Genomic DNA, 230,686 nt, shown 5'->3' with positions numbered 1-230,686 from the left:
ATTTTCTTCTATTAAGAGGTGAGAGCTGGATCTTCAGTAGCGGTATTTTTGTTTGGGCGAGCGACCACAATGCCAACAATTCCACCTAATACCAGAGCAATTGCCACAATTAATAAACCATAATGGTAGCTATCTGTAAGGTCTTTTATCTTGCCCAATAATGGTGGTAAACCTAACCCCACAAAATTCGCAATTGTGTTAATAAAAGCAATGGAAGCTGCCGCGGCGACACCTGCCAGTTTTTCTGTTGTAACAGCCCAGAAAATAGGTGTTAATGCAAAGTTGAATCCAACAGTCAGGACTAGCAAAATATATGAGAGTAATAAGTTATTACTGTAAATCGCAATTGCTAATGATATGCCTGCTAGAATCAAGGGTAATCCCATGTGTAGCGAACGTTCTTTAGTCATATCAGAATGACGACCATTGAGATACATAAATAAACAAGCAAAAACAAATGGGACAGCCGATAAGAGACTTATGACAAAATTACTTTGTTCACTGACAATGCTCTTCAGAATTAATGGTAAGAATAGTGTAATACCAATAGAACCAAATGCTTGCAAGAACCAAACTAAACTCAGCAATAGCACCACTCTATTTTTTAGTGAACTCAGCCATGAATGGTTTTTATTTACCACAACATCTTTATTATCTTCTTCTAGCTGAGTAATAAGCCATTTCTTTTCTGGTTCAGATAACCACGTTGCTTTTTCTGGGCTAGATGGTAAACGCCATAAAATAATAATCCCTAGAATAACGGCAGGTAGTCCCTCAATAGCAAACATCCAACGCCAGCCAGCAATATCAGCAATACCATGCATATTTAGAATTGATCCTGACATTGGTAAGCCAATAATCGATGCTAAGACAGATCCCATATAGAAAAATGACATTGCGCGTGCACGGTTACTTCTTGGGAACCAACATGAGATGTAATAAATAATCCCTGGGGTGAACCCTGCTTCAGCCATACCTAACAGGAACCTCATAACATAAAGCTGTGTGGGTGTTTGAACTAATGACATTCCCGCACTGACTAATCCCCATGTGATCATTATCCTAGCAATCCAGACTCGTGCGCCAACACGGGTCATAATAATATTGCTCGGAATTTCAAAAATAATATAGGAGATATAAAACATTCCTACACCAAGGCCATGCATACTTGCAGTTAACCCTAGGTCGGCATTCATCTGTAATGCTGCGATAGAAATATTGGTCTTATCAAGATTCGCAATAAAATAGCCAATAATGGCAAAAGGAATAATCTTACTATTTAATTTTTTTAGTGTAGAAGTATAGAGGGCGATGCTCATAAATTAGTACCTCATGAGTCTACCTTCGAAAGGAGAAAAACACCTGACGAAGACAAGATTAATATTGATAACTCAATGAATTAATTCAATTGTTACCACTCGGCAATAACACCATCTTCGAGGCGCCAGACAGGATTACGCCAGTCAGGGGCTTGTTTACTGAGTTCAATCACTTTTTCTTCATCAATCTCCACGCCAAGGCCTGGTTTCATTAATGGCATAAAGAAACCACCTTGCATGTTGAAATCGTCTTTATTTTTAACAAAATCAAGTAACTCTGCACCTTGGTTATAATGGATTCCCATACTTTGCTCTTGAAATATCGCATTGCGCGATATAAAATCAATGTGCAAACAAGCCGCTAAAGCGATTGGGCCTAAAGGGCAATGTGGCGCTAATGCGACATCATAAGCTTCTGCCATACCTGCAATTTTATAGCATTCAGTTATGCCGCCAGCATGTGATAAATCTGGTTGCAAAATCGCTAAGCCACCTGCATCTAGCACGCGTTTAAAATCAAAGCGTGAGTACATGCGTTCGCCTGCTGCCAATGGAATCGAAGTTTGTGCGGCTAATCGTGGGTAATATTCCGCTTGCTCGGCTAATACGGGCTCTTCAATAAATAAAGGACGGTATTGTTCTAACTCACTAATTAAGACTTTTGCCATTGGCGCACTGACTCGCCCATGGAAATCAAGCCCAAATTCAATATCATGACCAAATGCTTCACGTATTTGTGCCACAGTGGCGACAGCCGCATCGATTTTATGGTGACTATCAATTAATCCCATTTCTTCGCAGCCATTGAGTTTGAAAGTATCAAAACCAATGTTTCGTAATTTTTTTATTCCATCAATGACTTCCGCGGGTCTATCTCCACCCACCCAGCTGTAAGCTTTGATTTTATCGCGTACTAAGCCCCCCATAAGCTGCCAAACAGGTGCATTCAATACTTTGCCTTTAATATCCCACAGAGCTTGGTCAATACCTGCAATGGCACTCATCATAATAGGGCCTCCGCGATAGAAGCCTGCGCGGTACATGACTTGCCATAAATCATTAATACGAGCAGGATCTTGACCAATTAAGTAGTCACTTAGCTCATGGACTGCGGCTTCGACTGTACGTGCTCGGCCTTCAATAATAGGTTCTCCCCAACCAACAATACCTTCATCAGTTTCAATTTTTAGAAACATCCAACGCGGGGGCAAACGATATGTAGTAAGTTTTGTGATCTTCATTCCACTGCCTCTCGATACGCCTTAACAAATGCTGCTGCCTGTGTTCCCGTGCGCTCAATGGATTGATTAGCACGATAAAGATCACTACCTAATCCAGCACCCGTACAGCCTGCCTCTATCCATTGCTTTAAGTTTTCAGGTGTGACACCGCCAACAGCAAAAATAGGAATATCTGGTGGAAGTACTGCTTTTAGTGCTTTGATGTATGTTGGCCCGAAGGTTGAAGATGGAAATATTTTTAAAGACTGGGCACCTGCATCAAGTGCAGTGAAAGCCTCCGTTGCTGTAGCGCATCCAGGACACACTGTCATACCGAAACTGACAGCCCTACGGATCACCTCTGGCTGTATATTTGGCGTAACGATTAGCTTACAACCCATATCAGCAAGCTGATTGACTTGCTCAGGTTTAAGTACTGTTCCTGCCCCAATAAGAGCCTTATCACCATAAGCGTCTAAAATGGCAGGAATACTTTTTTCCCATTCGGGGGAATTCAGCGGAATTTCAATTGCATCAAAATCTGCCTCAATAATGGCACCGACATGTGCTATAGCATCTTTTGGGGGAATACCTCGCAAGATGGCTATAAGGGGAAGATTAGTTTGCCACTGCATGAGCAATGCTCCTTATACCTGTTAAAAATGCCGTCTCTCCAGAAACGACTGAAGATTTGCGTCCTATTGCACCGAATGCCTGTTGGTAGCGGTTTGATAGCGCATCTCCAGCCACGATAGTGATCTGCTTATCATCAAAGTGTTGGCTCATTGACATCACTTCAGCACCAATTAGCAGACCAGATAAAAATTCGCTCACGTGCTCTCGCGGTAAAGTTCCTAATAGATGAGAAGCACGTACTTCAAAGAGCTGCGGCAAAATTAAAGGCGTAGAAAGACCTTGCTCCAATCCCGTAGTAAAAGCATCAGCACAGCGTTGTTGCTCTGGCAGACCAGCCCCTACTAACGAATGGTGCAGTAGCAAATAATGTAATTCACCCGTTATGACGGTTCGAAAATCAAGGATTTGCTCACGGTCAGCCTGAACCCATTTACAGTGAGTACCAGGCATCACATAGACAGAAGATGGAGAGAGTGCATGCGCGCCAAGTAATTGAGTTTCTTCTCCTCGCATTACGTTGTGATTATCTTCACGAGAAACACATAAGCCAGGAATGATCCAAATATTGTCGCTAACAGAGGTTAATTGCTCTCCAATTGCAGTGAAATGAGTGGGAACAGATAAATAAGGAGCAACTTTCCAACCTACATTACTCCCAACCATTCCCGCCATAATTACAGGGGTGGCACTATTTCGCCAACTTCCTATCATTTCTGCTAACACCGTTTGAGGAGATTTCCCATTCAGACGCGTAATACCTGCTTCTGATTGTTTACTTGCTAGACATTTGTCATCTTGATAAAGCCAAGCACGTAGATTAGTCGATCCCCAGTCAATTACGATGTAGCGAGCTGTCATGTGATTTCCTTTAGCCTTTGTGTTGAGCTTGCGATCATCGTCAATGCCGCTTGCTCTGCCGCATCACTGTCTTGATGCCGAATTGCATCAAACAGCGCTTTATGTTCTTGGAGAGTTTTTGGCATGTTGCCTTCATCACCTCGCCAAGTCCGTTCAAATACCGCTCGTTGAAGTGAACTGATCGCAACATTGAGCTGTTGTAAAACTGGGTTATCGACCGACTTCAAAACCGCTTCGTGATAGCGAATATCCGCTTCGTTAAAAGCTTCTCTGTTTTGATTGTTGGCAATCATGTCATTGAGCGCTGATTCAATTTCAGCTAAATCGCTTGAGGTTGCCCTTTGAGCGGCCCAACGCGCTATGGCTGGCTCAACTAAATTCCTCACTTCACTCATGGCAGTAATAAGCCGTGGGTCATAGTCGTGTTCGAGTACCCATTGCAAAACATCTGTATCTAAGTAATTCCATTGGTTTCTTAAGGCAACGTATGCCCCAGAGTACCGTTTGATGGTGATTAGTCGCTTCGCAAGCAGCGAGCGAAATACTTCGCGAATAATGTTGCGTGAGGTTTCAAATTCCTCACATAAATCAGCTTCTGCGGGTAATGCTGAACCTGGCACGTACTTACCGCTGATAATTTGTTTCCCTAGCGTAATCACGATGCGATCAGTTTTGTTGAGAGTCATATGTCGTCCTTATGCGTTATATGTACTGCTCTACTTTACCATTTACGCTGAATTCTTCTTCAATTTTGTAGTACCAATATACTTATTATTCTTCATCATTTTTCATGATTGTAGTACAATTTGTAATTATTGCACTACGATAATGATCACAAAAGAAACAAAACTCGCGCAAAAATACTAAAAATGCTTTATTAGCTAAAAATTAGCGTGTGTATTTTCTACGGCTTTGTAGTACAGCTGATGAATGGAATTGGCTGATGGCGAAGGGATAAATAAGCTAAAAACGCCCTAGATAACGGTAGTGCTTCCGAGGAGTTTTGATCATCACGATCCCAAATAGCGCCATTAACTGAAGAAAATAGGTGATCGTGAAAACAAGAATTACCTAAGAGTGTTGATGGTAATCACATGCAGTGATGGAAGGATTTGCTTGTGATCGTCATTTTTAAATTGTGATTATATTTTGCTATAAAAAGACCCCCAGTATTGGTTATCCAACCACTGAGGGCCATTTCAAACATAACAGTTTTTTGTACTTAAATTGGTATTAACTCAGCAGCACTTAAAACCACCTTTGCCGCCATAACGAGCATCTTGGCGATCTTTAAAGAACTCTTCATAGGTCATCGGTGTCTGATCTGGATGATTAAGCTGCATATGTGCAACATAATTATCATAGTCAGGCACACCAATCATCATTTTTGCAGCTTGCCCTAAGTAGCGAGCTGCATTACCAAGTGAACCAAACATATTTACCTCCTAACTAGTCAAATCAACTAGTGGTGTCGTGTATTTGCTACAATTTCTTTATAGTTAGCAGGCATAGGCTCATAGGGGACTTCATTGGCGCTAGGCTCAGAGGTGTTTAATGCCTTCAAAGCCGTACGGATTGAGAATAGTGCGAGTAGCACTACAACAATCATAAAGAAAATAGTTAGCCCAGCATCTAAACGGTTATTAAAAATCAATTGTACTAGCTGTGACTCGGTATATTGAGATGGAATATTACCACTATCAATCATTGCTTGGAATTTATTGGCAACAGCTAAGAAACCAACACGAGCATCTTCACTGAAGGTTTTCTCCCATCCAGCAGTCATAGTACATATCAGTAGCCATGCGGTGGGGACTAAAGCAACCCAAGCGTATCTCTGACGCTTCATCTTGAACAGAACCACTGCGCAAAGCATCAGAGCCATACCCGCAAGCATTTGGTTGGCAATACCGAACAGAGGCCATAGCGTGTTGATACCACCGAGTGGATCGACAACCCCTTGATGCAAGAAGTAGCCCCAAGCTAGGACGCACAATGCCGTTGCGATAAGGTTTGCAGGTAATGAATCTGTACGTTTCAAGGAAGGAGAGATTACGCCTAATAAATCTTGTAACATAAAGCGTGCGGCTCGTGTTCCTGCATCTACCGCAGTCAAAATAAATAATGCCTCGAACAAGATAGCAAAGTGGTACCAGAAAGAAACATTCATTAACCCACCAAGGGCACCATGAAGAATATAGGCCATACCTACAGCGAGTGTTGGCGCACCCCCTGCACGAGAGATGATACTTTTCTCTCCGACTTCGTTGGCAATATTAGTGAGCTGATCAGGTGTGATGTGGAAGCCCCAGCTACTGACAACTTGCGCAGCTGACGAGACTACGTCTTCTGTTCCGGCTGGCGCTAGCATGGCTAATGGGCTGTTCATGGCAAAATAAACACCTGGGTCAATCACACAAGCTGCAACCAGCGCCATGATAGCAACAAAAGACTCCATTAACATTCCACCATAGCCGATAAAACATGCTTGGTTTTCGTTAGCCAACATTTTAGGGGTGGTGCCCGATGCAATCAGTGCGTGGAAACCGGATACTGCGCCACAAGCAATAGTAATAAATAAGAATGGGAACAAATCACCAGCCCAAACAGGACCAGTACCATCAATAAACTTAGTTAGTGATGGCATTTGCAGATTTGGATTTAAAATGAGAATACCGATTGCGAGACCGATAATGGTACCAATTTTTAAGAATGTTGAGAGGTAGTCACGCGGTGCCAATAACAACCAAACTGGCAAGACCGCTGCGATAAAACCATAGCCAACCAACATCCACGTTAATTGTACGCCTGTATAATCAAAATAAGGTGCCCACGTTTCACTTTCAGCGACCCAGCCTCCAGAGATGATCGCAAAAACCAGAAATATTAGGCCAATAATTGAAACTTCACCAATTCGGCCTGGGCGGATATAGCGGGTGTAAATTCCCATAAAAATGGCGAGAGGGATGGTGAAGGCAACGGTATAAGTACCCCAAGGGCTATGAGTTAAGGCTTTTACTACGATCATCGCAAGTACCGCAAGGATGATCACCATAATCATAAAACAGGCGATAAGTGCTAAAATTCCCGCCGTATTTCCCATCTCTTCTTTAACGAGTTCGCCAAGAGAGCGACCATCGCGCCGAGTTGAGACAAAAAGCACCATAAAATCTTGAACAGCACCGGCTAGTACGACTCCAGCCAGTAACCATAGCATACCGGGTAAGTAGCCCATTTGTGCTGCCAAGACTGGCCCTACAAGTGGCCCAGCTCCAGCGATCGCGGCAAAATGGTGGCCAAATAAGACTTTTTTATCGGTAGGTACATAGTCTAAGCCATCATTGTGGCGAATTGATGGAGTCATACGTGTTTCATCGACTTGCAGCACTTTTTTGGCAATAAACAACCCATAGTAGCGATAAGCGATTAAATAGACACAGACAGCAGCAACCACTATCCATAACGCATTTATTTGCTCGCCTCGATTTAATGCGATGTAACCGAGCGCAAAAGCGCCAAGTACCGCGAGCACAATCCAAATTAATTGTTTACCCATAGCCACCCCATCCGTTTCATAATCAAACCGTTATCAATTATTGTGATGCTAATGACACATATAGCTTGAGTTAGCAGAAAGGCAAAATAGCTAAAACGTGAAACCATCCCGTAAAAGTAAATAAATTTAATAACTGCAATTAATATCACTAATTTATAGAAATTTTCTGGATTTTATTTTGTTTTAAGCTAAAGAGGTAGGTGATGCTTATTGATAATGCTGAATGAATAAGTAAAGTTAGAGTAATAAACTAATTTGGTTTTCTAATAGTGAAATCAAGGCTAGAGTATTTAACGTGCTAAATAGGGGGAGGAATTTCCCCTATTTTTATATATGAATTAGGCTTTTCTTAAGTATTGAATTAACTTTTTCCCAAATAAGGTAATAATTAGTCCCATCATAATTAATGTTAGCCCAGCAATTTGTATGCTATTAATATGCTCATCAAGGAATAATGCACTACTGCTTAACCCAAATAATGGAACGAGCAATGAAAATGGTGCTACTTTCCAAGCTTCATAACGGCCCAATAAAACCCCCCATAACCCATATCCTACAAAAGTAGACAGGTATGCAAGGTAAATGATGGTACCAAAAACAGGCCAATTAAAACCCGCTAGCCCTTGGCTAATGGCTTGCTCACCTTCGAAAATCCATGAACTGACAAAAAAAGGAATGATTGGGATCAATGCGCTCCAGCTAACTAATGAAAGGGCACTGCATTTCTCTTTACCTTGATTTTGCATGATCATTCTATTGGTAATATTTCCACAAGCCCATGAAAATCCAGCAATTAATGTAAATATCAAGCCTAATAGTGGAATATCATCTAAACTACCCGTTGTTGCACCTTTGGCTAAAATCGTGAGTCCAGCAACAGCAATTAGCATCCCAATAAAATGGGTAATTTGCAGGGACTCTTTTAAGAGTATGGCACCTAACAGCAAAGTAAAAAAAGCTTGCGACTGGAGAATAACAGATGTGATCCCAGCTGGCATACCAACGCGTATCGCACAGAATAAGAAAGCAAATTGGCCAAAGCTAATCGTTAGCCCATAGATTAGTAGTAGCTTTAGTGGAACCTTGGGGCGCTTAAAGAAAAAAATAGCGGGGAACGCAACAAACAAAAAGCGTAACGCGCCAAGTAATAGAGGAGGGAGTGCTGTTACACCGAGTTTAATGATAACAAAGTTAACGCCCCATATAATAACCACACAAAGTGCCAGTAATATATCTTTGAAACTCATGCCATTTCTCAATAGTTGCCATCTATAAGTTTTCTACTCTACTCTTGGACGAGGCAATCGGCGATAGAAAAGGTGCTTTCAAGTTAAAATAAAGTAAAAATAAGTTAATTGTTATGGTAAATAGTGGTTAATTTGTTATTTTTTTATCTCTTGAGCTAGCAAATTCGAATATTTATAATATTGTTTCACATGCGTTTTCAGGACGACCTGAATATTGACGCTTTTAATTAATGGGGACGACCCCGGCTATTATGGAAGAAAAGAGTGGCTTGGATCATCCTTTTGTGTGCAGGTTTATTAGAAATTGTTTGGGCAGTAGGTTTAAAGTACTCTCATGGTTTTACTCGTTTGACACCAAGTGTTATTACTGCGATCGCGATTATTGCGAGTATGGGGTTACTTGCCACAGCCATGCGTGATTTACCCGCGGGTACTGCATACGCAATTTGGACTGGTATTGGTGCTGTGGGCACGGCGATTGTAGGGATTATATTCCTTGGTGAATCGGCGAATATATTCCGTTTGTTAAGCCTCGGCTGCATTGTGATTGGCTTAATTGGTTTGAAACTCTCTAGTTAGCAACCTCTAATAATAAGTGAAATACAAACCTTGTATTTTACTTATTATAGTACTTTTCTTGCATGTTATTTTTAATCTGATTGCATTTATACTCGTCATACTTCAAGTTGTAGGGCTTTTGTTAAGGTATAAGTGACTACGCTACGCTCCCCGTCTATCTTCACTTGTCGCCTACCTGCAACTCGAATTATATGGCTGTTCTGCGAGTGGTGATCCTTTTTCTCATTAATCCATGTTGGTATATAAATAATCTCTATTTTCATATTGCTGTGATAGAAAACGATCGTTAGCGGCTACGGATGATTTAGCTAGCGATAAGAGCAAATGTTAAGAACTGTATCAGCTGCTCCTAGCTGGTAAGCTTTGGCCAATGTTTATCAAGCATATTGGGAGGAGAACGGTGAGGGCAGTATTGTATATTGCTTTAAAGAATAGTGATAAGAGAATCAAACGTATGATCAGCTTCTTTTAACCTAATGCTAATAATTAAATATAATTAGACGCTTGCTGTAAATAAAACACCCAAATCAACGATTTATTATTGATTGATTTGGGTATGATTTTATATTGTGTTTTCAGCATATCGCAATATTCAATTTTTACCTTGTGATGTTTTTCAATATAACGAGAAGGCCATATATCTGCGGGTTGTAAATCTAAGAAGTCAGCAATAATTTTTTCGCCTTTAGGCCAACGGCGAGCAAGAGCATTACTCAATGTGGATGAATTTAATCCAGCAAGGCGTGATACTGCGGAGAGTGATGAACCTTTTTTCTTTATTGCCGCAATGATATCTGCAGGATGCCAATCTTCTTTCATGATACCTCCATTTGTTATTGAATAATTAAATGTCAAATATAATTATTCTTTGTTTAATTAAATGTACTAGTGCTTTTTTGTTAATAATAAAAATAAACAAAGATTAATTATTTTTAAATATTTATAAATAAGGACTGTGAATCTGATTTTTGATGTGCTAAAGATATATCTCCTTTAATGTGAATAATTAATTCTAATTGATGGGGGGTAAAATGAATATAGAAAACAAATCATTGGAAGAAATATGTACTAATTTCACTCGATATTTTTCTTATTATTTCGATTGGAATGATGTAGATGTTACTTTTTTCCATGTTAATTTGGCTAATAAAGAAATTCATCATATATCTAACAATTACGAATGGTTATTAACTTGCTGGGAGGACGATCTCGATCTGCATTTAAGTGAAAGGCTCTCTCCAGGTTTTCAGTATTGGAGTAATTATTCGGAAATTTATGAAAAAACGTTAGCTAAAACAGAAAAAAGGAATGTAAAACTGGATATTTGCAACAAGTATGGCAATATTTTTGAGATAATTTCAATTAATTCTAAGAAACTGCTTTCATTAGAAAATACCTTGGAAATTTATCAAACACGTCCGATTATAGCCGACTATGCACGTAATATATGGTTTAAAAGAGAAAATATCATTTTACCGGTTAGAGCAGGGATCCCATCATCTTATAAAGCAATAAAAGAGATTAAAAATAACCCTAAAGATTTATTGGATACATATCATCATATGAGATTTGGCAAGATTCGTTTTACACGTAAAGAGATGGTTACTATTGGATTATTTCTATCTCATTGCAAAATAAAAGAAATCAGTACAATTCAAGGTTGTTCAGACGCATCAGAAGTTAAGCGAATTCAAAACATTAAGGACAAATTAGGCTGTTCTAATGCTTCTTCAAGTGGTTTATTTAAGGCTCTTAAAAATCATGGTATCACGCAAGCATGTTTAGGTATTTTAGTTAATTGTCCATAATGAAATTATTTCAATTTCCAATGAAACGCTTATATTAAAAATATAAATTTAGGATAATATATGAAATGGAAAATTCGATTCGGTGCTGCGTTAGGAAATATGTTAGAACATTACGATATTGCTGTTTTTGCAGCAGTTTCAGTGTATCTTAGCGCTGAACTGAAACGTTTGGGTTATCACCAAGCGACAGAAATAGTCTGGGGTATTTTTGCACTACGTTATATGATTAGGCCTCTTGGTGGCTATATTATTGGGTGTTATGCGGATAGGGTAGGTAAAAAGCCAGCACTCATTCTGACCACAGTCATTACGGGGGTGGCCACATTCTGTATGGCTTTAATTCCTATTGAAACTCTTGGTGTTTATACACCAATTGTAATATTTATTCTTCAGGTAGCCCTTTCTTTTAGTTTTGCGGGTGAATATCCATCATTAATTACCTATTTATTTAGTGGAGCAAACAGTAATGAAAGTTCAAAAGTGTCTACACTTTCTGCTGGGAGCTCATTATTGGGTTTTTTTATTGCTTTTGGATTAGTTTTTGTATTAGAAAAAATCATAGAGCCTGAGTTAATGCAATCTATAGGTTGGCGGATTCCTTTATTATTGGGGATTGTAAATGTTCTTGTGAGCTTTTGGTTTAGAGCAAAACTACCAGACCAACCTATAATAAAAACTGATCATACTGTAGTAAAATGGCGCAATTGCTTTTATGTTTTTCTAATTGCAATCCCATCAAGTGCCACTTTTTATACACAGAGCATATCTCCATCTTTAGTCTCTCAGTATTTTAAAAATCCTGAACTTAAACGTATTTATGGAATGCTATCAACTGGCTTACTATTAGTCGCAATGATTATTTGTTCATGGCTTACTGACAAATATAGTAAACCTGAAAGAGTTTTTAATATGGGGGTTATGGGATTAGTTATTTTTTCTATACCCATTTATTATGCTATGAATAATGGAAGCTTTGAAACTATTTTGGTATCACAGTTTTTTATTACCATATATATTTCAATGATTTGGTGTAATGTCGCCGATCAATTAGTTAGAGCCTCTGGTGGGGAAGTCACAATACTTGGCGTTGGATTTAATTTGACAGCGACTCTTGTCGGTGGAATGACACCATTAATTATAAGTTATTTAGTTGATATTAATCTGATTTATGTAGGTATGTTTTTATCGTTATGTGGATTATTCCCATTAACATTGAAAATGCTAAAACTAAATTAGTTTCAATGTGTAAGGATGAAATTATGGATATAAAAAATAGTTCAATAGAAAAATCATGCTCGAATTTATCTAAAGAGTTTTATAACTGTTTTGATTGGAATGAAATAGATATCACGGTTAATCATTTAAATATAAAAAAGAAAGAAGTTTATATTATATCTAATAATTATGAATGGCAATTAATGTGTTGGGATGATGATCTTGATTTATTAGTTAATGAGAGATTAAATGCAAGAATACAATATTGGAGAGATTATTCTGAAGCTTTTAAAAGAACATTAGAAAGAGCGAGTAAGAGAAAGTTGAAAATTGATTTCTGTGACATACATGGCGATGTAATTGAAATTATGACAATAAATTCGAAAAGTGAAATTCCCCCTTTAGATATAATGAAGATTTACCAATATAAACCAGTAATTGTTGATTACGCATATAAAATATGGAGGAATAATCCAAATGTCACTTTACCATTAAGAGCTAAAATAGAGGAAGTTCCTATTGAATTATCAAAAGGTATAAAACAAAAAAGTAAGCTAATTGATATACATGGATACATGCGATTTGGTAACATTCGATTTACGCGAAAGGAATTAATTACAATACGTCTATTTTTATCCCATTATCAGATAAAAGAAATTAGTGCTATTCAGGGATGCTCTGATGCATCAGAAATTAAACGGATTAAAAATATTAAAGAAAAATTAGGGTGTCCATATGTCTCTTCAAGTGGCTTATTTAAAGCATTAAAAGAGTACGGCATAACACTAGCTTGTCTAGATACGTTTATTATTTAGATTTAATCAATGCATGCGGAGTCATAGATTGAGCATGAAACATTATATTATTCAAAGTGATGAAAAGGGAAAAAGGTATGAAATGGAAATTTCGATGCGGCGCTGCCTTGGGCAATGCACTTGAATATTATGATATTGCTGTGTTTGCAGCAATATCAATGTATTTGAGTGCAGAGTTAGAGCGTTTAGGATATTCACAAGCAACAGAAATGGTATGGGGAATTTTTGCTTTACGTTTTTTAATTCGTCCTATAGGTGGCTATATAATAGGGCGCTATGCAGATAGGGTTGGAAAAAAACCAGCGTTGATCCTAACTAGCTTGATTACCGGTATAGCAACACTTTGTATGGCATTTTTACCAATCCAATGGCTTGGTCATTATACACCTATAGCTATTTTAATTATTCAAATGGCTCTTTCGTTTAGTTTCGCGGGCGAATACCCTTCTTTGGTGACTTATTTGCTCAATGATGTATCTTCAACGGAGCGATCACGAGTCTCTTCTCTAGCCTCAGGTAGCTCATTATTAGGCGTTATTATTTCATTAGGGTTAGTATTTATATTAGAAAAATTATTAAGTTACGAAATGATGCAAGCCGTGGGGTGGCGTATTCCTTTACTGGTTGGGGCTGTTAATATTGCGGTTAGTTTTTGGTTTCGAGCTAAATTACCTAATCAACCTGTCTCTTCAGAAGGTTATCAGTCAATAGATTGGTCACGTTCACTATATGTTTTTTTATTAGGCGTGCCGGCAGCAGCAACTTTTTATGTGCAAAATATTTCCTCGTCATTAATTATCGAACACTTGCAATTAGATGTATATAAAAATACTTATGCAATAATTTCATCTAGTTCCTTATTGTTGATGATGATTACATGTGCGTGTCTAACTGATAAATATAGCTCATCAATTAAAACATTCAACATTGGGGTTTGGGGAATCGTTATTCTCTCTATACCTATGTATTACATTATGCAAAGTGACATTATTGAGCTTATTATTATAGCTCAATTAGTGATAACGGCATGTTGTGCAATGATTTTATGTAATGCTGCCGATCAAATGGCTAGTGCTTCTGCTGGGAAAGCAACAACTCTTGGAATTGGCTTCAATTTTACAGGAGTGATAATTGGCGGAACAACACCATTAATCATTAACTATCTAGTGGAGCTACATTTGGCGTATGTAGGGGCATTTATTGCACTTTGCAGTTCAACTGCTTTATTAGCTAACTTTATAAAAAAGAAAACGGCCATGATAAAAAAATTAAGCTTAAATACATAAAATATAATTTAAATATTAAAGTCTGATATATTATTAAATAATACAAATTTCAGATAGGCAACAAGCGAGGACAGTCGGGAGAATATAGATAAACTCTGTGAGTATAGCCTAGTACCTTATATTTTAACGAAAATTCCTGAAACTTGAAGAATGATGCGTATAGAATAATAGATTTTATAATATACGATATTTAATAAATAAAGATATTAACTACAAATTGTAATAGTATTTTTTAATCAATATTTATCTATGGATATAGGATATTAAAAATGAAATGGAAATTTCGATTTGGTGTGGCTTTAGGCAATGCGCTTGAATATTATGATATTGCCGTATTTGCGGCGATATCCGTGTATTTAACGGCAGAGTTAGAGCGTTTAGGGTATTCACAAGCCACAGAAATGGTATAGGGAATTTTTGCTTTACGTTTTTTAATTCGTCCTATAGGTGGATATTTGATAGGGCGCTATGCGGATAAAGTAGGAAAAAAACCAGCATTGATCCTGACAAGCCTAATAACAGGAACAGCAACACTTTGCATGGCATTATTACCTATTCAATGGCTTGGTTCTTATACTCCAATAACTATCTTGTTCATCCAAATGGCACTTTCATTTAGCTATGCAGGCGAATATCCATCATTAATTACCTATTTAATCAATGATACCCCAGATAATGAGCGTTCTCGGTTATCTTCTCTATCGGGTGGAAGCTCATTATTAGGGGTCGTTGTTTCATTAGGTCTAGTATTCACATTAGAAAATATTTTAACCCATGAAATGATGCAAACTATAGGTTGGCGGATCCCTTTGTTTTTAGGAACTATCAATATAGCGATTAGTTTTTGGTTCCGAGCCAAATTACCCAACCAGCCTGTAGTCCCAATGCATGAACGATCTATAGATTGGTCTCGGGCATTGCATGTATTTTTAGTGAGCACACCAGCAATGGTCACTTTTTATGTACAAAATGTTTCATCATCATTAATTGTTGAACACTTACAATTGGGTGATTATAAAAATATTTATGGCATGATTTCGGCTAGTTTATTATTAGTCACTATGATTGTCTGCTCATATCTAACAGATAAATACAGTTATTCAGTAAGAGTATTTAATGTTGGTATTTTTAGTGTGATTATTTTTTCTATACCTTTGTATTTTATTATGCAGAGTGGCGTTATTGAACTAATTATTATTTCTCAATTAATAATAACAGTTTTATTTTCTATGGTTTGGTGCAATGTCGCTGATCAAATGGTTAGAGCTTCTGGTGGGCAGGCGACAACGTTAGGTATTGGTTTAAATTTAAATGGCGTGTTAGTTGGAGGGATAACGCCATTAATTATCAGTTACTTAGTTGAATTTAATTTAACCTATGTCGGTGTATTTATTGCATTATGTTGCTTGACGGCAATGCTATCAAATGTTTTGCAAAATAAAGTGATGATACTGAAAAATCAAAGCTAACTATATGAGGTATAGAAAAAAGATAAAAAATTAGGTTGCCCTCATGTCTTGCCAAGTCGTTTATTTAAAGCATTTAAAGAGCATGCATGACGTTGGAATACCTCGACATTAGTGAGTCTAACTTAGTAACACATATCAATTGAATACTAGGGAAATAGAAAATGAAATGGAGATTTAGGTTTGGGGCTGCACTAGGCAATACATTGGAGTATTACGATGTTGCCGTATTTGCCGCGATATCTATGTATTTAAGTGCTGAGTTAGAACGTTTAGGATATGCTCAAGCAACCGAGATGGTATGGGGAATATTTGCATTACGCTTTATTGTCCGTCCTGTCGGTGGTTACGTGATAGGACGTTACGCAGATAGAGTCGGCAAGAAGCCTGCTTTGATATTAACGAGTTTAATTACAGGCACTGCAACGCTGTGTATGGCTTTATTACCGATTGAGTTATTGGGGGCTTATACGCCAATGGCGATTTTGGTTTTACAAATGGCTTTATCCTTGAGCTTTGCAGGTGAATACCCCTCTTTAATCACATACTTATTTGCAAGCACAACTCATCATGAGCAAGCTAAAGTATCATCAATTATTAGTGGTAGCTCAGTTCTAGGCGTTATTCTTTCGCTGAGTTTGGTTTTTATTTTAGAACGAGTTTTAACACCTGAAACAATGCAGTCTATAGGGTGGCGGATCCCTTTGCTACTTGGCGTTGTCAACATAGTGATAAGTTTTTGGTTTAGAGCTAAATTACCTCATCAGCCTCTGGTAGCAAAAGAGGAACAGGCAATTAATTGGTTACAAGCTAGTCATATTTTTCTGCTGACAATACCGGGTACGGTTATTTTCTTCGCTCAAAATATCTCCGCTTCTATTATTATTGAAAAAATACAGATTACAGATCTAAAAAATATTTATGGCATAACACTATCGTGTTCATTATTAATATGTATGTTGCTATGTGGTTGGTTGACAGATAAATATAGTTCACCAGAAAAGGTATTTAATTTGGGTGTATCGGGAATGATAATTTTATCAGTTCCTCTCTATATTGCGATTAGTCATCACTCTGTCATCTTCCTCATACTTTCTCAGACTATTATGACTATTTATGCAGCGATGATCCTCTGTAATTTTTCTTACATGCTATCACAAGTAGCGCAAGGAAAGGTTGCGACATTAGCATTTGGTTTTAATATTGCAGCGACAGTATTGGGAGGGATTACACCTTTAGTTATTAATTATTTAGTTGAAATTAATTTACTTTTTGTTGGTGTTTTTTTAGCTTTTTGCGGTGTAAGTCGATTTGTGGTTTATCGATTACCTAAATCAACATTAAATTAAAATTATATAAGAGGTTGTCATGGATATAAAAAGTCATTTATTAGAGAAAACATGTTTGAATTTAAAAAAAGAGTTTATTAATCATTTTGATTGGAATGATATTGATGTAACTTTCTTTCGTGTGGATGTTAAAAATAGAAAGATTTATATTATATCTAATAATTATGAATGGCAATTGATTTGCTGGGATGATAATTTAGATTTACTCCTTAAAGAAAGACTGAAACCAGGAATTCAGTATTGGAATAATTATTCTGAATCGTTTAAAAGAACCTTAGCGAAGGCGGATAAAAGAAATCTAAAAGTTGATTTTTGTCAGAGTAAAAATGACACTTTTGAGATGATAACAGTTAATACTAATAGGCAATTTTCGTTATCGGATATGGCTAGTATTTATAAGTATCGGCCAATAATCTCCGATTATGCATATCAAGTATGGAAGAAAAACCCAGATATTGCTTTACCGATGAGAGCGGATATCCCACTTCCTACCAATAATTTTGATAGTAAACGAGACGAGCAACTAATTAATCATCAATATATGCGTTTTGGTGATATTCGTTTTACGGCTAAAGAAATGTTAACGATCAAAATGTTATTATCTCATTGCCGAGTGAAAGAGATCAGTTATATCCAGGGTTGCTCTGAAATGTCAGAACATAAACGTATTCAAAATATTAAAGATAAGTTAGGTTGCCCTCATGCATCACCGAGTGGTTTATTTAAAGCTTTAAGAGATCACGGTGTGACATTGGCATGCCTTGATACGCTGATTGATTTTCCATGATATAGAAATTCAAGGGGAATTTTTATTGCATATTTTAAAAATAAATAGAGTGATAAAGTTATCAAGAAGTACATGTATGAAAATTTTTTAGTTAATTATTATTAGTTATGGTTTTTATGCTAATTATTACTCACAATTTATTTAAATTTTAATTAATAAAGTGATAGAAAAGGATTTTTATGAATATCAGATATCATGCATTAGAAACGGCTTGTTCAAATTTTAAAAAACATTTTGAAGATTATTTTGATTGGAATGATATTGATTTGAATTTTACGAGTATTGATATTGAATATAAGGAAGTTAAAATTATTTCAAATAATTATGAATGGTTATTAACCTATTGGGAGGATGACTTAGATCTACTGATAAGTGAAAGGCTAGAAGTTGGTTTCCAATATTGGGATGGTTATACCGAGAGTTATAGAAATACATTTGCAAAAACAGAAAAAAATGGTTTTAAAATTGATTACTGCAACAACTATGGAAATGTTTATAAGATCTTATCTATTAGTTCAAAAAGAGTTCTTTCGGTTGATGAACTTATGGATATCTACTTTCATCGCGCAGATATCTCAGATTATGCACACCAAACATGGCAGAAAAATCAAAGTCTGGCTTTACCATTAAGAGCCAATATAGAAGCGAGACAGTTTTCGTTATTAGATGACGACCAACAGCGAGCTGGGTTAATCGATACTCAGAAATTTATTCGTTTTGGCAATATATCCTTTAACTACAGAGAGGCAGTAACACTGAGATTACTGTTATCAAACTGCCGGATTAGTGAAATTAGTGTGATGCAAGGGTGTACAGATGCTATCGAGCTAAAACGAATTCAACGTATTAAAGAAAAACTAGGTTGTTCTGATGCGTCACTTGAAGAACTGCGCAAGACAATGACCGAACATGGAATAATATTAGTTGGGTTAGAACGGCTGGCCAGTTTTTATAAATATTATTAATTAAAAATAATATCTAGACTGTGTTGATATTTGTTTTATTCGCTTAACATTTTCAGTACGGTCTATATTTTATGATTTCCACTAGGTTTAACTTAAATATTAAGGTTATTGCCATGGATATAAAGAATGAAATCTTAGAAGGTTCTTATGATAATTCTTTAATTGGCATGTATTTAACGTATGTTGGTGGTTTTGTTGCTTTATGTTATTTGACATTATTAGTATCAAATCGGCTACCGAAACCGCAGACTGCCTAGATAATAAAAAAGCAGCAGTTAGATATGTATCTAGCCGCTGCTTTTATCAATAGGTACTTATGTGTTACTTACAGTGTAAATACACCAATCACTGCAATTACAGAAATGATCGCTGAAGCACCATAGAAAACCCATTTTGACGCAGGGACATGCACTTTAAAGTCATGCAGTGTGTGGTGAATACGGTGCATACCACACCATACCGGCAAAATGATCATCAGTAATAAGAACACTCGTCCAATAAAGCTGGAGCAGAATGCCATAATGCGTTCATAGCTGAGCATTTCTGGTGCGACACCTAGTGGAATTAAAATCCCAAGTAAGATAATAATTGCAGGGCCAATCACCGCGCTCCACATACCACCGGCACCAAATAATCCCCAGAAAATCGGTTCATCGGAACGTTTAGGCGTTAGATTCATCTGATCCTCCTTGGATTAAAATAGTAGCGCGATGGCTAAAATCGCAGCGGTAACAATAATGGTTAATGCCCAAAAGCCTTTTACAATTGGCTCATCTGGCATTTTTTTATCTTTAACAATAATCGCGACAGCTTTCGGGGCTAACTTAAACCATGTCGTGGTATGTAGTAGTGTTGCTGCTAACGTAATAATGTTAATGATCAAAACGATTGGGTTATGCAAGAAACCCACAAAGCCAGCCCATGATTCAGGGCCACCTTTCAATGCAAATACACCGTATAGCACCAGTAGACTGAACCAAACTTGCAGTACGGAAGTACTTTCACGCATGATATAAAAGCGATAAAAACCCAGCTTTTGCCACCAGTCGCCTTTCATTTCCCTGACGTAGGGTTTACGTTTTGTTGTCATGACTTCAATTCTCCTTATCGTGGCTTCAGCATGGCGATAACAAGGTCTTGTGCACTAGCTACTTTACCTTGTTGAATTGCCGCAGCAGGGTCGACATGCTTAGGACAGACTTCAGAGCAGTAGCCTACAAACGTACAGCTCCAGACACCGTTATCACCATTTAACAATGGCATACGTTCTTTCGCACCATGGTCACGGTTATCAAGATTGTAGCGCTCTGCTAATGTGATCGCAGCTGGCCCAATAAATTCAGGGTTTAGTCCGAATTGTGGGCAAGCTGCGTAGCATAGGCCGCAGTTAATACAGCCAGAGAACTGATGGTATTTTGCCATCTGTGCTGGGGTTTGCTTATTTGGCCCTTCTGACGGCTTTCTATCGTTACCAATAATATAAGGTTTGATCGCCTCTAAGCGTTCGATAAAGTGAGTCATATCAACAACCAAATCGCGCTCGATTGGGAAGTTACCTAATGGCTCGACTTTTAACCCTTCTGGATAATCACGTAAGAATGTTTTACAGGCCAGTTTTGGTACGCTGTCAACCATCATGCCGCAAGAACCGCAAATCGCCATACGGCACGACCAGCGGTAAGACAGATCAGGCGCAAGGTTATCTTTAATGTAACCTAAAGCATCCAGCAACGAGGTTTGCTCATCATAAGGGACATCATATGCCACTAAATGGGGCTCATTATCCGTTTCTGGATTGTAGCGCATGATCTCCATTTTTAAGTGTTTCATATCATCCATTAGCTTGCTCCTTCTTTGCCTTGTCTTGAGCTTCAGCTTCTGCACCATATACACGTTTTGCTGGCTGAGATTTAGTAATCTTCACATCACTGTATTCAAGGCGAGGTGCGCCTTCGGGATTATAGAATGCCAATGTGTGTTTTAAGAAGTTCACATCATCACGCTCTGTGCAGCCTTCGTCGAGACGTTGGTGTGCACCACGTGACTCTTTACGGTTAATCGCAGAATGAGCCATACACTCGGCAACATCCAAACCAAATCCGAGTTCGATGGTGTAAAGAAGATCAGTATTGAAGACGCTACTATGGTCACTAATCTCAACGTGTTTAAAGCGCTCTTTCAATTCAGCGATCTTATCAACAGTTTTTTGCATTAGCTCAGGTGTACGGTAGATACCGCAGCCTTCTTCCATTGATATTCCCATTTCATCACGAATTTTCGACCAACTTTCTTTACCTTTTTGGTTGAGAAGTTGATTGAGATTTTCTTCGATATCGCGAGTACGTGCTTCGATAGCGCTTGCATTCGCAGGTGTGGCTTCCGCTGCATGTTTTGCAGCTTGCTCACCGGCTAAGCGACCAAATACCACCAGCTCAGCTAATGAGTTGGAGCCTAAGCGGTTTGCACCGTGCAGACCGACTGATGAACATTCACCAACAGCGAATAGGCCTTTGATGCGAGTCTCACAGTTTTGATCTGTTTCGATACCACCCATTGTATAGTGAGCTGTTGGACGCACAGGAATTGGGTCGGTGACAGGGTCAACACCAACGTAAGCTTTTGCCAGCTCGCAAATAAATGGTAGACGTTCATGGAGTTTTTCTGCACCTAGGTGGCGGAGATCCAGATAGACGACGTCACCACGGTGAGTGCTGATAGTGCGTCCAGCACGCCATTCGTGCCAGAAAGCTTGTGAAACTTTGTCTCGTGGACCTAGTTCCATATATTTATTTTCAGGTTTACCGAGAGGGGTTTCTGGTCCCATTCCGTAATCTTGAAGATAACGATAACCATCTTTGTTAACGAGGATCCCACCTTCACCACGACAACCTTCAGTCATCAAAATCCCTGAGCCAGGAAGACCTGTTGGGTGATATTGAACAAATTCCATGTCACGCAGTGGCACACCATGGCGGAAAGCCATCCCCATACCATCACCCGTCACAATACCGCCATTGGTATTGTAGCGATAAACACGGCCAGCACCACCCGTAGCCATAACGATAGAATTTGCGCGGATCTGAACTTTGGTGCCTTCCATCATATTGAGGGCAACCAGACCGCGTACTTGGCCTTCATCCACAATGATGTCCAGAACGAAATGTTCATCAAAGCGCTGAATTTGTGGGTATTTTAATGATGTTTGAAAAAGAGTATGAAGCATATGGAAGCCGGTTTTGTCAGCAGCAAACCAAGTACGTTCAATTTTCATTCCACCAAAGCGGCGAACGTTAACTGAACCATCTGGTTTACGGCTCCAAGGGCAGCCCCATAGTTCCAGTTGGGTCATTTCTGTTGGGCAGTGTTCGACGAAATATTCGACGACATCTTGCTCACACAGCCAGTCACCACCTGCAACAGTATCATTAAAATGATAGTCATAGGAGTCATGAGCCTGAGTCACTGCGGCTGATCCCCCCTCTGCGGCCACGGTATGGCTACGCATAGGGTAAACTTTTGAGATCAGAGCAATCTTGATGTTGGGATTTGCTTCTGCGGCAGCAATCGCTGCACGTAAGCCTGCGCCCCCGGCCCCGATAATCGCTAGATCGGCATTGAAGGTTTGCACTGCGCTTCTCCATTGTTCAAGTGTAAATTGATAAATTCTTTTAAATACTTTTGATACTTAGCTATTTATTTGTCAGCACCAGTGAATACCGGTCTGCAAAACTCTCTTTTTTAATTAGTAAATAATATAATAGCTAATAATGACTTATCATGCTGGGAATTATAGCGAATAGTACCGGAGATAAATTTGATATAGAGGGGGGTTTTAGGTGATTTACTCCATAAAGTGTGATCTGAACCAAGTTTTTGCTAATTGTTTTTTCATGATTAGCATTTTAAGTTTAATAAAGAGTAAAAAAATGGAAATTCAAATGATTACCATTATTTTTCGGTGAGTTGGCAGCGTTAAAATCTAATCGAAATCGTTCTCATCGCGAGAGAGAGCATAAATTATTATAAAAATTTACCCAAATTGTTTTGTTTATTCTAAATGTGTAATTATGAGATGAAAAGCCAATATTAAAATATCTAATTTTGATATTTGTGTTCTTTCTGTGATGACTTTTTAGAATATTTTTTAAGATCTCTTATTTATAACATCACATTAACATTATATAAGAAATAATCATGTTTTTACCTTGAAGGCATCTATGACTTACGATTATGCGAAAAGGTTTTTTGCTTAATCGGTTGAAGCAGAGGATAATCGCGCATCAATTCGCTTGCCTTGTTACATTTTTGTGTGCCTACAGCGTTTATTACAGCATCATTGCATTTGGTTGAAGTGAATGCATTGTTTGTAAGGCAAGAGGTGAGTAAACTGCTCGACTATGTTTATTTTGGAGTTATGTTAATGAGTGAAGTAGCAGACTGGCAGCCCAGTGCCCCCATCGCTAACCTGTTACAGCGAGCAAAAATCGTCGCTGAAATAAGACGTTTTTTTACTGAGCGCTGTGTGCTAGAGGTGGAAACTCCTGCAATGAGTCAGGCCACCATCACAGATATTCATCTTGTTCCTTTTAAGACCCGTTTTGTCGGACCGGGAGCGGCACAAGGGATTGATCTCTATCTGATGACCAGCCCTGAATACCATATGAAGCGTTTGCTTGCTGCTGGCAGTGGGCCAATCTACCAACTCTGTCGTAGTTTCCGTAATGAGGAAGCTGGAAGGCATCACAATCCTGAATTTACCATGCTTGAATGGTATCGGCCTCATTACGATATGTATCGTTTAATCAATGAAGTCGATGATCTACTTCAGCAAGTCTTGGATTGCGAAAGTGCGGAACTTCTCTCTTATCAGCAAGCATTTTTACGTCATTTAGATATTGATCCGCTTTCCGCAGAAAAAAGTGAGCTAAGGGAGGTTGCTGCACGCCTCGATCTAAGTAATGTCGCAGACCAAGAAGAAGATAAAGATACCTTGTTGCAATTGTTGTTTACGATGGGGGTAGAACCTCATATCGGTAAAGAAAAACCGGCTGTGGTTTATCATTTCCCAGCAACGCAAGCCTCTTTGGCTGAAATTAGTACTGAAGATCATCGTGTTGCTGAGCGTTTTGAGGTTTATTTTAAAGGCATGGAACTAGCAAATGGTTTCCGTGAATTAACCGACGCTAGTGAGCAACGTCAGCGTTTTGAACAAGATAATCGTCGTCGTGCTGCGATGGGGCTACCTATTCATCCGATTGATGAACATTTATTATCCGCATTAACTCATGGTTTACCTGAATGCTCAGGTGTCGCATTAGGCGTCGACCGCCTGATCATGTTGGCGCTGAATGCAGAAAAAATCAGTGATGTGATTGCATTTCCTGTGACGATTGCATAACTCACTACTTGATTGCAGCCTATTGGCTGCAATCAATCGAGTGATTATGGATGTTGTTGCTGTTTTTGCAGAAATTGTACCCCTAAATCAGGGAAATCAGTAAAGACACCATCAACATCGGCTTGGTTGTAGATAATATCAAAGAGCTGCTGACCATCTTTCGCGTATTTCGGCAATTTATCAACACGAATGGTATAAGGATGCACCGCCATATTGTTGGCATGGGCGTCTTTAACCATGCCTGTTAGCTTAATATTATCAGGTGTTGACTCTTCGCTGACTAACATATGGTAATCAGGACCAATACCATCGGCATATTTAGCCACTTCTTTCATCGAGCCTGGCTTGAACATCCAGTCATAACTGTAGTTTACCCACGTTCCATCAGGTTTTTGTTCCTGAGTTTCATTCCAATCTGTGTAGGCTATCAATTGAACCAATTTTAAATTCATGCCCATTTCTGGCATCAATGTATTTTTAATGCGTTTAAGTTCATTAGCATCAAAACATTGTAGGTAAACATTTGAATCTTTATTGGTATAACCATATTGCTTAAGGACTTCGAGGGTTTTTTTAGTGATGTCTTTGCCTTCTTGTTGGTGGAACCAAGGCGCTTTGATTTCAGGGTAAATACCGATGTTTTTCCCCGTCGATTTATTCAAGCCTTGAATAAATTCGATCTCTTCTTGGAAAGTATGTACTCGGAAATCAGATTTCCCCATAGGGAAACGATTTGGGTAGCTTTGTATTTTTTTACCATCGACAAGGTCAAATCCTTCCGTGAATTTTAGTGATTTGATTTCATCAAGGGTGAAGTCAATCGCGTAATAACGTCCATCTTTGCGGGCTCGATCTGGAAAGCGTTCGGCGACATCAGTGACGCGATCAAGGAAATGATCATGAAGAACAACCAGTTCATTGTCTTTCGTCATCACTAAATCTTGTTCAAGAAAATCTGCACCTTGTGCGTAAGCCATCGCTTTCGCTGGCAGTGTATGCTCTGGTAAGTAGCCACTAGCGCCGCGGTGAGCGATAACAACTTTTTCTGCCGCTTGCGCAACAGCGGTCGCTGACACCACTAAAACCATACTGGCAACCAATGTTTTGAATCGGAAGTGCATGATGATATCTCCTTGTCACTTTTTATACTCGTCATACTTCAAGTTGCAGGGGTGTTGACTACGTTCAGCTAGCCGAGTCATATAGTTTATCTATGCTCCCCGTCTATCTTCGCTTGTCGCCTACCTGCATCTTGAATTATTTAGAGTATAGGTAAAAAAATAGGTCATACTTCTTAGTAAGAATATGACCTATTCAGGTTAAAGCATTAATGTGAACCTTTTAGTTCATTTTCGCTAATTCACGTTTATGTTTGGTTTCGCTAATCATAACGATGAATAAGAGAACAACGGCTAATGCAGAGCCACCGATCATGACGGCAAAACCACCGTCCCAACCGAAGTAGTCAACGGTATAACCCACGATTGCACTCGCTGCCACAGAACCACCTAGGTAACCAAATAGACCGGTGAAACCTGCCGCAGTACCCGCTGCTTTCTTCGGTGCTAGCTCCAGTGCGTGCAAACCGATCAGCATGACTGGACCATAGATCAAGAAACCAATGATTAGCATACAAGCCATATCGATATTCGGGTTACCTGCTGGGTTCATCCAGAAGACGATGGTGGCAATAGTCACCAAAATCATAAAGAACACACCCGTTGCACCACGGTTACCACGGAAGACTTTATCTGACATCCAACCACACAGTAATGTTCCCGGGATACCTGCATACTCATACAGGAAATAAGCCCAAGAGGATTTATCCATCGCAAAGTGTTTTACTTCACGTAGATAAGTTGGTGACCAGTCAAGAACACCATAACGGAGTAAATAAACGAAGACGTTTGCAATTGCGATCATCCATAGAAGTTTGTTAGGGAAAACATACTTCATAAAGATTTCTTTTGCTGTTAGCTCTTGCTCATCGGATTCTTTGTAGTCTGGTGGATAATCATTTTTATATTCTTCAATTGGAGGTAGACCACAAGACTGTGGTGTATCACGCATTAAAGCAAAGGCGATCATCGCAACAAGGATGGCAGCAAATGCAGGCATATATAGCGCAGCTTTCCAATCGTTAAACCACGCCATACCTAGCATGAATAGTAGAGGAGGAATACCACCACCAACGTTGTGAGCACAGTTCCAAATAGAAACAATTCCCCCACGTTCTTTTTGCGACCACCAGTGAACCATAGTACGGCCACAAGGAGGCCAGCCCATGCCTTGGAACCAACCACATAGAAATAGCAGTACAAACATCACCATGATGCTTGAAGTTGCCCATGGCACGAAGCCCATAATGAGCATCACTGCTGCGGCGAGGATCAGACCGGCGGGTAAGAAGACACGTGGGTTAGATCGGTCTGATACTGACCCCATAATGAATTTAGAGAAACCATATGCGATAGAGATCCCTGACAATGCAAAACCCAGATCCCCTTTGGAGAAGCCTTGTTCAACAAGATATGGCATCGCTAAAGCGAAGTTTTTTCTTACTAAATAATAGGCTGCGTAACCAAAGAAAATACCCATAAAGATCTGCCAACGCAGTCGACGATAGACGGGATCTATCTTCTCAGCGGGCAGCCTCTGGGCATGAGGTGCTGGTTTAAAAATACTTAACATATAGCCTCCGATGGCATGCTAATAGTTATTTCACTCTTTTCTTTTATCTATTGAAATAGAAAATGATGAGTGTTTTTATGGGTAAAACAACTAAAACGAAAGTGTTTGAGTGTTATATCGAGCAATATCTTTCATAAGTGCATTTATGATAGTCATAAAAAAACATTTTATCTGTAATCTACTGCACAAATATTTGTTTTATTTATTGGTCGCATAGTTAATGTTATTTATGAATGAAAAGAAACCATTTGAAGTGAATTTTTTGTGATGTTTATCACGATTTTTGTCTTTTTATTACTTATTTAGACGTAATTGCTTTCGTTTTTGTTCCTTATCAAACACTGAGCACGTTTCTTGTCTATATTTAGTTATAGATTATAAAAATAGACCATACTAAAAGTAGTGTTGATGAATGTGAGGAAGACGACATGAATGGTTCATCTGTAGCTGAAACGGATGTCATCATTATCGGTGGTGGCGCAACAGGTGCAGGTGTTGCTCGTGACTGCGCCCGCCGAGGTTTAAAAACAGTTTTGCTTGAACGCCATGATATTGCTACTGGTGCAACAGGGCGTAACCATGGCTTGTTACATAGTGGTGCGCGCTATGCTGTCACTGACGGCGAGTCAGCAAGAGAGTGTATTGAAGAAAATAAAATACTAAAACGTATTGCACATCATTGTATTGAGCGGACAGATGGTTTGTTTATTACACTTCCAGAAGACTCGCTTGAATATCAACAACAATTTATTCGTGCCTGCCAAGCGGCGGGTATTGATGCGAATGCCATCGATCCCGCAGAAGCTATTCGCCTTGAACCGTCAGTCAATCCACAACTGATAGGTGCGGTTAGAGTGCCTGATGGTACGGTAGATCCTTTCCGTTTAACCGCAGCCAATATGTTGGATGCTCGTGAGCATGGTGCCAAAGTACTGACTTATCATGAAGTAATAGGCTTAATTCGTGATGGCGACAAAGTCCGTGGTGTGACTGTTTATGATCACCAAGCTAAACAACAGTATGATATTTACGCGGAAATCGTGGTTAACGCAGGGGGGATTTGGGGTCAGAAAATCGCCGAATATGCAGATTTAAAAATCAAAATGTTCCCAGCCAAAGGGGCTTTATTGATTTTGGGCCATCGTCTAAACAATATGGTCATTAACCGTTGTCGTAAACCTGCGGACGCCGATATTTTAGTTCCGGGTGACACTATTTCATTGATTGGAACTACATCAACGCATATCGAATATGACCAAATCGATAATATGTATGTGACACCTGAAGAAGTCGATATTTTGATTCGTGAAGGTTCGATGTTGTCACCTGCATTAGCGAAAACGCGTATTTTGCGTGCTTACGCCGGCGTTCGTCCTTTAGTGGCGAGTGACGATGATCCATCAGGTCGTAATGTCAGCCGTGGTATTGTGTTACTCGACCATGCGAAACGCGATGGCTTGGAAAACTTTATTACTATCACTGGTGGTAAGTTGATGACCTATCGCCTCATGGCTGAGTGGGCAACTGATAAAGTGTGTGAAAAACTAGGTCATTCAGCGAAATGTACCACCGCGGAAGCCGCGTTGCCGGGCTCGCAGCATAGCGCTGAAGAAGCATTACGTAATGTCGTGGCCATTCCTGCGCCAATTCGCGGCTCAGCAGTTTATCGTCATGGTGATCGTGCTTCGGCGATACTGAGCACTGACCGATTAGATAAAAGCTTGGTGTGTGAATGTGAAGCGGTCACCGCAGGGGAAGTCCGCTATGCGGTTAACTCTTTGACAGTGAATAACTTACTAGATTTACGTCGTCGTACTCGAGTCGGAATGGGAACTTGTCAGGGAGAGCTATGTGCATGTCGCGCAGCAGGGCTATTAAATCGTTTTAATGTTACAACACCTCATGAAACTGAACAGCAATTAAGTCATTTTCTCAATGAGCGTTGGAAAGGTGTGCGCCCAATTGCATGGGGAGATGCGTTACGTGAAAGCGAATTTACCAGCTGGGTTTATCATGGGCTATGTGGCATGAATGAAACCACATTAAGTAAAGGATCTGACAAGGAGGCTGGCAATGAAATATGATGCAGTCGTCATGGGAGGAGGGCTAGCTGGCCTTATCTGTGGTATTCGTTTAACACAGTCAGGTTTATCTTGTGCCATTGTGAGTGCGGGACAAAATGCGTTGCATTTTTCTTCAGGCTCCTTGGATTTATTAACCCATTTGCCTAATGGTCAATTAGTTGAAAGACCTCTTGAAGCTTTAGAAGCGCTGAGTGAACAGTCACCACATCATCCTTATAGTCGTCTTGGGAAGTTAGCCGTAATTAAGCTAACTCACCAAGCCGAAGCTTTATTGCAACAAAGTGGTATAAAGCTCAAAGGCTCTAGTGATGAGAACCATTACCGTATCACGCCTTTAGGCCATAAACGACTAACATGGCTAAGCCCTAAATCAGTGCCAACAGTTGATCTGCATAAAAAAATGAAGATGGGGAAAATTGCTGTTGTAGGTATCGAGGGTTTTTTAGACTTCCAACCACAAATGGTATCGGATGAGTTACAACGCGAAGGCCTTGCCGCGAGTGCCTATTATGTTCACTTACCGCTGTTGGACAGATTAAGAGAAAATGCCAGCGAATTTAGGGCAATCAATGTCGCTCGTTGGCTAGATCGCCCTGAAAATATGGCGCAAATTGTCGCTGAAATGGCCCCATTAGTTGCTGAATCAGAGTCTATTTTCATGCCAGCTTGTATTGGCCTAGATAGTGAAGAACCGTTGCTTGAGCTACAAAAGCAACTCGGTAAGCCTATTTATTTATTGCCAACACTCCCCCCATCATTATTAGGAATTCGATTACACGAAGCATTATTACGTCAATTTCGCCGTCAAGGTGGCATTATCATGCCAGGCGATAAAGTAACTTCCGTGAATTGTGTGGGATCACGCATTGAGTCTGTGATGACACGCAATCACGGTGATATCTCATTGAAAGCCTCTCAATTTGTATTGGCGACTGGGAGTTTTTTCAATAATGGATTAGTTGCTGAATTTGATCGCGTATATGAACCGTTAATGCACCTTGATTTGTGTGATATTCCTCAGCGTGGTCAATGGACTAACAAAGAGTTTTTTGCTTCACAGCCTTATATGGCGTTCGGAGTACAAACTGATGACCAGCTACGTGCGCAAAAAGAGGGTCAGACATTTGAAAATTTATATGTTGCTGGCGCTATTTTAGGGGGCTTTGATCCTTTAACCGAGGGCTGTGGTGCAGGGGTTTCATTGATCAGTGGTTTGCACGCCGCTGAAGAAATTATTGGTTACTTTGCAAGACAAAAAGCCATGCAGGCGGAGGTGGCACAATGAGTATTCAGGATGCAAGCTTTGAAAGCTGTATTAAATGTACAGTGTGTACGACCTATTGCCCTGTTGCTAAGGTGAATCCTCTGTATCCGGGGCCAAAACAAGCGGGGCCTGATGGGGAGCGTTTACGCTTAAAAGACCCGATGATGTATGACGAAGCGCTAAAATATTGTACTAACTGTAAACGGTGCGAGGTTGCTTGCCCGTCAGACGTAAAAATTGGCGATATTATCGCGCGGGCTCGTAATACCTATAGCCAGCAGAAACCGAAATTACGAGATGCTATCTTAAGTCATACCGATCTGATGGGATCATTATCAACGCCTTTTGCTCCCGTGGTTAATACGATCACAAGTTTGAAACCGGTTCGTCAGATCCTTGATAAGGCATTGAAAATAGATCATCGCCGTGAGTTGCCTAAGTACTCATTTGGGACTTTCCGCCGTTGGTATGCAAAACAAGCTGCGGAGCAGCAAAGGTTTGCAGAGCAAGTGGCTTTTTTCCATGGCTGTTATGTGAATTACAATCACCCACAGCTTGGTAAAGATCTTATTAAAGTCTTCAATGGCATGGGGATCGGTGTTCAATTACTGAAACGTGAAAAATGTTGCGGTGTGGCATTGATCGCGAATGGTTTTATGAAACAGGCGAAACGGCAAGCGAATGTAAACCTAGAGTCGCTACAGGAAACGATCCTTGAAAATCATGTACCTGTTGTTGCGACCTCATCAACCTGTACTTTCACTATCCGTGATGAATACCCTCATGTGCTTGATGTGGATACATCGCAAATGCGTGAAAATATTGAGCTAGCAACGCGTTACATTTATCGTTTATTAGAGCAAGGCCGTGAGTTAAAACTTAAACATACACCATTAAAAGTCGCCTACCATACACCATGCCATATGGAAAAAATGGGTTGGACATCTTATACATTAGAGCTGATCAAACGCGTACCGGGGGTGGAGCTAATTGTGCTTGATTCTCAGTGTTGTGGTATCGCGGGGACTTACGGGTTTAAAAAAGAGAACTATGAAGTATCTCAAGGGATTGGCGCAGGATTGTTCCGGCAAATTGAAGAAAGCGGCGTTGATATGGTGATCACTGACTGTGAAACCTGTAAATGGCAAATTGAGATGTCGACCAGTAAAAAATGTGAGCATCCGATTAGCTTATTAGCCAAAGCATTATAATCGTTGTTTGGTTAACCCATTAGAGAAAGGCATAACAACCTTTCTCTTTTTTTATGTTATGAGTCGGGATGGCACTGGCGATAGATATCGCCAGCAGAATGGAAAACTACAGTGACTGTTGAAGCGTTTTCATCAGGAGCAATACTGAGGTACCACCCGGATCAGCATGGCCAATACTACGTTCCCCGAGGTAACTGGCTCTTCCTTTGCGTGCTTGCATTGGAATGGTCGATTCAACACCTTGCTTTGCGGCTTCTACTGCTGCTGAAATGGCTTCATTTAAAGGTTGGGAGGCGGCATTTTCGAGAGCAGTACTCACTGGCCACCACACATCACACATGGTTTTATCATTTGGTTCTGCTTTGCCTCGAGAAACCACGCCTTCAGTACCTGCTTTAATAAGCTCTGCCAAATCTGCGACGCTCAGCGCTTCTTTACCAGCCGCACTTTGAGCTGCCTTAATAAAAAAAGTCCCAAATAATGGGCCGCTCGCTCCGCCAACACTCGAAAGTAATGTCATACCTGTTGTTTTGAGTAGAGTGGCAATGTCTTTATCTTCAACTGAAGGCAGTTTTTCGGCGACTTTTTGAAAGCCTCGGTTCATATTAAGGCCATGGTCACCATCGCCAATTGCTGTATCTAGCTCGGTTAGATTGTTTTGTTCTTGAGCAAAGGTCTGCGAACATTGGATTAACCAATGATAGATCTGTTGTTGTGTTAAATTCATTTGTATTACTCCTTTTGGCCTAGCATTTCCAACGTAAAGCAGGGGTGTTAACGGGTTCATCCCAGAGCATCAATGCTTCGTCATCAACTTTTAGTAACTATTCACCCGCGAGCTATTGACGGTGGTTTACACTAGGAATGCTGGCACCTGATAATTCACTTTGAGCATATGGTGTTCGACGATTTCACGTAACCATTTATAGGCTGAGATCTGCTGAAGCTTGGCAGTCTCTATAAGTGAGAACATACGTTCACGGAACAGATCGCCTCTATATGAGCGAGTCACGTAGCAGCACTTTCTCATCAATATATAATTACGCAGGACACGCTCTGCGGCATTGTTCGTTAACGGGCAGTCTGGATCATCCATAAAGCGCCACACCATTGCATCATCAGACATGAGATTTCGGCACCGACCTCGATAACGTTTCGAACATTGATAACTGCCCAGTTTGAGCCAATGAAGCCAGCTTTTTCTTAACCGCCTGAGCCGGCGATAGTATTGGGTTTTGGTGAGCTTCTCTTCGATATATCGGTGATGGCACCTGAACACACTGTGGGCGATCAACGCGAGTTTTTCCCCGATTTTTTGATTTTCAGGACAAACACTCTCCTCGATAGCGATGACGTTTCGTAAGATGTGCGCCCAACATAGTTGCCGTTTTGATTCATCAATGTATTTGTAGGCTGAGTATTGGTCGGTCACTAAAAGGTGTGAAACAGCTTCTCCAAGCAATCGCTTAGCCGCATGTTGGTTTCGACCGCTGTTGATTTGGAAAAAGGCAACGTCATTACTCAGGGCTGCCCACATCCAGCGTTTCTCATTATTACGTTGATGCGAGGTTTCATCGGCCATAATCAGTTGAGAGGCTTTGACTGTTTCATGGATTTGCGTATGAGTATCTGCTAAGTACTCCGTTACTCGTCCTTGTGCGGCTGATATCGCACCTGTAGAGAAGTTAAGCTGAAACACATCTTTCAGCATAGATTGTATTTTGCCGATGCTTTGATGGTGCTGCGTCGCTTGGATTGCGATAAAACTATGTAGATTTGGGCCCATCTGAACATCAGAGACATGCTCCGGAAGCTCTGCTTGATGCTTATCACCACACCATGAGCACTCACCTTTGAAGACCTGATGCTCAACAAGTGTGTAAGAGATATCTGGCAAATCAAAAATTTGGTGTCGTTTATAAGGTTTTCTATTTGGAATAACACAACCACCGCAATGGCATGTTTTCTTTGGTAAGTATTGCTCAACCGAGGTACTGTCTTCAATAGGGTGAAGCAGTCGGCGGTGGCCTTTATGACCTGGCTGAGCTCCTGGCTTTTTTCCAGATTTTTTCCGATTCGGCGAAGTATTCTTAGCTTTATTATGCAAAGACTGTTGGGATGACGGCACAGAAGAGTTACGGCTATTTTGGTTTAGTCGGTCTTCAAGTTCGGCCAGCTTATTCCATAGAAAATGGATGATATCTTTCGCCTCTTCAGGAGAATCGAAATCTGGTGGTGGAGGTAGTGTTTTCTTATTCATACCTTCAGATTGCCAGCTCAGAAAGATCACTCAAGTCGAATATGGGATCAAGTTAACCTCGTCACATAACTTTGCTGTCAAGGCATCGCGGGTGAAGAGTTACAACTTTTAATAAGGTGATTGAAACGCCTTGCATATCAAGCGCAGTGCAGTATGAACCGACTAGGTTACGCTCAATCGTGAGGCCAAATTGATGACAACAAGTTTGTAAACGATGGTATACCGCATAGAGCTCAGATAGCGGAGTTGCGCCTAGGTTATTGACGAGGGCAATGACACGATCGCCTTTTTTTAATGGCTGTTTGATCTGTTTGTGTTCTTGCCAGCAGCTATTTTGACGATCCCATTGGCGGATCACGCGTTCATAATGGCCATTGTCGATCAAAGTTTGGAACATCTGATCAACCGTATTATTTAAATTGCTAAAACTGCGCCGTTCAATACCCGGTTCTCCGTGAATGCCAACACCAAATTCCATTTCATTATCAGGTAGCTCAAATGAAGGTTTTCCTGCCGCTGGCACAGTACAAGCGTGTAACGCCACTCCTAAACTGTAGCCATTATTATTGGTTTTGTGGCCCAGTTCGACGAGCTGGTCAAGTGTGTATCCTTTAACCGCAGCCGCACCAAGTATTTTTTCCATTAATACGGTGTTGGCAACACCACGACGCCCTGCGGTATATAGACTGTCTTTTACTGCCACGTCATCATCGACTAAAACTGTTGCGACTTGAGTACCTGCATCATGCAGTAGCTCGGCGGCAGTTTCGAAATTGAGAACATCCCCTGTATAGTTTTTGATGATCATCAAGACACCTTCGCCACTGTCAATGGCCATCGCACATTCCATCATTTGGTCAGGTGTCGGCGAGGTAAACATTTCTCCGGGACATGCTCCATCCAGCATGCCAAGTCCGATGTATCCGCTGTGCATGGGTTCATGACCGCTGCCACCTCCAGACAATAACCCCACTTTATTCTTTATTGGAGCATCCTTATGAACTAGGTAGGTAGGATCGATATTTAAACGCAGTTCGGGGTGAGCCGCTACTAGCCCTTGATTGACTTCACTGATGATATCTTCAACACGGTTAATCAGTTTTTTCATCTTACAAACTCCAGAAAATAGAGGTCGATGGTTATACTCGTCATACTTCAAGTTGCAGCGCCTTTCGTTAAGGTATAAGTGACTACGCTCACTCGCGCCAGTCACATAGTTTTCTATGCTCCTAGCGACTCATTCACTTGTCGCCTAGCTGCAACTCGAATTATTTAGAGTATATATCTGTTCGTTTGTGTTCTTTTTTGAGTGAATTGAAACGTAAACAGCGCGGTTCGTTTCGATTGTGCAATCAGACTATCACGGCTGTGGAATTATTGATGGGGCAAACCTATAAAATGAGAGTTGGATCGGTAATTTTTATTCGTCGATGAGAGGGAACATTTTCCCTCTCAAACTCAGCAAATTAATGTTGATCAGCCAGTTTTTGCTCCGAGGTGTGAGCAAAGAAGGTTTTTAGGATAAAGTTGAGTAGTACACCATAGGCTGGTAAGAAAAATAACATACAGATTAACAGCTTAAAAGTGTAATCCACTAAAGCAATCTCCACCCAATTAGCGGCCATAAAAGGATCACTACTGCGGTAAAATGCAATGAAGAAGAAGGCAATCGTGTCAATCAAGTTACCAAAAAACATGGCGCACGCAGGGGCGACATACCAACGTTTGTTCTGGCGTAATTTATTAAATACGCTGACATCCAGTATTTGTCCTAATACATAAGCCATAAAACTGGCGGCTGCGATACGTGCAACAAAGAGATTAAATTCATTGAGAGCACTAAAACCTTGCCATGCACCTTGGAAAAACAGTGCGGATATGACGTAAGAGATCAGCAGCGCAGGTAGCATGACCGCGGTAATGATACGGCGAGCTAGTGGCGCGCCATAAATACGCACTGTCAAATCGGTGGCTAAGAAAATAAAGGGAAAGGTAAATGCACCCCATGTGGTGTGGAAACCGAAAATATTAATCGGTAGCTGCACTAAATAGTTACTAGAGGTAATAATTAGGACGTGGAATAACGAGAGCCAAATTAACGCAGTGGCTCGTTGCTGCGCAGTGAACGTAAACATATTGTACCTTTTTAAGTAGCCATGGGGTGAGGGAACCCATAAAACATAGCCTCGACATCGAGGGAGCGCGTATATACTCGTATACTTCAAGTTGCAGCGCCTTTCGTTAAGGTATAAGTGACTATACTCACTCGCGCCAGTCACATAGTTATCTATGCTCCTAGCGACTCGCTCACTTGTCGCCTAGCTGCACCTTGAATTATTTGGAGTATAATACGTTTGTTGCGCAACAAAAGCAAAACTGTTAAACCTGAGATAGGCTTTTTATTATATAATCAAAACATCATTTATTTTTTTATAAGTATGGTTATGTCTGATTCATTTGCAAATGCCACAAAAACCCTTGATACACTTGGCTTACGTTGTCCTGAACCTGTGATGTTAGTTCGTAAAACTGTTCGTGGAATGGCAGCGGGAGACACATTACTGATTATTGCCGATGACCCAGCAACAACGCGCGATATACCCGGATTTTGCCGTTTTATGGAACATGAATTGCTGGCGGTTGAAGCGGAACAAGCACCTTATCGCTATTTGTTACGCAAAAAAGCAGAAGGGCTGTAACTGTGATTTGAAACCGTATGACTGGCTGGGAATATGTTATCTATTTAAAATAGATCAAGGTACAACGCAAGTTCTATATCGGAACTAGCACCTTGATTTAACTATTGGTTATTGCGTTTGCTCTTCAATCAGTGACAAAATCTCTTCACGGCTCAATTTTGTGCCTGCCATAATTAATTCAATATTAGCGCCAGCAGTGAAGAGCGATTTTACCATTTGACGTTGGGTTATTTTGACACCTTCTTCAACGCCTATTTTACGGCCTTTTTCAATACCTTCTTCAATACCTATTTTATGACCTTTTTCCTGACCTTCTTGTCGTAGCCGCTCTGCTAAATTCATAACCACCTCTTTATGTTGTGGAATTTGCTGACTAAAGCAATGAATTATTTGTTCAAAGTGCTCTGGAGACTCCAAAACCACCAGTAAGTACTGCAAAATAATCGTAATGTCATCTTGACTATTACTATTATTATTGAGCGTTTGAGCAAAGAGTTCAACCATTCGTTGGTATTCATCACGCAGGTTTTTATGCTTCATTGCCAGTTCCATTACTGCAATTTTTCGATGATTAGCTAGCTCATTATCATCTATGACAGTGATATCAACTAAAGGAAACGGTTTAAAATACAGCTCTTCGGCAAGCTCTTTCCAATCAAAGCAGCGAGTCCATAAATTCTGATAAGGGTAGGGGGACATTTTTCCATGATAAAACAGTATGGGTACAACCAATGGTAGTACCTTGTGTCCTTGCTGTAAGTGTTGGTTCATTGCGGAAAAAGCATAGTACATCAATCGCCAACTCATTAATTTATCTGGCGTTGATTGATGTTCGACTAATAAATAAAAATAACCATCGCCCATATCTGTTTTTACAGAGTAGAGAACATCTGACAATCGTGAACGCAATTTATTATCGATAAAAGACGAGTTAGTGAGTGCTAGCGTCTTAAAATCACATAATGATTTGATATTTTCTGGAAGGTAAATATCAAAAAAGTCTCGTGCATTATCGACTTGGTTCAGAAAACCCTTAAAAGTCGCATCATGCGGTGTTTTAGGTGGCTGTAGTGACATAGCGTATATATCAAAGTTATTTTGGAGCATTGATAGTAACCAATATGACGGTGAGAGAGGAGCAAGTTACTCCTAATTTTAGCAAAAATTAATCAATTAAAACAAAGTATTAGTCTTATCATTTAAACGAAAACTACATTTGATTAGTAGTAAAAAACAATAGTTGCTTAGTTGACTAGTAATGAGTTTGCTATGTGTATTAAAAAAGCGCCACAAGGGCGCTTTTAACTAGATGCGATCAATAATGATGGCTATTTTTTCACTTGCGGCAATTTCACTTTCAATAACCGTACGGCATTCGCCGTTACTAGAGCCGTAGCCCCTGAATCGGCGAGTACTGCTACCCATAACCCTGTGATCCCCAGCAAGCTGGTCACTAAGAACACCGCTTTTAAACCAAGTGCAATAGTAATGTTTTCACGAATGATCTTACGAGTTGCTTGGGACAGCGCAATGATTTCTGGCAAACCGGTTAAACGGTTATGTGTCAGCGCAGCGTCTGCCGTTTCCAGTGCTACATCAGTTCCACTACCCATTGCAACGCCAATACTGGATGCTTTCATTGCTGGCGCATCATTGATGCCATCACCAACCATCATGGTGCTGTGATTACGGTTTAATTCCATTACCGCGGTGACTTTGTCTTCAGGGAGCAAACCTGCACGGTATTCCATACCGAGTTGTCCTGCGATAGCACTTGCCGCTCGTGGGTTATCTCCCGTTAACATAACGGCATTAACATTGAGCGCTTTAAGCATAGTCATTGCATCAGTAGCATCACTACGTAAGGTATCTTGTAGTGCAGTTAAACCAATAACTTGGTTGTTTTCTAACGTCACAACAACCGTTTTACCTTGCGCTTCAAGTGCTTCAACTTGATTCTGCCAAGTTGGCTCAAGCGGTGTATCTAAGCGGCTTGGTGCACTCACTAAGATATGTTTATCACCAAGGTAGCCTTCAACACCTTTACCTGCCAAGGCTTTGCGATTTTCAGCTTCGACAACCGTGATAGACAGTGCTTCTGCTTTATTAATGACTGCTTTAGCTAATGGGTGATGTGAACCTGCCTCAACGGATGCAGTGATCCTCACTAACTCATTTTCAGATAAACCATCAACGGGCACTAAATCGGTAACATGAGGTTTACCTTCAGTTAAGGTGCCTGTTTTATCCAGTGCAATTGTCGTAACAGAACCGAGTTGTTCTAATGCGGCACCACCTTTAATTAATGCACCTCGGCGTGTTGCCGTTGCTAGGGCTGAAGTGATTGCTGCTGGTGTTGAAATAACTAATGCACAAGGACAACCTATTAGTAACAGCGTTAAACCGCGATAAATCCATGTTTCCCATGGCGCACTAAAGAAAATAGGTGGAATAACAACAACGAGTGCCGAAAACAGCATGATTAATGGAGTATAAATACGGCTAAAGCGATCAATAAAGCGCTCAATAGGCGCACGGCGCTCTTCCGCTTCTTCAATCAGCTGTAGAATGCGGTCGATAGCATTTTGACCTTGCTCAGAAACCACTTTCATCTGTACAGCGCGATCAACAGATAAACAACCCGCCGCGACTTTTTCACCTACATTACGTTCAACAGGGACAGATTCCCCCGTTAGTGAGCTTTCATCAAAACTAGCAAAACCAGAAACCAATTCAGCGTCTGTTGGTAAACGCCCGCCCGGTGCAATTTCAATAATATCGCCTGGACGTAATTGTGAAACCGGAACCGTCATTTTTTGCCCATCTTTCACTAAGATGGCTTCTTCAGGAACAAGAGCCATTAGTGCACTGACTCCGCGCCTTGCTCGGCCTGCGGAGTAGGATTCCAACATTTCGCCTAACATAAATAGCAAGATAACCATTGCCGCTTCTTCGGTAGCTTGGATAAAAATGGCACCGATAGCTGCTACTGTCATCAATGTTTCGATGGCAAAAGGTGTACCTGTTCGAATCAAACGTAATGATTTACGTGCAATAGGGTAAAGCCCAAACAACGTCGTTAATGTAAAAGCAATCAGACCAACTTTCGGGTTGATCAGCTCAATACCCCAGCTAATGGCCATTAGAATAGCTAAAATGATAACGGGTTTGGATTCGCTTAACAGGCTCTGCGGTGGCGCGATTGTTGCAGCGCTATTATTACCAACATCATGTAATTCATAACCCGCGGCTTCAACGGTTGAGCGGACGGTTGCACTGATATCACTATCGGCATCAACCACCAACTTTTCAGTTGCAAACAAAACCTTAGCTTGAGTCACTTGTGGTATTTGTTTAACGGCATTTTCGATTTTTTGCGCACAACTCGGGCAATCCATCCCACGGATTATCCAGTTGAAACGTTGTCCCGCTGTTTGTACGGGCTCAATTTCGTCTGCCACATTATGAGATACGCTACAGGCAGAGCCATGTTGATGTTCTGTATGATCATGAGTTTGATGAGAGGAACTACTACAGCCTGTGTGCTGATGAGTCTCCTCATCATCGTCAGGGTGTTTCTCAACAGTACTATGAGCATGGGTATGTGAGTCATCACTTACTTTTTGACTATTTTGTACAGCGGTAGACGAACAGCTGTTACTTGAGCAGCAAGAACTGGTGTGCTGATGTGCTTCTTTATGGTTGTGTGAGTGCATATAAGCCCCCTTATCAAACAATAAACGTATACTCGTCATACTTCAATTTGCAGGGCTTTTCGCTAAGGTATAAGTGACTGCGTTACGCCTAGGTCACATAGTTTATCTATGCTCCCCGTCTATCTTCGCTTGTCGCCTATCTGCAACTAGAATTATTTGGAGTATGATCAATATTGATAAGTCTACACTTTGGAGTCTACTCCAGAGTCAAATAAATAAAGGGGCGCCAATTGACAATAAATGCTATTTGAGAATTTTATCAATTGGCGAAGTGTATTTTATAGATAAATCGCTCGGATAATAAAGAATTGCCCAAGGAAATAGAGTGCGGCAACAATCGCTTTAGATGCTTTAAACGAGAAGCGGAAGCGTGCAATCAGCCAAATACAGTTGGAAATAAATAGCAAGAAAGCGCCAACCATAATGGAAAAGTTGTAATCACGACCTAAACCAAAGAACTGGTCACCAGCGACCCATGCCATGATCATGCTCATGATTAACAAAGCAAACACCATCGCTTGCATATCTTCTAATTTGGTCCAAATTAAAACTAGGGTGATAGCTGCAATGACTAGAGGGATAGGAAGCCAAGGTAGGTATAAGCTGAAATCAAGTTGCATACCAAAACTGATGGTATAGAGCAGGTAGCTAGTGAACATCAAAGCTACAGATGCAAGTAAGCGCTCACTTGATAGCATGCGCATCATATCAGCCAGTAGTGAAACTGCTAAACCGGCCAAGATCAGATAACCTTGAGAGGTTAAAAAATCAGCGTTCCACCCCCAAAGTAGTAGTAATATCAGTGTGATAGGACGAAATAGCCAGCGTTGCCACTCAGGGCCACGATAAGCGGCATCAACATACAGCCAACCAGAAAAAAGTACGGCAAGGAATGGCCAACTAATCATAAACACATCCTTATAGATTCGAATAAATGAAGCAACTGTGGTGGTATTAGTTCTTTGACATTAAGATAAACTATATTGTTGAACAGATTAAGTGCAATGTTAAATTTATGAATAAACCAATTTTATTAATTATTGTGTTTGCGATTATTGCAGTATTAGCGACTAAACGTTTTTTTGACCAACGCAAGCAAAATGAAATTAATGATAGTTCTTTACCCGTTAGCTACTCCGTCGTGGTAGAAAGTAAAAAAGACTATCCTTATCCAAATATGCGCTCTCGTGAACGTGATGTCGTGTCACCGGAAACTTTCCGCTACGAAGTTTATTTCAAGCCATTGAATAACATGAAGGTGATGAAAGTGATCGTAACCGAAAAACAGTATCAAGAGATTGAACAAGGCAGCCAAGGAACTTTGCGCATGCAAGGGACAAGGTTTCTTGGCTTCATACCTGATTAACGGTTTTATTGTTTTTTCTTAGCGTCTTCAATGGCTTGTTTTTGTTTCTTTTGCATGGCTAACATCTCAAATACGCCAAAAAAGAAAATACGTGTTTGCAGCCAACCTGATAATTTTTCGTCTTTGGCTAAGGTAGCTTTTAAAAAGATAGTCTGCAATGCATGCATGAAAATCATAAAGATCATCGCAATATCCATAAAATACTTCAGAGGCTTAGGAAATGGATGGATTAAATTGAATACCATAAATGCCCAAACACAAATCATTAGCACACGGCCTGCATTAATTAGCATGGCTTGTTTCCTCAATTGAATGACGAATAAATAAACGATAGGCGACTTGGCCTGCAATTTTCTCACGATGCAGCTGCCAATTTGTTGGAATGTTAGTAAGTGGTGACTCCGCTTCTGATTCTACATATATCCAGCTTTCATCGGCTAACCATTGGTTTTTTTCTAATAGTTGAATGGTTTCGAGTAGTAAGCCCTTGCGAAAAGGGGGATCAATAAACACCACATCAAAAGGGGTGCCTGTTTGTGCAAGCACTGCAAGGCTATTTCCTTGTACAATTGTGGCGTTATCTGCTTGCAAACGTGCTTTATTTTCAGTGAGTAACTGGCTGTTTTGTTTCTCTAATTCAATAAAAGTCACATGATCAGCAAATCGAGAGAGGGCTTCAAACCCCAGTGAGCCACTACCCGCAAAGCAATCAAGGCAACGCGCATCTCGTACAATAGGCATTAGCCAGTTAAATAAGGTTTCTTTAATTCTATCGGTGGTGGGACGTAAGCCCTCACTATCGCGGACAGGGAGTTTTCTTCCGCGCCATTTTCCACCGATGATACGTATTTGACCGATTGATGCACTTTGTGGTTTTTTTGCCATAATATCCATTGCTGCTCAATGTAACTGAGCGTCGAAAAATTGATGTTATACTCGCCATACCTCAAGTTGTAGCACTTTTCGTTAAGGTAGAGTGACTACGTTCATGCGCACTAGTGACATAGTGTTCTATGCGTCTAGTGATTGGTTCATCAGTTGCCTAGCCGCACCCTGAATTATTGAGAGTATATCTATTGTAGCGCGTCATTTTCACAGTTTTTACTTAAAAAATCAGATTAAATTGTCATGATTTTTCTTTCAGATATGTGTTGCAGCGCGATGAAATGATAGACTGCATGTAATTTTATTGCGATTTAATTATTAAGCGCCATGTTTTTACCGCGAGGAGTGTAGTGGCTGATGGCTAAAGACAAGAAAAAAGGCTTTTTCTCATGGTTGGGTTTTGGTCGTAAAGACGAAAAAGAGACCCAACAGCAAGAAGCAGAACAACAAAAAATAGATGCTGCTAAAGCGAATGAGCTGCAACAACAAGATAATGAAGCTGCCATCAAAGCAGCTGAAGATGAAGCCGAGCGCCAGTATCAAGAGAAGCAAGCGCAAGAGCAAGCGGCAATTAAGGCAGCTGAAGAAGAGGCGGAGCGCTTACATCAAGCACAGCAAGCTGAGTTAAAAGCAGCTCAAGAAGAAGCTGAACGCCAACGTCAAGCAGAGCTGGCGGCTGAGAAAGCCGCGCAAGAACAAGCGGAACGTGATCGCCAAGCCGCGGAAGCGGCGCGTTTAGCGGAAGAAGAAGCTGAACGCCAACGTCAAGCAGAGCTGGCAGCAGCGAAAGCCGCAGCAGAGCAAGCCGAACGTGATCGCCAAGCCGCAGAAGCGGCGCGTGTAGCGGAAGAAGAAGCTGAACGCCAACGTCAAGCAGAGCTGGCGGCAGCGAAAGCCGCAGCAGAGCAAGCCGAACGTGATCGCCAAGCCGCAGAAGCGGCGCGTGTAGCGGAAGAAGAAGCTGAACGCCAACGTCAAGCAGAGCAGGCAGCAGCGAAAGCCGCAGCAGAGCAAGCCGAACGTGATCGCCAAGCCGCAGAAGCGGCGCGTGTAGCGGAAGAAGAAGTCGAGCGTCAACGTCAAGCAGAGCTGGCGGCAGCGAAAGCCGCGCAAGAGCAAGCCGAACGTGATCGCCAAGCCGCGGAAGCGGCGCGTGTAGCGGAAGAAGAAGCCGAGCGCCAACGTCAAGCAGAGCTGTCGGCAGCGAAAGCCGCAGCAGAGCAAGCGGAACGTGATCGCCAAGCCGCGGAAGCGGCGCGTGTAGCGGAAGAAGAAGCTGAACGCCAACGTCAAGCAGAGCAGGCAGCAGCGAAAGCCGCAGCAGAGCAAGCCGAACGTGATCGCCAAGCCGCAGAAGCGGCGCGTGTAGCGGAAGAGGAAGCCGAGCGTCAACGCCAAGCAGAGCAGGAAGCAGCGAAAGCCGCAGCAGAGCAAGCCGAACGTGATCGCCAAGCCGCGGAAGCGGCGCGTATAGCGGAAGAAGAAGCTGAGCGTCAACGTCAAGCAGAGCTGGCAGCAGCAGAAGAACAAGCAGAACGTGATCGCCAAACCGCGGAACAAGCTGAACTTGAAGCGCAAGAAATTGTCGCATTACGCGATGAAGTTCTCAGTGAACAAGCCGAAGAGGAAGCGCCTAAGCAAGTTGAACAAGAGAAACCGAAAAAAGAAGGTTTCTTTAGTCGCTTGAAAAAAGGTTTATTAAAAACGCGTCAAAATTTAGGTTCAGGTTTCCTTGGTTTATTCACGGGGAAAAAAATTGATGATGATCTGTTTGATGAATTAGAAGAACAGCTGTTGATCGCCGATGTTGGCGTTGAAACTACGCGCAAGATCATTGATAACCTAACTGCACATGCAAGTCGTAAAGATTTAAAAAATGCAGAAGCGTTATATGGTCGCCTGCGTGAAGAAATGTCTGATATTTTAGCGGGTGCGGACAAACCGCTGGTTATTGAAGACAAGAAACCCTATGTTATTCTTATGGTTGGGGTTAATGGTGTGGGTAAAACAACCACCATTGGTAAATTAGCTCGCCAGTATCAGTCAGAAGGGAAAAGCGTCATGTTAGCGGCTGGAGACACTTTCCGTGCTGCGGCGGTTGAGCAATTACAAGTATGGGGTGAGCGTAATCAGATCCCTGTTGTCGCTCAACATACGGGTGCCGATCCTGCATCTGTGATTTTTGATGCCATTCAATCTGCACAAGCAAAAGGTGTGGATGTTCTTATCGCTGATACCGCAGGTCGCTTGCAAAACAAAGCACACTTGATGGAAGAATTGAAAAAAATCGTCCGAGTCATGAAGAAACTGGACGAAGAAGCGCCGCATGAAATCATGCTAACCTTAGATGCAAGTACTGGACAAAATGCTGTCAGTCAGGCGAAACTTTTTAATGATGCTGTAGGTCTGACAGGTATTACATTGACTAAGCTCGATGGTACAGCAAAAGGTGGGGTTATCTTCTCTATTGCTGATCAATTCGGTATTCCTATTCGTTATATCGGTATTGGTGAGGGAATTGAAGATTTGCGCCCATTTAAAGCAGACGACTTTATCGAGGCTCTATTTGCCCGAGAGGAATAATTTTCGATGATCCGCTTTGAACATGTCAGTAAAGCTTATCGTGGTGGCCGGCAGGCTCTTCAGGGGGTAGATTTTCATCTGCAACCGGGAGAGATGGCTTTTTTAACTGGGCACTCAGGTGCCGGTAAAAGTACGCTACTCAAACTCATTTGTGGTATTGAGCGCCCAAGTGCAGGGCATATACTGTTTAATGGTCATGATATCAGTCGATTGAAAAATCGGGAGATCCCTTTCTTGCGCAGGCAAATTGGGATGATTTTTCAAGATCATCACCTGTTATTTGATAGAACAGTCTATGACAACGTCGCGATGCCATTGATTATTTCAGGGGCGAGTTCAGAAGATATTCGTCGTCGAGTTTCGGCGGCATTGGACAAAGTTGGTTTGCTTGATAAAGCAAAAAACCTGCCAATACAATTATCTGGCGGTGAGCAGCAACGTGTTGGTATTGCCCGTGCGGTAGTCAATAAACCAACTATGTTATTAGCGGATGAACCAACGGGTAACCTTGATGGCGAATTGTCTGAGGGGATCATGCGCTTGTTTGAAGAGTTCAATCGTGTTGGTGTAACGGTGCTCATGGCGACTCATGATATTGCATTGATTGAGCGACGTAACTGCCGTGTACTGACCCTGAGTGAAGGAAGAATGGTCGGAGGTCAACATGGCTAAAAATGTACGCAAAGGTAGACCAGAAAGGCCAATGCAGTCAAAAACCAAAGCGTTGAAAGGTGGCTGGCGTGAGCAATGGCGTTATGCATGGTTAAATACGATTGCGGATATGCTAAGACAGCCTCTAGCGACCTTTTTGACGGTTATGGTAATTGCAATTTCTTTAGCTTTACCAAGTCTTTGTTACATTGTTTGGAAAAACGTTGCTCAAGCAGCAAACCAATGGTACCCGACGCCTCAGCTTACTGTTTATTTAGATAAATCCCTTGATGAGCAAGGTGGACAAAATGTGGTTAATCAACTGCAAGCCCTTGATGGGGTTGAAAGTGTAAACTACTTGTCACGTGATCAAGCGATGAGCGAGTTCCGTAGTTGGTCGGGTTTTAGTACCGCACTTGATATGTTAGAAGAAAACCCATTACCTGCTGTGGCAATCATTACACCAAAAATTGATTTTCAAAGCTCAGAGGTGTTAACCACCTTACGTGACCGAGTCGGTCAGGTTAGTGGTATTGAAGAAGTACGCATGGATGACAGCTGGTTCTCTCGACTTGCGGCGTTGACTCAGTTGGTTGGGCAAATTGCGACGGTGATTGGTGTTTTAATGATTGTGTCGCTATTCCTTGTTATTGGTAATAGTGTACGTTTAAATATTTTTGCCCGTCGAGATACCATTAATGTTATGAAACTCATCGGTGCGACAGATGGATTTATTATGCGGCCATTCCTACATGGCGGCTTGCTAATGGGGGCACTTGGTGCAGTGATCTCCCTGATTATGTCTGCACTATTGGTTTGGAAGTTATCCGATGTTGTGACCCAAGTTGCGAGTGTCTTTGGCACACAATTCCATATCGAAGGACTGCTATGGGAAGAATCATTATTGGTTATTCTTATGTCAGCAATGATTGGTTGGGTGGCCGCGTGGCTAGCAACAGTTCAGCATCTACGCCATTTTACACCTGAGTAATCATAGTATTATCGGCACAGCGGTCAACTTTGCCGACTGTGCCGATAAAAAAAACGATATAAGTAGGAACTTTTGAGTTTTACAAATGTCTGACTTTGACTTGCTGCGATAATAGTAAGTGTCATTTATTTGACTCACTAAAACTGCTAAACTACGTTTCACTAATCTCGTATATCACATCGAATTAATCTCTTTTATATTATTTTCAATGAGGATCTGAATGACCAAAGACATGCAATCATTAGCACTTGTTCCGCAAGGAAGTATTGAAGCCTATATGCGGGCGGCTAATGCTTATCCTATGCTCACCGCTGAGGAAGAAAAGGAACTTGCTGAACGGCTGCATTACCATGGTGATCTGGATGCGGCAAAACAATTGATCCTATCGCACCTGCGTTTTGTGATCCATGTGGCTCGTAGCTACGCAGGCTATGGTTTACCGCAGGCAGATCTCATTCAAGAAGGAAATATTGGCCTGATGAAGGCCGTTCGTCGCTTTAATCCAGAAGTTGGCGTTCGCTTAGTTTCTTTCGCTGTTCATTGGATCAAAGCTGAAATTCATGAATACGTCTTACGTAATTGGCGTATTGTTAAAGTTGCAACCACTAAATCACAACGTAAGCTGTTTTTTAACTTAAGAAAAAACAAAAAACGTCTTGGTTGGTTTAATCAAGATGAAGTTGATATGGTGGCAAAAGAGCTGGGTGTTAGCACAAAAGATGTCCGTGAAATGGAATCCCGTATGTCTGCGCAAGACATGGCATTTGATATGTCAGACGATGATGACAGCGGTGATTTTGGTCAGCCTGTTGCGCCTGTGCTGTACTTGCAAGATAAGTCGTCGGATTTTGCAGGTTCTATCGAAGAAGATAACTGGGAAAGCCATGCGACAGATCGCCTTGCAGATGCTTTAGATTCATTAGACGAACGTAGCCAAGACATCATTCGCGCGCGTTGGTTGGATGATGATAATAAAACGACGTTACAAGAACTGGCTGACAAATATGGTGTTTCTGCTGAACGTGTCCGCCAGCTGGAAAAAAACGCAATGAAAAAATTGCGTGCTGCTATGGAAGATGACGAAGAAGACGAATACTAATCTTCTTTTAATCTATCTACTCCTGCATTTATTGTTACCAATCACTATGGTGCAATAAATGCAGAAATTATTTATGACTCACTATATAGCTCTAGGGGTAATCCATCAGGATCAGCAAAAAAGGTAAATCTTTTTTGTGTATAGGGATCCACTCGTGGTGCTTCACAAGCCACATCATGTTGGCGCAAATAATCAATCCACTTATCAAGATCATCAACGCTAAACGCCAAATGACGTAAACCACAAGCTTCAGGATAACTTGGACGTGGTGGTGGCGTTGGAAAACTAAACAATTCAATTTGATACTGATTATCTAGTGCTAAATCGGCCTTCCACGAATCAGACTCTGCTCGATAATGTTCTTCCAATAAATGCATACCTAAGATCTGGCAATAAAAATGTTTACTCAATGCGTAATCAGAAGCAATGATGGCAACATGATGGATCCGTTTTAGTTTCATCTAATTAAACTCGCTTTTCCCATTGATTTTCATTTGCTGTTTCCGTAAAGCCGCAGGCTAATAAAAACGGTATGAGTATATTTTTATTTGTATCGGTAACGTCTTCTAAGCTAAACAGCCAATGCGTGACTTGGGGCTGTTGTCGACAAATTTCATCCAGCAAATAAAGCCCTACACCACGACGGCGGGTGATCTCACGTATTAAAAAGTGGCTAATAATCCCTTGTTGGTGGTTAATTTGCACTTTTGCAGCACCAAGTAGGCGATCATTAAAACGCGCCGCATAGATTTTTTGTTCTGATTTAATCAGATCATCGACGTGATTTCGGGTCTGGTCTGTCCAGATTTTGTACAGGTCAAGATATTGTTGTTCAGTAGGATCCACCAAAGGAATTATTGTCAGTTTCATGATATTTGTAGCTGTTTCCCCGTTCATTTTTCAGTCACACCTGCCGACAGAGTGATCTGTAACCGATTTTTAGATTTTAGAGTTAAAAATTTGGCTTGAAGAGATCTTCCGAGTTTAGCTCGGATTTATTTAAATTTAACTAGAATATAACACTAGCATTTAGCCAAAAACTACCGATTAACATTAGATTTTTATTCTGCTTATAACGTAATTATCTATCATATCCATTTGCTATTTAGCATATTTATCTTGTTTAATGTTATGAAATATATGGTCTTATTGGCTATGCATTGAAATATAAAGTATAGATTAATACCAATTATAATAATCTACAACAAATCAAACACAAACACGCAGAATCATGCGGAACCATAAAGATGGGGACGGACGAATGAAACAAATGAATAAAGCATTATTAGCGGGATGTATTGCGATGGCATTTAGCCAAGCGGTATGGGCTAAAGAAATTAAAATCGCGGTTGTTGGTGCTATGTCAGGTCCTGTTGCTCAATATGGCGATATGGAATTTACAGGGGCGCGCCAAGCGGTTGCTGATATCAATGCAAAAGGCGGTATTAATGGCGATACCTTAGTTGCGGTGGAATATGATGACGCATGTGACCCAAAACAAGCGGTCGCCGTGGCAAACAAAGTTATCAACGATGGTATCCGCTATGTTATCGGTCACCTGTGCTCTTCTTCAACACAGCCAGCATCTGATATCTATGAAGATGAAGGCGTTATCATGATCACCCCTGCCGCGACTAATGCTGATTTAACCACGCGTGGTTATCAAATGATCATGCGTACTACGGGGTTGGATTCAGACCAAGGGCCAACAGCGGCGAAATATATAATGGATCAAGTCAAACCTAAACGTATTGCGGTCGTTCATGATAAACAACAGTACGGTGAAGGCTTAGCGCGCTCTGTGCGCGAAAACTTGAACAAAGCAGGTGTCAAAGAAGTCATGTTTGAAGGTGTGACCGCAGGTGATAAAGACTTCTCTGCGTTAGTTGCGAAATTGAAAAAAGAGAACGTCGATTTCGTCTACTTTGGTGGTTACTACCCAGAAATGGGGCAAATTTTACGCCAAGCAAAACAGTCAGGTTTGAATATTCGTTTTATGGGGCCTGAAGGTGTTGGTAACTCATCACTGTCGAATATTGCCGGCGAAGCCTCTGAAGGCATGTTAGTGACGTTGCCTAAACGCTACGATCAAGTACCAACAAACCAACCGATTGTTGATGCGATCAAAGCTAAAAAAGAAGATCCAACCGGTCCATTCGTTTGGACAACGTATGCAGCAATCCAAGGTCTGACAACGGCAATGGAGCGTACGGGGAGCCGTGAACCAGAAGATTTGGCTAAAGATCTAAAAGCCAATCCTGTTGATACTGTAATGGGAACATTGACTTGGCAGCCTAATGGGGACTTGAAAGGTTTTGAGTTTGGTGTATTCGAATGGCATGCAGATGGCACATCCACTGCGGTGAAGTAATCTTACTATTCAGGCGCTAACCGGAAGTGAGCTATGCTGCTTCCGGTTTCTGCACTCTGTTTAGGGATAGTAGTATGAAAGGATAGCCTTATGTCAGATCAAATTCTTTATTTTATCCAACAGTTCCTTAATGGCTTAACACTAGGCAGTACCTATGCGCTGATTGCCATCGGCTATACTATGGTTTATGGCATTATAGGTATGATTAACTTTGCGCATGGCGAAGTGTACATGATAGGTAGCTATGTTTCGTTTATTGTGATCGCCGGCCTGATGATGTTAGGGATTGATGTTGGATGGATCCTTATCGCTGCGGCATTTGTGGCAGCAATTGTTGTTTCAAGTTCTTATGGCTGGAGTATTGAGCGTGTCGCTTATCGGCCAGTTCGCCATTCAAAAAGACTAATAGCGCTGATCTCCGCGATCGGGATGTCAATTTTCCTACAAAACTACGTTAGCCTATCTCAAGGCTCCCGTGATCTCGCACTACCGAGTCTGATCACAGGGCAGTGGGTATTAGGTGAAAGTGATGGTTTCGAAGCGACCATTAGCAAAATGCAGCTGACTATTTGGGTTGTGACTTTGCTAGCCATGTTAGCGCTAACGGTATTTATTCGTTATTCACGGATGGGTAGGGCATGCCGCGCATGTGCTGAAGATTTAAAAATGGCGAGTTTGCTAGGAATTAACACCGATCGCGTCATTTCTTTAACCTTTGTCATCGGTGCAGCAATGGCTGCTGTTGCGGGTGTATTATTGGGGCAATTTTATGGTGTTATCAACCCATACATTGGGTTTATGGCTGGAATGAAAGCCTTTACCGCTGCGGTACTGGGGGGAATTGGGAGTATCCCTGGCGCCATGTTAGGTGGCCTGATCCTCGGTGTTGCTGAGGCGATGACATCGGCTTATTTAAGCACTGAATATAAAGACGTTGTGTCATTTGGATTATTAATTGGTGTGTTGTTGATCATGCCAACCGGCATTCTGGGTCGTCCGGAGGTCGAAAAAGTATGAGAAAAGAAAATTGGATTAATGCCATTGTTGCCTCAGTGATGTTCTTCATCTTAGCGGTTTTTATGATGGGGTTACAGCTTACCCTTGATGGTACTAAGCTCGTGGTGTCTAGCGCTGATTCGGTTCGTTGGAATTGGATATTTGCGGGTATTGCGGTGATTTTTATTTTCCAGCTAGTCCGACCCTCATTAACCAAAGTATGGCAAGGTGTCCCTAAAAAATCATGGGCAATACCGGATTTTGATGGCTCTACGGCAAGGCAAAAGATTCTGGCTGTTTTTATTATTATTGCAGCAATTATTTGGCCATTCATTGTTTCTCGTGGCAGTGTGGATATAGCCACCTTAACATTAATTTATGTAATGTTAGGTTTGGGGCTAAACGTGGTGGTGGGTCTTTCGGGTCTGTTGGTTTTAGGTTATGCAGGTTTCTATGCCATCGGCGCCTATACATTTGCGTTATTAAATCATTATTACGGTTTTGGCTTCTGGGAAAGTTTACCTATTGCAGGGTTAACCGCAGCATTAGCGGGTTTTTTGCTAGGATTCCCAGTGCTGCGATTACGGGGAGATTATTTGGCGATTGTAACCCTAGGTTTTGGTGAGATTGTGCGTATTTTATTGCTCAATAATACTGAAATTACTGGGGGACCGAATGGGATCAGCCAACTGCCTAAACCCACCTTTTTCGGTTTAGAATTTAGTCGTAACGCAAAAGACGGTTGGGACACTTTCCACAATTTCTTTGGTCTTGATTACAATGCGGGCGATCGCATTATTTTCTTATATTTCGTTGCGCTATTATTGGTAGTGTTAACGTTATTTGTGATTAACCGTTTACTGCGTATGCCATTAGGGCGTGCTTGGGAAGCTCTGCGAGAAGATGAGATAGCTTGCCGTTCTTTAGGTTTATCACCCACAAAAATTAAACTGACCGCATTCACTATCAGTGCTGCCTTTGCTGGTTTTGCAGGCACGCTATTTGCCGCTCGCCAAGGGTTTATCAGCCCTGAGTCATTCACTTTTGTTGAATCTGCATTTGTATTAGCGATCGTTGTTCTTGGCGGTATGGGATCGCAAACTTCAGTAATATTAGCTGCGATCATATTAGTCGTCTCAAGAGAGATGATGCGTGATCTGAATGCCTACAGCATGTTGTTGTTGGGGGCTTTAATGGTCTTAATGATGATTTGGCGCCCTCAAGGGCTATTGCCAATGAAACGTCGTCAAATGAAATTGAAGAATACAGAACAATTAGTGGATCAGGGGGAAAAAGTATGACCCCTCTATTACAAGTTAATGGTTTGTCGATGCGCTTTGGCGGCTTATTGGCAGTGAATAACGTGGAATTGACGTTAAATCAAGGCGAAATCGTCTCTTTGATTGGCCCGAACGGTGCTGGTAAAACCACTATTTTCAACTGCTTAACAGGTTTTTATAAACCGACAAGCGGCTCAATTATTTATCGTGAAAAACATTTGGAAGGCTTATCGGGGCAGGCAATTGCTCGTCTGGGGGTGATCAGAACCTTTCAACATGTCCGCTTATTTAAAGAAATGACGGTGATTGAAAATCTATTAGTCGCGCAGCATCAACATTTGAAAAGTGGTATTTTTTCTGGCTTATTAAAGACACCTGCATTTCGTCGAGCAGAATCAGAAGCGATTGATAATGCAGTTAAATGGCTTGAACGCGTTAATCTATTACAGTTTGCTAACCGTCAAGCTGGTAACTTAGCATATGGTCAGCAACGTCGCTTAGAGATCGCTCGTTGCATGGTGACTCGCCCTGAAATTTTGATGTTAGATGAGCCTGCGGCAGGTTTGAATCCAAAAGAAACCAACGATCTGGATGAATTAATTGCTGAATTACGTTCACATCATCAAGTTTCTATTTTATTGATTGAGCATGATATGAAGTTGGTGATGGGGATTTCAGATCGTATTTATGTGGTTAATCAGGGAACACCACTGGCGAATGGAACGCCTGAGCAAATCCGTCAGCACCCTGATGTTATCAAAGCTTATTTGGGGGAGGCTTACTAATGTTAGAGTTTAAACAAGTTTCTGCCCATTATGGAAAAATCCAAGCCTTACATCAGGTCAGTTTGAATATTCAAAAAGGCGAAATTGTCACCCTGATCGGTGCTAATGGCGCAGGGAAAACCACTCTGCTAAGTACATTATGTGGTGATCCACGCGCCTCTGAAGGGCAGATCCTTTATCGAGATGTGGATATTACTCAGTTGCCTACAGCAAAAATTATGCGTGAAGATATTGCGATTGTGCCTGAAGGGCGACGTGTTTTTTCACGAATGACGGTTGAAGAGAATTTGGCGATGGGCGGTTTTTTTGCTAATCGTCAGCAATATCAGCAACGTATTGAACGTGTGTATACGTTGTTCCCTCGTTTATACGAACGTCGTAGTCAGCGTTCAGGAACTATGTCAGGGGGCGAACAACAGATGTTGGCGATTGGTCGTGCACTGATGAGCCAACCTGAATTGCTGTTGCTTGATGAGCCATCATTGGGGCTAGCCCCGATCATTATCATGCAAATCTTCGATACTATTTTGCAACTACGTGAGGAAGGCATGACGATCTTTCTTGTTGAACAAAATGCAAATCAGGCATTGAAATTGGCGGATAGGGGCTATGTACTTGAAAATGGCCATATTGTACTGGAAGATAGTGGTAAAGCATTACTGGCGAATGAAGCGGTAAGAAGTGCTTATTTAGGTGGTTAATCATTAAGAGAAGGGCATTAATATAAAAATATGTATCGATTATTAATGCCCTTTTGAAAAGTATCATGATGGGTTAGTTGTAGTTGGTTTTTTTGTTATTACGAATAGGAGTTGATCTTTTTTATCATGATTTTCTAAAAACAGTCCATCTTTACCTTTAATGAAAAATGTTTTTCTTATTATTGAAACCGTCATCCCTTTTAATATTTCGCCATCCTCCTTTTTTATTAGCCTGATTGTTTTTTTGGCAGTGACAATGCAATGCCCTTGCATGGTTTTTTCTATAAAAATTAAAGGTCGTTTAATACTTTGTTCATTATCCATCATGCTATTACTAATAACATAATTATCATCTTTGATGAGTGGTTGTAATGCAATCAATGGATCTGCTGTAAAACCTTGGTGAGAAAACTGAGATATAAATTGTGCATTTCTACGTCCAAACTCTGCGGTAAGAAGCTTTGCATCTACAAGTTTATAGGGTTCTGGTTGTCGATATGGTGTATATAGAAAATAATCCATTCGATGAAGATCAAGGTTGAATTGTTTAGATAATTTAGAGTCATAAATGAATCCATTTTTTTGGTTTTTAAGATCTAAATCTTCACCAGTTTTTATCTCATTTTCTGAAGGTATAAATTTCTCATATTCTTTTTTTATCATTATTGACGTTGTATTTTTATCATGAAATATCTCTTTTTTATATAAGTCTGGTAATTTGAAATGCCTTTCAATAAACTTAATATTCGCTTTTCTGTCAGATGTGAATCTAATTCTATTTATAAATGATACTAGTTTTTTCCATATGGAATTATTATTATTTTGAATGCTATTAATAGAGTTAATGAATGAGGTTGATCCACAAACCGGTTTTTTTAATCTATTAGGATTAATGGCCGGATTGGAACATGTTGCTTGAATGGTTATTGTCATAGAAAACTCACTTATTTAATTCTTTTAGATGCATATATACCTTAAATACCACCACTAAAATTGTATAAATAGATACTCTTACCGCCATTCAAATCATAAAAAGACAACTGGCTACACTCACCCACGATAATATTTGGTCACTTTTAATTGTGAAGCAGTTCTCATTTCAGCTATTTGCTTGTTTCTACAGATTAAATCAATTGTATATACATCTTCTTTTGAATAAATAGCAAGTTACCCATTGTTGTATAGGTACACTCCCTCCTTTCTATCTAATTTTTGTACAAAAATTAAAATTTAAATGTATATACTTTGTGAATTAAATGTATATATATTTAGGGTCAGATGAGTAACAACACAGATTATGATGATAATAAAATTAGGCGCTAAAAAGTTTAACTGATTGAATTTTAATTAATTAACTAAAGATAGCTACTCGGTTATCAGTCAGTGAAAAAATAATGACTAATCACAAATATCATTGATTGTTGTAAAAAAGTTAAATTGAATGAAAGGGGATAGCAGATGTTAAACCGTACAGACTCTACACGTATTATTCGTGCTCCGCATGGTAGCGAGAAGACCTGCAAAAGCTGGCTGACAGAAGCAGTTTACCGCATGATCCAAAACAACTTAGCCCCCGACGTGGCTGAGCATCCACAAAGTTTAGTGGTGTACGGTGGTATTGGTCGTGCAGCGCGTGATTGGCAATGTTATGACAAAATCCTAGAGGTTCTGAAAACTCTCGAAGACGATCAGACCTTATTGGTGCAATCAGGTAAGCCTGTCGGTGTCTTTCCCTCTCATCCAGATGCACCCCGTGTATTAATCGCTAACTCAAACATTGTTCCACATTGGGCAAATTGGGATCATTTTAATGAGTTAGATAAAAAAGGCTTGATGATGTATGGCCAAATGACAGCGGGATCGTGGATCTATATTGGCTCACAGGGCATCGTTCAAGGCACCTATGAAACTTTCGTTTCTTTAGCAAAACAACATTTTAATGGCAACCCAGCAGGCCGTTGGATCTTAACCGGTGGATTAGGAGGCATGGGCGGTGCACAGCCTTTAGCCGCAACTATGGCCGGTTTTAGCATGATCGCGGTTGAATGCGATGAAAGCCGCATCGATTTCCGTTTAAGAACTCGTTATGTCGACAAAAAAGCCACTTCATTAGATGAAGCGTTGCAATATATCGAGGAAGCAAAGCGTGATGGTAAGCCTGTATCCGTTGGTTTATTAGGCAATGCTGCTGATGTATACAGCGAATTGGTGAAACGCAATATCACCCCTGATTCGGTGACAGATCAGACAAGTGCGCATGATCCTGTTCATGGCTACCTACCACAAGGTTGGACACTGCAACAATGGCGTGAAAAGCAGCAAACAGCACCAAATGAAGTGACAAAAGCAGCGAAAAAAAGTATGGCAGTGCAGGTTGATGCCATGTTGACCATGCAACAACGTGGTTCAGCGGCTTTCGATTATGGCAACAATATTCGTCAAATGGCAAAAGATGAAGGTATCTCCAATGCCTTTGATTTCCCAGGTTTTGTTCCTGCTTATATTCGCCCTCTATTTTGTGAAGGTATCGGACCGTTCCGATGGGTCGCACTTTCAGGGGATCCAGAAGATATCTATAAAACAGATCAAAAAGTTAAAGAACTGATCCCCGATGATAAGCATCTACATAACTGGCTGGATATGGCACGTGAGCGGATCGCATTCCAAGGCTTACCAGCCCGTATTTGTTGGGTAGGGCTCAAAGATCGCGAAAGGTTAGGTCGTGCATTTAACCAAATGGTGAAAAATGGCGAACTAAAAGGCCCGATTGTCATTGGTCGAGATCACCTAGATTCAGGCTCTGTAGCGAGTCCACATCGGGAAACGGAAGCCATGAAAGATGGCTCTGATGCCGTGTCTGACTGGCCACTGCTGAACGCGCTACTGAATACCGCGGGTGGTGCGACATGGGTGAGTTTGCATCATGGTGGTGGTGTCGGTATGGGCTTTTCACAGCATGCCGGTGTCGTCATTGTTTGTGATGGTACCGATGCGGCAGATAAACGCTTAGCCCGCGTTTTACATAATGACCCAGCGACAGGGGTTATGCGTCATGCTGATGCAGGCTATGACATCGCAATCAACTGTGCAAAACAGCAGGGTTTAAATCTACCTATGGTCAAGTAATGTCTTTTGCCGACCAAGTAATTGGTCGGCCTTATTTATAAGGATTTCTGTATGAATATGCAGCTACAGCAAAAAAGGCAAGGGCCACTGTCAGGGATCAAAGTGATTGATTTAAGTCGTGTACTAGCTGGACCCTATTGCACAGGTATGATGGCCGATCTCGGTGCCGAAGTGATAAAGATCGAGGTTCCTGACCACGGTGATGATAGCCGTCATCTAGGTCCTTTTATTGATGGAGAAAGCGTTTATTACGGTTTGATCAACCGAGGTAAGCGTAGCATTGAGCTCGATCTGAAGTCTGATGCTGATCGTGAGATCCTTTACCAACTGGTCAAAGAAAGCGATGTGGTGGTTGAAAATTTTCGACCGGGGGTGACGGCGAGACTCGGGATCGATTTTGAGAGCTTAAAACAACATAATCCCACGTTAATTTACGCCAGTATTTCTGGTTTTGGCCAAGATAGCCCATTAGCCAATTATCCCGCTTATGACATCGTAGCACAGGCCATGTCAGGGCTGATGAGTGTGACAGGTTTCCCACAAACAGGTCCTACACGCAGCGGTGAATCAATAGGAGATGTTTGTGCAGGCATGTTCGCGTCTTGGGCGATCAGCAGTGCTTTGTTCGCTCGGGAAGTCCACCAAGAAAGTGCGCAATATATTGATGTAGCAATGGTTGATGTATTGCTAAGTATGCAGCTAACAGGCTTATCTAACTTATTTGCCAATGGTGAGGCACCTAGCTTAGTCGGTAATCGTCATCCAGTTTCAACGCCTTTTGATACCTATCAGGCGCAAGATGGCTTAGTCGTCATAGCCATTGCCAGTGAAAAATTATTTCAGCGTTTCTGTGAATGTATGGGACAGCCAACATTACGTGATGATCCTCGTTATAAAGACGACCCAACCAGAACGATTTATCACGCTGATTTACGTAAAGAAATAGAACAATGGACAGCGCAAAAAACAGTAGAGCAAGTTTGTGATTTATTGTTAAACGCAGGCGTACCTGCATCGCCGATCCATAACTTACAGCAGGCGACACAAAGTGAGCATGCAAAAGTTCGCCAAATTCTTATCGATCTCAATGATGGCGGTACCCCGTTAATTTCTCAGCCTGTTTTCTTTAATGGATGTAAACCTCATGTGACGCAAAGAGCACCACATTTAGGAGAAGCTAATCAGGTTTATAAGCCGTCAACAATAACAACGAAAAATGCGGAGACAATACAATGAGCTTTCAAATTGATGAAACAGAACAAGCCATTGTCGATGCTGTGGAAAAAGTTTGCCGAGATGTTTTGCAAGCGAACGCACAGCGTTATGACGAAACAGAAACTTTTTGTGCAGAAAGCTTATCTGCTTTAGGTGAAATGGGATGCTGGGGAATTAACTTACCGGAGCAATACGGTGGTTTTGGTATTGGTAGCATTGCGATGAGTATGATTGTTGAAGCCGTTGCTGCTGCATGTGCATCAACATCATCAGCACTGACTGCGCATTTTCTTGCAACGGACTCTATCTTAATCGGTGGGACTGAAGAGCAAAAACAATATTGGTTACCCAAAGCAGCCAGTGGTGAGCTATTAGGTGCATTTGGCTTAACTGAACCCGCAGCAGGTTCAAACCCAGCAGATATGCGTACTATTGCAACACGTGAAAATGGCGGCTGGCGAATTCGTGGTAATAAACACTATATTACCAATGCCAAAGAAGCTGATTTTATTGTGTTATATGCCAAAACAGACCCTGAAGCAGGAGCTCGTGGTATCAGTGCATTTATGATCCCAAAAGGCACTGAAGGTGTTGAGTTTTCTTCCCCTGAAAAAACCATGGGACTACGTGGTAGCACAATCTATGAATTAGCCCTGAATTGTTGGTTACCTGAATCTGCATTATTAGGTGAAGAAAATAAAGGTTTCCATACTGCAATGGAAGTATTGGATAAAGGGCGTGTGGAGGTTGCTGCAACGTCATTAGGTATTGCCCGAGCAGCGATGGAATGTGCTCTGGGGTGGGTCAAAGAACGCCAAATTGGCAAAAAACCATTGGCAGCCTATCAAGGAACACAATGGCGCCTCGCAGATATGCATACCCAGCTGGAGGCAGCAAGAATGTTGACTTGGAATGCCGCTGAACGCCGTGATACAGGCGAGCGTTTTAGTTTGCAATCGGCGACAGCAAAATTATTTGCCGCAGAATGTGCCGGTTTTGTCACTGATGCTGCATTACAACTGCATGGCGGTTATGGCTATATTCGCGATCTGCCTCTAGAACGCTATGTTCGTGATGCAAGAATTTTACGAATTTTTGAAGGTACCTCGGAAATTCAAAAAATTATTATCTCACGTGCGGTTTTAGATGCCGTTTAATAATTAAATATCACGCTTTGATGGGTGGACAGGCATCCATCAATGAGAAGTTGAGCTGCAATCACGATCATGGAATTAAAAACACAACAACAATCAGGTTTAAGAATGTATTTCAATTTTTAATGGCGGGTGATCTCTATCAATAACAATACCCGACTTAATGTCTAACGGCTGCACCCTACAGCATCCATGATGACAAATTGGTTCATTCTTTAAGCCAGCCTTGCTTAAAGAGGAGTTACCATGACAGTTTCAAACAATATAATCGCAGATAAAAAAAGCCGGCAGGACAACGTTCCCCTAATAGAAGCTCGTTCGATTGATTACATTCCTGAATCTGAGCGCCATGGCACGTTATCAAGTCAATTTACCCTTTGGTTTGGGGCAAACCTACAGATCACCGCCATTGTCACAGGGGCACTTGCTGTGGTTTTAGGTGGAGACGTGTTTTGGTCTTTGATTGGTTTATTTATTGGCCAGTTACTTGGTGGGGCAGTTATGGCTTTGCATGCGGTGCAAGGGCCTAAGCTGGGCTTGCCACAAATGATTTCCAGTCGTGTGCAGTTTGGTGTGTATGGTGCGGTGATCCCTATCTTACTGGTTTGCATGATGTACGTAGGTTTCTCTGCGAGTGGGACTGTATTAGCAGGGCAAGCCGTTGGACAGTTACTTCATGTTAGTGACTGGATTGGTATTTTGATTTTTGGCGCAGTGATCATAGCCATTACTATCTGTGGTTATCGTATCATTCACATATTGGGCAAAGTGGCGAGTGTAGTTGGGGTGATCGCATTCTTTTATTTGTTCTTCCGCCTTTTCTACATGAATGATGTTTCCGTGTTACTTGAAAATCGTCATTTTAGTTGGACCAATTTCTTATTGGCGATGTCATTGTCTGCATCATGGCAAATTGCATTTGGCCCTTATGTGGCTGACTATTCACGCTATTTACCTACAAAAACTCCCACTATTAAAGCTTTCCTTGCGGTAGGTTCAGGAACGGTGATCGGGACTCAAGCTTCGATGATCCTTGGTGTATTTGCAGCAGCGCTAGCAGGAAGCCAATTTGCAGGCCATGAAGTGGCTTATATTGTTGGATTAGGTAGTACAGGTTTGATTGCAGCACTACTCTATATCAGTATCTTTTTCGGTAAAGTGACTATTACAGCGTTAAATGCCTATGGCAGCTTTATGTCGATGGCCGCTATATTTTGTGGTTTCCGAGGTAAACAGCAAATTTCACGTGGGCAAAGGCTATTTTTCATCATACTGATGGTGAGTTTCTCAACTCTCTTAGGTCTTGCTGGCCAGCACTCCTTCTTAAAATTATTTTCTGCTTTCTTATTATTCTTACTGGCATTTTTTACACCTTGGAGTGCTATCAACCTTGTTGATTACTATTGGGTAACCAAAGGTCGCTATGATGTACCTCAATTATCAAACCCAAATGGCCGTTATGGACGTTGGAACAAAGTGGGCATTATCACCTATGTGGTTGGGGTCTTGATCCAATTACCTTTTATCGCAACAGGTTTCTATACAGGGCCATTAGTTGAAACGTTAGGAGGCGTTGATATTTCATGGATTGTTGGCTTAGTGGCAACCAGTATTATCTATTATGTGGCGATTAAAATATGGCCAATGTCAGTCGCGGATCGCTTGATATTGCCATCTACTCATTAATTAACAAAATAATATAAGTATTTCATAAAGTTAAAAAAATCGGCGAGTGGATTAGCAGTGATTTATTCACTGCTAAGGCTCCCCTTAGCCTAAAAAACCTCTTCTGGCAGAGAGCATTAGGAGTAATTATGAAAATTTTAGTGGCTGTTAAAAGAGTTATTGATCACAACGTTAAAGTGCGTGTGAAAGCAGATGGTTCGGGTATTGAATTAGCGAATGTCAAAATGGCGATCAATCCTTTTGATGAAATTGCGGTGGAAGAAGCGGTTCGCCTTAAAGAAGCTGGAAAAGCGAGTGAAGTCGTTGTGGTCTCCATTGGTGATATTAGTTCACAGGATACATTACGTAGTGCAATGGCGATTGGTGCTGATCGTGCAATCTTAATTCAGAGACCCAATGATTTGGTATTAGATCCGTTGGATATCGCTCGATTATTGCAACAAGTCGTCATAACAGAGCAACCTGATTTAATTCTCCTTGGTAAACAAGCTATTGATAACGATTGTAACCAAACAGGGCAAATGCTATCGGCATTGTTGAAATGTGGTCAGGCAACCTTTGCCTCTTCAATTGAAATCGAAGGAGCGCTATTGCAGGTAACGCGCGAAATAGATGGTGGCCTAGAAACATTGTCTTTATCACTACCTGCGGTAGTAACAACCGATTTACGTTTAAACGAGCCGCGCTATGCAACGTTACCAAACATTATGAAGGCAAAGAAGAAACCATTAGAGATACAAACGATTTCAGAGATGGATTTTACCCCCTTAAATCAAGTGAAAACATTAACCGTGACTGAGCCGAAAAAGCGCGTAGGCCAATGCACATTATTTAATGACATCAATGCATTAGTGAATGAATTACAAGCAAAAAACGTTTTCTAGTAAGGGGAATACTATGAGTCAATTATCTGTACTTGTTGTGGTCGAACATGACAACCAAACAATTAAATCATCAACCTACCATAGCGTGAATGCGGCAACGCAAATTCTATCGGGTCAGGGCCAGCTGCATCTGTTAGTTGCAGGTAGCGAATGTGCGAAAGTGGCTGAACAGGCTGCAACCATTGATGGTGTGGGAAAAGTAATTGTGATTGATAGTCATGAATTACAGCACCAGTTAGCGGAAACCATTACAGAGGCAGTGATAGCGGTTGCGAAAGATTATAGTCATATACTATTTCCTGCGACGACATACGGTAAAAATATCGCGCCACGTGTTGCTGCGACACTCGGTATTGCACAAATTTCTGATATTACAGAAGTGATTGATACACAAACGTATGTGCGCCCAATCTATGCAGGTAATGCATTAGCTACAGTACAAAATAATGGACAACAAGTGGTACTCACGATCCGTAGTTCTGCTTTTCCAGCAACAAGTCACTCACAAAATAAAGCTGTTATTGAAAATTATACCGTTGGTCAATTTAACCCACTATCACAATTAAAAAGTCAGTCATTAACACAAGTTAGCCGAGCAGAACTCAGCTCCGCCAAAATTGTGATATCAGGGGGGAGGGGATTAAGCTCAGGCGAAAACTTTGCCTTGATTGAAACCATTGCCGATAAACTGGGTGCCGCGGTGGGGGCATCAAGAGCGGCAGTTGACGCGGGTTATGTGCCAAATGACTATCAAGTTGGGCAAACAGGCAAAATTGTTGCCCCTGATCTGTATATCGCGGTCGGTATTTCAGGCGCGATTCAACATATAGCAGGAATGAAAGAGAGCAAAGTGATCGTGGCAATTAACAGCGATCCTGAAGCGCCTATTTTCCAAGTTGCTGATTATGGCATTGTTGGTGATCTGTTTGAGATCTTGCCTGAATTTGATAAAGCATTGGCCTAAGAGGAATTGATTATGGCTATCGACAATAGTGTCAATGTTAACGAGGCTCCCGAGCGGGAATCGATGGAATTTGATGTCCTGATTGTCGGTGGTGGGCCTGCGGGATTATCGGCGGCGATCCGACTAAAGCAGCTCGCTGTAGAAAATAACCAAGAGATATCAGTTTGCTTAATTGATAAGGGTGCTGAAGTTGGTGCACACATTTTATCAGGGGCGGTTATTGATCCTCGTGCATTAGATGAATTGCTACCAAACTGGCAACAGCTTGTTGCCAGTGAATTAACTGAGGTCACTCAGGATAGTTTTCTACTATTAAAAGAACATAAAGCGAGTCGCTTACCTTTGGCTTTACTGCCAGCGAGTTTAAAAAATAGCGGCAATTTAATTGGTAGCCTTGGACAGGTTTGTGCTGCGTTGGCGGCACACGCTGAACAATTGGGTGTTGATGTTTTTGCCGGTTTTGCTGCGACAGACATTTTATACGATGAATCGGGTGCCGTTGTTGGTGTCACTACTGGCGATATGGGGTTGGATAAATCGGGAAATCCAACGCCTATGTATCAACCAGGGATGAATTTACGGGCAAAAATGACCTTATTTGCTGAAGGCTGTCGTGGGCAGTTAGGGAAACAACTCATTGAACGTTTCGATTTAGCAGCAGGTCGTGGGAAGCAAACTTATGGGCTTGGTATAAAAGAAATCTGGCAAATACCCAAAGAACAACATCAGGCAGGGTTGGTGGTTCACTCTATTGGCTGGCCCCTAGATAACCATACTTATGGTGGCGGCTTTGCATATCATTACGGTGACAACCTTGTCGCGGTTGGTTTGGTGGTTGGACTCAATTATGAAAACCCTTATTTGTCACCTTTTGATGAATTTCAGCGTCTAAAAACGCATCCATCATTTAGTGCTTTTTTACGTGGTGGCGAGCGGGTGAGCTATGGTGCGCGAACCCTTGTTGCTGGTGGCTTAACGGCACTACCTGAATTAAGTTTCCCTGGTGGTGCGTTGATTGGTGATGATGCTGGGTTTCTGAATGCCGCACGTATCAAGGGGAGTCATTGTGCTGTGAAAAGTGGTTCATTAGCTGCTGAAGCATTGTTGGCATCGATTGACCATGAATCGATAGATTATGACAAATTTAATCTGCAATACCGGCAAAAATTTGAGCAGAGTTGGTTATATCGTGAATTATATCAAACCCGTAATTTTAAGCCTTACATGAAAAAAGGGTTATATATAGGTTCTTTATTATTCGGTGCTGAACAATTGCTATTAAAAGGGCGCACACCATGGACGCTGAAACTAAAACAGGCAGACCATCAATGCTTGAAAGAGGCTAAATATTTCCAGCCGATCGTGTATCCAAAACCAGATGGCATTTTAACGTTTGATAAACCCTCTTCGGTTTTTTTATCTAATACTAACCATGAAGAGCAGCAACCTTGTCACTTGAAATTACAAGATGATGATGTACCAATAACTGTCAATTTATCGATGTATTCAGCACCTGAAACGCGTTATTGCCCCGCGGGGGTATATGAAATTATTCAGGAACAAGAACAACCCAAATTGCAAATTAATGCGCAAAACTGCCTGCACTGTAAGGCGTGTGATATTAAAGACCCAACACAAAATATCTGTTGGACGGCGCCTCAAGGGGGAGAAGGCCCTATTTATCAAGGGATGTAACGACTTTGTTGTGATGTGTAGTTGTGCTTGATTTTATCAGTCGCTTTGGGGCATTTAATTATTTGCCCCATTTTTTTACTCGAAATTAAGGGGTTTCAATACGTGAATGGAGTTTTAATTTGTAACGTGAGCCTGCGGTTATCATATTGACATAACTAATTAGCGCAGTCCCTGTCCATGTGCGGCGGCTGAGTTGTAAGCAAGGAGAACCTTCTTTAATTGATAGCGAATGCGCGATAGTTTTGGTTGCTAATGCGGCTTCAATAGTATGCTCCATCTCACTGACAGGGAAATGTCGTTGTAAATAGCCACTAGGGGTTTCTGTATCCCCAAAATGTTGTTTAACGAAATCAGGTGCGATGGCGTGATTGACGTAACGCTCTTCCAGCATTAATGGGATGTCATTTTCAAAATGCAGTACTTTACAATAACCGACATCACTCCCTTCTCTTACACCAAGCTGTAAAGCGATCTCGGCTGAAGCAGTAATGACTTTTAATTGTAATTGATGACCACTGTATTTATTACCACTTAATGATATTTCATCAAATATATCAAATGCTTTAGTTACCGGTAGCTCATGCTTTTGCGTAGCAACAAACGTCCCTTTACCAGCGATACGGCTGAGGATACCTTTTTGGCTCAATTCAGAGATAGCTTTATTCACCGTCATGCGGCTTACATTAAACTGTGCGCAGAGTTCGAGTTCTGTAGGTATCTGCGTTTCAGGTTTAAAAATACCTAAATCAATACTTCGCAGAATGTACGATTGAATTTGCTTGTAAGCTGGTTGTGAATTCATTGTTATTATTTAATTAGTAATAGTATTAGGGAGAACCTATTTATGGCATTCATCGCCGTTGCTCAAGTTTAACAGTAAATACGTTCTTTTCTAGTCACCTCGTATAGATTCGTCATACTTCAAGTTGCAGCGTTGTTGACGATACTGACTCGCGCCAGTCACATACTAGTGTATGCTCCTAGCGACTCACCCACTTGTCGCCTAGCTGTACCTCGAATTATTTAGAGTATAGTTAGCAGCACAAATTTTGATAAAACACAGATAGAGAATAATCTGTAATTATCTGAATCATATTCAATTCCTATTGGGAGGCGAGTATGTTTTGACTATGATGGTGGTGGATCCATCATGCTTCAAGCGGTAGGGGGTTGACTACGCTCAGTTGACTGTTATTTATGCTCCCCACTTATCTTTGCTTGTCGCCCACCTGCAACTCAAATTATTTAGCGCAATAAATTGATAATTAGGATAAGAAAAAATGCGTGCTCAATATTTTAATGTCACGTTAACCCAATGTGACTACAAAAATGTTATCCCAACAGGAATGGTAAGGCTAATTGCATCTGACCTAGTTTTCTTTTTTAATCTTGAAGATTTTAAAAATAGCGATGCTTTTTTAGAGAGCCTAAGCAGCGGCGATGAATTAGTGATCTGCGCTGAAATATTTAATGATGGTAGTTATTGGCTCAAATGGGCATATCATAAAACTAAAGGTTGGATTGAACCTGATAGAAATGTGTCATTCCATAAAGGACTTATCAAAGAATTTCTTTGGGCTTTTGGTCTCAGTGCTTTTGCTGTACTTGCCTATTTCTGCTTTATTTATTCAGATGATAATATGTTGCTGATTGTACTCGGAGCATTTGCTAGCTGTGCCGCTTTCGTTGGTTTTAGTATGGTAACCCTTTTCCTCAAAACCATTTGGAATATCGTTAGCCCGCGTCGAAAATCAATACTAAAAGCACTTGATCAAGTCATTGCAGGGCAATATCAAATCAGTCATGAAAATCCCAAGTTAATTAGCCTATCAGGGATCAAAAACCCTAAGATGAAGCTAATAAAGCCTCAGTTTGCTAATCAACTAAAAATAGCAGAGGGGGAGTTTCAATCTACACAAGGGAAAGTCAATTTATTTGGTATCCAGCAATATACAGTGATTGGTTATAAAGGCGCCAAAACAGTTTTTAATGCAAATTTATTGCAAATAGATGGTGAACCTTTCAGTATTGTGACTCCCGAAAATGAACCTTTGTTTAATAATCACAGTTTATTTATTGCTCAAGGCGATCAAATTGAAATTATTTATAAGAAACTGAATGAAACTGATACAGTGGAGATGGTATTTGGTGTTTTTAATCAACAAGATCATCTAGCATATACCTTAAGTAATGGTGGTAGCCCACAAGAGCGTAGTTTTTATAAAGGATTATGGATATTTACAGCTGCACTGATAGCGCTTTTTGCTATCGCCCTATTAGTAATGAATATAACTGAAGTTATTGAACGAGGTAATCATTGGGATTATTGGGATTGGCTTTATATTTTGGATAATGGTGTTGGATTTATTAGTTTTGCATCTTCAATCACGTTAGGCATTAGTTTTTTAACCGGTTTATGTGTAGCAATCTATTTTTACGTTTCTAAGCGAGGGCGTATGAATTTTATTGCGCAACGTTATTTAAGCTACTTACGCCAAAAAAATGGCCAATCAGATTATGTCACTGAGGTGCGTACATGAATCCATTCCTCAGTAAACGTTTTATTATTTTGACGATCGCATTTATCACTTGTTTAGTTGCAACCATTGCATTTCACTTTCGCGGTAATGCGGCCAGTTGGACATGGGAAAATCAAAAAATTGGCTCGGAAATCGCTAATTTTGATTGGGTTAAAACTTTCCCAACAGATCAGGGAATGTTGATCGTTGTTCAAAGAAGCCAACGTTCAGGTTATTACTCTTATTCACGTTATAATATTCCTTCTCACGATTACAGTTATCAGGTGCTTCTAGCAAATAAAACGGGTATCCACTATATCGGTAAAGGAAATCATAGCTTTTACAATGCAGCATGTAATAAAGCTGAATGCACACTGATCTTTAATGATGGTAGTCGGGTGCTAAACTTAGCTGATTATTCAATAACAGACATGGAACCTTGGCAAGAGCCGTATGGTGAACAATATTCAACTTTAATTATAGGGAAGATACTGAATACACCCAATGACCAAACTTATCTAGTGGTGAGTAATAGCGATTTATTTAAAACAACAGATAAAGGCCGTACATGGCAACTTTTTGGTAATGTACGTGACTTAGTTAAATTATATTACCCAGAAGAACTTGTTGATAATTCTCACTTCTTATTTGCTACTCAAAAAAACAAGCTCATCGTTTGGTTTAGTTATGGTAATAATATGGGCTCACTTGAGATCACTATTAATAGCGAAACAGGCAAAATTTTAGGTAATAAATGGCTACCATTGCGGATCAATGAAGTTGAGCAATCACCTAATGGTGATATTTATGCTATTGCCCAAGAACCGTCACGTAAGCTGTTTTCATTATTACAGTTTCAGGATAATGGGGAGTTTTCTGTGGTGACGGAAAATGGCTATAGCCAACTATATGGTTTACAGGTCAGCAACCAAACTGCATTGCTAAATGAGACGTGGCGAGGAGAGCAAGGTTATTTGCTGGTCGATGTGAAAGATAATCAGCTAACACATCGCGCTGAGCTAAATGAGTACGATAAAACCTTTAATAGTGTTGATAATACCTTTATTAAACTAGGTAACAGTTATTTAGATGATGTTGAAATAGCAAATGGTGACTTGGTGAGTCATCAAATAGCTAAATAGTTATTTAACTAAAAATGGGCGTAAGCGCTCGTTTCAGACTGCGGACAAACGTACTGTGTTTGGCAGCAGTGACTAAGGTTATTGGCAATAAATTGATTGATTTTCGGCTGACAACACGAAGCGGGAAAAATGCCTTTATCCCGCTTCGTTAACAATTTCAAACGAGTGTAATAACCCGTTGTGACTTACTGAACGCGTTTAGGTAGCAGCATGACCGCTAATGAGGCAACCACAGCCACAATGGCAAAAGCAATAAAATTCCAACTACTAGCGATACCTAGGCTGGCAATATAGGCTCCGAACATAGGGCCTGACATGGCACCTATTCGTGAAAAACTTAATGCCCAACCTGTTGCTGAAGCACGTACATTTGCCGGATAGTAGTTAGCAATATAACCAGTCAGTATTAAGGCGGCAGAAATACTGCCAACTCCTGCAAAAGCCACCAATAGGTAATTCACATAGATATTTTGTTTAAATATAAGAGCTCCTACACCAATTGCACCTAATAAAAAGAAGAATGAAACAGAACCTCTGACACCGTATCTATCTGCTATTTTTCCTAAAAATAACCCACCAAGTGCTGATGCTAAGCTAAATACAATTAAGAAAGTGAGACTAGAGCCTAAGTTATACCCTTCTTTGCGCATGATAGAAGGTAGCCAAGTATTTAATCCATAAACTAATAACATTCCACAAAATAAAGCCACCCAAAAACAGGTTGTCGCTCGTAAATAACGCCATGCAAAAACCACAGCGACAATATCTTTAATACTTTGCTTTTGCGGATGTTGCTGCACTGGAGCTTGATATTGGATATCTAATTTGTCAGCAAGGGCTTGAGCTTGTGTATGCATTCCTTTATGCGAAAGGTATTCAAGTGACTCAGGTAAGATGCGCGCCATTGGCCAAATCAATAATAAAGGTAAGGCCCCAAATGCAATGACGCTACGCCAGCCAAAATGCTCTAATAACCAAATAGCGACTAATGCAGCGCTTAAAATACCCAGTGGGTAACCTGAATACATAATCCCATAATTAAAAGAACGTTTCTCTGCGGGAGAATATTCGATAGTGAGTGCCGCAGCAACAGGGATCACTCCTCCTAATCCGATACCGCCAATAAAGCGCATTATACCGAAAAACCATGGTGTTGGTGCAAGAGCAGCCCCCAACATAGTGAGTGAAAATAGACAGACACAAATGAGTAGCATACGGCGGCGACCATAAAGCTCACTTAATGTCCCGATGATAAAGGCACCAAAAAACATGCCCACAAGTGCGTAACTGCTTAATGCTCCTAGTTCTAAGGGGGTAAGTGACCATTGTTTATATTCAGCGAGTGTGGGTAATACCGCGCCCATAACGCCAACATCGTACCCCTCAAATAAAATACTCATCCAGCAAACCAATAAAACCTTCATCGTAGTTTTTGGGGTACCGAATGTTGTGACCGCTGGTGATTGTATTGTCATAGTTAGTTATCTCATCGTAAGCGATTAATACCGTTTCAAATGTTTGGATATATCTGTGTTATTAGATTGGAAATGGCACTCTCTACTCTTAACTTTTATATAACAAACTCACAATAAGTGATGTTAAGTTATTGTTGAATTCATGCAGTGAATGGATAAATTATGCATTATTAGGTTTAATAGCCTTACTTTTAGTAAGTGAATAACAAAAGGAAAACTATTTCTCTTTAAGTTAAATTAAAAACAAGGGGTATTTTTATTGATAAATAAATGAATTTTAAATTAATGTATTTTCTGGGTGAATATTAAATTTAATTTTATAAGGTTTAATGAATTATATTAAATATATTTAACTTTAAATAAATAAAACTATATTGATAATAAAATTAATTTTTGCGATTTTGATAATAATTAAATTTTGGTGGTGCATAAAGAGAATTTGATGCAAAATATAAATGTAACAAATTAATTCCAAGAAAATTCAAATTGAGAATATTATAAATGAATACATCAAGAATGTTAATTCCTTCCGTTTTTATTGCTACAGCATTATTAACCGGATGTGCTAAAGAATCATCACGTTCATTACAAATCGAAAAAGTTACAACATATAATACTCATTATTCAGGCTCTAAAAATTCAATATCAATAGGCAAATTTGACAACCGTTCTAGCTATATGAATGGTATTTTTTCTGATGGGGTTGATCGTTTAGGTAATCAGTCAAAAACGATTTTGATGACTCATCTTCAGCAAACTGGGCGATTCAATGTACTTGACCGCGCTAATATGCAGGAGCTAAAAGAAGAAGCGGGGATTAAAGGCCAAGCACAGCAGCTTAAAGGGGCAACTTATGTCATTACTGGTGATGTCACTGAATTCGGTCGTAAAGAGGTCGGTGATCGCCAATTATTTGGAATTTTAGGCCGTGGAAAATCACAAGTTGCTTATGCAAAAGTTAATTTAAATGTCATCAATGTTCAGACTTCTGAAGTGGTATTTTCTTCACAAGGAGCTGGTGAGTATGAATTATCTAATCGTGAAATTATTGGTTTTGGTAGTACCGCTAGCTATGACTCAACGTTAAATGGCAAGGTTCTCGATTTAGCCATTAGAGAAGCGGTGAATAATCTTGTTACTGGGATTGAAAATGGCGCTTGGCAGCCAGCCAAATAAAATAAAAGGGAATATGATGAAAGCTAAATTATTAGGGATATTTGCCATTATTGCATTAAGTGGTTGCTCAACAGCACCAAAACCGCTTTATAACTGGGATGGTTATCAAAAAACGGTTTATCAATATTATCAACAGACTGAAACAAGTCCACAGCAACAAATCGAAGTATTAAAGAAAAATATTGAGCTCAATAAAACACAGGGTACAGCAGTACCCCCAGGGCTACATGCTCATTTAGGGTTATTGTACAGCTCAACAGGTGCGATTGATCTTGCAATGGCAGAGTTTAATACTGAGAAAGCTTTATTTCCTGAATCAGCTAATTACATGGATTTCTTGATGAAAAATAAAGGGATTAAAAAATGAAACGGATTTTGATCATCAGTAGCTTAGTTATAACATGGTTACTTACGGGTTGTGCTCAGCCAACGAAAATGGATTATACTGCGTTTAATCAAAGCAAGCCCAAAAGCATTTTAGTGTTATTGCCACAAAATAATACCCCTGAAGTACAAGCAAGCCATGGCCTGTTATCACAAACTACATTACCATTAGCAGAGGCCGGTTATTATGTTTTCCCAGTTGCTGTGGTTGAAGAAACTTTTAAACAGAATGGCATGACCAATGCTGGGGATATTCAAGCAGTTCCTGTCGCCAAGTTACATGAAATTTTTGGAAATGATGCAGTGCTATATTTATCTATTACAGAATATGGGACGAGCTATCAGGTTATTGCGAGTGATACTCGTGTGAGTGCCAGTGCTAAATTGGTTGATGCTCGTACTGGAAAATTGTTATGGAGTGGTTCAGCGACCGCATCAAGCACAGAAAATAACTCATCATCCGGTGGCATCATTGGTGTATTGGTTTCTGCTGTTGTTGAACAAATTGCTAATACCTTGACGGATAAAAGCTATCAAATCGCAGGCATGACAAGCGCTAGATTGCTATCAGCAGGTAAAGTTAATGGTATTTTGTACGGCCCTCGATCGCCAAAATACGGTAAAGACACAGAATAACATTCTTGCAAACGATTAATTAAAAGGAGCTGTACTGGCTCTTTTTAATTTAAATTACCCATTTAATTTTATTTAAGTTTATTTAAACATAAGTGATATTTTATTTTTGTTAATCGATAATGTAGTGGTTCTAATAACAATGTTAAATATAAATTTATTATTGTGATATATATCATACTGTAGTTTGGAAATTAAGTAATAGTGTGATGAATGTACAATATCATGACAATCATGATTAAAGTTTAGACTGGATTGTTATATATATAATAGTAACAGTTGTACTAAATCCTTAATTAAAGGAGTTATAGTATGTTTTTACTAAATTATCTGTTGATATCAAGGGGTTTCTTCTACATGAAGAAATGGTTCAATATCGATATTGCTCTTGCCTTCTTTTTCCCTCAAAAGTAATCCTTTATTTTTCATCGTTAAGATATCGTTAGCTTATTAATTATAAGCCCTAATTTCTATTTTATTATTTAATGAAAAATTAAAGGTATTATCATGGCCAAAAGAATCGTAGAACCGTTCCGTATTAAAATGGTTGAAAACATCCGTATCCCATCCAGAGAAGAGCGTGAAGTTGCATTAAAAGAAGCTGGTTATAACCCATTCCTATTACCAAGTAGTGCAGTCTATATTGATTTACTCACTGACTCAGGGACTAATGCCATGAGTGACCATCAGTGGGCAGCGATGATCACAGGTGATGAGGCATATGCAGGCTCTCGTAATTATTATGACTTAAAAAATAAAGTCAAAGAGATGTTTGATTACGATTATACCATCCCTGCTCACCAAGGGCGTGGTGCTGAAAATATGCTATTCCCTGTATTATTAAAAGTAAAACAGCAGCAAGGCGGCGCACAAAAACCTGTATTTATTTCCAACTTTCACTTTGATACTACAGCAGCGCATGTTGAATTAAATGGTTGTAAAGCAATTAATATTGTTACTGAAAAAGCATATGATTCAGAAACGTATGATGACTGGAAAGGCAATTTTGATATTCAAAAATTGAAAGAAAATATTGCTAAATATGGGGCTGAGAACGTTGTTGCTATTGTTTCGACAGTCACCTGTAATAGTGCTGGTGGGCAACCAGTATCAATGTCTAACCTAAAAGAAGTTTATGAAATTGCTAAACAACATAATATTTTTGTGGTGATGGATTCTGCGCGTTTTTGTGAGAACGCTTATTTTATTAAAGAGCGTGATCCTAAATACAAAAATGCCACAATTAAAGAAATTATATTTGATATGTACAAATATGCTGATGCATTAACGATGTCAGCGAAGAAAGACCCGCTGTTGAATATTGGTGGTTTAGTTGCAATTAAGAACGATGAAAATATTTTTACATTAGCGAGACAGCGCTGTGTACCTATGGAAGGTTTTGTCACTTATGGTGGTTTAGCTGGACGTGATATGGCAGCAATGGTGCAAGGCCTTGAGGAAGGTGCTGGTGAAGAGTATCTCCATTATCGCATAGGGCAGGTTAAATACTTAGGTGACCGTCTACGTGAAGGTGGAATTCCAATTCAATATCCTACAGGTGGTCACGCAGTGTTTGTTGACTGTAAAAAATTAGTCCCGCAAATTCCTGGCGATCAATTTCCTGCTCAAGCAGTGATTAATGCCCTATATCTGGAATCAGGTGTTCGTGCTGTTGAAATTGGCTCATTCTTATTAGGTCGTGATCCAGAAACAGGCAAACAAAAACATGCAGATATGGAATTTATGCGTTTAACTATAGCGAGACGTGTCTATACCAATGATCATATGGATTATATTGCAGATGCATTAATTGGTCTTAAAGATAAATTTGCAACACTGAAAGGACTTGATTTTGAGTATGAGCCACCAGTGTTAAGGCACTTTACTGCTAGATTAAAGCCAATCAAATAATAGGTAATAATTAAAAGGTTCCCGTGCAATGCGGGAGCCTCACCCTTATTTCTAAGGTAAATACCATGAATAATTCGGCAGCGAAGAAAGAACCCTCCATAATGGTAGGGGGCTTTGTGCTCGGTGGCGCTATGATAGGGGCAGGCATGTTTAGTTTGCCAACTATTATGGCAGGAGCATGGTTTATTAATTCAGTTGTTATTCTATTGATTGTTTGTTTTTTTATGTTTCACTCGGGAATATATATTCTTGAATGTATATCAAAATATGGCTCAGGTACTAACTATTTTTTTATATCTAAAGAATTGTTACCTAAATGGGCCTGTTATATCGCGAATGCAGCATTAATATTTGTATTGTATATTTTAATTTATGCTTACATATCAGCAGCAGGTTCTGTAATTAAAGAAGCAGCCTTCATATACGGATTTGATATTAACTTAAGACTAATATTTTTTATCTTCACTTTAATACTGGGTGCGAGTATTTGGTGGAGTGGTATTGGGGCGAGCCGTTTAACATCAATATTTTTATTAATCAAAATAGTATTATTTGTCTTAGCATTCTCAGGACTTTTTTTAATTGTCAAAACGGACTTATTACTGAAATCCCCTGTTGAAGGAGGGCAAACATCATTACTTCCCTTTATTTTCATTATTATTCCTTATGCTATCACTTCGTTTGGATATCATGGGAATGTATGCAGTCTTTATAAACTGTATCATGAGAACGAACGGAAAGTAGTAAAAAGCTGTGTTATCGGATGTTTGCTAGCGTTAGTTCTATACTTTTTATGGATATTGGGTACGATGGGCAATCTACCTAGAACGGAGTTTTTAACCATTATCAATAAAGGTGGTAATCTGGATGCTTTTATTGAATCGCTATATTCTGTGTTGAGTAGCCCACATATTGCCAGCTTCTTACTATGGTTCTCGATTAGTGCCGTATTTTGTTCATTCTTAGGTGTAGCTATTGGCTTATTTGATTATATATTGGCATCTTTGAATTTTCAGGATAACCCATCTGGACGTATGAAATCGGCACTATTATGTTTCTTACCACCATTGATACTTTGTATGTTGTTTCCGAATGGTTTTTTAATTGCGATTGCATATGCAGGAATGGCGGCTTGCATTTGGGCAATTATTTGCCCAGCCATTATGGCACTTAAAGTGAGAGAGCGTTTTCCTGAATCCAAATTTAAAGTTTGGGGAGGAAAAGGCTTAATATATGCAGTGATTGCTTTTGGTGTTGTGGGTATTATTTGCCAATTACTCGCTCAATTTAATTTACTACCGATATACCGTTAACTTTTCAATGTTATTATAGCTAACTGGTAAAGGCACAGCGCTGTTTACTGTGCCTTTTTTCTAGAATATAAGATTGATAAAAAATAAATCGCGTATGTGGAATTAGATTTTTATTATAAGCTGTAAAGTTTTTATCTGAAAATTTCCCACAACAGTAAAAGCTATCATAGCTTCTGAATATTTATTGATATGTTATGTCTACCTGCTTAATAAAGTTTTCTGCGTCATTCATTGCTTGTTCTTGAGTGGCAGACTGTGTAATGACGTACCCTAAGCGGCCGTAACTATCTTTTAGTGGCCCAACTTCTATTGGTGTAGGAACAAAATTAAACAGTAAAGGCTGATTGAATAAGAAATTAGGTTTAATACGATTAATCACACCCGATTTACCCGAGGTTAAAAAGCGAATCGATGCATAATGTTTTTCTTTTTTTAGTTGAGGAACATACTCCATGTCTTTTACACACTGAGATAAATAGCAGTGTACTAGGTCGAATCCTGTTGCGATTTCACATAACTTATCAATCATACCTCCAGCGACCCGTGGATTAATTTCAATTAGCTTAACAACATCATTTTGTAATTTAAACTCAACGTGTGCCACGGTATGAGATAGCCCAATATGGTTGAGCCAACTGATTAGTGTTGTTTTAATTTTAGCGAATAGGGGGAATTCACAAGGGAAATCATGACCTATTTCGACGGAGTATTGGCCTGTTGTTGTATGTTTTTTAGTAATGCCAAGTATTTCCCATCGATTTTTCTTAGTATCCCAATAGGCTTCAGCGCTATATTCATCACCTTGAATAAACTCTTCTATAAGATAATCTGAAGATAATTCATAGCCACGCTGATTAATCCGACATGCCGTTATCGCTTGGATAGCACTGGATAGCTCTATTGGTGTGTGGCAAATAGCCACTTTATTACTTCCACTATCGTCACAAGGTTTTACCACTAATGGAAATGAGAGGTTTGAAATATTTATCTTATCCTTAATACTAACAACACTATAATTAAAACCTTGATGATATTGGCTTAGGATCCTACGAGTTTTTTGCTTGTATCGACATGCAATTAAAGATTTGATGGTGGGAGAAGGTAGATCTAATGCATGAGAAGCTGCCGCCGCAGTGATTAATCGGTAGTCATCAAATGCTACAATACCGTGAGTTTTATACTTCATCGCATGATAAATAACTGAAGCAAGGTTATCGGTATTCAGCTCAACAACATGATCAACAAATTGTAATGGATTGTCCGCAATCTGTTCATAAAAGGTTTTCTCTTTAGTAAATAATATTGTTTGATAGCCAATTTCTTTGGCTATCTTAATTGCTTTCACACCAGTTCCTGATAGATTACACTCCAGAAATATAATCGTTTTCATTACGTTTCCTTTTAGTTAGCAAGCCTTCAATACAAAATAAAAAAATAAGGATTAAAAATGAGCAAAATGGAATGAGAAAGTGTAGTTGGTAGGTGTTTGCAATAATTCCCATATAAGCCCCAAGCGATTCTGCTAATCCCCAAAAAAATATGCAGATAGATAGTGATAATTTTTTGTTTTTAAAAGGGCATTTATCTATCGATAAGCTATTGTTATATGGACTCCAAATCAGTTCACTCAGTGTAAATAACACGATCAATAAATACATACTTAATGCTGATTGAAAGTTAAATATTAATAGCAAAACAGAGACTACTATTAAGCTCAATTTATAGATGAAAATTTGAAGCTCAGTACGTTGAGCTGATAGTAAAGAGGTCGATTTTATCTGTAAAAATATAATGATAGCGGCATTTAAGGCAAATAGAGATGAAACGGAGATATAGCGAATAGTCTCGTTATTATTGACTTCAAAATGGAAGGCGAGATTTCTTAATATCAAGCCGATCATGAAGAAAGACATTGAACTATAGCAAACAAAAACTATCCATTCCGCAAAAGTAGAAAGCGCTTTTTCTTCATTTTTGGAGTTTACTTTACTCTGTTTTATATTCTGTAAGGTGCATGAATAAAGCGATGAAGCTAACATGACAGCAGCAGGAAGCATGATAATTCCTGAGTAGAAGCCATGATAAAACCACTCACCTATTACACCACCAATGGCAGATGAAATATTGACAGCAACATTAAGTAAAGAAAAGTTTTTGACGCGTTCTGAATGGTTATTATTTTCTGCGATAAAAAGGCTAGTGCATACATTGGCGATAGAAAAACCGGCACCAATGATAGCAGAAGCTAGGAGTAGAAATGAAAAGCTATTAATGACATAAATAGATAATATAGCAACTGAAGCCATAAGATAGCTAAGTATTAAAGTCAGTTTATAACCTATATAGTCAATAATATAATGTGTGAATAATGAACATGCACGACTAATGAATAAGAATATAAATAAAATAATAGCAACATTACTTTCTATCATATTTTTATAGTTAATCAAGTAAATAGAATAAAATGGCAAGAAACTATAAAATGATATTCCAGAAAAAAAACGTGACGTGATTATTTTATTTATCATATAAACTCTTTATATTTATGTATCTTTTCAAAGATCGACTTTAAGCGCGTGAGCATCTCTTTATTAATATTAGAGCTCGTGACGAAACGGACAGTATTCGATGTCCATGCTGTAGCTAATACTCCATATGTTTTAAGTTTTTTAACCAGATTATCTGCATTGCGGCTTTTTATCATCACAATATTCGTTTCAACTGGATGAGTAAGTTGGCAGTATTGGGAACAAATTGCGCCTAAATATTGAGCATTCATATTGTTATTTTCGAGCCTAGCAGAATAGTCTTTTAATTTATTTAATGCAATGGCAGCCATCAGCCCTGATTGATGGAGTGCTCCGCCATACCATTTCCTTACTTTTTTGGCTTTATCAATATCGGTTTTTCTTCCTACAAGAAGCGAGCCAAAAGGAGCACCGATCCCTTTAGAGAGACAAATATTCAATATATCAACATGTTCAGTATATTTATCAGGTGAAATACCAATAGCGATACACGCATTCAAAACCCGAGCACCATCTAAAAATAAGTGCATATTTTTTTTATTACATAACATTTTTAAATGGCATATTTCATCCAATGGAAACACTAACCCACCATAGGTATTAATACTGCTTTCGATTGAAATAATTTTAGGTGTGGCATATAAATCTGACCAGCGAGCTTTATTATTAATCGCATTTAATACATCTTCGGTCGTTAATATTCCATGTTTAGAACGTACGTTATTGATAACTAAACCACTCAATGCAGAGGTTTGTGATGACTCAAAAAAACACACATGATAGCCGGCCTCAGTAATGAGTTCATCACCTGGATTTGATAAAACGTTCAAACCAATTTGGTTACTCATTGTTCCAGAAGGCATAAACAACGCGCTTTCTTTACCGAAAAGGTCAGCAATTTTAAATTCAAGCATCTTAACGTAACGATCTTCATCGTAGCAGTCATCACTAATGTAATCATAGTTAATGTTGAGTAGATCTTTGGGTTGTAATCTTGTCAATGTATCACTTCTGAGGTCTATTAAATCCATAGATAATTGCATCCCTAATTGTTTTATATTTAATTGTTTCGTGTGTACACTCTCACTTATAATAGGGATAGATTATTTTTATAAATTTATAAATAATATTTTTACAAAACAAGTTTTTATTTTTTATAACAATCGTAATTGTGAGCGGTATCATAATTTATGATTATTAAAGATAATGCTAAATAAAATATTTTAATTACTTGAATGTACTAATGAAATGACAATTAAATTTTTTAGTTTAATTGTTATTTCATATAACTAAAAACTATCTAGATAATTTGATAAAAGGCTAATGTAGTAAAGCTTATCGAATAAAAGTATCATGTATTTTTATTTGTGTTTGTGTTTCTTATCATCAAATTAGACTGTAGGTATGATATATCTTATTGAAGTAGGGGAAAGAACAGTTTAAATGTCATTAGTCAATTTTTTGTTTATTTTTGGCTTAGAGCATCATAAACTGAGTCACCAACTCAAGCTATACCTTAGGTTGGTTTAACTAAGTACTAGAGCTAGTAAATATATTACCATTGGTATGAGTAGTGTCGTTCTTCAAAGTAATTTTATGGCTATACACTATGCAGCACATATCAGTCCCTTTCTATAAATATATTAAATTAATTGATGTGTTTTTTTGTCGTAATAGCCAAAACATTATTGATTAAGATAGTAATATGTAAAACTAGCAGAGCTGATTTGTTATATTTAGTTGAATGGCTAGGCACCTATCATAAATTAATCATGGCTATATTGGTCAACAGTAATTAACACTTCAGTTTCTGAATCATCACGAAGAATTCGAGCTTGGCCAAATGCCTGTAAATTTTCTCCCTTAATTTTTAAATTCCAGCAATGAACTAGTTTCTCCGCTACTATAATAGTCTCTTCATATTCTAATATATCAAAAACGCTACTAATATCGACTAAATTAAGCCAAAATTGAGTTTTTTCTTTACTTATTCCAGAAGATAGGTGTTCATCATATTTTCTCTGTGAAAAGAGATTATCAATAAATAGCATGTTATCAACAACCTTAAATGTTGGTGAAATAATTTCTATCATCGAAAATATTAGGTCTTCAGGTATGTTAGTATGATTGTAAATTATATGTACATAACCAAAGTGGTCTAATTTTTCACCAGTTTCTTTGTTTTTAAAATTACTAATTGAAAATTTCACTATTATCTCAACTTAAACATTAATGGAATTTATTGTAAAAAACAAACATATATACTGATTGTTTTACTTTCAAGAAAAGTGACCTTTATAAATTTTATATTTTTAAAATATTCCGTTGAAAAACAGTTAATATATTTAGAGTCTAATAAATATGCCATTTTGTTTCTGTATAAAAATCATTTAATATAATCACTTCACCTAGTTGGTAATGTTTTAGATTGATTTCCTTTAATATATAATGTCATCTTTTTCTTCCCAATCATTTAGTCTCTTAACCAATAAAAAATTATCATCTTCGGCGTAATCGATGAGATTAATTATTCCAATATAATCACCTGAAATTAGTAATAATATTTTATTTGCCTCTGTTAGATTGATACAGTTATAGTTTTTTATCATGTTTTTATTTATGATAATCTATTGGTCACATTATACCGTTTATCATCAAAATGCCAATCATTATATATAGAATGTTATTAATTTTTTATCTTTATCTGGGGTTATTTTTATCATAGATTATGAGTGTTATTTCAATACTCATGGAGTATTTGAAATTTAAATGGATTAAAAAAAGAAAAATATTCCTGTTTTTTTATCTAATGCTGTTTCGACAATTCTAAAATTGATTTAATTATATCTTTATTCTCTTTATTTATCATGCTTTTGAGAATTTCATTTAAAATTTCTATTTTATTCATATCATACAGGCTTTCATCTTCATAATCATCTATATTTAACCCTAAATTATAATTGATTACTTCAAATAATTTTATTTTACTTAGGGTATTTAGTTGGCTATCACTCAACTCTAGTTCTAGTAGATCACCATCAATAGATTCATTATAATCCAATCTATGCATTGCTTCTTTAGAAAGAGGAACTGTTATAGTTTTCATTATGTTGATTCTTATCATTATATTTTATATTTAATTAAATTACACTTAGATAATAAATCATTATTAACCCCTTCACTTATAAACAGGTTATCACCATCTTCAATAATGCTTATTCCTCCCATATTAGTTTCAAAAAAAATTCCCAGACTGTAATCTAAATTGTTAATCAATCTGTATTGATGAATACTTATTAACTTGCATTCTTTATATTTTTCCAGTTGACTATTCTCAGTAATTGGATATGAGAATGAATCCTGTAATTTCACGGTTGAGCTACATTTAGGTTCTGTTTCTTTTTTAATGAATTCAAGCATCCCTTCGCCTATAGTAAGTGAAAACCAGTTGACATTATCAAATTCTATAAAAAGAACGAGGTTTGATGCTGCTAACTCACCGTTCATATAAAAAGACATGCTTCTGAAGTTAGTCATCCTATTATTTATCATAAGTTAATCCTTATTAAAACCTTGATAATTTTATTGTAGTTAGCGTATTTGTAGTGATATTTTACTTCGTGAAAATATAAATTTATAAAGTTATCATCTAGTTAAAGATAGGGTAAAATTACATTCCCTTGCTACCTGCTCTACTTTAATAATATTATTCAACTCTGTAAAGTTTATTAACGTATCTTTTATTGTCTGTGTAGTTTTTCTTAGATACATTAATGTACTTATTTTTTATAGATTTCGTTAAGTGATAGCTCTGTATAATCATCATTTTCAGATGCTAAATAATTTTCACCTTTATATATAAAATTCCATACATAAATATAAAAATTACGAGCTGTTATACCGTCAGGTAACTCTAATTGAGGCGTACCTGTATAGTAACAATCCTTTAATTCTTTTTCTGAGTAGTATGTTATTGCATACTTAAAACTATTCTTAAAACGGATTTGATACTTTAATGGTAAAATATCTATATATGGTTTCAGTATTTTACCAACAATTAAATCAATGCTCGAAGGATTGTTCAAATTCAGTTTCAATAATAATTCATCTTCATTCGGTCCACCATCAAGGGGAGCCCAAAACCCAGATATATACCATCTACTAATCTTTATTTTTTTCATGTGATTTTATTCCAAAAATGCCATGTGTTTTTACTGTTTTTATAAAAACTGTCTATTGATTTTTGCGAAACTTCTTTAATAAATTTAGATAAACAGTATTTGAAGCTATCATCTTTAGCTATAGTCTTTTTTTAATGATTTCTAATAGACGGAACTATTTACCTAAGTTCTCTCTATGTTTATTTCGCAAGTGACTATTGTAATAGTAATATCAGTTATAGAATGTTTTTCAAGGAATTAGTTCCATAGCAATATTTATCTCCTCAACTAACTCGTAGTAATTATAGGCATTACCTAAATAAACAGGATTTTCCCAATCAAAATGTTTTATTAAATATATAATGAAATAGCCATCTATTTCAAAATCATTACTCCAGCCTATATCTAAAATATAGTTATTAGGAAACTCCACTTGCAGCATGTCTTCTCTTAATTTTATCAGATGTTCTGCAAAATCTGTTTTTTCATCAAAAAATAAATCACCAAATGTTTTTTTTCCATTTTTTGACTTGAAATCAATAAGTTTCACTTTATTTTCCTATATTTATAATCATTAATACTCTTTGGATGAGATTAAACAGTTACGCTGTAAGTGTTCATCAGTGAGCACTATATTACTTCGTTTGGGTTGTATCAAACAAAGCATTCGCTGGTGTTGTGCAGAACATATTGCCAATTGAATCACGCGTTGAACAACCCGCAGATATCAACCCTTGGTTTTTTCCTGTAAGTTTCAAATAAATTAAATTAGCCATTCAGTATTACCTTTTTTCATATTTAACATGGGGTTTAAAATATTCTATTTCATTTAAATATGAAATGGAGATAGTCTCAATTTACTTCGATTACATACCAATCTGTAACCCATGAGGACTATTCACCATAACTGACAGAACTGAACATCACAGATTTTGAGTATTTTTGTCCCCCCTGTAATACCTAATGCAGAATGAAAATACTTTTTTCATTAACGGGGTAGATTAATGGCTACCTTCATTTGGAACATCTGATATGGCCGCGGGCAAAGATGTCGTTGAGAAGGTCAGAGCTGCAATTTACCTAAGTAGCCAAGGCAAAGGCTAAAGTCGTAAACTAAAAATTAAGTATTAAAAAAGCACTTCTTGAAAAACAAGAAGTGCCTTTAAAAACACTGCATTAACCGACTAGGATTAGTTCATGCCGTATTTTTTCAGTTTCTTACGCAGAGTACCGCGGTTGATACCCATCATCAGGGCTGCACGGGTCTGGTTTCCACGGGTATATTGCATAACCATGTCCAACAAAGGCTGCTCTACCTCAGCCAATACCAGCTCATATAAATCATTAACATCTTGATTGTTTAATTGAGCAAAATAGTTCTTCAGTGCTTGCTTAACTGAATCACGCAATGGTTTTTGAGTTACTTGATCTTGTGAATTTACAGTAGCAACGGTTAGTACGTCAGAATTTACGCGTTGTTCGAACATAGTTCTGTCAGCTCTTATCTTTATTTACGCAAAATATTCAAAAAATGCTTCCAACACCTCCAGCTGTTCGCTGGCGTCCTCAATGGCGTTGAATGAGCGCCGGAACTGGTCATCAGGTGCATGTTCTTGCAAATACCAAGAAACATGTTTACGCGCTATACGGGCTCCTTTGCCTTGACCGTAAAAGTCGTGCAACTCCTGTACATGCGCTATCATAATGTGTTTCACTTCTGCCATTGGCATCGGTGGTAACATTTCACCTGTGTCCAGATAATGCTGGATTTCCCGAAAGATCCAGGGTCTTCCCTGAGCTGCTCGTCCTACCATCAGGGCATCCGCCCCTGTGTAATCCAATACAGCTCTGGCTTTTAGCGGGTCAGTAATGTCGCCATTGGCAATAACCGGTATGGCAACAGTCTGCTTAACTGCCCGTATATTGTCGTACTCAGCTTCGCCATTAAACAAACAGGCTCGAGTCCTACCGTGAATGGTCAGTGCTTGAATACCACAATCTTCGGCCAATTTGGCAATATCTATACAGTTACGTTCTTCAGGTGACCAGCCTGTGCGGATCTTCAACGTGACAGGGACATCGACTGCTTTGACTACCGTAGACAAGATGGATTGCACCAAGTCGGGGTAACGTAGCAGCGCTGAGCCTGCAAGCTTACGATTCACTTTTTTAGCTGGACAGCCCATGTTGATATCGATAATTTGTGCGCCACTCTCAACATTAATCTGAGCTGCGGCTGCCATTTCATCGGGATCATTGCCAGCTATTTGAACGGAACGCACCCCCGGTTCATCGCGATGGATCATTCTCAGTCTTGATTTGTCGGTCTTCCAAACCTGTGGGTTGGATGAGAGCATTTCTGAGACCGTCATACCCGCACCCATGTCATAACAAAGCGACCTAAATGGTCGATCTGTAATGCCTGCCATGGGGGCAGCAATAAGACAGTTTCGCAACTGATATTGTCCGATTCGCATAACTAAAGGGGGCCATACTGTGACTGCAAGGGCGCGTATATTACGCATTTTTTTCGAGATATGAAAGGACAAACTTTGAGCAAACCGTTATTTATCACTAACTTTTTTATCTTGATTTTTTCAAAATACAATTATTAGTGTTTAATAACAATTAGTTAGATGATTTTGTAAAAAAATCACTAAATTCGCCGTTAGCCTGTTCAAATCCCAAACAGGATAGAATATCACCTGCAGTTGAACAATATTTGAGCTATACGATAATCTATTCCTGCTTCAATTTCAAAGAAATTATTCACTGATTTTTATTATAAATTTGCTAAAAATGCTTGACACCAGTGATGCGACACCATTCATCTTTCTCTGCGATTGGGTCGATTGCAAACTGTTCACGGTAAGCATCTGCAACGCCTTCTGCTTGGGTTGCTAATACACCTGAAAGCCCCAGTAAGCCACCTGAATGAGGCAGTACGCTGATCATTGGGGCTAGTTCACGTAATGGGCCTGCTAAGATATTAGCGACCACCACATCCGCTTGTAGCTCTTTTGGTTGGTCTTTAGGTAAATAGAGTGATAAACGATCAGAAACCCCATTACGTTCAGCATTATCGCGGCTAGCAAGTATTGCTTGTGGATCAATGTCGATCCCAATTGCTTGTGCGGCGCCTAATTTCAGCGCAGCAATGGCTAGAATACCGGAACCACAGCCAAAATCGATCACTGTTTTGCCTTCGAGATCTAATCCATCTAACCATTCTAAGCATAAGGAGGTGGTCGGGTGAGTACCTGTACCAAATGCTAGGCCAGGATCTAACATTACATTGACCGCGTTAGGATCTGGCACATCACGCCAGCTTGGGCAGATCCATAAACGTTGTCCAAAGCGCATTGGGTGGAAATTATCCATCCACTCTCTTTCCCAATCTTTATCTTCAAGTTGTTCGATCTTGTGGATAAAGCCTGTTTCAAGCAGTGGGCTATTCTCTAATTGCGCTACGACTATTGCCATATCTGTTTCGGCATCATAGAGACCAATCACATCGGTATCACCCCATAAACGTGTCTCGCCCGGTAAAGGTTCGAATACTGGGGTATCATGGCTGTCTTGAAAAGTGACTGAAACCGCGCCACTTTCAATCAATTCATCACCAAGTGCTTCAGCCTGCTGGCCAGTAGAGTTAAGTCGTAGTTGTATCCAAGGCATAGTTAATCTCTTTTACTTAATTGCTTGCGGGCGTAGCCTGCTCATTGGCTGCCGATTGTACTGGATTTTTACCGAAAAGATTACCAATTATAAAGGCAATCAGGCTAAATAGCAGTGAAGGAACAATTGCATGGAAGCCCATTAATTCAATTTTGAATGAGGCTAATAATGCATAGCTCACACCACCGATGACCATACCACTGATGGCGCCTTTACTATTCGCTTTTTCCCAATAAAGACCTAAAACTAATGGCCATAAGAAGACGGCTTCGAGGCCACCAAATGCTAATAGATTTAGCCAAATAATCATTTGCGGTGGATCCCATGCGGCAATTAGCAATAGTGCGCCCAGTATTAATGTTGAAAAACTGGAAATACGTGACAATCTTTTTTCATTGTGAATTTGCTTTGGTGCACTGCTGAGATAAATATCTTTGACGATAGTCGCTGATGATTGGAGTAACTGTGCGTTAATCGTCGACATAATTGCCGCCATGGGGGCGGCTAAGAAAATACCAGCAGCAAATGGGGGTAATACTTGCACCATTAAGGTTGGGATCACTTGGTCAGGGATCGTAAGGTCAGGTAGGATGGCACGGCCTAGCGCTCCCGCAAAGTGCATACCAAACATGAGCACAGCCATCACGATGGTGCCAAGAATAATTCCACGATGAACGGCTTTGCTGTCTTTATAGGAAATACAACGCACTGCGGTATGCGGTAAGCCAATTACCCCAAAGCAGACTAAAATCCAAAAAGAGGCAAGGAATGGGCCACTTAAAATATCATCAGCACCTTCAACAGAAACTAATTTAGGGTCGATAGTGTGAATTTTTTCCACGGCAGCGCCCAGTCCTCCTGCATGATAGATAATAGCTACCAGTAAAATGACAGTGCCTAGTAGCATCACTAACCCTTGCAGTGCATCATTAAGCACACTAGCTCGGAAACCCCCTATCGCGGTATATAACGCAATTGAGACACCAAAAATCAGCAGACCATAGGTATACGGAATACCCGCGGCGGTTTCCAGTAATCTCGCTCCACCAATAAATTGTACTGTCATTGCGCCAAAGAAAGCGATTAGTAAGCTAATACTGGCAAACCAAACGAGAAAGCGGCTTTGATAACGTGCATACAGCATGTCATTCAAGGTCACGGCATTATAACGTCTAGCTAGAATCGCAAATTTTTTGCCGAGTACGCCAAGGGATAACCAAATTGCAGGTAGCTGGATCATCGCCAGTAGTACCCAACCTAAGCCATATTTGTAGGCAGCGCCAGGACCACCAATAAACGAGCTGGCGCTAACATAGGTTGCGGTAATGGTCATGGCGAGCACAAACCCACCCATGGAGCGATTTCCTAAGAAATATTCATTAAGAAACTCACCTTTGGTTCGTTTACGGTATGCGTATACAGATAGCAAAAAAACCAGTACTAAGTAACCAATTAGAGGTAGCAAAACTTCAGTTTGCATCTTTATCCTCCAAAGGAATCTCTTTGAAAATGATTTTGACCATCATGATACATAACAAAATAAAGATGATAGGTAAGATCAGGCACGACCATTCAAACCACAATGGTAGGCCCGTCACACCAATAGTATTACTTGGAAGATAGGCACAGATCACCCAACCAATAAGATAGGCAAGAGTAAGATAGAGTGACCAGCGAGCTTCCTTATTTGATTGAAGAAAACGCTTATCCATACGTATTTCCCCCTCATAAAATAAAAATAATCAGGGATTGTACGATAAACCTAGGGGGGAGTGTAAAAAAAAACGGTCGATACTCGTGATACTTCAAGATGTAGTGCATTGGGGGTAGGTAGATTAACGACGTTTATCTCTGCACTTATCGACCTGTTTTTTGAGTGGGTTAGAGGATAAGTTAGGCTAAAGTGGTGGGTTTTCATACCCATCAATAGTGAGTCATAGGGGTTATGTCATGATAAGGATATGAATGATTAGCAGGATCGACATCGCTAAAATGGCCAAAGCGGTGATATAAAGGAAAATTGCATTATCAATTTTTAAGCCACTATTTTGATAAGCCGATGAAATGTGTCTTTTAAAGCCAATCATACATAGCAGCGATGTGGCGATCACGGCTCCTACAAATGGTAACCATGACGAATCTAATAAACCAAGTCGCAGAAACAATAATGTGTTCACGAACAAAAGCAGCAAAGTACGGCTCCATGCCTGCTGAGTTCTTTCGGGTTGTAAACCTGGATCACGTATCATATGGCATTAAATGAGTATATAGAGGAGAGAAATGATGGCGATGGTGGTAATAAACAATGTCATCATGGTGAGGAAAGAGGTATATCTCAATGGTTCATCGGTGCGCATGGCAATTTCATTTTGTCGCCAACGGTAGAGGGCCATAATCGCCGTAATACCACCAGCACAAGCCAGAAATAGTGATAATAATATCCTTATCCATGGTGTTGCGGTTTCATGCAGGAGCTGTTCAACTGCAATAGAGCCTGCTAACAGCGCTAAAGCTGTTCTGATCCACGCTAAAAAGGTTCTTTCATTGGCTAATGAAAATCGGTAATCAGGCGTTTTTCCAATATTTTTCCAGTTGTTGTGTTTAAGAGACATAGGGGTTCCTGATTTATCCACGCCATATTTCAAGTCGCAAGGGTAGTGACTGTGCTTAGCGGCATTTTGAATTATCTAGAGTGTACATGTTAATTGAAAAGATAAAAAAATACCGAGAAGTATGCGTTCTCGGTATGTTTATTTTACGTCAGTAATACGATCAATTAATCCTGAATACCGAGTTTTTTCTCCAAATAGTGGATATTAGTACCACCTTTTTGGAAGTTTTCATCATTCATGATCATTTGATGCAATTCAATATTGGTTTTAATGCCATCGATAATCAGTTCGTTGAGTGCATTTTTCATACGAACAATGGCGATTTCACGTGTTTCACCATAGGTGATCAGCTTACCAATCATTGAGTCATAATACGGAGGTACGGTGTAGCCTGCGTAAATATGAGATTCCCAACGGACACCAAAACCACCCGGAGAATGGAAACGCGTGATTTTACCTGGGCTAGGCATAAAGGTGTTTGGATCTTCAGCATTGATACGACATTCAATAGCATGACCGTGAACAACGATATCTTCTTGCTTAACAGACAATGGCATGCCTGAAGCGATACGCAGTTGTTCTTTAATCAGGTCAACACCAGTGATCATTTCAGTGACTGGGTGCTCAACTTGAATACGGGTGTTCATTTCAATGAAATAGAACTCACCATTTTCATATAGGAACTCGAAAGTCCCTGCACCACGATAGCCAATTTCAATGCAAGCATTGGCACAGCGTTCGCCAATACCACGGCGAACTTCATCAGTGATCCCCGGAGCTGGCGCTTCTTCAACCACTTTTTGGTGACGGCGTTGCATTGAGCAATCACGCTCAGCTAAATAAATCGCATTGCCTTGGCCGTCAGCCATTACTTGAATTTCAACGTGACGAGGGTTTTCAAGGTATTTCTCCATGTAAACCATATCATTGTTGAACGCCGCTTTTGCTTCAGCACGCGTGAGACTGATTGAAGATTCTAAATCTTTTTCGTGACGAACCACACGCATACCACGACCGCCGCCGCCGCCAGAGGCTTTGATGATCACAGGGTAACCAATACGTTTCGCGATAGCTTTGTTTTTATCAGTATCGCTGCCCAATGGGCCATCGGAACCCGGTACACAAGGTACACCAGCTATTTTCATCGCTTCAATCGCTGAAACTTTGTCACCCATTAGGCGGATGGTTTCAGCTTTTGGCCCGATAAATATAAAGCCAGAACGTTCGACTTGTTCTGCAAAATCCGCATTTTCAGACAGGAAACCATATCCTGGGTGAATTGCTTGAGCCCCTGAAATTTCCGCCGCTGAAATGATGGCAGGAATATTCAAGTAGCTTTTTGCGGATGCTGCTGGCCCGATACAAATTGTCTCGTCAGCCAACAGGACATGTTTTAGATCACTATCTGCCGCGGAGTGCACAGCTACAGTCTTGATGCCTAATTCTTTACAGGCACGAAGAATACGTAGTGCGATTTCTCCACGGTTAGCAATGACAATTTTTTCCAGCATGGAAACGCCTCGTTATTCGATAACCACTAACGGCTGGTCATATTCAATCGGCTCACCGTTCTGCGCTAGGATTGCTTTCACAACACCTGCTTTTTCTGCTTCGATTTGGTTCATCATTTTCATCGCTTCGATGATGAAAAGAGGATCGCCAATATTGACTGTTTGACCAACTTCAATAAATGGTTTGGCTTCAGGGCTTGGTGAACGGTAGAAAGTGCCGACCATTGGAGAGCGCACTTGATGGCCTGAAACTGCTGGCGCCGTTGCCGCCGCTGGTGCCGCAGCTTCTTGTGCTGGAGCTACCGCAGCTGCTAATGCAGGTTGTGGTGCCGCAGGTGCAGAGTAAAACTGTTGAGGTGCCGCCATGACCTGAGAAGCAGCTGAAACTCGACTGATACGTACTGACTCTTCACCTTCAGAAATTTCCAGTTCAGAAATGCCAGACTCTTCGACCAGCTCGATCAGCTTTTTAATTTTACGAATATCCATGGATATGATTCCGTACTCTTATATTTGAATTTAAGTGATTTATGCTCGCTATATTTCAAGTTGTAGTGTTGTTGGCTTTGCTCAATCACACTAGCGATATACTGGCGTATATTCCTAGCGACTTACTCAGCAGCCGCCTAACTACGTCCTGAATTATTTAGAGCACATACTCGTTATAGCTTAAGTTGTAGCGCCTTAAGTTAAGGTTATGGTGACTTCATTCATTCATACTAGTGACACAGTTACCTATGTTTCTAGAGACTCATTCATTTGTCGCCTAACTACAGCTCAAATTACTCGGAGTAAGATGACAGACGGTTAACCGCTGCCTGTAACGCGAAACTGTAACCATCGGCACCAAGACCACAAATCACTCCGACCGCCTTATCTGAGAGGTAAGAATGATGACGAAATGGTTCTCTGGCATGCACATTAGACAGATGGATCTCGATAAACGGGAGCGCAACCGCTAATAATGCATCACGCAAAGCAACACTAGTATGCGTGAATGCAGCCGGATTAATTAGAATAAAATCTACGTTATCCTTTGCCGCATGAATTTTATTGATCAGTTCATGCTCTGCATTGGACTGAAAATGACTCAATTTTACGCCTAGTTGTTCCGCTTCCTTTGTGAGTTTAGACACAATATCTCCAAGGGTGAGGTTACCGTACTTATCAGGTTCCCTTGTGCCAAGTAGATTTAGGTTCGGCCCATTGAGAAGTAAAATGTGAATATCTTCTGCCATTGTGTTGCTAACTCCGACGATATGTCAATAACCCGACAACATAACCTGATGTGGATGGTTTGTCATCTTTTATCATAAAAATATATCAGATCTTTCGTGATAAGGAGGGCTATTATAATTATTTCACAGCATATGACAGCAAAATACTGGTCTTATCAGAGAAATTAACTACATTTATTTTTTTAAATTGTGCGGTAATCCAAACTTTTGGGTTGGCCCGCACAAAACGCAATTATGGTGTTAAAATCTTAACAAGTGTACGCCCTGTAATCTGATTTTTGAGAAATTTCTGCGCGTACTCAACGGACTGTTCTAATGTAATCTCTGAGGTAATTTGCGAATAAAATGATTCAGGTAACAGCTGCGAAAGGCGTTGCCAAACAGCGGGGCGTTTGCTCGCTGGGTAATAAACCGAATCGACACCTTGCAGGCGGATATTACGTAAAATAAATGGCATCACCGTGGTTGGCAATGAAAAACCGCCCGCAAGACCACAAGCTGCGACTGCACCGTTGTATTGTGTTTGCGCTAATATATTGGCAAGCACTTCTCCTCCGACAGTATCAATCGCCCCTGCCCAATGTTGCTTATCAAGTGGTTTAGCTGTTCCAGTAAAATCACTGCGCGCAAGTACTCTCTTGGCACCTATTTTCAGCAAATAATCACTATTTTCTGCTCTACCAGAGATGGCCACCACATCATAACCCAGTTGTGATAACAGCTGGATAGCCGTTGAACCAACGCCACCACTGGCTCCACTCACAATAATTTCGCCTTTATCTGGGGTGATACCTGCATCTTGCAAGGCGTTAACACAGAGCATGGCTGTAAAGCCTGCTGTGCCAATAATCATGGCTTGTCTCAGTGAGAGGTTTTCAGGGAGTGGGGTGAGATAATCTGCGGGAACTCGAGCTTGAGTTGCGAGCCCACCCCAATGTGTTTCTCCAACTCCCCAACCTGTGAGTAGAACGTGTTGGCCTACGCTAAAACGAGGATCTTCGCTGTGATGCACCACACCTGAAAAATCAATCCCCGGAACCATTGGGTATTGGCGCACAACCCCCGCTTTTCCATTAATTGCTAAGGCGTCTTTGTAATTTAGTGTTGACCAATAAATATCAATAATCACATCGCCTGGAGGAAGTTGTTCTGTCGGAATGGACTGGATATTGGCTGTCAGTTGATCATGGTCTTTTTGTAGAATGAGAGCTTGCATACTTCGCTCCTATAATTAGTGAGGAATGGTTTAAGATTAATAAACTCTGTTTATACTTCAGGTATGGTAACTATACTTATTCATACTTCATACCAATGACGGTATTGTCTATGCTTCTAGTGATCTGTTTATTTGTCATCCCGTTACCCTTGAATTATTTGGAGTATATAGCCGCAATGCTTAATATAATTAGTGAGTTGTGACTTGCGCACCTGCTACTATTGTAATTAATTTGTAAAAATGTAATTTTTTCTGGTATAAAACCTATTTTATCGTGCAAAATATCATGTTGCGAAGCGTTATGTTTATGTGTCAGTGGTATTACCTAGGTTCTAGAGTAGATTATTGGACTAACATACAGAAAATGAACATATTTAGCTGTGAAGTCAGTCGATGTGCAGCGATAAAAAAAATAACAAAAGATTATTTGAACTTGTAGTCATAAAAACTTGTCAACACAGGGTGAAATAAAAGACGGCGTATATAACAACCAATACGCTATTATTTATTGATGCGCTTTAAAATTTACGTATCAATAGGCTTAAAATATATTGAGGAACGGCGGGTTAACAACGCTGCAACTTGACGTAAGATAAGTACCAATAGCTATCTTAAAGGTTGTTATCTGCTTCGTTTCAAAAAGAGGCATGTGCAGTATTTGTGCTGTTACAACAGATGGATTAACCATATTTTTAGAAGCTGCTCATTAACGCCTTGAGACAGCTTCAAGTGGTTGGTAGAGTAGACGGGTTTTTATTCGTCCCCAGCTTGCAGGATAACCCTTTCGTTATGTTTAAAAAATTTCGTGGCATGTTTTCTAATGACCTGTCAATTGACTTGGGTACGGCCAATACCCTCATTTATGTCAAAGGACAAGGCGTAAAATTAAATGAACCTTCTGTTGTCGCTATTCGCCAAGATCGTTCTGGTACACCAAAAAGCGTTGCTGCGGTGGGTGGTGAAGCTAAGCAAATGCTGGGGCGTACACCGGGTAATATTTCAGCAATAAGACCAATGAAAGATGGGGTTATTGCAGATTTTTTCCTCACGGAAAAAATGCTACAGCATTTTATCAAACAGGTGCATAGCAACAGCTTTCTTCGTCCAAGCCCTCGTGTGCTAGTTTGTGTGCCAGTTGGTGCAACACAAGTTGAACGTAAAGCAATCCGTGAATCTGCACTGAGTGCAGGTGCACGCGAAGTCTTTTTAATTGAAGAACCAATGGCCGCAGCGATTGGCGCTGGTTTACCTGTTTCTGAAGCGACGGGTTCAATGGTGGTTGATATCGGTGGCGGTACGACTGAAGTCGCTGTCATTTCTTTAAACGGTGTCGTGTATTCTTCTTCAGTACGCATCGGTGGTGACCGTTTTGATGAAGCCATCATTAACTATGTGCGTCGCAATTACGGTTCTTTGATCGGTGAAGCAACCGCTGAGCGTATTAAGCATGGTATAGGTTCTGCTTATCCAACTGATGAAGTGTATGAAATTGAAGTTCGCGGTCGTAACCTTGCTGAAGGTGTTCCTCGTGGCTTTAAAATGAATTCAAATGAAATTTTAGAAGCATTGCAAGAGCCATTAACCGGTATCGTCAGTGCGGTAATGTTGGCATTAGAGCAATGTCCTCCTGAATTGGCATCTGATATTTCAGAACGAGGTATGGTACTTACTGGCGGTGGTGCATTGCTGCGTAACCTCGACCGTTTACTGATGGAAGAGACAGGTATACCTGTAATTGTTGCAGAAGATCCTTTGACCTGTGTTGCCCGTGGTGGTGGCAAGGCATTAGAAATGATCGACATGCATGGCGGCGATCTATTTAGTGATGACTAAATAATGTCGTAAGCGGGCTGAGGTTATTGCCTCAGCCGCTGCTTTTGCCTATTTTTGATCCTCTGAACTTAGTGAAACTCAGCCATACATGAAGCCGATTTTTAGGCGAGGCCCATCTCTCCAGCTGCGAATTTTTATTGCTGTTATTGTTGCAATAGCGCTGGTGGTGATTGACCATCGCTTTGAGCCTTTCAACAAAATCCGTAACTATTTAGATACGGCGGTTAGCCCATTTTACTTTTTGGCTAATGGCCCACGTCAATTTCTTGATAACATCTCTGAAAGCTTTTCCTCACGTGGACAACTTCAGTTTGAAAATAAAGCGCTGCGTCAGGAACTGCTATTAAAAAAGGCGGATAGCCTTTTATTGGAGCAATTAAAACAAGAAAATGCCCGTTTGCGTGAGCTACTTGGTTCTCCACTACGTCAAGACGAACATATGATGGTCACACAAGTGATCTCTGGTGCGAATACACCTTATCGCGACCAAGTGGTTATTGATAAAGGTGAAAATGCCAATGTTTATGAAGGGCAGCCTGTTATCAGTGATAAGGGGGTCGTAGGGCAAGTTGTTGGGGTGAGTCAATTCAATAGTCGTGTTCTACTGATTTGTGATACCACTCATGCACTACCAGTCCAAGTATTACGGAACGATATCCGAGTCATTGCTGCGGGTTCAGGATGTGCAGATGATCTACAACTTGAGCCCTTACCTGAAAATACCGATATCCGTGTCGGTGACGTTCTCGTGACTTCTGGCCTTGGTGGTCGTTTCCCTGAAGGTTATCCTGTGGCTGTGGTTTCAAGTGTTAAACATGATACACAGCGAGCTTATACCATAATCAGCGCAAGGCCGAGTGCAGAGCTACAGCGCTTACGCTATTTATTGCTGTTATGGGGAAATGAAAATGAAGCCATGACGCCGTTACAGCCTTCAGAGGTTTACCGTGCAGCAAACGAGCGCTTAATGAAAGTGCTCCCTCAAGTTTTACCAAATCCAAGTGAAATTCAGGGGCCGCCGCTACCACCATCAATGTCTCCAGCAGTGCAACCATAGGGAAGGTATAGTGGCTATGGTTAAGAGAGGACGCTAAATGGATGAGTATCGTGGCAATGGCCGCAGTATTATCTGGATTTCTTTTTTCATCGCATTGGTTTTACAGCTTATCCCGTGGCCGGAACAATTTGCTTTTTACCGGCCTTCTTGGTTACTGCTGATTTTGATTTACTGGGTGATGGCGCTGCCGCATCGAGTCAGTGTTGGTACCAGTTTTATCCTTGGCATTATTGTTGACTCTATTCAAGGCTCTGCTTTAGGTGTACACGCACTTTCATACAGTATCATTTGCTACCTAGTCTCTTATAAACACCAGTTATTGCGCAATATGGCACTTTGGCAGCAAGCTTTAATGATTGTTTTGCTGACTGTCATTCTTGATATGACCGTGTTTTGGGCCGAATTTGTATCATCTCAGGTATTATTTCATCCTCAAGTATTCTGGAATAGCCTCGTGAATGGTATTCTGTGGCCATGGCTATTTTTACTGTTACGGAAAATTCGCCGTAAGTTTTCAGTATGTTAAGTTTTTAGCAGCAATTCAATTACCTCTGGAACATCGTTTATGAGTTATATCTATTTGGCTTCAGGCTCTCCGAGAAGAAGAGAGCTTGTACAACTATTAGGACATGAATTTGCAATTTTACGTCCTGAAGTTGAGGAGCAATGGCAAGCAGGTGAAACACCCGAAGCTTATGTACAGCGTTTAGCGCGCGACAAATCGCAAGCGGGTGTTCAAATTGCACCAGAAGATCATCCCGTGGTTGGTGCCGACACTATCGTTGTTCTAAATAACCAAATCTTAGAAAAACCACGCAATGAGCAACATGCACAAGAAATGCTGTTAGCATTATCAGGTAAGACTCATCAAGTTATGACTTCTGTAGCAATCTCTGATCAAAAGCGAACATTAAACACCTTGATTGTGACAGATGTGACATTCCGCGAGTTATCATTAGACGAAATACATGATTATATAAAATCAGGTGAGCCTATGGATAAGGCAGGGGCATACGGTATTCAAGGAAAAGGCGGTTGTTACGTGAGGCGCATTAATGGCAGTTATCACGCTGTTGTTGGTCTACCGTTAGTCGAAACAGATGAATTAATACAAAGATTTTTAGCGTTAGGTGATGGTAAGGAGATGTCATGACCGCGGAGTTATTAGTAAATATTACACCATCGGAAACGCGCGTTGCTTATATTGATGGTGGGATCTTACAAGAGATCCATGTAGAGCGTGAAGCCAAAAGGGGAATTGTAGGGAATATCTACAAAGGTCGTGTGAGCCGCGTATTACCCGGTATGCAAGCGGCCTTTGTTGATATTGGCCTCGATAAAGCCGCCTTTTTGCATGCATCTGATATCATGCCGCATACTGAATGTATTGCGGGTGATGAGCAGAAAAACTTCCATGTGAGGGATATTGCTGAGCTGGTTAAACAAGGGCAAGACTTAATCGTCCAAGTGGTAAAAGACCCGCTAGGGACCAAAGGTGCGCGTTTAACCACAGATATTACATTACCTTCGCGTTATCTCGTATTTATGCCAGGCGCTTCTCATGTCGGGGTTTCTCAGCGTATTGAAAGTGAAACTGAACGTGAGCGCTTAAAAGAGTGTGTTGCCCAATATTGTGATGAAAATGGTGGCTTTATTATTCGCACTGCCGCAGAAGGGGTAGGAGATGATGAAGTTAGGCAAGACGCGGCTTTTTTAAAACGTTTATGGGCTAAAGTGATTGAGCGGAAAAAGCGCAATGTCACGCGAACTAAGATTTATGGCGAGTTAGCATTAGCTTATCGGATCATTCGTGATTTTGCAGGGGCGTCATTAGATAGAATTCGTGTGGATTCTCGACTAACCTATAAACAGTTACAAGAATTTATCGAAGAATATGTGCCAGAAATGACGGCTAAGCTTGAATTGTATCAAGGTAATCAGCCGATCTTCGATCTATTCGATGTTGAAAACGAAATTCAGCGAGCAATGGATCGAAAAGTTGAATTGAAATCAGGTGGTTATTTAATTATTGACCAAACTGAGGCCATGACAACCATTGATATTAATACAGGGGCCTTTGTTGGTCATCGTAATCTTGAAGAAACGATATTCAATACCAATATCGAAGCGACTCAAGCGATAGCCCGTCAGTTACGGTTAAGAAATTTAGGCGGGATCATTATTATTGATTTTATCGATATGAGTGATATTGAACATCGCCGCCGTGTTTTAGCCTCTTTAGAGCAAGCACTCAGTAAAGATAAAGTGAAAACGACCATTAATGGCTTTTCACAATTAGGTTTGGTTGAAATGACGCGCAAACGCACGCGTGAAAGCCTTGAACACGTACTTTGCGATGTGTGTCCGACCTGCCAAGGGCGCGGTACAGTGAAATCTGTTGAAACCGTGTGCTATGAGATTTTACGTGAAATTGTGCGAGTTCATCGCAGTATTGATGCCGATCGTTTCTTGGTGTATGCATCACAATCGGTGGTCGATATTCTCACTGGTGATGAATCTCATGCCCTAGCAGAAGTGGAAATTTTTGTTGGAAAACAAGTTAAAGTTCAGACTGAACCGCTATACAGTCAGGAACAATTTGATGTCGTCATGATGTAGTTTTTAGGTGAAGGAGAAACGGGTGAAGCGACTGCCACGAGTAGTATGGATGACGACGGCTATCGTGCTGCTGCTTTGTGCATTGCTGCTAACAGGGTTACGTTTTTTCTTACCGAACATTAATCATTATAGGCCAGACATCATTGCTTATATTGAAGAAAACAGTGATATCTCCTTACAAATTGGCGAAATTACAGGGGCTTGGCAGTCATTTGGGCCTGTATTGACCCTCAACAATGTCGTGGTTAACTACGCTGATGCAGATGCCAAAGCGAGCCAAATTGCGATTGAGCTGGACATATGGCGCTCGTTACTTTCACTAAAGTGGCGTTTTCGCGATATTACATTCTATCAGCTGGATGTTGATTATAAGATCCCGCTCAGCTTTGAAGGCAACGATCAACCTATCGATAGCGATAGTATAGAAGGTCTGTTTTTAAAGCAATTTAATCACTTCACCTTAAAAAATAGCCGCTTTACTTTTCTGACTCCATCAGAGCAAAAAACGACTCTACTCTTGCCTGAACTCACATGGTTGAATGAGCAAGAGCGTCATCGTGCCCAAGGTTTTGTTAGCTTAGAAACGATTAACAAACAGCACGGTTATTTACAGGTTAAAATCGATGTTCAAGACAAAAATGGAATTTTGAGTGATGGTACGGTTTATTTACAAGCCGATAATATTGATATGCAGCCATGGCTAAGTCGTTGGTTGCGTGAGAATACTGGGCTGCGCGACGCTAACTTTAGTTTGTCATCATGGGTTACGATTAAAAATAATCGTATCGATAGTGGATTGCTGCAATTGCGCCAAGGTGAAGCCAATTGGGGGCAAGCACCATTAGCGCAAAACCTACAAGTCAACGATTTGTTGATCCGCATGAGACGGCAAGGAGAAGGTTGGCTATTTAACATTCCTGAGTTGAACACCCTTAAGACCAATGAGTATATTTGGCCAAATGGCAGTGTTTCAGTGCTGTATCTCCCCTCATCGGCTAAGTATCACCAAAAAGATCATTGGCGGATACGTGCTCAGGATATTGAATTAGAACGATTAAGCGAGGTCTTACCGACATTTTCATTTGTGACCCCTGAAACGGTGCAAGACTGGCAACATCGCCAACCAAAAGGATTGCTGTCCGCTTTTTCGTTAGATATTACCCCTGATCAGCTCGACCATACCCAAATAGATATGGATTGGGAGGATGTCAGTTGGAAAAAATGGAAACAACTGCCTTCGGTCGATCATTTTACAGGAGTATTGGTTGGAAACATGCAGCGTGGGGTACTTGAGGCAAGTTTAGAAAATAGCGAAGTCGATTATCAACCTGAATTTAAAGCGCCTTTTCAGATTAGCCAAGCCGCAGGGCAAATACATTGGCTCAATGATGACAAACAATTCAAGTTGTGGAGTGATGGGCTGGATGTCCAAGCAACTTCATTATGGGCAAATGGTCAATTTAGTTTTTTAAAGTCGAAGCAAACTGATGAAGACGATCTGAGTATTTTAGCCGGGATCCGTGTCAGTGATGCAGGTGATGCATGGCGCTATTTTCCACAGCAATTGATGGGACAAGATCTGGCTGATTATTTGTCGAAAGCGGTTATCGCAGGGCAGGTAAATGATGCGACCTTAACCTTCAAAGGCAATCCTCAAAATTTTCCGTTTTATCGAAATGATGGACAATTCCAAGTCTTTGTTCCTCTTAGAAAAGCCACGTTTGAGTATGATGAAGGCTGGCCTGCGTTGCTTAACTTAGACATCGATTTAGATTTTCAACGTAATGGTTTAGCCATGCGCGCAGACAGCGTTAAGTTAGGTGATGCTACCGCGACAAACTTAACGGCAGACATTCCTAATTATCTGCATGAAATGTTATTTATTAACGCCGATATTGCAGGCACAGGGGCTCAAATTCAGCATTATTTCACCTCGACACCCATGAAGCATTCTATTGGCGACACGCTAGATGAACTGCAAATAGGCGGTGGAATAACAGGTGATCTGTCATTGGCCATTCCGTTGTCTCAAGGTCAAGATGTTGTGGCAAAAGGCCATGTTCACTTGAATAAAAATGATTTATTTATTAAATCAATTGATAGCAAATTAACTGCGCTTAGTGGTAGTTTTCAGTTTAATAACGGTGATTTGAGCAGCGATAAATTGCAAGGTCATTGGTTTGGTCAGCCTGTTGATATCAATTTTTCAACGGCGGACACTCCGAAAAACTACCAAGTGAATGTCGATTTAGCTGGCAATTGGGATGTGGCAAAAATCGCTCAATTACCTAATTCAATCAAGCAAAAACTTTCCGGAACCAGTGACTGGAAAAGTCATGTTGAAATCAAACTTCCTAATTCAGCCGCTGAGCCAATGGCTCTGACAGTCGAATTTACCGCAGGTTTAGACAAACTGAATAGTTTGTTGCCAGCTTTGGATGGTCATTTGCTGAAAGAATTAGCAACAATCACTGCGACGGCTCAAGGCTCAACAACCCACTTAACCATTGGTGGCGATATCGGGCAGCGTATTGGTTTCAATACTGAGTGGGATCTCAGTTCACCCAAACTACACTTAAATAAAGGTACTTTGGCTCAATGGAAAGGGAATGTACCAAAGCTTCCGAACTCATCAACGTTATTAGCTGATTTACCTGCTGTCACGAATAGTGGTTGGCTGCGATTTATCGATACTGTGTTTTCATCGGATCAGACTACTCAGCCAATCAATATTGGTTTACCTGAAACCGTAACGGTGAAGACACCATCCCTGTCTTTAGGTGGGCAAGCTTGGAAAGATGTTGATCTGTCCTTTAGTTTGTCAGCGGTAGATCAGTTAATAAAAGTGTCCAGCGAGAATTTAAAGGCGGAGTTACAAATTTACTCTCAGCAGCCTTGGGTGCTGAATATCGATTATCTGTATTACAACCCAAGCGCATTCCCAGGGCAAGAAACTAACAGTGATAATGATGGTGGTGCATTTAATTTTAGTCACTGGCCTGAAATGGAAATACGTTGCCGAGATTGTTGGGCCGCAGGGCAAAAATTAGGTGAAGTCAAAGCGCATTTGAAACCACAGGGAAATATTTTACAACTGACTGATGGAACGTTAATTAACAGCGCAACGCAGTTAAAATTGGCTGCGGTTTGGCAAAGTGGCTCGCAGAACCGTACGCAGGTAGCAGGTTCCTTGAGTGGTGAGCAATTCGATGAAACAGCCGCCTATTACGGTGTGTTAGTCCCTATTATCGATTCACCTTATACCCTCGATTTTGAGCTAAATTGGCAAGATGTGCCATGGTCGTTAGATATGGCCACATTGGATGGTAAATTGTCGGCTAAACTTGGCAAAGGGGCTATCGCTAAAATGGGCGGTGGGCGAGCAGGGCAGTTATTGCGCTTAGTCAGTTTTGACGCGTTGTTACGTAAGCTACAATTTGATTTTCGTGATACCTTTAGTAATGACTTTGACTTTGATTCAATTAAAGGTAATGCGGTGATCCAAAATGGTATCCTATCAACTAAAGATCTCTATATTGATGGCTTAGTTGCAGATATTGCATTAAATGGGCAAATTGACTTAGTGAAACGTCAAATCAATGGTGAAGCCATCGTTACCCCAGAAATATCTGCTACAGTTGGTGTGGCAACCGCGTTTGCGGTCAATCCAATTGCAGGTGCGGCAGTATTTGCTGCATCAAAAGTATTAGGTCCATTATGGAGTAAAATTTCTGTCATACGCTATCGTGTGTCAGGAAGTTTGGATGAACCAAAAATTGATGAAGTATTGCGTCAGCTAAAGGAGACTCAAGAGTAATGAAAAATGGCAATGTTGCACTTTTGCAGTTATGCAGTGGTAAAAATACTAAACATAATTTGGCACAGATTGAGCAGCAGATTAAACAGTTGCCAGATACTGTTGAGCTAGTATTAACACCAGAAAATGCATTGTTGTTTGCCGATGCAGCAACTTACCGTAAACAAGCCGAACAGGAAGGGCAGGGGCCGCTCCAAGAAGCGATTGCCAATATGGCAAAACGCTACAATGTTTGGATTTTAATTGGTTCTATGCCACTCATTAGCCGTGAAGATCCAGAGCGGATCACAAGTAGCAGTATTTTAATTGATTCCAAAGGAAATATTCAGGCGCGTTATGACAAAATTCATATGTTTGATGTGAATATTGAAGATGAGCAAGGCACATACAATGAATCCGTTATTTATCAGCGCGGCGAACATATTACTGTCGTGGATACGCCTGTAGGTCGCTTAGGCATGACCATTTGCTACGATTTACGCTTCCCAGGCCTATTCCAAGCATTGCGTGAGCAAGGCGCAGAAATTATCTCTGTACCGGCCGCATTTACCCGCTACACAGGACAGGCTCACTGGGAACCATTATTACGTGCCAGAGCGATTGAAAACCAATGCTTTGTATTAGCACCTGCTCAGGTCGGTGTCCATGGGACGCGTCGTACATGGGGGCACAGCCTCGCGGTGGATGGCTGGGGTAAAGTAATGAAAAAGAACGTTGATGCTGTTGCAGCAACGGTTTTAAATATTCAAACAGAAAGTCTGAATGGAATGCGTGAGCAGATCCGTGTGGTGAAACATAACCGCTTTAGACCACAACTGACTTCACTGATTAAAAAATAAACGACAACAAAGAGTAACCAATATGAGTTTAGCTTCTGTCAGCGACCATTTGCTGGCTGCCAATGGTCTTGACCATCAAAAACTGTACGATACACTCGGCCTGTTATCTGAGCGCAAGCTGGATTATGCCGATCTTTATTTCCAATCTAGCTACCATGAAGCATGGGTGTTGGAAGATCGCATCATCAAAGATGGCTCTTATAATATCGACCAAGGTGTTGGGGTCAGAGCCGTACACGGTGAAAAAACCGGTTTTGCCTATGCCGATCAGATTTCATTGATTGCATTACAGCAAAGTGCGACTGCGGCACGTAGTATTGTTGGTGAGCAAGGTAATGGTCAGTCACAAATTTTGACTGAAGTTGGCTATAAGAAGCTCTATTCAGAAGCGGATCCACTGCATAGTCTATCGCGAGAAGACAAAATTGCATTACTGCATCGTGTTGATCAAATTGCCAGAGCTGAAGATCCTCGTGTCATTGAAGTCAATGCCAGTTTAACTGGGGTATATGAGCAAGTGCTAGTAGCTGCGACGGATGGAACATTAGCTGCGGATATTCGCCCATTAGTTCGTATGTCAGTCAGTGTATTGGTTGAACATGATGGTAAACGTGAACGCGGTGCAAGTGGCGGCGGCGGTCGTTATGGCTATGAATATTTCCTTGAAGTTCATCAAGGTCAAGTGCTCGCGGAGCAGTATGCTAAAGAAGCTGTTCGTATGGCATTGGTTAATTTGTCTGCGATTGCCGCACCAGCAGGAATGATGCCTGTTGTATTGGGTGCTGGCTGGCCGGGTGTATTGCTGCATGAAGCAGTGGGTCATGGTTTAGAAGGTGATTTCAATCGTCGTGGCACCTCTGTTTTTTCCGGACAAATGGGTGAGCTGGTGGCTTCACCACTGTGTACTGTTGTGGATGATGGCACTATTGCTGGCCGTCGTGGCTCTTTAGCTATCGACGATGAAGGGGTACCGGGTCAATACAATGTATTGATTGAAAATGGGATCTTGAAAAATTATATACAGGATAAGCTAAATGCTCGTTTGATGGGACGGGCTCCAACAGGTAATGCACGTCGTGAATCTTATGCACACCTGCCTATGCCACGCATGACTAATACTTATATGTTAGCGGGGGATTCTACACCGGAAGATATTATTGCGAGTGTCGATAAAGGTATCTATGCGCCAAACTTTGGTGGCGGGCAAGTCGATATTACTTCTGGCAAGTTTGTTTTCTCAACCTCTGAAGCTTATCTGATTGAAAACGGTAAAATCACTTCACCAGTAAAAGGCGCTACCTTGATTGGTTCAGGTGTTGAAGCTATGCAGCAGATCTCAATGGTAGGTAATGATCTGACCCTCGATAAAGGGGTTGGTGTGTGTGGAAAAGAAGGACAAAGTGTACCCGTTGGTGTTGGACAGCCTACACTAAAACTGGATAAGATGACGGTTGGCGGCACGGCATAACCTATCCTCTAAATAATTTGAGATGCAGGTAGACACTGCATCTCGAAGTATGATGAATATTCGGATATAAACCAAAACCAAGGAAGGAGCTCGATGATGAATAAACGTGTGATTTCTCTGGTGTTGATGGCCATTTTGATTGTTCTGAGCCTGTATTTTAATACTGGAGAGCAGCAAGGGGCAAAGCAGGCAGACAAGCCTGTTACAACAACAGAGCAAACAATAGCAGTTCAAAATGCTCAAAAGATTGACGAGTTAACTAAACAAGCCAATGTAGTGAGTTATCTCCAAAAGCACCAACAGTTACCGAGTTTTTATATCACCAAAAAAGCGGCTCGTGATGCAGGCTGGAATCCTAAGCAGGGCAATCTCTGCGAAGCACTCCCCGGTAAAGCGATTGGTGGTGACCGATTCTCTAACCGTGAAAAACAATTACCTACAGCACCTAATCGTCAGTGGTATGAAGCTGATCTGAACTACAATTGCGGTCACCGAGGAGCCGATCGTTTGCTATACTCTTCAGATGGCATGATTTATGTCACCGCAGATCACTATAAAAGCTTCGAAAAGATCAATTAAGGTACTTGAATGAGTAGTCGTGTCGCCATCTTTAATTTTCAGCAAATAGACAGTATTGATGATTTTTATCGCCAATTTGAGCTGCAATTTTCATTGCCAGTTTGGTTTGGTAAAAATCTTGATGCGTTATGGGATATGGTGTCGGCAGGTATTGAATTACCTGTCGCCATTGTATTTACCCATATTACCGATGAACAAAAAGTCCAATTTGAAGATATTATTGCGATTATGCATGATGGCCATGATTTATGGGGCGATGATCTGCTGTTTGTCTGTGAAAACGCAGATGACAGCCCAAGCTGAGTGCTCAGCTTTTAGGTGAGCACGCGGCATTGATATTTTCAGGTCATGAACGCAGGGATCGCTGCCTTAAAAATATCAATCAGTTCAGGATCCATATAGCGATATTCATCTGGAATATCCAGTACATGTACTGGTTTGTGTTCTAATAATCGAAAAAAGTCGGCCGAGAGCCGGCTTTTATGTTTATGCTCCATAACGAAAATCACATCAGCCCAACGAATAAGATCTGCGGTTACTCTACGTTTTGCATTGCGGCTGGTGCCAGCAGAACGGACTGACCAATCAGCATGGTTGCGCCAGACTTGCTCAGCGGTTGGGCTACGCCACTGATTACGACTACATATAAAAAGAATATTCATTCAATATTTAGTATTTTATCCAAACTTTAGTAAACATTCGACGGGATATTGGAAAAGTAGAGGCGGAAAAGATAGCCATCGAAAGCCCCCTAAACCGCGATGGCATAGGGGAGTGTTAATTAAGCTGATTCAGATAACTCTTTCAGATATTGGAAGATCTGACGGAAGGCTTTTGGTGGTTTATTGGCTTCTCGCTCTTTTTTAGCGTTACGCACTAATACTCGCAATTGTTGCCTATCAGTATGTGGGAACAGAGCGACGACTTCTTCAATCACATCGTCACCATTTTCGACCAATCTAATACGTAGATCTTCTAGCTTATGTAAAATAACCACTTGTTGGTTATGGCGATTTTTTAGCTTATCTAATGCTTCAGTAATGGGTTCTACATCGCGGGCACGTAATAACTTACCAATATACTGTAACTGGCGACGGCGACCTTCACGTTTAATTTTTTGTGCCAGTTCAATTGATTCAAGTAGCTGACTATCAAGAGGAATACGTTCCAGCTCACTTTTACTCAATTCAACGAGCTCAGCGCCCAGTTTTTTAAGCACTTCTGCGTCGCGTTTAATTTCACTTTTACTGACCCAAATGATCTCATCATCGTCTTCTTCTTGCGGCGCTGGGACATCATCCAGCCAGTCTTCAGGCTGTTTGGCCATATCGATTTCCTTTTTACAGTACGTAGCACAGTAATTTACATGACCTGCTACGTTGTGGGTGTTAACATTGAATATATACTATTGTAACTGGGAAAAAGCCCTAATGACTACCCGACATTGTGTGTTGGTGTGAAAAAAGCCGCTTTTACCTTATTTAATTTGGATTGAGTACATGAATTTAACCGAACAAGTCAACGAACAACGCAAAAATTTGGAAGAGGCTGTTGCACAAGCGCTCTCATTTGCCAAAAATCGTTGTGATGCCGCTGAAGTTGCCGTGAATAAAAGCACTGGGATCAGTGTAAGCACCCGCCAAGGTGAGGTTGAAAATGTTGAATTTAACAGTGATGGCGCTCTCGGGATCACTGTCTACCATAATCAACGTAAAGGTAGTGCATCATCCACTGATTTAAGTCCAGAAGCAATTGAACGTACTGTACAGGCTGCGGTAGATATTGCTCGCTATACATCAGAAGATCCTTGCGCGGGCCCAGCAGAAAAATCTCTTCTCGCTTTTGAAGCACCTGATCTACAACTTTTTCAAGCCAGCAGTCTGACACCTGAACAAGCGATTAAATATGCCTCACAAGCTGAAATGGCAGCGCTTAACGTGGATCCACGGATTGTGAATACCGAAGGTGGAAGCTTTAACGGCCACTATGGCGTGCGCGTGTTCGGTAACTCACATGGCATGTTACAGAGCTATTGTTCAAGCCGTTACTCGATGTCAAGCTGCGTGATTGCTGAAGAAAACGGCGAGATGGAGCGTGATTATGCATATACCATCGGCCGTAGCCTCGATGCGTTGAAATCCCCTGAGTGGGTCGGCCAAGAATGCGCTCGTCGCACCTTATCGCGTTTATCGCCGAGAAAACTGCCTACCATGAAAGCACCTGTCATTTTTGCCGCAGAAGTAGCGACAGGGCTTTTTGGACACTTAGTGGGGGCAATTAGCGGTAGCAGTATCTATCGTAAATCGTCTTTCTTATTAGATAGCTTAGGTAAACAAATTTTACCTGATTGGCTAACGATTAATGAGCAGCCTCACTTAATTGGTGGATTAGCCTCTTCTCCATTTGATAGTGAAGGTGTGCGTACCACAGAACGTAATATTATCGAAAATGGGGTATTACAAACGTGGCTGATGACCTCTTATTCAGCGAGAAAGCTCGGGCTACAAAGTACGGGTCACGCAGGTGGTATCCATAATTGGCGCATTGAAGGCCAAGGTTTATCATTTGATGCATTGCTAAAACAAATGGGAACAGGTCTCATAGTGACTGAGCTAATGGGGCAAGGAGTGAGTGGTATTACCGGTGATTATTCACGCGGAGCTTCAGGTTTTTGGGTAGAGAATGGCGTGATCCAATACCCTGTGAGTGAAATTACCATTGCGGGTAACCTGAAGGATATGTGGGCAAACATTGTGACAATTGCCGATGATATCGAAACTCGTAGCAATATTCAGTGTGGTTCGGTGCTATTGCCTGAAATGAGTATTGCAGGCGAGTAAGCGACTGAGCACTAAAAATACAAAAGGCACTCAACTGAGTGCCTTTTGTTGCTGACGAAGTGGGATAAAGTGTGTTTTTTCCCACTTTGCGTTGAAAACCAATGAGTTGATTTTCCTTGTTTATTTAAAATCAGCTATTTCAAATCAGCTTATTCACAACCGATGTTTACCGATATTAACGGTGAAACTCGCCTGCTGCCTCTGGTTGGTAAATAATCTCCAACACTCTTACACGCGTTTCAACACCGTTAGGCAATGCCCAGCTGATCTCATCATTCACATGTAGACCCAGTAACGCGGCACCGATTGGCGCCATGACTGAAAGCTGTTCAGCACTGTCTTTCAATGATGCTGGATAAACTAGCGTACGCGTGTGCTCTTCATTGCTGATCAGATCAAGGAAGCGAACAGTACTGTTCATTGTCACTACATCAGCAGGAATTTCTTGAGGGGACACAATGTCCGCACGATCAAGTTCATCATTCAGCGCTTCTGCAACAGGGGTATCTGCATAAGCAGGTTGTTCTAACAGAGCATCTAGGCGCTCTGCATCTAAATCATTAATGATAATTGTTGGCTTTGTCATACCACACTCCAATAGAAACGTACAAAGCAAACACCCCCCACCCATGTTAGGTAGGGGGTGCTGCTAATATATATTTACTCGTCATAATTCAAGTTGCACAAGCTGCGGCGTTGTTGACTGTGCTCATTCACACCAATCACATACTGATGTGCTTTTTGAGCAACTCATCACTGGTCGCTTAACGACACCTTATTTGGGGCGCTTAATTGCACTTTGAATTATTCAGAGTGTAAATTCGTTTGTATGAAATATTAGGCTCTTCATGCTTCAAAGGGAAGAGATCGGGATCACGATCTGTGAGCCGTTTTTTGTAAAACAATTGATATTTAGTTCACTACTCATTAGTTGATAATACTAACTTTCATCAAACCCACTTTCAAATAGGTTAATAATCGCGGATAAAGCCTGATGTTCATCAGGGCCGCTAACCTCAATATCAATCGTACTACCTTGTTCCGAGTCTAGCATTAACATGGCAATAACGCTATCCGCCTCGGCCTCAATGTTATTATTATTACGCAAAATTACCTTAGAGTTAAATTTTTTAACTAATTCATAAAGTAACATTGCCGGCCGGGCATGCATACCCAGCCGGTTTTTTAGGGTAATAGTGGCTGTTAGTGCCATTACTTACGCTTTTCTAATGTTCTGTGGCGGGACTGCACGTTTTTGCCCCTTGAGCGGAAATAATCAGCGAGTTGTTCAGCAACATAGACGGAGCGGTGTTTCCCCCCCGTACAACCAATCGCAACAGTGAGGTAGCTACGGTTATTGGTTTCGAGCATCGGCAGCCATAACTCTAGGTAACTGCGTGTTTGATAAATAAAGTTATGAACCTCTGTATGCCTATCGAGGAATGCCGCTACAGGGCGATCAAGACCGGTCATTGGGCGCAATTTCGGATCCCAATGTGGGTTCGGTAAAAAACGCACATCAAAGACATAGTCCGCATCAATAGGAATACCATGTTTAAAGCCAAATGATTCGAACACCATGGTCAGTTCACGCTCGCGTTTGCCCATTAAACGTGTTCTGAGCATTTCTGCTAATTCATGCACTGACATTTCAGATGTGTCTATCACGAGATCGGCACGTGAACGTAGTGGCTCTAGCAGCTCATTTTCTTCATCAATGGCACTTTCAAGTGACAGGTTTTTACTTGAAAGAGGGTGCAATCTGCGAGTATCGCTGTAACGGCGGATCAATGTATTGCGATCTGCGTCCAGAAACAGTAACTGAGGTGAAAAGCTAGAGGGTAACCGATCAAGCGCTTCCTCAAAGATCTCTGGGTTATCAGGCATATTACGCACATCAATGCTCACTGCTGCTGAAATATTACGATCTGCGAGTGAATTGGCCAGTTCTGGAAGCAGCACAACCGGCAGGTTATCTACACAATAGAAACCCATATCTTCCAGCGCACGTAAGGCAACGGATTTCCCCGAACCGGAACGGCCGCTGACAATCATCAGCACCATGAGCTAACTCCCTTTTATTTCTTGTCGGTGATCTTATGATCTCCGATAGTGAATCGATCTTTTGGTTACTTATTTATACATCACTGAGTATATATGAGTAAAATATCAAAAATTCATACACATGTAACCCAGTGATGATAAAGTATCTCAATTATACTCTAAATGATTCGAGGTGCAGCTAGGCGACAAGTGAACGAGTCGCCAGAAGCGTAGTAACTATGTGACTGGTGCGAGTGAACGTAGTCAACAACGCTGCAACTTGAAGCTTGACGAGTATATAACTTACTCGGTAATTATACTATACAGCTCAGCATCGCTTTGTGCAGATCTTAAGCGCTTACAGAATGATTTGTCCGCTAATTTTTTAGCAATTAAAGACAGTGTGTGTAAGTGCGTTTTACATTGATCTGCGGGTACTAACAAAGCAAATAGGAGATCTACAGGCTGATTATCTATTGCATCAAAGGCAATAGGCTCTTCTAGATGTAAAAAAACACCTACCGCTTGAGTGTGCTCTCCTTCTGCGAGTTTGCCGTGAGGAATTGCGATCCCCCCGCCAATGCCAGTAGTTCCAACTTTTTCTCTGGTGAGTAATGCTTCAAATACCGTGTTTTCCGGTAATCCCAACTCGGCGGCAGCCAGTTCACTGATAATCTCTAATGCCCTTTTTTTACTGGTGCAAACAAGATTATTACGTGTACAAGCAGGAGATAATACGGCGCTTAATTGGATTTCTATATCACTATTCATTTTATTGTTCGCTTAGGACTACAAAACCAGCTAGCAGTATACCACTAGCTGGTTTGACCATTTATTTGTGGCTTATCACGATACACGGTGATTGCCCCATATACTCGTCATACTTCAAGTTGCAAGGCTCTTCGTTGAGGTATAAGGGACTACGCTACGCTAGCCGAGTCACATAGTTCATCTATGCTCTCCGTCTATCTTCACTTGTCGCCTACCTGCTTCTTGAATTATTTAGAGTATAAATGTATTAATGTTGTCTCAGTTTTTCTTTGTGTTTGGTTAACTGGCGTGACAGTTTGTCTACCAGTTGGTCGATTGCAGCGTACATATCATTTTCTTCCGCTGACGCATGGAGTTCTGCACCATTAACCTGCACCGTTGCTTCAGCAATTTGCTGAACTTTTTCAACTTTCAACACCACTTGAATGCCGTTGATTCGATCAAATAATTGTTCCAATTTTCTGATCTTTTTCTCAACAGTTTCACGTAATGCAGGTGTGACTTCGATATTGTGTCCAGTAATCTGAAATTCCATACAATCTTCCTTATTTTATTCAATTAAACCAATTTTTTACGTTGGTTTGAGGGCGGAATAGATAACGATTCACGGTACTTAGCGACAGTTCGACGTGCAACCTGAATGCCCTGTTCGGCTAGCATGCTTGTCAATTTACTGTCACTCAATGGTTTTGCTGGGTTCTCAGCAGCAACCAGTTTTTTCACTAATGCACGTATTGCAGTTGAGGAGGCTTCTCCTCCTGTATCGGTACTCACGTGACTAGAGAAAAAATATTTCAACTCAAAAATTCCCCTAGGGCTATGGAGAAACTTTTGGGTTGTCACTCTTGATATGGTAGATTCATGCATATCCACTTGATAGGCGATATCAGCCAGTATCATGGGTTTCATGTATTCATCACCATATTCAAAGAATTCTTGTTGTTGCTCAACAATGCAACATGCTACCTTTAACAAGGTTTCATTGCGGCTTTCTAAGCTTTTAATCAACCATTTAGCATCTTGTAAATGACTACGAATATACTGCGAATCACTTTCACTTACTGAATCTTTTATCAAAGAAGCATAGTGATTATTTATACCTAATTTAGGAATGCTATCTGTATTTAATTCAACTTGCCAGTGTCCGTTGATTTTTTTCACCAGAACATCTGGAATGACATATTCAGACTCTCCGGTATTGATGGATTGCCCCGGTTTTGGGTTGAGAGTCAATATTAAATCTATGGCTATTTTTAGGGCATCTTCTTTTAATCGGGTCAGCTTACTGAGTTGGCGGAAATCACGATTGGCCAATAAATCGATGTGTTGGCTAATAATTGTTCGTGCTTCAGCTAAACCTTCAGTTTCTTTTGGATAAAGAGATAATTGAATAAGCAAACACTCTTTCAGATCTTGTGCAGCGACACCGAGAGGATCAAAGTGTTGGATACGTTTTAGTACCGCTATCACTTCTTCAAGGGTGATCTCCGAATTGTTAATCCCCTCATGTATATCGCTAATCGAGGTTGTTAAATAGCCTGAATCATCAATCGAATCAATGATTGCTGTAGCAATGGCACGATCTGTTTCGGTAAAAGGGGTTAATTCTGATTGCCAAACTAAATAGTCTTGCAGGGTCTGTGTGGTTTCCCCTTGGTAAACGGGTAGCTCGTCAAAGCTATAGTCGTTACTTGTGCCTGATGGCGTGCCAGCGGTATAAATTTCATCCCAATCAGCGTCAAGAGGCAGCTCATCTGGCATATCATTTTTTTCGAGTGCATCTTTAGTGTCGATTTCACTGCTATCGGAACTCGTTTCGAGGTTATCGAGAGATTCCAGTTCCGAAGCCGTTTCTTCTTGTTCTAGAAGTGGGTTAGTTTCTAGTGCAAGTTGTATCTCTTGTTGTAGCTCAAGCGTAGATAGTTGCAACAAACGGATCGCTTGCTGCAACTGAGGCGTCATTGCCAGTTGCTGACTGATTCTGAGCTGCAAACTTTGCTTCATGAATGATGTTTTCTCCACCTAACACGATAAATTATAGACGGAAGCCTTCCCCCAAATACACTCGTTTTACTTGCTCGTTTTCGAGGATCATTTCAGGCGTACCGTGAGCAATTAAGTGACCTTGGCTGACAATATACGCTCTTTCACAGACATCTAATGTTTCACGCACGTTATGATCTGTGATCAAAACACCTAAACCGTAATCACGTAAGTGTTGGATAATTTTTTTGATATCCAACACTGAAATAGGGTCAACACCAGCAAACGGCTCATCAAGTAAGATAAATTTGGGGTTTGCGGCGAGCGCGCGAGCTATTTCAACACGGCGACGCTCACCACCAGACAACGACTGACCAAGGCTATCACGCAAATGGGTAATGCTAAACTCTTCCATCAACTCTTCAGCACGTTCTTTACGTTGTTCTGAGTTTAAGTCATGACGAATTTCTAGCACGGCCATTAGGTTATCATAAACGCTGAGACGGCGGAAAATAGAGGCTTCTTGTGGAAGGTAGCCAATACCACGACGTGCACGTTCATGTAACGGTAGAAGGCTAATATCTTCCCCATCGATCGTAATTTTGCCTGCATCCCGCTGGACTATTCCGACCACCATATAAAAGGTGGTGGTTTTACCGGCGCCATTAGGGCCCAGTAGGCCGACAATTTCACCTGATTTCACCTCAAGGCTGACGTCTTCAACCACCTTGCGCTTTTTATATGCTTTTGCCAGATTCTCTGCGGTTAGTGTCGCCATAACGATTATTTACTCTTTCCGTTGTTTGCCGCTGGGCCTTTTTCTTGTAGCTGTGATGGCAATAATACTGTTGTCACACGTTTGCCTTTGTCACTAAACGCTTCCATTTGCTGGGTTGGGACAACATAGGTGATCTTATCACCTTTAATATTGCTATCTAACTGCTCAAGATAGGCATCACCCGTTAGTGTTAAAAGCTCTTTATCAACTTCATAGCGCGCTTTCAACGCGTGGCCTTTGATTGGTTTTCCATCGTCTTGTAACTGGTAAAAGGTCACTGGCGTACCAAAAGCCTCAATCGTAATTTTATCTGAGTTACTGCTTGGACGAGTGACGACGACTTTGTTAGCTCTAATATCTATTGAGCCTTGTTTTACCACCACATCATCTGTAAATGTGGTGACATTTTTTTCTAAATCAAGGGATTGCTTGACCGAATTAATGGTCATTGGTTGCTGCGTATCCGTTTTTAATGCGAAAGCAGGCACGCTAAGAGCAAGAATTGCGCTGGCAACAGCTCCTTGAATAAAACGTTTTTTATTTACTTGATTCATTTTTTTGCTCTTCTTTTTGCAGCACGTAATGAGTTTTTACATCTTCAATTAACTCTGCGGTTCTTGAACGTAGGTTACCGCGCATTTTTAAACCCGTCGAATTAAGACCTTGCCCGATGATAGTGACCTTATCATCCGATGAAACATCTTGAGTTATCAAGTTCACCATTGCATTTTGCGTTGAAATCCGTTGAAGTTGAGAATCGGGGCTTAAACTATCCACTTGAACATCGTTATAGAGATAAAGGATCCTATCATTCGTCAATTTGGCTTTTAGTGAACGTACGGTCCAAGTTGGTACACCAGCTTCGTTATAGGTTGTTAAAACAGGGTTAGTGAACCAAGTCACTTTATCTGCTGTATAATTATCAATTTTATCTGATACCAGCTTGTAGGCCAAATCGCCTACTGGATTATAGACGAATGTCACTGAATCATCGGTTTGATAATTAGGCTGAGCGTTGTCGAGCACGTTATTTACAGGTGCTTCAGTATCATTACCTGCTAGGTTCCAACCAATCAAACCAAGCACAATCAATGATAACAGGATGATTAACCACTTTTTAGCGTTACTCATGGATATATTCTTTTAATCAATAACCTTAAATCGATAAGCCTTTAGCTTCATCAAGTTTGCCTTGTGCCAGAAGGATCAGGTCGCAAAGCTCACGTACCGCGCCTTTACCACCACCAATATGCGTAATGTAATCCGCTTTGGGTAACAAGAGGGGATGCGCGTCTGCAACGGCAACAGAAAGTCCCACTTTTGCCATTACAGGCCAATCGATGAGGTCATCACCAATATAGGCGACTTCTTCTTCCGCTAACTGCAGTGTATCTAACAGTTGATGATACGCCAAAAGCTTATCGCTTTGACCTTGGTAAAGATATGTAATGCCTAGTGTTGCTGCACGATCTTCAAGCAATTTCGCTTTTCTGCCTGTAATAATCGCGACCTCAATGTCGGAGGTTAATAAACAGCGAATACCATAGCCATCACGTACATTAAAAGCTTTCAGTTCTTCACCGTTATTTCCCATATAAATCAGGCCATCAGACATAACACCGTCAACGTCACAAATTAATAATTTAATTTTGGCTGCTTTTTGTAAAACAGACTGAGCCACAAGACCGTAGCAGGTGTCCTGAAATTGAGGATCCATAATCATTCCTTTTTTTATACAACGCCAGCTTGGAGAAGATCATGCATATGTAATACGCCCACTAGCTTATTACCTTCGGCAACCATCAGTGAGGTTACATGCCTAGATTGCATTAAATTAAGTGCTTCTACCGCTAAAATATTGGGGGAGATTTTAATTCCACCACGGGTCATGACATCAGCGATTTTGGCATTATTTAGGTCAATACCCATATCAAAGATACGACGCAGATCACCATCAGTAAAAATACCAGCAATATTCATATCGTCATCACAAATTACGGTCATACCTAATTTTTTGCGAGTAATCTCAATTAAAGCTTCGCGTAACGTGGCTGTTTGAGGAATATGCGGAATATCATCGCCAACGTTCATTAAATCACGAACTAAAAGTAAAAGTTTGCGCCCTAGTGCGCCGCCTGGGTGGGAAAGCGCAAAATCTTCAGCGGTAAAGCCTCTGGCTTTCAACAGAGCGATCGCTAATGCATCACCCATCACGAGTGTTGCGGTTGTGCTTGTCGTTGGTGCAAGCCCTAGAGGGCAAGCTTCTTGTGGGACTTTTATACACAAATGTGCGTCTGCATACTTACCCATATTGCTATTTGGATTACTTGTCATGCAGATCAACGGCACTTTAATACGTTTTAATACAGGCAATAGGGCGAGGATCTCACCGGATTCACCTGAATTGGAAATGGCGAGAACGATATCTTTATTTGTGATCATACCTAAGTCGCCATGACTGGCTTCTCCTGGGTGAACAAAGAAAGAGGGGGTTCCTGTGCTTGCTAATGTTGCGGCTATTTTTCGCCCAATATGTCCCGATTTTCCCATACCCATAACAACAACTTTCCCTTGGCAGTCAAATATCAGCTGACATGCGTGAGTGAAATCATCGTTGATATATTGTTCTAAGTTTTTTAGGCCTTCACTTTCGATATGGAGGACATCTTTACCTACTTGCTGAAAATCGATGTTTGACATTTTCTGTTCCATGCGTAGCTTTTCAGTTAATCGGATTAGCGAGCGCGAATTGTATAACGAATACTTATTATCAGTAAGTGCTTTGTCGAATCAGTCAAAAATTAATTGTACTTTAATGAATAAAGGCCGTTGGATTAATATACTCATCACACTTCAAGTTGCAGGGCTTTTCGTTAAGCTATCAGAGACGGCATTCAGCCCGCCTAGTCACATAGTTCATCTATGCTTCCCATCTTGCCTACCTACACCATGAATTATTTAGAATATAAAAGCTTAATCAAGCGGAGGGGATCCGCACCATAAACTAAACTCAAAAAAAGAAAATTGAGTATTCTCAACTGGTAACAAATTTTTAAAGTCTAAGAGCTGTCTGCTTCTATTGTGTAAAAATAATGGTTAACTGTCATTGATTCCCCTGCTATATGTATATATTAGTCATATAAATACACATTTTGAACACCAACGACACATTTAGCACGTTATAATGGTACTAATAAAATCAGGTGCGATATTAGACGATTTTCATTTTATCTTTAGGTAAAATCGCGTGTTTAGCGCTTCAAAAAGATAATATTTATGATGTGGTGAGCTATCAAACAAATGCAAGCACAGACAGACAACTTAATCGAAGTACGTGACATGTGTTTTACCCGCGGCAATAGGAAAATATTTGAAAATATTAACCTTTCTGTACCGCGCGGTAAAATAACCGCCATTATGGGGCCATCAGGGATTGGTAAAACCACCTTGTTGCGTCTTATTGGTGGACAGTTACGCCCAAACCAAGGGGAAATTTGGTTTGATGGTGATAATATCCCCAGCTTATCACGCTCAAAACTGTATCAGTCACGTAAAAAAATGAGCATGTTGTTTCAGTCAGGTGCTTTGTTTACTGATATGGATGTGTTCAATAACGTCGCGTTTCCGTTACGTGAACATACCAAATTGCCTGAATCACTGATCCATACGACCGTGATGATGAAACTCGAAGCTGTTGGGTTACGTGGCGCTGCCCGCTTAATGCCTTCTGAATTATCTGGTGGAATGGCAAGACGCGCTGCACTAGCGAGAGCGATAGCACTTGACCCTGATTTGATCATGTTTGATGAGCCATTTGTGGGGCAAGATCCCATCACAATGGGTGTTTTAGTTAAATTGATTGATGAGCTAAATCAGGCATTAGGTGTGACTTGTGTGGTGGTCTCTCACGATGTCCCTGAAGTGCTTAGTATTGCTGATAAAGCCTATATTGTGGCTCAACAGCACGTAATAGCAAAAGGAACAGGGGATGAATTACGCGATAACCAAGATCCCCGTGTTAGGCAGTTTTTAGATGGTATTGCTGACGGGCCGGTACCATTCCGTTTCCCCGCCAATGATTATCTGGCTGATTTATTAGGGTAAAATAACATGATAGTAGAGGCAATCGCTGCCTTCGGACGTCGGTGGATTGAAATTTTTGCAGCTTTTGGGCGTGCGGGCTATATGTTGCTGCGTTCACTCATTGGTAAGCCTGAATTCTCCAAACAATGGCCGTTGTTAATTAAACAGTTGTATGCAGTTGGCGTACAATCATTGTTGATTGTCGCAGTATCAGGGCTATTTATTGGGATGGTACTGGGGCTACAAGGCTATTTAGTATTAACCACATTTAGTGCCGAAGCGAGTCTTGGCATGATGGTGGCATTATCACTGCTACGTGAATTAGGCCCTGTAGTGACGGCATTATTGTTCGCTGGGCGAGCGGGATCAGCACTGACGGCCGAAATAGGCTTGATGAAAGCAACAGAACAAATTTCTAGCCTTGAAATGATGGCAGTTGACCCACTTCGACGGGTTATTGCCCCACGTTTCTGGGCTGGTTTTATTAGCATGCCATTGTTATCGCTAATATTTGTGGCAGTGGGGATCCTTGGCGGTGCATTGGTTGGCGTTGATTGGAAAGGGATTGATGAGGGCTTCTTTTGGTCTTCTATGCAATCTTCTATTGATTGGCGCATGGATATAGTGAACTGCTTTATCAAGAGCCTAGTGTTTGCATTTACGGTGACTTGGATTGCTTTGTTCAATGGTTATGATGCGATCCCAACATCGGAGGGGATTAGCCAAGCCACAACACGAACCGTGGTTCATGCTTCTTTATCGGTTCTAGGTCTAGATTTTGTACTTACCGCACTGATGTTTGGGAACTAAGTCATGCAAAGTAAAAAAAGTGAAATATGGGTTGGTTGTTTTATGTTGCTGGCAATTGCAGCAATTATTTTCCTATGCCTAAAAGTGGCTGATTTAAAATCGATTGGTAGCCAATCTACCTATCAAGTATCTGCCTCTTTTGAAAATATTGGTGGCTTGAAAGAAGGTTCTCCGGTGAAAGTCGGCGGGGTAGTGATTGGACGAATCGCGAGTATTACCTTGAATAAAGACAACTATGTTCCCGATGTGAAAATTGATTTGCTTAGTGAATATGACAATATTCCAGATTCAAGTTCGTTATCTATCCGTACATCTGGTTTATTAGGTGAGCAATACATAGCGATGAATATTGGTCCAGAAGGTGAAGAGCTAGGTATTGAAACGTTGAAAGATGGGGGCCGCATTGAGGACACTAAACCTGCGATGGTATTAGAAGATTTGATTGGGCAGTTCCTGTACAAGAGTGGCGATAGCCAAGGGGCTGCATCTGAGTCGGCTACAGCACCTGACGCGCCTGCTGCGCATTGATTCGACATTAACACGAATTTAGAAGGAAGAAATTATGTTTAAGCGCTTAATGATGATAGCAATGCTAGCGATTGCACCATTTGCAATGGCGATAGATCAAACCAATCCATATAAGCTAATGGATGAAGCTGCCGAGAAAACCTTTACCCGATTAAAGAATGAGCAGCCGCAAATTCGTAAAGATCCTAATTATCTAAGAACGATTGTTCGTGAAGAATTGCTGCCATATGTGCAAATTAAATATGCAGGAGCTTTGGTCTTAGGTACATATTACAAGAGCGCGACACCTGCACAGCGTGATGCTTACTTCACCGCTTTTGAAGCCTACCTTGAACAAGTTTATGGCCAAGCCCTTGCGATGTATCATGGTCAAACTTATCAAATCGCACCGGAGCAGCCGATTGGTGATAAAAACATCGTTGCTATCCGTGTCACTATTCTTGATCCTAACGGTCGTCCACCAGTACGCCTTGATTTCCAATGGCGTAAAAATAGCAAAACAGGTCACTGGCAGGCTTATGACATGATCGCTGAAGGCGTTAGCATGATCACGACTAAACAAAACGAGTGGGGTGATATTCTACGGAAGCAGGGCATTGATGGCTTAACAAAACAGCTAGAAATAAATGCTAAAGCCCCAATCACACTGGAAGAGAATTAATTTAATGAGCCAAGCACTGTTGTGGGAAGTATCACAATCAACTTTGCGTTTATCAGGCACGCTAGGCAGAGAGTCATTATTGGCGTTTTGGGAACAACGTGAGTCACTTGTTGCTCAAACTGAACAAATTGATGTTTCTGGCTTAGAGCATGTTGATTCAACGGGTTTAGCCATGTTAGTGCGCCTCAAAGGTGAATTTGCAACTCAAAAACGTTCACTCAATATCATTGGTATGAGTGATAACTTAACGACACTAATGGAACTCTATGGGGTTAAATCATTACTGTTAAGTTAAGTCAATTTATGTAAAAAAGGGCGCCTCTGCGTGTTTTTGTGCACCGGAGGCGTTTTCTTTGGTTTAAGAATGGCGATGGATCCTTTAGGATAGACGTCTATTTATGTCAGTAAGCGAAAATTATAAATTGAGTCATATATGGAAACCAACGAAATAAAGCAAGTATTGATGGATAAGCTATCTCTGGATGAGGTGATTGTTAATGGTGATGGCAGCCACTTTCAGGTTATTGCCGTCGGCACCATGTTTGAAAATATGAGCAGAGTTAAGCAGCAGCAAGCTGTTTATGCACCGTTAATGGAGTATATTGCGGACAACCGCATTCATGCTCTGTCTATTAAGGCGTATACCCCCGCAGAGTGGGCGCGTGATCGCAAGCTAAACGGTTTTTGATAATAAAACCCGCGAACAGTATTTAAATTATAAAAATACGAGAGTAACCGAATGGATAAATTTTTAGTTAAAGGCCCTACCCGTATAGAGGGTGAGGTAACAATTTCAGGTGCGAAAAATGCCGCACTACCAATTCTGTTCGCTGCGTTGCTGGCTGAAGAACCAGTAGAAATACAAAATGTACCTAAACTTAGGGACATTGACACGACGATCAAGCTTTTGAACCAATTAGGCACTAAAGTGGAGCGTAATGGCTCAATTTTTGTTGATGCCACTAATGTTACAGAATACTGTGCTCCTTACGATTTGGTGAAAACCATGCGTGCTTCTATTTGGGCATTGGCACCTTTAGTTGCTCGTTTTGGACATGGTGAAGTTTCATTACCCGGCGGCTGTGCAATTGGTGCGCGTCCTGTTGATTTACACATCTCAGGACTTGAGCAGCTAGGTGCGCATATTGTTTTAGAAGACGGTTATGTGAAAGCGACCGTTAAAGGCCGTTTGAAAGGCGCTTGCATTGTGATGGATAAAGTCAGCGTTGGGGCTACCGTTTCAATTATGACGGCGGCAACTTTAGCGGAAGGCACAACCACTATCGAAAATGCGGCTCGTGAGCCTGAAATTGAAGATACGGCGAACTTTTTAAATACTCTAGGCGCTAAAATCACAGGTGCGGGCACAGACCGTATCGTGATTGAAGGTGTTGAGCGTTTAGGCGGCGGTACTTATCGTGTGCTACCTGACCGTATCGAAACAGGCACCTTCTTAATAGCCGCCGCCGTCTCGAAAGGAAAAGTAGTTTGCCGCAATGCATGTCCTGATACCCTAGATGCTGTGTTAGCAAAATTGCGTGAAGCAGGTGCAAAAATTGAAGTCGGAGAAGACTGGATCAGCTTGGATATGGAAGGTAAGCGCCCTAAAGCAGTTACTTTACGTACGGCACCACATCCAGGTTTTCCAACGGATATGCAAGCTCAATTCAGCTTATTGAACCTTGTTGCTGAAGGTGCTGGGATGATCACTGAAACGATTTTTGAAAACCGTTTTATGCATATTCCAGAGCTTATCCGTATGGGGGCGCACGCTGAAATTGAAAGTAATACCGTATTGTGCCATGGCGTTGAGAAACTGACCGGTGCACAAGTGATGGCAACAGACTTGCGTGCTTCTGCTAGTTTGGTGATTGCTGGGTGTATTGCTGAAGGTACCACGACAGTCGACCGTATCTATCATATCGACCGTGGCTACGAGCACATTGAAGATAAGCTTCGTGGTTTAGGGGCGAATATCCAGCGAGTGAAATCGGAAGATTAAGCAATTTGATTTTCTGAGTTAAAAACAAAAAAGTTGTTCCATAGTGAACAACTTTTTTGATCTTGGAGCGCAGGTTATCCCGCAGGCTCTTCAGGAAGCTCTTCAATGATGACATTAATATCTTTGACTTCACCATTACGTAAGATTTTGACAGAAGCTCTGCTACCGGGGCGAATTTCAGCGACTAAGTCCATTGTTTCGGCGGCGGAAACTGCGGGTTTACCATCGACAGATAAAATAATATCACCTTGATAAATGCCTGCTTTAGCGGCTGGCCCATTAGCAGCAACTTGGAAAACACGCAAACCTTGGATCTGATCGATATTGTTATTATTGGTTCTAATTTGCGGTAGTTCACGTGCGGTGATCCCAATGTAACCACGGATCACTCGGCCATCACGGATCAATTTTTCCATGATCTTGGTGGCAAGAGCAGTCGGTATAGCAAAACTGAGACCTTCAGAACTGAAGCCTTGGCCTGCACTAAATGAAAGCGTATTAATTCCTACAAGTTCACCTTCGCTGTTAATCAATGCCCCACCTGAGTTGCCTGAATTAATTGATGCATCAGTTTGTAGAAAATTTTGTCGGCGAGTAGAGCTTAAGCCGACTCTTCCTGTCGCACTAATGATCCCTTGTGTGACGGTTTGACCTATGTTGTATGGGTTACCAATCGCCAGTACGACATCGCCGACGTGGGTAATGCGTAACTTATTAATTGGGATCACAGGAAGATTTTCAGCTTCGATTTTTAGCACGGCTAGATCAGTTAACGCATCTGAGCCAACTAGCAAGGCATCAAAGATAGAGCCATCTTGAAGTGCAACGAGGATTTGGTCTGGATTATCAACAACATGTTTGTTGGTGATAATATAGCCATTTGAGCTCATGATCACACCTGAACCGAGGGATTTCAGCTCGCGGCCAGACTGCGAGAAACTCCCTTTAGAGCTGCTGTAGACATATACAACAGCAGGCGCTGCTTTGCGAACCGCTTTGTTGTAACTGACGGGTTCACTATCTATTTTACCGTAAAGCAAGTCTGCTAGCCCTTGGGGACGTAAAGAGGGAACCGCAACAATAATAATTAAGGCGGTTAATAGGCCTAACATGGCTGCCCAGAGAAGCTTTTTGACCATAGATATCGAATTTCAGCTTGTTAATAAAGGGAACTTGAGCATAGCATAAAAAAACAGGTACAGCAGTGGGTACTGTACCTGTTGTACTCCTTTATACGCATCATACTTCGAGTCGCAGCGTTATTGACGTCGCTTATTTGTCGCCTAGCTGCGACTCGAACAATTTAGCGTTTATACTCGTTATACTTCAAGTTGCAGGGTTGTTGACTACACTCAGCGAGTCGAGTCATAGAGTTTATCTAGGCTCCCCGCCTATCTTCACTTGTCGCCTACCTGCATCTCGAATTATTTAGAGTATATAAGGCAAAATTAGTTTTTCATCAGCAAGTACAGTGTTTCACCACCACGTAGTACTTTCATTGCCAGAACAGGTGGTTTACCTTCAATCACTTTGCGGAACTGTTCAATATTTTCAACACGAACATCGTTCACACCAAAGATCAAGTCACCTTTAACTAAACCGACTGCGGCAGCAGGGGATTTAGGCGCTACGCTGTCAATTTGCACACCTTTAGTGTTGTTGATGGTCGCATTAGATAATGTTGCACCAAGTAGCGACTCACTCAATTTTTCTGCTTTTGTTGCTTCGCCTTCGTCATTTTCTAAAACGACTTTAACATCCAATGGTTTACCTGAGCGGATCAGACCAATGGTGATTTCTTTACCAATTTGGCTCGTACCAATTTTGGCTCTTAATTCAGCGAAACTATTGATGCGTTTACCATCAACAGATACTAATACGTCACCTGATTTGATACCGGCTTTAGCAGCAGAAGACTTAGGCAATACTTCACTAACGAATGCGCCACGTTGCGCATCGATATTGAATGCTTTAGCGATATCGGAATTCATTTCAGTACCTTTGATACCTAAAATGCCGCGTTTCACTTCGCCATGCTTGATAAGCTGCTCACTGAGGTTTTTCGCCATATTACTTGGGATAGCGAAACCGATACCGATATTACCGCCACCCGGCGCTAATATTGCAGTATTAATACCGATCAATTCACCATTGAGGTTAACCAGCGCACCACCTGAGTTACCACGGTTAATTGAAGCATCTGTCTGGATAAAGTTCTCTAACCCTTCAAGGTTTAGACCACTACGACCTAGCGCTGAAATAATCCCAGAAGTTGCAGTTTGGCCTAAACCAAATGGGTTACCAACCGCAACAGCGAAATCACCAACACGTAATTTATCAGAATCAGCCATGCTAACCGCGGTTAGATTTTTGATATCTTTTGCATTGCTGATTTTTAGTAGGGCAATGTCAGTTTGTGCGTCTTTACCAATCAGTTTAACGTCAATTTCACGTCCATCATTTAACTGAATTTGGATTTTATCCGCGCCATCAATAACATGGTTATTGGTTAGGATATAGCCTTGTGCTGCATCAATGATGACACCAGAACCTAAACCTTCAAATGGTCTAACACTTTGTTGTTGTGAAGGAACATTTGGGCCAAAAAAGAATTTCAGCTCTTCAGGGATCTGTTGGTTTTGTACTCGAGTACCTGACACATGGATATTAACAACAGCAGGCAGAACTTTTTCCAACATAGGTGCCAAGCTAGGCATATTCTGGCTTTGTGCGGTCGCAGGTAATGTTGCTGGTAAAGCCGCACTGCTTACAGAAGGTAATACTGAAAGGGATAACCCTAGACTCATTGCCGCAGCAGTGAGAAAGAAATTTTTTCTTTTCATCATTCCGTAGATTCTCTCAAGAATAAAACTTATCAGGTTGTAGCTGAGCTACACTAATCACGATATTTGCTGATAACTATGACCATGGATTATGCGCAAAAGTTCAGATAACGGATAGTGAATATCCATTCTTTTACATCTATTTACATGACATGTTGATGGGGTTTTAATTTCTATACATTTTTGAAATAAAAAGAAATATTTCAAATGAAATCATATCGCGTTGACTATATTTAATCGATGATTTTATAGCATTAAATATGTTGTTTTTATGTATATGGAAAACGATATTTGGTATTGAATTACTGAGCTATTCACCAGTAAGTGGAGCTACTGGTGAATAGAATAGATTACTTCTCTTTTTCGTCGATAGGACGAAATAGGCCTGATGCACCATCAGAGTAATCTCTTGGTGGCATTTTGACTGGCGCTTGATCATTATCAGCCTCTGACTCTGTTAGGCGATAATTAAACGGATTATCTTGCGCTGGCATATCTGGCATCAGTTCAGAAGAGCTTTGTGCCATATGTTGATATAGCTGACGGTAGTCACGGGCCATATTATCAAGTAGCTCAGCACTGCGAGCAAAGTGGCCAACGAGCTCTTTACGATACTCTTCTAGTTCCGTGCTTTTTTTGTCTAATTCAGCTTGTGCTGTCTTTTGTTGGCGAAGTTTTGGGTTTCCATAACGAACGACTAATGCGCCGATAATGAAACCAATAACTAGTCCAATTAGTGCATACTCCCAGGTCATGCTGACTCCTTCGTTTACTTCACTGTTCGCAGAAATTAAGCTTGGCTATTTATTATTATACCTGTTAACGAGTGGAATACTAAGGCAAAATTTCTTACTCTTTTATATTCGTCATTCTTCAAGATGTAGGGCTTTCCGTTAGGGGATGGTAGCGCCCCTCAGCTAGCTGATTCACAGAGTTTATCTATGCTCGCGGTCTCTTTTGGCTAGCCGCCTACCTGCATCTCAAATGATATCGAGTACAGTACTCGTTAACTAAACGTTAAATAATAAATGAATCTGGTTATAATGGAGCCAGTGTATACCATATAACGGTAAAAAAACCGAAAATTTTTTAAGGATTATTCAGTTAATGTCGCCGATGACCCCCATTATGCGCTATCAACAAGCCCTTGCTGAAGGTAACTATCAGCCTGATGACGTACAGAAGCGTGCTGTTGAACGTTTAAATGAAATTTATCTACAGTTGGTCGCAACATCCTCTTCAAATGAACAAAATGAGAAGCCTTCGGGTTTAAAGGAGCGTTTAGGTCGTTTGCTAGGTAAAAAACATGTCAATACACAAGAGCCTGTGAAAGGGCTATATATGTGGGGTGGCGTAGGGCGTGGTAAAACGTGGCTGATGGATATGTTCTATGAAAGCTTACCGGGTGACCGCAAACTGCGTTTGCACTTTCATCGATTTATGAAAAAAGTCCAAGAAGACTTGATGGCTTTGCAAGGGCAAGAAAACCCATTAGATATCATTGCCGATGAATTTAAAAAGCAAACCGATATTTTGTGTTTTGATGAATTTTTTGTTTCTGACATTACGGATGCCATGATATTAGGCACCTTACTTGAAGGGTTATTTGCGCGTGGTATCGCATTAGTCGCCACATCAAATATTATCCCTGATGATCTTTACAGAAATGGCTTGCAACGTGCCCGTTTTTTACCTGCGATTGAGCAAATTAAAAAATATTGTGAAGTCATGAATGTTGATGCAGGCGTTGACTACCGTTTACGTACATTGACCCAAGCGCATCTTTATCTTTATCCAATTAATGATGAAAGTCGTCAGCATTTAAATGAAACCTTTATTAAATTAGCGGGTAAGCAGGGGCAACAAAATCCTGTTTTGGATGTAAACCACCGTAAAATGCAGGCGATAAGCTCCGCAGAAGGCGTGTTAGCGATTAGCTTTAAAGCGCTTTGTGAAGAACCTCGTAGTCAAAATGACTATATCTATCTGTCGAATTGCTATCATACCGTTTTGTTGTATGACGTCCCCGCTCTAGGCGTTAAAGAAGAAAACTCGGCTCGACGCTTTCTCGCCCTCGTTGATGAGTTTTATGAGCGTAAAGTAAAGCTGATTATTAATGCGCAAGTGCCTATGAAACAGATTTATCAAGGTAGTTTGCTTACGTTCGAATACCAGCGTTGCTTATCACGTTTGCAAGAGATGCAAAGTGAAGAATATTTAACAATACCGCATTTATCTTAAATGATATACTCGTCATACTTCAAGTTGCAGCGGTGTTGACTACATTCAGCTAGCCGAGACACATAGTTTATCTATGTTCCCCGACTATCTTCACTTGTCGCCTACCTGCAACTCGAATTATTTAGAGTATTTTAGAGTATATAGAATATAGAGATGATCGGTATTTGTACAAAAAGGCAGCGAATCTTCTTAATGTAATGAAAAAAATGTGTTTGGGGGTCGATTTTTGTTGCTGACTTCTCTATAATCTTGCGACCCCACGTTACAGCGATATTTTTTATTTCCCAAGAAATTTCGCATAATGCCGGCTAGGCTGCTCGAAGGGGTGGGTTTGCTGGACAAGAGTCGTGTGAACCTCACAAAGTTTATGAACATGAGTGTTCACCAACGTGTAACTTTAATATTGGGTAAGTTTTAATGAAAACTTTTACAGCTAAACCAGAAACCGTAAAACGCGACTGGTATGTTGTTGATGCAGATGGCAAAACTTTAGGCCGTCTTGCAACTGAAATTGCTAGCCGTCTGCGCGGTAAGCATAAAGCGGAATATACTCCGCATGTGGATACTGGTGATTACATCATCGTTCTGAATGCAGAAAAAATTGCTGTTACCGGCAAAAAACGCGAAGACAAAATCTACTATCGCCACACTGGCCATGTAGGTGGGATCAAGCAAGCAACTTTCGAAGAAATGATTGCTCGCAATCCTGAGCGTGTGCTTGAAATCGCGGTTAAAGGCATGTTGCCAAAAGGACCTCTGGGTCGTGCAATGTACCGTAAACTGAAAGTTTACGCAGGTAATGAGCACAACCACGCGGCTCAACAGCCGCAAGTTCTTGACATTTAATCGGGATTATAAGCAATGGCTGAAAATCAATACTACGGCACTGGTCGCCGCAAAAGCTCATCTGCTCGTGTCTTTATTAAGCCGGGTAGCGGTAACATCACAATCAATCAGCGTACACTGGAACAATACTTTGGTCGCGAAACTGCGCGCATGGTAGTTCGTCAGCCGCTAGAGTTGGTTGAAATGTTGGAAAAACTGGATCTGTACATCACTGTTAAAGGTGGTGGTATTTCAGGTCAAGCTGGCGCAATCCGTCACGGTATCACTCGTGCACTGATGGCTTATGATGAGACTCTTCGTTCTGATCTGCGTAAAGCTGGTTTTGTTACCCGTGATGCGCGTTCTGTTGAACGTAAGAAAGTGGGTCTGCGTAAAGCACGTCGTCGTCCACAGTTCTCCAAACGTTAATTTATTGCCTTTTGGGCATAAAATTGATGAAAAAACCCGTCTTTATGGCGGGTTTTTTATTGGCTGTAATTTATGATTATTAAGCTCAGTAAGTAATACACTCTATCTATGCGTCTCACCTCTTCATCTTGAAAGAATGATTGGTTTCTAGATAATATTTTTGGCACATAAATGCGTTAGTAATGCTTTGCGTAAGTGATACTTTGATCCAGAATTAAAATTCTTCGAGAGTATTTCTGATAGTGTCACATGACTGAAAACACGATCGTGCATAATTCAATGGAGGAACAAATTAACCGCTAGGTTATGCAACGGCAATTTTACTTGTGCAGTGTTAAAAAATTAAATAAAAAGGGAATATAATTAAGAGAAGGTTATTTTTATCTATACTGTCTAGATAATCCATGACAACCTTGGAGCCTTGTTTAGGGTTTTTAGACTGAATGATTTTATATTTTTAGTGTAATAGTCTAAAATGTGGTTATCGATATAAATTAAGTAATATTTAGTTATGATTTTTTCATCTGTGTCACCCTAAGTTGTACAAAATCTGCTAGAATATGCGACTGCTTTTTATTTTCTAATTTCTCGCTGTATTAATGCGAGAGGGTTGTGCTGGCTTTCATTAAGGATAAATGAAGGTTTTGGCACAGGGGATTTTAATGGGCAAACAGGTAATGATTGCAAATCAGTTACAGTTTAGCTCATTTTTATGCAACTTGGAGGTTTTAATGGCTGTCGCTCCTAATAAACGTTCGGTAATGACATTATTTTCAGGCCCAACCGACATTTTTAGTCATCAAGTCCGTATTGTTTTGGCTGAAAAAGGGGTTAGCGTTGAGATTGAGCATGTCGAACAAGGTCATCTGCCTCAAGACCTGATTGATCTAAACCCATACCAGAGTGTGCCTACTCTTGTTGATCGTGATCTGACCCTATATGACCCACATATTATCATGGAATATCTTGATGAGCGTTTCCCTCATCCTCCATTGATGCCTGTCTATCCGGTTGCGCGCGGTACAAGTCGCCAACTGATGCATCGTATAGAAAAAGATTGGTACTCTTTGATGAGCAAAATTGAGAAGGGTACTGCACAAGAAGCGGATAATGCACGTCGCCAATTGGCTGAAGAACTCATCGCTGTTTCTCCTGTTTTTGCTGAAATGCCTTTCTTTATGAGTGATGAATTCAGCTTAGTTGATTGTTATTTAGCGCCACTATTATGGCGTTTGCCAGTACTTGGTATTGAGCTAAAACCATCTAGCAGCAAACATCTGCAAATGTATATGCAGCGCGTTTTCGAACGTGATGCATTCTTAGCTTCATTAACTGAATTAGAACGCGAAATGCGTCTTTCGGCACGAGGCTAAGTGGCATGATGGAAATGGCGCCTATGACACCTCGACGCCCTTATCTATTACGAGCACATTATGAATGGCTGCTCGATAATGATATGACACCGCATTTGGTGGTTGATGTCACAGTTCCAAATACCCTCGTTCCAATGGAATTTGCGCGTGATGGACAAATTGTTTTGAACGTCGCCCCACGTGCTGTAGGCAACTTTGAGATCACCAATGACGAAGTCCGCTTCAATGCGCGGTTTGGCGGCGTACCTCGTCAGGTATATGTTCCGATGGCCGCGATTATTGCAATTTATTCACGCGAAAACGGTGCGGGTATGATGTTTGAACCTGAAACCGCTTATGAAGAGCAACAATCTGCGGAGCTTGAAGTGGTTGAGAGCAATCCGGCAGAAGGCATCACGTTAGTTCATGAGTCTGAACCCGAGAGCGATGAACATTCATCATCTGATGATGAACCAACGCCACCCCCGAAAGGTCGGCCGTCTCTTCGAGTTATCAAGTAGTATTGGGTCTCAAAAATGTTAGGCAGAGGATACCCCTCTGCCTTTTTACGTTAAACACCCATAAAACACAATATACCATCAGCGGCTTTACGGCCTTCTGCAATCGCAGTCACCACTAAATCAGAGCCTCGAACGATATCACCACCAGCAAATATTTTCGGATTTGATGTTTGATAAGACATCAATTCATCACTATTGGCAATGATACGCCCTTGATTATCTAACTGAACGCCATGATCAGCGAGCCATGGCATCGCGTGTGGGCGGAAGCCAAATGCAGTGATGACGGCATCAGCAGGGAGTAAATATTCTGAGCCTTCAATAGCTTCTGCTTGGGCTCGTCCTCCGTTGGTGGTAACCATCTGTGTTTTGATGACCTTTACGCCACAGACATTCCCTTGTTGGTCAACTTCAATACTGATTGGCTGTAAGTTAAATAGAAATTCAGCACCTTCTTCACGGGCATTTTTCACTTCTCTTGGTGAGCCAGGCATGCTTGCTTCGTCACGACGATAGGCACAGCTGACTTTTTTAGCGCCTTGGCGAATAGCTGTTCTTACGCAATCCATCGCTGTGTCACCCCCTCCAAGTACGATAACTCGTTTATTTTTAAGGTCGATATAAGGCGCATCAGGTTGATTGTCGAATTCCATCAATTGACGTGTATTGGCAATAAGATAAGGTAAGGCATCATGAACACCTTTAGCATCTTCGTTAGCTAATTGTCCTTTAGTCGATTGATAAGTGCCTGTGCCAATAAATACCGCATCATATTCATCGATTAGGCTATTTAAAGAGATATCTTTTCCAACTTCAGTGTTGAGTTTGAATTCGATCCCCATTGAAGTAAAAATTTCTCTTCTGCGGATCATAATTTCCTTTTCGAGTTTGAACGCTGGAATACCAAAAGTGAGTAATCCACCGATTTCTGGGTGGCGATCATAGACCGTGGCTTGCACACCATTGCGCGCTAATACATCTGCACAAGCGAGTCCTGCGGGTCCTGCTCCAATGATTGCTACACGTTTGTTTACTGGGACAACATGGGATAGGTCTGGGCGCCAGCCCATAGCAAATGCGGTATCGTTTATATAACGTTCGATATTACCGATGGTAACAGCACCAAAGTCGTCATTTAACGTACAAGCACCTTCGCAGAGACGATCTTGGGGACACACTCGCCCACAGACTTCAGGTAAACTGTTTGTCTGATGAGAAAGCTCCGCAGCTTCGATAATACGTCCCTCATTCGCTAATTTGAGCCAATTAGGAATGTAGTTATGAACAGGACATTTCCATTCACAGTAAGGATTGCCACAGGAAAGGCAGCGATCGGCCTGTGTTTGTGCTTGAATGGCACTGAACGGTTCATAAATTTCAACAAATTCAATTTTGCGTACGTTCAACGTCTTTTTTGGCGGATCAACGCGCTGTAAGTCGATAAATTGATAAACATTTTGGCTCATTTTTCTCTCCTTACTGTGCTTGAACGCGTAATTCGGCGGCTGAACGACTACGGTGTCCAAGTAGTGCATTGACGTCACTTGATTTTGGTTTGACTAATGCAAAACGGCTTACCCAATTTTCCCAGTCCGCTAAAATGGTTTCACCACGAGCTGAGTGAGTTAAGCGAACGTGTTCGGTAATTAGCCCGCGTAGGTGTTCTGCATGGATGGGTAAATCATTCACTGATAATAACTCAACCATTTCATTATTGACTCTACGCGAAAAATTTTCTTCCTCATCAAGTACATAAGCAAAACCGCCAGTCATCCCTGCACCAAAGTTGATCCCCGTGTTTCCGAGTACACACACGATACCGCCTGTCATATATTCACAGCCATTATCGCCAATGCCTTCAATGACCGCGGTTGCACCTGAATTACGAACGGCAAAACGCTCGCCTGCCAGTCCAGCGGCATACAGTTTACCGCCTGTGGCACCATATAAACAGGTGTTACCTGCAATGGTGGTTTTATGGGTTGCAAATGAAGAACCAACCGGTGGGCGGATCGCGATTATTCCCCCTGTCATGCCTTTGCCTACATAGTCATTAGCATCACCGGTTAAAATCAGTTCAACACCACCTGCATTCCATACACCGAAACTTTGCCCTGCGGTACCTGTAAAACAAAATTGTAATGGCGATGCTGCAAAACCTTGATCACCAAAGCGGCGAGCGATTTCACCTGATAAGGCAGCACCGATTGAGCGGTCGGTATTCATAATGTCATAGAAAAAGGTTTTTGATTGTTTTTTATCCAAATAAGGTTTGGCATCATGCATAATGCGTTGATTAAGTCGCCCCTCATCAAAAGGAGGGTTGTTTTCGGTACAAAAAACGGCAGCGCCGGCATGAGGTTCACTAGTTTCTAATAGGCTCTGTAGGTTAATTTTGCTTTGTTTTGCCGTTGTGCCTTCAATAATTTCAAGCAAATCAGTACGACCGATTAAATCAGTGAGTTTGGTAACACCCAATTTAGCCATAAGTTCGCGTGTTTCTCTGGCAATAAAGCGGAAGTAGTTGATCACACGTTCAGGCAAGCCATGATAGTGGTGTTGGCGCAATGTATCATCTTGAGTTGCAACACCTGTAGCGCAGTTATTGAGATGGCAGATCCGTAAATATTTGCAACCAAGGGCAACCATTGGGCCAGTCCCGAAACCAAAACTTTCAGCACCTAAAATAGCCGCTTTGATGATATCTAACCCTGTTTTTAAGCCCCCGTCGGTTTGTAAACGGATTTTATGACGTAAGCCATTAGCGACTAATGCCTGCTGAGTTTCAACAAGGCCGAGTTCCCACGGGCATCCTGCATATTTAACGGATGATATAGGGCTAGCACCGGTTCCGCCATCGTAACCTGCAACAGTGATTAAGTCTGCATAGGCTTTTGCAACTCCTGTTGCAATAGTGCCGACACCTGGCTCAGATACCAGTTTTACGGAAATCAATGCATTAGGATTGACTTGTTTAAGGTCAAAAATCAGTTGTGCTAAGTCTTCGATTGAATAAATATCATGATGTGGTGGCGGTGATATTAATGTTACCCCCGGCACTGAGTAACGTAAACGTGCGATATAAGGGGTGACTTTATCACCGGGTAATTGACCGCCTTCACCCGGTTTTGCACCTTGTGCCACTTTAATTTGGATAACGTCTGCATTCACTAAATAGGCAGGGGTCACACCAAAGCGACCTGAAGCCACCTGTTTGATGCGTGAACGTTTTTGTGTGCCATAACGAGCAGGATCTTCACCACCTTCACCTGAATTGGAAAAGCCGCCCAGCGTATTCATTGCGATGGCTAATGCTTCATGCGCCTCTGGGCTTAGTGCACCAATCGACATCGCGGCAGTATCGAAACGTGAGAACAAGGCTTCTTCGGGTTCAACATCATCCAAAGAAATCGCCTTAGTGTTGGTTTTTAAGTTCAGTAGATCACGAAATGTCGCCGCAGGGCGGTTATTTACCAATTGTGCATATTTTAGATAATCAGCGTAATCGCCGCTATGCACAGCTTGTTGCAGCGTTTTCACGACATCAGGGTTATAAGCGTGGTACTCGCCATTATGCATATATTTGAGTAAGCCACCTTGTTCTATAGGTAGCCGTGGTAACCATGCTTTACGTGATAAATTAAATAAATCTAATTCAAAGTCACTAAAGCTAGCCCCACTAATTCGGCTAACAACGCCATCAAAACACAATTGGGTGACTTCTTCATGTAGCCCAACAGCCTCAAATAACTTAGCACAACGGTATGAAGCAATTGTCGAAATGCCCATTTTCGACATGATTTTATATAGTCCCTTGTTGATGCCATTGCGATAATTTAATAGCACTTTATTGAGTGGCTTATCAAATAATTGGCTTTCGGACATGGCAGCTAAGGATTCATAGGCTAAGTAAGGATAAATGGCAGTTGCACCAAAACCGAGCAGTACGGCGAAATGGTGCGGATCTCTCGCGCTGGCGGTTTCAACGATTAGGTTAGCATCACAGCGCAAATTATTTTCGACTAAACAATGCTGTATGGCTCCCACAGCCATAGCTGCTGGGATTGGTAGGCGTTCAGGCGAAATTTGGCGATCAGAAAGGACTAACATGACTGCGCCGTCTCGTACTTTTTGTTGCGCCTCTTGACAGAGTTGTTCAATCGCTTGTTTTAAAGAGTAAGCCGAAGGCTGATAAGTGATTTCAACCGTTTCTATTTTGTAATAACGGCTATCTTGTTGATGTAATTGTTGAAAATCAGAATAGAGTAAAATGGGAGATTTAAAACTGAGCCGATGAGCTTGACCTTCAGCTTCACAGAACACATTCATTTCACGACCAATACAAGTGGCAAGTGACATGACATGTGCTTCCCTTAGTGGATCTATCGGGGGATTGGTTACCTGAGCGAATAGCTGCCTAAAGTAGTCATAGAGTACACGGGGGCGCTGCGAGAGTACCGCGAAAGGTGTATCATCACCCATCGAACCAGTTGCTTCTTGACCATTTTCACCAAGCACCCGAATGACTTGCTCAAGTTCCTCGCTGGTATAGGCAAATTGTTTTTGATAAGTAGCCAGTGTTTGGTTATCCATCGAACGTTGCCCTACCGCATTTTGCTCTTGTTTCATTGATTCATATGGCGTTAAACGGATAACGTTTTTTTCTAGCCATAACTTATATGGATGGCGGCTTTTTAGATCATTATCTGTGTCTGCACTATGAAGGATCCGTCCTTCTTGGGTATCGATCAGCATGAGTTCACCGGGGCCAACTCGGCCTTTTTCAACCACCTCATCCGGTTGGTAATCCCAAATCCCGACTTCAGAAGCACAAGTGATGAGTCTATCTTTGGTGATCACATAGCGTGCTGGACGTAAGCCATTTCGGTCGAGGTTACAAGCAGCATAGCGCCCATCGGACATAACAAGACCCGCAGGGCCATCCCAAGGCTCCATATGCATTGAATTAAAATCAAAGAAAGCTTTGAGATCATCATCCATATCAGGGTTATTTTGCCAAGCGGGTGGAACTAATAAGCGAATAGCACGGATCAGATCCATTCCGCCGTTGAGTAGTAGCTCTAGCATGTTATCGAGAGAGCTGGAGTCCGAACCAGTTTCGTTAACAAAAGGCGCAGCTGTTTGTAAATCAGGGATCAGTGGCGTGCGAAATTTGTATGAACGCGCCCGTGCCCATTGGCGGTTACCTGTGATGGTATTGATTTCGCCATTATGTGCTAAGTAACGAAATGGTTGTGCAAGAGGCCAGCGTGGTACGGTATTGGTTGAAAAACGCTGATGGAATAGGCAAATCGCTGACTCCATGCGTAGATCAGCTAAATCAGGGAAAAAGCGAGGTAAGTCCGTCGCCATACACAGCCCTTTGTAAACCGTTACAAGGTTTGAGAGGCTGCAAATATAAAAATCGCTATCGGTGATCCGTTTTTCTATGCGACGACGAGCCACAAATAAGCGTCTTTCAAGATCACGAGGGCGCCAGCCTGCGGGCGCGTTAATAAATAATTGTTCTATCTTTGGAAGGCTAGATAGGGCGATACTCCCAAGGATATCTCGATTAATAGGAACCTCACGCCAGCCTACGATAGCAAGGGTTTCATCTAAAATTTCTTCTTCAATAATACGGCGGCAGTCAGCCGCAATGGTTTCATCTTGGCTGAGGAAGATCATACCTACGGCGTAGTTGCGCGCTAAACGCCAGCCATGTTCTTCAGCAACTAAGTGAAAGAAACGATCGGGTTTTTGTAATAGTAATCCACATCCATCACCGGTTTTTCCATCAGCAAGGATTGCTCCTCGATGCTGCATTCTAGCCAGAGCGTGGATCGCCGTTCTGACAATTTTATGACTAGGTTCGCCTTCTATATGAGCGATTAGGCCGAAACCGCAATTGTCTTTTTCTAGTTTTCGATTATACAGCATGTGAATCTTCTCCCATCGTCATCGCTTCTTGACTACAACATTGCTTATCCATTTATTTATTTGTTGACTATTAACCGTGGTCTATCTTCTGCGCACACCAAACAACAGCGTCAATAAGCCGCTGTTTTTCATTTTTAATAAAAATAAACAGTAGTGGGGATAATGATTATGTATACGTCATCATAAGAGAGGGCAGTACACGGTAAGGTTTTAAATTAGCGAGATTCTTTTTCTAGGTCAAATCATGCGTAATAAACATTATTTGCGATATAAAATAATGTCATTTGTTTGATTATGAAAGAAAAAGTCACTAAAAATGCTTTTGTGATAAAGGTCTTGTTTTCCGAAATACTGTGATACACATCACTATATAACTTAGGTTTTTTAATGCATCTCTATTGATTTTTACTTATTAATTAAGTTTATATGTTGTGTTTTTAATTTTAATTGGTTTTTTATTTTGTTTTTTGCTGTTTTATAAAATTAATAATACAGGTGATGGATATGAAAAATACTTATGCCATTGAAAGTTAAAAGATATCACCGTGTTATGATAGTCTATATGGGTTAAGTCATGTTAGGTAACGCCTTATTTTATTTTGGAATATAGACGTTCTTAATATCAGTTATATGAATCGAACATGGTTAAAGTGGGTATGGATAGCAAAAGTCCACCTTGATTGATGCGCAAGATCGACATTTTTTATCAACAGTTATTCGAGTTTGCGTTAATTGATATATGATTCAGCAAGGAACATATTGAGGGGTGGTTATGAAAGTGCTTCGTGGTCTTGCGCAGTATTATGTCGATCTCATGATGAAGCTTGGCTTAGTCAGGTTTTCTCTTTTGCTGGCATCTGCATTAGTTGTGCTGGCAATGATAATGCAAATGGCCGTCACAATTGTATTGCGAGGTCAAGTTGATAGCCTTGATTTGGTAGGCTCTATTTTCTTTGGTTTAATTATTACACCATTAGCCGTTTATTTTTTATCCGTAGTTGTCGAGCAACTTGAAGAGTCTCGGCAACGCCTCTCCCGCATGGTGGATAAATTAGAGGTGATGCGGAAACGTGATGCAGAACTGAATACCCAATTACAAGGAAATATTGAGCAATTAAATCAAGAAATTATTGAACGTGAAAAAGCTGAGAGCGCTCACCTCGAATTATTGGAACAACTGAAGCAGGAAATGAAGCATCGAGAGCAAACCCAAGTTGAGTTGGAGCAGCAATCGGTGCTGTTGCGCTCATTTCTTGATGCATCTCCTGATCTGGTTTATTACCGTAATGAAAATAATGAGTTTTCGGGGTGTAACCGTGCGATGGAGCTACTGACTGGTAAAAGTGAAAAACACCTTGTTGGTTTAACGCCATTGGATATTTACGATGTCGAAATTGCTTCCAAAGTTATGGAGACTGACGAAAAAGTCTTCCGTCACAATGTTTCGTTAACTTATGAGCAGTGGCTGGTTTATCCTGACGGGCGAAAAGCCTGTTTTGAATTACGTAAAGTGCCTTTTTATGATCGTGTAGGTAAACGACATGGGCTTATGGGCTTTGGGCGTGATATTACAGAGCGTAAGCGCTATCAAGAAGCGTTAGAGAACGCGAGTAGGGATAAAACCACCTTTATTTCCACCATCAGCCATGAGCTGCGTACGCCACTTAATGGCATTGTTGGGTTAAGCCGTATTTTGCTTGATACTGACCTGACAACTGAACAAATGAATTATTTAAAAACTATCCATGTCAGTGCAGTCACGTTAGGTAATATTTTTAATGACGTTATTGAAATGGATAAGATTGAACGTCGTAAAGTGCAATTGGATAATCAGCCTATTGCGTTACCTGAATTTGTTAATGATCTCGAAAACTTAAGTGGCCTTTTGGTACAACCGAAAGGGCTCAAATTTGTTATGGATGTGGCAGCTGGATTACCTGAAAAAGTGCTGACAGACGGTACACGTTTACGACAAATTTTATGGAATTTGATTGGTAATGCCGTCAAGTTTACTCAGCAAGGTGAAGTCAAATTAAGTATTTGGCGGGAAGGAGAGAATAAACTGTTTTTCCGTGTTCAAGACAGTGGTATTGGTATCCCAAAAGATGAGCTGGATAAGATTTTTGCTATGTATTATCAAGTGACTGATAGTGCTGGTGGTAAACCTGCAACAGGAACGGGAATCGGTTTATCGGTATCACGTCGCTTAGCACAAAATATGGGTGGAGACATTCAAGTCGAGAGTGAGATTGGCGAAGGTTCAACGTTTACCCTTTCGATTGTCGCGCCAGTGGTTGAAGAAGAAATCATCGACTCACAAGAAAATGATGATGATTATCCATTGCCTGCATTGCATATCTTGTTAGTTGAAGACATTGAGCTGAATGTGGTTGTGGCATGCTCTGTGCTAGAAAAATTGGGTAATACTGTGGATGTCGCCATGAATGGTAAAGAGGCGTTATCATTATTTGCACCGGGTGAGTATGATTTAGTGTTACTGGATATTCAACTGCCAGATATGACTGGTATGGATATTGCCCGTGAGTTGAACCAACGTTATAGCAAAGATGATTTACCGCCATTAATTGCTTTGACCGCAAATGTGCTGAAAGATAAACAAGAGTACTTTGATGCAGGAATGGATGGTGTTTTAAGCAAGCCTCTATCGGTTACAGCGCTTAAACAGGTTATTGAGCAATTCTGGGGTGAACATGCGCAAGAAACCTCTCAGGATAGCTTACAAGAGGTTTCTATGGAGAAAAACGATACTATTTTAGATTGTGAGATGCTCGAGCAGTACATGGAGTTAGTCGGCCCTAAGTTAATTTATGATGGTCTTGAAGTGTTTGAGAAGATGATCCCAGGTTATTTAGCAATTTTAGACTCAAACATGGTGGCTAAAGATCAGAAAGGAATTGTTGAAGAAGCGCATAAAATTAAAGGTGCTGCTGGCTCAGTTGGTTTGAAAAACTTACAAAAAATTGCGCAACAAATTCAATCTCCTGAATTGCCTGCTTGGTGGGATAATGTTCAAGAGTGGGTTGATGAGTTGAAGCAGGATTGGAAGTCAGATATAGAAACTTTGAGAAACTACGTTGATAGACGTACAAAAAAATAACCCCAACCGAAGTTGGGGTGCGCGAATACTGCGCCAACACCAGGGAAAACGTTGATCTACCTATGGTTTTCTTTCTGGGCAGATCTTTGGAATCTGTTTACTGCTTTAGAGAATAACACCAAGATACCAAATATTAGCGATTTTGTTACAAGATTCATTAAAATCTGTGATGAAGATTGATGTTTATTCCCTTTTTGCGGTACAGAGATAATTTACTACAAATGGAGCAAGATATGAAATCAATTGCGGTTATTTTAAGTGGATGTGGTGTTTTTGATGGAAGCGAGATCCATGAATCAGTATTAACTATGCTTTCTTTGAGTAAAAATAATGCTGAAGTCCATTTTTTTGCACCTAACGAAAGTCAAGCTACTGTTATTAATCATGTTACCGGTGAGGCAAAAACAGATAATCGTAATCAAATGGAAGAGGCTGCTCGTATTTCACGTGGAAAAATAGCGCCTTTGTCTTCCGCAGAGGCTGATAAGCTAGATGCCCTTATAATTCCTGGTGGTTTTGGTGCAGCAAAGAATTTATGTGATTTCGCTACACGTGGAAGTGAGTGTGAAATTAATAAAGAACTATTAAGTTTAGTGCGGCAAATGCATCAGCAAAAAAAGCCACTAGGTCTGATGTGTATTGCTCCGGTGATGTTACCTAAGTTACTAAACACTTCAGTTGAATTAACGATTGGTAATGATCCGGAAACGATTGCTCAGATTGAAAAAATGGGCGGTAAGCATATTACCTGTAGCGTGGATAATATTGTAGTAGATCATACTAACAAAGTCGTAACAACACCTGCTTATATGCTGGCGCAATCAATCTCAGAGGCTGAAATAGGGATTAATAAACTCGTTGAGAAAGTATTAGAAATGGCGTAATTCACTCTATGATGAAACCTATTTCTCGATTATGGCACTGGTTAAAGCGAATTTTGCTTTCATTAATCGCTTTTTGGTTTTTAACCGTTATTGCGTTTAAATTCTTGCCAGTGCCATTTTCGGCTGTCATGGTAGAAAGGCAGTTGTCCGCATGGAAAACATTAAATTTTTCTTATGTCTCTCGTTCCGAGTGGGTTGATGAAAATCACATTTCTCCTTACTTATATTTGGCTGTAATCGCAGCAGAAGATCAAAATTTCCCTCATCATTGGGGTTTTGATCTTGAAGCAATAGAGAAAGCTTATAAGCATAATATGAGTAAAAAAACCACAATAAGAGGGGCGTCTACTATCTCTCAACAGACGGTGAAAAACTTATGGTTATGGGATGGACGAAGCTGGATAAGAAAAGGATTAGAAACTGCCATGACTCCTATTATGGAGCTTTTGTGGTCTAAAACACGGATATTGACAGTTTATTTGAATATTGTGGAGTTTGGTGACGGTGTTTTTGGTGTAGAAGAGGCATCAAAACAATTTTTTAAAAAGTCAGCAAATCAACTAACTATGGAAGAAGCTGCCTTATTAGCTGCTGTTTTACCAAATCCTCATAAGTTTAAAGTTAAATCACCGTCTTCTTATGTATTAAAGAGGCAAGCGTGGATCTTGAATCAAATGTACCTTCTTGGTGGTAGGAATTATCTGAAAAATAATGGCGTGGGTTCGATACAATAAAAAAGTCATGAATTTTTACTCATGACTTTTTATTTTATAACAATATATTATTGTTTATGATTAATTAAGATAAGTGAATGCAGTCGTTACTCGACGAACACCATCTGTTTCACTGGCAATTTTTGCCGCTGCATCACCTTCCTGTTTGGTTAGAACACCTAACAGGAAAACTTCACCATTTTCAGTAATGACTTTGACACTCGATGATTTCACAGCGTCACTGGTCAGGATTTTAGATTTAACCTTAGTGGTTATCCATGTATCTTTTGATGCTGTGCCTAAATCAACGGGCTCACCTTGACGCACTTCGTTGTAGACGGCACTGGTTCCCTCAACATTGGCTGCGATTTGTTTAGCGCGCTCAGCCCATGATAGATCAGGGCTTTGCCCCGTCAGTAGAACATTGCCTTTATAGGCAGTCGCAATAATCCGTGCTTTACCTGTAATCTCTTTATCTTTATTCAATTGACCGCTAACACGAGCTTCTAGTGTGCCATCATCAACCTGTTGACCAACGGTACGTGGATCTGTGGCGCTTTTGGTGGCAACGGCAGCTGAACCCACTACGGCAGCACCGATACAGCCTTGTAGCATTGTCATACTCATGAGTATGGCTACTATTGGGAGTAATCGCATTTTTGCTCCTTAATCATCCTGATGGGGGAAAAGTGTATTATCTATAAGATCACACAAACAATTCACTGTAAGAAGGTGGACCTCTTGGATCCTGACACTGCGTTGCGATGGGATGCGAATTTCAACATCTTGAGGTCCTAATAGACCTGCAAGTTCACCGCCATCGTAACCTGTCAGTGCAACAATTGTCATATCACGCGTTACTGCTGCTTCAACGGCTTTGATAATGTCACTGCTATTACCATGAGTTGAGATCGCCATTAAAACATCACCATGCTGACCGAGAGCTCTAACCTGTTTAGCGTATATTTCTGTTGGCTGTTTGCTACCAGAAATCGCGGTTAAAACGGCATTGTCTGTGTTTAATGCAAGCGCAGGAAGGCTTGGGCGCTCAGTTTCAAACCGATGGATCATACTCGTCGCAAAGCGTTGTGCTGTTGCCGCTGATGCTCCATTGCCGCAGCACAAAATTTTGTTACCGTTAAGCAGTGATTGAACCATCATCATTGCTGCACGTGATATAGCATCTGGCAGTGCTTCTGCCGCCGCTATCTGAGTTTGAATACTTTCAGTAAAACAGACTTTAATTCTATCCAGCACTTGCTTATTTTCCTGTGAAATTAACCAACATGTTCACTATCGTTAAAGGCATTCTGTATCCATTCAAACTGACTATCAGTAATCGCACAGATATCAAAACGACATGCGGTAGTTTCGAAGCTTTCTTGTCTTTCAGCAAGCCAATATTTCGCAGTTGCGAGCAGTTTTTTGCGTTTGTGCGCATCAACTGACATTACTGCGCCTCCATATTGCTTGTTTTGACGAAAACGGACTTCTACAAATACCCAACCAGACTTATCTCGCATAATAAGGTCAATTTCACCATGCCGATTTCTGGTGTTTCGTTCAACAAATGTTAACCCCTGTTGTTGCAGGAAGGCCAATACTTGATTTTCATAGTATCGACCAGTTAACCATTGTAATGTTTTTTTAAGTGGTTTCATGACGTCCTTGTCTGAAAAGTTAGCAATCATCCTAATTGCTAGGCAAGCTTATTTTGCCAATTTGATTTGACCTTGACTGAATTGCAACCAAGGAAGATCACGATACACAACACAATTATTATCGACGGTTAAGGCACCAGAAGCGCCTTGAAGGCGGAATTGAGTGTTATGTTGCAGTTGATCGTAGTTATTTGCGAGTGACCAAGCATCTATTCCCAAAGAATAGAGACGTAACAACGAATAATCATTCCCTAATTTCTGCTGTGCTTGTTTACGCAAATTATTATTTGCTCCCGCTAGCAGAGGGATATCACTGAATTTGACGCCATCCATTTCAAAACGATAATCAGCACCATTTCCAGCTTGATTGCTACGAGAGCTTGCATAAATATCAGGGCGTTGACGGCTACTAATCGCCATTTCGATCATAGGTTTGATCAAAGTGAGCTCATCACGTGTTGCGACGATATACACTGCATCGATAGAACCTGATGAAGCAATTTGAGGTTCAGGTTGAGAAATGGCAGGGTAATCTTGACCATCAATCGATTGTGCTTTTGGTTGGCTATTAACGATAACAGGCGTACCTGTCATGCGAATACCTGCTCCACGGTTTATGGATTCTTTTAATGAAGCGGTAGAGCCAAAAGATTGCATCAATACTGTTGAGCCACCTTTAGATTGCCACTCTTGGGTAAAAGCTTTCGCTATACGCTGACCAAAGTCATTGGATGGCACTAAAATTAGTGGGGCCCTTTTGCCATCAGCCATCATATGACTTGCTGCATTTTTGGCTTCGTCTTCAGGGGATAACGAAAAATAACATAAGTTTGGACGAGGTTGCAGTTTATCAGCATCTAATTCATTTAATGCTAATACACTCAGTGGTGAGCCTGATTGCGTAATGGCTTGAACTTCAGGTTTTAGCAATGGACCTACCACTAAATTAAAGCCTTCAGTCTGTGCTTGTTGTAGCAACTGAGCAAGCTGTTTACCATTAGTATCAAAGACTTTGACGCTTTCATTATTAGTTGGTGTTGCTGCAATGCTTAATGAAGAATCAACGATCTCATTATCATTGGTTGTGCTGCTATTACCTGTTACGGCAGCGACTTCCGCATAAATCTGATCTAATACATCGTTATTATTGGCGGGTTCAGCAGTAGAAGTAGATGCAGCTCTGGTTGCAGGAGCTTGAGGTAAGCCTTTTTGGGCATCCATGAAACCTTGCATGATGGCTTCACCAAATACTTTACCTTGACCGCTCATTGGCAGAAAAAGGGCAATTCTAGGGGTTTTCCCAACAGGAGGCTGTGTAGATTGCATTAGCTGATTAGGGGGAGTCTGTGCCGCAGGGTGTCCCGCATAGCGAACTTTCCAATCATCGACACCTGCTTTGAGCGCCGCAGCATCATCACGATTATTAAGATAAATATCAAGTAAATCGACCCAACCGGCTAATGTTGTTTCATCTGAACCAATCCCATCAACCTGCTCAGGGGTCATTTGTGTTAACATTTGCCATGTGCCATCAATATTGGCTTGGTGAGCTGTTGGCTCGGTTAGCAATGTTTCTTGGCTAATATAAGCGCGTAGGACATCAATGGATGGCTTACCCTGTGCAGAATCAATGATAGACTGATAACGACTCACTTCAGAGCTAATTTGTTCAGGTGTCGTTGGGGTGATTGGTGCTTTATTATCCCCTGTGAGTTGGCAGCCTGACAGTACTAAAGTAGATAGCATTGCTGTGCAGACTAACCCTTTTTTTACATGCAAAAAAATTGAAGGACGCATACTGTATCCAGTGGTGTATTTTCAGTTGCTTAATTTTAAACCGGCTATTCGGATGAAACAATGAATCAACCTAATCAAGCAGTGGTTATGGCATCCACGCTGTATATTGTGCCTACCCCTATCGGTAATATGGGCGATATCACGCAACGTGCGCTGGATGTTCTTAAACATGTTGACCTTGTCGCTGCCGAAGATACGCGGCATTCAGGCATGTTATTACAAAACTTTGCCATCAATACACGTATGTTCGCCTTGCATGATCATAATGAACAGCAGAAGGCAGATCAATTAATTAACAGACTTCAACAGGGCGATAGTATCGCATTAGTTTCCGATGCAGGTACACCTTTAATTAATGATCCCGGCTATCATTTGGTCACTCGTTGCCGTGAAGCGGGTATTCGTGTTGTCCCGTTACCCGGCGCTTGTGCTGCAATTACGGCGCTTAGTGCAGCAGGTTTACCTTCTGATCGCTTCTGCTATGAAGGTTTTTTGCCCGCAAAAAGTAAAGGCCGTAAAGATGTTCTTAAGTCGCTTGAACATGAAACGCGTACATTAATTTTTTATGAATCAACGCATCGTTTACTCGATAGTTTAGCAGACATGGTTGAAGTGTGGGGAGCTGAACGTCACGTTGTATTGGCTCGAGAAATTACCAAAACGTGGGAATCGATAGAGGGCAAGCCTGTTGGTGAGTTGCTAGCATGGATTAAAGAAGATGAAAACCGCCATCGCGGGGAAATGGTTCTGATTGTTGAAGGCTATAAAGCGAATATAGAAGAAGACGACATTTCACCTGATGTGATCCGCACATTAAATTTATTGCAGCAAGAGTTGCCTCCTAAAAAAGCGGCAGCAATCACGGCTGAAATTTATGGTTTGAAGAAGAATCGCCTTTATAAATTGATGCTTGATCAAGCAAACGCAGGGGAATAGCAAGATAAACCCCTATACATAGGTCGCTAAAGTGCCTATAATCCGCTTCGGAGTTGGCCAGACAACCGCTGCTTTATCGTAGTCCCTTCGGGGGAGACGGATAGAGGGGAGGAAAGTCCGGGCTCCACAGGGCAGGGTGCCAGATAACGTCTGGGAGGCGCAAGCCTACGACTAGTGCAACAGAGAGCAAACCGCCGATGGCCTGTTTACAGGATCAGGTAAGGGTGAAAGGGTGCGGTAAGAGCGCACCGCGCGGCTGGTAACAGTTCGTGGCACGGTAAACTCCACCCGGAGCAAGACCAAATAGGGGTTCATATGGTGCGGCCCGCATTGAACCCGGGTAGGTTGCTGGAGCCAGTGCGCAAGTGCTGGCCTAGATGAATGGTTGTCCACGACAGAACCCGGCTTATCGGCCAACTCCAATTTTTTCGTCATACTTCAAGCTGTGGCTGTGTTGGCTTCACTCAGCCACCCTAGTCACATACTTTTGTATGCTCCTAGGGATGTCTTCGTTTTGCCGCCTTGCCACAACTCGAATTATTTAGAAAAAATTCTCAGTTATTTTTTAATGGATTAAAAGGAATGACTTCTTACGGTTTTTTAAGGTTACTTAACGGCTTGTTTAACCATTTCTAGTAACTTACGCACATCGTCTGGGCGGGTGTTGCCGCTTTCTTTATCAATGATTGAACTGTAAATGTGTGGAATGATCTTTTTCACGCCGGCATCGAGGGCAATTTGCAAGATTTGTGGGAAATTCTCTAAATCAATGCCGCCTGTTGGCTCTAAAGAAAAATCATATTTAGCACAGGCTTGTGCAACGGCTTTATATTCCTCAATGTAAGTTAATCCTTTCATATTGAAGAACTTGATTGAACTTGCGCCCATATCTTTTAACATCATAATGGCAGTTTCAACAGGTACAATACCCTCTGGGGATTGAGAACTCAGTGGGCCCGTTGAGATTTTCACCATACCAACAGTGCCACTTGGGGAGACTAAAGCATTGACGAACGTTTCATCTTGTCCAAGTAACGCACGGCTAATCGGTGCGCCAGTAAATACTTGGTTAACATGCTGCGGTTGGATTTCTTTAGAAATTAATGAAACCATAGTTGATTGGTTTGGATCACCAGCCCCTAAGCCAACAGACAAGGCATTGTCTGTCTCTTGTGCATAGATACGCATGTCCGCAATGGCACTGTCTAAATCAGGGTAGTTTTTTGATAAAACCCCAACAACAACATAAGTTTCAGCCGCTTGATAGATATCTTTGGCATTTTGATGGCTGCCAGCAAGTACGTTTAGGCAAACACGGTTTTGATAAAAGTTTGGTGACAATTTCATCTTACATTCCTTTTACTAACAAACGGATACGCTCTGCAATAACGTCAAGTTGTTGATTGCTAACACTGCGAATATCGGCTTCCACTTTGCCTTCATTGGCTTTGTATTCACGGAAGTAGATCGCGGTATCCCCTTGTTTTAATTCATGCATGATTTGGTAGGTGGTTTTACCAATCATTTTTTCATCGAAGCTAATTTCAGCACGGGCAATATCACGGCCAGCGGCATCCCATACAATACGCGCTGAAATTGCAGGGATCGCATTGAGTTCTTCAATAAAACCACTCATGCGTTCCACCATTTCAGCCCCTGTTTCTTTGGTTGCCGTTAAGTATTGTTCAATCGCCAGTGTTAATCCTAAAATGCCTTCTTTCCCGACTTTCATGGCTCGGCCAATGCCTTGGCTTTGGCGTTTTACCCATTCAACATAGGTTTTTTTACCCACAACGAGGCCGCTGGTAGGTCCTTCAATCGCTTTGGCACCACTGTAAATCACTAAATCAGCACCTGATTGATAGTAGCTAGTCAGATCTTCTTCTGCGGCAGCGTCAACAATCAATGGGACATTGTGTTGGCGTGCAACAGCGGCAGCTTCATTCACGCTTAGCATACTTTTCTGTACCGTATGGTGAGACTTGATATACAAAATAGCTGCGGTTTGTGGGGTGATCTTCGCTGAAAGTTGAGCTGAGGAACATTCATTAGCAAAACCTGCCTCAATCACCTTACCGCCGCCAAGTGTCACCATGGTATCGACGGGGGCTCCGAAGTTAACGTTGTGACCTTTTGGTAGCACAATTTCGCGTGGGACCACTTTAGATGATGAGTGTAAATTTAACAGCAAGTCATCGTCATCACGCACAATCACCGCAGCAACAGCTTGTGCAATACCGGCGGAGGCGCAAGAGACGACAACGGCACTGTCAACATCCAGTAATTTTGCGATGTAATCGCCTGTTTTATTCACTAAATCTTTAATTTCAAAATAGTGATTAAGGCCATAAGTGACACGTTCAACCACTTCGGGGGTTGGGGTTGATACGCCAAGAATGGTCATGCGGCCAGAGGCGTTAATCACGTGTTTTAGCTGATACTTTTCATAAATCGATTGCATGTTCAGATTCGCCTTCTGAATGAATAATATGTTTGCCACCAATAATTGCTGCGATAGGTACAAAACGTTGTGTCCCTACACGATGTTCACCTTCTGCATCGGTCAGCTCAGTGCGTTCTTCTTTGAGATCAAACAGTGTGATGTCAGCATCAAAGCCCGGTTTTAAATAACCTTTTGCCGGTAAAGCTAACAAGTCAGCCGCTTTTTCTGTTACACAGCGCAAGATTTTTTCAGCACTAAAGCCCATGCACAGAAACTTAGTCATGACAAAGGCAAGGCTGTAAACAGGACCGTTAACACGGTTGCGATGGTAGATATCAGAACTAATGATGTCAGGGTAGGTGCCAATGCGCATGGCTTGTTCTGCCACTTTGAAACTAAAACTTTCACCACCGTGTCCTACATCAAGGATCACACCGCGCGCTAAGGCACGAGCAATAGACGGTTTTAAGTTTCCTTGCTCGTCCAAAATACGATTGGGTTTCCCATTGAAACAGTGGGTAATAATATCGCCACGCGTCAGTAAATCGGCAATTTCGTCAATATTCGGTGGGTTATTTCCAATATGTACCATTAATGGTAGTCGGTGCTTTTTCTGCATCTGTTTGGCTTTGATCAGCGGCTCAATTCCATTGTCACCGACAACACTTTTACTCATCCGTGCTTTCATGCCAACAATGAATCCTTGATGGCGTTCAATCGCCTGTTGAAAGCAGGTTTCATTGATATTGTTCATATCAGACAGTTCGTTTTGGGCAATAATGCCAATACGTGAGATGTTTAATAATGAAAACACATTGGTTTGAGATTTTTGTGTGAGCTGATAAAACTTGTCGATATCGTCAGCACCGACACTACCTGCATCAACCAGTGAGGTGACACCACCCGCAGCACCTGCTAAGTCTGGGTCATCGAAGTAGATAGGTGACTCGGTAAAACAGTGAGCATGTGAATCAATCCATCCCGCACTGACGTAGGTTTCCCCTTTTAGGTCAATCCATTTTTCAGCTTGTTGGTTGCAGGCCAACTCAGGGCCTGCTGCTTCGATTTTTCCATCTTTGATAAGAATATCAATGAGTGTGCCATCGATACGCTTACCCTGTTTGATGATTAAAGAATACATAATTACCTTCTTTGTTATCTTGTCATTAGGCTGCGAGAGGGAAGAAATATCCAAACAGCATCGCACCTAAAATTGCGCCACCAGCGACCGGTTTTTGCCATACATAGAAGATCAGTGCACCAATCAAAGAACCGATACCAATAGGAATTGATGCGGCCATTGCGGCTAGGATAATCAATGGACCTAAGAAACGGCCTGATGTATTACCCGCACCCATCATGATGTCTGCACCAAATGTTGAGTTGGCTTGCGCGATAGTAAATTTACGAGCGAATACAATGATCAAACCGATAATGAGTCCAAGAATTAATCCTGTTATCAGTGAGATCCAAAAGTTAGTGACTAAAATGTCCCAACCTGCTGCAAGGAACAGCGCAGGTACACCAAGGCCGATACCGGTTTGCAGGGCACCACCGATATCCAAGATACCGACTAATGACCCTTCGATAATACGAGCAAATAGGAAGCTAGCACCAAACGCAGCAACTGCACCGTAAACACCTGTATCTAAACCTGCTTTTAACATGGCCACGAAGGCAACTTCGTTAAATGCCCCAAACCCGTAAACGACATACATATGAGTACCGGCAAAGATCCCTGCTGATAGCAACCCAACAAAGATTGGGAAAGACCATTCCGCGTACCAAAAGTCTTGTTTGTTGATTTCAGTTGTCATGATTATTTCCCGCTCAGCAGTCCATGGATGTATTCAAGCCATAGAGGTTTATCCAGATGGAAAGAGGTGATCATTTTCAGGTCGAATTCACGGAAGAAGCCACTCAGAACAAACAGTAGCACGACAGTGATCATCATTGTGCGAGTAACACGGTTCCAGCCGTTGTCATCAACGCCTTTACCGATAAGAATACCGAGAACCAGACCAGGGATGGCGTTGCCCATGATCAACTGTGCACATCCACCAAACAGGGTTGCCCAAAAGCCAGAACGACGACCTGCATCCATCGCAGCCAACCAGAAAATAACTGGCATCACGGTATTAACCAGCAGGTTTGCCGCCGGTACTAACACGTTGATCGCCGTAGTTTGTAGCGCGGCAGGAACCGCTGATGCAGTGGTGTTTAAGAAGGCAACCACCAAAGCACCAATCACGGTACAGGCAATGGCCATTTTTTTAGGGTTGTGCAGAGTTTCTGCGACGTTGCGGTTTTTAGATAATAGGGCAGCCGCACCCCAGTTAGGGATAATGCGGTGATCTACGTCTTGCGTGAATGCCCCAGCAGCAACGGATGATGCCCATGCGTTGAAGAAAAAGCCTAAACCAAATGAAAAGTGAGAAGCAGGGTCGCCTTCACAAGCATTAAGTTCGCCAAGTGTACGGAATGCCCCCATCCCTTGAACAGTAGGAGCGTGGAACATTCGAGCTGCACCCGCACCAAGGCCAAAGCCGCATAGGCCGCCAATGATGAGGGACATACCCAATATTTCTAAGAAAGATGCAGTTTCACTCATGGAAATGCCTCCAGACCTGTATTGTTTTTATTGTTCTGTAAATGGTATTTCGTTGACAGAAAGTAGGGTGACATCTAGCGAAACGTCGAGCACCACACGAAAATGTTCACGTTTACGGGGCAGAAAAACGAAAAGAAATTTTTCTGTCCGCGATTGTGAGTGTGCACTCACAACGGCAACATCCTTGGGCTCAATTCGCAGGATAATGTCATTGCTTTCTTTCAGTACGGTGCGTTGAATGGAGTTCAGGGCATCAGCAATCGCTTTTTGCTTACTGTCGCCTTGACCCGAGACTCGCACAACCGTTTCGATAGATTTCTTCATTTATGCGTCGCCGTATTTTTTGATATAGGCTTTAACCAAGCGCTCGCCGAGTTCTTCTTTATCCATAAAACCGAAACCTAACACGATGCAACCTTCTGCAATCGCGGTTTCGCCTTCTTCGATTGAACGCATACCATAACGTGCTTTGTAACCATATTTAGTTTGAGCAGTGATTGCGCCTGCACCGCCACTACCGCAGAAAGAGATCCCCAAGTTAGCTTGTTCTGCATTCATCACGTCGCCTAATTTCATATCAGCAGCGACACCTGGCACAACAACGGCTTTACCGCCAGCTGCTTCAACACCAGCAGCGACTTTTTGGCCTTTACCTAAACGATCTCCGATAGCAACAACAACTTGTTTCATAGTGATTTTCCCCAAAAATTAATCATTCGAACGGATTACTTCAAAGTGAACTGAAAGTAAAAATGTCTCCTCTGGTGCCAATCCCGGCAGGGTATCGACAACACGTTGCGACAGCGCAATAGAGTGTTGTGAGATTTCATCGAACAGACTGATATCCACTTCAGGTAATGCTTCGCCTGTTTTTGCTCTTGCTACCATGGCTCTTAGATGAGACTCCAACATCTGTTGTTGTACATCGGTGGTGTAGCAATTTTCCTGTTTAAGCCAACCACTAATGACGGCTAACAGCTCCTGTGTTACTTCATCGATGTCGAGGTTATGTTCTGACATCTTGAAAACGACAACTGATTCACTCATAACTGTTTAAAATCCAAGGTAATAATGCAATTAAACTGCTTGTTCCTTCATGATGAATACCTTAATCGGTTCTATGTGGCTTGTGCAGGCATGGAATTTCCACTTAAAAGTGGAAATAAATTGGAAGTGGCTAAATGTGATTTGTGGTTATTGATTGAGCTAAATGGAAAATAAATGGAAATAACATCTATTTTTGATGATTTAAAATCAGTTATCTTAAATTGGGTTGTTGATAATTAGATTTAAATTCAGTTGGTTAGCTATTTTCTGATTGTGCTGGAAGTCACAAACTGCAATTTTGCACTAAGTGGAAACGAAAAAGTGGAAATAGCGCATGAGAGAGCGTGTTTATTTCCACTTGGGAGAATATTGACTAAAAACGACCGGTTTTACTAAAAAACAAAATGATAGAATTGCGGTTATGATCACGCAAAATAATGCAATTGCTATTTTTCCGATAGTAAGTGGAAGTAAAAACAGAATAGGTGTATTGCGTTAAAAATAGGCAATACACCGCGATAGGAAAAGAGATTAAAGGATACGCGCTAAGCTGTCTTTGGCTATCACTTGGAATTCGTTGAAGTTTTTAACTGTTACTAATCGGCGAGTGGTTTTCTCTTTCACAAAGGTGACAAATAGATCGTAGATAGCCATTGCTTCTTCATAATCAGCTTTACTGATCCCCAGTAAGAAAATGACATACGCATTTTCTTTGGTGTCTTTATTCCACTCGATACCTTTAGGCGCCACAATTGTTACGACCACTGTTTTGTTAGCCAGCAATCCCAGTGAATGTGGTAGGGCGATGCCTTCACCAAGTAGAGTAGAGACAATAGACTCTCGCTCTTGTAGCGAAGGGTAAAAATCAGCAGTGACATAGCCATCTTGTTGTAGCTTTTGGCAAACGGTTTGGAATAACGTTTCTTGACTGATCTTATCGTTAATCACCATAAAGTAACGTTCATCAAAGAAACGCTCAATAATATATGGGCGAGTTTGATCCATCATGGCCAGTCGACCGACTTGTTCTAATTGATAAGGAGTCGGAAAGGGCGCAATTTTAATCACCGGTTTATTTTTTTCAGAGATACGCACCGTGGTGATCACAAAATCTTCTTCTACTTGATCTAGGGATTCATACTCTTGCAGTGTCAGACCTCGGCTAAACTTCAGTTGTGGGAATTCACGCATGATTTTTGACTCCACCACCCGAAAAGTTGAGTTCCCCGCATCAGTCACCACAAGCACTTCAGTTTGCCGAATAGAGCCTGCGCCATAGTTTCTTTCTAAGCTAACACCAATATGCACGGCAAGGTAACCCAGTTCATCTTCATTAATGGGGTAAGGAAGTAATTGTTTGCTCGCACTGGTTAGTGCACTTAAGGTGACATCATAGGCGAAGGGGTAATATTGTTTTATATCACTCAGGAGCGGGTTAGGTGTGATGATATGATATTGAAGTCGAGTGATCAGTGCCGCAATATGCGTGTTAAGATCACGCTTGAGTTTTTCATCATTACGTAAGTCATAGTTATATAATTCATTAATATAATTAAGAATGTATTCAACTAACTCACTGTGGCTACCACTTTTTTGCTGAGCAACATCTTGATTGCTGATCCGCTGGGCAATGATTTGATCATGAAGGTAGCTGAGCTCTGGACTGGAGAGATCGCTACCAAGGAAATAAATCAATCCTTTAGATACCTCATCACAGGCTTTACGTAAGGTTTCTTCACTATCATGATTCTTGATAATGGAGGTCAGCTCATGACCACGTGTAATACGTAAAATAGTCACTGCACAGTTAAATACTAAGTAGAGATGGCCTTCATTACTGAGACGAATATCAAAGCGATTCATGCTGTTATGTAGCACTTTATCGATATAGGTTAAATCAAGGTTATCTAAGCATTCAGGCTGGAAAGTGGCTAAGTCATGATTTAGCTGTTGTGAAAAGCGACGCCATAACGTTTCAGTCATGCAGGCTCGGATTGCCCATTCGCTACCGTTAAGGCGGATCCCTTGATGTGGAATGCTTTCTAATAGTATTTGGTATTTTTGTAGATGTTCCCTGACGATACTCATATCTTGCTGTAGGGTTCCACGGCTGATAAACCACTCTTCAGCAATATCATCCAATTTAACGGGTAAGGAAAGCATCAATAATTTTAATAGTAATGCATCGACGCGCTCTTTGCTGGTGCGGGGGATGCCATTTTCAGCTTCATTTTGTTGTGTTAGTTTGGCGAAAAGCGCTTCATCATCGACTTTTAAACAATAACCGCGACCACGCTCATAGATAATATGGGCGCTATAATTTTGTATCAACTCATTAATTTCATTGATATCAGAACGAATTGTCCGTGTTGAAACGGAAAAACGCTTTGCTAGTTCATCTTGAGGAACAACCTCATCAAGGATACAGGCAAAAATTTGATTAAGTCGTTGTTGAATGAATAAAGCCACGAAAACACCTTTTAAAGCTTAACAATAGCTGATTAACCAAAATATTATACTCGTCATAGTTCAAGTTATAGTGCATCTCATTGAGGTATGGCGACGTCGCTCACTCTCACCAGTCACATACTCGTGTATGCTCTTAGCGACGCGTTCGCTTGTCGCTTAGCTGCACCTCAAATTATTTAGAGTAGATGCGAATTTTGGCGGACGATGAGCTGGACTCTACCATAAGGTGACTAATTTACAGAGTATGTCGGATCATAAAATTGCGAATATCATCGCAAAAACGAGAAGGTATCGTAAGCAGAGCATTTTTGGAGGGGCAAAGAGAATTTTGCCCCTATTAGGTTGGTTATTCGCCAATATCAATCAGTAATGCACGTATTGTGGCTGGAGAAGAAAGTGTTAACTCATTTTCATCTTGAATAAATACACCGTCATTACAACGTAATTCAAGTGTATCCCCACTACCTGCTGTGAGGCTGGCTCCACCATGGATCGATTGGAGATAAGCATTTTTACCTTTCAACTTAATATGTTGTGGGCTATCAGAGCCAATATTTAGCTGGGTGATCCAAATTTGTTGACGTAACTGTAAGCTATTGTTTTCACCAGTAGGCGAGGCAATGAGCATATTACTGTCATCAGGCACTGCAATTTTTTGAGCGGGATAGTACTCCTGCTCAGGGCAAGCATTTAGCCATAATTGCAAGCGGGTTAATGGCTTTTCGGAACAGATATTGTGCTCACTGTAGCTTAAATCAGGGCGGGGTGAAAATCGGATGCATTCGCCTTCACTCACCTCTATTCGATTACCTGCGCTATCTCGGTATTCCGCACTACCTTGTAGAACTAAGTTAACAAGATCAACATGCGGGTAAGTTTTGGGCTGAAAAGCACTTTCAGGTGCAATCACTTCCTGATTCAATACTCGTAATGTTTTAAATCCCATAAAGTCAGGATCAAAATAATGGCCAAAGGAAAACGAATAGCGCGCTTGTAGCCAACCGTAATCAGCTTTTCCGCAATGGTTAACGGCTCTTAGTGTCATCATGGTGGTTAACCCCTCTTTTCGTTTTAACAAAAATATACAAATCTATACAGTCATAATAAATAGCTGGACGTCGAATTGTTAGCCAGTTAATCTGTTGCCTTCATTCAAAATTCCTGAAAGAGATATTCCATGAGTAAAGAGAGAGCATTAACACTTGAATCATTAAGGGTGATGGATGCGATCGACCGTCGCGGTAGCTTCGCGGCTGCTGCTGATGAATTGGGTCGTGTACCCTCAGCACTCAGCTATACAATGCAAAAATTGGAAGAAGAGCTCGATGTGATCCTATTCGATCGTTCTGGACATCGAACAAAATTTACGAATGTCGGCAGAATGTTGTTAGAGCGTGGTCGAGTGTTACTGGAAGCAGCTGATAAACTCACCTCAGATGCTGAGGCGCTAGCTAAAGGTTGGGAGACTCACTTGACCCTTGTTTGTGAAGCATTGGTTCCGGCCTGTGATTTATTTCCTTTAGTTGATAAATTGTCTGAAAAATCCGACACACAACTTTCTATTTTAACCGAAGTTCTTGCAGGGGCATGGGAGCGCTTAGAAAGTGGTAAAGCGGATATTGTGATTGCGCCAGATATGCATTTTCGCTCATCTTCTGAGATCAATTCGAAATCGTTATACAGTATCAACCATGTGTATGTGGCTAGTCCTGATCATCCTATTCATCAAGAGCCTGAACCACTTTCTGATGTTACGAGAGTCAAATATCGAGGCATTGCGGTTGCTGATACCGCTCGCGAAAGACCCGTGATCACCGTTCAACTATTAGATAAACAACAACGGCTAACAGTTTCGACTATCGAAGATAAACGTAATGCATTATTAGCAGGTTTAGGCGTCGCGACGATGCCTTATCCATTGGTGGAGCAAGATATTCGAGAAGGGCGCTTGCGTGTTGTTAGTGCAGAGTATAGCCATCAAACCAATATTATTATGGCGTGGCGCCGAGATAGTATGGGGGAAGCCAAATCGTGGTGTTTGCGTGAGATCCCAAAACTGTTTGCCAATAAAAACAAATAATCGCACATAAAAAAGCCCCCAAACCGGACAGAGTATTGGGGGCAATGGCTAGGATGAATATTGCGTCATACTGCAAATTACAGGGGGTGGCAATTAGCTTGCCGAATTATGCTTTCCCTTGAATTAGTTAGAGTATAAGAGGGCATAATGATGATTGTATTACCATTTTTTGTTTAATAAATAGTCGATACTGAATTTCCCTGGGCCAGTCACAGCAAGGAGTAAGTAACCTCCCGCAATCGTCATATTCTTCATAAACATCAAGCTATTTGGTCCAACGCTAAAATCAATATGGAACAGCAGAGCGGTTAAAACAGTAAACCCAGCCGTGAAAATAGCCACTGTTCGTGTTAGGAAACCAAACAGAACGGCTAGTCCACCACCCAGTTCTAATAAAATAGTTAAAGGTAATAAAAACCCTGGAACACCCATTGCTTGCATATATTGTTGGGTGCCTTCATAAGCGTCACCTAATTTGCCATACCCAGCAACAATAAACAGAATTGGCATCATAATACGAGCAAGTAATAAAACACCATTTTCTAAATTTTTCATTAAGATTCTCCAGCTAACTTGGTCAGCAAATGTCTAATAAATTCAATATTTGTCACTATATAACGTTGTTTTTAGCACTAAATGATTAAAAATCATTTGATGTACGTATAGTAATTATTTATTAGTTCAATAAAAAGCAAAGGATATTAACAAAGATGGACAAAAAATTTGAAGTATGGGTTTTGAACGAATAAAACCTGAGGCGATCACTTAAGTCGCCTCAGGTTTTTTTAAAGGGAGAGATTATTTCTGATTAGAATTGACAGCGCCCCGGATAGTACGGATGACACCCCAAGTAGCGAGCGCTTTTTTGCCTAAAGAAAAAATTCGCTTTGGGCGCTTAATGGTATAGATAGACAGTAAACCCGCAGCCGCCATAAAAATTGGCCTAAAAGTGACGATAACTTTCCATGTGCGATCATAAGGCTCAGTGACTTGTAACCAGTCATCAGAAGCGGCAGATAACGCAGCACGTTGTTGATCAATTTTGTCGATCAGGTGCTGTTTTTTTTCGACTAGCAATTGGCGTTTACTTTTGTTCATTATCTGATCCTACCAAAGCTTTTGAGTCCTTCTTTAATTGTTCGCGGGTTGCACCAAGTAAAGTCGACTGTTTCGCTTTTTTGAGTGTCCAAATAGCCCCAATAATGGCTAACAAAATAAGAACACCCGTGGTAATCGCTAGAGCTTGATAGCGATAAATAGGATCAACTGACCAAAAGATCAGACCAAGCAGACACATTAATCCAAAGGCGGTAAATAGTAGAGTGATACCCGCCATTAAAATAAGTTGAATTAGGGTGGTTTTTTCTTCCTCTAACTCAACCGCAATTAATTGAATGCGGGTTTCTACCATTTGTACTGCGATGCCAGCAATGCGCTGCAAGGTAGCTAGGACCCCTTTACCGGGGCCTTGACGCTCTTGTTGTTCCATATGAATTAACGTTTAGCGAGCAATACGCCGAGAACAACGCCAACAGCTGCACCAATACCGATACCTGTCCATGGGTTTTCGCGAACATAATTATCTGCACGACCGGCAATTTCTTTGGTTTGCTCAGTGATTTTTTCACCAGCTTGGCTGAGTTTAGCGCGTGAAGATGACAGGGCATCTTGTGCTTTATGTTTTAGGCTCTCTATTTCTTCTTTTGATTTGTTTCCGGTATCGTTGAGCATCGCTTCTAAAGAGTCTGCCAGTGCTTTGAGTTCTGCGCGTAGTTCTTCTGATGAATGGTTCGATGACATGGTGGAGCCTCCGATAAGTTAATTAATCAATATACTCGTCATACTTTAAGTTGCAGGTTTGTTCACTTGTCGTTTACCTGTACTTCAAATGATTAGAGTATAGAAAAATATAATGCCAGTCTTAACAATAACTATTTTTGCTATAAGTGCAATGAATGATTGCCTATTTATTGATTAAATTAATGTAAAAGCGTATTTAATTTTAAATAAGAAGAAATGTTGTGAAATTTTTGTTAGTAAATTGTTATCGCTAAAGGGGGGCTAAGGGTTGGCAATAAATCAAAGATAAAGCGAGAGGTGGATTGCCCTCTCGCTTAATAGTGAACTTATTTCTTGGTTGATAGCTTTTTCTTGACGACCACTGCGATACTGCCGATAAGACCAAGGATCAATAGTCCTACAGGGATCAACATCAGCACATTCATAATGTGGTGTTCATATTGCAGAAATATCGGGCTTTTACCAAAGCCAAAACCAATTGCAGTTAGGATCAGCACCCAAAGTAGGCCACTTAGCCAATTAAACACTTGAAAACGACCATTTTGTAGGCCTGCGAGCCCTGCGATTGTCGGTAATAATGTCCTAACAAAAGCTAAGAAACGACCTATCAATAGTGCTGCTAGGCCATGACGATGAAACAGGCCGTAAGCGCGTTGGTGGTAGTGTTCAGGGAGGTGTGCTAACCAACCTTTTACCAACTTAGTATTACCCAGCCATCGTCCTTGAATATAGCCAACCCAGCACCCTAGACTTGCGCCAGCTGTCAAAATAACAATCGTCAATGGGTAACTCAGTGTACCTTTTGCAATGAGAACACCAACAAGGATCAGTAAACTGTCACCTGGTAGGAATGCGGCAGGGAGAACCCCATTCTCAAGAAAAAGAATTGCAAATAACATAAAGTAAATCGCCCAGACCAACGCAGGGTTGGATAGGGTTGCATAGTCTTGATGCCAAAGGGCAAAAAATAGTTCTTTAACTAATTCCATTAATGTTTCCTAAACGGCAATAACAGCAACAATCTTATTGTTGAGCAGGGAGACATGGATTATGCGAATACCTAAGTGAAAAGTCATGTTCCCTCAGGCTGTTAGTTTAAAGCATGCCCACTTTAACAAAAGCGAAAATAACTAAACAGTAAATTCTTACTCTATTTTTAGAATTCATTTAAGTTTTTCATTGAAGGGATCCTATGAACAAATTGTCTTTCGTGCGGTAAGTGACGTCAAAATAGATACTATCAGTAGTTTTTAAGCTAAAAATGATAAAAAAGTGTTTTTTCATTATGGATCATTTCCTCAAAAAATTTATTGAAATATTGAAGGCTAATGATTGCATTTTAGGACTAATTACCCTATCTTACTCGTTATAGCAAAGGGGAGTAACTTCTTCTTGTCGGTTTATCGTCATTACGGTGCACACATTGCGCCCGGTAGCCGAGCACCACAATTTCCTGATCCTAGGGCTTTTGTGTTGTAAGTGAGACCTTGCCAGAAGGCGAGGTTTGCACGTTGTTTACAACCAAAAAGTGGTCACTTTAGGTTCAAACAGTTTAAAGCGGCTGGCGTCTTCTGAGATGTCAGCCGTTTTTTGTTTTTTAAGGAAATCATATGCACTCTGTGGGTAATCCTGTTTTATGGGGTAGTTTTGCGGCCATAATCTTGTTCATGTTGCTTGTCGATTTGTTTTGGCAAGGTAAGCACAAAGGACAAGCGATGTCGATGAAACAAGCTGCGGCTTGGAGTATTCTTTGGGTCACTTTATCACTGATCTTTGCTGGTGGGTTCTGGTGGTATCTCAACGACACTGTTAGCGCTGAATTTGCGAATAGCCAAACAATGGCATTTTTAACGGGTTATCTACTAGAAAAAGCACTTGCGGTTGATAATGTATTTGTGTGGTTAATGTTGTTCGGCTACTTTGCGATCCCTGCTAACCTACAAAGAAGAGTATTGGTCTATGGCGTGCTCGGTGCCATCGTACTGCGTACGATTATGATCTTTGCGGGTAGTTGGCTAGTCACCCAATTTAGCTGGATCCTATACCTATTTGGCCTGTTTCTGTTGTTTACCGGACTTAAAATGGCGTTTGCCAAAGAAGACGATTCCCCCATTAATGATAAGCCATTAGTCAAATGGGTACGTTCACATTTACGTATGACCGATGAGTTGCATGGCGAGAAGTTTTTTATCAAACGCAATGGTGTGTTATTTGCAACACCGTTGATTTTAGTACTGATCTTAGTTGAAATTAGTGACGTTATATTTGCTGTTGATAGTATCCCTGCAATTTTTGCTGTCACGACTGACCCATTTATTGTACTCACATCAAATCTATTTGCGATTTTGGGTCTGCGTGCAATGTACTTCTTGCTCGCCGGTGTTGCTGAAAAATTCAGTATGCTTAAGTATGGATTAGCGGTGATTTTAACCTTTATTGGCGTCAAGATGCTATTAATGGATGTTTACCATATTCCAACCGCGATTTCGCTTGGTGTGGTGGCTGCCATTTTAGTGATTACTTTGATTATCAATACGATCGTCAATAAACGAAACGCCTCTCATTATTAACATTTAACATCAATTTAAAATTAAAGCACTCATAATTAGTATGAGTGCTTTTTTTATTTAATTGATTGAAAACCATCATACATTTTATCATCCCCTATCCTACTATAAGAAACAAAATACAGTTAAGATCACAGATATGTAAATATATTGTTAAAACAAATAAATTATTGTCTATATTTAAACTAATCGCCTTTTCAGAAGACAATTATTCCTTATACTGACAAGGCAAGCACATTTTATTCCTAATAATGATAAATAATATATGGGTCTTCTATGGAAACGAACAGAATGGGGTTATGGCAGGCCGTAACAAGAGGCAGTTTAGTTAAACAAATACTTGTTGGTTTAATTGCGGGTATTTTATTGGCATGGTTATGGCCAACAGGAGCAAAAAACGTTGCACTGTTGGGGGATTTATTTGTTAGTGCGTTAAAAGCGGTTGCGCCAGTCTTAGTTTGGGTACTGGTTATGGCATCGATTGCTAATCACCGTAAAGGGCAAAAAACTAGTATTCGTCCAATCTTAGTATTGTATATATTAGGTACCTTCTTTGCCGCATTGGTTGCGGTAATGGGATCCTTTTTATTTCCATCAAACCTTGTTTTAGCCGTTGGTGATACTCAACTTACGCCTCCAAGTAATATTGCTGAAGTGCTTAAGGGTTTATTAATCAATATTTTTGCTAATCCAGTCGATGCACTGATCAAAGGTAACTATATTGGTATTCTTGCTTGGGCAATCGGTTTAGGGATTGCTTTACGCCACGCAAGTGACGCAACTAAGAGTATGATCCAAGACTTCTCAGAAAGCGTCACTCAGCTAGTAAGAGTGGTGATCCGTTTAGCACCTCTTGGTATTTTCGGACTGGTTGCGTCGACCATTGCGACTACAGGGTTTGCTACTCTAAAAGGCTACTTCCATGTATTGGCTGTATTGATTGGTTGTATGTTGGTCGTAGCGCTGATTGTTAACCCAATCATTGTTTACTGGAAAATTAAACGTAACCCTTATCCGCTGGTTTTTGCTTGTCTACGTGAGAGCGGTGTTACCGCCTTCTTTACCCGCAGTTCGGCAGCCAATATTCCAGTAAATATGGGAATGTGTCGCCGTATGAACCTTCATGAAGACACTTATTCAGTTTCGATTCCATTAGGTGCAACCATTAACATGGGTGGGGCTGCGGTTACGATTACAGTGCTGACATTAGCAGCCGTACATACATTAGGTATCCCTGTTGATATTCCAACGGCATTATTGCTGAGCATAGTCGCCGCGGTGTGTGCTTGTGGGGCATCTGGTGTTGCTGGAGGCTCATTATTGTTGATCCCATTGGCTTGTAATATGTTTGGTATTTCCAATGAAATTGCTATGCAAGTGGTCGCGGTAGGAGTGATGATTGGTGTGTTACAGGATTCCGCAGAAACTGCACTTAATTCATCAACTGACGTATTATTTACCGCCGCGGTTTGTTTGTCTGAAGATGAAAAGTTAATTGATCCAGAAGCTCAATTTTCACAGAAAGATCCGTGAATGATGAAATAAACCCACTTTTATTTCTAAATAATTTAGGGTGCAGCGAGATGTTAGCTGCACCCTATCTTAATATAGGGTGTTGTGCTTGGTATCGGTGGCGAACACCTTATAACCTTATAATTGATAGGCGACTTGCATGCCTTGCTCTATTGCCCTTCTTGCGTCTAACTCTGCGGCAACATCAGCACCACCAATCACATAAGCGTTGATACCACGTTGTGATAGCTGCTCTTTCAAAGGGCGATAAGGTTCTTGCCCTGCACAAAGAATAACATTATCAACAGGTAAGCAGCGTACTTGATCTTGATGTCGAATATGCAGCCCATCGTCATCAACGCTCATATATTCAACGCTATTTAGCATTTGTACACCTCGTTTCATTAATGATAAGCGATGTACCCAACCTGTTGTTTTCCCCAATCCAGCTCCAACTTTACTGTTTTTACGTTGCAGCAAATAAAGTTGTCGAGGAGATTGTATTGGGGGGGATGAATGTTTGAACAATCCACCAGCGGAATGAATATTGGTATCGATATTCCATTCTTGATTGAATAATGGTGGATTCAAACTACTGCTTTGGCCTTTTTGGCTTAAATATTCCGCGATATCAAAACCAATACCACCAGCACCAATAATCGCAACAGAGTGGCCAACAACGCGTTTACCGAGCAAAACATCAATATAAGATAATACTTTTCGATGATTTACCCCTTCCAAATGAATGGCCCGTGGCACAACGCCCGTTGCAATAATGACTTCATCAAAATCTATTAAGTCATTAATATCAGCTTGGTGATCAAGGCGAACATCAATATTCAGTAGTTCGAGCTGGCGGCAAAAGTAGCGGATCGTTTCATAGAATTCTTCTTTTCCAGGGATCTGCTTCGCCATATTAAATTGGCCACCGATCTGATCTGATTTTTCAAACAAGGTCACTTTATGTCCGCGTTTAGCTGCATAAATCGCACATGATAGCCCCGCAGGGCCGGCACCAACGATAGCAACAGATTTCAATTGCGTGGCTTTTTCATTTGGATAGTCAAGTTCTCTAACGGCTTGTGGGTTAACAAGGCAAGAGGCGAGTTTGCCGTTAAAAATTTGATCAAGGCAGGCTTGGTTGCAACCGATACAGGTATTGATTTCATCGGCACGATTTTCCTGTGCTTTACGTACAAATGCCTCATCAGCAAGGAATGGGCGTGCCATGGAAACCATATCGGCTTGCCCGGTGGCAAGGATCCGTTCAGCAACAAAAGGGTCATTGATCCTATTCGTTGTGATCAGTGGGATATTGACGTGCCCCATTAATTTTTCAGTTACCCAGCTAAATGCACTGCGTGGTACTTGTGTAGCGATGGTTGGGATCCTAGCTTCGTGCCACCCGATACCTGTATTAATCATGGTTGCACCTGCTTGCTCGATAGCTTTGGCTAGATAGAGAACTTCTTGCCAATTAGAGCCATCTTCGACGAGATCAAGCATCGAAAGTCGATAAATAATAATAAAATTCGCCCCTACGTGCTGGCGGATTTGGCGAACAATTTCCAATGGAAAACGAATTCTGTTTTCGTAGCTACCACCCCATTGATCAGTTCTATGATTAGTTCGTTTAGTAATAAATTGGTTAATTAAATAACCTTCTGAACCCATAATTTCAACGCCATCATACCCCGCTTGTTGTGCAAGTTTTGCCGTGTTGATGAAATCATCAATAGTTTGAGTTATCTCTTGTTCAGTCAACGCTTTGGGTGCAAAAGGGGTAATTTCAGCTTGAATGGCACTGGGAGCAACGATATGTGGGTGAAAACCATAGCGACCCGCATGTAAAATTTGTAAGGCGATTTTACCGTCGGCTTGATGAACTGCCTGAGTGATCGCTTGATGAAAAGGTAGCTGCTCAGGGCAATTAAGTACGGCACCATGGGCTGTTAATGCACCTTCTTTATTTGGTGCAATTCCACCAGTAATGATCAAACTAACGCCATTTTCTGCGCGTAATCGATAGAAATTAGCTAAGCGTTGACTACCTTCAGGGTGCTCTTCAAGGCCGGTATGCATTGAACCCATTAAAATACGGTTCTTTAATACAGTGTGCCCCAAATCGAGAGGGGAAAAAAGATGTGGGAAATTGCTCATATTTTGCTCCCTTAAGGGGTCTTATTCTACTCTAAATAATTCGAGGCGCAGCTAGGCGACAAGTGAACGAGCCGCTAGGAAATGTGACTCGTGCGAGTGAACGTAGTCACCATACCTTAACGCAAAGCGCTGCAACTTGAAGAATGACGAGTATGACAGGTCAGAGGAGTTAACTGTAGCTCAATAAAATGGTTAATAGAAAAATATGTTAAAAAAATGTGATATTTATCATGTGTTTTATTTGTATATAGTTAGCGTCAATGATAATTACGTATTATTTTATACTTTTGTCACAATTCACCTGTAGAAATAGTCAGAGCGTTCAATATAGAGGTAAACCATGAAAAATATATGTCAGGTGATTGAACTTGAAGGGAAATTTGTACGGCTTGAGCTATTATCTCATCAATATGACCAGCAATTTTCCCATATTATACAACGCGATGGTCTACACAATTTATGGTATACCTCGGTGCCTGAGCCTGAAAATGTCAGTAAAGATGTTGATAGGCGGCTGGGGCTTTATCAAAAACAAGAAATGCTGCCATTTGTTGTGATAGATAAAACAACAGGCAACCCTGTAGGTATGACGGCTTATAATAAAGTCGATCATGAGACTCGTAGGGTTGAAATTGGGGCGACATGGTATAGCCGAGAAGTTCAACGTACAGCCATTAACACCGAGGCAAAATTTTTATTATTGCAATATGCCTTTGAATCTCTAGCTTGTGTTGCCGTGGAGTTTAGAACTCATTTTTTGAATCAGCAAAGCCGTAAAGCGATTGAGCGTTTGGGGGCTAAACTCGATGGTATTTTAAGAAGCCATGTTTATACACGGACGGGAGAACTACGCGATACCTGTGTTTATAGCATTATCTTGTCCGAATGGCCGTCGATCAAACGCCATTTAGAGTGGCAAATGGTTAAACCACGGTAGTGATTATGGAGCACATCTTCTAATGCGCTCCATGTACTTATGCTGTTATAAGTATTCGTGCATTGGTTTAGTCATAAAGACATTATTTGGCATTTTCTCTGTTGTAATGAAGCCCGCAGGGCTTTTGATCAGTGCAGGTATGCGATTAACCAGATTAGCACAGGTCAATTCGACCGTTGCTGGGTTATTCACTTCAATGGCTGTATTTGGCTCACCAATAAATTGCCAACTATTTTTATCACACTCATTTGCCGTTAATATTTTTCCAATGCATTCTGTTTCTAAGGTTATGCCTTCAGCAGTTTCGGTGATCACAAGCGCAGATAAACCTAAGACATCACCTTTTTTAACCGTCATTTTTAAGGTATCTGAATAGATATCTTCGGTAGCAATTTGAGGAACACAACGCTGAGTTTGATTGGTTATAGTCAGCCCTAAACGGCTAGCTAACCAACCGTTTTGTGTCCACATATAAGGTGGAGCATATTCGCCACTTTCTATTTTTTGTGAGATCTCTGCATAAGGAAGATCATTATAGTTACCAATTTGCTGATTAAACTCAGTCACAGTTAATCCAGCACCGTGGCCTTTTGCGAGTGCTATCCCATAATCTTCAACGTTGTAGCAGCTAGAGCCTTTGATCTTGGTTAGCTTATGCATAGAGCCGGCCAAGGTATCAATCAGTACCCCCCAGTACATATCTGGATAACCACTGCCTGCTAGGGTACAATTAGTCGTTTTTGCCAGTTGATCGAGTTCTTTAGTTATTTCAGGTGATGAATTCCATGGATAAAGGGCTTCTTCGCCAGTCGAAATCGCATTGATGCCTAGGCGAGCAAAGAGGGAAAATGCGTCATTTAAGTCAGCCATGGTACTCAACGTTGCGATAACGCCGACGTCAGGTTTTAAACGAGATAATGTTGCTTCGGCTTCATTCAAGGGCTGAACTTTAACTCCTGTTAACTCAGTACCCGATATTTCACCAATATCTTTGCCAATAACCGCCTCATTGATATCAAAAGCCGCTACGACTTCAGCGCCATGTTCTTGTAGGTAACGGATCAAGAACTTGCCCATTTTTCCACAACCGTATTGAACAGCACGTACTTTTTTCATCGTTAAGATCCTGTTGTTAATCATCTACCTACATACTCACCTAATGTAGATAAATATTATTGTTTTATATCAATTAATTATGCTGTTTCGATGTTTAAACTATAAAACAGATTCTGTTGGGGCTTTATCAGGAATATTTCATTTTTTATAAATTATTTACTGTAAATATATGTTGGAAAAGTCTCTTATAAACGCAAATACAGCAAGAAAAAAGCATCATTATTTCATTATGAATAATAGTTTTTGATGATGCTATCTTGCTGAACGATAAGGCTGTGTAAGTGATTGGATAGAAAATCGCCATACAGTTTGGAAAGACTAGACCTGAGATAAAACAGCACGTATAATCGCTCCCACTTTGGCCCCTTAGCTCAGTTGGTTAGAGCAGTCGACTCATAATCGATTGGTCGCTGGTTCAAGTCCAGCAGGGGCCACCAAATTTTAGCTGTTAAATCAGCATATTAAGCCACTTTGAAAGAAGTGGCTTTTTTGTTTTTATCGCTTATTGACGACAAAATGTCGACACGGTTTTATTATCGTGTGAGTAAAAGAAGGTGATCTTGATAGTTGAAGGTACTGATCACTCGGCTAATATAGCCATGTATTGTTTAACCAAGCGTACCTATGCGTTCTGCAATTAAAGGCATTAATTTTGAACTATCTACATCGGTGACAATTGTGCATTTAGGTTTGGTAACTTTATTTTTTGTACTATTAGTCACTAAGCTATGACCAAATAGGGTCTTGGATCCACATTCAATATAAATATTCCCTTCTACGGATGAAAATATCTCTGGCTGAATAAGATAAGCAATAACACATGGGTCATGTAGAAATGGATCAAACTCTGCATATTTGCGAGACATTGCTGCGGTAATTTGAGCAATATGGCCTTGTTTTTCTAATGAGTTACAAAGACCAGATCGAATATCAGCTTTTGTGGTGACATCAAGACCCAACATGGTGACATGGTGGGCATTTTCAAAAACGATATGCGCAGCGTGTGGATCGACATAAAAATTAAATTCCGCCGCTGGCGTGACATTTCCTTGGGTGAATGCCGCTCCTCCCATCAATACGATATCTTTTATATTATCGGCTAACCTTGGTTCTTTGATCATTGCTATGGCTATATTGGTTAGAGGGGCTATTGGGCAGAGTGTTATTTCACCAGGGTTTGACATCACAGTATCAATGATAAAGTCGACTGCGTGGCCTGAGTGTTCAGGGTAATTTGATTCAGGTAAAGGAATACCCGCCAGACCGTCTTCGCCATGTACATCTGTGTGATTGCTACATTTTGTCATAATTGGATGTGAGCAGCCTTTAACTAAGGGAATATCAGGCCGTTTTACCAATGCTAGCAGTCGTTTCGCATTATTATGAACTCTATCTAATCCAACATTTCCCGCGACAGTCGTAATGCCAACTAGCTCTATTTCAGGTGAAGCAAGTGCTAAAAAAATCGCGACGGCATCATCAACGCCTGGATCACTATCAATAATAATTTTATGCATCAGTAGCTCCTCAGTTTATATTTATACAAGATATCCAGCATAGCAATTAATAAATAATTGGGTGATTAACCATAAATTCGATTTTTTTATTGTTAATCTATTACTTTTACTGTGATGGGGGTGGAAAAATATCTTTTTTGCGGCAGATTTATGATTTTTGGAATACTAATGCTTTTATTTCTATCATGAAACTGACATTGTGAAAAAATACGATATTACTCAAGTTTTAAGTTGTAGTTTGGATAAGTTAGAGCAAATAAAACTTTATTTTTCTTCACTTAATCTAGATTAGAATTAAACGTTTGATTAATTATTAAGGAATTGGAACTGCTTCATTTTTATGACTATAAAAAATAGGGTTTTTATTTCTTACTATCTAGGGAAACATTGTGGTATCATTAAAAAAATTAATAATATCAATGTGCTACTTTCGGTTTTTATGGTTGTTAATGCGAGTGCTATATCCAATTGAATGATTCGTGATCATGGTCAATTTCTTCTGTATTACCATACCCACTCCTTGGGATATTTAGTTTTCATCATCAAGCAGATTGCCATTAATAGATACAAAAACACTAGCCACGATAAGAAATGGCTAATGTTTTATTAGAGATTTTTAGTGGCTAGTTAATTCTTTTTAAAAAGCATGCGACTAATATCGCAGAGCATATAGAGCATAGCAACGCAAAACTAATAAAGACGACCATATTTGTAGAGTTGACTAAGATATATCCACCAATTGCAGGGCCGAGCGCCATCCCTCCACCAATAACTAGATTGATGTTATTCATTAACCTACCACTAGTATCTAATTGAGAAACCGTTGCCATAATAAAAGGTAAGACAAAGGTCCAAGTGAATTTAAACAAAAATGCGGCAATGATAAAGCGAGTAACTACAGGGGAATCGAGTAACAATAAAATGCTGGCAATTAATAATCCATAACCTAAAAAAACTAATTTATTGGTTTTAAACTTACTGGCGATAGCTGCTGCTATCATTGAACCAATGATCCCCAATACGGTCGCAATAGCTAAAACTCGACCATTTTCTTCGGCGCTTAAGCCACTTTTTTCACCAAATAGACCAATAAAGGTCCAAACTTGGCTAAGACAGATATAGAAAACTAAGATAGCGATGATCGCCATTGTCTTATTAGCAACGTTATTTTTAGTATTGACCATAGCTGCATTTTGCGGTTGCTCCTTTTTAACTACTTGATCTGGAAATGCTTTAATTAAAGGAAAGGATACAATCATCAAAGCCGCTAAAATAAAGTAAACAATACGCAAGCCAAACTGTTCAAATAATGGTGGTAGCGCAAGTAGCCCAAGAGTACCTAATATTAATTGTCCTAGTACCCAAAAAGCATACATGCGACTTGGGTTTTCGGTTTTCCCTGCGCAAGAAAGACAGATGATCATTAAAGTACCGCCAGCTAGAGATGCGATGATACGAAAAATAAATAGCGCCGCATAAGTGGTTGTAAATGCAGAAATCAAATTACCAATAATAAAAACAATAATTGATAACACCGCAATTCTTTGCCAGTTAATACGGTTGATCCAATACCAAGCAGGGATAGTCGCAAAGCTCATGGCGCCTAATTCCGCGGAGAATAGATAACCGATTTTATCAGCAGAGAGCTGCCATTGGGAGGCCAGCTGACTGGCAACAGCAGGCGCTGTCATTAAAATGCCTGGAGCAATCGCTGCAAAAATAATAATTGCTAACAATAAATTCAGCGAAGATTTTAGAACAATTTTTTGGGGAATATCATTGACTTCTTGTGTGTGCAGCGATTCGTTCATTTTGGCACCTCGTCAATATAATAAGTATTGCCAGTAATATATGTTAATAAAAAGTTAACATGCATTGATGATTTTAGAGCTAAATTACCTAAAGTGACTATCATTCTTAAGAACGAAAATCAGATGGTTTTTTGTTTTTAAACGACGATTTGTTGACTATGGAAATAACAGCTGAGCTAGTGAGCCCTAAGTAGAACTCACTTATAGATAGAAGTTAAAAATTAGAAGGAGATTGGTTTTCGAGTGCAAAGCAGGCTTTCTCTAAACCTCCTTTACATGCGAGTTCAAAATAATATCGAGCCGCATAGGGGGATGCGTTTTCAACTTCTCCTTTTTGCATTAACCAACCAAGATTATATTGTGCATATGTGTTACCTTGCTCGGCTGAGAGCATAAACCATTTTTGTGCTTGTTCTGACTCTTCAGTACATTGACTCAATAATTTAATATTGTTATTCAAATTAAGATTTTCACTATTTAATTTTTTTAGTGCATCCTCGACTTGCTGTTTTATCTCTTCTTGCTGCTTTAATTTTTGCTGTATGTTCTTCATATTCAATAAAAACAATAGATCATTATTAATCTTATTTAATTTTACTTGTAGAAGCTATCTTTCTTGTTGTTGTAAACGAATTTTATACTGACGCTCATTGATGGTTAATGCTTGTATTTGTCGATTAAGCATTTTTAATTTCAATTGTGGTAACTGAATGCTACTTAGGTTGCTATTATAAGGCTAATTGTTTTCCATACCTTGCTTTTTTTCTTCATAGTCATTAGCAAACTTTAATAGCCCAGGCAGCTGATTTAGGTTTTCTTGTGATAACGAAGAAAGTGGTAATGTTGAGAAAAATACTAAGGCATAAATAGTATGGTAAATAACTCCATTCATAATAAACTCTCGAAGATTTGTTAGATGATCTTCATTTAATGATGTGTTTTTTCTATGGGGTATAATAAGTATCAATTAAATTCAACTGTATCAGAATATAAATTAAAAAATAAAATTTCTATCTTTCATAATCCTGAATAATTATATTTATTTAAATAATATTATGGATTTATGGATATTGCAAAAAAATCATATCTTAATACAATAATTTGATTTTATTGCGTTTTTTAATGATAGAATTGAATAATATTTATCTATGTAAAAACGATTAGGTGCTAATACTTAAAATCTGAATTTCTATGAATATAAGAATTAAAAACCTATTTTTTATTCTTTTTTTGATTTATTTGGGTTATGAATCCATTCTTATTTGTGTGTTCTTAATTTGAATGTTTTTTTGACAGCATTAATGTGTTTCCCCATGTAGGTATACACTTATTTTGAATATTTAATCTGTGGAGGTAACTGCTTGAGGAATATTACTTTATTTATTTATTTTTTTTTTTTTTTTTTTTTGGGGGGGGGGACGCGAGTGAAGTAAATTTAATTCGAACCAAGCAAGGCAGGAAATAATTTTGTACAAGCAGGCTTTAATAAATAAAGTTGGTTGTATCAGGAATTAGGAGCCTAATATGATAGTGGAACAAGAAGTGTCAAAAAGTATTTTTATGGCAGCAGTACGAAAAGAAATTTTTCGCTTAAGGAAAAAAAGGCTTAACAGGAAAGCAGTTAGCTAAAAAATCAAATGTCTCACAGAAACAAATATATCGATATGAAAGAGGTGTATGCAATATAAATGTAGATATACTTTTTGTTATATTGCATGAATTAGATTGTAGTTTAAGTAATTTCTCTAGTTCTGTTTATTTAAAAATTAATGATACGGAAAAAGATGTAAATACTCATTATATTAATTTAGGGGCAGTCCTAGATAACTAAGATCATCTAGGATAGCTCCATAAGAAAAAGCAGACTCAGTCAGTACAAACAAGAACGGTTACTTAAGCTATTTATTGCAGGCTCCACGGCCCGTATTGCCGCAGAATTGGTTGGTGTCCACAGAAATACAGCTGCTTACTATTTTCATCGGCTCAGAGTGCTGATAGCTGAGCACGTTGATAAGCACACTTGGTTTGATGGCGAGATTGAACAGGGTGAAAGCTATTTTGGTGGTCGTCGCAAAGGTCAGCGTGGTAGAGGGGCAGCTGGAAAAGTGCCTATCTTCGGTCTTCTCAAGAGTGGTGGCAAGGTTTATACTCAGGTCATACCTGATGCTAAATCACGGACATTACTGCCAATGATTGAGTCAAAAATTTACCCTGACAGCATCGTCTACACAGATAATTTTTCCAGTTATGATGTACTGGATGTGAGCGATTTTAAGCATTACAGGATTAATCACAGCACCCAATTTGTCGACAAAAAGGAGCGGCAAAATCATATCAATGGTAGTGAGAATTTTTGGAACCAAGCGAAGCGTCATATGCGTAAATTTAACGGTATTCGGAAGGCTCATTTTGAGCTGCATCTAAAGGAATGTGAGGGGCGATTTAACACACCTCATACAAAACAACAATTAACTATGCTAAAACAGATAGTTAAAAGTAAAATTTAAACCTTACTAGGACTGCCCCTAGAATTATATTATTATTAATAGTATTTAATAATTTATTATAGGAGTGATAATCATAAAAATCTAAATAAAACGTTTTTTTGTAATATGTCAAAAATATTCTCTAAATGTGTAAAGACATCATTAGCTACTCAATTGGCTTCATAATAAAGTGAGATGTAATGGGTTATTTGATTTAAAATAATTAATTATACTTAATTTCTTCTTGTTATAACGAGTTGAACCATGGAAAAACAAATCATAAGTACACTCATTGGATTAACCTTTCGAGGCAACGATGATGTCAAGATTGCAGCGATCTCAGCATTAGGGGATTATAAAGCGACAATCGAACAACAAGAAGCGGTTGTGAGGTTAATTGATTTATGCAAAGATCCAAATAAAGACGTCGCTATTTCATCTATTCGATCACTAAGTAAACTGTCTGGACATTTTGGACAATCATTAGATCGAAAAGATTAATATCATTAATTAAATTAATAAAACTTTAATGAGTAATTAATCGATTTTTATTTTTAAAAGTAAAAGTGAATGCATTAAACGAATGAATCCTCGGTGAGTATATTAATAATAATCTATATTTGATTACTAAAACTTTAAAGCATTATTTATATTGATGTGTTTATTATTGTTGTTATTCAGGTATTATACTTCTTATTATGTCATTAAACATTTAACTTGCTTTATTTTGATTATCAAAATAAGACTATATAAAGTTTGGTGAGTTTGTGATAAAAATAAACATAGCTACATATACTCTGAATAATTCGAGGTACAGCTTACTAATAACACTGTAATTTGAAATATGATGGGTAAAGTTATGCACGATTAATACACTATAGAGGGTCTATAATGAAAAAGATTGTTATCTCTAGCATTTTGGCTGCAATGGCAGCATTTTCTGTTAATGCGATGGCTGCCGATTCAAACGTGGTTACGCCTGAGAAGATGACTTGCCAAGAGTATATTAACCTCAACCCACAAAGCTGGGCGCCAGTTGCGTTATGGATCACGAATGCCGAGACTCAATTTAAAGGGGGTGATTACGTTGCTCTGACTGAGCAAAGTGTTGCTGAAGCACCTCAAATTGTTGAATTCTGTAAGAAGAATCCAGAAGGGACTCTGCAAGATTATTTAGCATCAAAGAAATAAGCTAAATTTCACTGATTAAAGCCTTATTAATTAGGTGTTTGCTTTTACTATAATCAAAAGCAAACACCAGATATTAAGTGTCAAATAGGGTTTTTAACAGGAGCAGTTATGATCAGTCATCTATCTTTGATGATTGAGCAAACTCCAATGAGCTTACTTTTCACATCATCCCGCCCACTATTTTTTCTATTCACTCATTAACCATCGATTTTTCTATGGCAATTTTTACGTATTTGCCCTGAAAATTTTTATAACAATGATAATAGTTCTTAATTGTATGTGTATTATCAGTTAAGATTAGCCTCTATATTGTTAAGTGGCTGACTTACTAAAAACATAACGACATATTAGGATCTTAGATTAATGAAAATTAAGCATCTTTGGGTACTCTCTCCGTGCCTTGCTTCATTTATTGCACCAGTTACATTCGCAGCAGAAAACAAACAAGATGAAATGACTGTATCAGCAACTCGCTCTTACCGCAGTGTGTCTGAAATGGCGCAAACGACATGGGTAATAGATAACGCTGAAATTGAACAGCAAGCTGAAGGTGGCAAAGAGTTAAAAGATATTCTGTCACAGCTGATCCCCGGTATGAGTGTCAGTGGCCAAGGTCGTACTAATTACGGCATGAATATGCGTGGGCGCTCAATGATTGTGATGGTGGATGGCGTACGTTTAAATTCTTCGCGCAGTGATAGTCGCCAATTAGATTCTATTGATCCGTTTAATATTAATCACATTGAGGTTATTTCTGGGGCGACTTCTCTATATGGCGGAGGTAGCAGCGGTGGATTAATTAATATTGTCACCAAAAAAGGCCAAGAAGAGAAACAAGTTGATCTGCAAATTGGCGGTAAAACTGGTTTTAATAATGGCAAAGATCATGATGAAAATGTTGCTGCGGCAATGAGTGGTGGTAATGAAAACGCCCACGGTCGTTTATCTGTTGCCTATCAACGTTATGGCGGTTGGTATGATGGTAAAGGCAAGGCAATTAATATTGATAATACACAAACGGGTCTACAGTTTTCTGATCGCTTGGATGTAATGGGCGCAGGGGTTATTAATATTGATGATAATCAGCAGTTACAAGCCACGGTTCAATATTATAAAAGTGAGTCCGATGGAAAACATGGCCTTTATTTAGGTAAAGATTTTGCGGCGGTGAAAGGCCAAGGCGAAGCTTACAATAGTAGTAAATTAAACTCAGATCGTTTACCCGGTACTGAGCGCCATATGTTGAATTTACAATATTCAAATGGCGATCTTTGGGGGCAAGATTTTGTTGCTCAAGTTTATTATCGGGACGAATCACAAAAGTTTTATCCATTTCCTACTTTAAATAAAGCAAAGGATGTGACCAGTATTAGTGCTTCCGATCAAAAAACCAATTTCTATGGTACTAAGCTGACGTTTAATAGTGAGCCTGTCGATAATTTGACGCTGACTTATGGTGCTGACGCTGAACACGAACAATTTCGTGCTAACCAAATGTTCTTTAACTTAGATAAAGCAAAAGAATCAGGCGGCATGGATTTGAAAAAAGCCTATCAAGTTGGGCGTTATCCAAGTTATACCACAACCAATATGGCTGCTTTTTTACAGAGTAGTTACGATATTAATCCAATATTCACCTTAAGCGGTGGAGTGCGTTACCAATATACTGAAAACAAAGTTGATAGCTTTGTTGGGTATGCACAACAACAGCAAATTGCTGAAGGTAAAATTAAATCTGCTGATGCAGTACCGGGTGGTAACACCGATTATAACAACTTATTATTTAACGCAGGTCTATTAGTTAATTTAACGGAAGATCAGCAAACATGGTTTAATTTCTCTCAAGGTTTCGAAATCCCTGATATCGCTAAATATTATGGCACAGGGAAATATGCGCCAACAGCTGATGCGAATGGGCATTTGGCATTAGAAAATAGTGTGAATATTAACGACACTAAAGTGAAAGGTATTAAAGTTGACTCTTATGAACTAGGGTGGCGTTATACCGATGAAAACTTGCGTACACAAATTGCTGCTTATTATTCATTATCAGATAGAAGTTATGACATTAATAGCACAGATATGACGATTTATATGAAGTCAGATAAACGTCGTATTTATGGTGTGGAAGGAGCGGTTGATTATTTCTTTGATGATAGCGATTGGAGTGTGGGTAGTAACTTTAATCTGCAAAAATCAGAAACTAAAGTCGATGGCAAATGGGAAAAATGGAGTGTCAAATTTGCTAGTCCATCAAAAGTCACGGCATATGTTGGCTGGGATCCTAACGACTGGTCACTGCGTTTACAAAGTCAGCAAACCTTCAATATGTCTGATGCCGATGGTAATAAACTCGATGGTTATAATACCGTGGATTTCTTAGGCAGTTATTTATTACCAGTTGGCAAGGTCAGCTTTGCAGTTGAAAACTTACTGGATGAAGACTACACCACAATTTGGGGGCAGCGTGCACCTAAGTTATATAGTCCTAATTATGGTGCGGCAGACTTGTATACCTATAAAGGTCGAGGCAGAACATTTGCGCTTAATTATAGTGTGACGTTTTAAGTTGAATGTTAGATGAGTCATCTTAATCATTGATGGCTCATTTTTACTTAATGAGGTTGTCCAATGAAATGGCTATTAACTGGGCTACTATGTTTAGCCAGTATGATTGCATCAGCTAAAACACCAACAGTCGTTACGGATTTGCAAGGCCGCAAGGTAAGCCTAGAGCTTCCCGTCGATAAATTATTTTTGATTGATGGACGAGATGTTTTGTCAGTCGATATTGCGGCAGGGCAAGAGGGGGTATCACGTATTATCGGTTGGAGTGATTCCTTAGAACAATATGCGCCGGATCTAAAACAGGCTTATTTTTCAGCGCTTCCTGAATTAGCAAAAATACCGACATTAAGAAAAACGCGCGAAACTGGCATTCAAATTGAAAAGCTACTTGAGCTAGCGCCTGAAGTAGTATTAATGCATAAATCTAATTATGCCGCGATGCGCGACAGCCAATTTATGCCACAATTAGAGGCGGCTGGGATCAAAGTTATTTTTATTGATTTCCGTATGGATATCGCCAATAACACGCCAAAAAGTATTGTGTTATTAGGTGAGCTATTAGGGACTCAGGAGCGTGCAAACAATTTTGCAAAATTGTATCAAGAAAAATTAGCAGCAATTGAAGGGCAGTTGAAACAACCTTATCCATCAGTATTAATTGAGGCAAATGCCGGTTTATTTACTGATAGTTGCTGCCAACTTTATGGACGTTCTGGTTTTGGCGTGCTTGCTAGCCTTGCGGGTGGTAAAAATCTTGTTGAAGACAGTTTCCCTGCAAAAGGCGCCGAAAGCTCGATTGAAAATATTATTAGCTTAAATCCTGACTTTTATTTGTTAACCGGAGCAGATTGGCAGAATTTTAATCGCCGCTCAACCGCAGTTAAGTTAGGTTATGGGGCAGATGCAACCGTTGCTAAAAAGCAATTAGCTAAATTAGTCGAGCGCCAAGGAATTTCATCGCTGACAGCGGTAAAAGATAAACATGTTATGGCGATTTATCACAATTTCTATAATAATCCGATGAATATTTTTGCAATTGAGGCAATGGCCAAGTTTATGCACCCGCAGACTTTTGTAGCTTTAGAGCCAGAGCAAAATTTGCAGGAATTCCTACGGCAGTTTACTGCGATTAAAACTGATGGAGTGTTTTGGATATCCCTCTGATTTAATGCCGTGTTGTATACAACATGGCTGAGGTTGCTGACGAAGCGGGATAAAAGCGTGGTTTTTCCCGCTTCGTGTTATCAGCCGAAAATCAATAAATTGATTTTCCTCGTTTATTTCAAAACCCCCTAACGACTGCCGCCAAATATGATATGTTTGTCAACAGTCTGTGCCGTGTTGTATACAACACGGCTTTTTTACAAAGTAAATCTTTCCACTAAATAATCAATAAATGCACGTGTTTTTGCAGCCAGTGCAATGGTACTTGGATAAAGTAATTGTATATTTTGTGTGGGGAGATTGTACTCCGGTAATATTCTGAGCAAACGGCCTGATTGAATATCTTCATCGACCAACCACGAAGGGCAAATAGCTAACCCTAATGATGCGATTGTCATTTGATGGATAACCGCCGCAGAATTGGATTCATATTGGCTTTTAATGATGGGGAGTGTTTGTTTTTCACCTTGCTGATCTTGCAAAACATATTGAGTATCTTGCCAATTTAATAACGAGTGTGTAATCCAAGGTACTTGGGCTAAATCCGCAATATGGTTGATTGGATATCTTTTGATAAATTGTGGTGATGCAACAATATAGATGGAGTATTCACCTATTTTTCGCGTTTTCAGTGAAGAACTTTTTAAGTTACCTAAACGTATTGCTAGGTCTAATTTTTCTGTCACTAAATCATCTAATGAAGAGTTAAAACTGTATTGTAATCGTAGTTTTGGGTAAAGGCGGCAAAACTCAGGTAGCAAAGGTAAAATATAACGCTGCCCAAATTCATTGGTTGATGAAAAACGTAATAACCCTGTCACACTGCTGCCTAAGTTTTGACTTCTTTCAAAGGCTTCCTCGATATTTAATTGAATGCGTTTGAAGTCATCATAAAAATGCTTTCCTGCTTCTGTAAGCGCGATATTCCGCGTATTACGGGTCAATAAACTGACATTTAATTGACTTTCGAGCTGCTTGATATCAATGCTTACCATGGAACGGCTGAGCCCTAATATATCCGCTGCTTTGGTAAATGATCCGGAATCAACCACTTGAAGGAATGTCGCTATTTGCTTGAGATTTTTCTGCATAATTACAATGATTGTTTGTTTTTATTAAACAATGAGTTTAATCCTCTTGCATCGACAAAGGAAGGGGCTAACACTACTCTTTGTCGCCGGAGGTTGTTATGTCTTATCGATATAAAATTGCGACAATATTTTTGTTAGGGTTCTTTATTGATTGTATAAACATTTTTATGTCAGCAATTGCATTGCCTGATATTGCTCAAGTATTTTCAACCAGTCAATCAATGGTTGCTTGGGTAGCAAATAGTTATATTTTAGGTTTAGTATTAATTATGCCTATTAGTTTATGGCTAGCAGGGCGGTTTGGTAATCAAAAGCTATTATGTTTTTCTATGCTGTTATTCTCAATCAGCGCTTTATTGTGTGGTTTGAGTTATTCGATTTATAGTTTGATTTTTTGGCGGTTTATTCAAGGGATATCTGGAGGATTATTGATCCCTGTGGGTCAGGCGTTAGTTTTTGCCTTATTTCCAAATAAAGAACGTCATCGTATTTCCACTATGATTATGACAGTTGCGTTGATAGCCCCTGCGTTTTCACCTGCGCTAGGTGGAATGATCATTGATAGCCTATCTTGGCGTTGGGTGTTTTATGCGAATTTGCCTTTTTCATTACTCGCTGCGGCTTTGGCGTGGTTATGGATTAATAATAGTGAACGACAGCGAAGGGAAAAACCAGATGTATTCGGTTTACTGCTAGTGACTGTCAGCTTGCTGTTGTTATTGTTATCATTTTCTCTTTATAACGATTATCACAACTTATCGCTAGCTATAGGAAGTCTATTTTTCTCCGCAATTATCTTTGCTTTTTATATTAAGTATGCGCAGAAATGTGCAGCGCCCATTTTAAACTTTCAGCTATTGCGCAATAGTAATTTACGTAATGCTTTTATTGTCTATTACGCGGTTCCGGGGGTATTTACTGGAGTTAATTTACTCAATATTTTTAACTTGCAAACTAATTTGCATTTTAATGCAGGCCAGACAGGTATGTTCATGTTGCTATATGCGGCTGGCGCATTAGTTTCTATGGTGAGTGGTGGTTATTTATATCATCATATTGGTAAAAAGCGTTTATTTTTCATTGGAATATTACTACATAGTATAGGGATAGCGCTGTTATTTACTGTCTCTAGCCGTACTGATCTTATTCAACTGGTTATTGCTTATTTACTAATGGGAGCAGGTGGTGGAATAGCCGCTAATACCGCGCAGATTAGTTCATTGTTGGATTTTTCGGGTAAAGATTTATTGCAGGGCAGTGTGTTATGGAATATCAATCGGCAAGTCGCTTTTAGTGTCGGCACCGTAGTGCTGATTTCCATTTTCAGTCTAGTGAGTGCACAGAGTGATTTACTTCGTTATCAGTACACCTTTTTTATTGCAGCAATACTGAGTTTGTTGTCGTTAATTTTTATTCTTAGAGAGAAAAGCGCATGAGTAATATGAATAAAGCAGTTCAAAGTGTTATCGAGTTGCATGAGTTAATTGAAAATGTTTTTACGGGTCATAAGCCTGATGATCTAAATAAGCTATTAGAGAGCTTCGATAGCAACTTTAAAATGGTTACTATGGCGGTGATTGTATAGGATTGGCGCAGGTAAATGCATTGTTCAGTAATAATATTGGAGCTAAGCCTTCTTTGAAGATCACCCCTGACAATATCGAACCTATTTTGGAAGTTGGTGAATATTGTTGGTTACAGTATCGTGAATTACATGAGTTAGATGATTCTCGATTGCTACGAACTTCTACGGTTTGTATTCGAATACAAGACGAGCAATGTTTCTGGACTTATTTGCATGAAACGCCAATAGTCAAAAAATAGTTTATTTATTAGTTGGTTAGGTTTTATTTCGTATGAAACTAGCCAACTATAACTTAATTACATCATTCACTTCTCTGCTCCCTTTCTGACTTTTTTGCTCTTTTTTCGATAAAAATCTGCCTTTGATAGCTTTGAACAAGGAAAATTTGTGATCGAGTTATTGTTTTAAATAAATACTTAACCGGTTAACCGGTTAAGTTGGCTTTTAGGGTTTACTGCAAAAAACATTGTTGTATGATGAAACTCATAAACTAATGCTGATCACATTGAAAAGTTAATAAGAGATTTCTAAATGCACCGTGCTAAGTACCAACTAATCAAAGATGAGTTACTAGAAGAGATAAATTCGGGTTTGTTTAAACCAGGGCAAAAATTCTATAGTGAATCAGAATTAAAAAGCCGTTATGGCGTGAGTACAGCGACAATTTTACGTGCGATTCAAGAGCTGGTAAATGAAGAGTATATTGTTCGTTATCAAGGAAAAGGATCTTTTGTTTCTAAAGCAAAACGTAATGAGAGAATTATTTTTTCTGAAACCGATAATCAGTTAGTGGGTATTCAATCGATTAAAATGGTTTCTTGCACGTTAGAAAATGAAACTGAAATTTTAGATAAGTTAAAAATTCAACAAGATGGGCAGTATTATAAAATTGTGAGAGCACGTTATAACAATAAAAAACCATTTGCTATTCAAGTTTCACATATTTGCTCTTCTTATATTAAAGATGAAAGTCTTTTAAAAAGCGGTTCTTATCAGTCTCTGTATGAATTATTAAGAGACAGTAATAACTTAGATATGTATTCAATGCCTTTTACACAAACTATTGATATTACAAAGGTGATACCACAACAGTTTAGTGATTATTTGCAATTAGCCGAAGATACCCCTGTGGTATTAATGAGACGTTTGACCTTAAATAATGATAAAGAGGTTATTGAATATGTTGAAACTTATAAAACAATTGATACATTTCACATTGAAATAAGAAATACCTAGAAGGAATATTTATGACAAGTATTCTACTGATTTCTCATGAAGGATACGCAAGTGGAACTAAAAAAGCTGTCGAACTGATATTAGGAGAACAAGATAATGTCGATTATCACGAATTAACCGGTGAGAAAGGCATTGAGATATTTAAAGACGAACTTAACATAAAAATTAATCAATTAATAAAAGATAAAAATAATCTAATTATTGTTTCTGATTTAAAGAATGGTACCCCTTACAACTGTGCATTATCAATAATTGCTAGTAATGATTTATGGGACTATACGCATTTATTTACAGGGATGAATTTAAATTTAATTCTAGAAATTATTATGGCTGATGAGGAAGTATTAAAAGAAGAATCTCAGAAACAAATTCTTTTAACAGCAAAAGAAGGCCTATTTCAAATGAATAAAAAAACATGGGATAAACAATGTAGTGAACAAGAGGAATAATTAAATGGAACATATTCAGTTTTGGCAAATTATTCTTTTAACACTTTATTCTGGTTTTGCAATCTACGATGGAAACAATACAACATTAGGTTTAGTTAAGCCAAGTATGGCGGGTTTCTTTGCTGGCCTAATTATGGGGGATGTCACAACAGGTTTATTTATTGGCGGCACATTAAACTTGTTGGTTTTGGGTGTAGGTAACTTTGGCGGTGCATCTATACCTGATTATATGACTGGGGCGGTGCTAGGCACCACTTTCGCTATCATGAGTGGCGAAGGCGCTGAGTTCGGTGCAACTATTGCAGTACCTATTGGCTTATTGATGGTGCAATTGGATATTTTAGCGCGTTTTACTAATACCTTTATTCACCATAAAGCCGATTCGTTGATTGAACGCGGTAATATCAAACTGGCATCAAGAATGAACTTAGTTGGGCAGTTACCGATTTCTCTATCTCGCATGATACCGGTATTCCTTGCATTAGTTCTTGGTTCCGCATTTGTGAATAATGTTGTACAGCATGTTCCAGAGTCCATTATGAATGGATTAAAAGTCTCGGGAGGTATGTTACCTGCATTAGGTATTGCGATATTGATGCGTTACTTGCCAATTAAGAAAAATATATCATTCCTGATACTTGGATTCTTCTTAGCCGCCTATTTATCAGTACCTATCTTAGGTGCGGCAATAATCGGTTTAGCTGTCGCGATTTATATCTTTAATGCAGACAATCAAAAAGCTCAGCTAGCTCAAAAAACAAGTGGGGATATGGGTGATGAATAAATCAATTAAAAAAGTATTCTGGCGCTGGTTTTTATTTGGGCAATGTGGCTGGAACTATGAAAAAATGCAGGGTTTGGGCTATTTGTACAGTATCTATCCTTTCTTAAAAGAAAAATATAAAGATCCCGAAGAATTAAAACAAGCAGCAAAAGTACACAGTCAGTTTTTCAATACTAATAATACGATGGCACCAGCAATTTTGGGTGTAGACCTCGCATTAGAAGAAAAGAAAGGCTTAGAAAGTAAAGATGCGATTGTCGGTGTCAAAACTGGTTTAATGGGTCCACTGGCGGGTATTGGTGATACGTTATTCTTTGTCATACCAACAACGATTATCGGTTCGATAGCTTCTTACATGGCATTACAGGGCAACCCAGCAGGATTATTACTATGGGTGATGTTCTTCTTTATTCGTTTACTGTTTATGCGCTATAGCATTGGTAAAGGTTACCAAGAAGGATTAAACCTATTAGGCTCTCTAACCAATAGTTTAAATAAAATTACTCGTGCAGCCAATATATTAGGGTTAACTGTTATTGGGGCATTAATACCTTCGGTAGTAAAAGCTAAGTTAGGTTTTGAATTCCATTATGGTGAAATTTCATTAAAGCTACAGGATGTCGCCAATCAATTAATGCCGGGATTAGTGCCATTACTCGTTGTTTTATTAACTTATTGGTTACTCGGTCTTAAAAGAATGAACTCTACGCGAGTGATATTTATTTTAATGTTTATTGGTGTGGTTGGTTATAACCTTAATATTCTTAGTTAATTAGGATGCTGTTATGAAAGGTATTGTACATATTCGCGTTGATGACCGCTTAATTCATGGGCAAGTTGCGACTCGTTGGGTCAGTCACTTTAATGCAAATCGTATTATGATCATTGATGATGCGGTTGCAGCCAACGATATTGAGAAAATGATGTTACGCAGTGCGGCACCAGATGGATGTAATACGTCGATTCTTGCTCGTGAAACGGCATTTAATAATATTAGCCAAGGTAATTATGAAAACCAAAAGGTGCTAATTTTAGTTAAAACACCTGAGATTGCTTTGCAGATGTTAAATAGTGGCTTAGCGGTTAAACAGCTAAATATCGGTAATATGTCGAACAAGGATGATAGAAAACAAATTAAGCGCTCAGTCAGTATTAGTGATAGCGAATTGGAGATTATTCGTGAGCTATTAGAAAGAGGGGTGAGTGTGACAGCACAAATGACCCCTGAAGAGCCTGATACGGATATCAGTACTTTTCTTAAAGGGATGTAAGGTTGTTTTATGAGCGATAATCAAAAAAAGTATTATGAAAGTGTGATTAATACGCTTGAACGCGTGTATTTAACTCAGCAAAACACTATCGCTAAAGCGGCAGAAATTTTTGCACAATGTGTTCGTCAAAAAGGAGTTATTTACGGCTTTGGATCGGGGCACTCTTTTGCGGCGGCGGTGGAGCTTGCAGGTAGAGCAGGTGGCCTAGTTAATACACGTGCTATTGAACAATTCTATGGCCACATGGGATGGTTAGATTCAGTGGCTGGTACTGGCGATGTTTTTGCTAATTTAATTGATATTCGCCCCAATGATTGTTTTGTGATGGTTTCTAATTCAGGGACTAAGCCGTTACATATTGAGTTAGCAAAAAATATTAAAGATAAAGGTAATGATCTGATAGTGATTTCCAGTGGTATTTCATCGGTAGATCCTGTTGATGCAAACTTAGCGGGTATTAATGGCGTTGCCGATGTGGTGATTGATAATCATAGCCCAAAAGGGGATTGCACGATAAATATTGATAACGGAAAAATCATGACAGGGCCGGTCTCGTCGATGACTAATGCTTATATTGTTAATAGTATTGTGATCAAGTGCATTGATATTCTCTTGCTGGACGGCATTGAGCCACCTGTGATGAGAAGCATTAATCAACCGGGCGGTAAAGAATATAACCAAAGGTTATTAACTGAGTATCGTGAGCGGATATTTACAATCTAGGAGCGATTAATGTCTGATTACCCATTTATACATCATTTGCCTGCACCATTAACTCAAGAAGAAATTGCTGATGAGCTGAGTTTGCTGTGTAAAAAGCTAAAACAGAATATGGGAAAATTTGCCGAACAATTCCCTTCTGCATGTGCTCAAAATAATCAATATCGAATTAAAGGTAATGATGATTGGACGAATGGTTTTTGGACAGGGATGCAAGCCATTGCTTATGAATTCACGCTAGATGATGATTTTCTGAATGGTGTTCGTCGTAATATTGCCAGCTTTGAACAGCGATTAACAAACCATTTTATCCTTGATCACCATGATATCGGTTTTTTATACAGTTTATCTGCTGGCGCTTATAAGGAAATCATGGGCAATAGTGATGTTGATGCGATGATTGTTGCTGCTGCTGACGTCTTATTGGCTCGCTTTCACCAAGATGCTGGTTTTATTCAAGCATGGGGAAAGATGAATGAAGAGCAAGAGTATCGTTTGATTATTGATTCACTGATTAACTTACCTTTGCTGTTTACTGCGAGTCAGATAAGTGGTGATGATAAATATCAACAGGCAGCTAAACGGCATTTTAATCATGTGGTTCAGAATATTTTTCGTGATAACTACTCTAGCCATCACACTTACTATTTTGACCCTGAAACTAAATTACCGTCACACGGCCGCACCTTTCAGGGCTTCAGTGATAGTTCTTGTTGGGCCAGAGGGCAAGCGTGGGCGATCCTTGGTTTACCGCTAAATTGGCGCATCGGCAGCATTTGGCCCGATGGATCGTTATATGAGCGTATCTGTGATTATTTTTTTGCTCATTTACCTGAAGATGCCATTCCTTATTGGGATCTCAGTTTTACTGTGGCAGATCAGCAATCAAGGGATACATCAGCATTAGTTATCGTGGTTTGTGGATTACTTGAAGCACAACGCTTCTTTCCACATAAAAATTACACAGTATTAGCAAGCCAATTATTAAATGCAGTAAAACAATTTGCATCAGCAAGCCATGATAAAGATTGTGAAGGTTTATTAAAACATGGTGTTTATGCATATAGCCATAATAAAGGGATAAATGAATGTAATTTATGGGGCGATTACTATTATATGGAAGCACTCTATCGATTATATAACCCGAGTTGGAAAGGATATTGGTAATGAGTCATATTAATAACTATTTAAATATTGTAAAAGATAAACTGACATTTTTAGCTGAAGACCAACAACAAAATATAAATCAAGTAGCCAATAAACTTGCTGATGTTATCCGTCAAGGTGGTATTATTTATTTCTTTGGTTGTGGACACTCACATATTTTTGGTGAAGATGTATTTTATCGGGCGGGTGGGTTAGCACCTGTTAGACCAATTTTAATTGAGCCATTAATGCTTCATGAAGGCGCTGCTCGCTCATCTAAATTAGAAAAACAAAATAATTATATTTTACCTTATTTAGTTGATTATAAAATTACTGAAAAAGATGCATTAATTGTTATTTCAACATCGGGGATCAATCCTGTGCCAATTGATGTCGCACAGTGGGGCCGGCAGCATGGCGCTTATACCGTTGCCATTACTAGCTCTGTATACGCTGACACTTTTCAGTCTAAGCATATATCAGGTCAACATTTACGTGATTGTGCCGATCAGGTTATTGATAATAATGTTCCTATCGGTGATGCAGTATTAAAAGCCAGTGAGCAGGAACCTCCGTTTTCGCCGATTTCGTCTATGCTAGGTATTTTTCTTGTACAAGGAATATTTGCGGAAGTGATATTTAATCTGAGTGAGGAACAGTGCAGTTTACCCATATTTTTAAGTGGTAATATTCCTGATTCAGATAAACATAATTTAGATTTAATTAATCAATATGGAGGGCGCATTCCTGAATTAATTAATGGTCTATAAAATAGTAAAACAAAATAATCAAAAATATTAATTGCTATATTCTAAATAATTCGAGATGCAGCTAGGCGACAAGTGAGCGAGTCGCTGGGAGCCTACATAAGTAGGTGACTAGTATGAGTGAACGTCGTCAATAACGCCGCAACTTGAAGTATGACGAGTATATTTATGCAATAGAATAACCTATTGCTAATAATTCTAATAAGTTTAATTCGATGGTGAAATCCATGTTAAAACCTACACTAAAAAACACAGCATTTAAAAAATCGATTTTATTCTTAGCATTAATAGGTGTTATACAGTCAGCCAACGCCGATGGGAAATTAATTGCTATTAATGAATCAAATGATTCTGATTTTTATCGTGCTATTTATACTGATGCTTCACTTGATGTTAATTCAAATCTTTATGTCAGATATCGAGCGGTTAAAAGTAAAAATACAGGAAATTATGGCTTAGGGGCTGGGGGAATTAAAAACCAAACAGCCTTATTAGCTCTTAATTATAAATCAGGTTATTACAAAGATGTGATTGGTTTTGATTTTTGGGGCGGAGCCAATATTAAACTAGGTAATACTGTTGGGCAATCGGAAATTCTTTATTATAACTATAGTTGTAATGGTGATGGACAATTTTCACCTTGTGAAGAGTCAAGCGCGAGTGTGTCAACGGCAGCGGTAAAATTGAAATATGGTAATGATATTGCCAAATTCAAAATGTCAGCGGGGTTTACCCCGATAAATTCAGGAACGATAAAAAGTAGTTGGGGGCTAAACCCTCACTCTTATCGCGGTTTTGACAGTGCATTATCGATTGATAATTTCACACTAACTTATGCATGGGCTGATAGATTTAAAAACGATTGGAGTCGTGACTTTAAACCGATGACCACAACATGGCATCAAAATAATGCCGCTGGCCTTAATGATAATGGCAACATTATTAAAAAAGGTCATGTGATTGACTATATTCACACTGTCGGTGCGGTGTATGACTTTGGTCATGCGAAGATAGATGCGGGCTATGGTGAAGGTAAAGACTATCGTCGCAACTGGCAATTACAGTTGGAACGTTCAGATAATTTATCTACAGACACTTCATTGCAGACTAAAGTTTTTTATCAAGGTGCTCGGTATATTGATGGTATCGCCCCTGTTCAATCACCAAAGACCGAGTATTACGTCAGTGCAGGGCTGAATTTAAAACATAAAAATACCACTTGGTCTTTAGGTTATAGCCAAAACTATGCACCACAAACGGCTGATTATAATTTTAGATTAACACCGTGGGCGAACTCCGATAAGCGTGACTACCAAGCCACGCTTTCACAATTGGAAGACTATAATGCATCAGGTACCCATGCGGTAAGACTCGGCGTTACCCATAATTTTGCAGATTATAACCTGCCTGAATTTACGATGGGCTTAGCAGGAACCTATGGTTGGCATGTGGTTTCTGATACCAGCAAAATAAATTCACAACGCGATTATGACGGCAAGATGCGCTCACTTGATTTATTAATGCGTTATAACGTCGAAAGCGGTGCCGCAAAAGGTTTGTCAGTCACCTTGTTACCTGCGTTATTAAGAACAACAGAGACAAATTATAAAACTTCACGTAATGACGTGAAATTTATCGTCGGCTATAGCGTCAATATTTTTTAAGAATAAGCGCTTAATAGCAAATTAAATTGGGGGAAATAATGAATATGGATTTATTCAGTTTAACCGGCAAAACCGCCATCGTCACTGGCTGTAATACAGGTTTAGGGCAGGCAATTGCCCTAGGACTCGCGAAGGCGGGATGCAATATTTTAGGGGTAAACCGTTCATTACCAGTTGAAACACAGCAACAAGTAGAAGCGGTCGGTCGAAAATTTGTCAATGTAGAAGCCGATCTGACAAAGACCGAATGTATTCCACATATTATTGAACGTGCTGTTAGTGAATTTAAGCATATTGATATTCTTGTAAATAATGCAGGCATTATTCGCCGTGAAGATGCAATTAATTTCACTGAAGAGGATTGGGATGATGTGATGAATGTGAATTTAAAGTCAGTATTCTTTTTATCACAAGCCGTCGCCAAGCAATTTATTGCTCAAAACTCAGGCGGAAAAATTATTAATATTGCCTCTATGTTGTCATTTCAAGGTGGTATTCGTGTGCCATCTTATACGGCATCGAAAAGCGGTGTATTAGGGATCACTCGTTTATTAGCCAACGAATGGGCTAAATATAATATTAACGTTAATGCCATCGCTCCCGGTTATTTCGCAACGAATAATACAGCGGCTTTGCGTGCAGATGAAAAACGTAATCAAGAAATTGTTGATCGTATTCCAGCAGGGCGTTGGGGAACACCGGGTGATTTAGCGGGGCCATGTGTATTTTTAGCTTCAGAAGCCGCCAATTACATTCACGGTTATACGATAGCGGTGGATGGTGGGTGGTTGGCTCGCTAATTCCCTCGTCATACTTCGAGTTATCTCGTTGTTGGCTGCATTCGGATATCCTCATTTGCCGCCTAGATATAACTCGAATTATTTAGAGGGAAGTGAGGTGAAGGATATTTAGTAAAACTATTGAGCGGTCGATTATTTTTAGATTTTTAATTTAACTAAAAATTGAATCAGTATGTAGCATTTGCCAGTAAATAAACTGGCACAATAAATGACGATAGGAGTCACAATGAAAATTGCATTAATGATGGAAAATAGCCAAGCGGCAAAAAACGCGGTTATTTTTAACGAGCTGAATACCGTTAGCTCCTCATTAGGCCACCAAGCATTCAACGTGGGCATGAAAGATGAACATGACCACCATTTGACTTATATCCATCTTGGGATCATGGCAAGTTTATTACTTAACTCGAAAGCGGTGGATTTTGTTGTTGCAGGTTGTGGAACAGGGCAGGGCGCTTTAATGTCGCTTAATTTACATCCAGGCGTGGTTTGTGGTTACTGTTTAGAGCCTTCAGATGCTTTTTTGTTTAATCAAATCAATAACGGTAATGCGATTTCAATGGCATTTGCGAAAGGCTATGGCTGGGGGGCAGAGCTTAATGTTCGCTATATTTTTGAGAAAGCATTCACGGGTGAACGTGGCCAAGGCTATCCTCTTGAGCGCGCAGAGCCACAACGCTGTAATGCCGCGATTTTAAATGAAGTGAAAGCGGCCATTGTCAAAGAAAACTATTTAGATACGCTGCGTGCTATGGATCAAAGTTTAGTGAAAACAGCAGTTATGGGCAGTCAGTTCCAAGAGTGCTTTTTTGCCCATTGCCAAAATGAAGAAATCGCAGCATATGTGCGTTCCCTTATCAACGCATAGTTATTTTTAGTATCAAATCACACAGTAAGGGAACCTATCAGGTTCCCTTTATTTATTCATACTATCGTTACTCAAGCACGATTATTATTTTATTAGCGAATGATATTCACTCTCATTTAATGTTGACCGTCGGTCGGTCGTAATTTATGATGCCTACATCATGGAACATGAAGGCAATAAAAATGAAACGTATTTTTTTGATTACCGCGGTCTGCCTAGGCACTTTTATGGCAACGTTGGATATCAGTATTGTTAATGTCGCATTACCTGCGATCCAAAAAGATCTCAATGCGGATATGGGGATGCTACAGTGGATTATTGACTCCTATGCATTGTGCTTATCCGCTCTGATCCTCTCTGTCGGACCTATTAGTGATCGCTATGGGCGTAAGAAAATTTGGTTATGTGGGATCGCTGTCTTTGTTGTTGGTTCAGCGATTTGTGCATTGGCAAATACCCCCCAAGTACTGATTTTAGGACGGATTATTCAAGGGATCGCTGCCGCGGCATTAATACCCGGAGCATTGTCGATCATCACACAAGCATTCAGTAATGATATTGAGCGAATAAAAATTATTGGTATATGGTCTGCGGTAAGTGCATTGTCGTTGATTATCGGTCCGATATTAGGTGGCTTTTTGGTTGATATATTGGATTGGCCAACTATTTTTCTGATCAATATTCCTTTAGGGATTGTGACATTAGTATTAGGTGGCTTGGGTATTTCTGAGAGTGCAGATCCTGATAAAGCGGCGTTTGACCCTTTAGGACAGATTTTGAGTATCATTATGCTAGGTAGCATCACCTTTGGCTTAATTGAGGCGGGCGAATTTGGCTGGACAAGCTTTATCACTCTTGGTGGGATGGGGCTTGGTTTATTGGCTCTTATTAGTTTTATTATTATAGAAACAAAGGTAGAGCGCCCATTATTTCCTATTTTTTTATTTAAAACTAATCGGTTTTTCTTTCAATACAACATGGCTTCTTTTGCGTTAGGTTTTGCGACCTATAGCAATGTGTTCTTTATTGCTTTATTTTTACAAAAGGGACAAGGGTGGGGCGCCTTTGAAGCTGGATTACGCATGGCGCCTGAGTTTGTGGCTATGGCTCTATTTTCATTTTCTTTTGGCCGTCTTTCAGGTTTTATCAGTGTTCGTCACTTAATGATGTTTGGTTTTGTGTTGATTGCAGCTGCTTCGATTGTTCTTGGTTATGTATCGACAGATACTGCTTATTTACCGATTGCAGTGACTTTATTTGTGCTTGGTACAGGAATGGGGATGGCCACCCCTGCAATAGGCGCTCTGATTATGGGGAGTGTTGATAAAGCGTACTCAGGGATTGCTTCCGCAGTAATGAATGCGCTCAGGCAAACAGGGATGACGTTAGGAATTGCGTTGCTAGGTACTTTAATGACACATCGTGCTGTGAGCCAATTAATTGACGATCAATCGCTTGTTTCAATATTACCAAATCAAGATTTTAGTCAATTAATTAACGATGCTTCGCTGATAACACAGCCTTATATAGAACACGCAGTACGCTGTGCATTTACATCTGGTTTTAATGTCGCGATGTTGGGAGGGGCAGTAGCGATTGGTTTAACGTTATTACTGATGGTAAAACGTGGGAAGGTGAGTCGAGCTTAAATACACAAACACCTGCCGAAGCAGGTGTTTTAGACTACTGACAAACGTATTTTGTTTGTCGACAGGCACTATGACTTACTCATCAAGGAAGCTGCGTAACACTTCTGAGCGGCTTGGGTGACGCAATTTACGTAATGCTTTAGCTTCGATCTGACGAATACGCTCACGCGTAACATCGAACTGTTTACCCACTTCCTCTAAGGTGTGGTCAGTGTTCATATCGATACCAAAACGCATACGCAGTACTTTTGCTTCACGCGCGGTTAGACCAGCTAAGACTTCATGAGTTGCTGAACGCAGGCTCTCTGAAGTGGCTGAGTCTAATGGTAGCTCTAAAGTGGTATCTTCAATGAAGTCGCCCAGATGTGAATCTTCATCATCACCGATTGGGGTTTCCATTGAGATTGGCTCTTTAGCGATTTTCAGTACCTTACGGATCTTATCTTCCGGCATTAGCATGCGTTCCGCTAACTCTTCAGGTGAAGGTTCACGGCCCATTTCTTGCAGCATTTGACGAGAGATACGGTTCAGTTTGTTGATAGTTTCAATCATGTGAACCGGTATACGGATAGTACGAGCCTGATCCGCAATCGAACGCGTAATTGCCTGACGGATCCACCAAGTTGCATAAGTTGAGAATTTGTAACCACGGCGATATTCAAACTTATCTACCGCTTTCATCAAACCAATGTTACCTTCTTGTATCAGATCAAGGAACTGCAAGCCACGGTTGGTGTATTTCTTCGCAATCGAAATAACCAGACGTAAGTTTGCTTCAACCATCTCTTTCTTCGCACGGCGAGCTTTTGCTTCACCGATAGACATACGACGGTTGATATCTTTGACTTGCTCAATGGTTAAGCCAGTTTCTTCTTCGATTTGACGGAGCCTTTGTAGGCAACGCAGAATTTCTTCTTCAACATCTAACAGTTTTTCAGACCATGACTTGTTCATCGCTTTAGCTGCGGTTAACCAAGTCTCGCTAGTTTCATTACCACTAAACAGGGTGATAAAGTTTTTCTTCGGCATTTTGCACTGTTCAACACACAGTTTCATGATGGTACGTTCTTGGAAACGAACTCTGTCCATCATTTCACGCATGTTATTGACCAGATAGTCAAACTGCTTAGGCACTAAACGGAACTGTTTGAAGACTTCTGAAAGTTCTTCAATAGCAACAGCTGTTTGGGCATTGCTGCGGCCAAACTGTTTAATGTGTTGACGAGTTTTTTCGTACTGCACACGCAGTTCGCTGAATTTTTCACGGGCTAATTCAGGATCGATGCTGTTATCGTCATCGCTATCGCTGTCATCGCCGTCTTCATCGTCTTCATCTTCATCATCGTCTTTATCTAACTCTTCTTGAGGAAGCTCTGAACCAACGTGAGTTGCAGTTGGTGCTAAATCTTCTTCAGCGTTAGGATCGACGAAACCAGTAATTAGGTCAGATAGGCGGCTTTCGCCAGCTTCTACGCGATCATACTGTTCAAGTAAGTAGGTAATGGCTTCAGGGTATTCTGCAACAGAACACTGGACTTGGTTGATGCCATCTTCGATACGTTTTGCAATGTCGATCTCACCTTCACGGGTTAAGAGTTCGACGGTGCCCATTTCACGCATATACATGCGCACAGGGTCAGTAGTACGACCAATTTCACTTTCAACACTGGATAGAACTTGTGCAGCGGCTTCTGCTGCGTCTTCGTCCGTATCGGAAGTAGTTTCAGCGAGTATCAAATCATCGGCGTCAGGTGCTTCTTCCATGACCTGGATGCCCATGTCATTAATCATTTGGATGATATCTTCAATCTGATCTGAATCGACGATATCTTCCGGCAGATGGTCGTTGACCTCAGCATAGGTTAAGTAACCTTGCTCTTTACCCTTGGTTACGAGTAGCTTAAGCTGCGACTGCGGGTTTTGCTCCATAAGACGGTATCCACACTTCTGAGTATTTAGATTGGTGTCGGTCGGCGAAACAATCGGCCAACAAGAACATTCAAAGGAGTTTTTTTATTTTGTTATGCTACGCTCCTTTAATTTCGTAGCAGTTTACAGGCATTTGCCTTTGGTAAATCGGCACTTAAGCCGTTTGGTATTCTTTATATTTTCACACGGGAAAGCGTGATCAAGCGGACTTCTGCGCGCTCTTCAGGGGTCAGCCCTTCCGTTCGTTCTTTCGCTATCAAATAGTCGAAACGCTCATCAAGCGCGCTATTAAACAGATGGTTTAACGCATCTTTAAATGTTTTTTCCGCGATCTCCTCTATCTCTATATCGTTCCAAGTTGCCAGTTTTTCAAGTTGATTAGCAAATTTATTGTCACGATACAGCTCAAGTAACTGCCCAGTTGTTAATCCAGGGTTGGAACGGCAAACATCTACCAGCTCCTGAAAAAGAGAAAGCCCCGGCATTTGGATATGGGCAATTCCCTCTAATGAGGGAACGAACTCAGAGAAGTTCGGATTTTGTACCAACAAAGCGATTAAAATACGCATTGTGGTTGGCTTTAATTTTGGCGCTTGGTAACTTACCGGTTCAGTACTCTCTCTATCAATCATAGCAAGAACCTGAGAAATATCCGGTATACCGATAAAATTTCCTAGTTCTTGAGCCATATAAAGGCGCAATGTTTCACCAGGTATTTGTTTTATCAAAGGGATCGCCAGCTTACTAAATTTTGCGCGTCCCTCCTGCGTTTTTAGATCAACCTGAGGCACGAGCGAGTCAAACAGAAATGAAGATAATGTTTGTGCATCATTCATTCTCAACTCAAATGCATCTTTGCCTTCTTTGCGGACTAAAGAATCAGGATCTTCGCCATCAGGTAAAAACATAAAACGCAATTGGCGACCATCAGTTAAATAAGGTAGGGCATGTTCAAGTGCCCGCCACGCAGCTTCTCTGCCTGCGCGGTCGCCATCATAACAACAAATAACGGTATCAGTTGAACGATAGAGCAACTGAATGTGTTCAGAAGTTGTTGAGGTACCCAGTGATGCCACCGCATAGCGAATGCCATATTGAGCCAATGCAACAACATCCATATAACCTTCAACAACCAACAATTTAGCAATTTCACTGCTATTTTGGGTTGCTTCATAAAGACCAAATAATTGGCGGCCTTTATGAAAAATATCCGTTTCTGGTGAGTTTAAGTATTTCGGTAACGCATCACCAAGAACACGGCCACCAAATGCGATAACACGACCACGGCGATCCCGAATAGGGAACATGACTCGCTCTCTAAAGCGGTCATAAGTACGGCCGTTATCATTAGTCACCAACATACCTGCATCATCAAGCTGTTTGCGACTCTCTGGGTTTACAGCAAATTTTTTGAGCAGATTATCCCACCCAGCAGGGGCAAAACCGATTGAAAAATGCTCAATAATTTCTGTGCTTAAACCACGTTGGCTTAAATAATCTTTGGCTTTATTCGCCGATGGATGACTTAAGGCAGCGTGGTAAAACAGGTTTATTTTCTCCATCAATTGGTACAAATTTTGCCGTTGATGAAGTTCGATTTGACTGGTACCAGTCCCTGTTTCATAAGGAACATCGAGACCATGTAAGGCGGACAGTTCTTCGATGGCTTCGACAAAATCTAATTTGTCGTAATTCATCAAAAAATCAATCGCATTGCCATGAGCACCACAGCCAAAGCAGTAATAAAACTGCCTTTCACTATTCACCGTGAAAGAAGGTGTTTTTTCGTTATGGAACGGACAGCACGCGTGATGGTTTTTACCCTGTTTTTTTAACGGGACTTTTGCATCAACTAAATCGATGATGTCGGTTCTCGCTAACAAATCATTGATAAATGAACGCGGGATTCGTCCAGCCATAAGCCTCTTTTTCGCCTGTTGATGAACGATAATAAGCCGCGCTTCCCTCAGGAAAGCACGGCCTTTAACTGCTTACTAGTACTGCCTGAACTGCTTACTAGTACTGCCTGCTATGATTGCGGTAGGCACCGCGACCAATTAGTACAGACGAGTACGGCGTGCGTTTTCGCGAGCCAGTTTCTTAGCGTGACGCTTAACAGCAGATGCTTTAGCGCGTTTACGCTCAGTCGTTGGTTTTTCATAGAATTCACGACGACGAACTTCAGCTAAGACCCCTGCTTTTTCACAGGAACGTTTGAAACGACGCAGTGCAACGTCGAATGGCTCGTTTTCACGTACTTTAATTACCGGCATGTGCCTCTCACCTCAATAGAAATCGGGTTGTTGCTGGCTTTATTCAACCAGCCGTCATTTAAAATGGTGCGGAATTTTACTTCAATGAGTACGGGTTTGTAAAGTGCCGTATAAAATTGAAACACACAAGATTACCAATTGGTTGTTTTGTTTGAACAATCGTTTGTTCCCGCTTGCTCCAAAACACAACCAAATTTAAGTAATAATGAAATTAGCCACACGAAATTTATTACAGGGTGCTGATTATAGACTATACAACAGGAAAAGTCAGCCTTTTGGCATCATAAATTATACGATCAGCTGAATTTAATGGTAGACTTTGGCTTATGCAACAAACAAGGGTAGTGCAATGCGCGTTTTAGGTATCGAAACATCTTGCGATGAAACCGGGATCGCAATTTATGATGATAAGGCCGGTCTATTAGCCAATCAACTCTATAGCCAAATAAAAGTTCATGCAGATTACGGCGGTGTCGTACCTGAATTAGCTTCTCGCGACCATATTCGTAAAACAGTGCCCTTGATTCAAGCGGCGCTCAAAGAAGCGAATTTAACCAGTGCAGATATCGATGCGGTTGCGTATACCGCCGGACCGGGGCTGGTTGGCGCATTAATGGTTGGTGCGACTGTTGGGCGCTCATTAGCTTTTGCATGGGGAGTGCCAGCGGTTGCTGTCCATCACATGGAAGGGCATTTATTAGCACCGATGCTTGAGGAGAAAAGTCCTGAATTTCCGTTTGTTGCTTTATTAGTCTCAGGCGGCCATACCCAGATGATCAGCGTCACAGGGATCGGTGAATATCAATTGCTTGGTGAGTCTATTGATGATGCAGCGGGTGAAGCTTTCGATAAAACTGCTAAATTATTAGGGCTAGACTACCCAGGGGGGCCTGTCTTATCTCGCATGGCGCAACAGGGTACCGCAGGGCGTTTTGTTTTTCCTCGCCCAATGACGGATCGTCCGGGGCTGGATTTCAGCTTTTCAGGTTTAAAAACCTTTGCTGCGAATACGATCCGTGAAAATGCCGATGATGATCAAACTCGTGCTGATATTGCACGTGCATTTGAAGATGCGGTTGTCGATACTTTGGCTATCAAATGCAAACGAGCCTTAGAGCAAACTGGTTTTAAACGTTTGGTAATGGCTGGCGGGGTGAGCGCTAATCGTACTCTGCGAGCTAAAATGGAAGACGTTTTAAAACAGCGTCGTGGTGAAGTGTTCTATGCACGCCCTGAGTTTTGTACCGATAATGGTGCAATGATCGCTTTGGCGGGGTTGATCCGTTTAAAAGGTGGCTCAACAACAGGGTTAGGCGTTACGGTACGCCCTCGTTGGCCGCTAGCTGAATTACCGCCATTAGTGGAAACTGTATAATTCGTTTTTTGTTAAATCAGTGGTTTTGTGACATGCCACGAAACCACTGATATTTTCTATTGCTTAGTGCAAGATAGTAATTGCATCATCAAGTTGCACAGAGTGCTTTTTCACGATTTCAGATGCGTTAGCACTTTGCTCTACTAATATTGTATTCTTTTGTGCGATGGACTCGAGTTCGAAAACGGCTTGGGTGATTTCAGCTAACCCCGCAGCTTGTTCAGATGTCGCATGGCTAATGTGATTAATCAATTGAGTCACATTCTGTACCTGTTCCACCACCTTTTGTAAGGTATCTCCTGTAGAATGTACGTGTAGCTTACCTGAATGAACTTTGCTCTCACAATCATCAATTAGATCTCTAATATCATTAACGGCGCTAGCACTGCGGCTGGCGAGACTACGTACCTCATCAGCGACGACCGCGAACCCTTTTCCTTGTTCGCCTGCTCGGGCGGCTTCAACGGCAGCATTAAGTGCTAATATATTGGTTTGAAAAGCAATATTTTTTATTACATCAGTAATTGCATTAATTTTGTTGGTGCTAAGAACGATTTCATCCATGGTGTGTACCACATTTTCCATTGCTTCAGCGGCATGTAGGGCTGTACCGCTGGTTTCACTGGACAGTTTATCTGCACGAAGGGTGTTTTCGGCGTTCATTTGCACCGAAACAGACATTTGGTTCATGGTGGCAACGGTTTGTTGGACATAACCAACCGTTTTTTGAGTATGTTGCTCTAATTCATCACAATCTTGCACTAGCAACTCGCTTTCTTTGTGGACATTACCGATTTGGCAAGACACATCGTTAGTGAGCCAACGACAAACTAATCCTAGCTGTCCGATAGAACGTAACATCAAGCCAACTTCATCGACACGGTTAAGATGTGAAATGCTATGGCACTGCCCTCTGGCAACATCCAGTGCTTGTTTAGCGACGCCTTCAAGCGGTTTAGCAATGATCCGTTCGAATAAGAAGTCACCGAAAGATAGGGTGATAAAGGCCGTTAGCGCTGAGCGCAGAAGTGTCATTCCTTGCAGGCCGGATAAAATTGCCATCCCTATCCAACCCATAAATAGCAGGATCACCAATAAGCGAATTCGCCAACGAATAGAGAGCGTGGGGTATTGGCCAAACCAATGTTTTGGTATGACTAAGCCCTTGTGTAACTTATAATGACTGCGATTTTCATTCAGTGATTGGTAAAGAGGCTCTGCGGCAGCAATTTCTTGGCGGGTGGCTTTAGTACGAATTGACATATAGCCTGTAATGACGCCTTGTCGCATCATCGGGCAAATGTTGGCTCTAACCCAGTAGTGATCGCCATTTTTACGCCGATTTTTGACGATCCCCGTCCATGGCTGGCCGTTTTTGAGGGTACTCCACATATCAGCAAAGGCGGCTTTTGGCATATCAGGGTGACGAATAATTTTATGTGGCTGATAAAGCAATTCTTCGAGTGAATAACCACTGACTTGGATAAAGGCGTCGTTAGCGTGAGTGATGTTGCCATCTAAATCACTGGTGGTCATTAAAGTTGTATCATTGTTTAATTGATATTCGTTTTGTGTGGTAAACGGAACTTGGTTCATGTGTACACCATTATTATCGTTGAGTTTCTCAATGGTATACTTCGACTTATTTTAAATTTTCATTAGCTATTATTTTGAATTATTTGATGATTATCTAATTTTTACGTAATAACGCGTAGTAATAGCGCAAAATTTAATTAAAAAAGAGAACAATTATGTAAGGGAAGTAAAAAGGCTGCTTTTGAAGTGACTTGAGAACGTTAGGAGCTTCAATCACAGCCTGTGAATTTTAATCGTTTTGTTCCTGATCTTTTGCTTCTTGTGCAATTTCTTTCGCGGTTTTCTTCTTCTTATTTTTCAGTTTTTGCCAAATACGGCTTTCTTGGCCGCGCCATAGACGTTGAATATTACCATGGTGGCGAACCAGTATCAGACAGGAGAGCATCGCGACAGGGAAGGTGAATTCAGGCTTAAACCACCAAACATAGAACGGCGCTAAGAGAGCACCCACAATTGCGCCTAACGATGAATAACCACTAAGTAGGACAGTGAGTAGCCATGTTCCTGCAATTAGCCCCGAAAGATCCCAACCAATGGCTGCAATTGAACCGAATGCGGTAGCAACGCCTTTTCCGCCTTTAAAGCGAAAGAAAATTGGGTAAATATGGCCAAGACAGGCTGCAATCGCAACAAAGCCAAGATAGAATGGCGGGACTTTTAAGTAATAGGCTAGCCAAACAGGGATCATCCCTTTTAGGACATCGCAAATCAGTACTGAGGCTGCGGCTAATTTACCGCCAACGCGCAATACATTTGTTGCTCCGGGGTTGCCTGAGCCGTGTTGACGGGGGTCGGGTAATCTTGCCAGCCGGCAGATCAGTATGGCACTTGAAACTGAGCCACAAAGGTAGGCAAAGATTATCATGCCAAGCGCGGTTGCACTCATAGCTAACTCCAAAACAGTTAGGGTATTTATTTCACTTCTTGGATAATACGCATATTTTCCAAAAAGTGGTATCAATTCAGCACACAAACGAGAAAATGACGTGATGGATATCGTATTTATTGAACAATTATCAGTCATCACCACCATAGGTGCATATGACTGGGAACAACAAATTGAGCAGAAATTGGTGTTCGATATCGAAATGGGTTGGGATAACAAACGAGCATCAAAGAGCGATAATGTCATCGATTGTCTCGATTACGCGCAAATTAGCCAAGCCATCGTTAGCCATGTTAGCAACAATAAGTTTGCTTTAGTAGAACGTGTCGCTGAGGAAGTGGCTCAAATTATATTAAATGATTTTAATTGCCCGTGGGTACGGATCAAATTGTCAAAGCCGGGGGCAGTAGCACAGGCGATAAGCGTTGGAGTGGTTATCGAAAGAGGTTGTAAAACAGAATAAGAACAATGGCGGTATCACGATAACACCGCCATTTATATTCACTCGTTATGTTCCACGTTGTGGCGTATTGCGTTGAACTATGGTCGCTAGTCTTGCGGTGAGCTAATACTTCTAACCATTCGTTAGCGGTACTTCGCATGAGTTAAAGTATCGATAATAGCGTTTGCAGCTGACGCCACTGTTCAATCTTTTCAATACGTTGGTATGTGAGTTGTTCACGGATTTGTGGTCCTTGAAAACCTTGCTCTATGATTGGTTTGACACTAACGGCTTGAGCCTCTTTGAATGCTTCACGTAAAAATTCACCTTGTGGATACGGTTGCTGTTCAAGTCCCGTTCGTCCACGTGCATCAGCCTCGCTGATGACGCTAAGTTGTTCAATGCGCTCAGGTTTACGCCAACTATCAAGTCCATCAAATAGCTGAATGATTTCTGTCGCACTTAAGCGGTTGATGACATGGATCTGGTCATGAAAACGTGCGGCTAGGCGTGCCAGTTCGCGTGTGCTATTGGGGATTCTGAATCGATCACACAGATTTTCAATTAAACCGATGCCCATTTCACCATGATTTGGATGACTCGGCCAAACTTCCTTGGGTGTTAGTGCTTTACCAACATCATGGCACAGTACGGCAAAACGAATATCAACATCTGTTGATAATTGCGCCGCCATTTGTAGTGCCATCATTGTATGAACCCCTGTATCTATTTCAGGGTGCCATTTTTCTGGGGCGGGTACACCAAATAAATTGTTTATTTCAGGAAATAGTAGTGCAAGTGCACCACATTGGCGTAAAACCTCGAAATAAACGTGTGGGCTGGTGGATTGTAAGGCTTTTTCCGTTTCGGCCCACACACGCTCCGCGGTAAGGTGATTTAACTCGCCTGATGCTGTCATTGATTGCATCAGCGATAGCGTCTCAGGCGCAATTTGGAACCCTTGTGCAGCAAAACGCGCAGCAAAGCGAGCTACTCGTAAAATCCGCAACGGATCTTCGGCAAATGCATCAGAAACATGGCGTAAAATGCGTGCGTTTAAATCATCCACACCATGATAGGGATCGGTGAGTTGCCCTTGTTGATCTTTCGCAATCGCATTAATGGTCAGATCACGACGTAATAGATCATCTTCTATGGTAACGTCAGGCGCAGCGTAGCAGCTAAACCCTGTATAACCCGAGCCAGTTTTACGTTCGGTTCTGGCTAATGCATATTCTTCATGGGTTTTTGGGTGTAGAAATACAGGGAAATCTTTCCCTACTTGCTGGTAGCCTTGTGCCAGCATCGCTTCAGGCGTAGAGCCGACAACGACATAATCGCGATCAGAAACAGGCAGGCCAAGCAGTTCGTCACGTACCGCTCCACCTACCAGATATATTTTCATCATTAATACTTAGCTCATCCAACGGTCATTACGTTTTTTGCGACGAGGAATGATATGCGGCAGGATCAAACCAAAGATCAAACCTGCACCAGCGACTCCACCACCATACATAAACCATTGTAGAATGAGCTCACGACGGCGATCGTCTAAGTTAACTTCCGCGATTTCCAGTTTTTTACCTGATTTAATTAATTCGTTTTTCAGCTTTTCATTTTCAGCTTTTAACTGTTTAACTACGTTGTCATTATCTGCGACACGTTGCTGCATATCTGCTGTACGCGTGTTCCACGTATTATCGATATTTTCCAGTTGCTGACGCAGCTTTTGGTTTTCGGCTTCTAGTTGAGGGATCCGCGTTTTCATACTCGGGATGTTGCTGAGTTGTTCGGTAGGTAGCCAAACGGTACGACCTCGCTCATCTTTTACTTGAGCAAAATTACCATCCGTTGAGAGTAGCTCTACACTTTCTCCTGCATTGAGTGTGCCAACAATGCGATATTTTGTTCCTGGACCACTATGCACATAAGTTGATAATTCATCAGAAACATAACGTTTCTCGGCGGCAGCAGTGCCAATTGACAGGCTGAGTCCTATGATGGAAATGAGGAATAATGGTATTTTTCGCATGGTATTATTTTCTATTCTTTATATGGTGAATGAATGCAGCATACATATGTAGACTTACTCTAAAGAGTTCAGTGTGCGTGTGCAAATGTAAAACGAAAATGGGAACTCTCCTAAGAGGGGCTGTTCCTTGCATTTCTTGACATATACTCGTACTCGTTATATTTCAAGTGGCAGTACAGTTGAACGGCTTCACTCACTGCTATCACATTTCGCGTTATTAACAGTATAAACGTCTGAAATTAATCGAGCGAATAGAATTTTTGCTTTCAGTATAGTTTGTTTTCTCAGTCTACCCTGATAGGGGAAAATTGGGGTAATATGAGTGCAGAGAAATTATTAAATAAAGGAAATGTATGAGCCACCTTGAAGTCGAGCTTAAATTATCTGCTCAAACGACTGCGATAGAGGCAGTGCGCCAATCATTATCGACTCTTTCCCATCAGCATACCGAAGCTAAAAAACTGACTAACATCTATTTTGATACCGAAGAGCGTCAATTACGTCAGTGGGATATGGGGTTACGTATTCGTGGCTGTGATGGCCATTATGAAATGACGATAAAAACAGCGGGGCAAGTGATTGGTGGGTTGCATCAACGCCCTGAATATAATGTGGAAATTGCAACGCCAGAGCTCGATTTGGCAGCATTTCCAGTTGATATTTGGCCTGAAGGTACGGATGTACAGCAATTACAGTCGCAATTGCAAATTCTGTTTAGCACTAATTTTATGCGCGAAACATGGTTAGCCACTTTTGAAGACAGCGAAATCGAGATAGTTTTCGATCAGGGCGAAATTTCCGCGGGATCGCGTGATTTACCGATTCAAGAATTTGAGTTGGAGCTGAAAAAAGGTTTTGTGGCGGATGTATTGAATTTAGCCAAAAAACTTGCCGATATTGATGGATTACGCCTTTCATCATTGAGTAAGGCGGCCCGTGGTTATTCATTGATGCAGTCGGATAAAACGTCAGTACAGCAGCCTGATGATATTTTTGATTATGAGCAACAACCTATCGATCAAGCCTTGGTGCATATGCAGAAATTGAGCCAGCAGCATGAAGCGTATTGGTTAGCGGATGGTGAAGGTGCACGCGAAGGGTTTGATGTCTTTTTGCGTTTTGTGCAGGCATTTTTAGTGCATTATCAAAACTCTGCACCACAATTTATTCAAGATATTCCATTAGAGCAGCTTCGTCATGATCTCGCAGATGAAACACGCACCGCGGAAACTTTTTGTTATAGCAGTTGTTGGTTGAAATGTAAGCTAGCTTTTACACAGTGGCTAATTGCTTTGAAATATACTGATATTCATTAAGGTGTCGATATGCATCCTTTCTCGGAACTGCTTGAAAACCAAAAACAACGTGTTATCGCGCGATTTTCTGATCAGCAAAGTGAATTACTACCTTTGTTTGATACAGAACTCGCTGTGCTCAGCTCAAGTGATTTTGTGCTTAAACAGGTTTTAGCTTACCCCCATTTTTTGCAGCGGATCCGTGAACAGCAGCCTCAACCGACTGAATATCAGCATTATAATCAATGGCTAGTAACAGAACTGGCTCAGATTATGGATGAAGACCATTTGATGCGTGTGTTGCGTATTTTTCGCCATCAGATGTTAGTCAGAATTGCTTGGATGCAAACCTTAACTATCAGTAATGAAAAAGAGACTCTTTTGCAATTAAGTGCTCTTGCGGAGGCACTCATTGTTGCGGCAAGAGATTGGTTATATCGCCAATATAGTCAATCATGGGGAACACCATGCGATAACGAAGGTCGTCCTCAACCTCTGCTTGTGCTCGGTATGGGTAAGCTTGGCGGTAGAGAGCTGAATTTTTCTTCTGATATCGACCTCATTTTTGCCTATCCAGAAAATGGGTTGACTCGGGGTGGGCGAAAAGAGCTTGATAATGCACAGTTTTTTACGCGTTTGGGGCAAAAATTGATCCGAGTACTGGATCAACTCACCGTCGATGGTTTTGTCTACCGTGTTGACATGCGGTTGCGTCCCTTTGGGGATAGTGGTCCTTTGGTATTTAGTTTTTCTGCGTTAGAGGATTATTACCAAGAGCAAGGTAGAGATTGGGAACGTTATGCGATGGTTAAAGCACGTATTATGGGACCCGATAGCTTACACTATGCAGAAACATTACGGCAGTTATTGCGTCCTTTTGTATATCGTCGCTATATCGACTTCAGCGTAATTCAATCATTACGTAATATGAAAAACATGATTGAACGCGAAGTTAGGCGCCGTGGTTTGGTGAATAACATTAAACTTGGGGCTGGTGGTATTCGTGAAATTGAATTTATTACGCAAGTTTTCCAGTTGATCCGCGGGGGAAGAGAGCCTGCATTGCAATCACAGTCCTTACTACAGGCTATGCAAGGGATCATTGAGCTGGGGTTATTACCTGAATCGCAAGTTGAACAACTACAGAGCACTTACCTGTTTTTACGTCGTGTTGAAAATCTACTGCAAAGTATTGATGATCAACAAACGCAGACCCTTCCTGATGAGCCATTAGACCAAGCCCGATTAGCTTGGGGCATGGGGTTCACACATTGGCAGCCGTTTTATCAAGTTTTAAAACAAAACATGTCTGAGGTCCATCAAATTTTTACCGAGCAAATCGGTCAAGATGATGATGAAGAAACGAAAGATAGCTTTGATGAAATCTACATCACCTTATGGCAAGGTGAATTAGCAAAAGAAGAACTCGCATCCTATCTTCCCTCTCAGGATGAAGAGATCGCTCAGAAAATGATCCATGGCGTGTTAATGTTCCGCCATGATCTGAATAAGCGTACGATTGGGCCGCGTGGGCGTGATGTTCTTGATGACTTAATGCCAAAATTGTTGGCAAAAGTCGGCGAACGAGCCGATGCAGGGCAAGTGATTGAACGCTTAACGCCACTATTATTAAGTATTGTCAGCCGCACCACTTATTTAGAATTGATGCTTGAATTTGATGAAGTATTAACTCACGTCATTCGTTTGTGTGCGGCATCACCAATGATTGCAGAGCAGCTGGCTCGCCATCCACTGTTGCTGGATGAGTTATTAGATCCCAAATCGCTGTATCAACCTTTACCTTTAACCGCTTATCGAGATGAATTACGTCAATATTTAATGCGTGTGCCAGATGATGATGAAGAACAACAACTCGAAGCATTAAGACAGTTTAAGCAAGCTCAGTTGCTACGTATTGCGGCAGAAGATATCACAGGTGTGTTGCCTGTTATGAAAGTCAGCGATCACCTAACTTACCTTGCTGAAGCCATTATTGATGCGGTTGTTCATCAAGCATGGCAAAAAATGGTTAAGCGTTATGGAGAGCCCGCACATCTGGCTCAATCAGGTGAAAAGCAATACGGATTTGCGGTATTGGGTTATGGCAAACTCGGCGGTTGGGAACTTGGTTACAGCTCCGATTTAGATTTAGTATTTCTGTTTGATTGTCCGATTGGTGTGGTGACCAATGGTGAACGTTCGATCGATGCAAGGCAATTTTATTTACGCGTTGCTCAGCGCATTATTCACCTGTTTAGCACCCGTACGGCTTCTGGGGTTCTGTATGAAGTGGATGCACGCTTAAGGCCATCCGGTGAGTCAGGGATGCTAGTCAGCACCATTGAAGCGTTCGATGATTATCAAAAAAACGACGCTTGGACATGGGAACATCAGGCTCTGATCCGCGCACGTATGGTGTTTGGCGATGCAAAATTACAACACGAATTTAAACGTATACGTCATGAAACCTTATGTACACCACAAGATGCAGAAACGCTTCGTCAGCAAGTTCGCGATATGCGTCTCAAAATGCATCAGCACTTAGGCAGTCATCAAGCAACGCAGTTCGACTTAAAAGCTGACCCCGGTGGCATTACCGATATTGAGTTTATCGCTCAATACCTCGTGCTACGCTATGCACCTGATAATCCCTCATTAACCCGTTGGTCAGATAATGTCCGTATTTTTGAGTTAATGGCTCAACATGATTTGATGTCTGAAGAGGAAGCGAATGCGTTAACTCAGGCTTATGTTTCTATGCGCGATGAGCTACATCACCTTGCCTTACAGTCATTGCCTAGTCGCGTTGATATCAGCCAGTTCACGGCTGAACGCGAACAAGTGCTAACAAGTTGGACAAAATGGTTAGGTGTAGCCTAAGAGGATCATTAACGTGTGTTATTTCTTTATGATAGTATCGCGTTAATTATTGACAGTTTCTTTTGGAAAATTGGAGTTTTGGGATGAAAGTAACACTCCCTGATTATAAGCAAGCAGGCGTACTGGTTGTGGGCGATGTCATGCTCGATCGTTATTGGCATGGTCCTGCAAGTCGTATTTCACCTGAAGCCCCTGTTCCGGTGGTCAAAGTCAGCATGGTTGAGGAGCGGCCAGGTGGCGCAGCAAACGTTGCTATGAATATTGCTTCGTTAGGCGCGAATTCACGTCTTGTTGGTTTAACAGGGATTGATGATGCTGCTAAAGCGCTCACAGAAAGCTTAAATGCGGTTAAGGTTCGGTGTGATTTTGTGGCTATCCCAACACATCCCACGATCACTAAATTGCGAGTCCTATCGCGTAACCAACAACTGATCCGCCTCGATTTTGAAGAAGGCTTCGAAAACGTTGATGTGCAACCGATGTTAGAGCGCATTGAGCAAGCATTGCCACATATTGGCGCATTAGTGCTTTCTGACTACGCCAAAGGGGCACTCTCGCAAGTACAAAAAATGATTGAATTGGCAAATAAAGCAGGCGTGCCTGTGCTGATCGATCCAAAAGGGAACGATTTCGAGCGTTACCGTGGTGCGACGTTGTTAACGCCAAATATGTCTGAGTTTGAGGCGATTGTTGGTCGTTGCCATAATAACCAAGATGTTGAAGAAAAAGGGATAAAATTATTAGAATCTCTTGATTTAACCGCGTTACTGATCACTCGTTCAGAACAAGGTATGAGCCTGATCCGCCGTAATGCACCGACACTGCATTTACCAACAGAAGCCCAAGAGGTTTATGATGTAACAGGGGCGGGGGATACCGTGATCGGTGTTTTAGCCGCATCGATTGCATCAGGTCGCCCACTACATGAAGCATGCGCACTTGCTAACGCTGCGGCAGGTGTAGTTGTTGGTAAATTGGGTACCTCTACCGTTTCGCCAATCGAATTAGAAAATGCGATCCGTGGGCGTGCTGATAACGGCTTTGGCGTGATGGATGAACAGCAGCTCAAAGAAGCTGTAGCGAATGCAAGGCTGCGTGGTGAGCGAGTCGTAATGACTAATGGCTGCTTTGATATTCTGCATGCAGGCCATGTTTCTTACCTTGCCAATGCACGTAAGCTTGGTGATAGATTAATTGTTGCTGTTAATAGTGACGCATCAACTCGTCGATTGAAGGGGGAAACACGTCCAGTTAACCCGCTAGAGCAACGCATGATCGTACTCGGTGCATTAGAATCGGTTGATTGGGTGGTCCCCTTTGAAGAAGATACTCCTCAACGCTTGATCAGCGAAGTACTCCCTGATGTTTTAGTGAAAGGTGGCGACTACCGACCAGAAGAGATCGCGGGCAGTGAGGAAGTTTGGGCTGCGGGCGGTGAGGTCAAAGTGCTTAATTTTGAAGATGGCATCTCAACGACCAATATCATCAAAAATATTATCAAAACCAAAGAATAAATAATTTTAAAATTTTTATTTACGGCCTGTAATGATGCAATTGCAGGCCGTAATGAAACAAATATCACTGGTTTTGTTGTTGCTCTTCGACACGATTGTCATCATTAAAACGTTCTTCTAATGCCTTCACACGCTGTTCCATCTGTACTAATTTTTCGCGAGTGCGTAGCAACACTTGAGTTTGGATATCAAACTCTTCTCGGCTGACTAGATCCAGTTTGCCAAGTTGTGATTGCAGTAATGAGCGTAATTTTTTATCGAAGTCCTCACCTAAATCACGAACGCCTTTTGGTAAAGCGCCTTGAATTTGGCGAGCGACTTGTTCAATTTTTTTCGGATCGAGCATTCGCGGGTCCTTAAGATTTTAAAGAGATATTGAGGGCTAGTGTAATACTTGAAGGGGGCTAACTCAACAAGACTCGCGCTGGATCGCTTAATTGACTAAGAAGATTGATAGATATTTGCCAATTTAAATCTAACTATGCGTTTTTTATTAACTTTTTTGACTATAAGTGTGAGTTGAGCATCAATTTTGGCTTTGCTGATTGCACGTTAAAATTATTAGCGCTATATTGAATACGTTTATCTCAGGGCGGGGTGAAAGTCCCCACCGGCGGTAACATGCTATGCATGAAGCCCGCGAGCGCTTTACTTGTCATGAGTAAAGGTCAGCAGATCCAGTGTGACTCTGGAGCCGACGGTTATAGTCCGGATGGGAGAGAATTAACTGTATCAGCATTTTGTGCTTTATAGCACAGTACTGCGTTGCATATCTGAGTCTGCAAAAGGCGCATTCGTGTTTTTTGTTTATTCAGTTCTCGTACTCCTAAGACTGCCCTGATTCTGGTAACTAATAAATTATTACTTAAGAGGTTTTTACCATGAATCAGACGCTACTTTCCGAATTCGGTAATCCAATCGAACGTGTTGAACGCGCCCTTGAAGCATTACGTCAAGGTAAAGGTGTACTCGTACTCGATGATGAAGACCGCGAAAACGAAGGCGACCTTATTTTTGCAGCAGAGACAATGACGCCAGAGCAAATGGCAATGACAATCCGCTATAGCAGCGGCATTGTTTGCTTATGCATCACTGAAGAACGTCGTAAGCAACTCGAATTACCTATGATGGTTGAAAAAAATACTAGCCAAAACCAAACTGCTTTTACGGTGACGATTGAAGCGGCTAAAGGTGTCACTACAGGGGTATCTGCGGCAGATCGTATTACCACTATCCGTGCAGCGATCGCGGATAACGCAGTACCCGCTGATATCCATCACCCTGGACACGTGTTCCCTTTGCGTGGTCGTGAAGGCGGAGTATTAGTACGTCGTGGTCACACAGAAGCAAGTATTGATTTAGCTACCCTTGCAGGTTTTAAACCCGCAGGTGTATTGTGTGAACTGACGAACGATGACGGCACCATGGCGCGTACGCCTGAAGTGGTTGAATTCGCAAGGCAGCATGGCATGACAGTGTTAACCATTGAAGATCTGGTTGCCTACCGTCTACAAACCGAAAAAAAAGCCAGCTAAGTTGAACTTAAACGTTTAGCACTGTATTTAAGAAGCCACAAATTTGCACACTTTGTGGCTTTTTCAATTTATTTGATAGACATGCTCAGAGTTACTCTACTGTGATCTAACACAAAATTGCGTATGCTGAAGGTAGAATTCGTAAGATGGAGCATGAAACATCATGTTAACCGACAAAATGCCCGCTCTGTTCATTGGCCATGGTAGCCCAATGAATGCGCTGTCTGACAATCGCTATACCAAGGCATGGGAAGCTCTCGGACAAAAACTACCAAAGCCGCAAGCAATCTTAATGGTATCAGCACATTGGTATACACGAGGAACTGCTGTTACCGCAATGTCCCAACCTAAAACTATCCATGACTTTGGTGGTTTTCCCGATGCATTATATCAAGTGCAATACCCTGCACCAGGCTCACCTGAGTTAGCTCAACAAGTGGCTGAGTTATTAGCGCCATTAGATATTTATTTAGATAACCGTGAGTGGGGGCTTGATCATGGTACATGGGAAATACTGGTTCGTATGTATCCTCAAGCAGATATCCCAGTAGTTCAGTTAAGTATTGATGGCACAAAACCTGCGGCTTGGCACCTAGAAATGGGGCGTAGATTAGCTATCTTACGGCAGCAGGGCGTGATGATTATGGGCAGTGGTAATGTTGTTCATAACCTACGAGAAATGAACTGGCAAAATGCGGAAGCAGCAGCTTACCCATGGGCTCGTTCATTTGAACAGTTTGTGATAGAGCATTTACGGAGTGGTGAACAGCCGCACCCGTTGACACAAGCCCTTGAAAGAGAAGATGGACAACGTTCAAATCCATCGCCTGAACATTTTTTACCTTTATTGTATGTGCTGGGAAGTTGGGATGGCAGTGAAGTCATATCTACGCCAACAGAAGGGATTGTATCAGGTTCACTGAGTATGTTATCAGTACAAGTAGGTGAATAGATTATAAGAAAAACGGCATGTGAAAACATGCCGTGATATTAATTTAGTCAATAATGACGTGTGGATAGAAACGTGAGAGATCTTGAGTGATTAACTCTTTATCTTCACGAATACAGATCCCAGCAGGTTGATCATTCACTAACCAGCTTCCAACCAAGGTATAATTACCTTCGAATTGAGGTAGTGGATGGAATTGCTGAATGATCATTCCTTCTTCGCCGTACGGCCCATCAGCAGATGCAATCTCTTGACCATTTTCAATCACGCGAATGTTAGCCCCTTCACGAGAGAACAGTGGCTTGATCACATAGCTATCTAGCTCTGGTTTTGAGCCATCAGCAAAGTAAGCTGGCAATAAATTAGGGTGATCAGGAAACATTTCCCATAGCATAGGTAGCAATGCTTTATTGGAAATAATGCTTTTCCACGCTGGTTCTAACCAACGCACACCTGCATCTTCTAATTTGGTAGAGAAAATCTCTCTGAGCATGAATTCCCATGGATACAACTTAAACAGGTTGCTAATAACCTGATCTTGGGTATCGGTGAATTCACCTCTTTCACCTAAGCCGATTTCGTCCATAAACAGAAATTCAGTCGCAACACCCGCTTCATTCGCGCAGTCTTGCAGATACTGAACGGTGCCGCGATCTTCATCGGTATCACGACAGCATGCCATATGCAGTAAACGGAAACCGTGTTGATCTTTAAGCTGCGTAAAGCGTTCAATTAACTGTTCTTGGATACTGTTAAATTGATCGGCATTTTCAGGTAACTTACCTGCTTCTACTTGATCTTCTAGCCAAATCCATTGGAAAAAAGCAGACTCATAAAGAGACGTTGGTGTATCCGCATTATTTTCCAGTAGCTTAGGAGGGTTAACGCCATCATAAGCGAGATCAAGGCGTGAATAGAGTGAAGGTTGGCTGGTTTTCCATGAGTGGCGTACAAAGCCCCAACAATGTTTAGGGATCTGAAAACGTGTCAGTAGCTCATCACTTTCAATAACGCGTTCTACAACTTTTAGACACATTTGATGCAACTGGGCAGTTGCATCTTCAATTTCTTCTATTTGTGCCATTGAGAACTGATAATAAGCATCTTCAGACCAGTACGGCTCGCCGTACATAGTGTGAAAACCGAAGCCAAACTCTGCTGCTTTTTCGCGCCAATCAGGGCGCTCAATAATAGGAACTCGTTTCATTACTTATCAACCACCCATTGAACGGGAAGAAGATTTAGATGAAGAAGACGATTTCTGTGCCATTGCTTGTTTATTCACTGTGTCACCAAAACCACCACGCGTTACTGTTGAGGTCGTTGCTGGCTTAGGCGCCATTGCTGTTTTAGGTACGCTGATTGAACGACCACCAGCAACAGCTGGGCCATAACTTTTACCTGCGGCATCCACAAATTTGCCATTTGCAGGACTGGCTGGGTTTTTAGAGCTAAATAATGGCTGTGATGGTGCGCCACCGCCCATCATACGACCCATCATATAACCCATCATCAGAGGCATCCACATGCTGCCTGAGCTGCTTTGTGCTTGTGCTGTTTGTTCGCCATTGCCTGTATTTGTACCCGCAAAGCTTGCTTGTGCAGGAGCCTGAGTACACATTGACTCACCGAACTCAGCAATACAGTCTGCTTGAGTGGCATACTTAGGCGCAGTTTTTGCAGCTTCTTGTAATGCGTTATTGTAAGCCAAAGTACATTGTTCAGCTTGCGATGGATTCGCTTGGCTACAGTCTTGAGCATTGGTGTAAAGAGAAACGGTTTCATCACTTTCTTCGCAAGCAGAAAGCATAAATACGGCACTAACAGCGATAGCTACAGGTGCTAAGCGGTATGAACGCCAAGACTTACGAAATGCGTCTTGATTGATATCTTTGGTGCGCTTCATGGTCATGGTAATTACCCTGAATTAAGAGTGAGATAAGATGTTAGTTGTTGACCCTAGGATAGGGCAATTACGATGAAAATTAAAGCAAAAACACCAGTGAAAAACGAATAAATAATAAATTTTGTGAATTTTCTACTAAAAGTGATGATGAGTAACTTATTTATTTGATAATAAATGATAATTTCTTTTTTATTTCAAATGGTTGTTGGTTGGTTGTTTTTTATGCATCAACCCGATATCTATAATCGGAATTAGCTGATTTTGCTAAGATAAACATCACTAAGACAAAGCTAATTAAATTTATAGAATAAAATAGTTATTTATAGGCGTCTTTTCTATTTAGTTATCAGTTTAAAGGGATTTAATGATATCAAAAACAGCGGTTTATTTAGATAAACTGACCTAGATATTTAGATATAAATAAGATGATTGGCAAAGAGAGTAAGTTTGCTACGCAAGAGAGCAATAAACATCTATTGCGTAGCAATTATGTATTATGGTCTTGGTGGTGTTTTTACTTTATGTTTTTTTGGCGCTTTCTTCTTTTTTGGTGGTGGAGTCGGTTTTTTATTTTTATGTACTTTAGCGGCGTGAGCCGATGGTTTTACCGCTTGATGATGTGCTGGTGGCGCAGCTTGCGCAGTTGCAGTTAAAGCAGGTAAAACAAGAGCAGTACATAATGCCAGCAGGATCATTTTTTTCATGAGAGTTCCATTTTTATACTCTAAATAATTTGAGGTGCAGCTAGGCGACAAGTGAATGAGTCGCTAAGAGCATAGAAAACTAGATGACTGGCGCAAGTGAGCGACGTCAACAGCGCTGCAATTTGAAGTATAACGAATATAGATCAATTACAGGCGCTAGCTTTATATCACCGGTAAATGAGTAAAGAAAAATGACTTTGCATTCACTGACGCAAACCTCATAATTTATTCTTAATCTTTGCATAACTATTTAATATTAAAGTGATTAATATATTTTGTTTATTAATTTGAATGTAGATAATAATGATATTATTGGTTTAAGATGATTTTACTGAGGAAAGGGTTTTAAATAAAAGAAAGGGGGGCTTATTTATAAGCCCTGACCGGTCCTAAATAAAGTTGACACTTTTCCAATCTAAAATTGGAGAGTGTAATGAAACCAATAGGTAAACGAACTCAACGTGATTATTCTCTTGCCTTTAAACTGGCGGTTGTTGACCAAGTAGAAAAAGGCGAGCTCACCTATAAACAAGCTCAATATCGATATGGCATACAGGGGCGTTCAACTGTTTTGGTTTGGTTACGTAAGCATGGTAGATTAGATTGGTCGGAAGGTACGCCCAATACTCTTTATAAAGGTGCTGCTATGAACCAAACCTCGGAGCAACAAACACCTGAACAACGCATTAAAGCCCTTGAAAAAGAGCTTGAGGAGATGCAGCTCAAAGCTGATTTTTTTGAGGCGGTTGTCAAAGTGATGGATAGGGATTTTGGAGTTCGCCTCTCAAAAAAGCGCAAAGCCGAGTTATTAAGGAAAAAACGGTTGAAAAACTCACCGTAACCAAAGCTTGTCGTTTTATGAAAATCACTCGGCAAGCCTATTACAAACGTCAAGATACGTCTGATAAGCGGAAAAAATTAGATGCAATTATTGTTTGTGCTGTGAAATCTGAGCGAACAGTTCACCCTAGGCTTGGGGTGAGAAAATTACACTTTCTTTTGAAACAAAAACAATTAATTATTGGTCGTGACCGATTATTTTCTTTGTTGAGAGAACATCGCTTATTAGTGCCTAATAAGCGGTCATATCATCGAACAACATTGAGTCATCATCGATTTCATCGACATCCAAATTTAATTAAATCAGGGTTTATCCCTTCACAACCGGAGCAACTGTGGGTTGCTGATATTACGTATTTATCCACACACGAAGGAGATACTTATTTAAGTCTGATCACCGATGCTTATTCGCGAAAAATAGTGGGTTATCATCTTGATGACAATATGAAAACAAAAGCCGTCAAGAAATCATTTGTACAAGCATTAAAAAAACGAAGTTCAACCACGACCTTGATCCATCATTCAGATCGAGGCTTACAATACTGTTCGTCGGAATATCAGGAAATCCATAAAAAACATAATATTCAATGTTCTATGACGGATGGCTATGACTGTTATCAAAATGCATTAGCAGAGCGAGTCAATGGGATATTAAAAATGGAATATTTGTTAATAAAGCCGAGAAATTTAGAACAGGCTAGGAGGTTGGTTGAAGAATCAATACAGATTTATAATGAAAGGCGACCTCATTTATCATTAAACTATAAAACGCCCGATGAGGTTCATCGAGCATTTTATACCTGAAAAGTTGTCAACCTATATCAGGACTAGTCACCCCTCCTTAAATTGCCAATTATTTAATTTTTGGCGCTTCGATATTACGGATGATGCTGCTAGAGGCTGTAGACACTTCTTTACCTAGGCTAGCATTTAAACGTGCGATATCTTCTTCGTTGAGGGTACCGCGAGCAAACTCAATATTGAGCTGATTAATCATATAATCATATCGAGCATTAGATAGGTTTTGTTTCGCCTGATATAACGCTGTTGTTGCCGTTAATACGTCAACGATAGTACGAGTTCCGACTTGATAGCCCGCTTCCATCGCATCTAATGAGCTTTGTGCAGAAACCACAACTTGTTTATAAGCATTGATACTGCTGATAGAAGAAGAGACGTTATTGTAAGAAGAACGTACTAATTGGATCACATTACGGTAGACGCTTTCAAGTTGCTCGCTTGCACCTTGAAAACCGTATTGCGCCTGTTCGACCTGTGAACTCACCGCACCGCCACTATACAGTGGTAAGCTTAATGTTAAGCCAACACTATTTTGACCAGTGTAACTATTACGATCAGTGGTTGGTGGAAGAGAGCTACCATGGTTGTGGCTATTAGTGACGCTCGTTGCAGCATCTAAGCTAACCGTCGGCATGTGGCCAGTTTCTGCTAAACGGATATTTTCGCGAGAAACATCTTGTGCTAAACGAGCACTCAGCAAGCTAAGATTACGCTCTTCAGCTTCTTTTAGGATCGCTTCAACCTGATCAGGATTGACAGTTTTAAAACGATCAATATTCAATGATGCTAATTGGTTATAGTAAACACCGCTGACTTGACGCAGCTTTTCAACCGCATTTTCTAAATCATTACGACCTGCAACTTCTTGCGCTAAAACACTATCATAGTTAGCACGGGCGTTTTGTACGTCAGTGATTGCCACTAAGCCAACATTAAAACGTTGAGTCGTTTGATCTAATTGACGATAAACAGCTTCTTTGTTTGCTTCGATATAAGACAGCGCATCAATCGCTTTCAATACATTGAAGTAAGCAGTAGCGGTATCCAAAATCAGTTGTTGCTGGCTAGTCTGATAAGTGACATCAGAGATACCTGCGGTTTTTTCTTGGACGTTCAATTGACGCCATTTTGACATGTCAAAGACCGTCTGAGTCAATTTCAACGAGGCATTTAGGCCATTACTTTCAGTATTACTTGCATCGCGGTAACCGCTACCATAAGTTACGCCAGCACCTAAACCTAATTGTGGTAACAATGGGCTACGGGCTTCGTTAATTTTTTCAAAAGCTTGGTTGCGCTCTGCCAGCGATTTTCTTAAATCAGGGTTGCTCTCTTTCGATTTTTGGTAAACCTGAAGGAGATCTTCTGCGTAGCTATTTGTACTGAGACCCACAAAACTCATCGCAATAAAAAGGGGAAGCAGTTTCTTCATTTGGATTCCTTGATTAAACAACAAATAGGTGGAGTCTGTTACCTATATGCTCATCATAATTCAAGTTACAGTGCTATTGCCTATGTTCACTTACGCGCGTCACATACTTTTGTACGCTCCTAGCGACTCGTTGACTTATTGCCTCGCTGTACCTTGAATTATTTAGAGCATAGCCCATCTGAGATTAAGACGGATAATAGGGCAATTACAGTAACCTATGTCAAAATAAATCATTAGCACTAAAAACAGTTATCAAAAATAGACTCTGTTGTTGCCCATCGATTTAAATAATGACGCGTATTGTAACAGAATATCGGTTGTGTTAACGGTAGCGTTTTGTGCCATTTCGTCTCAATTTGTTTAAACATTAACTCATCTCAGAGCAAAAAACCTTAAAAACTGTCTTATTCCACAATTTTTCCTTAATATGGAAATCATCAGTTTAGGAGACTGTTATGACAAATAACGCAAAACAACCATTTAAATACAATAAAAATGATGTAGAAATTATATCTAAGCGTAAATTATTTAACGGTTTTTTTCAAATGGTGGAATACCGTTTTCGCCATCGATTATTTGAAGGCGGTTGGAGCCAAGAAATTACTCGTGAAGTTTTTGAACGCGGGCACGCAGGGGTTATTTTGCCCTATGATCCCAGTAGCGATCAGGTCGTATTGATCGAGCAAATTAGATTACCGGCGATCGAAACCAGTGAAACACCATGGCTACTTGAAGCCATTGCTGGGATGATCGAGCCAAATGAAACGGTTGAAAATGTTATTCATCGTGAGGCTGATGAAGAGGCGGGTTTAAAAATAGGCCGTACAGAAAAAGCCTTGAGCTACCTCTCTAGCCCTGGGGGGACATCAGAACGTATGTATGTCTATGTCGGAGAAGTGGATAGCACTCAGGCATCAGGGATCCACGGTTTGAAATCAGAAAATGAGGATATCCGAGTTCATGTGGTCAGTCGTGATCAGGCTTATCAGTGGGTTGAGCAAGGGATCATTGATAATGCAGCTACCGTAATTGTGCTGCAATGGTTGCAACTAAATTATAAAAAACTGCAACAAAAATGGGTGAAACAGTCTTAAATAATCATTAATCTAATGAAGTGTGTGCTATTTAGCAGATATTGGCCAACGACTAACGTTAGAATAGCGGTGTTTTTTTCTTTAGTGCTATTCATCTTTAATTGGAACAAGGAAAACTTTTGGACAGCCAGCTCGAAGTGACTGCTCGGAACGCGAAGGTAGTCAGAATTTTACAAATTACTGATACGCATCTCTTTGCTGATACAGCGAATACCCTATTGGGGATTAACACGCACCAAAGCTATCACGCTGTCCTTGATGCTATCTTACAACAAAATTTGCCTATTGATTTAATTGTCGCTACAGGGGATTTAGTTCAAGATCAATCGCCACAAGCTTATCAACACTTTGCTCAGGGTATTGAATTAATACCAGCGCCTTGCGTTTGGCTGCCGGGCAACCACGATTACCAACCTGCGATGGTTAATTCTTTAAAACTTGCAGGCATTTCTTGCGCTAAAGAAATTCTTATTGGTAGCGAATGGCAAATTTTGATGCTAGATAGTCAGCTACAAGATGTCCCACATGGCGAACTGTCTGAGCAGCAACTTGAGTGGATGAAAAAATGCTTAGATAGTCAACCGCAGCGAACAACGCTGATCATGCTGCATCATCATCCCTTACCATCGGGTTGTACATGGCTCGATCAACATAGCTTACGTAACTCCCATATGCTGGCTGAATATTTAAAAGGCTATCCACAAGTTAAGGCTATGCTTTGTGGTCATATTCATCAAGAAATGGATGAATATTGGAATGGAATTCGGTTACTAGCCACGCCATCTACTTGTGTTCAGTTTAAACCGCACTGCACAAATTTTGAATTAGATACGGTTGCGCCGGGTTGGCGTTATCTTGAATTAACGGTTGATGAACACGGTGATCGGCAAGTGAGTACACAAGTTTATCGTTTGAATACTCAAAAGTTTAGCCCTGATCTGGATTCGGATGGTTATTAATGGCGACGCTGCTCTATATTCATGGTTTTAACAGTTCACCTTTATCTGCAAAAGCTAATGGATTAAAACAGTGGGTCAAAGAACACTATCCACATATTAATATGGTGGTGCCGCAGTTGCCTTGCTATCCACAGCAGGCCGCTGTAATGTTAGAAGACATTATTGTACAGCATCAAGACGAGCCGATAGGGTTGGTAGGATCATCACTTGGTGGCTATTTTTCTATTTGGTTTTCACAGCGTTTTCAGTTGCCTGCGGTGGTTGTTAACCCAGCCGTGCGCCCGTTTGATCTGTTGCAAGATTACTTGGGTGAAAACACCAATCCATATACTGATGAAAAATATTTTCTTGAACCAAAACATATGCATGAGCTGAAAGCTTTGCATCTACCACAAATAACATCCCCTGATTTGATTTGGCTGTTACAGCAGGAAGGTGATGAAGTTCTTGATTATCGTCAGGCCGTTTCTTATTTGGCAAAATGCAAACAAACGGTTGAACCGTATGGCAACCATGCATTCGTTGGTTTCGAAGCTTACTTTCCTCAGATAATCCATTTCCTGAGATTGGCAGAAGAAATGAAATAATGCCAAAACCCATGTACACTGTTATTATCAACAGTAAATCACGGATTGAACGATTCAATTTGTTCAATTAATCACCTATTACCGCAGAATGACAACATGACTCAATCTAGTTATAACGCAGAGGCCATTGAAGTCCTCAGTGGTTTGGAACCTGTTCGCCGCCGTCCTGGTATGTATACAGACACCAGTCGGCCGAACCATTTAGCACAAGAAGTTATTGATAACAGCGTCGATGAAGCACTCGCAGGCCATGCAGGGCATATTGAGGTTATTTTACACCCAGATCACTCCCTTGAGGTGGTTGATGATGGGCGAGGAATGCCTGTTGATATTCACCCTGAAATGAAAGTGTCTGCGGTGGAGCTGATATTAGGGCAATTGCACGCGGGTGGTAAGTTTTCCAATAAAAACTATCAATTCTCTGGTGGTTTACATGGTGTAGGTATTTCCGTTGTTAATGCTTTATCTAAACGTATTGAAGTTACTGTGCGCCGTGATGGGCAAATTTACCAAATAGCTTTTGAAAATGGCGATAAAGTCGAAGATCTCCATGTGATTGGTACCTGTGGTAAGCGCAATACGGGGACCAGTGTGCATTTTTGGCCCGATGAAAGCTATTTTGATAATCCACGCTTTTCGGTCTCTCGGTTGGCCCATAACTTAAAAGCGAAAGCGGTTTTATGTCCTGGCGTGAAAATCACGTTTAAGGATCAACTCAATAATACAGAGCAAAGCTGGTGTTACACTGATGGGTTAACCGATTATTTGATGGAAGCGGTTAACGGTTTAGAACTGTTACCAGAGCAACCTTTTACGGGGGAGTTTTCTGGCGATACCGAAGCAGCCGAGTGGGCGCTGTTATGGTTACCTGAAGGTGGAGAACTGCTCACTGAAAGCTATGTTAACTTGATCCCGACAGCACAGGGTGGTACCCATGTTAATGGTCTACGCCAAGGGTTACTTGATGCGATGCGTGAGTTCTGTGAATTCCGCAATATTTTGCCTCGAGGGGTAAAATTATCTGCTGATGATATCTGGGAGCGCTGTGCTTATGTGCTGTCAGTTAAAATGCAAGACCCACAATTTGCGGGTCAAACCAAAGAACGTCTATCTTCTCGGCAGTGTGCCGCTTTCGTTTCTGGTGTCATTAAAGATGCTTTCAGCCTATGGTTAAACCAAAACGTTCAAGTTGCTGAACAGCTTGCTGAGATGGCAATTGCCAGTGCCCAGCGTCGTATGCGTGCCGCTAAAAAAGTGGTGCGTAAAAAACTGACTAGCGGCCCAGCTTTACCCGGGAAATTAGCCGATTGTAGCTCGCAAGATCTGAGTATGACTGAGTTATTTTTGGTGGAAGGGGATTCTGCTGGTGGCTCTGCAAAGCAGGCTCGTGACCGTGAATATCAGGCAATCATGCCTCTGCGCGGTAAAATTCTTAATACTTGGGAGGTTTCTTCCGATGAGGTGCTAGCCTCACAGGAAGTACATGATATCTCTGTTGCAATTGGTATGGATCCGGATAGTGAAGATCTTAGCCAGCTGCGTTATGGGAAGATCTGTATCCTTGCCGATGCTGACTCTGATGGGTTGCATATTGCCACGTTATTATGTGCATTATTTGTGCGCCATTTCCCTGCATTAGTGAAGGCAGGACATGTTTATATGGCAATGCCACCACTCTATCGCATTGATTTAGGGAAAGAGACTTTCTATGCGTTGGATGAAGGCGAAAAGAATGCCGTACTTGAAAGGCTCAGCCGTAAAAGAGGCAAACCAAACGTGCAACGTTTTAAAGGGTTGGGTGAGATGAACCCAATTCAGTTACGTGAAACCACGTTGGATCCGAATACACGCCGTCTTGTGCAGTTAACTATTGATGATGAAAACTACCAAGAAACGTTAGCGGTTATGGATATGCTTTTAGCGAAGAAACGCTCAGAAGATCGCCGTAATTGGCTGCAAGAAAAAGGCGATATGGCTGAAATTGAAGTTTAGTCTTCATCACGCGATCAAAAACAGTAAGGAATGTATTGAATGAGTGAAATTACTCATGACGGCGTAGAGCGCTTACCCCTCCACGCCTTTACTGAGAGTGCCTATCTTAACTATTCGATGTACGTCATCATGGATAGGGCGTTACCGTTTATTGGTGATGGGCTAAAGCCTGTCCAGCGTCGTATTGTTTATGCAATGTCCGAATTAGGCTTAAGCAATACCGCGAAGTATAAAAAATCGGCTAGAACTGTGGGTGATGTGCTAGGTAAATATCACCCACATGGTGATATCGCATGTTATGAAGCTATGGTCTTGATGGCTCAGCCGTTTTCTTATCGTTATCCATTGGTTGACGGTCAAGGGAACTGGGGGGCACCTGATGATCCTAAATCCTTTGCTGCGATGCGTTATACCGAATCGCGGTTATCAAAGTATGCTGAAGTTTTATTGAGTGAGCTTGCTCATGGAACGGTGGATTGGATCCCTAACTTTGATGGCACATTAAATGAACCCAAAATGTTGCCAGCACGTTTGCCGAATATTTTGCTGAATGGAACAACAGGTATCGCTGTTGGGATGGCAACGGATATTCCTCCACACAATGCGCGTGAAGTGGCTCAAGCTCTCGTGGCTTTGTTGGAGAAACCGACGTTATCACTTGATGATATTATGGCATATGTACCGGGGCCTGATTACCCAACTGAAGCAGAAATTATTTCTTCGAAGGATGATATTCGTAAAATTTATCAAAATGGTCGCGGTTCTGTACGTATGCGTGCCGTTTGGGAAAAAGAAGACGGCAATGCGGTGATCACTGCACTGCCTCATCAAGTGTCTGGTGCAAAAGTGTTAGAGCAAATCGCCAGCCAGATGCGAGCGAAAAAATTGCCAATGGTTGATGATTTGCGCGATGAATCAGATCACGAAAATCCAACTCGTTTAGTGATTGTACCGCGTAGTAATCGTGTTGATCTCGAACAAGTGATGACGCATTTGTTTGCAACAACAGATCTTGAGAAAAGTTACCGTGTTAACTTAAACATGATTGGCCTTGATAACCGTCCGGCAGTGAAAGGGTTAGTTGAAATACTCAATGAATGGATCGTTTATCGTCGCCAAACTGTGCGTAATCGCCTTAATCACCGCTTAGAAAAAGTCTTAAGACGTTTGCATATTCTAGATGGTTTATTAATTGCTTATCTTAATATTGATGAAGTGATTGAAATCATCCGTACTGAAGATGAGCCTAAGCCTGTGTTGATGGAACGTTTTGCTATCACCGATACGCAAGCTGAAGCCATCTTAGAGCTAAAATTACGTCACTTAGCAAAACTCGAAGAAATGAAAATTCGTGGCGAGCAAGACGAATTAGCGAAAGAACGTGATGAGTTACAAGGTATTTTAGGCTCTGAGCGTAAACTGAATAACTTGATCAAAAAAGAAATTCAGGCAGATGCGAAAGCATATGGCGATGATCGTCGTTCACCACTGCATGAACGTGAAGAAGCTAAGGCATTGAGTGAACATGAAATTTTACCTTCAGAGCCTGTCACTGTTGTGTTGTCTGAAATGGGGTGGGTGCGCAGTGCTAAAGGTCATGATATCGAGCCATCGAATCTGAATTATAAGGCCGGTGATAATTTCAAAGGTGCTGCTCGTGGTAAGACAAACCAACCAGCGGTGTTCCTTGATACCACTGGGCGTAGCTACTCGGTTGATCCATTAGAATTACCTTCTGCACGTAGCCAAGGAGAGCCACTGACAGGTCGTCTGTCATTGCCACCGGGAGCGACTGTTGAGCATGTATTGATGGCTCAAGATGAGCAAAAATACTTGATGGCCTCAGATGCAGGTTATGGTTTTATTTGTACATTTAATGATTTAGTAACGAAAAATAAAACCGGTAAAGCTCTGATTAACTTGCCTGATAATGCCAAAATCTTAGCGCCGATAGAGCTTAATAATGAGCAGGAAGACATGTTACTAGCCATTACTAAGGCTGGGCGCATGTTAATGTTCCCTGTTGCTGATTTACCTCAGCTATCGAAAGGGAAAGGCAATAAAATTATCAATATCACCGGCGCACAAGCGGCTAGTGGTGAAGACTTATTGGTTTGGTTATTAGTGCTACCAGCTCAATCTTCAATCACGTTATATTTCGGTAAACGGAAGCTTAAATTTAAGGCTGAAGAGTTGCAGAAATACCGTGCAGAGCGCGGGCGTCGAGGTACCTCATTACCTCGAGGATTACATAATATTGAACGTATCGAAGTTGAACCTGCTGATACAGCACAGTAATTAATTGATAATAGCTAGAAACTACTTATTTTTAGACGGAACAGAGGTCACTATGTTAGCGCTTATTCGTACCATTATTGTGATTATTTATACGATATTGGTGTGTGTTGGTGGGGCGATTTATTGTTTATTTAGCCCACGTAATCCAAAACATGTGATGACATTTGGTCACATGTTTGGCCGCTTATCGGTCGTATTTGGTATTAAAATTGTTAATCGTGTTCCTGAGAAAGCGAAGAAATATGGACCGAGTATCTATATTGGGAACCATCAAAATAATTATGATATGGTAACAATGTCAAATGGTGTTGTACCAAGAACGGTAACTGTAGGTAAAAAGAGCCTAGTGTTAATCCCTTTTTTCGGTTTTCTGTATTGGATCACCGGAAATATTTTAATCGACAGGGCTAACCGTTCTAAAGCACATAACACGATTTCACAAGTTGCCGAACAAATTAAAAAACATCAAATTTCAGTGTGGATGTTCCCTGAAGGAACGCGTAGTCGTGGGCGTGGATTATTACCTTTCAAAACAGGGGCATTTCATGCAGCAATCGCCGCTGGTGTACCTATCGTACCTGTTTGTGTTTCGAGTACGCAAGGGCGAATTAAACTGAATCGTTGGAACAATGGTCACGTTATTATTGAGATGTTAGAGCCAATAGACACTAAAAATTATTCACGCGATCAAGTCAGGGAGCTCGCGCAACATTGCCATGATCTAATGGAAGCAAAGATCAAAGAACTTGATGCGGAAGTTGCTGAAATGGATAAGCAAAAGAATTAATATTTTTTACCTCTATTGATACTCTAAATAATTCGAGGTGCAGCGAGGCAACAAGCGAACGACGTCAACAACGCTGCAACTTGAAGTATGACGAGTGTATCCCCCATTTTTAGCGAAAGTGAATGAATGGGGGAGATCCTGCTATTTACCTGTCTAATATTGTTCAGCGCTGTCATTTTTGACTATTAAATTTTGTTTATCGGCATAGATATTTTTAGGGTTTACTCTGATTTCGCGATATTATTACACCTAAAATTTGCCATTTTGTACTCTAAATAATTCGAGGCGTTACGATTATCACTAGGTAACGTGCTGCGACTTAGAACATGACAAATATATTGGCTTTTATTAAGCAACTCTAATAATAACAAACGCTGCTGTTTTTAATGTAGTGGAGAATTTATGTCATTCAGTCGGTGCCGATCCCTGCTTATTGCTGGGTTGGCTTTATGTTTGGTAAATACACCGAACAGTGCTCTAGCAAGTGGTAACGGTAAAATACCACTCCCAGTTCCACCATTATTAGAATCCCGATCTGGCCAGCCGTTATTTTTGACGTTACAAAAAATACATTGGTCTTTTGATGGAAAATACTCTGCGGATGTTTGGGGGGTTAATGGCTCCTACCCAGGCCCGACAGTGAAAGTCAAGAATGGTGATGATATCAAGTTAATCTATAGTAATAGATTACCTGATCCTGTTTCTATGACGATTAGTGGCTTACAAGTACCGGGTACTCAGATGGGAGGAGCTGCAAGGCTTATTTCTTCAGGTGCGGACTGGTCACCGGTGATCCCCATTCGTCAGCCAGCAGCAACCCTTTGGTACCATGCCAATACTGAAGGAAAAATGGGCTCGCAAATCTACAATGGTTTATTAGGAATGTGGATCATTGAAGATGATTCGAACAAAAATCTCAGGTTGCCAAAACATTATGGTGTTGATGACTTCCCTGTCATTATCCAAGATAAACGTTTAGATAATTTTGGTGTGCCTGAATATCAAGCCAATGAAGACGGTTTTTTAGGGGATACGTTAATTGTAAATGGCGTTCAAGACCCATATGTTGAAGTCTCTCGTGGCTGGATCCGTCTGCGTTTATTGAATGCATCCAACTCCCGACGTTATGTGATGAAAATTAGTGATGGGCGACCATTTGCGATGATAGCGTCAGATCAAGGGTTATTAACTGCACCAGTGAGTATTCCTGAACTCTCATTGGCTCCGGGTGAACGTCGTGAAGTCTTGATTGATATGACGAAAACGGAAGAGGTCACCATTACGGCGGGCGAATCCGCTTCCTTCATAGATAGAATGAAGAGTTTATTCGAGCCATCATCAACTTTGATATCAACTAACGTGTTAACGATCAGAGCGACAGGACTTATGTCATTGGTGACCGATGACCTACCGACTCAGTTAGTGGAAGACAAAACGCAAATTACTTCCTCTATCCGTAATCGCGATATTCATTTGAATGAGCCGTATGGGATCAATAATGCGACGAAAGATACCCGTCGTATTGATTTATCTAGCCAGCAAGGAGCTTGGGAACGCTGGGCTGTAACCAGTAATGTGCCGCAATCTTTTCATATTGAAGGGGTACGTTTCAAGGTGATTAATCGTAATGGTCAGCAGACTCCAGCGGAGGATTTTGGTTGGAAAGATACTGTTTGGGTCGATGGAAAAACTGAATTGCTCGTGCAAATGATGCAGCCATCTTATGATCACTTCCCATTTTTGTTCTATAGCCACAATTTAGAGAAGGCGGATTTAGGATCGGTGGGGCAATTGGTTGTTGCGCCAGAAGATTAAGTTCATGGTATGACAGGTTCATTTATGAAGGTGGCTATCTATTAAGGATGATTAAAGATAGCCACCTAGAAGCATCGATTAGTTGAGAGAGCCAATCCGTATCTGAAAAAAATTTAGTTTGGAATGAAATCTATCAGACTACTCTCTTCAAACAAAGGGGCGTGTTCAAGGCTAGTAATAAAAATAGGAAATGAGTCATAATCTACAGGTAAGACACCCATTTTATAATTATATTCAGCCATAACTTTTTGTAATAAACTAAATTTATTAGCAAAATAGTCAGTTGAGCTATCAAATTGTTGGTTATCTAATTCACTGGTCTCAATGTATTTATTCATTCTAGCGTGTACTTCGTGAGTTTCAAATGAAGGACTCATTTTATTCAGACGTTGTGCTAAAAACGAACTTAGTTGATCATCATCCTCTTCTCCACGCCAGTCAATATCAATAACGATATTGTTTGCATAACAGAAAATATCAAAAAGTAATCGTAGTTTGTCTTCTTCTTCTTGATCCTCATCGAAAATATCTTCTAGTGCAGAATAGTTAGAGTATTTGTCATCTTCTAATAATTCATCTGGGTGGTTAATTGCTTTTTGTAACATGGATTGCCACTCAGCTTGTTCAGCTGTTGTTAACAAAATAGTAGAGAGCTTATTTATTTCATTTTCATCGCAAAAGGAAGTGTTTTCACTCATAATAAGTCCTATATTTGGATTTTAATCTTATTTTATTGTGATTATATAGTAATGGTAGTGTTTTATATAGTGTTAACAATGGTGCTAGTTTAAATGAAATCTTACATTTAATGAGCTGAACTATGGTGAATGATTAGGGTGAGGCAGTAACTTATAATAAGTGAAACACTGTATCTGTATAATGATCAAAATGTCCTTTTGGTTACTGGAGAAGAACGTAGAAGGTTACAATGTAGAGTGTGATGACGTTTATGACTTTAATCCGTATTGACTACCATGAGCGTTTAGGCAACACGGATTTCTGATTTATTGACTATGTATTCTCTCGTTGGGGAATAGAAATTAGCTTAATGCAACGCGGATCCCAAAAGCGACTAGGACGACCCCCAGTATTTTATCCACATATTTTTGCACTTTTGCTAAGCCTTTTCTAACGGGGGCACTTTGGATTAAGCAAACCAATAATGGCCAGTAAATAGCGGCTAATCCCCAAATAATAAAGGCAATCCACAGCTTTTCACCAAAAGTTGAATCAACACTCAATACTTGGGTAAATACGGCGAGAAAGAATAACGTCGCCTTTGGGTTAAGTACGTTGCATAAGAACCCTTGCATAAAGGCTTTTTTAAATGTGACGACTTCGTGCTGGGTGTGGTTTAAATCAATTTGTTGCCCTTTGTTTGGCATTAAGCTTTTTATACCTATCCAAATCAAATAGGCGGCACCTGCATATTTTAAAATATTAAATAGCCAAGGTGTTGTTGTGATAAGTACTGCTAATCCTGCAACACAGTAGGACATATGCAAGGCAACGGCACTAATTACTCCCATTGCTGTCATAAGAGCGGCGGAGCGCTGGTAACGAGCCGCATTTTTGATAATCAGAAAGAAATCAGGCCCTGGAGATAACATACCTAGTGTCGCAATGGTTGCGATAAGTATTGAGGTTTCGTACATTATTGTCCTTACTCGTTATACTTCAAGTTTGAAATAGGGTGGTTATATTTATGTGTTGTGCGCTCGTCAAAATTATTCACAACATAAAACTTTTTGTCTAGCGGGAAGAGCTAGTTAGTTAATGTATCTAAAGCTAATTGTTTTTAAATGTTATTTTTAGTCGGTTTGCTCACTACATGAGTATAAATTAATAATCGCTTTTTAAGGAAGATTAAATTTAGTCGACGAAGCTTTTCTCTTTACGTATAGTGAGCACAAAATTGTATATTAGCCTCTAAGGTGACTAGATGAATATTAGTTTAATCGCAGCGATGGCGATTGACCAAGTTATCGGTATGGAAAAATCGATGCCTTGGAATTTACCAGGTGATTTAGCATGGTTTAAACGTAATACGTTAAATAAACCAGTCATAATGGGACGAGTGACTTATGAGTCAATTGGACGTCCGCTTCCACAGCGAGTAAATATTGTTTTAAGTAGTAGACCTGGCACAGATAATGATGTTATCTGGGTTTCTTCTGTTGAAGAAGCTTTAGCAGCAGCGAAACAGGTACGGGATGACGCTGATGATCATGAAGTCATCGTGATTGGTGGCGGTAAGGTTTATCAACAGTTTTTACCTCTAGCAAGCAAGCTATATTTAACGCATGTTGATGCTGAAGTGATTGGTGATACTCATTTCCCAATCTATGAACCTGATGAATGGGATTCAGTATTTACAGAATATCACGAGGCAGATGAAAATAATTCCCATGGTTATTGTTTCGAAATATTAACCAAAAGAATTTAATCTTAATAAAAATTAAGAACGGAGCAACTTGCTCCGTTTTTTATTATCAGCCTAGGATGTTATCGCTTTAAATTGTAATTAAAAAAATGAACTTAATGGAGTTAATTATTTTTATTACTTTTAAATAAGACGTTTTAATATAAGTTTATCGACCTAAAAAACATAAATTAATCTTTATGGCGCTTTTGTCGTGATTTCTGATGATAATATTGCTTAGATTCCCAATGAAATAACGTTAGGTTTCCTCCCCAGCAGCAACCTGTATCTAATCCATAGACATTTTCAGGTGTATATTTTCCTTCTAGCGAAGCCCAGTGACCAAAAAAGATAGCATAGCCATCAGGTAATTGGTTAGGTAGGGCAAACCAAGGTTTTAACGGAGAAGGCGCTTTGGCTGGACTCTCTTTGCAAATCATATCGAGTTGACCATGAGGAAAGCAATAACGCATACGGGTTAATGCATTAGTGCTAAAGCGTAGTCTTGGCAGTCCCATTAAGCTCTCAGACCAATTATTGGGCATATCACCATACATGGCATCAATGAATAATGGGTAAGCATCACTAGAGAGAACTGATTCAACTTCTCGTGCACACATGCGAGCTGTATCCAGATCCCACTGTGGGGTCACTCCTGCATGGGCCATGATGATTTTCTTTTCTTCATCAACTTGCAGTAGTGGCTGGCGTCGCAGCCAATTAATTAATTCGTCTGCATCGGGAGCATTGAGTAACTCATCAAGATGATCTTTAGGTTTATTGCGACTGATTTTGCAGTAAATACCCAAAAGATGCAGATCGTGGTTACCGAGTACTAAACGTACAGATGAACCAAGGCTTTTAACATAACGAAGCACTTGTAATGATTCAGGGCCGCGGGCAACAAGATCACCCGTGAGCCATAATGTGTCTTTTTCAGGTTCAAAATTAACTTGTTCTAGCAACGCACGCAATTCGTAATAACAACCGTGCACATCACCAATAAGATATGTAGACATAATTAATTAATCAAAGTAGGTAAAGCAAGGCGGAATGCAGGGATATCAACATGAAAGTGTTCCCCTCGGCCGTTTAGCATGACGTAATAGCCTTCCATTGTTCCCATCGGGGTTTCTAAGATAGCGCCACTCGTATAACGATAGACGGATCCAGGCTGGATAATAGGCTGCTCGCCAACGACGCCTTCACCTTGCACTTCAGTTTTATGACCATCACTGTTAGTGATGAGCCAATAACGGCTCATTAACTGAATGGCTTCTCTACCTAAGTTTCGAATAGATATGGTATAAGCAAAAACATACCGATTTATCTCAGGTTGAGACTGGCTGACAATATAGACACTCTGTACTTGGATGCTCACATTCGGTTCGTTAAGCATAGTGCCTCCTTTTCAACTCTTATTTAGGCAAATTTGCTAAGAAGTTTGCCATTTTACAATAAGCTGCAACGGAAATATTTTCAGCGCGAGTGCCAGGATCGATACCAAGCTCTGTCAGCTGTTCAACACTAAGTAAATCACCAAGGCTATTGCGGATGGTTTTACGGCGTTGGTTAAATGCTTGCGTCGTAATACGGCTGAGCATTTTGATATCTTCTAGCTGATAAGGATTCTCGCGGTGAGGGATAAGTCTAACAACGGCTGAATCAACTTTCGGTGGTGGAGCAAAAGCCGTTGGTGGGACTTCGAGAACAGGAACCACTTGGCAATAATATTGTGCCATAACACTTAAACGGCCATAAGCTTTACTGCCGGGCCCTGCGACTAAGCGATTGACGACTTCTTTTTGCAGCATGAAGTTCATATCTGCAATTGAATTAGTGAACGTAAACAGATGAAACATTAATGGCGTTGAAATGTTATAAGGCAAGTTGCCAAAAACACGCAAAGGTTGACCCGCCTGTTTAGCTAGTTCACCGAAATCCACCGTCATCGCATCTTGCTGGATAATAGTGAGCTTATCTTTCAACTGAGGATGAACATGCAGGCGTGCAGCGAGATCGCGGTCGAGCTCGACAACCGTCATTTTGTCCATTCTACTACCAACGGGTTCGGTTAATGCACCTAGGCCTGGGCCAATCTCTACGATGGCTTGGCCAGGCTGCGGATGCATTGCATCAACAATACTGTCGATAATAAATTGGTCAGTTAAAAAGTTCTGCCCGAAACGTTTGCGGGCAAGATGCCCTTGGTGGACTCGATTATTCATGAATTCTTATATGTCATTTGGATAGCTAACTTCAATGCGGTAATAAAGCTCCCCGCATCAGCACGACCCGTACCAGCTAACTCTAGCGCAGTGCCATGGTCAACAGAAGTACGGATGAAAGGCAGACCTAACGTAATGTTCACGGCTCTACCAAAACCTTGGTATTTTAACACAGGAAGACCCTGATCGTGATACATTGCAAGCACGGCATCTGCATCATCTAAATATTTGGGTTGAAATAGGGTATCGGCAGGCAATGGTCCAACCAAATTAATCCCTTCAGCACGCAGGTTTTCAAGAGCAGGGATGATAGTATCAATTTCTTCCATTCCCATATGACCACCTTCACCTGCATGTGGATTTAAGCCACATACATAGATATTGGGTGAATCAATGCCAAACTTAGTACGTAAATCATGATTTAAGATGGTAATGACTTCACGTAAGCTTTGTTGGGTGATCGCCGCAGAAACATCTTTCAATGGCAAATGGGTGGTTGCTAACGCAACGCGTAGTTCTTCAGTTGCCAACATCATGACGACGCGCTGGCAATGGCTTCTATCTGCAAAGAACTCAGTGTGTCCACTGAATGGAACACCTGCGTCATTAATGACACCTTTATGTACCGGTCCGGTCACAAGCGCAGAAAATTCACCGTTTAAACAGCCATCACATGCTCTTGCTAAGGTCTCAGTGACATAGCTGCCATTATCAACGTTTAAAACACCTGCCTTAACAGAAGCATTTAAGGTAACAGGGAGAATAGAGAGACTTCCAGGATCTTGAGCGTCGTGTCCGCTATCTGGCGCATAGGTTTTTAATGATAGAGGGAGGTTCAGCTGTTTAGCGCGTGTAAGGAGCAATTCAGGATCAGCACAAGCAACCAGCTCTACAGGCCAAAACTCTTGAGCGAGCTGGATTAGGAGGTCTGGACCTACCCCGGCAGGCTCGCCGGGGGTGATCACAATGGGTTTATTGAGATTTTTCGTCATTAGATTGGTTATCACGTCCATCGATGACATTTACGTATGCCGCAGCACGTTGTTCTTGGGTCCAACTTTGTGCTTCTTCGTTGAACTTACGGTTGAACAATAAACGATAAGCTTGATCTTTTTGTGCTGCATCAGTTTTATCGACATTACGCGTGTCTTCTAACTGAATTAAGTGCCAGCCGAAGTTGGAACGAACAGGCTGGCTGATTTCACCTTTATTCAATTTCATTAGTGCATCACGGAAAGCGGGATCATAAACATCAGGCATATTCCAACCTAGCTCTCCACCTTTGAGTGCGCTCCCCGGATCTTCAGAAAGCTCTTTCGCGGCATCTTCAAATGAGGTTTTGCCATTACGGATATCTTGTGAAACTTGAACCAATTTTTGTCTTGCTTGGTTATCATCCATAATGGGGGATGATTTCAACAGAATATGACGCGCTTTGACTTCAGTGACTGAAATGGTTTTATTGGCGCTATCGATGTCGTTAACACGTAGAATGTGGTAACCGACGCCAGAGCGGATTGGGCCAACAATGTCATCTTTTTTCGCATTTTTCAGTTGTTCAGCGAATACAACAGGAAGCTCTTGTAGACGAGACCAACCCATGTTGCCGCCTTTTAGCGCTTGTGGATCTGCTGAGTAGGCGATAGCCAGTTTGCCAAAGTTACCGCCTTTTTTCAGCTCATCCATAATTTTTGTAACAATAGCATCTGCTTGTTGTAGCTGCTCTTGCGTTGGATTTTCTGGCAATGGAATAAGTATATGGCTTAAGTTGACGTTTGCTTCGTAGTCAGCTTGACTGCTGATTTGTTTTGCCAGTGATTCAACTTCTTGCGGCAAAATCGTCACACGACGGCGAACTTCGTTATTACGTACTTCAGCGATCAGCATTTCTTTACGGATTTCGCTACGATATTTTGCCATATCGATGCCATCCGCTTTTAAACGCGCTTGCATTTGTTCATAGGTTAAACCATTTTGACGTGCAATATCCGCAATTGTTGAGTTAACAGCTTCTTCAGGGATATTGATTTGCATTTGGCTAGCCATCTGTAACATGATGTTATCAGTAATCAAACGCTCAAGGATCTGATGACGGAGTGTTTGGTCATCAGGCACTTGTTGCCCTGCATTGCGTGCATTCAATTTTACCGTGTTCAGCATATTCTGGACGTCACTTTCCAGCACAACTCCGTTATTGACAACAGCAGCAACTTTATCCATTTGCTGTGGTGCAGCCAATGCTGTGGAGCTTGCAAACATCAGTCCCAGAATAAGCGTT

General features: G+C 40.8%; 220 protein-coding genes, 1 tRNA gene, 1 other RNA gene, 1 pseudogene and 1 riboswitch (1 of these 224 only partly in view). Of the genes and pseudogenes, 111 read left to right on the top strand and 112 right to left on the bottom strand.

Annotated elements, in window-relative coordinates:
• Positions 1-11: 11 nt before the first annotated feature.
• The 8 genes from M1E96_RS17530 to M1E96_RS17495 form a co-directional block, all read right to left on the bottom strand.
• Complete coding sequence (locus M1E96_RS17530) at positions 12-1,319, bottom strand: MFS transporter (protein ID WP_369427234.1); 1,308 nt, start codon at positions 1,317-1,319, stop codon at positions 12-14.
• 92 nt (positions 1,320-1,411) lie between these two features.
• The gene (gene dgoD / locus M1E96_RS17525; RefSeq protein ID WP_349489705.1) at positions 1,412-2,560 is read right to left on the bottom strand and encodes a galactonate dehydratase; all 1,149 of its coding nucleotides are present in this window, start codon (positions 2,558-2,560) and stop codon (positions 1,412-1,414) included.
• Positions 2,557-3,174 (bottom strand): 2-dehydro-3-deoxy-6-phosphogalactonate aldolase, encoded by a 618-nt coding sequence (locus M1E96_RS17520; protein WP_349489706.1) that lies wholly within the window; start codon positions 3,172-3,174, stop codon positions 2,557-2,559. Before M1E96_RS17520 ends, dgoD begins: the two co-directional genes overlap by 4 nt.
• Positions 3,158-4,033 carry a 2-dehydro-3-deoxygalactonokinase gene (locus M1E96_RS17515; RefSeq protein WP_319067104.1) on the bottom strand — a complete coding sequence of 292 codons (876 nt, stop codon included), beginning with the start codon at positions 4,031-4,033 and terminating at the stop codon, positions 3,158-3,160. Before M1E96_RS17515 ends, M1E96_RS17520 begins: the two co-directional genes overlap by 17 nt.
• Positions 4,030-4,719: a D-galactonate utilization transcriptional regulator DgoR gene (gene dgoR, locus M1E96_RS17510; protein ID WP_140182985.1), complete on the bottom strand. Its 690-nt coding sequence runs from the start codon at positions 4,717-4,719 to the stop codon at positions 4,030-4,032. The genes M1E96_RS17515 and dgoR overlap by 4 nt, the downstream gene beginning before the upstream one ends.
• A gap of 552 nt (positions 4,720-5,271) precedes the next feature.
• Complete coding sequence (locus tag M1E96_RS17505) at positions 5,272-5,469, bottom strand: YbdD/YjiX family protein (RefSeq protein ID WP_070925419.1); 198 nt, start codon at positions 5,467-5,469, stop codon at positions 5,272-5,274.
• A 26-nt stretch (positions 5,470-5,495) separates the two neighbouring features.
• Positions 5,496-7,589, bottom strand: coding sequence for a pyruvate/proton symporter CstA (cstA, locus tag M1E96_RS17500; RefSeq protein ID WP_070925420.1), 2,094 nt, complete (start codon positions 7,587-7,589; stop codon positions 5,496-5,498).
• Positions 7,590-7,927: 338 nt separating this feature from the next.
• Complete coding sequence (locus tag M1E96_RS17495; protein ID WP_369427233.1) at positions 7,928-8,836, bottom strand: EamA family transporter; 909 nt, start codon at positions 8,834-8,836, stop codon at positions 7,928-7,930.
• A gap of 264 nt (positions 8,837-9,100) precedes the next feature.
• Here M1E96_RS17495 and sugE point away from each other — a divergent pair, with 264 nt between their 5' ends.
• Positions 9,101-9,415 carry a quaternary ammonium compound efflux SMR transporter SugE gene (gene sugE, locus M1E96_RS17490; protein WP_272581278.1) on the top strand — a complete coding sequence of 105 codons (315 nt, stop codon included), beginning with the start codon at positions 9,101-9,103 and terminating at the stop codon, positions 9,413-9,415.
• A 486-nt stretch (positions 9,416-9,901) separates the two neighbouring features.
• Here the strand turns inward: sugE and M1E96_RS17485 are convergent, their stop codons facing one another.
• Positions 9,902-10,234, bottom strand: coding sequence for a helix-turn-helix transcriptional regulator (locus tag M1E96_RS17485; RefSeq protein WP_349489707.1), 333 nt, complete (start codon positions 10,232-10,234; stop codon positions 9,902-9,904).
• A gap of 212 nt (positions 10,235-10,446) precedes the next feature.
• On the opposite strand from M1E96_RS17485, the gene M1E96_RS17480 reads away from it, so the two are divergent.
• From M1E96_RS17480 to M1E96_RS17440, 9 genes are all read left to right on the top strand, one after another.
• Positions 10,447-11,223, top strand: a complete 777-nt coding sequence (locus M1E96_RS17480; RefSeq protein ID WP_272581276.1) for a hypothetical protein — start codon at positions 10,447-10,449, stop codon at positions 11,221-11,223.
• Between the two features lie 60 nt (positions 11,224-11,283).
• The gene (locus M1E96_RS17475; protein ID WP_349489708.1) at positions 11,284-12,459 is read left to right on the top strand and encodes an MFS transporter; all 1,176 of its coding nucleotides are present in this window, start codon (positions 11,284-11,286) and stop codon (positions 12,457-12,459) included.
• Positions 12,460-12,482: 23 nt separating this feature from the next.
• The gene (locus M1E96_RS17470) at positions 12,483-13,253 is read left to right on the top strand and encodes a helix-turn-helix transcriptional regulator (RefSeq protein ID WP_369427232.1); all 771 of its coding nucleotides are present in this window, start codon (positions 12,483-12,485) and stop codon (positions 13,251-13,253) included.
• Between the two features lie 77 nt (positions 13,254-13,330).
• Positions 13,331-14,539 carry an MFS transporter gene (locus M1E96_RS17465; RefSeq protein ID WP_319067098.1) on the top strand — a complete coding sequence of 403 codons (1,209 nt, stop codon included), beginning with the start codon at positions 13,331-13,333 and terminating at the stop codon, positions 14,537-14,539.
• Between the two features lie 269 nt (positions 14,540-14,808).
• A complete protein-coding gene (locus tag M1E96_RS17460) occupies positions 14,809-14,949 on the top strand; it encodes a hypothetical protein (protein ID WP_369427231.1) in 141 nt (46 codons plus the stop codon).
• A gap of 3 nt (positions 14,950-14,952) precedes the next feature.
• Complete coding sequence (locus M1E96_RS17455) at positions 14,953-16,008, top strand: MFS transporter (RefSeq protein ID WP_369427531.1); 1,056 nt, start codon at positions 14,953-14,955, stop codon at positions 16,006-16,008.
• Positions 16,009-16,169: 161 nt separating this feature from the next.
• Entirely contained in the window at positions 16,170-17,354 is a 1,185-nt protein-coding gene (locus M1E96_RS17450) for an MFS transporter (RefSeq protein ID WP_272581271.1), read from the top strand.
• Positions 17,355-17,373: 19 nt separating this feature from the next.
• On the top strand, positions 17,374-18,141 hold the full coding sequence (locus tag M1E96_RS17445) for a hypothetical protein (RefSeq protein ID WP_349489709.1): 768 nt from the start codon (positions 17,374-17,376) through the stop codon (positions 18,139-18,141).
• A gap of 179 nt (positions 18,142-18,320) precedes the next feature.
• On the top strand, positions 18,321-19,106 hold the full coding sequence (locus tag M1E96_RS17440; protein ID WP_272581269.1) for a hypothetical protein: 786 nt from the start codon (positions 18,321-18,323) through the stop codon (positions 19,104-19,106).
• 325 nt (positions 19,107-19,431) lie between these two features.
• On the opposite strand, the gene frdD is transcribed toward M1E96_RS17440, so the two are convergent.
• From frdD to frdA, 4 genes are read right to left on the bottom strand one after another with little or no spacing between them, the layout of a single operon-like run.
• Positions 19,432-19,785, bottom strand: coding sequence for a fumarate reductase subunit FrdD (gene frdD, locus M1E96_RS17435; RefSeq protein WP_070929008.1), 354 nt, complete (start codon positions 19,783-19,785; stop codon positions 19,432-19,434).
• A 15-nt stretch (positions 19,786-19,800) separates the two neighbouring features.
• Positions 19,801-20,196 (bottom strand): fumarate reductase subunit FrdC, encoded by a 396-nt coding sequence (gene frdC, locus M1E96_RS17430; protein WP_319067092.1) that lies wholly within the window; start codon positions 20,194-20,196, stop codon positions 19,801-19,803.
• A 14-nt stretch (positions 20,197-20,210) separates the two neighbouring features.
• Complete coding sequence (locus M1E96_RS17425) at positions 20,211-20,945, bottom strand: succinate dehydrogenase/fumarate reductase iron-sulfur subunit (RefSeq protein ID WP_070929006.1); 735 nt, start codon at positions 20,943-20,945, stop codon at positions 20,211-20,213.
• Positions 20,938-22,734 (bottom strand): fumarate reductase (quinol) flavoprotein subunit, encoded by a 1,797-nt coding sequence (gene frdA, locus M1E96_RS17420; protein ID WP_140187597.1) that lies wholly within the window; start codon positions 22,732-22,734, stop codon positions 20,938-20,940. The genes M1E96_RS17425 and frdA overlap by 8 nt, the downstream gene beginning before the upstream one ends.
• 792 nt (positions 22,735-23,526) lie before the next feature.
• On the opposite strand from frdA, the gene epmA reads away from it, so the two are divergent.
• On the top strand, positions 23,527-24,504 hold the full coding sequence (gene epmA, locus M1E96_RS17415; RefSeq protein WP_140183038.1) for an elongation factor P--(R)-beta-lysine ligase: 978 nt from the start codon (positions 23,527-23,529) through the stop codon (positions 24,502-24,504).
• 44 nt (positions 24,505-24,548) lie between these two features.
• Here epmA and glpQ read toward each other — a convergent pair whose 3' ends face one another.
• Entirely contained in the window at positions 24,549-25,625 is a 1,077-nt protein-coding gene (gene glpQ / locus M1E96_RS17410; protein WP_319067089.1) for a glycerophosphodiester phosphodiesterase, read from the bottom strand.
• A gap of 220 nt (positions 25,626-25,845) precedes the next feature.
• Entirely contained in the window at positions 25,846-27,195 is a 1,350-nt protein-coding gene (gene glpT / locus M1E96_RS17405) for a glycerol-3-phosphate transporter (RefSeq protein ID WP_070929005.1), read from the bottom strand.
• A gap of 428 nt (positions 27,196-27,623) precedes the next feature.
• On the opposite strand from glpT, the gene glpA reads away from it, so the two are divergent.
• From glpA to glpC, 3 genes are read left to right on the top strand one after another with little or no spacing between them, the layout of a single operon-like run.
• The gene (glpA, locus tag M1E96_RS17400; RefSeq protein WP_272581266.1) at positions 27,624-29,279 is read left to right on the top strand and encodes an anaerobic glycerol-3-phosphate dehydrogenase subunit A; all 1,656 of its coding nucleotides are present in this window, start codon (positions 27,624-27,626) and stop codon (positions 29,277-29,279) included.
• Complete coding sequence (gene glpB, locus M1E96_RS17395) at positions 29,269-30,564, top strand: glycerol-3-phosphate dehydrogenase subunit GlpB (protein ID WP_272581265.1); 1,296 nt, start codon at positions 29,269-29,271, stop codon at positions 30,562-30,564. Before glpA ends, glpB begins: the two co-directional genes overlap by 11 nt.
• The gene (gene glpC / locus M1E96_RS17390; RefSeq protein ID WP_272581264.1) at positions 30,561-31,754 is read left to right on the top strand and encodes an anaerobic glycerol-3-phosphate dehydrogenase subunit GlpC; all 1,194 of its coding nucleotides are present in this window, start codon (positions 30,561-30,563) and stop codon (positions 31,752-31,754) included. Before glpB ends, glpC begins: the two co-directional genes overlap by 4 nt.
• 106 nt (positions 31,755-31,860) lie before the next feature.
• Here the strand turns inward: glpC and dhaL are convergent, their stop codons facing one another.
• The 4 genes from dhaL to M1E96_RS17370 all read right to left on the bottom strand — a co-directional run bounded on the left by dhaL (position 31,861) and on the right by M1E96_RS17370 (position 36,149).
• A complete protein-coding gene (dhaL, locus tag M1E96_RS17385; protein ID WP_070929002.1) occupies positions 31,861-32,481 on the bottom strand; it encodes a dihydroxyacetone kinase subunit DhaL in 621 nt (206 codons plus the stop codon).
• A gap of 126 nt (positions 32,482-32,607) precedes the next feature.
• Positions 32,608-34,014 (bottom strand): IS66 family transposase, encoded by a 1,407-nt coding sequence (locus tag M1E96_RS17380; protein ID WP_369113421.1) that lies wholly within the window; start codon positions 34,012-34,014, stop codon positions 32,608-32,610.
• Positions 34,015-34,075: 61 nt separating this feature from the next.
• On the bottom strand, positions 34,076-35,122 hold the full coding sequence (gene dhaK / locus M1E96_RS17375) for a dihydroxyacetone kinase subunit DhaK (protein ID WP_369427230.1): 1,047 nt from the start codon (positions 35,120-35,122) through the stop codon (positions 34,076-34,078).
• Between the two features lie 358 nt (positions 35,123-35,480).
• Positions 35,481-36,149 carry a 7-cyano-7-deazaguanine/7-aminomethyl-7-deazaguanine transporter gene (locus M1E96_RS17370; protein WP_272581261.1) on the bottom strand — a complete coding sequence of 223 codons (669 nt, stop codon included), beginning with the start codon at positions 36,147-36,149 and terminating at the stop codon, positions 35,481-35,483.
• 309 nt (positions 36,150-36,458) lie between these two features.
• Between M1E96_RS17370 and tusA the strand changes: the two genes are divergently transcribed.
• A complete protein-coding gene (gene tusA, locus M1E96_RS17365) occupies positions 36,459-36,713 on the top strand; it encodes a sulfurtransferase TusA (protein ID WP_070929026.1) in 255 nt (84 codons plus the stop codon).
• Positions 36,714-36,821: 108 nt separating this feature from the next.
• On the opposite strand, the gene M1E96_RS17360 is transcribed toward tusA, so the two are convergent.
• From M1E96_RS17360 to M1E96_RS17350, 3 genes are all read right to left on the bottom strand, one after another.
• Positions 36,822-37,820, bottom strand: coding sequence for an Rpn family recombination-promoting nuclease/putative transposase (locus tag M1E96_RS17360; protein WP_369427229.1), 999 nt, complete (start codon positions 37,818-37,820; stop codon positions 36,822-36,824).
• A 221-nt stretch (positions 37,821-38,041) separates the two neighbouring features.
• Positions 38,042-40,429, bottom strand: a complete 2,388-nt coding sequence (locus M1E96_RS17355) for a zinc/cadmium/mercury/lead-transporting ATPase (protein ID WP_272581259.1) — start codon at positions 40,427-40,429, stop codon at positions 38,042-38,044.
• 278 nt (positions 40,430-40,707) lie between these two features.
• On the bottom strand, positions 40,708-41,334 hold the full coding sequence (locus M1E96_RS17350) for a lysoplasmalogenase (protein ID WP_175442547.1): 627 nt from the start codon (positions 41,332-41,334) through the stop codon (positions 40,708-40,710).
• A 110-nt stretch (positions 41,335-41,444) separates the two neighbouring features.
• Here M1E96_RS17350 and M1E96_RS17345 point away from each other — a divergent pair, with 110 nt between their 5' ends.
• Complete coding sequence (locus tag M1E96_RS17345; RefSeq protein ID WP_272581258.1) at positions 41,445-41,795, top strand: DUF2500 domain-containing protein; 351 nt, start codon at positions 41,445-41,447, stop codon at positions 41,793-41,795.
• Positions 41,796-41,800: 5 nt separating this feature from the next.
• On the opposite strand, the gene M1E96_RS17340 is transcribed toward M1E96_RS17345, so the two are convergent.
• Both M1E96_RS17340 and rsmD read right to left on the bottom strand, forming a co-directional pair.
• Positions 41,801-42,088, bottom strand: a complete 288-nt coding sequence (locus tag M1E96_RS17340) for a DUF1145 family protein (RefSeq protein ID WP_272581257.1) — start codon at positions 42,086-42,088, stop codon at positions 41,801-41,803.
• Entirely contained in the window at positions 42,078-42,680 is a 603-nt protein-coding gene (gene rsmD / locus M1E96_RS17335; protein WP_175442546.1) for a 16S rRNA (guanine(966)-N(2))-methyltransferase, read from the bottom strand. Before rsmD ends, M1E96_RS17340 begins: the two co-directional genes overlap by 11 nt.
• A gap of 357 nt (positions 42,681-43,037) precedes the next feature.
• Here rsmD and ftsY point away from each other — a divergent pair, with 357 nt between their 5' ends.
• The 4 genes from ftsY to rpoH all read left to right on the top strand — a co-directional run bounded on the left by ftsY (position 43,038) and on the right by rpoH (position 48,004).
• Entirely contained in the window at positions 43,038-45,263 is a 2,226-nt protein-coding gene (gene ftsY, locus M1E96_RS17330) for a signal recognition particle-docking protein FtsY (protein WP_369427228.1), read from the top strand.
• Positions 45,264-45,269: 6 nt separating this feature from the next.
• The gene (gene ftsE / locus M1E96_RS17325) at positions 45,270-45,935 is read left to right on the top strand and encodes a cell division ATP-binding protein FtsE (protein WP_070928995.1); all 666 of its coding nucleotides are present in this window, start codon (positions 45,270-45,272) and stop codon (positions 45,933-45,935) included.
• Complete coding sequence (gene ftsX / locus M1E96_RS17320) at positions 45,928-46,905, top strand: permease-like cell division protein FtsX (protein ID WP_319067458.1); 978 nt, start codon at positions 45,928-45,930, stop codon at positions 46,903-46,905. The genes ftsE and ftsX overlap by 8 nt, the downstream gene beginning before the upstream one ends.
• A gap of 220 nt (positions 46,906-47,125) precedes the next feature.
• Positions 47,126-48,004 carry an RNA polymerase sigma factor RpoH gene (gene rpoH / locus M1E96_RS17315; RefSeq protein WP_070928993.1) on the top strand — a complete coding sequence of 293 codons (879 nt, stop codon included), beginning with the start codon at positions 47,126-47,128 and terminating at the stop codon, positions 48,002-48,004.
• A gap of 71 nt (positions 48,005-48,075) precedes the next feature.
• Here rpoH and M1E96_RS17310 read toward each other — a convergent pair whose 3' ends face one another.
• Together M1E96_RS17310 and panM are read right to left on the bottom strand one after the other, a co-directional pair.
• Positions 48,076-48,465, bottom strand: coding sequence for a VOC family protein (locus tag M1E96_RS17310; protein ID WP_272580737.1), 390 nt, complete (start codon positions 48,463-48,465; stop codon positions 48,076-48,078).
• A 4-nt stretch (positions 48,466-48,469) separates the two neighbouring features.
• On the bottom strand, positions 48,470-48,874 hold the full coding sequence (gene panM, locus M1E96_RS17305) for an aspartate 1-decarboxylase autocleavage activator PanM (RefSeq protein ID WP_272580736.1): 405 nt from the start codon (positions 48,872-48,874) through the stop codon (positions 48,470-48,472).
• A gap of 391 nt (positions 48,875-49,265) precedes the next feature.
• Between panM and M1E96_RS17300 the strand changes: the two genes are divergently transcribed.
• From M1E96_RS17300 to livF, 5 genes are all read left to right on the top strand, one after another.
• On the top strand, positions 49,266-50,375 hold the full coding sequence (locus M1E96_RS17300; RefSeq protein ID WP_070928992.1) for a branched-chain amino acid ABC transporter substrate-binding protein: 1,110 nt from the start codon (positions 49,266-49,268) through the stop codon (positions 50,373-50,375).
• A 90-nt stretch (positions 50,376-50,465) separates the two neighbouring features.
• Positions 50,466-51,392, top strand: a complete 927-nt coding sequence (gene livH / locus M1E96_RS17295; RefSeq protein WP_070928991.1) for a high-affinity branched-chain amino acid ABC transporter permease LivH — start codon at positions 50,466-50,468, stop codon at positions 51,390-51,392.
• Complete coding sequence (locus M1E96_RS17290; RefSeq protein ID WP_272580735.1) at positions 51,389-52,672, top strand: high-affinity branched-chain amino acid ABC transporter permease LivM; 1,284 nt, start codon at positions 51,389-51,391, stop codon at positions 52,670-52,672. Before livH ends, M1E96_RS17290 begins: the two co-directional genes overlap by 4 nt.
• On the top strand, positions 52,669-53,436 hold the full coding sequence (livG, locus tag M1E96_RS17285; RefSeq protein ID WP_070928990.1) for a high-affinity branched-chain amino acid ABC transporter ATP-binding protein LivG: 768 nt from the start codon (positions 52,669-52,671) through the stop codon (positions 53,434-53,436). Before M1E96_RS17290 ends, livG begins: the two co-directional genes overlap by 4 nt.
• On the top strand, positions 53,436-54,137 hold the full coding sequence (livF, locus tag M1E96_RS17280) for a high-affinity branched-chain amino acid ABC transporter ATP-binding protein LivF (RefSeq protein ID WP_070928989.1): 702 nt from the start codon (positions 53,436-53,438) through the stop codon (positions 54,135-54,137). Before livG ends, livF begins: the two co-directional genes overlap by 1 nt.
• A gap of 63 nt (positions 54,138-54,200) precedes the next feature.
• Here the strand turns inward: livF and M1E96_RS17275 are convergent, their stop codons facing one another.
• Complete coding sequence (locus M1E96_RS17275; protein WP_349485494.1) at positions 54,201-55,070, bottom strand: hypothetical protein; 870 nt, start codon at positions 55,068-55,070, stop codon at positions 54,201-54,203.
• A gap of 525 nt (positions 55,071-55,595) precedes the next feature.
• On the opposite strand from M1E96_RS17275, the gene hutU reads away from it, so the two are divergent.
• The 7 genes from hutU (at position 55,596) to M1E96_RS17240 (ending at position 64,861) form a co-directional block, all read left to right on the top strand.
• Positions 55,596-57,263: a urocanate hydratase gene (gene hutU, locus M1E96_RS17270; RefSeq protein ID WP_369427227.1), complete on the top strand. Its 1,668-nt coding sequence runs from the start codon at positions 55,596-55,598 to the stop codon at positions 57,261-57,263.
• Positions 57,264-57,314: 51 nt separating this feature from the next.
• A complete protein-coding gene (locus tag M1E96_RS17265) occupies positions 57,315-58,499 on the top strand; it encodes a CoA transferase (protein ID WP_349485496.1) in 1,185 nt (394 codons plus the stop codon).
• Positions 58,496-59,635 carry an acyl-CoA dehydrogenase family protein gene (locus tag M1E96_RS17260; RefSeq protein WP_070928986.1) on the top strand — a complete coding sequence of 380 codons (1,140 nt, stop codon included), beginning with the start codon at positions 58,496-58,498 and terminating at the stop codon, positions 59,633-59,635. The genes M1E96_RS17265 and M1E96_RS17260 overlap by 4 nt, the downstream gene beginning before the upstream one ends.
• Before the next feature lie 243 nt (positions 59,636-59,878).
• Positions 59,879-61,318 carry a cytosine permease gene (locus M1E96_RS17255; protein WP_070928985.1) on the top strand — a complete coding sequence of 480 codons (1,440 nt, stop codon included), beginning with the start codon at positions 59,879-59,881 and terminating at the stop codon, positions 61,316-61,318.
• A gap of 128 nt (positions 61,319-61,446) precedes the next feature.
• Entirely contained in the window at positions 61,447-62,202 is a 756-nt protein-coding gene (locus M1E96_RS17250; protein WP_272580730.1) for an electron transfer flavoprotein subunit beta/FixA family protein, read from the top strand.
• Between the two features lie 13 nt (positions 62,203-62,215).
• Positions 62,216-63,166: an electron transfer flavoprotein subunit alpha/FixB family protein gene (locus tag M1E96_RS17245; protein WP_070928983.1), complete on the top strand. Its 951-nt coding sequence runs from the start codon at positions 62,216-62,218 to the stop codon at positions 63,164-63,166.
• A 12-nt stretch (positions 63,167-63,178) separates the two neighbouring features.
• A complete protein-coding gene (locus M1E96_RS17240) occupies positions 63,179-64,861 on the top strand; it encodes an electron transfer flavoprotein-ubiquinone oxidoreductase (protein WP_272580729.1) in 1,683 nt (560 codons plus the stop codon).
• A gap of 85 nt (positions 64,862-64,946) precedes the next feature.
• Here M1E96_RS17240 and M1E96_RS17235 read toward each other — a convergent pair whose 3' ends face one another.
• Positions 64,947-65,663 (bottom strand): UTRA domain-containing protein, encoded by a 717-nt coding sequence (locus M1E96_RS17235; RefSeq protein ID WP_070928981.1) that lies wholly within the window; start codon positions 65,661-65,663, stop codon positions 64,947-64,949.
• A gap of 478 nt (positions 65,664-66,141) precedes the next feature.
• Between M1E96_RS17235 and M1E96_RS17230 the strand changes: the two genes are divergently transcribed.
• Positions 66,142-67,401 (top strand): hypothetical protein, encoded by a 1,260-nt coding sequence (locus tag M1E96_RS17230; RefSeq protein WP_369427226.1) that lies wholly within the window; start codon positions 66,142-66,144, stop codon positions 67,399-67,401.
• Entirely contained in the window at positions 67,398-68,522 is a 1,125-nt protein-coding gene (locus M1E96_RS17225; protein ID WP_140180969.1) for a hypothetical protein, read from the top strand. The genes M1E96_RS17230 and M1E96_RS17225 overlap by 4 nt, the downstream gene beginning before the upstream one ends.
• Positions 68,523-68,707: 185 nt before the next feature.
• Here M1E96_RS17225 and M1E96_RS17220 read toward each other — a convergent pair whose 3' ends face one another.
• The gene (locus M1E96_RS17220; protein ID WP_369427225.1) at positions 68,708-69,997 is read right to left on the bottom strand and encodes an MFS transporter; all 1,290 of its coding nucleotides are present in this window, start codon (positions 69,995-69,997) and stop codon (positions 68,708-68,710) included.
• Positions 69,998-70,498: 501 nt separating this feature from the next.
• On the opposite strand from M1E96_RS17220, the gene M1E96_RS17215 reads away from it, so the two are divergent.
• From M1E96_RS17215 to M1E96_RS17190, 6 genes are all read left to right on the top strand, one after another.
• On the top strand, positions 70,499-71,173 hold the full coding sequence (locus M1E96_RS17215) for a CsgG/HfaB family protein (RefSeq protein ID WP_140180965.1): 675 nt from the start codon (positions 70,499-70,501) through the stop codon (positions 71,171-71,173).
• A 16-nt stretch (positions 71,174-71,189) separates the two neighbouring features.
• The gene (locus M1E96_RS17210) at positions 71,190-71,540 is read left to right on the top strand and encodes a DUF4810 domain-containing protein (RefSeq protein ID WP_070929022.1); all 351 of its coding nucleotides are present in this window, start codon (positions 71,190-71,192) and stop codon (positions 71,538-71,540) included.
• Positions 71,537-72,193 (top strand): DUF799 domain-containing protein, encoded by a 657-nt coding sequence (locus tag M1E96_RS17205; RefSeq protein ID WP_272580726.1) that lies wholly within the window; start codon positions 71,537-71,539, stop codon positions 72,191-72,193. Before M1E96_RS17210 ends, M1E96_RS17205 begins: the two co-directional genes overlap by 4 nt.
• Before the next feature lie 309 nt (positions 72,194-72,502).
• On the top strand, positions 72,503-72,604 hold the full coding sequence (gene tnaC / locus M1E96_RS17200) for a tryptophanase leader peptide (protein WP_369427224.1): 102 nt from the start codon (positions 72,503-72,505) through the stop codon (positions 72,602-72,604).
• A gap of 93 nt (positions 72,605-72,697) precedes the next feature.
• Positions 72,698-74,101, top strand: coding sequence for a tryptophanase (locus tag M1E96_RS17195; RefSeq protein ID WP_140180963.1), 1,404 nt, complete (start codon positions 72,698-72,700; stop codon positions 74,099-74,101).
• 65 nt (positions 74,102-74,166) lie between these two features.
• On the top strand, positions 74,167-75,414 hold the full coding sequence (locus tag M1E96_RS17190; protein ID WP_140180961.1) for an aromatic amino acid transporter: 1,248 nt from the start codon (positions 74,167-74,169) through the stop codon (positions 75,412-75,414).
• A 181-nt stretch (positions 75,415-75,595) separates the two neighbouring features.
• Here the strand turns inward: M1E96_RS17190 and M1E96_RS17185 are convergent, their stop codons facing one another.
• The 20 genes and pseudogenes from M1E96_RS17185 to M1E96_RS17090 all read right to left on the bottom strand — a co-directional run bounded on the left by M1E96_RS17185 (position 75,596) and on the right by M1E96_RS17090 (position 92,357).
• Entirely contained in the window at positions 75,596-76,804 is a 1,209-nt protein-coding gene (locus M1E96_RS17185; protein ID WP_369427223.1) for an ATP-grasp domain-containing protein, read from the bottom strand.
• A complete protein-coding gene (locus M1E96_RS17180; RefSeq protein ID WP_369427222.1) occupies positions 76,776-77,942 on the bottom strand; it encodes an MFS transporter in 1,167 nt (388 codons plus the stop codon). The genes M1E96_RS17185 and M1E96_RS17180 overlap by 29 nt, the downstream gene beginning before the upstream one ends.
• Complete coding sequence (locus tag M1E96_RS17175; protein ID WP_369427221.1) at positions 77,939-78,973, bottom strand: low specificity L-threonine aldolase; 1,035 nt, start codon at positions 78,971-78,973, stop codon at positions 77,939-77,941. The genes M1E96_RS17180 and M1E96_RS17175 overlap by 4 nt, the downstream gene beginning before the upstream one ends.
• Before the next feature lie 735 nt (positions 78,974-79,708).
• Entirely contained in the window at positions 79,709-80,152 is a 444-nt protein-coding gene (locus M1E96_RS17170) for a hypothetical protein (RefSeq protein WP_318707912.1), read from the bottom strand.
• Between the two features lie 596 nt (positions 80,153-80,748).
• Positions 80,749-81,048, bottom strand: coding sequence for a hypothetical protein (locus M1E96_RS17165; RefSeq protein ID WP_349489717.1), 300 nt, complete (start codon positions 81,046-81,048; stop codon positions 80,749-80,751).
• A gap of 17 nt (positions 81,049-81,065) precedes the next feature.
• Positions 81,066-81,494, bottom strand: a complete 429-nt coding sequence (locus M1E96_RS17160) for a hypothetical protein (protein WP_318707914.1) — start codon at positions 81,492-81,494, stop codon at positions 81,066-81,068.
• A gap of 227 nt (positions 81,495-81,721) precedes the next feature.
• A complete protein-coding gene (locus M1E96_RS17155) occupies positions 81,722-82,123 on the bottom strand; it encodes a hypothetical protein (RefSeq protein WP_318707915.1) in 402 nt (133 codons plus the stop codon).
• Positions 82,124-82,352: 229 nt separating this feature from the next.
• Positions 82,353-82,652, bottom strand: a complete 300-nt coding sequence (locus M1E96_RS17150; protein ID WP_318707916.1) for a hypothetical protein — start codon at positions 82,650-82,652, stop codon at positions 82,353-82,355.
• Positions 82,653-82,785: 133 nt separating this feature from the next.
• Positions 82,786-82,878: pseudogene (locus M1E96_RS17145) on the bottom strand (type VI secretion system tube protein Hcp); the annotation flags it as partial.
• 414 nt (positions 82,879-83,292) lie between these two features.
• Positions 83,293-83,589, bottom strand: a complete 297-nt coding sequence (gene fis / locus M1E96_RS17140; protein ID WP_004258438.1) for a DNA-binding transcriptional regulator Fis — start codon at positions 83,587-83,589, stop codon at positions 83,293-83,295.
• Between the two features lie 24 nt (positions 83,590-83,613).
• Positions 83,614-84,579 (bottom strand): tRNA dihydrouridine synthase DusB, encoded by a 966-nt coding sequence (gene dusB, locus M1E96_RS17135; protein ID WP_272580721.1) that lies wholly within the window; start codon positions 84,577-84,579, stop codon positions 83,614-83,616.
• A 316-nt stretch (positions 84,580-84,895) separates the two neighbouring features.
• Positions 84,896-85,780, bottom strand: a complete 885-nt coding sequence (prmA, locus tag M1E96_RS17130) for a 50S ribosomal protein L11 methyltransferase (protein ID WP_070928970.1) — start codon at positions 85,778-85,780, stop codon at positions 84,896-84,898.
• A 16-nt stretch (positions 85,781-85,796) separates the two neighbouring features.
• Positions 85,797-87,260 (bottom strand): sodium/pantothenate symporter, encoded by a 1,464-nt coding sequence (gene panF / locus M1E96_RS17125; RefSeq protein WP_070928969.1) that lies wholly within the window; start codon positions 87,258-87,260, stop codon positions 85,797-85,799.
• On the bottom strand, positions 87,250-87,492 hold the full coding sequence (locus M1E96_RS17120) for a YhdT family protein (RefSeq protein WP_070928968.1): 243 nt from the start codon (positions 87,490-87,492) through the stop codon (positions 87,250-87,252). Before M1E96_RS17120 ends, panF begins: the two co-directional genes overlap by 11 nt.
• 231 nt (positions 87,493-87,723) lie before the next feature.
• Positions 87,724-88,029 (bottom strand): DUF202 domain-containing protein, encoded by a 306-nt coding sequence (locus M1E96_RS17115; RefSeq protein ID WP_272580720.1) that lies wholly within the window; start codon positions 88,027-88,029, stop codon positions 87,724-87,726.
• Positions 88,030-88,035: 6 nt separating this feature from the next.
• Positions 88,036-88,392, bottom strand: coding sequence for a YidH family protein (locus M1E96_RS17110; RefSeq protein WP_070928967.1), 357 nt, complete (start codon positions 88,390-88,392; stop codon positions 88,036-88,038).
• 164 nt (positions 88,393-88,556) lie between these two features.
• The gene (gene accC / locus M1E96_RS17105) at positions 88,557-89,903 is read right to left on the bottom strand and encodes an acetyl-CoA carboxylase biotin carboxylase subunit (protein WP_070928966.1); all 1,347 of its coding nucleotides are present in this window, start codon (positions 89,901-89,903) and stop codon (positions 88,557-88,559) included.
• Between the two features lie 12 nt (positions 89,904-89,915).
• Positions 89,916-90,392, bottom strand: a complete 477-nt coding sequence (accB, locus tag M1E96_RS17100) for an acetyl-CoA carboxylase biotin carboxyl carrier protein (RefSeq protein WP_070928965.1) — start codon at positions 90,390-90,392, stop codon at positions 89,916-89,918.
• A 293-nt stretch (positions 90,393-90,685) separates the two neighbouring features.
• The gene (gene aroQ / locus M1E96_RS17095; RefSeq protein ID WP_070928964.1) at positions 90,686-91,141 is read right to left on the bottom strand and encodes a type II 3-dehydroquinate dehydratase; all 456 of its coding nucleotides are present in this window, start codon (positions 91,139-91,141) and stop codon (positions 90,686-90,688) included.
• Between the two features lie 232 nt (positions 91,142-91,373).
• The gene (locus M1E96_RS17090) at positions 91,374-92,357 is read right to left on the bottom strand and encodes an oxidoreductase (RefSeq protein ID WP_140186504.1); all 984 of its coding nucleotides are present in this window, start codon (positions 92,355-92,357) and stop codon (positions 91,374-91,376) included.
• Positions 92,358-93,146: 789 nt separating this feature from the next.
• Between M1E96_RS17090 and M1E96_RS17085 the strand changes: the two genes are divergently transcribed.
• The 10 genes from M1E96_RS17085 (at position 93,147) to M1E96_RS17040 (ending at position 104,872) form a co-directional block, all read left to right on the top strand.
• Positions 93,147-94,190: a rod shape-determining protein gene (locus M1E96_RS17085; protein ID WP_014657562.1), complete on the top strand. Its 1,044-nt coding sequence runs from the start codon at positions 93,147-93,149 to the stop codon at positions 94,188-94,190.
• Between the two features lie 88 nt (positions 94,191-94,278).
• Positions 94,279-95,247 carry a rod shape-determining protein MreC gene (mreC, locus tag M1E96_RS17080; protein ID WP_070928962.1) on the top strand — a complete coding sequence of 323 codons (969 nt, stop codon included), beginning with the start codon at positions 94,279-94,281 and terminating at the stop codon, positions 95,245-95,247.
• 37 nt (positions 95,248-95,284) lie between these two features.
• Complete coding sequence (gene mreD / locus M1E96_RS17075; protein ID WP_070928961.1) at positions 95,285-95,773, top strand: rod shape-determining protein MreD; 489 nt, start codon at positions 95,285-95,287, stop codon at positions 95,771-95,773.
• Positions 95,774-95,812: 39 nt separating this feature from the next.
• Positions 95,813-96,400: a nucleoside triphosphate pyrophosphatase gene (locus M1E96_RS17070; RefSeq protein WP_070928960.1), complete on the top strand. Its 588-nt coding sequence runs from the start codon at positions 95,813-95,815 to the stop codon at positions 96,398-96,400.
• The gene (rng, locus tag M1E96_RS17065; RefSeq protein WP_070928959.1) at positions 96,397-97,866 is read left to right on the top strand and encodes a ribonuclease G; all 1,470 of its coding nucleotides are present in this window, start codon (positions 96,397-96,399) and stop codon (positions 97,864-97,866) included. The genes M1E96_RS17070 and rng overlap by 4 nt, the downstream gene beginning before the upstream one ends.
• Before the next feature lie 22 nt (positions 97,867-97,888).
• A complete protein-coding gene (gene yhdP / locus M1E96_RS17060) occupies positions 97,889-101,683 on the top strand; it encodes an AsmA2 domain-containing protein YhdP (protein ID WP_369427220.1) in 3,795 nt (1,264 codons plus the stop codon).
• Complete coding sequence (gene nit1, locus M1E96_RS17055; RefSeq protein ID WP_070928957.1) at positions 101,683-102,522, top strand: deaminated glutathione amidase; 840 nt, start codon at positions 101,683-101,685, stop codon at positions 102,520-102,522. Before yhdP ends, nit1 begins: the two co-directional genes overlap by 1 nt.
• A gap of 22 nt (positions 102,523-102,544) precedes the next feature.
• Complete coding sequence (tldD, locus tag M1E96_RS17050) at positions 102,545-103,990, top strand: metalloprotease TldD (protein ID WP_272580718.1); 1,446 nt, start codon at positions 102,545-102,547, stop codon at positions 103,988-103,990.
• 96 nt (positions 103,991-104,086) lie between these two features.
• Complete coding sequence (locus tag M1E96_RS17045; RefSeq protein WP_140180993.1) at positions 104,087-104,569, top strand: ribonuclease domain-containing protein; 483 nt, start codon at positions 104,087-104,089, stop codon at positions 104,567-104,569.
• Positions 104,570-104,578: 9 nt separating this feature from the next.
• The gene (locus tag M1E96_RS17040) at positions 104,579-104,872 is read left to right on the top strand and encodes a barstar family protein (protein ID WP_070928954.1); all 294 of its coding nucleotides are present in this window, start codon (positions 104,579-104,581) and stop codon (positions 104,870-104,872) included.
• Positions 104,873-104,910: 38 nt separating this feature from the next.
• On the opposite strand, the gene M1E96_RS17035 is transcribed toward M1E96_RS17040, so the two are convergent.
• Together M1E96_RS17035 and yjgA are read right to left on the bottom strand one after the other, a co-directional pair.
• A complete protein-coding gene (locus M1E96_RS17035) occupies positions 104,911-105,231 on the bottom strand; it encodes a low molecular weight protein tyrosine phosphatase family protein (RefSeq protein WP_337979568.1) in 321 nt (106 codons plus the stop codon).
• Between the two features lie 119 nt (positions 105,232-105,350).
• Positions 105,351-105,896 carry a ribosome biogenesis factor YjgA gene (gene yjgA, locus M1E96_RS17030; RefSeq protein WP_140186508.1) on the bottom strand — a complete coding sequence of 182 codons (546 nt, stop codon included), beginning with the start codon at positions 105,894-105,896 and terminating at the stop codon, positions 105,351-105,353.
• Between the two features lie 172 nt (positions 105,897-106,068).
• On the opposite strand from yjgA, the gene pmbA reads away from it, so the two are divergent.
• Positions 106,069-107,409 carry a metalloprotease PmbA gene (pmbA, locus tag M1E96_RS17025; protein WP_070928952.1) on the top strand — a complete coding sequence of 447 codons (1,341 nt, stop codon included), beginning with the start codon at positions 106,069-106,071 and terminating at the stop codon, positions 107,407-107,409.
• Between the two features lie 175 nt (positions 107,410-107,584).
• On the opposite strand, the gene rnk is transcribed toward pmbA, so the two are convergent.
• The 11 genes from rnk to kdsD all read right to left on the bottom strand — a co-directional run bounded on the left by rnk (position 107,585) and on the right by kdsD (position 115,684).
• A complete protein-coding gene (rnk, locus tag M1E96_RS17020) occupies positions 107,585-107,995 on the bottom strand; it encodes a nucleoside diphosphate kinase regulator (RefSeq protein WP_140180937.1) in 411 nt (136 codons plus the stop codon).
• Positions 107,996-108,349: 354 nt separating this feature from the next.
• Entirely contained in the window at positions 108,350-108,622 is a 273-nt protein-coding gene (gene npr / locus M1E96_RS17015) for a PTS phosphocarrier protein NPr (protein ID WP_070928950.1), read from the bottom strand.
• The gene (gene rapZ / locus M1E96_RS17010; RefSeq protein WP_008912624.1) at positions 108,622-109,473 is read right to left on the bottom strand and encodes an RNase adapter RapZ; all 852 of its coding nucleotides are present in this window, start codon (positions 109,471-109,473) and stop codon (positions 108,622-108,624) included. The genes npr and rapZ overlap by 1 nt, the downstream gene beginning before the upstream one ends.
• A gap of 282 nt (positions 109,474-109,755) precedes the next feature.
• A complete protein-coding gene (gene ptsN, locus M1E96_RS17005; protein WP_070928949.1) occupies positions 109,756-110,223 on the bottom strand; it encodes a PTS IIA-like nitrogen regulatory protein PtsN in 468 nt (155 codons plus the stop codon).
• A gap of 247 nt (positions 110,224-110,470) precedes the next feature.
• Entirely contained in the window at positions 110,471-110,758 is a 288-nt protein-coding gene (gene hpf / locus M1E96_RS17000) for a ribosome hibernation promoting factor (RefSeq protein WP_070928948.1), read from the bottom strand.
• Between the two features lie 23 nt (positions 110,759-110,781).
• Complete coding sequence (rpoN, locus tag M1E96_RS16995) at positions 110,782-112,227, bottom strand: RNA polymerase factor sigma-54 (protein WP_140180933.1); 1,446 nt, start codon at positions 112,225-112,227, stop codon at positions 110,782-110,784.
• Positions 112,228-112,258: 31 nt separating this feature from the next.
• Complete coding sequence (gene lptB, locus M1E96_RS16990) at positions 112,259-112,984, bottom strand: LPS export ABC transporter ATP-binding protein (protein ID WP_070928946.1); 726 nt, start codon at positions 112,982-112,984, stop codon at positions 112,259-112,261.
• A 5-nt stretch (positions 112,985-112,989) separates the two neighbouring features.
• Positions 112,990-113,538 (bottom strand): lipopolysaccharide ABC transporter substrate-binding protein LptA, encoded by a 549-nt coding sequence (gene lptA / locus M1E96_RS16985; protein WP_070928945.1) that lies wholly within the window; start codon positions 113,536-113,538, stop codon positions 112,990-112,992.
• On the bottom strand, positions 113,522-114,115 hold the full coding sequence (gene lptC, locus M1E96_RS16980) for an LPS export ABC transporter periplasmic protein LptC (RefSeq protein WP_319067434.1): 594 nt from the start codon (positions 114,113-114,115) through the stop codon (positions 113,522-113,524). Before lptC ends, lptA begins: the two co-directional genes overlap by 17 nt.
• 25 nt (positions 114,116-114,140) lie before the next feature.
• Complete coding sequence (kdsC, locus tag M1E96_RS16975; protein ID WP_070928943.1) at positions 114,141-114,701, bottom strand: 3-deoxy-manno-octulosonate-8-phosphatase KdsC; 561 nt, start codon at positions 114,699-114,701, stop codon at positions 114,141-114,143.
• A 14-nt stretch (positions 114,702-114,715) separates the two neighbouring features.
• Positions 114,716-115,684 (bottom strand): arabinose-5-phosphate isomerase KdsD, encoded by a 969-nt coding sequence (gene kdsD, locus M1E96_RS16970; protein ID WP_070928942.1) that lies wholly within the window; start codon positions 115,682-115,684, stop codon positions 114,716-114,718.
• 600 nt (positions 115,685-116,284) lie between these two features.
• On the opposite strand from kdsD, the gene mlaF reads away from it, so the two are divergent.
• From mlaF to murA, 7 genes are all read left to right on the top strand, one after another.
• Positions 116,285-117,088 carry a phospholipid ABC transporter ATP-binding protein MlaF gene (gene mlaF, locus M1E96_RS16965; RefSeq protein WP_070928941.1) on the top strand — a complete coding sequence of 268 codons (804 nt, stop codon included), beginning with the start codon at positions 116,285-116,287 and terminating at the stop codon, positions 117,086-117,088.
• 6 nt (positions 117,089-117,094) lie between these two features.
• The gene (gene mlaE, locus M1E96_RS16960) at positions 117,095-117,877 is read left to right on the top strand and encodes a lipid asymmetry maintenance ABC transporter permease subunit MlaE (protein ID WP_140180931.1); all 783 of its coding nucleotides are present in this window, start codon (positions 117,095-117,097) and stop codon (positions 117,875-117,877) included.
• A gap of 3 nt (positions 117,878-117,880) precedes the next feature.
• A complete protein-coding gene (mlaD, locus tag M1E96_RS16955; RefSeq protein ID WP_140180929.1) occupies positions 117,881-118,405 on the top strand; it encodes an outer membrane lipid asymmetry maintenance protein MlaD in 525 nt (174 codons plus the stop codon).
• A 34-nt stretch (positions 118,406-118,439) separates the two neighbouring features.
• Positions 118,440-119,066, top strand: coding sequence for a phospholipid-binding protein MlaC (gene mlaC / locus M1E96_RS16950; protein ID WP_070928939.1), 627 nt, complete (start codon positions 118,440-118,442; stop codon positions 119,064-119,066).
• A gap of 4 nt (positions 119,067-119,070) precedes the next feature.
• Positions 119,071-119,361, top strand: a complete 291-nt coding sequence (mlaB, locus tag M1E96_RS16945) for a lipid asymmetry maintenance protein MlaB (protein WP_070928938.1) — start codon at positions 119,071-119,073, stop codon at positions 119,359-119,361.
• 138 nt (positions 119,362-119,499) lie between these two features.
• Positions 119,500-119,754, top strand: coding sequence for a BolA family iron metabolism protein IbaG (ibaG, locus tag M1E96_RS16940; RefSeq protein WP_070928937.1), 255 nt, complete (start codon positions 119,500-119,502; stop codon positions 119,752-119,754).
• Between the two features lie 51 nt (positions 119,755-119,805).
• Positions 119,806-121,068: a UDP-N-acetylglucosamine 1-carboxyvinyltransferase gene (gene murA, locus M1E96_RS16935; protein WP_272580714.1), complete on the top strand. Its 1,263-nt coding sequence runs from the start codon at positions 119,806-119,808 to the stop codon at positions 121,066-121,068.
• 74 nt (positions 121,069-121,142) lie between these two features.
• On the opposite strand, the gene degS is transcribed toward murA, so the two are convergent.
• The 3 genes from degS to zapG form a co-directional block, all read right to left on the bottom strand.
• Positions 121,143-122,207, bottom strand: coding sequence for an outer membrane-stress sensor serine endopeptidase DegS (gene degS / locus M1E96_RS16930; protein ID WP_272580713.1), 1,065 nt, complete (start codon positions 122,205-122,207; stop codon positions 121,143-121,145).
• A 309-nt stretch (positions 122,208-122,516) separates the two neighbouring features.
• Positions 122,517-123,911, bottom strand: coding sequence for a Do family serine endopeptidase (locus M1E96_RS16925; protein WP_272580744.1), 1,395 nt, complete (start codon positions 123,909-123,911; stop codon positions 122,517-122,519).
• Between the two features lie 350 nt (positions 123,912-124,261).
• Complete coding sequence (zapG, locus tag M1E96_RS16920) at positions 124,262-124,666, bottom strand: Z-ring associated protein ZapG (protein WP_070928933.1); 405 nt, start codon at positions 124,664-124,666, stop codon at positions 124,262-124,264.
• A gap of 352 nt (positions 124,667-125,018) precedes the next feature.
• Between zapG and zapE the strand changes: the two genes are divergently transcribed.
• From zapE to sspB, 5 genes are all read left to right on the top strand, one after another.
• Entirely contained in the window at positions 125,019-126,152 is a 1,134-nt protein-coding gene (gene zapE / locus M1E96_RS16915) for a cell division protein ZapE (protein ID WP_319067432.1), read from the top strand.
• Between the two features lie 417 nt (positions 126,153-126,569).
• A complete protein-coding gene (rplM, locus tag M1E96_RS16910; RefSeq protein WP_070928932.1) occupies positions 126,570-126,998 on the top strand; it encodes a 50S ribosomal protein L13 in 429 nt (142 codons plus the stop codon).
• 15 nt (positions 126,999-127,013) lie between these two features.
• The gene (rpsI, locus tag M1E96_RS16905) at positions 127,014-127,406 is read left to right on the top strand and encodes a 30S ribosomal protein S9 (protein WP_004258235.1); all 393 of its coding nucleotides are present in this window, start codon (positions 127,014-127,016) and stop codon (positions 127,404-127,406) included.
• A 731-nt stretch (positions 127,407-128,137) separates the two neighbouring features.
• Entirely contained in the window at positions 128,138-128,779 is a 642-nt protein-coding gene (sspA, locus tag M1E96_RS16900; protein ID WP_070929018.1) for a stringent starvation protein SspA, read from the top strand.
• Between the two features lie 8 nt (positions 128,780-128,787).
• Complete coding sequence (gene sspB, locus M1E96_RS16895) at positions 128,788-129,279, top strand: ClpXP protease specificity-enhancing factor (protein WP_070929017.1); 492 nt, start codon at positions 128,788-128,790, stop codon at positions 129,277-129,279.
• A gap of 50 nt (positions 129,280-129,329) precedes the next feature.
• Here the strand turns inward: sspB and M1E96_RS16890 are convergent, their stop codons facing one another.
• Together M1E96_RS16890 and gltB are read right to left on the bottom strand one after the other, a co-directional pair.
• Positions 129,330-130,745 (bottom strand): FAD-dependent oxidoreductase, encoded by a 1,416-nt coding sequence (locus M1E96_RS16890; protein WP_272580711.1) that lies wholly within the window; start codon positions 130,743-130,745, stop codon positions 129,330-129,332.
• Positions 130,746-130,755: 10 nt separating this feature from the next.
• A complete protein-coding gene (gene gltB, locus M1E96_RS16885) occupies positions 130,756-135,219 on the bottom strand; it encodes a glutamate synthase large subunit (RefSeq protein WP_272580710.1) in 4,464 nt (1,487 codons plus the stop codon).
• 772 nt (positions 135,220-135,991) lie between these two features.
• On the opposite strand from gltB, the gene arcB reads away from it, so the two are divergent.
• The 3 genes from arcB to mtgA all read left to right on the top strand — a co-directional run bounded on the left by arcB (position 135,992) and on the right by mtgA (position 139,955).
• A complete protein-coding gene (gene arcB / locus M1E96_RS16880; protein WP_140180919.1) occupies positions 135,992-138,337 on the top strand; it encodes an aerobic respiration two-component sensor histidine kinase ArcB in 2,346 nt (781 codons plus the stop codon).
• Between the two features lie 233 nt (positions 138,338-138,570).
• Positions 138,571-139,221, top strand: a complete 651-nt coding sequence (gene elbB, locus M1E96_RS16875) for an isoprenoid biosynthesis glyoxalase ElbB (protein ID WP_272580709.1) — start codon at positions 138,571-138,573, stop codon at positions 139,219-139,221.
• An 8-nt stretch (positions 139,222-139,229) separates the two neighbouring features.
• Complete coding sequence (mtgA, locus tag M1E96_RS16870; protein ID WP_070928927.1) at positions 139,230-139,955, top strand: monofunctional biosynthetic peptidoglycan transglycosylase; 726 nt, start codon at positions 139,230-139,232, stop codon at positions 139,953-139,955.
• Between the two features lie 60 nt (positions 139,956-140,015).
• Here the strand turns inward: mtgA and dolP are convergent, their stop codons facing one another.
• The 4 genes from dolP to M1E96_RS16850 are packed head-to-tail and all read right to left on the bottom strand — an operon-like array spanning position 140,016 to position 143,392.
• Positions 140,016-140,591, bottom strand: a complete 576-nt coding sequence (gene dolP, locus M1E96_RS16865) for a division/outer membrane stress-associated lipid-binding lipoprotein (protein WP_070928926.1) — start codon at positions 140,589-140,591, stop codon at positions 140,016-140,018.
• Between the two features lie 9 nt (positions 140,592-140,600).
• Positions 140,601-141,191, bottom strand: a complete 591-nt coding sequence (gene diaA, locus M1E96_RS16860; RefSeq protein WP_070928925.1) for a DnaA initiator-associating protein DiaA — start codon at positions 141,189-141,191, stop codon at positions 140,601-140,603.
• A gap of 20 nt (positions 141,192-141,211) precedes the next feature.
• Positions 141,212-141,595 (bottom strand): YraN family protein, encoded by a 384-nt coding sequence (locus M1E96_RS16855; protein ID WP_272580708.1) that lies wholly within the window; start codon positions 141,593-141,595, stop codon positions 141,212-141,214.
• A gap of 48 nt (positions 141,596-141,643) precedes the next feature.
• Complete coding sequence (locus M1E96_RS16850; RefSeq protein ID WP_319067420.1) at positions 141,644-143,392, bottom strand: penicillin-binding protein activator; 1,749 nt, start codon at positions 143,390-143,392, stop codon at positions 141,644-141,646.
• Between the two features lie 60 nt (positions 143,393-143,452).
• Here M1E96_RS16850 and rsmI point away from each other — a divergent pair, with 60 nt between their 5' ends.
• Positions 143,453-144,328 carry a 16S rRNA (cytidine(1402)-2'-O)-methyltransferase gene (gene rsmI, locus M1E96_RS16845; RefSeq protein ID WP_369427219.1) on the top strand — a complete coding sequence of 292 codons (876 nt, stop codon included), beginning with the start codon at positions 143,453-143,455 and terminating at the stop codon, positions 144,326-144,328.
• A gap of 49 nt (positions 144,329-144,377) precedes the next feature.
• Positions 144,378-144,753: RNase P RNA component class A (gene rnpB / locus M1E96_RS16840), an RNA gene on the top strand.
• Between the two features lie 181 nt (positions 144,754-144,934).
• On the opposite strand, the gene M1E96_RS16835 is transcribed toward rnpB, so the two are convergent.
• Genes M1E96_RS16835 through M1E96_RS16800 form a run of 8 tightly spaced genes read right to left on the bottom strand, consistent with a single transcriptional unit; the run spans position 144,935 to position 150,429 of the window.
• Complete coding sequence (locus M1E96_RS16835) at positions 144,935-145,675, bottom strand: KDGP aldolase family protein (protein ID WP_318707924.1); 741 nt, start codon at positions 145,673-145,675, stop codon at positions 144,935-144,937.
• Position 145,676: 1 nt separating this feature from the next.
• A complete protein-coding gene (locus M1E96_RS16830) occupies positions 145,677-146,789 on the bottom strand; it encodes a DgaE family pyridoxal phosphate-dependent ammonia lyase (RefSeq protein WP_272580705.1) in 1,113 nt (370 codons plus the stop codon).
• A complete protein-coding gene (locus M1E96_RS16825) occupies positions 146,773-147,912 on the bottom strand; it encodes an amidohydrolase/deacetylase family metallohydrolase (RefSeq protein ID WP_369427218.1) in 1,140 nt (379 codons plus the stop codon). The genes M1E96_RS16830 and M1E96_RS16825 overlap by 17 nt, the downstream gene beginning before the upstream one ends.
• Before the next feature lie 25 nt (positions 147,913-147,937).
• Positions 147,938-148,588 carry a DUF4310 family protein gene (locus tag M1E96_RS16820; protein ID WP_070928918.1) on the bottom strand — a complete coding sequence of 217 codons (651 nt, stop codon included), beginning with the start codon at positions 148,586-148,588 and terminating at the stop codon, positions 147,938-147,940.
• Between the two features lie 2 nt (positions 148,589-148,590).
• On the bottom strand, positions 148,591-149,382 hold the full coding sequence (locus M1E96_RS16815) for a DUF4311 domain-containing protein (RefSeq protein WP_014657591.1): 792 nt from the start codon (positions 149,380-149,382) through the stop codon (positions 148,591-148,593).
• A 27-nt stretch (positions 149,383-149,409) separates the two neighbouring features.
• Positions 149,410-149,706 (bottom strand): DUF4312 family protein, encoded by a 297-nt coding sequence (locus M1E96_RS16810; protein ID WP_008912675.1) that lies wholly within the window; start codon positions 149,704-149,706, stop codon positions 149,410-149,412.
• Positions 149,707-150,072, bottom strand: a complete 366-nt coding sequence (locus tag M1E96_RS16805; RefSeq protein WP_070928917.1) for an SFCGS family glycine-rich protein — start codon at positions 150,070-150,072, stop codon at positions 149,707-149,709. It abuts the gene before it with no gap.
• Positions 150,073-150,090: 18 nt separating this feature from the next.
• Positions 150,091-150,429 (bottom strand): transcriptional antiterminator, encoded by a 339-nt coding sequence (locus M1E96_RS16800; protein ID WP_070928916.1) that lies wholly within the window; start codon positions 150,427-150,429, stop codon positions 150,091-150,093.
• A gap of 24 nt (positions 150,430-150,453) precedes the next feature.
• Between M1E96_RS16800 and M1E96_RS16795 the strand changes: the two genes are divergently transcribed.
• Complete coding sequence (locus tag M1E96_RS16795; protein ID WP_175442545.1) at positions 150,454-150,603, top strand: hypothetical protein; 150 nt, start codon at positions 150,454-150,456, stop codon at positions 150,601-150,603.
• A 357-nt stretch (positions 150,604-150,960) separates the two neighbouring features.
• On the opposite strand, the gene M1E96_RS16790 is transcribed toward M1E96_RS16795, so the two are convergent.
• Both M1E96_RS16790 and M1E96_RS16785 read right to left on the bottom strand, forming a co-directional pair.
• Positions 150,961-152,898 carry a transcription antiterminator gene (locus M1E96_RS16790; RefSeq protein WP_369427217.1) on the bottom strand — a complete coding sequence of 646 codons (1,938 nt, stop codon included), beginning with the start codon at positions 152,896-152,898 and terminating at the stop codon, positions 150,961-150,963.
• A 346-nt stretch (positions 152,899-153,244) separates the two neighbouring features.
• Complete coding sequence (locus tag M1E96_RS16785) at positions 153,245-153,946, bottom strand: pirin family protein (RefSeq protein WP_070928914.1); 702 nt, start codon at positions 153,944-153,946, stop codon at positions 153,245-153,247.
• A gap of 129 nt (positions 153,947-154,075) precedes the next feature.
• Here M1E96_RS16785 and M1E96_RS16780 point away from each other — a divergent pair, with 129 nt between their 5' ends.
• The gene (locus M1E96_RS16780) at positions 154,076-154,978 is read left to right on the top strand and encodes a LysR family transcriptional regulator (protein ID WP_070928913.1); all 903 of its coding nucleotides are present in this window, start codon (positions 154,076-154,078) and stop codon (positions 154,976-154,978) included.
• Positions 154,979-155,137: 159 nt separating this feature from the next.
• Here M1E96_RS16780 and M1E96_RS16775 read toward each other — a convergent pair whose 3' ends face one another.
• The 5 genes from M1E96_RS16775 to M1E96_RS16755 form a co-directional block, all read right to left on the bottom strand.
• Positions 155,138-155,533 (bottom strand): DoxX family protein, encoded by a 396-nt coding sequence (locus tag M1E96_RS16775; RefSeq protein WP_140180897.1) that lies wholly within the window; start codon positions 155,531-155,533, stop codon positions 155,138-155,140.
• Between the two features lie 243 nt (positions 155,534-155,776).
• The gene (locus tag M1E96_RS16770; RefSeq protein ID WP_140180895.1) at positions 155,777-156,076 is read right to left on the bottom strand and encodes a YqjK-like family protein; all 300 of its coding nucleotides are present in this window, start codon (positions 156,074-156,076) and stop codon (positions 155,777-155,779) included.
• Positions 156,063-156,467, bottom strand: a complete 405-nt coding sequence (locus M1E96_RS16765) for a phage holin family protein (RefSeq protein ID WP_070928910.1) — start codon at positions 156,465-156,467, stop codon at positions 156,063-156,065. The genes M1E96_RS16770 and M1E96_RS16765 overlap by 14 nt, the downstream gene beginning before the upstream one ends.
• Before the next feature lie 5 nt (positions 156,468-156,472).
• Complete coding sequence (locus M1E96_RS16760) at positions 156,473-156,778, bottom strand: YqjD family protein (protein ID WP_070928909.1); 306 nt, start codon at positions 156,776-156,778, stop codon at positions 156,473-156,475.
• A gap of 326 nt (positions 156,779-157,104) precedes the next feature.
• A complete protein-coding gene (locus M1E96_RS16755) occupies positions 157,105-157,767 on the bottom strand; it encodes a DedA family protein (RefSeq protein WP_070928908.1) in 663 nt (220 codons plus the stop codon).
• A 621-nt stretch (positions 157,768-158,388) separates the two neighbouring features.
• Between M1E96_RS16755 and M1E96_RS16750 the strand changes: the two genes are divergently transcribed.
• A complete protein-coding gene (locus M1E96_RS16750) occupies positions 158,389-159,348 on the top strand; it encodes a TerC family protein (RefSeq protein ID WP_070928907.1) in 960 nt (319 codons plus the stop codon).
• A 273-nt stretch (positions 159,349-159,621) separates the two neighbouring features.
• Positions 159,622-160,878, top strand: coding sequence for a serine/threonine transporter SstT (gene sstT, locus M1E96_RS16745; protein ID WP_272580702.1), 1,257 nt, complete (start codon positions 159,622-159,624; stop codon positions 160,876-160,878).
• 117 nt (positions 160,879-160,995) lie between these two features.
• Here sstT and M1E96_RS16740 read toward each other — a convergent pair whose 3' ends face one another.
• Positions 160,996-163,017 (bottom strand): NADPH-dependent 2,4-dienoyl-CoA reductase, encoded by a 2,022-nt coding sequence (locus M1E96_RS16740; protein WP_272580701.1) that lies wholly within the window; start codon positions 163,015-163,017, stop codon positions 160,996-160,998.
• Positions 163,018-163,357: 340 nt separating this feature from the next.
• Here M1E96_RS16740 and M1E96_RS16735 point away from each other — a divergent pair, with 340 nt between their 5' ends.
• Complete coding sequence (locus M1E96_RS16735) at positions 163,358-163,954, top strand: GNAT family N-acetyltransferase (RefSeq protein ID WP_070928904.1); 597 nt, start codon at positions 163,358-163,360, stop codon at positions 163,952-163,954.
• Between the two features lie 45 nt (positions 163,955-163,999).
• Here the strand turns inward: M1E96_RS16735 and M1E96_RS16730 are convergent, their stop codons facing one another.
• A complete protein-coding gene (locus M1E96_RS16730; RefSeq protein ID WP_140180891.1) occupies positions 164,000-165,070 on the bottom strand; it encodes a dihydrodipicolinate reductase in 1,071 nt (356 codons plus the stop codon).
• 360 nt (positions 165,071-165,430) lie between these two features.
• Between M1E96_RS16730 and M1E96_RS16725 the strand changes: the two genes are divergently transcribed.
• Positions 165,431-165,507, top strand: a tRNA-Ile gene (locus M1E96_RS16725).
• Between the two features lie 171 nt (positions 165,508-165,678).
• Here the strand turns inward: M1E96_RS16725 and M1E96_RS16720 are convergent.
• From M1E96_RS16720 to M1E96_RS16705, 4 genes are all read right to left on the bottom strand, one after another.
• On the bottom strand, positions 165,679-166,587 hold the full coding sequence (locus M1E96_RS16720) for a nucleoside hydrolase (RefSeq protein WP_140180889.1): 909 nt from the start codon (positions 166,585-166,587) through the stop codon (positions 165,679-165,681).
• A 623-nt stretch (positions 166,588-167,210) separates the two neighbouring features.
• On the bottom strand, positions 167,211-168,398 hold the full coding sequence (locus M1E96_RS16715) for an MFS transporter (RefSeq protein ID WP_140180887.1): 1,188 nt from the start codon (positions 168,396-168,398) through the stop codon (positions 167,211-167,213).
• 214 nt (positions 168,399-168,612) lie between these two features.
• Complete coding sequence (locus M1E96_RS16710) at positions 168,613-168,951, bottom strand: hypothetical protein (RefSeq protein WP_319067407.1); 339 nt, start codon at positions 168,949-168,951, stop codon at positions 168,613-168,615.
• A 183-nt stretch (positions 168,952-169,134) separates the two neighbouring features.
• Positions 169,135-169,290 (bottom strand): hypothetical protein, encoded by a 156-nt coding sequence (locus M1E96_RS16705; RefSeq protein ID WP_319067406.1) that lies wholly within the window; start codon positions 169,288-169,290, stop codon positions 169,135-169,137.
• A 762-nt stretch (positions 169,291-170,052) separates the two neighbouring features.
• On the opposite strand from M1E96_RS16705, the gene M1E96_RS16700 reads away from it, so the two are divergent.
• The 6 genes from M1E96_RS16700 to M1E96_RS16675 all read left to right on the top strand — a co-directional run bounded on the left by M1E96_RS16700 (position 170,053) and on the right by M1E96_RS16675 (position 175,807).
• Positions 170,053-170,229, top strand: a complete 177-nt coding sequence (locus M1E96_RS16700; protein ID WP_319067466.1) for a hypothetical protein — start codon at positions 170,053-170,055, stop codon at positions 170,227-170,229.
• Positions 170,230-170,248: 19 nt separating this feature from the next.
• Positions 170,249-170,905, top strand: a complete 657-nt coding sequence (locus M1E96_RS16695; RefSeq protein WP_272580743.1) for an IS1595 family transposase — start codon at positions 170,249-170,251, stop codon at positions 170,903-170,905.
• Positions 170,906-171,148: 243 nt separating this feature from the next.
• Positions 171,149-171,385, top strand: a complete 237-nt coding sequence (locus tag M1E96_RS16690; protein WP_272580696.1) for a HEAT repeat domain-containing protein — start codon at positions 171,149-171,151, stop codon at positions 171,383-171,385.
• Positions 171,386-171,775: 390 nt separating this feature from the next.
• Positions 171,776-172,075, top strand: a complete 300-nt coding sequence (locus M1E96_RS16685; RefSeq protein WP_272580695.1) for an HdeA/HdeB family chaperone — start codon at positions 171,776-171,778, stop codon at positions 172,073-172,075.
• Positions 172,076-172,438: 363 nt separating this feature from the next.
• Entirely contained in the window at positions 172,439-174,643 is a 2,205-nt protein-coding gene (locus M1E96_RS16680; RefSeq protein ID WP_369427216.1) for a TonB-dependent siderophore receptor, read from the top strand.
• 63 nt (positions 174,644-174,706) lie between these two features.
• On the top strand, positions 174,707-175,807 hold the full coding sequence (locus M1E96_RS16675; RefSeq protein WP_369427215.1) for an ABC transporter substrate-binding protein: 1,101 nt from the start codon (positions 174,707-174,709) through the stop codon (positions 175,805-175,807).
• A gap of 197 nt (positions 175,808-176,004) precedes the next feature.
• On the opposite strand, the gene M1E96_RS16670 is transcribed toward M1E96_RS16675, so the two are convergent.
• Positions 176,005-176,898 (bottom strand): LysR family transcriptional regulator, encoded by an 894-nt coding sequence (locus M1E96_RS16670; protein WP_337979559.1) that lies wholly within the window; start codon positions 176,896-176,898, stop codon positions 176,005-176,007.
• A 98-nt stretch (positions 176,899-176,996) separates the two neighbouring features.
• Here M1E96_RS16670 and M1E96_RS16665 point away from each other — a divergent pair, with 98 nt between their 5' ends.
• From M1E96_RS16665 to M1E96_RS16595, 15 genes are all read left to right on the top strand, one after another.
• Complete coding sequence (locus M1E96_RS16665; RefSeq protein WP_272580693.1) at positions 176,997-178,334, top strand: MFS transporter; 1,338 nt, start codon at positions 176,997-176,999, stop codon at positions 178,332-178,334.
• Positions 178,331-178,483: a hypothetical protein gene (locus M1E96_RS16660; RefSeq protein WP_369427214.1), complete on the top strand. Its 153-nt coding sequence runs from the start codon at positions 178,331-178,333 to the stop codon at positions 178,481-178,483. The genes M1E96_RS16665 and M1E96_RS16660 overlap by 4 nt, the downstream gene beginning before the upstream one ends.
• Before the next feature lie 20 nt (positions 178,484-178,503).
• Entirely contained in the window at positions 178,504-178,722 is a 219-nt protein-coding gene (locus M1E96_RS16655) for a hypothetical protein (RefSeq protein WP_369427213.1), read from the top strand.
• A gap of 292 nt (positions 178,723-179,014) precedes the next feature.
• Entirely contained in the window at positions 179,015-179,719 is a 705-nt protein-coding gene (locus M1E96_RS16650; protein WP_140185850.1) for a GntR family transcriptional regulator, read from the top strand.
• An 11-nt stretch (positions 179,720-179,730) separates the two neighbouring features.
• On the top strand, positions 179,731-180,168 hold the full coding sequence (locus M1E96_RS16645; RefSeq protein WP_140180377.1) for a PTS sugar transporter subunit IIA: 438 nt from the start codon (positions 179,731-179,733) through the stop codon (positions 180,166-180,168).
• 4 nt (positions 180,169-180,172) lie between these two features.
• Positions 180,173-180,952 carry a PTS sugar transporter subunit IIC gene (locus M1E96_RS16640; RefSeq protein WP_070928878.1) on the top strand — a complete coding sequence of 260 codons (780 nt, stop codon included), beginning with the start codon at positions 180,173-180,175 and terminating at the stop codon, positions 180,950-180,952.
• Positions 180,945-181,724 carry a PTS system mannose/fructose/sorbose family transporter subunit IID gene (locus M1E96_RS16635; protein ID WP_070928877.1) on the top strand — a complete coding sequence of 260 codons (780 nt, stop codon included), beginning with the start codon at positions 180,945-180,947 and terminating at the stop codon, positions 181,722-181,724. Before M1E96_RS16640 ends, M1E96_RS16635 begins: the two co-directional genes overlap by 8 nt.
• A 13-nt stretch (positions 181,725-181,737) precedes the next feature.
• Entirely contained in the window at positions 181,738-182,223 is a 486-nt protein-coding gene (locus M1E96_RS16630) for a PTS sugar transporter subunit IIB (RefSeq protein WP_070928876.1), read from the top strand.
• Positions 182,224-182,232: 9 nt separating this feature from the next.
• Complete coding sequence (locus M1E96_RS16625) at positions 182,233-182,946, top strand: sugar isomerase domain-containing protein (protein WP_318706361.1); 714 nt, start codon at positions 182,233-182,235, stop codon at positions 182,944-182,946.
• A gap of 9 nt (positions 182,947-182,955) precedes the next feature.
• Positions 182,956-184,110, top strand: a complete 1,155-nt coding sequence (locus M1E96_RS16620) for a glycoside hydrolase family 88 protein (RefSeq protein ID WP_319067404.1) — start codon at positions 182,956-182,958, stop codon at positions 184,108-184,110.
• Entirely contained in the window at positions 184,110-184,859 is a 750-nt protein-coding gene (locus tag M1E96_RS16615; protein ID WP_319067403.1) for an SIS domain-containing protein, read from the top strand. The genes M1E96_RS16620 and M1E96_RS16615 overlap by 1 nt, the downstream gene beginning before the upstream one ends.
• A gap of 224 nt (positions 184,860-185,083) precedes the next feature.
• On the top strand, positions 185,084-186,520 hold the full coding sequence (locus M1E96_RS16610) for an OprD family outer membrane porin (protein ID WP_319067402.1): 1,437 nt from the start codon (positions 185,084-185,086) through the stop codon (positions 186,518-186,520).
• A gap of 38 nt (positions 186,521-186,558) precedes the next feature.
• The gene (gene kduD, locus M1E96_RS16605; RefSeq protein ID WP_319067401.1) at positions 186,559-187,320 is read left to right on the top strand and encodes a 2-dehydro-3-deoxy-D-gluconate 5-dehydrogenase KduD; all 762 of its coding nucleotides are present in this window, start codon (positions 186,559-186,561) and stop codon (positions 187,318-187,320) included.
• Positions 187,321-187,546: 226 nt separating this feature from the next.
• On the top strand, positions 187,547-188,188 hold the full coding sequence (locus M1E96_RS16600; protein WP_070928872.1) for an RpiB/LacA/LacB family sugar-phosphate isomerase: 642 nt from the start codon (positions 187,547-187,549) through the stop codon (positions 188,186-188,188).
• A 182-nt stretch (positions 188,189-188,370) separates the two neighbouring features.
• Positions 188,371-189,837, top strand: coding sequence for an MFS transporter (locus tag M1E96_RS16595; protein ID WP_319067400.1), 1,467 nt, complete (start codon positions 188,371-188,373; stop codon positions 189,835-189,837).
• A 75-nt stretch (positions 189,838-189,912) separates the two neighbouring features.
• Here M1E96_RS16595 and rpoD read toward each other — a convergent pair whose 3' ends face one another.
• The 3 genes from rpoD to rpsU all read right to left on the bottom strand — a co-directional run bounded on the left by rpoD (position 189,913) and on the right by rpsU (position 194,039).
• Complete coding sequence (rpoD, locus tag M1E96_RS16590) at positions 189,913-191,820, bottom strand: RNA polymerase sigma factor RpoD (protein ID WP_369427530.1); 1,908 nt, start codon at positions 191,818-191,820, stop codon at positions 189,913-189,915.
• Positions 191,821-191,939: 119 nt separating this feature from the next.
• Positions 191,940-193,685 carry a DNA primase gene (gene dnaG, locus M1E96_RS16585; protein ID WP_272580686.1) on the bottom strand — a complete coding sequence of 582 codons (1,746 nt, stop codon included), beginning with the start codon at positions 193,683-193,685 and terminating at the stop codon, positions 191,940-191,942.
• Between the two features lie 138 nt (positions 193,686-193,823).
• On the bottom strand, positions 193,824-194,039 hold the full coding sequence (gene rpsU / locus M1E96_RS16580; RefSeq protein WP_001144069.1) for a 30S ribosomal protein S21: 216 nt from the start codon (positions 194,037-194,039) through the stop codon (positions 193,824-193,826).
• A 349-nt stretch (positions 194,040-194,388) separates the two neighbouring features.
• On the opposite strand from rpsU, the gene tsaD reads away from it, so the two are divergent.
• On the top strand, positions 194,389-195,414 hold the full coding sequence (gene tsaD, locus M1E96_RS16575) for a tRNA (adenosine(37)-N6)-threonylcarbamoyltransferase complex transferase subunit TsaD (RefSeq protein ID WP_369427212.1): 1,026 nt from the start codon (positions 194,389-194,391) through the stop codon (positions 195,412-195,414).
• A 63-nt stretch (positions 195,415-195,477) separates the two neighbouring features.
• On the opposite strand, the gene M1E96_RS16570 is transcribed toward tsaD, so the two are convergent.
• Both M1E96_RS16570 and plsY read right to left on the bottom strand, forming a co-directional pair.
• Positions 195,478-197,010 carry a PAS domain-containing methyl-accepting chemotaxis protein gene (locus tag M1E96_RS16570; RefSeq protein WP_272580685.1) on the bottom strand — a complete coding sequence of 511 codons (1,533 nt, stop codon included), beginning with the start codon at positions 197,008-197,010 and terminating at the stop codon, positions 195,478-195,480.
• A gap of 229 nt (positions 197,011-197,239) precedes the next feature.
• A complete protein-coding gene (plsY, locus tag M1E96_RS16565; RefSeq protein WP_070928866.1) occupies positions 197,240-197,896 on the bottom strand; it encodes a glycerol-3-phosphate 1-O-acyltransferase PlsY in 657 nt (218 codons plus the stop codon).
• A 103-nt stretch (positions 197,897-197,999) separates the two neighbouring features.
• On the opposite strand from plsY, the gene folB reads away from it, so the two are divergent.
• A complete protein-coding gene (gene folB / locus M1E96_RS16560) occupies positions 198,000-198,359 on the top strand; it encodes a bifunctional dihydroneopterin aldolase/7,8-dihydroneopterin epimerase (RefSeq protein WP_070928865.1) in 360 nt (119 codons plus the stop codon).
• Between the two features lie 142 nt (positions 198,360-198,501).
• Here the strand turns inward: folB and M1E96_RS16555 are convergent, their stop codons facing one another.
• Both M1E96_RS16555 and M1E96_RS16550 read right to left on the bottom strand, forming a co-directional pair.
• Entirely contained in the window at positions 198,502-199,743 is a 1,242-nt protein-coding gene (locus M1E96_RS16555) for a multifunctional CCA addition/repair protein (RefSeq protein WP_070929014.1), read from the bottom strand.
• 9 nt (positions 199,744-199,752) lie between these two features.
• A complete protein-coding gene (locus M1E96_RS16550) occupies positions 199,753-200,370 on the bottom strand; it encodes a TIGR04211 family SH3 domain-containing protein (protein WP_070928864.1) in 618 nt (205 codons plus the stop codon).
• 353 nt (positions 200,371-200,723) lie between these two features.
• On the opposite strand from M1E96_RS16550, the gene M1E96_RS16545 reads away from it, so the two are divergent.
• From M1E96_RS16545 to hldE, 3 genes are all read left to right on the top strand, one after another.
• Positions 200,724-201,686: an inorganic triphosphatase gene (locus tag M1E96_RS16545; protein ID WP_272580684.1), complete on the top strand. Its 963-nt coding sequence runs from the start codon at positions 200,724-200,726 to the stop codon at positions 201,684-201,686.
• 9 nt (positions 201,687-201,695) lie between these two features.
• The gene (gene glnE / locus M1E96_RS16540) at positions 201,696-204,545 is read left to right on the top strand and encodes a bifunctional [glutamate--ammonia ligase]-adenylyl-L-tyrosine phosphorylase/[glutamate--ammonia-ligase] adenylyltransferase (protein ID WP_369427211.1); all 2,850 of its coding nucleotides are present in this window, start codon (positions 201,696-201,698) and stop codon (positions 204,543-204,545) included.
• A gap of 83 nt (positions 204,546-204,628) precedes the next feature.
• Positions 204,629-206,059 carry a bifunctional D-glycero-beta-D-manno-heptose-7-phosphate kinase/D-glycero-beta-D-manno-heptose 1-phosphate adenylyltransferase HldE gene (gene hldE / locus M1E96_RS16535; protein WP_369427210.1) on the top strand — a complete coding sequence of 477 codons (1,431 nt, stop codon included), beginning with the start codon at positions 204,629-204,631 and terminating at the stop codon, positions 206,057-206,059.
• A 64-nt stretch (positions 206,060-206,123) separates the two neighbouring features.
• Here the strand turns inward: hldE and M1E96_RS16530 are convergent, their stop codons facing one another.
• Positions 206,124-206,405 carry an accessory factor UbiK family protein gene (locus M1E96_RS16530; protein ID WP_272580681.1) on the bottom strand — a complete coding sequence of 94 codons (282 nt, stop codon included), beginning with the start codon at positions 206,403-206,405 and terminating at the stop codon, positions 206,124-206,126.
• Positions 206,406-206,639: 234 nt separating this feature from the next.
• Positions 206,640-206,787, top strand: a riboswitch (FMN riboswitch).
• 153 nt (positions 206,788-206,940) lie between these two features.
• Here M1E96_RS16530 and ribB point away from each other — a divergent pair.
• Positions 206,941-207,594 carry a 3,4-dihydroxy-2-butanone-4-phosphate synthase gene (gene ribB, locus M1E96_RS16525; protein ID WP_140180399.1) on the top strand — a complete coding sequence of 218 codons (654 nt, stop codon included), beginning with the start codon at positions 206,941-206,943 and terminating at the stop codon, positions 207,592-207,594.
• 163 nt (positions 207,595-207,757) lie between these two features.
• Positions 207,758-208,546 carry a 4,5-DOPA dioxygenase extradiol gene (ygiD, locus tag M1E96_RS16520; protein ID WP_272580680.1) on the top strand — a complete coding sequence of 263 codons (789 nt, stop codon included), beginning with the start codon at positions 207,758-207,760 and terminating at the stop codon, positions 208,544-208,546.
• A gap of 43 nt (positions 208,547-208,589) precedes the next feature.
• On the opposite strand, the gene M1E96_RS16515 is transcribed toward ygiD, so the two are convergent.
• From M1E96_RS16515 to M1E96_RS16505, 3 genes are all read right to left on the bottom strand, one after another.
• Positions 208,590-209,750: a glutathionylspermidine synthase family protein gene (locus tag M1E96_RS16515; RefSeq protein WP_070928860.1), complete on the bottom strand. Its 1,161-nt coding sequence runs from the start codon at positions 209,748-209,750 to the stop codon at positions 208,590-208,592.
• Positions 209,751-209,756: 6 nt separating this feature from the next.
• The gene (locus M1E96_RS16510) at positions 209,757-210,455 is read right to left on the bottom strand and encodes a DUF1190 family protein (RefSeq protein WP_070928859.1); all 699 of its coding nucleotides are present in this window, start codon (positions 210,453-210,455) and stop codon (positions 209,757-209,759) included.
• A gap of 488 nt (positions 210,456-210,943) precedes the next feature.
• A complete protein-coding gene (locus M1E96_RS16505; protein ID WP_070928858.1) occupies positions 210,944-211,153 on the bottom strand; it encodes a hypothetical protein in 210 nt (69 codons plus the stop codon).
• Positions 211,154-211,586: 433 nt separating this feature from the next.
• Here M1E96_RS16505 and M1E96_RS16500 point away from each other — a divergent pair.
• A protein-coding gene (locus M1E96_RS16500; protein ID WP_319069321.1) for an IS3 family transposase occupies positions 211,587-212,797 on the top strand; the annotation gives its coding sequence in 2 pieces (ribosomal slippage) (positions 211,587-211,935 and positions 211,935-212,797; 1,212 coding nt in all).
• Between the two features lie 49 nt (positions 212,798-212,846).
• Here the strand turns inward: M1E96_RS16500 and tolC are convergent.
• A complete protein-coding gene (gene tolC / locus M1E96_RS16495) occupies positions 212,847-214,226 on the bottom strand; it encodes an outer membrane channel protein TolC (protein WP_070928857.1) in 1,380 nt (459 codons plus the stop codon).
• A 455-nt stretch (positions 214,227-214,681) separates the two neighbouring features.
• On the opposite strand from tolC, the gene nudF reads away from it, so the two are divergent.
• The 7 genes from nudF to ftsP all read left to right on the top strand — a co-directional run bounded on the left by nudF (position 214,682) and on the right by ftsP (position 223,758).
• The gene (gene nudF, locus M1E96_RS16490; RefSeq protein ID WP_272580679.1) at positions 214,682-215,320 is read left to right on the top strand and encodes an ADP-ribose diphosphatase; all 639 of its coding nucleotides are present in this window, start codon (positions 214,682-214,684) and stop codon (positions 215,318-215,320) included.
• A gap of 119 nt (positions 215,321-215,439) precedes the next feature.
• A complete protein-coding gene (cpdA, locus tag M1E96_RS16485) occupies positions 215,440-216,279 on the top strand; it encodes a 3',5'-cyclic-AMP phosphodiesterase (RefSeq protein WP_070928856.1) in 840 nt (279 codons plus the stop codon).
• The gene (gene yqiA, locus M1E96_RS16480) at positions 216,279-216,866 is read left to right on the top strand and encodes an esterase YqiA (protein ID WP_272580678.1); all 588 of its coding nucleotides are present in this window, start codon (positions 216,279-216,281) and stop codon (positions 216,864-216,866) included. The genes cpdA and yqiA overlap by 1 nt, the downstream gene beginning before the upstream one ends.
• A 96-nt stretch (positions 216,867-216,962) precedes the next feature.
• Positions 216,963-218,858, top strand: a complete 1,896-nt coding sequence (gene parE, locus M1E96_RS16475; RefSeq protein ID WP_070928855.1) for a DNA topoisomerase IV subunit B — start codon at positions 216,963-216,965, stop codon at positions 218,856-218,858.
• Between the two features lie 39 nt (positions 218,859-218,897).
• Positions 218,898-221,156: a DNA topoisomerase IV subunit A gene (gene parC / locus M1E96_RS16470; protein ID WP_369427209.1), complete on the top strand. Its 2,259-nt coding sequence runs from the start codon at positions 218,898-218,900 to the stop codon at positions 221,154-221,156.
• Between the two features lie 52 nt (positions 221,157-221,208).
• Positions 221,209-221,943 carry a 1-acylglycerol-3-phosphate O-acyltransferase gene (locus tag M1E96_RS16465; RefSeq protein ID WP_272580676.1) on the top strand — a complete coding sequence of 245 codons (735 nt, stop codon included), beginning with the start codon at positions 221,209-221,211 and terminating at the stop codon, positions 221,941-221,943.
• A 402-nt stretch (positions 221,944-222,345) separates the two neighbouring features.
• Positions 222,346-223,758, top strand: a complete 1,413-nt coding sequence (gene ftsP / locus M1E96_RS16460; protein WP_272580675.1) for a cell division protein FtsP — start codon at positions 222,346-222,348, stop codon at positions 223,756-223,758.
• 113 nt (positions 223,759-223,871) lie between these two features.
• Here ftsP and M1E96_RS16455 read toward each other — a convergent pair whose 3' ends face one another.
• Both M1E96_RS16455 and M1E96_RS16450 read right to left on the bottom strand, forming a co-directional pair.
• On the bottom strand, positions 223,872-224,456 hold the full coding sequence (locus M1E96_RS16455) for a hypothetical protein (protein ID WP_369427208.1): 585 nt from the start codon (positions 224,454-224,456) through the stop codon (positions 223,872-223,874).
• A 342-nt stretch (positions 224,457-224,798) separates the two neighbouring features.
• Positions 224,799-225,413, bottom strand: coding sequence for a LysE family translocator (locus M1E96_RS16450; RefSeq protein WP_272580673.1), 615 nt, complete (start codon positions 225,411-225,413; stop codon positions 224,799-224,801).
• Between the two features lie 287 nt (positions 225,414-225,700).
• Between M1E96_RS16450 and folA the strand changes: the two genes are divergently transcribed.
• The gene (gene folA, locus M1E96_RS16445) at positions 225,701-226,204 is read left to right on the top strand and encodes a type 3 dihydrofolate reductase (RefSeq protein WP_070928850.1); all 504 of its coding nucleotides are present in this window, start codon (positions 225,701-225,703) and stop codon (positions 226,202-226,204) included.
• Between the two features lie 167 nt (positions 226,205-226,371).
• On the opposite strand, the gene apaH is transcribed toward folA, so the two are convergent.
• The 5 genes in view from apaH to surA are tightly spaced (at most 19 nt apart) and all read right to left on the bottom strand, a layout consistent with a single transcriptional unit that may run on beyond the window.
• Positions 226,372-227,199 (bottom strand): bis(5'-nucleosyl)-tetraphosphatase (symmetrical) ApaH, encoded by an 828-nt coding sequence (gene apaH / locus M1E96_RS16440; protein WP_272580672.1) that lies wholly within the window; start codon positions 227,197-227,199, stop codon positions 226,372-226,374.
• A gap of 2 nt (positions 227,200-227,201) precedes the next feature.
• Positions 227,202-227,579: a Co2+/Mg2+ efflux protein ApaG gene (apaG, locus tag M1E96_RS16435; RefSeq protein WP_070928848.1), complete on the bottom strand. Its 378-nt coding sequence runs from the start codon at positions 227,577-227,579 to the stop codon at positions 227,202-227,204.
• A gap of 19 nt (positions 227,580-227,598) precedes the next feature.
• Positions 227,599-228,408: a 16S rRNA (adenine(1518)-N(6)/adenine(1519)-N(6))-dimethyltransferase RsmA gene (gene rsmA, locus M1E96_RS16430; protein ID WP_070928847.1), complete on the bottom strand. Its 810-nt coding sequence runs from the start codon at positions 228,406-228,408 to the stop codon at positions 227,599-227,601.
• On the bottom strand, positions 228,405-229,400 hold the full coding sequence (gene pdxA / locus M1E96_RS16425; protein WP_272580671.1) for a 4-hydroxythreonine-4-phosphate dehydrogenase PdxA: 996 nt from the start codon (positions 229,398-229,400) through the stop codon (positions 228,405-228,407). Before pdxA ends, rsmA begins: the two co-directional genes overlap by 4 nt.
• Positions 229,381-230,686, bottom strand: partial view of a peptidylprolyl isomerase SurA gene (gene surA, locus M1E96_RS16420; RefSeq protein ID WP_070928845.1) — the 3' portion only. Its footprint extends 14 nt past the window's final position; 1,306 of the gene's 1,320 nt are visible here — the last part of the coding sequence; its start codon lies beyond the right edge, outside the window; its stop codon occupies positions 229,381-229,383. Before surA ends, pdxA begins: the two co-directional genes overlap by 20 nt.

The sequence above is a fragment of the Providencia sp. PROV236 genome, from assembly GCF_033676985.1.
GTDB classification, from domain to species: domain Bacteria; phylum Pseudomonadota; class Gammaproteobacteria; order Enterobacterales; family Enterobacteriaceae; genus Providencia; species Providencia manganoxydans.
The sequence above is the reverse complement of the archived record's forward strand: the minus strand, read 5'-3'. Positions and strand labels throughout refer to the sequence as shown.

Bases quoted from the DNA above. Each gene is read 5' to 3' on its own strand.
- M1E96_RS17230 (WP_369427226.1), top strand. From the start codon at position 66,142: ATGCGTGCTCAATATTTTAATGTCACGTTAACCCAATGTGACTACAAA.
- dusB (WP_272580721.1), bottom strand. From the start codon at position 84,579: ATGCGAATCGGACAATATCAGTTGCGAAACTGTCTTATTGCTGCCCCC.
- M1E96_RS17340 (WP_272581257.1), bottom strand. From the start codon at position 42,088: ATGCTAATTAATGCAGGCCGTGTGCTAATGATTTGTGTTTGGGCATTT.
- M1E96_RS17515 (WP_319067104.1), bottom strand. From the start codon at position 4,033: ATGACAGCTCGCTACATCGTAATTGACTGGGGATCGACTAATCTACGT.
- lptC (WP_319067434.1), bottom strand. From the start codon at position 114,115: ATGAGTAACGCTAAAAAGTGGTTAATCATCCTGTTATCATTGATTGTG.
- pmbA (WP_070928952.1), top strand. From the start codon at position 106,069: ATGAATTTAACCGAACAAGTCAACGAACAACGCAAAAATTTGGAAGAG.
- M1E96_RS17495 (WP_369427233.1), bottom strand. From the start codon at position 8,836: ATGAGTTTCAAAGATATATTACTGGCACTTTGTGTGGTTATTATATGG.
- M1E96_RS16625 (WP_318706361.1), top strand. From the start codon at position 182,233: ATGAGCGATAATCAAAAAAAGTATTATGAAAGTGTGATTAATACGCTT.
- hldE (WP_369427210.1), top strand. From the start codon at position 204,629: ATGAAAGTAACACTCCCTGATTATAAGCAAGCAGGCGTACTGGTTGTG.
- M1E96_RS17360 (WP_369427229.1), bottom strand. From the start codon at position 37,820: ATGCTCCAAAATAACTTTGATATATACGCTATGTCACTACAGCCACCT.
- M1E96_RS17040 (WP_070928954.1), top strand. From the start codon at position 104,579: ATGAGTAGTCGTGTCGCCATCTTTAATTTTCAGCAAATAGACAGTATT.
- M1E96_RS17215 (WP_140180965.1), top strand. From the start codon at position 70,499: ATGAATACATCAAGAATGTTAATTCCTTCCGTTTTTATTGCTACAGCA.
- M1E96_RS16765 (WP_070928910.1), bottom strand. From the start codon at position 156,467: ATGGAACAACAAGAGCGTCAAGGCCCCGGTAAAGGGGTCCTAGCTACC.
- M1E96_RS17445 (WP_349489709.1), top strand. From the start codon at position 17,374: ATGGATATAAAAAGTCATTTATTAGAGAAAACATGTTTGAATTTAAAA.
- degS (WP_272580713.1), bottom strand. From the start codon at position 122,207: ATGGTCAAAAAGCTTCTCTGGGCAGCCATGTTAGGCCTATTAACCGCC.
- M1E96_RS17070 (WP_070928960.1), top strand. From the start codon at position 95,813: ATGAGTTATATCTATTTGGCTTCAGGCTCTCCGAGAAGAAGAGAGCTT.
- M1E96_RS16650 (WP_140185850.1), top strand. From the start codon at position 179,015: ATGCACCGTGCTAAGTACCAACTAATCAAAGATGAGTTACTAGAAGAG.
- M1E96_RS16805 (WP_070928917.1), bottom strand. From the start codon at position 150,072: ATGAAACAAGTTGTTGTTGCTATCGGAGATCGTTTAGGTAAAGGCCAA.
- hutU (WP_369427227.1), top strand. From the start codon at position 55,596: ATGTTAAACCGTACAGACTCTACACGTATTATTCGTGCTCCGCATGGT.
- M1E96_RS16795 (WP_175442545.1), top strand. From the start codon at position 150,454: ATGCAATTAAACTGCTTGTTCCTTCATGATGAATACCTTAATCGGTTC.
- frdD (WP_070929008.1), bottom strand. From the start codon at position 19,785: ATGAATCTAACGCCTAAACGTTCCGATGAACCGATTTTCTGGGGATTA.
- M1E96_RS16810 (WP_008912675.1), bottom strand. From the start codon at position 149,706: ATGAAGAAATCTATCGAAACGGTTGTGCGAGTCTCGGGTCAAGGCGAC.
- M1E96_RS16775 (WP_140180897.1), bottom strand. From the start codon at position 155,533: ATGAAAAATTTAGAAAATGGTGTTTTATTACTTGCTCGTATTATGATG.
- M1E96_RS16555 (WP_070929014.1), bottom strand. From the start codon at position 199,743: ATGAAAATATATCTGGTAGGTGGAGCGGTACGTGACGAACTGCTTGGC.
- M1E96_RS16660 (WP_369427214.1), top strand. From the start codon at position 178,331: ATGAGTAATATGAATAAAGCAGTTCAAAGTGTTATCGAGTTGCATGAG.
- M1E96_RS16815 (WP_014657591.1), bottom strand. From the start codon at position 149,382: ATGAGTGAAACTGCATCTTTCTTAGAAATATTGGGTATGTCCCTCATC.
- M1E96_RS16715 (WP_140180887.1), bottom strand. From the start codon at position 168,398: ATGAACGAATCGCTGCACACACAAGAAGTCAATGATATTCCCCAAAAA.
- M1E96_RS17155 (WP_318707915.1), bottom strand. From the start codon at position 82,123: ATGAAAAAAATAAAGATTAGTAGATGGTATATATCTGGGTTTTGGGCT.
- M1E96_RS17380 (WP_369113421.1), bottom strand. From the start codon at position 34,014: ATGAATAAGAAAACACTACCTCCACCACCAGATTTCGATTCTCCTGAA.
- M1E96_RS16665 (WP_272580693.1), top strand. From the start codon at position 176,997: ATGTCTTATCGATATAAAATTGCGACAATATTTTTGTTAGGGTTCTTT.
- M1E96_RS16820 (WP_070928918.1), bottom strand. From the start codon at position 148,588: ATGACAACTGAAATCAACAAACAAGACTTTTGGTACGCGGAATGGTCT.
- M1E96_RS17260 (WP_070928986.1), top strand. From the start codon at position 58,496: ATGAGCTTTCAAATTGATGAAACAGAACAAGCCATTGTCGATGCTGTG.
- M1E96_RS16595 (WP_319067400.1), top strand. From the start codon at position 188,371: ATGAAACGTATTTTTTTGATTACCGCGGTCTGCCTAGGCACTTTTATG.
- ftsE (WP_070928995.1), top strand. From the start codon at position 45,270: ATGATCCGCTTTGAACATGTCAGTAAAGCTTATCGTGGTGGCCGGCAG.
- parE (WP_070928855.1), top strand. From the start codon at position 216,963: ATGACTCAATCTAGTTATAACGCAGAGGCCATTGAAGTCCTCAGTGGT.
- rplM (WP_070928932.1), top strand. From the start codon at position 126,570: ATGAAAACTTTTACAGCTAAACCAGAAACCGTAAAACGCGACTGGTAT.
- tnaC (WP_369427224.1), top strand. From the start codon at position 72,503: ATGTTTTTACTAAATTATCTGTTGATATCAAGGGGTTTCTTCTACATG.
- M1E96_RS17220 (WP_369427225.1), bottom strand. From the start codon at position 69,997: ATGACAATACAATCACCAGCGGTCACAACATTCGGTACCCCAAAAACT.
- M1E96_RS16505 (WP_070928858.1), bottom strand. From the start codon at position 211,153: ATGAAAAAAATGATCCTGCTGGCATTATGTACTGCTCTTGTTTTACCT.
- M1E96_RS16835 (WP_318707924.1), bottom strand. From the start codon at position 145,675: ATGAAATTGTCACCAAACTTTTATCAAAACCGTGTTTGCCTAAACGTA.
- M1E96_RS16510 (WP_070928859.1), bottom strand. From the start codon at position 210,455: ATGACCATGAAGCGCACCAAAGATATCAATCAAGACGCATTTCGTAAG.
- apaH (WP_272580672.1), bottom strand. From the start codon at position 227,199: ATGTCTACATATCTTATTGGTGATGTGCACGGTTGTTATTACGAATTG.
- M1E96_RS16780 (WP_070928913.1), top strand. From the start codon at position 154,076: ATGAGTAAAGAGAGAGCATTAACACTTGAATCATTAAGGGTGATGGAT.
- M1E96_RS16890 (WP_272580711.1), bottom strand. From the start codon at position 130,745: ATGAGCCAAAATGTTTATCAATTTATCGACTTACAGCGCGTTGATCCG.
- M1E96_RS16675 (WP_369427215.1), top strand. From the start codon at position 174,707: ATGAAATGGCTATTAACTGGGCTACTATGTTTAGCCAGTATGATTGCA.
- ftsX (WP_319067458.1), top strand. From the start codon at position 45,928: ATGGCTAAAAATGTACGCAAAGGTAGACCAGAAAGGCCAATGCAGTCA.
- M1E96_RS16570 (WP_272580685.1), bottom strand. From the start codon at position 197,010: ATGAACCAAGTTCCGTTTACCACACAAAACGAATATCAATTAAACAAT.
- M1E96_RS16620 (WP_319067404.1), top strand. From the start codon at position 182,956: ATGTCTGATTACCCATTTATACATCATTTGCCTGCACCATTAACTCAA.
- M1E96_RS16760 (WP_070928909.1), bottom strand. From the start codon at position 156,778: ATGTCATCGAACCATTCATCAGAAGAACTACGCGCAGAACTCAAAGCA.
- ibaG (WP_070928937.1), top strand. From the start codon at position 119,500: ATGGAAACCAACGAAATAAAGCAAGTATTGATGGATAAGCTATCTCTG.
- M1E96_RS16600 (WP_070928872.1), top strand. From the start codon at position 187,547: ATGAAAATTGCATTAATGATGGAAAATAGCCAAGCGGCAAAAAACGCG.
- fis (WP_004258438.1), bottom strand. From the start codon at position 83,589: ATGTTCGAACAACGCGTAAATTCTGACGTACTAACCGTTGCTACTGTA.
- folA (WP_070928850.1), top strand. From the start codon at position 225,701: ATGAATATTAGTTTAATCGCAGCGATGGCGATTGACCAAGTTATCGGT.
- cstA (WP_070925420.1), bottom strand. From the start codon at position 7,589: ATGGGTAAACAATTAATTTGGATTGTGCTCGCGGTACTTGGCGCTTTT.
- M1E96_RS17290 (WP_272580735.1), top strand. From the start codon at position 51,389: ATGAGAAAAGAAAATTGGATTAATGCCATTGTTGCCTCAGTGATGTTC.
- M1E96_RS16785 (WP_070928914.1), bottom strand. From the start codon at position 153,946: ATGATGACACTAAGAGCCGTTAACCATTGCGGAAAAGCTGATTACGGT.
- dhaK (WP_369427230.1), bottom strand. From the start codon at position 35,122: ATGAAAAAACTGATTAACCGTGTTGAAGATATCATCAGTGAAGTCAAT.
- M1E96_RS17210 (WP_070929022.1), top strand. From the start codon at position 71,190: ATGAAAGCTAAATTATTAGGGATATTTGCCATTATTGCATTAAGTGGT.
- M1E96_RS16545 (WP_272580684.1), top strand. From the start codon at position 200,724: ATGAGCCACCTTGAAGTCGAGCTTAAATTATCTGCTCAAACGACTGCG.
- elbB (WP_272580709.1), top strand. From the start codon at position 138,571: ATGAAATCAATTGCGGTTATTTTAAGTGGATGTGGTGTTTTTGATGGA.
- M1E96_RS16750 (WP_070928907.1), top strand. From the start codon at position 158,389: ATGCACTCTGTGGGTAATCCTGTTTTATGGGGTAGTTTTGCGGCCATA.
- M1E96_RS17470 (WP_369427232.1), top strand. From the start codon at position 12,483: ATGGATATAAAAAATAGTTCAATAGAAAAATCATGCTCGAATTTATCT.
- accB (WP_070928965.1), bottom strand. From the start codon at position 90,392: ATGGATATTCGTAAAATTAAAAAGCTGATCGAGCTGGTCGAAGAGTCT.
- M1E96_RS16825 (WP_369427218.1), bottom strand. From the start codon at position 147,912: ATGTATTCTTTAATCATCAAACAGGGTAAGCGTATCGATGGCACACTC.
- M1E96_RS16610 (WP_319067402.1), top strand. From the start codon at position 185,084: ATGTTAAAACCTACACTAAAAAACACAGCATTTAAAAAATCGATTTTA.
- panF (WP_070928969.1), bottom strand. From the start codon at position 87,260: ATGCAAACTGAAGTTTTGCTACCTCTAATTGGTTACTTAGTACTGGTT.
- M1E96_RS17090 (WP_140186504.1), bottom strand. From the start codon at position 92,357: ATGCAAGCTCTCATTCTACAAAAAGACCATGATCAACTGACAGCCAAT.
- kduD (WP_319067401.1), top strand. From the start codon at position 186,559: ATGAATATGGATTTATTCAGTTTAACCGGCAAAACCGCCATCGTCACT.
- nit1 (WP_070928957.1), top strand. From the start codon at position 101,683: ATGAAAAATGGCAATGTTGCACTTTTGCAGTTATGCAGTGGTAAAAAT.
- kdsD (WP_070928942.1), bottom strand. From the start codon at position 115,684: ATGTCAAACATCGATTTTCAGCAAGTAGGTAAAGATGTCCTCCATATC.
- mlaD (WP_140180929.1), top strand. From the start codon at position 117,881: ATGCAAAGTAAAAAAAGTGAAATATGGGTTGGTTGTTTTATGTTGCTG.
- rpoN (WP_140180933.1), bottom strand. From the start codon at position 112,227: ATGAAGCAAAGTTTGCAGCTCAGAATCAGTCAGCAACTGGCAATGACG.
- M1E96_RS17460 (WP_369427231.1), top strand. From the start codon at position 14,809: ATGAAATGGAAATTTCGATTTGGTGTGGCTTTAGGCAATGCGCTTGAA.
- aroQ (WP_070928964.1), bottom strand. From the start codon at position 91,141: ATGGCAGAAGATATTCACATTTTACTTCTCAATGGGCCGAACCTAAAT.
- parC (WP_369427209.1), top strand. From the start codon at position 218,898: ATGAGTGAAATTACTCATGACGGCGTAGAGCGCTTACCCCTCCACGCC.
- M1E96_RS17255 (WP_070928985.1), top strand. From the start codon at position 59,879: ATGACAGTTTCAAACAATATAATCGCAGATAAAAAAAGCCGGCAGGAC.
- rpoH (WP_070928993.1), top strand. From the start codon at position 47,126: ATGACCAAAGACATGCAATCATTAGCACTTGTTCCGCAAGGAAGTATT.
- tsaD (WP_369427212.1), top strand. From the start codon at position 194,389: ATGCGCGTTTTAGGTATCGAAACATCTTGCGATGAAACCGGGATCGCA.
- pdxA (WP_272580671.1), bottom strand. From the start codon at position 229,400: ATGACGAAAAATCTCAATAAACCCATTGTGATCACCCCCGGCGAGCCT.
- mlaC (WP_070928939.1), top strand. From the start codon at position 118,440: ATGTTTAAGCGCTTAATGATGATAGCAATGCTAGCGATTGCACCATTT.
- npr (WP_070928950.1), bottom strand. From the start codon at position 108,622: ATGGCACTAACAGCCACTATTACCCTAAAAAACCGGCTGGGTATGCAT.
- tusA (WP_070929026.1), top strand. From the start codon at position 36,459: ATGTCTGATTCATTTGCAAATGCCACAAAAACCCTTGATACACTTGGC.
- M1E96_RS17225 (WP_140180969.1), top strand. From the start codon at position 67,398: ATGAATCCATTCCTCAGTAAACGTTTTATTATTTTGACGATCGCATTT.
- ftsP (WP_272580675.1), top strand. From the start codon at position 222,346: ATGTCATTCAGTCGGTGCCGATCCCTGCTTATTGCTGGGTTGGCTTTA.
- rpsU (WP_001144069.1), bottom strand. From the start codon at position 194,039: ATGCCGGTAATTAAAGTACGTGAAAACGAGCCATTCGACGTTGCACTG.
- M1E96_RS16450 (WP_272580673.1), bottom strand. From the start codon at position 225,413: ATGTACGAAACCTCAATACTTATCGCAACCATTGCGACACTAGGTATG.
- tolC (WP_070928857.1), bottom strand. From the start codon at position 214,226: ATGAAGAAACTGCTTCCCCTTTTTATTGCGATGAGTTTTGTGGGTCTC.
- yqiA (WP_272580678.1), top strand. From the start codon at position 216,279: ATGGCGACGCTGCTCTATATTCATGGTTTTAACAGTTCACCTTTATCT.
- livH (WP_070928991.1), top strand. From the start codon at position 50,466: ATGTCAGATCAAATTCTTTATTTTATCCAACAGTTCCTTAATGGCTTA.
- glpC (WP_272581264.1), top strand. From the start codon at position 30,561: ATGAGTATTCAGGATGCAAGCTTTGAAAGCTGTATTAAATGTACAGTG.
- prmA (WP_070928970.1), bottom strand. From the start codon at position 85,780: ATGCCTTGGATACAACTACGACTTAACTCTACTGGCCAGCAGGCTGAA.
- M1E96_RS17465 (WP_319067098.1), top strand. From the start codon at position 13,331: ATGAAATGGAAATTTCGATGCGGCGCTGCCTTGGGCAATGCACTTGAA.
- yjgA (WP_140186508.1), bottom strand. From the start codon at position 105,896: ATGGCCAAACAGCCTGAAGACTGGCTGGATGATGTCCCAGCGCCGCAA.
- zapE (WP_319067432.1), top strand. From the start codon at position 125,019: ATGTCGCCGATGACCCCCATTATGCGCTATCAACAAGCCCTTGCTGAA.
- glpB (WP_272581265.1), top strand. From the start codon at position 29,269: ATGAAATATGATGCAGTCGTCATGGGAGGAGGGCTAGCTGGCCTTATC.
- M1E96_RS17205 (WP_272580726.1), top strand. From the start codon at position 71,537: ATGAAACGGATTTTGATCATCAGTAGCTTAGTTATAACATGGTTACTT.
- rnk (WP_140180937.1), bottom strand. From the start codon at position 107,995: ATGACAAAGCCAACAATTATCATTAATGATTTAGATGCAGAGCGCCTA.
- sspB (WP_070929017.1), top strand. From the start codon at position 128,788: ATGGAAATGGCGCCTATGACACCTCGACGCCCTTATCTATTACGAGCA.
- M1E96_RS16740 (WP_272580701.1), bottom strand. From the start codon at position 163,017: ATGAGCAATTTCCCACATCTTTTTTCCCCTCTCGATTTGGGGCACACT.
- nudF (WP_272580679.1), top strand. From the start codon at position 214,682: ATGACAAATAACGCAAAACAACCATTTAAATACAATAAAAATGATGTA.
- M1E96_RS17160 (WP_318707914.1), bottom strand. From the start codon at position 81,494: ATGATAAATAATAGGATGACTAACTTCAGAAGCATGTCTTTTTATATG.
- M1E96_RS17250 (WP_272580730.1), top strand. From the start codon at position 61,447: ATGAAAATTTTAGTGGCTGTTAAAAGAGTTATTGATCACAACGTTAAA.
- M1E96_RS16615 (WP_319067403.1), top strand. From the start codon at position 184,110: ATGAGTCATATTAATAACTATTTAAATATTGTAAAAGATAAACTGACA.
- mreD (WP_070928961.1), top strand. From the start codon at position 95,285: ATGGATGAGTATCGTGGCAATGGCCGCAGTATTATCTGGATTTCTTTT.
- M1E96_RS17165 (WP_349489717.1), bottom strand. From the start codon at position 81,048: ATGAAAACTATAACAGTTCCTCTTTCTAAAGAAGCAATGCATAGATTG.
- M1E96_RS16705 (WP_319067406.1), bottom strand. From the start codon at position 169,290: ATGAATGGAGTTATTTACCATACTATTTATGCCTTAGTATTTTTCTCA.
- M1E96_RS16710 (WP_319067407.1), bottom strand. From the start codon at position 168,951: ATGAAGAACATACAGCAAAAATTAAAGCAGCAAGAAGAGATAAAACAG.
- livF (WP_070928989.1), top strand. From the start codon at position 53,436: ATGTTAGAGTTTAAACAAGTTTCTGCCCATTATGGAAAAATCCAAGCC.
- tldD (WP_272580718.1), top strand. From the start codon at position 102,545: ATGAGTTTAGCTTCTGTCAGCGACCATTTGCTGGCTGCCAATGGTCTT.
- zapG (WP_070928933.1), bottom strand. From the start codon at position 124,666: ATGACCTGGGAGTATGCACTAATTGGACTAGTTATTGGTTTCATTATC.
- glpQ (WP_319067089.1), bottom strand. From the start codon at position 25,625: ATGCACTTCCGATTCAAAACATTGGTTGCCAGTATGGTTTTAGTGGTG.
- M1E96_RS16515 (WP_070928860.1), bottom strand. From the start codon at position 209,750: ATGAAACGAGTTCCTATTATTGAGCGCCCTGATTGGCGCGAAAAAGCA.
- rng (WP_070928959.1), top strand. From the start codon at position 96,397: ATGACCGCGGAGTTATTAGTAAATATTACACCATCGGAAACGCGCGTT.
- M1E96_RS17185 (WP_369427223.1), bottom strand. From the start codon at position 76,804: ATGAAAACGATTATATTTCTGGAGTGTAATCTATCAGGAACTGGTGTG.
- M1E96_RS17240 (WP_272580729.1), top strand. From the start codon at position 63,179: ATGGCTATCGACAATAGTGTCAATGTTAACGAGGCTCCCGAGCGGGAA.
- dhaL (WP_070929002.1), bottom strand. From the start codon at position 32,481: ATGAATTTAACACAACAACAGATCTATCATTGGTTAATCCAATGTTCG.
- M1E96_RS17450 (WP_272581271.1), top strand. From the start codon at position 16,170: ATGAAATGGAGATTTAGGTTTGGGGCTGCACTAGGCAATACATTGGAG.
- sstT (WP_272580702.1), top strand. From the start codon at position 159,622: ATGGAAACGAACAGAATGGGGTTATGGCAGGCCGTAACAAGAGGCAGT.
- ygiD (WP_272580680.1), top strand. From the start codon at position 207,758: ATGTTAACCGACAAAATGCCCGCTCTGTTCATTGGCCATGGTAGCCCA.
- apaG (WP_070928848.1), bottom strand. From the start codon at position 227,579: ATGCTTAACGAACCGAATGTGAGCATCCAAGTACAGAGTGTCTATATT.
- M1E96_RS16720 (WP_140180889.1), bottom strand. From the start codon at position 166,587: ATGCATAAAATTATTATTGATAGTGATCCAGGCGTTGATGATGCCGTC.
- M1E96_RS16455 (WP_369427208.1), bottom strand. From the start codon at position 224,456: ATGAGTGAAAACACTTCCTTTTGCGATGAAAATGAAATAAATAAGCTC.
- M1E96_RS17120 (WP_070928968.1), bottom strand. From the start codon at position 87,492: ATGGATAAGCGTTTTCTTCAATCAAATAAGGAAGCTCGCTGGTCACTC.
- livG (WP_070928990.1), top strand. From the start codon at position 52,669: ATGACCCCTCTATTACAAGTTAATGGTTTGTCGATGCGCTTTGGCGGC.
- M1E96_RS17505 (WP_070925419.1), bottom strand. From the start codon at position 5,469: ATGTTTGGTTCACTTGGTAATGCAGCTCGCTACTTAGGGCAAGCTGCA.
- M1E96_RS17275 (WP_349485494.1), bottom strand. From the start codon at position 55,070: ATGACAATAACCATTCAAGCAACATGTTCCAATCCGGCCATTAATCCT.
- M1E96_RS16550 (WP_070928864.1), bottom strand. From the start codon at position 200,370: ATGCGAAAAATACCATTATTCCTCATTTCCATCATAGGACTCAGCCTG.
- M1E96_RS16830 (WP_272580705.1), bottom strand. From the start codon at position 146,789: ATGCAATCGATTTATGAAAAGTATCAGCTAAAACACGTGATTAACGCC.
- M1E96_RS17370 (WP_272581261.1), bottom strand. From the start codon at position 36,149: ATGTTTACGTTCACTGCGCAGCAACGAGCCACTGCGTTAATTTGGCTC.
- M1E96_RS16755 (WP_070928908.1), bottom strand. From the start codon at position 157,767: ATGGAATTAGTTAAAGAACTATTTTTTGCCCTTTGGCATCAAGACTAT.
- M1E96_RS17520 (WP_349489706.1), bottom strand. From the start codon at position 3,174: ATGCAGTGGCAAACTAATCTTCCCCTTATAGCCATCTTGCGAGGTATT.
- M1E96_RS17345 (WP_272581258.1), top strand. From the start codon at position 41,445: ATGAATAAACCAATTTTATTAATTATTGTGTTTGCGATTATTGCAGTA.
- M1E96_RS16800 (WP_070928916.1), bottom strand. From the start codon at position 150,429: ATGAGTGAATCAGTTGTCGTTTTCAAGATGTCAGAACATAACCTCGAC.
- mlaB (WP_070928938.1), top strand. From the start codon at position 119,071: ATGAGCCAAGCACTGTTGTGGGAAGTATCACAATCAACTTTGCGTTTA.
- M1E96_RS17110 (WP_070928967.1), bottom strand. From the start codon at position 88,392: ATGTCTCTTAAACACAACAACTGGAAAAATATTGGAAAAACGCCTGAT.
- M1E96_RS16730 (WP_140180891.1), bottom strand. From the start codon at position 165,070: ATGAAAAAAGTACGTGCTGTTCAATACGGTTGTGGAAAAATGGGCAAG.
- M1E96_RS17180 (WP_369427222.1), bottom strand. From the start codon at position 77,942: ATGATAAATAAAATAATCACGTCACGTTTTTTTTCTGGAATATCATTT.
- sspA (WP_070929018.1), top strand. From the start codon at position 128,138: ATGGCTGTCGCTCCTAATAAACGTTCGGTAATGACATTATTTTCAGGC.
- M1E96_RS17195 (WP_140180963.1), top strand. From the start codon at position 72,698: ATGGCCAAAAGAATCGTAGAACCGTTCCGTATTAAAATGGTTGAAAAC.
- M1E96_RS17035 (WP_337979568.1), bottom strand. From the start codon at position 105,231: ATGAATATTCTTTTTATATGTAGTCGTAATCAGTGGCGTAGCCCAACC.
- glpT (WP_070929005.1), bottom strand. From the start codon at position 27,195: ATGTTAAGTATTTTTAAACCAGCACCTCATGCCCAGAGGCTGCCCGCT.
- frdC (WP_319067092.1), bottom strand. From the start codon at position 20,196: ATGACAACAAAACGTAAACCCTACGTCAGGGAAATGAAAGGCGACTGG.
- M1E96_RS16680 (WP_369427216.1), top strand. From the start codon at position 172,439: ATGAAAATTAAGCATCTTTGGGTACTCTCTCCGTGCCTTGCTTCATTT.
- M1E96_RS16685 (WP_272580695.1), top strand. From the start codon at position 171,776: ATGAAAAAGATTGTTATCTCTAGCATTTTGGCTGCAATGGCAGCATTT.
- mtgA (WP_070928927.1), top strand. From the start codon at position 139,230: ATGATGAAACCTATTTCTCGATTATGGCACTGGTTAAAGCGAATTTTG.
- M1E96_RS17265 (WP_349485496.1), top strand. From the start codon at position 57,315: ATGAATATGCAGCTACAGCAAAAAAGGCAAGGGCCACTGTCAGGGATC.
- M1E96_RS17235 (WP_070928981.1), bottom strand. From the start codon at position 65,663: ATGAATTCACAACCAGCTTACAAGCAAATTCAATCGTACATTCTGCGA.
- M1E96_RS17425 (WP_070929006.1), bottom strand. From the start codon at position 20,945: ATGGATGATATGAAACACTTAAAAATGGAGATCATGCGCTACAATCCA.
- M1E96_RS17115 (WP_272580720.1), bottom strand. From the start codon at position 88,029: ATGATACGTGATCCAGGTTTACAACCCGAAAGAACTCAGCAGGCATGG.
- rapZ (WP_008912624.1), bottom strand. From the start codon at position 109,473: ATGGTGCTGATGATTGTCAGCGGCCGTTCCGGTTCGGGGAAATCCGTT.
- M1E96_RS17175 (WP_369427221.1), bottom strand. From the start codon at position 78,973: ATGGATTTAATAGACCTCAGAAGTGATACATTGACAAGATTACAACCC.
- arcB (WP_140180919.1), top strand. From the start codon at position 135,992: ATGAAAGTGCTTCGTGGTCTTGCGCAGTATTATGTCGATCTCATGATG.
- M1E96_RS17045 (WP_140180993.1), top strand. From the start codon at position 104,087: ATGAATAAACGTGTGATTTCTCTGGTGTTGATGGCCATTTTGATTGTT.
- M1E96_RS17245 (WP_070928983.1), top strand. From the start codon at position 62,216: ATGAGTCAATTATCTGTACTTGTTGTGGTCGAACATGACAACCAAACA.
- glnE (WP_369427211.1), top strand. From the start codon at position 201,696: ATGCATCCTTTCTCGGAACTGCTTGAAAACCAAAAACAACGTGTTATC.
- M1E96_RS17085 (WP_014657562.1), top strand. From the start codon at position 93,147: ATGTTTAAAAAATTTCGTGGCATGTTTTCTAATGACCTGTCAATTGAC.
- M1E96_RS16465 (WP_272580676.1), top strand. From the start codon at position 221,209: ATGTTAGCGCTTATTCGTACCATTATTGTGATTATTTATACGATATTG.
- dnaG (WP_272580686.1), bottom strand. From the start codon at position 193,685: ATGGCTGGACGAATCCCGCGTTCATTTATCAATGATTTGTTAGCGAGA.
- lptB (WP_070928946.1), bottom strand. From the start codon at position 112,984: ATGGCGACACTAACCGCAGAGAATCTGGCAAAAGCATATAAAAAGCGC.
- M1E96_RS17485 (WP_349489707.1), bottom strand. From the start codon at position 10,234: ATGAAAGAAGATTGGCATCCTGCAGATATCATTGCGGCAATAAAGAAA.
- epmA (WP_140183038.1), top strand. From the start codon at position 23,527: ATGAGTGAAGTAGCAGACTGGCAGCCCAGTGCCCCCATCGCTAACCTG.
- kdsC (WP_070928943.1), bottom strand. From the start codon at position 114,701: ATGGATCCTCAATTTCAGGACACCTGCTACGGTCTTGTGGCTCAGTCT.
- M1E96_RS16630 (WP_070928876.1), top strand. From the start codon at position 181,738: ATGAAAGGTATTGTACATATTCGCGTTGATGACCGCTTAATTCATGGG.
- ptsN (WP_070928949.1), bottom strand. From the start codon at position 110,223: ATGAATAGTGATATAGAAATCCAATTAAGCGCCGTATTATCTCCTGCT.
- rsmA (WP_070928847.1), bottom strand. From the start codon at position 228,408: ATGAATAATCGAGTCCACCAAGGGCATCTTGCCCGCAAACGTTTCGGG.
- dolP (WP_070928926.1), bottom strand. From the start codon at position 140,591: ATGCGATTACTCCCAATAGTAGCCATACTCATGAGTATGACAATGCTA.
- gltB (WP_272580710.1), bottom strand. From the start codon at position 135,219: ATGCTGTATAATCGAAAACTAGAAAAAGACAATTGCGGTTTCGGCCTA.
- ribB (WP_140180399.1), top strand. From the start codon at position 206,941: ATGAATCAGACGCTACTTTCCGAATTCGGTAATCCAATCGAACGTGTT.
- M1E96_RS17440 (WP_272581269.1), top strand. From the start codon at position 18,321: ATGAATATCAGATATCATGCATTAGAAACGGCTTGTTCAAATTTTAAA.
- plsY (WP_070928866.1), bottom strand. From the start codon at position 197,896: ATGAGTGCAACCGCGCTTGGCATGATAATCTTTGCCTACCTTTGTGGC.
- panM (WP_272580736.1), bottom strand. From the start codon at position 48,874: ATGAAACTGACAATAATTCCTTTGGTGGATCCTACTGAACAACAATAT.
- dgoR (WP_140182985.1), bottom strand. From the start codon at position 4,719: ATGACTCTCAACAAAACTGATCGCATCGTGATTACGCTAGGGAAACAA.
- dgoD (WP_349489705.1), bottom strand. From the start codon at position 2,560: ATGAAGATCACAAAACTTACTACATATCGTTTGCCCCCGCGTTGGATG.
- mreC (WP_070928962.1), top strand. From the start codon at position 94,279: ATGAAGCCGATTTTTAGGCGAGGCCCATCTCTCCAGCTGCGAATTTTT.
- M1E96_RS16770 (WP_140180895.1), bottom strand. From the start codon at position 156,076: ATGAACAAAAGTAAACGCCAATTGCTAGTCGAAAAAAAACAGCACCTG.
- rsmD (WP_175442546.1), bottom strand. From the start codon at position 42,680: ATGGCAAAAAAACCACAAAGTGCATCAATCGGTCAAATACGTATCATC.
- M1E96_RS17530 (WP_369427234.1), bottom strand. From the start codon at position 1,319: ATGAGCATCGCCCTCTATACTTCTACACTAAAAAAATTAAATAGTAAG.
- M1E96_RS16635 (WP_070928877.1), top strand. From the start codon at position 180,945: ATGAATAAATCAATTAAAAAAGTATTCTGGCGCTGGTTTTTATTTGGG.
- mlaE (WP_140180931.1), top strand. From the start codon at position 117,095: ATGATAGTAGAGGCAATCGCTGCCTTCGGACGTCGGTGGATTGAAATT.
- hpf (WP_070928948.1), bottom strand. From the start codon at position 110,758: ATGGAATTTCAGATTACTGGACACAATATCGAAGTCACACCTGCATTA.
- glpA (WP_272581266.1), top strand. From the start codon at position 27,624: ATGAATGGTTCATCTGTAGCTGAAACGGATGTCATCATTATCGGTGGT.
- M1E96_RS17480 (WP_272581276.1), top strand. From the start codon at position 10,447: ATGAATATAGAAAACAAATCATTGGAAGAAATATGTACTAATTTCACT.
- ftsY (WP_369427228.1), top strand. From the start codon at position 43,038: ATGGCTAAAGACAAGAAAAAAGGCTTTTTCTCATGGTTGGGTTTTGGT.
- mlaF (WP_070928941.1), top strand. From the start codon at position 116,285: ATGCAAGCACAGACAGACAACTTAATCGAAGTACGTGACATGTGTTTT.
- M1E96_RS16670 (WP_337979559.1), bottom strand. From the start codon at position 176,898: ATGCAGAAAAATCTCAAGCAAATAGCGACATTCCTTCAAGTGGTTGAT.
- M1E96_RS16530 (WP_272580681.1), bottom strand. From the start codon at position 206,405: ATGCTCGATCCGAAAAAAATTGAACAAGTCGCTCGCCAAATTCAAGGC.
- M1E96_RS16925 (WP_272580744.1), bottom strand. From the start codon at position 123,911: ATGAAAAGAAAAAATTTCTTTCTCACTGCTGCGGCAATGAGTCTAGGG.
- M1E96_RS17355 (WP_272581259.1), bottom strand. From the start codon at position 40,429: ATGCACTCACACAACCATAAAGAAGCACATCAGCACACCAGTTCTTGC.
- rpsI (WP_004258235.1), top strand. From the start codon at position 127,014: ATGGCTGAAAATCAATACTACGGCACTGGTCGCCGCAAAAGCTCATCT.
- M1E96_RS16645 (WP_140180377.1), top strand. From the start codon at position 179,731: ATGACAAGTATTCTACTGATTTCTCATGAAGGATACGCAAGTGGAACT.
- M1E96_RS16640 (WP_070928878.1), top strand. From the start codon at position 180,173: ATGGAACATATTCAGTTTTGGCAAATTATTCTTTTAACACTTTATTCT.
- M1E96_RS17475 (WP_349489708.1), top strand. From the start codon at position 11,284: ATGAAATGGAAAATTCGATTCGGTGCTGCGTTAGGAAATATGTTAGAA.
- rsmI (WP_369427219.1), top strand. From the start codon at position 143,453: ATGAATCAACCTAATCAAGCAGTGGTTATGGCATCCACGCTGTATATT.
- M1E96_RS17310 (WP_272580737.1), bottom strand. From the start codon at position 48,465: ATGAAACTAAAACGGATCCATCATGTTGCCATCATTGCTTCTGATTAC.
- folB (WP_070928865.1), top strand. From the start codon at position 198,000: ATGGATATCGTATTTATTGAACAATTATCAGTCATCACCACCATAGGT.
- M1E96_RS16855 (WP_272580708.1), bottom strand. From the start codon at position 141,595: ATGAAACCACTTAAAAAAACATTACAATGGTTAACTGGTCGATACTAT.
- M1E96_RS16850 (WP_319067420.1), bottom strand. From the start codon at position 143,392: ATGCGTCCTTCAATTTTTTTGCATGTAAAAAAAGGGTTAGTCTGCACA.
- murA (WP_272580714.1), top strand. From the start codon at position 119,806: ATGGATAAATTTTTAGTTAAAGGCCCTACCCGTATAGAGGGTGAGGTA.
- lptA (WP_070928945.1), bottom strand. From the start codon at position 113,538: ATGAATCAAGTAAATAAAAAACGTTTTATTCAAGGAGCTGTTGCCAGC.
- M1E96_RS17190 (WP_140180961.1), top strand. From the start codon at position 74,167: ATGAATAATTCGGCAGCGAAGAAAGAACCCTCCATAATGGTAGGGGGC.
- accC (WP_070928966.1), bottom strand. From the start codon at position 89,903: ATGCTGGAAAAAATTGTCATTGCTAACCGTGGAGAAATCGCACTACGT.
- M1E96_RS16690 (WP_272580696.1), top strand. From the start codon at position 171,149: ATGGAAAAACAAATCATAAGTACACTCATTGGATTAACCTTTCGAGGC.
- M1E96_RS17300 (WP_070928992.1), top strand. From the start codon at position 49,266: ATGAAACAAATGAATAAAGCATTATTAGCGGGATGTATTGCGATGGCA.
- M1E96_RS16735 (WP_070928904.1), top strand. From the start codon at position 163,358: ATGAAAAATATATGTCAGGTGATTGAACTTGAAGGGAAATTTGTACGG.